At 66.2% G+C, this 222,987-nt stretch carries 224 protein-coding genes, 14 tRNA genes, 1 other RNA gene and 2 pseudogenes (1 of these 241 only partly in view); 123 read left to right on the plus strand and 118 right to left on the minus strand.

Annotated elements, in window-relative coordinates; translation table 11 throughout:
- The 29 genes from AC5P98_RS00005 to AC5P98_RS00145 form a co-directional block, all read left to right on the plus strand.
- Positions 1-141: EF-Tu C-terminal domain-related protein (locus tag AC5P98_RS00005; protein WP_487247787.1), on the plus strand; the 141-nt coding region annotated here is incomplete at its 5' end.
- A 332-nt stretch (positions 142-473) separates the two neighbouring features.
- Positions 474-785 carry a 30S ribosomal protein S10 gene (gene rpsJ / locus AC5P98_RS00010; RefSeq protein WP_005408208.1) on the plus strand — a complete coding sequence of 104 codons (312 nt, stop codon included), beginning with the start codon at positions 474-476 and terminating at the stop codon, positions 783-785.
- Between the two features lie 11 nt (positions 786-796).
- A complete protein-coding gene (gene rplC / locus AC5P98_RS00015; protein ID WP_004145336.1) occupies positions 797-1,447 on the plus strand; it encodes a 50S ribosomal protein L3 in 651 nt (216 codons plus the stop codon).
- Between the two features lie 12 nt (positions 1,448-1,459).
- The gene (gene rplD / locus AC5P98_RS00020) at positions 1,460-2,065 is read left to right on the plus strand and encodes a 50S ribosomal protein L4 (RefSeq protein ID WP_004145337.1); all 606 of its coding nucleotides are present in this window, start codon (positions 1,460-1,462) and stop codon (positions 2,063-2,065) included.
- Entirely contained in the window at positions 2,062-2,361 is a 300-nt protein-coding gene (rplW, locus tag AC5P98_RS00025; protein WP_004145338.1) for a 50S ribosomal protein L23, read from the plus strand. The genes rplD and rplW overlap by 4 nt, the downstream gene beginning before the upstream one ends.
- Before the next feature lie 10 nt (positions 2,362-2,371).
- A complete protein-coding gene (gene rplB / locus AC5P98_RS00030) occupies positions 2,372-3,199 on the plus strand; it encodes a 50S ribosomal protein L2 (RefSeq protein ID WP_004145339.1) in 828 nt (275 codons plus the stop codon).
- A 6-nt stretch (positions 3,200-3,205) separates the two neighbouring features.
- Positions 3,206-3,475, plus strand: a complete 270-nt coding sequence (gene rpsS, locus AC5P98_RS00035; protein ID WP_005415413.1) for a 30S ribosomal protein S19 — start codon at positions 3,206-3,208, stop codon at positions 3,473-3,475.
- A 12-nt stretch (positions 3,476-3,487) separates the two neighbouring features.
- Positions 3,488-3,823 carry a 50S ribosomal protein L22 gene (rplV, locus tag AC5P98_RS00040; RefSeq protein ID WP_004145348.1) on the plus strand — a complete coding sequence of 112 codons (336 nt, stop codon included), beginning with the start codon at positions 3,488-3,490 and terminating at the stop codon, positions 3,821-3,823.
- A gap of 18 nt (positions 3,824-3,841) precedes the next feature.
- A complete protein-coding gene (gene rpsC / locus AC5P98_RS00045; protein WP_004145350.1) occupies positions 3,842-4,576 on the plus strand; it encodes a 30S ribosomal protein S3 in 735 nt (244 codons plus the stop codon).
- Between the two features lie 5 nt (positions 4,577-4,581).
- On the plus strand, positions 4,582-4,995 hold the full coding sequence (gene rplP, locus AC5P98_RS00050; RefSeq protein ID WP_004154486.1) for a 50S ribosomal protein L16: 414 nt from the start codon (positions 4,582-4,584) through the stop codon (positions 4,993-4,995).
- Positions 4,995-5,180, plus strand: a complete 186-nt coding sequence (rpmC, locus tag AC5P98_RS00055; protein WP_004154487.1) for a 50S ribosomal protein L29 — start codon at positions 4,995-4,997, stop codon at positions 5,178-5,180. The genes rplP and rpmC overlap by 1 nt, the downstream gene beginning before the upstream one ends.
- An 11-nt stretch (positions 5,181-5,191) precedes the next feature.
- Entirely contained in the window at positions 5,192-5,461 is a 270-nt protein-coding gene (gene rpsQ, locus AC5P98_RS00060) for a 30S ribosomal protein S17 (protein WP_004154489.1), read from the plus strand.
- A gap of 12 nt (positions 5,462-5,473) precedes the next feature.
- Positions 5,474-5,842, plus strand: a complete 369-nt coding sequence (gene rplN / locus AC5P98_RS00065) for a 50S ribosomal protein L14 (RefSeq protein WP_010483978.1) — start codon at positions 5,474-5,476, stop codon at positions 5,840-5,842.
- A 16-nt stretch (positions 5,843-5,858) separates the two neighbouring features.
- Positions 5,859-6,176 carry a 50S ribosomal protein L24 gene (rplX, locus tag AC5P98_RS00070; RefSeq protein WP_004154490.1) on the plus strand — a complete coding sequence of 106 codons (318 nt, stop codon included), beginning with the start codon at positions 5,859-5,861 and terminating at the stop codon, positions 6,174-6,176.
- 11 nt (positions 6,177-6,187) lie between these two features.
- Entirely contained in the window at positions 6,188-6,730 is a 543-nt protein-coding gene (rplE, locus tag AC5P98_RS00075; protein WP_005415416.1) for a 50S ribosomal protein L5, read from the plus strand.
- An 18-nt stretch (positions 6,731-6,748) separates the two neighbouring features.
- The gene (gene rpsN / locus AC5P98_RS00080; protein ID WP_005408209.1) at positions 6,749-7,054 is read left to right on the plus strand and encodes a 30S ribosomal protein S14; all 306 of its coding nucleotides are present in this window, start codon (positions 6,749-6,751) and stop codon (positions 7,052-7,054) included.
- 257 nt (positions 7,055-7,311) lie between these two features.
- Entirely contained in the window at positions 7,312-7,710 is a 399-nt protein-coding gene (gene rpsH, locus AC5P98_RS00085; RefSeq protein ID WP_005408210.1) for a 30S ribosomal protein S8, read from the plus strand.
- A gap of 18 nt (positions 7,711-7,728) precedes the next feature.
- A complete protein-coding gene (gene rplF / locus AC5P98_RS00090) occupies positions 7,729-8,253 on the plus strand; it encodes a 50S ribosomal protein L6 (protein WP_014646052.1) in 525 nt (174 codons plus the stop codon).
- Positions 8,254-8,333: 80 nt separating this feature from the next.
- Complete coding sequence (rplR, locus tag AC5P98_RS00095) at positions 8,334-8,693, plus strand: 50S ribosomal protein L18 (protein ID WP_169411773.1); 360 nt, start codon at positions 8,334-8,336, stop codon at positions 8,691-8,693.
- A gap of 161 nt (positions 8,694-8,854) precedes the next feature.
- Complete coding sequence (rpsE, locus tag AC5P98_RS00100; protein WP_005408213.1) at positions 8,855-9,397, plus strand: 30S ribosomal protein S5; 543 nt, start codon at positions 8,855-8,857, stop codon at positions 9,395-9,397.
- Positions 9,390-9,581 (plus strand): 50S ribosomal protein L30, encoded by a 192-nt coding sequence (gene rpmD, locus AC5P98_RS00105; protein ID WP_005408214.1) that lies wholly within the window; start codon positions 9,390-9,392, stop codon positions 9,579-9,581. Before rpsE ends, rpmD begins: the two co-directional genes overlap by 8 nt.
- Positions 9,582-9,587: 6 nt before the next feature.
- Complete coding sequence (rplO, locus tag AC5P98_RS00110; protein WP_004154498.1) at positions 9,588-10,031, plus strand: 50S ribosomal protein L15; 444 nt, start codon at positions 9,588-9,590, stop codon at positions 10,029-10,031.
- 7 nt (positions 10,032-10,038) lie between these two features.
- Entirely contained in the window at positions 10,039-11,406 is a 1,368-nt protein-coding gene (secY, locus tag AC5P98_RS00115) for a preprotein translocase subunit SecY (RefSeq protein WP_005415420.1), read from the plus strand.
- 347 nt (positions 11,407-11,753) lie between these two features.
- Complete coding sequence (gene rpsM / locus AC5P98_RS00120; RefSeq protein WP_004154500.1) at positions 11,754-12,110, plus strand: 30S ribosomal protein S13; 357 nt, start codon at positions 11,754-11,756, stop codon at positions 12,108-12,110.
- 11 nt (positions 12,111-12,121) lie between these two features.
- A complete protein-coding gene (rpsK, locus tag AC5P98_RS00125; RefSeq protein WP_004145443.1) occupies positions 12,122-12,511 on the plus strand; it encodes a 30S ribosomal protein S11 in 390 nt (129 codons plus the stop codon).
- A gap of 15 nt (positions 12,512-12,526) precedes the next feature.
- A complete protein-coding gene (rpsD, locus tag AC5P98_RS00130; protein ID WP_004145446.1) occupies positions 12,527-13,156 on the plus strand; it encodes a 30S ribosomal protein S4 in 630 nt (209 codons plus the stop codon).
- A 55-nt stretch (positions 13,157-13,211) separates the two neighbouring features.
- On the plus strand, positions 13,212-14,210 hold the full coding sequence (locus AC5P98_RS00135; protein WP_005408216.1) for a DNA-directed RNA polymerase subunit alpha: 999 nt from the start codon (positions 13,212-13,214) through the stop codon (positions 14,208-14,210).
- Between the two features lie 190 nt (positions 14,211-14,400).
- On the plus strand, positions 14,401-14,784 hold the full coding sequence (gene rplQ / locus AC5P98_RS00140) for a 50S ribosomal protein L17 (RefSeq protein ID WP_005408217.1): 384 nt from the start codon (positions 14,401-14,403) through the stop codon (positions 14,782-14,784).
- Positions 14,785-15,026: 242 nt separating this feature from the next.
- Positions 15,027-15,533, plus strand: coding sequence for a disulfide bond formation protein B (locus tag AC5P98_RS00145; protein ID WP_005415421.1), 507 nt, complete (start codon positions 15,027-15,029; stop codon positions 15,531-15,533).
- Between the two features lie 104 nt (positions 15,534-15,637).
- Here the strand turns inward: AC5P98_RS00145 and AC5P98_RS00150 are convergent, their stop codons facing one another.
- Positions 15,638-17,761 (minus strand): TonB-dependent receptor, encoded by a 2,124-nt coding sequence (locus tag AC5P98_RS00150; protein WP_495229817.1) that lies wholly within the window; start codon positions 17,759-17,761, stop codon positions 15,638-15,640.
- A 216-nt stretch (positions 17,762-17,977) separates the two neighbouring features.
- Here AC5P98_RS00150 and AC5P98_RS00155 point away from each other — a divergent pair, with 216 nt between their 5' ends.
- A complete protein-coding gene (locus tag AC5P98_RS00155; RefSeq protein ID WP_014646058.1) occupies positions 17,978-19,369 on the plus strand; it encodes a class II 3-deoxy-7-phosphoheptulonate synthase in 1,392 nt (463 codons plus the stop codon).
- Positions 19,370-19,729: 360 nt separating this feature from the next.
- Entirely contained in the window at positions 19,730-20,917 is a 1,188-nt protein-coding gene (locus AC5P98_RS00160) for a mechanosensitive ion channel family protein (protein WP_219634425.1), read from the plus strand.
- Positions 20,918-21,000: 83 nt separating this feature from the next.
- Here AC5P98_RS00160 and AC5P98_RS00165 read toward each other — a convergent pair whose 3' ends face one another.
- The 3 genes from AC5P98_RS00165 to typA are packed head-to-tail and all read right to left on the minus strand — an operon-like array spanning position 21,001 to position 24,991.
- Positions 21,001-22,623 (minus strand): amidase, encoded by a 1,623-nt coding sequence (locus tag AC5P98_RS00165; protein WP_032955869.1) that lies wholly within the window; start codon positions 22,621-22,623, stop codon positions 21,001-21,003.
- A gap of 41 nt (positions 22,624-22,664) precedes the next feature.
- Positions 22,665-23,132 (minus strand): DUF2127 domain-containing protein, encoded by a 468-nt coding sequence (locus AC5P98_RS00170; RefSeq protein ID WP_032955872.1) that lies wholly within the window; start codon positions 23,130-23,132, stop codon positions 22,665-22,667.
- An 11-nt stretch (positions 23,133-23,143) separates the two neighbouring features.
- Positions 23,144-24,991 (minus strand): translational GTPase TypA, encoded by a 1,848-nt coding sequence (gene typA, locus AC5P98_RS00175; protein WP_046429077.1) that lies wholly within the window; start codon positions 24,989-24,991, stop codon positions 23,144-23,146.
- A gap of 273 nt (positions 24,992-25,264) precedes the next feature.
- On the opposite strand from typA, the gene AC5P98_RS00180 reads away from it, so the two are divergent.
- The 6 genes from AC5P98_RS00180 to AC5P98_RS00205 all read left to right on the plus strand — a co-directional run bounded on the left by AC5P98_RS00180 (position 25,265) and on the right by AC5P98_RS00205 (position 32,083).
- Positions 25,265-25,756, plus strand: coding sequence for a peptidylprolyl isomerase (locus AC5P98_RS00180; protein ID WP_005408225.1), 492 nt, complete (start codon positions 25,265-25,267; stop codon positions 25,754-25,756).
- 118 nt (positions 25,757-25,874) lie between these two features.
- A complete protein-coding gene (locus tag AC5P98_RS00185; protein WP_004153634.1) occupies positions 25,875-26,861 on the plus strand; it encodes a malate dehydrogenase in 987 nt (328 codons plus the stop codon).
- 195 nt (positions 26,862-27,056) lie between these two features.
- Positions 27,057-27,671, plus strand: a complete 615-nt coding sequence (locus AC5P98_RS00190; RefSeq protein WP_032955877.1) for an RluA family pseudouridine synthase — start codon at positions 27,057-27,059, stop codon at positions 27,669-27,671.
- 709 nt (positions 27,672-28,380) lie between these two features.
- Positions 28,381-30,261 (plus strand): propionate--CoA ligase, encoded by a 1,881-nt coding sequence (gene prpE, locus AC5P98_RS00195; RefSeq protein WP_329856319.1) that lies wholly within the window; start codon positions 28,381-28,383, stop codon positions 30,259-30,261.
- A gap of 216 nt (positions 30,262-30,477) precedes the next feature.
- A complete protein-coding gene (locus AC5P98_RS00200) occupies positions 30,478-30,981 on the plus strand; it encodes a hypothetical protein (RefSeq protein ID WP_329856321.1) in 504 nt (167 codons plus the stop codon).
- A gap of 46 nt (positions 30,982-31,027) precedes the next feature.
- A complete protein-coding gene (locus AC5P98_RS00205) occupies positions 31,028-32,083 on the plus strand; it encodes a suppressor of fused domain protein (RefSeq protein ID WP_495229818.1) in 1,056 nt (351 codons plus the stop codon).
- Positions 32,084-32,202: 119 nt separating this feature from the next.
- On the opposite strand, the gene AC5P98_RS00210 is transcribed toward AC5P98_RS00205, so the two are convergent.
- The 5 genes from AC5P98_RS00210 to AC5P98_RS00230 form a co-directional block, all read right to left on the minus strand.
- Positions 32,203-32,814: a glutathione S-transferase N-terminal domain-containing protein gene (locus AC5P98_RS00210; protein WP_014646068.1), complete on the minus strand. Its 612-nt coding sequence runs from the start codon at positions 32,812-32,814 to the stop codon at positions 32,203-32,205.
- Between the two features lie 84 nt (positions 32,815-32,898).
- The gene (locus AC5P98_RS00215) at positions 32,899-33,357 is read right to left on the minus strand and encodes a cell wall hydrolase (protein WP_004154513.1); all 459 of its coding nucleotides are present in this window, start codon (positions 33,355-33,357) and stop codon (positions 32,899-32,901) included.
- Positions 33,358-33,656: 299 nt separating this feature from the next.
- Positions 33,657-35,687 (minus strand): FAD-dependent oxidoreductase, encoded by a 2,031-nt coding sequence (locus AC5P98_RS00220; RefSeq protein WP_495229819.1) that lies wholly within the window; start codon positions 35,685-35,687, stop codon positions 33,657-33,659.
- Between the two features lie 220 nt (positions 35,688-35,907).
- Complete coding sequence (gene yczE, locus AC5P98_RS00225) at positions 35,908-36,537, minus strand: membrane protein YczE (RefSeq protein ID WP_014646070.1); 630 nt, start codon at positions 36,535-36,537, stop codon at positions 35,908-35,910.
- A gap of 195 nt (positions 36,538-36,732) precedes the next feature.
- The gene (locus AC5P98_RS00230) at positions 36,733-37,752 is read right to left on the minus strand and encodes a zinc-binding alcohol dehydrogenase family protein (protein ID WP_032955885.1); all 1,020 of its coding nucleotides are present in this window, start codon (positions 37,750-37,752) and stop codon (positions 36,733-36,735) included.
- 357 nt (positions 37,753-38,109) lie between these two features.
- Here AC5P98_RS00230 and AC5P98_RS00235 point away from each other — a divergent pair, with 357 nt between their 5' ends.
- From AC5P98_RS00235 to AC5P98_RS00250, 4 genes are all read left to right on the plus strand, one after another.
- Entirely contained in the window at positions 38,110-39,201 is a 1,092-nt protein-coding gene (locus AC5P98_RS00235; protein ID WP_014646072.1) for an OmpA family protein, read from the plus strand.
- Between the two features lie 218 nt (positions 39,202-39,419).
- Positions 39,420-39,926 (plus strand): hypothetical protein, encoded by a 507-nt coding sequence (locus tag AC5P98_RS00240; protein WP_014646073.1) that lies wholly within the window; start codon positions 39,420-39,422, stop codon positions 39,924-39,926.
- A gap of 20 nt (positions 39,927-39,946) precedes the next feature.
- Positions 39,947-40,753, plus strand: a complete 807-nt coding sequence (locus AC5P98_RS00245; protein WP_306813994.1) for a pseudouridine synthase — start codon at positions 39,947-39,949, stop codon at positions 40,751-40,753.
- 85 nt (positions 40,754-40,838) lie between these two features.
- Positions 40,839-41,174 carry a hypothetical protein gene (locus AC5P98_RS00250; RefSeq protein WP_005415439.1) on the plus strand — a complete coding sequence of 112 codons (336 nt, stop codon included), beginning with the start codon at positions 40,839-40,841 and terminating at the stop codon, positions 41,172-41,174.
- Between the two features lie 161 nt (positions 41,175-41,335).
- Here the strand turns inward: AC5P98_RS00250 and kbl are convergent, their stop codons facing one another.
- Positions 41,336-42,544, minus strand: a complete 1,209-nt coding sequence (gene kbl, locus AC5P98_RS00255) for a glycine C-acetyltransferase (protein WP_041863091.1) — start codon at positions 42,542-42,544, stop codon at positions 41,336-41,338.
- A 201-nt stretch (positions 42,545-42,745) separates the two neighbouring features.
- Between kbl and AC5P98_RS00260 the strand changes: the two genes are divergently transcribed.
- Positions 42,746-43,441: a TorF family putative porin gene (locus AC5P98_RS00260; RefSeq protein WP_014646076.1), complete on the plus strand. Its 696-nt coding sequence runs from the start codon at positions 42,746-42,748 to the stop codon at positions 43,439-43,441.
- Between the two features lie 186 nt (positions 43,442-43,627).
- On the opposite strand, the gene tdh is transcribed toward AC5P98_RS00260, so the two are convergent.
- Positions 43,628-44,650, minus strand: a complete 1,023-nt coding sequence (tdh, locus tag AC5P98_RS00265; RefSeq protein ID WP_049404249.1) for an L-threonine 3-dehydrogenase — start codon at positions 44,648-44,650, stop codon at positions 43,628-43,630.
- 478 nt (positions 44,651-45,128) lie between these two features.
- Between tdh and AC5P98_RS00270 the strand changes: the two genes are divergently transcribed.
- From AC5P98_RS00270 to AC5P98_RS00300, 7 genes are all read left to right on the plus strand, one after another.
- Complete coding sequence (locus tag AC5P98_RS00270) at positions 45,129-47,294, plus strand: S46 family peptidase (RefSeq protein ID WP_495229820.1); 2,166 nt, start codon at positions 45,129-45,131, stop codon at positions 47,292-47,294.
- A 199-nt stretch (positions 47,295-47,493) separates the two neighbouring features.
- Positions 47,494-48,138 carry a histidine phosphatase family protein gene (locus AC5P98_RS00275; RefSeq protein ID WP_014646078.1) on the plus strand — a complete coding sequence of 215 codons (645 nt, stop codon included), beginning with the start codon at positions 47,494-47,496 and terminating at the stop codon, positions 48,136-48,138.
- 41 nt (positions 48,139-48,179) lie between these two features.
- Positions 48,180-49,451, plus strand: coding sequence for a bifunctional tetrahydrofolate synthase/dihydrofolate synthase (gene folC / locus AC5P98_RS00280; protein WP_049407150.1), 1,272 nt, complete (start codon positions 48,180-48,182; stop codon positions 49,449-49,451).
- A gap of 80 nt (positions 49,452-49,531) precedes the next feature.
- A complete protein-coding gene (locus AC5P98_RS00285) occupies positions 49,532-50,560 on the plus strand; it encodes an SPOR domain-containing protein (protein WP_049407154.1) in 1,029 nt (342 codons plus the stop codon).
- A 46-nt stretch (positions 50,561-50,606) separates the two neighbouring features.
- The gene (locus tag AC5P98_RS00290; protein WP_049407157.1) at positions 50,607-51,386 is read left to right on the plus strand and encodes a CvpA family protein; all 780 of its coding nucleotides are present in this window, start codon (positions 50,607-50,609) and stop codon (positions 51,384-51,386) included.
- 30 nt (positions 51,387-51,416) lie between these two features.
- The gene (gene purF / locus AC5P98_RS00295; RefSeq protein ID WP_005408246.1) at positions 51,417-52,883 is read left to right on the plus strand and encodes an amidophosphoribosyltransferase; all 1,467 of its coding nucleotides are present in this window, start codon (positions 51,417-51,419) and stop codon (positions 52,881-52,883) included.
- A 9-nt stretch (positions 52,884-52,892) separates the two neighbouring features.
- A complete protein-coding gene (locus tag AC5P98_RS00300; protein ID WP_049407161.1) occupies positions 52,893-53,717 on the plus strand; it encodes a ferritin-like domain-containing protein in 825 nt (274 codons plus the stop codon).
- 67 nt (positions 53,718-53,784) lie between these two features.
- Here the strand turns inward: AC5P98_RS00300 and AC5P98_RS00305 are convergent, their stop codons facing one another.
- A complete protein-coding gene (locus AC5P98_RS00305) occupies positions 53,785-55,242 on the minus strand; it encodes a T6SS phospholipase effector Tle1-like catalytic domain-containing protein (RefSeq protein WP_032955939.1) in 1,458 nt (485 codons plus the stop codon).
- Positions 55,243-55,467: 225 nt separating this feature from the next.
- Here AC5P98_RS00305 and AC5P98_RS00310 point away from each other — a divergent pair, with 225 nt between their 5' ends.
- Positions 55,468-56,721 carry a M12 family metallo-peptidase gene (locus tag AC5P98_RS00310; RefSeq protein WP_014646083.1) on the plus strand — a complete coding sequence of 418 codons (1,254 nt, stop codon included), beginning with the start codon at positions 55,468-55,470 and terminating at the stop codon, positions 56,719-56,721.
- Between the two features lie 91 nt (positions 56,722-56,812).
- On the opposite strand, the gene lpxH is transcribed toward AC5P98_RS00310, so the two are convergent.
- The 9 genes from lpxH to AC5P98_RS00355 form a co-directional block, all read right to left on the minus strand.
- Positions 56,813-57,559: a UDP-2,3-diacylglucosamine diphosphatase gene (gene lpxH / locus AC5P98_RS00315; RefSeq protein ID WP_049407506.1), complete on the minus strand. Its 747-nt coding sequence runs from the start codon at positions 57,557-57,559 to the stop codon at positions 56,813-56,815.
- A 93-nt stretch (positions 57,560-57,652) separates the two neighbouring features.
- Complete coding sequence (locus AC5P98_RS00320; RefSeq protein WP_100449389.1) at positions 57,653-58,192, minus strand: phosphatase PAP2 family protein; 540 nt, start codon at positions 58,190-58,192, stop codon at positions 57,653-57,655.
- Positions 58,173-59,318, minus strand: coding sequence for a glycosyltransferase family 4 protein (locus AC5P98_RS00325; RefSeq protein WP_049407510.1), 1,146 nt, complete (start codon positions 59,316-59,318; stop codon positions 58,173-58,175). Before AC5P98_RS00325 ends, AC5P98_RS00320 begins: the two co-directional genes overlap by 20 nt.
- A 169-nt stretch (positions 59,319-59,487) precedes the next feature.
- A complete protein-coding gene (locus AC5P98_RS00330) occupies positions 59,488-62,412 on the minus strand; it encodes a TonB-dependent receptor domain-containing protein (RefSeq protein WP_032955931.1) in 2,925 nt (974 codons plus the stop codon).
- 317 nt (positions 62,413-62,729) lie between these two features.
- A complete protein-coding gene (gene ppx, locus AC5P98_RS00335; protein ID WP_032955928.1) occupies positions 62,730-64,256 on the minus strand; it encodes an exopolyphosphatase in 1,527 nt (508 codons plus the stop codon).
- 175 nt (positions 64,257-64,431) lie between these two features.
- The gene (ppk1, locus tag AC5P98_RS00340) at positions 64,432-66,519 is read right to left on the minus strand and encodes a polyphosphate kinase 1 (protein ID WP_032955925.1); all 2,088 of its coding nucleotides are present in this window, start codon (positions 66,517-66,519) and stop codon (positions 64,432-64,434) included.
- Positions 66,520-66,523: 4 nt separating this feature from the next.
- The gene (phoR, locus tag AC5P98_RS00345) at positions 66,524-67,855 is read right to left on the minus strand and encodes a phosphate regulon sensor histidine kinase PhoR (protein WP_005415460.1); all 1,332 of its coding nucleotides are present in this window, start codon (positions 67,853-67,855) and stop codon (positions 66,524-66,526) included.
- 106 nt (positions 67,856-67,961) lie between these two features.
- Positions 67,962-68,651 (minus strand): phosphate regulon transcriptional regulator PhoB, encoded by a 690-nt coding sequence (gene phoB / locus AC5P98_RS00350; protein WP_005408258.1) that lies wholly within the window; start codon positions 68,649-68,651, stop codon positions 67,962-67,964.
- A gap of 116 nt (positions 68,652-68,767) precedes the next feature.
- A complete protein-coding gene (locus AC5P98_RS00355) occupies positions 68,768-70,414 on the minus strand; it encodes a M48 family metalloprotease (protein WP_014646090.1) in 1,647 nt (548 codons plus the stop codon).
- Positions 70,415-70,556: 142 nt separating this feature from the next.
- Between AC5P98_RS00355 and grxC the strand changes: the two genes are divergently transcribed.
- From grxC to AC5P98_RS00385, 6 genes and pseudogenes are all read left to right on the plus strand, one after another.
- Positions 70,557-70,847, plus strand: coding sequence for a glutaredoxin 3 (grxC, locus tag AC5P98_RS00360; protein WP_004154541.1), 291 nt, complete (start codon positions 70,557-70,559; stop codon positions 70,845-70,847).
- Positions 70,844-71,236, plus strand: a complete 393-nt coding sequence (locus tag AC5P98_RS00365; protein WP_004154542.1) for a carboxymuconolactone decarboxylase family protein — start codon at positions 70,844-70,846, stop codon at positions 71,234-71,236. Before grxC ends, AC5P98_RS00365 begins: the two co-directional genes overlap by 4 nt.
- A 323-nt stretch (positions 71,237-71,559) precedes the next feature.
- Positions 71,560-72,564: an isocitrate dehydrogenase gene (locus AC5P98_RS00370; protein WP_014036138.1), complete on the plus strand. Its 1,005-nt coding sequence runs from the start codon at positions 71,560-71,562 to the stop codon at positions 72,562-72,564.
- A 248-nt stretch (positions 72,565-72,812) separates the two neighbouring features.
- Positions 72,813-73,556 (plus strand): cysteine hydrolase family protein, encoded by a 744-nt coding sequence (locus tag AC5P98_RS00375; protein ID WP_014646091.1) that lies wholly within the window; start codon positions 72,813-72,815, stop codon positions 73,554-73,556.
- Between the two features lie 53 nt (positions 73,557-73,609).
- Positions 73,610-74,518, plus strand: a pseudogene (locus tag AC5P98_RS00380) (LysR family transcriptional regulator).
- A 25-nt stretch (positions 74,519-74,543) separates the two neighbouring features.
- On the plus strand, positions 74,544-75,296 hold the full coding sequence (locus AC5P98_RS00385; protein ID WP_495229914.1) for a sulfite exporter TauE/SafE family protein: 753 nt from the start codon (positions 74,544-74,546) through the stop codon (positions 75,294-75,296).
- An 11-nt stretch (positions 75,297-75,307) separates the two neighbouring features.
- On the opposite strand, the gene AC5P98_RS00390 is transcribed toward AC5P98_RS00385, so the two are convergent.
- Both AC5P98_RS00390 and AC5P98_RS00395 read right to left on the minus strand, forming a co-directional pair.
- Positions 75,308-75,928 carry a flavin reductase family protein gene (locus AC5P98_RS00390; protein ID WP_014646094.1) on the minus strand — a complete coding sequence of 207 codons (621 nt, stop codon included), beginning with the start codon at positions 75,926-75,928 and terminating at the stop codon, positions 75,308-75,310.
- A gap of 89 nt (positions 75,929-76,017) precedes the next feature.
- Complete coding sequence (locus AC5P98_RS00395; RefSeq protein WP_032961785.1) at positions 76,018-76,776, minus strand: Bax inhibitor-1/YccA family protein; 759 nt, start codon at positions 76,774-76,776, stop codon at positions 76,018-76,020.
- A 180-nt stretch (positions 76,777-76,956) separates the two neighbouring features.
- Here AC5P98_RS00395 and AC5P98_RS00400 point away from each other — a divergent pair.
- From AC5P98_RS00400 to AC5P98_RS00430, 7 genes are all read left to right on the plus strand, one after another.
- Positions 76,957-77,033 (plus strand) — tRNA-Pro (locus AC5P98_RS00400).
- 39 nt (positions 77,034-77,072) lie between these two features.
- Positions 77,073-77,149 (plus strand) — tRNA-Arg (locus tag AC5P98_RS00405).
- A gap of 174 nt (positions 77,150-77,323) precedes the next feature.
- A tRNA-His gene (locus AC5P98_RS00410) sits at positions 77,324-77,400 on the plus strand.
- Positions 77,401-77,479: 79 nt separating this feature from the next.
- Positions 77,480-77,555, plus strand: a tRNA-Lys gene (locus tag AC5P98_RS00415).
- Between the two features lie 196 nt (positions 77,556-77,751).
- A tRNA-Lys gene (locus AC5P98_RS00420) sits at positions 77,752-77,827 on the plus strand.
- Positions 77,828-78,047: 220 nt separating this feature from the next.
- Positions 78,048-78,416 carry a hypothetical protein gene (locus AC5P98_RS00425; protein WP_049404107.1) on the plus strand — a complete coding sequence of 123 codons (369 nt, stop codon included), beginning with the start codon at positions 78,048-78,050 and terminating at the stop codon, positions 78,414-78,416.
- Between the two features lie 138 nt (positions 78,417-78,554).
- Positions 78,555-78,641 (plus strand) — tRNA-Leu (locus AC5P98_RS00430).
- A 59-nt stretch (positions 78,642-78,700) separates the two neighbouring features.
- Here AC5P98_RS00430 and AC5P98_RS00435 read toward each other — a convergent pair.
- The 11 genes from AC5P98_RS00435 to AC5P98_RS00485 all read right to left on the minus strand — a co-directional run bounded on the left by AC5P98_RS00435 (position 78,701) and on the right by AC5P98_RS00485 (position 84,511).
- Positions 78,701-79,945 carry a tyrosine-type recombinase/integrase gene (locus AC5P98_RS00435; protein ID WP_480984523.1) on the minus strand — a complete coding sequence of 415 codons (1,245 nt, stop codon included), beginning with the start codon at positions 79,943-79,945 and terminating at the stop codon, positions 78,701-78,703.
- Positions 79,946-80,011: 66 nt separating this feature from the next.
- Positions 80,012-80,386: a winged helix DNA-binding protein gene (locus AC5P98_RS00440; RefSeq protein ID WP_005412378.1), complete on the minus strand. Its 375-nt coding sequence runs from the start codon at positions 80,384-80,386 to the stop codon at positions 80,012-80,014.
- Positions 80,387-81,128: 742 nt separating this feature from the next.
- Entirely contained in the window at positions 81,129-81,269 is a 141-nt protein-coding gene (locus AC5P98_RS00445) for a hypothetical protein (protein ID WP_005412379.1), read from the minus strand.
- Between the two features lie 241 nt (positions 81,270-81,510).
- Positions 81,511-82,131: an antirestriction protein ArdA gene (locus AC5P98_RS00450; RefSeq protein ID WP_480984522.1), complete on the minus strand. Its 621-nt coding sequence runs from the start codon at positions 82,129-82,131 to the stop codon at positions 81,511-81,513.
- A gap of 63 nt (positions 82,132-82,194) precedes the next feature.
- The gene (locus AC5P98_RS00455) at positions 82,195-82,455 is read right to left on the minus strand and encodes a hypothetical protein (protein ID WP_032961791.1); all 261 of its coding nucleotides are present in this window, start codon (positions 82,453-82,455) and stop codon (positions 82,195-82,197) included.
- Complete coding sequence (locus AC5P98_RS00460; RefSeq protein ID WP_032961794.1) at positions 82,452-82,634, minus strand: hypothetical protein; 183 nt, start codon at positions 82,632-82,634, stop codon at positions 82,452-82,454. The genes AC5P98_RS00455 and AC5P98_RS00460 overlap by 4 nt, the downstream gene beginning before the upstream one ends.
- Complete coding sequence (locus tag AC5P98_RS00465; protein WP_005412383.1) at positions 82,631-83,071, minus strand: hypothetical protein; 441 nt, start codon at positions 83,069-83,071, stop codon at positions 82,631-82,633. The genes AC5P98_RS00460 and AC5P98_RS00465 overlap by 4 nt, the downstream gene beginning before the upstream one ends.
- The gene (locus tag AC5P98_RS00470) at positions 83,071-83,394 is read right to left on the minus strand and encodes a hypothetical protein (protein ID WP_480984521.1); all 324 of its coding nucleotides are present in this window, start codon (positions 83,392-83,394) and stop codon (positions 83,071-83,073) included. The genes AC5P98_RS00465 and AC5P98_RS00470 overlap by 1 nt, the downstream gene beginning before the upstream one ends.
- A gap of 52 nt (positions 83,395-83,446) precedes the next feature.
- Complete coding sequence (locus tag AC5P98_RS00475) at positions 83,447-84,046, minus strand: DNA polymerase III subunit beta family protein (protein ID WP_005412385.1); 600 nt, start codon at positions 84,044-84,046, stop codon at positions 83,447-83,449.
- A gap of 64 nt (positions 84,047-84,110) precedes the next feature.
- Complete coding sequence (locus AC5P98_RS00480) at positions 84,111-84,281, minus strand: hypothetical protein (RefSeq protein WP_004154558.1); 171 nt, start codon at positions 84,279-84,281, stop codon at positions 84,111-84,113.
- A 68-nt stretch (positions 84,282-84,349) separates the two neighbouring features.
- Positions 84,350-84,511, minus strand: a complete 162-nt coding sequence (locus AC5P98_RS00485; RefSeq protein WP_154267699.1) for a hypothetical protein — start codon at positions 84,509-84,511, stop codon at positions 84,350-84,352.
- Between the two features lie 1,076 nt (positions 84,512-85,587).
- On the opposite strand from AC5P98_RS00485, the gene AC5P98_RS00490 reads away from it, so the two are divergent.
- From AC5P98_RS00490 to AC5P98_RS00500, 3 genes are all read left to right on the plus strand, one after another.
- Positions 85,588-85,917: a hypothetical protein gene (locus tag AC5P98_RS00490; protein WP_032961796.1), complete on the plus strand. Its 330-nt coding sequence runs from the start codon at positions 85,588-85,590 to the stop codon at positions 85,915-85,917.
- A 215-nt stretch (positions 85,918-86,132) separates the two neighbouring features.
- Positions 86,133-86,465 (plus strand): hypothetical protein, encoded by a 333-nt coding sequence (locus tag AC5P98_RS00495; protein WP_235641933.1) that lies wholly within the window; start codon positions 86,133-86,135, stop codon positions 86,463-86,465.
- 100 nt (positions 86,466-86,565) lie between these two features.
- Complete coding sequence (locus AC5P98_RS00500; protein WP_480984520.1) at positions 86,566-86,991, plus strand: response regulator; 426 nt, start codon at positions 86,566-86,568, stop codon at positions 86,989-86,991.
- Here AC5P98_RS00500 and AC5P98_RS00505 read toward each other — a convergent pair.
- The 44 genes from AC5P98_RS00505 to AC5P98_RS00720 all read right to left on the minus strand — a co-directional run bounded on the left by AC5P98_RS00505 (position 86,974) and on the right by AC5P98_RS00720 (position 122,248).
- Positions 86,974-87,426, minus strand: coding sequence for a hypothetical protein (locus AC5P98_RS00505; protein ID WP_336340892.1), 453 nt, complete (start codon positions 87,424-87,426; stop codon positions 86,974-86,976). The genes AC5P98_RS00500 and AC5P98_RS00505 overlap by 18 nt on opposite strands.
- Complete coding sequence (locus AC5P98_RS00510) at positions 87,423-87,731, minus strand: hypothetical protein (RefSeq protein ID WP_111174102.1); 309 nt, start codon at positions 87,729-87,731, stop codon at positions 87,423-87,425. Before AC5P98_RS00510 ends, AC5P98_RS00505 begins: the two co-directional genes overlap by 4 nt.
- Positions 87,728-88,174, minus strand: coding sequence for a lysozyme (locus AC5P98_RS00515; protein WP_329750759.1), 447 nt, complete (start codon positions 88,172-88,174; stop codon positions 87,728-87,730). The genes AC5P98_RS00510 and AC5P98_RS00515 overlap by 4 nt, the downstream gene beginning before the upstream one ends.
- A complete protein-coding gene (locus tag AC5P98_RS00520; protein ID WP_049397867.1) occupies positions 88,171-88,362 on the minus strand; it encodes an LPXTG cell wall anchor domain-containing protein in 192 nt (63 codons plus the stop codon). The genes AC5P98_RS00515 and AC5P98_RS00520 overlap by 4 nt, the downstream gene beginning before the upstream one ends.
- An 8-nt stretch (positions 88,363-88,370) precedes the next feature.
- Positions 88,371-90,035 carry a phage terminase large subunit gene (gene terL / locus AC5P98_RS00525; protein WP_239515487.1) on the minus strand — a complete coding sequence of 555 codons (1,665 nt, stop codon included), beginning with the start codon at positions 90,033-90,035 and terminating at the stop codon, positions 88,371-88,373.
- 8 nt (positions 90,036-90,043) lie between these two features.
- A complete protein-coding gene (locus tag AC5P98_RS00530; protein WP_049447213.1) occupies positions 90,044-90,289 on the minus strand; it encodes a DNA packaging protein in 246 nt (81 codons plus the stop codon).
- Positions 90,286-90,555 (minus strand): phage holin family protein, encoded by a 270-nt coding sequence (locus AC5P98_RS00535; protein WP_005412393.1) that lies wholly within the window; start codon positions 90,553-90,555, stop codon positions 90,286-90,288. The genes AC5P98_RS00530 and AC5P98_RS00535 overlap by 4 nt, the downstream gene beginning before the upstream one ends.
- Positions 90,556-90,581: 26 nt before the next feature.
- Positions 90,582-91,067, minus strand: a complete 486-nt coding sequence (locus AC5P98_RS00540) for a hypothetical protein (RefSeq protein WP_285289516.1) — start codon at positions 91,065-91,067, stop codon at positions 90,582-90,584.
- Complete coding sequence (locus tag AC5P98_RS00545) at positions 91,067-93,841, minus strand: tail fiber domain-containing protein (protein WP_480984518.1); 2,775 nt, start codon at positions 93,839-93,841, stop codon at positions 91,067-91,069. The genes AC5P98_RS00540 and AC5P98_RS00545 overlap by 1 nt, the downstream gene beginning before the upstream one ends.
- A gap of 24 nt (positions 93,842-93,865) precedes the next feature.
- Positions 93,866-96,313: a phage tail fiber domain-containing protein gene (locus AC5P98_RS00550; protein WP_480984517.1), complete on the minus strand. Its 2,448-nt coding sequence runs from the start codon at positions 96,311-96,313 to the stop codon at positions 93,866-93,868.
- Between the two features lie 39 nt (positions 96,314-96,352).
- Entirely contained in the window at positions 96,353-99,517 is a 3,165-nt protein-coding gene (locus tag AC5P98_RS00555; protein WP_480984516.1) for a hypothetical protein, read from the minus strand.
- A gap of 6 nt (positions 99,518-99,523) precedes the next feature.
- Complete coding sequence (locus AC5P98_RS00560; RefSeq protein WP_495229821.1) at positions 99,524-101,656, minus strand: hypothetical protein; 2,133 nt, start codon at positions 101,654-101,656, stop codon at positions 99,524-99,526.
- 45 nt (positions 101,657-101,701) lie between these two features.
- Positions 101,702-102,100, minus strand: coding sequence for a virion core protein, T7 gp14 family (locus AC5P98_RS00565; RefSeq protein WP_200997027.1), 399 nt, complete (start codon positions 102,098-102,100; stop codon positions 101,702-101,704).
- Positions 102,101-102,132: 32 nt separating this feature from the next.
- Positions 102,133-102,606 (minus strand): hypothetical protein, encoded by a 474-nt coding sequence (locus AC5P98_RS00570; protein ID WP_200997026.1) that lies wholly within the window; start codon positions 102,604-102,606, stop codon positions 102,133-102,135.
- The gene (locus tag AC5P98_RS00575; protein WP_480984514.1) at positions 102,603-104,735 is read right to left on the minus strand and encodes a phage nozzle protein; all 2,133 of its coding nucleotides are present in this window, start codon (positions 104,733-104,735) and stop codon (positions 102,603-102,605) included. The genes AC5P98_RS00570 and AC5P98_RS00575 overlap by 4 nt, the downstream gene beginning before the upstream one ends.
- Positions 104,735-105,325 (minus strand): phage tail tubular protein A, encoded by a 591-nt coding sequence (locus AC5P98_RS00580; RefSeq protein WP_005412402.1) that lies wholly within the window; start codon positions 105,323-105,325, stop codon positions 104,735-104,737. The genes AC5P98_RS00575 and AC5P98_RS00580 overlap by 1 nt, the downstream gene beginning before the upstream one ends.
- A gap of 150 nt (positions 105,326-105,475) precedes the next feature.
- A complete protein-coding gene (locus AC5P98_RS00585) occupies positions 105,476-106,429 on the minus strand; it encodes a major capsid protein (protein ID WP_049444480.1) in 954 nt (317 codons plus the stop codon).
- 26 nt (positions 106,430-106,455) lie between these two features.
- Positions 106,456-107,241 carry a capsid assembly protein gene (locus AC5P98_RS00590; RefSeq protein ID WP_049444481.1) on the minus strand — a complete coding sequence of 262 codons (786 nt, stop codon included), beginning with the start codon at positions 107,239-107,241 and terminating at the stop codon, positions 106,456-106,458.
- Positions 107,241-107,384, minus strand: coding sequence for a hypothetical protein (locus AC5P98_RS00595; RefSeq protein ID WP_160314196.1), 144 nt, complete (start codon positions 107,382-107,384; stop codon positions 107,241-107,243). Before AC5P98_RS00595 ends, AC5P98_RS00590 begins: the two co-directional genes overlap by 1 nt.
- A gap of 16 nt (positions 107,385-107,400) precedes the next feature.
- The gene (locus AC5P98_RS00600; protein WP_005412405.1) at positions 107,401-108,957 is read right to left on the minus strand and encodes a portal protein; all 1,557 of its coding nucleotides are present in this window, start codon (positions 108,955-108,957) and stop codon (positions 107,401-107,403) included.
- A complete protein-coding gene (locus AC5P98_RS00605; RefSeq protein WP_005412406.1) occupies positions 108,950-109,102 on the minus strand; it encodes a hypothetical protein in 153 nt (50 codons plus the stop codon). Before AC5P98_RS00605 ends, AC5P98_RS00600 begins: the two co-directional genes overlap by 8 nt.
- Before the next feature lie 20 nt (positions 109,103-109,122).
- On the minus strand, positions 109,123-109,302 hold the full coding sequence (locus tag AC5P98_RS00610; RefSeq protein WP_049434071.1) for a hypothetical protein: 180 nt from the start codon (positions 109,300-109,302) through the stop codon (positions 109,123-109,125).
- Positions 109,303-109,366: 64 nt separating this feature from the next.
- A complete protein-coding gene (locus AC5P98_RS00615) occupies positions 109,367-109,903 on the minus strand; it encodes a deoxynucleotide monophosphate kinase family protein (RefSeq protein ID WP_004154581.1) in 537 nt (178 codons plus the stop codon).
- Positions 109,904-110,027: 124 nt separating this feature from the next.
- Positions 110,028-110,234, minus strand: a complete 207-nt coding sequence (locus AC5P98_RS00620; protein ID WP_049444487.1) for a hypothetical protein — start codon at positions 110,232-110,234, stop codon at positions 110,028-110,030.
- Positions 110,222-111,055, minus strand: a complete 834-nt coding sequence (locus AC5P98_RS00625) for a hypothetical protein (RefSeq protein WP_004154583.1) — start codon at positions 111,053-111,055, stop codon at positions 110,222-110,224. Before AC5P98_RS00625 ends, AC5P98_RS00620 begins: the two co-directional genes overlap by 13 nt.
- Positions 111,052-111,201 (minus strand): hypothetical protein, encoded by a 150-nt coding sequence (locus AC5P98_RS00630; RefSeq protein WP_176422020.1) that lies wholly within the window; start codon positions 111,199-111,201, stop codon positions 111,052-111,054. Before AC5P98_RS00630 ends, AC5P98_RS00625 begins: the two co-directional genes overlap by 4 nt.
- The gene (locus AC5P98_RS00635; protein WP_480984513.1) at positions 111,198-111,509 is read right to left on the minus strand and encodes a hypothetical protein; all 312 of its coding nucleotides are present in this window, start codon (positions 111,507-111,509) and stop codon (positions 111,198-111,200) included. Before AC5P98_RS00635 ends, AC5P98_RS00630 begins: the two co-directional genes overlap by 4 nt.
- Positions 111,506-111,754, minus strand: coding sequence for a hypothetical protein (locus AC5P98_RS00640; RefSeq protein WP_480984512.1), 249 nt, complete (start codon positions 111,752-111,754; stop codon positions 111,506-111,508). Before AC5P98_RS00640 ends, AC5P98_RS00635 begins: the two co-directional genes overlap by 4 nt.
- Positions 111,751-111,876, minus strand: coding sequence for a hypothetical protein (locus tag AC5P98_RS00645; RefSeq protein WP_005412413.1), 126 nt, complete (start codon positions 111,874-111,876; stop codon positions 111,751-111,753). Before AC5P98_RS00645 ends, AC5P98_RS00640 begins: the two co-directional genes overlap by 4 nt.
- Before the next feature lie 28 nt (positions 111,877-111,904).
- Positions 111,905-112,270, minus strand: a complete 366-nt coding sequence (locus AC5P98_RS00650; RefSeq protein ID WP_005412414.1) for a hypothetical protein — start codon at positions 112,268-112,270, stop codon at positions 111,905-111,907.
- Positions 112,267-112,605, minus strand: a complete 339-nt coding sequence (locus AC5P98_RS00655) for a hypothetical protein (RefSeq protein ID WP_050483582.1) — start codon at positions 112,603-112,605, stop codon at positions 112,267-112,269. The genes AC5P98_RS00650 and AC5P98_RS00655 overlap by 4 nt, the downstream gene beginning before the upstream one ends.
- Positions 112,587-114,461: a DNA polymerase gene (locus AC5P98_RS00660; RefSeq protein WP_480984511.1), complete on the minus strand. Its 1,875-nt coding sequence runs from the start codon at positions 114,459-114,461 to the stop codon at positions 112,587-112,589. Before AC5P98_RS00660 ends, AC5P98_RS00655 begins: the two co-directional genes overlap by 19 nt.
- Before the next feature lie 12 nt (positions 114,462-114,473).
- Positions 114,474-115,124: a Gabija anti-defense Gad2 family protein gene (locus tag AC5P98_RS00665; RefSeq protein ID WP_005412416.1), complete on the minus strand. Its 651-nt coding sequence runs from the start codon at positions 115,122-115,124 to the stop codon at positions 114,474-114,476.
- Positions 115,125-115,134: 10 nt separating this feature from the next.
- Entirely contained in the window at positions 115,135-115,383 is a 249-nt protein-coding gene (locus tag AC5P98_RS00670; RefSeq protein WP_005412417.1) for a hypothetical protein, read from the minus strand.
- A gap of 165 nt (positions 115,384-115,548) precedes the next feature.
- The gene (locus AC5P98_RS00675) at positions 115,549-117,015 is read right to left on the minus strand and encodes a toprim domain-containing protein (RefSeq protein ID WP_005412418.1); all 1,467 of its coding nucleotides are present in this window, start codon (positions 117,013-117,015) and stop codon (positions 115,549-115,551) included.
- A 151-nt stretch (positions 117,016-117,166) separates the two neighbouring features.
- On the minus strand, positions 117,167-117,346 hold the full coding sequence (locus tag AC5P98_RS00680) for a hypothetical protein (protein ID WP_004154591.1): 180 nt from the start codon (positions 117,344-117,346) through the stop codon (positions 117,167-117,169).
- On the minus strand, positions 117,343-117,729 hold the full coding sequence (locus AC5P98_RS00685) for a helix-turn-helix domain-containing protein (RefSeq protein ID WP_004154592.1): 387 nt from the start codon (positions 117,727-117,729) through the stop codon (positions 117,343-117,345). The genes AC5P98_RS00680 and AC5P98_RS00685 overlap by 4 nt, the downstream gene beginning before the upstream one ends.
- Positions 117,730-117,740: 11 nt before the next feature.
- Entirely contained in the window at positions 117,741-118,103 is a 363-nt protein-coding gene (locus tag AC5P98_RS00690; RefSeq protein ID WP_004154593.1) for an N-acetylmuramoyl-L-alanine amidase, read from the minus strand.
- Complete coding sequence (locus tag AC5P98_RS00695) at positions 118,104-118,541, minus strand: RusA family crossover junction endodeoxyribonuclease (protein WP_480984510.1); 438 nt, start codon at positions 118,539-118,541, stop codon at positions 118,104-118,106. It lies immediately after the preceding gene.
- Entirely contained in the window at positions 118,525-119,190 is a 666-nt protein-coding gene (locus AC5P98_RS00700; RefSeq protein WP_004154595.1) for a hypothetical protein, read from the minus strand. The genes AC5P98_RS00695 and AC5P98_RS00700 overlap by 17 nt, the downstream gene beginning before the upstream one ends.
- The gene (locus tag AC5P98_RS00705) at positions 119,190-119,348 is read right to left on the minus strand and encodes a hypothetical protein (protein WP_154267700.1); all 159 of its coding nucleotides are present in this window, start codon (positions 119,346-119,348) and stop codon (positions 119,190-119,192) included. Before AC5P98_RS00705 ends, AC5P98_RS00700 begins: the two co-directional genes overlap by 1 nt.
- Positions 119,348-119,632 carry a hypothetical protein gene (locus tag AC5P98_RS00710; RefSeq protein ID WP_005412421.1) on the minus strand — a complete coding sequence of 95 codons (285 nt, stop codon included), beginning with the start codon at positions 119,630-119,632 and terminating at the stop codon, positions 119,348-119,350. The genes AC5P98_RS00705 and AC5P98_RS00710 overlap by 1 nt, the downstream gene beginning before the upstream one ends.
- Positions 119,625-119,768, minus strand: a complete 144-nt coding sequence (locus AC5P98_RS00715) for a hypothetical protein (protein ID WP_005412422.1) — start codon at positions 119,766-119,768, stop codon at positions 119,625-119,627. Before AC5P98_RS00715 ends, AC5P98_RS00710 begins: the two co-directional genes overlap by 8 nt.
- A gap of 44 nt (positions 119,769-119,812) precedes the next feature.
- Positions 119,813-122,248 (minus strand): DNA-directed RNA polymerase, encoded by a 2,436-nt coding sequence (locus tag AC5P98_RS00720; RefSeq protein WP_495229822.1) that lies wholly within the window; start codon positions 122,246-122,248, stop codon positions 119,813-119,815.
- Between the two features lie 562 nt (positions 122,249-122,810).
- Here AC5P98_RS00720 and tig point away from each other — a divergent pair.
- The 11 genes from tig to AC5P98_RS00775 all read left to right on the plus strand — a co-directional run bounded on the left by tig (position 122,811) and on the right by AC5P98_RS00775 (position 132,139).
- Positions 122,811-124,106 (plus strand): trigger factor, encoded by a 1,296-nt coding sequence (gene tig, locus AC5P98_RS00725; protein ID WP_032961818.1) that lies wholly within the window; start codon positions 122,811-122,813, stop codon positions 124,104-124,106.
- A 74-nt stretch (positions 124,107-124,180) separates the two neighbouring features.
- Positions 124,181-124,807, plus strand: a complete 627-nt coding sequence (gene clpP / locus AC5P98_RS00730) for an ATP-dependent Clp endopeptidase proteolytic subunit ClpP (RefSeq protein WP_019659528.1) — start codon at positions 124,181-124,183, stop codon at positions 124,805-124,807.
- Between the two features lie 126 nt (positions 124,808-124,933).
- On the plus strand, positions 124,934-126,223 hold the full coding sequence (gene clpX, locus AC5P98_RS00735) for an ATP-dependent Clp protease ATP-binding subunit ClpX (protein WP_014646099.1): 1,290 nt from the start codon (positions 124,934-124,936) through the stop codon (positions 126,221-126,223).
- Positions 126,224-126,366: 143 nt separating this feature from the next.
- Positions 126,367-128,814, plus strand: coding sequence for an endopeptidase La (gene lon, locus AC5P98_RS00740; protein ID WP_014646100.1), 2,448 nt, complete (start codon positions 126,367-126,369; stop codon positions 128,812-128,814).
- Positions 128,815-129,033: 219 nt separating this feature from the next.
- Entirely contained in the window at positions 129,034-129,306 is a 273-nt protein-coding gene (locus AC5P98_RS00745; RefSeq protein WP_004146343.1) for an HU family DNA-binding protein, read from the plus strand.
- Positions 129,307-129,317: 11 nt separating this feature from the next.
- Positions 129,318-129,392: transfer RNA gene (locus AC5P98_RS00750), tRNA-Val, on the plus strand.
- Positions 129,393-129,418: 26 nt separating this feature from the next.
- Positions 129,419-129,495 (plus strand) — tRNA-Asp (locus AC5P98_RS00755).
- An 83-nt stretch (positions 129,496-129,578) separates the two neighbouring features.
- A tRNA-Asp gene (locus AC5P98_RS00760) sits at positions 129,579-129,655 on the plus strand.
- Positions 129,656-129,742: 87 nt separating this feature from the next.
- Positions 129,743-129,819: transfer RNA gene (locus AC5P98_RS00765), tRNA-Asp, on the plus strand.
- A 106-nt stretch (positions 129,820-129,925) separates the two neighbouring features.
- Positions 129,926-130,002: transfer RNA gene (locus AC5P98_RS00770), tRNA-Asp, on the plus strand.
- Between the two features lie 181 nt (positions 130,003-130,183).
- Positions 130,184-132,139 carry a peptidyl-prolyl cis-trans isomerase gene (locus tag AC5P98_RS00775; protein ID WP_014646101.1) on the plus strand — a complete coding sequence of 652 codons (1,956 nt, stop codon included), beginning with the start codon at positions 130,184-130,186 and terminating at the stop codon, positions 132,137-132,139.
- A gap of 175 nt (positions 132,140-132,314) precedes the next feature.
- Here the strand turns inward: AC5P98_RS00775 and AC5P98_RS00780 are convergent, their stop codons facing one another.
- Together AC5P98_RS00780 and gloB are read right to left on the minus strand one after the other, a co-directional pair.
- Positions 132,315-133,517 (minus strand): lytic transglycosylase domain-containing protein, encoded by a 1,203-nt coding sequence (locus AC5P98_RS00780; protein ID WP_046429131.1) that lies wholly within the window; start codon positions 133,515-133,517, stop codon positions 132,315-132,317.
- Entirely contained in the window at positions 133,514-134,278 is a 765-nt protein-coding gene (gloB, locus tag AC5P98_RS00785) for a hydroxyacylglutathione hydrolase (RefSeq protein WP_049404126.1), read from the minus strand. Before gloB ends, AC5P98_RS00780 begins: the two co-directional genes overlap by 4 nt.
- 11 nt (positions 134,279-134,289) lie before the next feature.
- Between gloB and AC5P98_RS00790 the strand changes: the two genes are divergently transcribed.
- Genes AC5P98_RS00790 through dnaQ form a run of 3 tightly spaced genes read left to right on the plus strand, consistent with a single transcriptional unit; the run spans position 134,290 to position 136,135 of the window.
- Complete coding sequence (locus AC5P98_RS00790) at positions 134,290-134,934, plus strand: methyltransferase domain-containing protein (RefSeq protein WP_041863105.1); 645 nt, start codon at positions 134,290-134,292, stop codon at positions 134,932-134,934.
- 12 nt (positions 134,935-134,946) lie between these two features.
- Entirely contained in the window at positions 134,947-135,399 is a 453-nt protein-coding gene (gene rnhA, locus AC5P98_RS00795; RefSeq protein ID WP_014646157.1) for a ribonuclease HI, read from the plus strand.
- 4 nt (positions 135,400-135,403) lie between these two features.
- Positions 135,404-136,135 (plus strand): DNA polymerase III subunit epsilon, encoded by a 732-nt coding sequence (gene dnaQ, locus AC5P98_RS00800; protein ID WP_014036152.1) that lies wholly within the window; start codon positions 135,404-135,406, stop codon positions 136,133-136,135.
- Positions 136,136-136,246: 111 nt separating this feature from the next.
- Here dnaQ and AC5P98_RS00805 read toward each other — a convergent pair whose 3' ends face one another.
- Positions 136,247-136,951, minus strand: a complete 705-nt coding sequence (locus tag AC5P98_RS00805; RefSeq protein WP_014036153.1) for a PP2C family protein-serine/threonine phosphatase — start codon at positions 136,949-136,951, stop codon at positions 136,247-136,249.
- A 165-nt stretch (positions 136,952-137,116) separates the two neighbouring features.
- Here AC5P98_RS00805 and AC5P98_RS00810 point away from each other — a divergent pair.
- Both AC5P98_RS00810 and AC5P98_RS00815 read left to right on the plus strand, forming a co-directional pair.
- A tRNA-Ser gene (locus AC5P98_RS00810) sits at positions 137,117-137,207 on the plus strand.
- Between the two features lie 712 nt (positions 137,208-137,919).
- A complete protein-coding gene (locus tag AC5P98_RS00815) occupies positions 137,920-138,324 on the plus strand; it encodes a DUF6165 family protein (RefSeq protein WP_014646159.1) in 405 nt (134 codons plus the stop codon).
- An 18-nt stretch (positions 138,325-138,342) separates the two neighbouring features.
- On the opposite strand, the gene AC5P98_RS00820 is transcribed toward AC5P98_RS00815, so the two are convergent.
- A complete protein-coding gene (locus AC5P98_RS00820; RefSeq protein ID WP_046429133.1) occupies positions 138,343-139,389 on the minus strand; it encodes a glycosyltransferase family 9 protein in 1,047 nt (348 codons plus the stop codon).
- Between the two features lie 20 nt (positions 139,390-139,409).
- Here AC5P98_RS00820 and AC5P98_RS00825 point away from each other — a divergent pair, with 20 nt between their 5' ends.
- The 3 genes from AC5P98_RS00825 to AC5P98_RS00835 are packed head-to-tail and all read left to right on the plus strand — an operon-like array spanning position 139,410 to position 141,312.
- Positions 139,410-140,159: a 3-deoxy-D-manno-octulosonic acid kinase gene (locus AC5P98_RS00825; protein WP_032958195.1), complete on the plus strand. Its 750-nt coding sequence runs from the start codon at positions 139,410-139,412 to the stop codon at positions 140,157-140,159.
- Entirely contained in the window at positions 140,159-140,926 is a 768-nt protein-coding gene (locus AC5P98_RS00830) for an MBL fold metallo-hydrolase (RefSeq protein ID WP_032958196.1), read from the plus strand. Before AC5P98_RS00825 ends, AC5P98_RS00830 begins: the two co-directional genes overlap by 1 nt.
- A complete protein-coding gene (locus AC5P98_RS00835) occupies positions 140,923-141,312 on the plus strand; it encodes a nuclear transport factor 2 family protein (protein ID WP_049405685.1) in 390 nt (129 codons plus the stop codon). The genes AC5P98_RS00830 and AC5P98_RS00835 overlap by 4 nt, the downstream gene beginning before the upstream one ends.
- Before the next feature lie 90 nt (positions 141,313-141,402).
- Here the strand turns inward: AC5P98_RS00835 and ffs are convergent.
- Positions 141,403-141,499: signal recognition particle sRNA small type (ffs, locus tag AC5P98_RS00840), an RNA gene on the minus strand.
- Positions 141,500-141,800: 301 nt separating this feature from the next.
- Between ffs and AC5P98_RS00845 the strand changes: the two genes are divergently transcribed.
- Both AC5P98_RS00845 and AC5P98_RS00850 read left to right on the plus strand, forming a co-directional pair.
- Positions 141,801-142,118 (plus strand): DMT family transporter, encoded by a 318-nt coding sequence (locus AC5P98_RS00845; protein WP_005415486.1) that lies wholly within the window; start codon positions 141,801-141,803, stop codon positions 142,116-142,118.
- A 359-nt stretch (positions 142,119-142,477) separates the two neighbouring features.
- A complete protein-coding gene (locus tag AC5P98_RS00850) occupies positions 142,478-153,370 on the plus strand; it encodes an autotransporter-associated beta strand repeat-containing protein (RefSeq protein WP_099476053.1) in 10,893 nt (3,630 codons plus the stop codon).
- A gap of 100 nt (positions 153,371-153,470) precedes the next feature.
- Here AC5P98_RS00850 and AC5P98_RS00855 read toward each other — a convergent pair whose 3' ends face one another.
- The 17 genes from AC5P98_RS00855 to AC5P98_RS00935 all read right to left on the minus strand — a co-directional run bounded on the left by AC5P98_RS00855 (position 153,471) and on the right by AC5P98_RS00935 (position 168,122).
- Complete coding sequence (locus tag AC5P98_RS00855; RefSeq protein WP_049404977.1) at positions 153,471-154,097, minus strand: hypothetical protein; 627 nt, start codon at positions 154,095-154,097, stop codon at positions 153,471-153,473.
- Between the two features lies 1 nt (position 154,098).
- The gene (locus tag AC5P98_RS00860; RefSeq protein WP_032958205.1) at positions 154,099-154,785 is read right to left on the minus strand and encodes a TadE/TadG family type IV pilus assembly protein; all 687 of its coding nucleotides are present in this window, start codon (positions 154,783-154,785) and stop codon (positions 154,099-154,101) included.
- A complete protein-coding gene (locus AC5P98_RS00865) occupies positions 154,782-155,165 on the minus strand; it encodes a DUF192 domain-containing protein (RefSeq protein WP_053091726.1) in 384 nt (127 codons plus the stop codon). Before AC5P98_RS00865 ends, AC5P98_RS00860 begins: the two co-directional genes overlap by 4 nt.
- A gap of 10 nt (positions 155,166-155,175) precedes the next feature.
- Positions 155,176-156,066, minus strand: a complete 891-nt coding sequence (locus tag AC5P98_RS00870; RefSeq protein WP_049404978.1) for a type II secretion system F family protein — start codon at positions 156,064-156,066, stop codon at positions 155,176-155,178.
- A complete protein-coding gene (locus AC5P98_RS00875) occupies positions 156,063-156,917 on the minus strand; it encodes a type II secretion system F family protein (RefSeq protein ID WP_014646168.1) in 855 nt (284 codons plus the stop codon). The genes AC5P98_RS00870 and AC5P98_RS00875 overlap by 4 nt, the downstream gene beginning before the upstream one ends.
- The gene (locus AC5P98_RS00880; protein ID WP_080342718.1) at positions 156,910-158,634 is read right to left on the minus strand and encodes a TadA family conjugal transfer-associated ATPase; all 1,725 of its coding nucleotides are present in this window, start codon (positions 158,632-158,634) and stop codon (positions 156,910-156,912) included. Before AC5P98_RS00880 ends, AC5P98_RS00875 begins: the two co-directional genes overlap by 8 nt.
- 13 nt (positions 158,635-158,647) lie before the next feature.
- Positions 158,648-160,144 (minus strand): type II and III secretion system protein family protein, encoded by a 1,497-nt coding sequence (locus AC5P98_RS00885; RefSeq protein WP_014646170.1) that lies wholly within the window; start codon positions 160,142-160,144, stop codon positions 158,648-158,650.
- A complete protein-coding gene (gene cpaB / locus AC5P98_RS00890; RefSeq protein ID WP_014036170.1) occupies positions 160,131-160,925 on the minus strand; it encodes a Flp pilus assembly protein CpaB in 795 nt (264 codons plus the stop codon). Before cpaB ends, AC5P98_RS00885 begins: the two co-directional genes overlap by 14 nt.
- Positions 160,922-161,107: a hypothetical protein gene (locus AC5P98_RS00895; protein ID WP_014646171.1), complete on the minus strand. Its 186-nt coding sequence runs from the start codon at positions 161,105-161,107 to the stop codon at positions 160,922-160,924. The genes cpaB and AC5P98_RS00895 overlap by 4 nt, the downstream gene beginning before the upstream one ends.
- 10 nt (positions 161,108-161,117) lie before the next feature.
- Entirely contained in the window at positions 161,118-161,786 is a 669-nt protein-coding gene (locus tag AC5P98_RS00900) for a hypothetical protein (RefSeq protein WP_014646172.1), read from the minus strand.
- Positions 161,770-162,585 (minus strand): TadE/TadG family type IV pilus assembly protein, encoded by an 816-nt coding sequence (locus AC5P98_RS00905; RefSeq protein ID WP_014036173.1) that lies wholly within the window; start codon positions 162,583-162,585, stop codon positions 161,770-161,772. Before AC5P98_RS00905 ends, AC5P98_RS00900 begins: the two co-directional genes overlap by 17 nt.
- A gap of 15 nt (positions 162,586-162,600) precedes the next feature.
- Positions 162,601-163,386: a hypothetical protein gene (locus tag AC5P98_RS00910; protein ID WP_014646173.1), complete on the minus strand. Its 786-nt coding sequence runs from the start codon at positions 163,384-163,386 to the stop codon at positions 162,601-162,603.
- A complete protein-coding gene (locus tag AC5P98_RS00915) occupies positions 163,383-164,912 on the minus strand; it encodes a pilus assembly protein TadG-related protein (RefSeq protein WP_321210539.1) in 1,530 nt (509 codons plus the stop codon). Before AC5P98_RS00915 ends, AC5P98_RS00910 begins: the two co-directional genes overlap by 4 nt.
- Positions 164,913-165,024: 112 nt before the next feature.
- Positions 165,025-165,297 (minus strand): hypothetical protein, encoded by a 273-nt coding sequence (locus AC5P98_RS00920; protein ID WP_014036176.1) that lies wholly within the window; start codon positions 165,295-165,297, stop codon positions 165,025-165,027.
- Positions 165,298-165,837: 540 nt separating this feature from the next.
- Positions 165,838-166,893, minus strand: a complete 1,056-nt coding sequence (locus AC5P98_RS00925; RefSeq protein ID WP_049404979.1) for an OmpA family protein — start codon at positions 166,891-166,893, stop codon at positions 165,838-165,840.
- Positions 166,890-167,219 carry a hypothetical protein gene (locus AC5P98_RS00930; RefSeq protein ID WP_126411778.1) on the minus strand — a complete coding sequence of 110 codons (330 nt, stop codon included), beginning with the start codon at positions 167,217-167,219 and terminating at the stop codon, positions 166,890-166,892. Before AC5P98_RS00930 ends, AC5P98_RS00925 begins: the two co-directional genes overlap by 4 nt.
- Positions 167,220-168,029: 810 nt before the next feature.
- Positions 168,030-168,122 (minus strand) — tRNA-Ser (locus AC5P98_RS00935).
- A gap of 143 nt (positions 168,123-168,265) precedes the next feature.
- On the opposite strand from AC5P98_RS00935, the gene dnaX reads away from it, so the two are divergent.
- The 4 genes from dnaX (at position 168,266) to AC5P98_RS00955 (ending at position 171,768) form a co-directional block, all read left to right on the plus strand.
- Complete coding sequence (dnaX, locus tag AC5P98_RS00940) at positions 168,266-170,332, plus strand: DNA polymerase III subunit gamma/tau (protein WP_049404887.1); 2,067 nt, start codon at positions 168,266-168,268, stop codon at positions 170,330-170,332.
- A 6-nt stretch (positions 170,333-170,338) separates the two neighbouring features.
- Entirely contained in the window at positions 170,339-170,659 is a 321-nt protein-coding gene (locus AC5P98_RS00945) for a YbaB/EbfC family nucleoid-associated protein (RefSeq protein ID WP_005408298.1), read from the plus strand.
- Between the two features lie 82 nt (positions 170,660-170,741).
- A complete protein-coding gene (recR, locus tag AC5P98_RS00950) occupies positions 170,742-171,341 on the plus strand; it encodes a recombination mediator RecR (RefSeq protein ID WP_014646178.1) in 600 nt (199 codons plus the stop codon).
- A 67-nt stretch (positions 171,342-171,408) separates the two neighbouring features.
- Positions 171,409-171,768 (plus strand): histidine triad nucleotide-binding protein, encoded by a 360-nt coding sequence (locus AC5P98_RS00955; protein WP_014646179.1) that lies wholly within the window; start codon positions 171,409-171,411, stop codon positions 171,766-171,768.
- A 103-nt stretch (positions 171,769-171,871) separates the two neighbouring features.
- On the opposite strand, the gene AC5P98_RS00960 is transcribed toward AC5P98_RS00955, so the two are convergent.
- From AC5P98_RS00960 to AC5P98_RS00975, 4 genes are read right to left on the minus strand one after another with little or no spacing between them, the layout of a single operon-like run.
- Positions 171,872-172,399, minus strand: a complete 528-nt coding sequence (locus AC5P98_RS00960) for a Slp family lipoprotein (RefSeq protein ID WP_014036182.1) — start codon at positions 172,397-172,399, stop codon at positions 171,872-171,874.
- The gene (locus AC5P98_RS00965) at positions 172,396-174,345 is read right to left on the minus strand and encodes a transglutaminase TgpA family protein (RefSeq protein WP_046429192.1); all 1,950 of its coding nucleotides are present in this window, start codon (positions 174,343-174,345) and stop codon (positions 172,396-172,398) included. Before AC5P98_RS00965 ends, AC5P98_RS00960 begins: the two co-directional genes overlap by 4 nt.
- Entirely contained in the window at positions 174,338-175,261 is a 924-nt protein-coding gene (locus AC5P98_RS00970) for a DUF58 domain-containing protein (RefSeq protein WP_032958561.1), read from the minus strand. The genes AC5P98_RS00965 and AC5P98_RS00970 overlap by 8 nt, the downstream gene beginning before the upstream one ends.
- 23 nt (positions 175,262-175,284) lie before the next feature.
- Positions 175,285-176,238 (minus strand): AAA family ATPase, encoded by a 954-nt coding sequence (locus AC5P98_RS00975; RefSeq protein WP_032958559.1) that lies wholly within the window; start codon positions 176,236-176,238, stop codon positions 175,285-175,287.
- 42 nt (positions 176,239-176,280) lie between these two features.
- Here AC5P98_RS00975 and AC5P98_RS00980 point away from each other — a divergent pair, with 42 nt between their 5' ends.
- Positions 176,281-178,116: a glycosyltransferase family 39 protein gene (locus AC5P98_RS00980; protein ID WP_046429196.1), complete on the plus strand. Its 1,836-nt coding sequence runs from the start codon at positions 176,281-176,283 to the stop codon at positions 178,114-178,116.
- A gap of 103 nt (positions 178,117-178,219) precedes the next feature.
- Here AC5P98_RS00980 and AC5P98_RS00985 read toward each other — a convergent pair whose 3' ends face one another.
- Positions 178,220-178,789 carry a Maf family protein gene (locus AC5P98_RS00985; RefSeq protein WP_049404888.1) on the minus strand — a complete coding sequence of 190 codons (570 nt, stop codon included), beginning with the start codon at positions 178,787-178,789 and terminating at the stop codon, positions 178,220-178,222.
- A gap of 113 nt (positions 178,790-178,902) precedes the next feature.
- Here AC5P98_RS00985 and AC5P98_RS00990 point away from each other — a divergent pair, with 113 nt between their 5' ends.
- The 14 genes from AC5P98_RS00990 to AC5P98_RS01055 all read left to right on the plus strand — a co-directional run bounded on the left by AC5P98_RS00990 (position 178,903) and on the right by AC5P98_RS01055 (position 190,239).
- The gene (locus tag AC5P98_RS00990) at positions 178,903-179,412 is read left to right on the plus strand and encodes a YceD family protein (protein ID WP_049404889.1); all 510 of its coding nucleotides are present in this window, start codon (positions 178,903-178,905) and stop codon (positions 179,410-179,412) included.
- A gap of 107 nt (positions 179,413-179,519) precedes the next feature.
- A complete protein-coding gene (gene rpmF, locus AC5P98_RS00995) occupies positions 179,520-179,714 on the plus strand; it encodes a 50S ribosomal protein L32 (RefSeq protein ID WP_005408308.1) in 195 nt (64 codons plus the stop codon).
- 91 nt (positions 179,715-179,805) lie between these two features.
- Complete coding sequence (locus tag AC5P98_RS01000; RefSeq protein WP_014646186.1) at positions 179,806-180,783, plus strand: beta-ketoacyl-ACP synthase III; 978 nt, start codon at positions 179,806-179,808, stop codon at positions 180,781-180,783.
- Between the two features lie 77 nt (positions 180,784-180,860).
- Positions 180,861-181,643, plus strand: coding sequence for a BUD32 family EKC/KEOPS complex subunit (locus AC5P98_RS01005; protein ID WP_049404890.1), 783 nt, complete (start codon positions 180,861-180,863; stop codon positions 181,641-181,643).
- A 159-nt stretch (positions 181,644-181,802) separates the two neighbouring features.
- Positions 181,803-182,747, plus strand: coding sequence for an ACP S-malonyltransferase (gene fabD, locus AC5P98_RS01010; RefSeq protein ID WP_049404891.1), 945 nt, complete (start codon positions 181,803-181,805; stop codon positions 182,745-182,747).
- Positions 182,748-182,829: 82 nt separating this feature from the next.
- Positions 182,830-183,573, plus strand: coding sequence for a 3-oxoacyl-ACP reductase FabG (gene fabG / locus AC5P98_RS01015; RefSeq protein WP_005408312.1), 744 nt, complete (start codon positions 182,830-182,832; stop codon positions 183,571-183,573).
- A 152-nt stretch (positions 183,574-183,725) separates the two neighbouring features.
- Positions 183,726-183,965 carry an acyl carrier protein gene (gene acpP / locus AC5P98_RS01020; RefSeq protein ID WP_005415509.1) on the plus strand — a complete coding sequence of 80 codons (240 nt, stop codon included), beginning with the start codon at positions 183,726-183,728 and terminating at the stop codon, positions 183,963-183,965.
- Positions 183,966-184,108: 143 nt separating this feature from the next.
- Positions 184,109-185,371, plus strand: coding sequence for a beta-ketoacyl-ACP synthase II (gene fabF / locus AC5P98_RS01025; protein ID WP_049404892.1), 1,263 nt, complete (start codon positions 184,109-184,111; stop codon positions 185,369-185,371).
- Positions 185,372-185,463: 92 nt separating this feature from the next.
- The gene (locus AC5P98_RS01030) at positions 185,464-186,828 is read left to right on the plus strand and encodes an aminodeoxychorismate synthase component I (RefSeq protein WP_049419168.1); all 1,365 of its coding nucleotides are present in this window, start codon (positions 185,464-185,466) and stop codon (positions 186,826-186,828) included.
- A gap of 192 nt (positions 186,829-187,020) precedes the next feature.
- A complete protein-coding gene (gene mltG / locus AC5P98_RS01035; RefSeq protein WP_049404894.1) occupies positions 187,021-188,082 on the plus strand; it encodes an endolytic transglycosylase MltG in 1,062 nt (353 codons plus the stop codon).
- Positions 188,079-188,744: a dTMP kinase gene (gene tmk, locus AC5P98_RS01040; RefSeq protein ID WP_049404895.1), complete on the plus strand. Its 666-nt coding sequence runs from the start codon at positions 188,079-188,081 to the stop codon at positions 188,742-188,744. Before mltG ends, tmk begins: the two co-directional genes overlap by 4 nt.
- Positions 188,741-189,697, plus strand: coding sequence for a DNA polymerase III subunit delta' (locus tag AC5P98_RS01045; protein ID WP_046429215.1), 957 nt, complete (start codon positions 188,741-188,743; stop codon positions 189,695-189,697). The genes tmk and AC5P98_RS01045 overlap by 4 nt, the downstream gene beginning before the upstream one ends.
- Positions 189,694-190,047 carry a PilZ domain-containing protein gene (locus tag AC5P98_RS01050; protein ID WP_005412452.1) on the plus strand — a complete coding sequence of 118 codons (354 nt, stop codon included), beginning with the start codon at positions 189,694-189,696 and terminating at the stop codon, positions 190,045-190,047. Before AC5P98_RS01045 ends, AC5P98_RS01050 begins: the two co-directional genes overlap by 4 nt.
- A gap of 117 nt (positions 190,048-190,164) precedes the next feature.
- Positions 190,165-190,239 (plus strand) — tRNA-Val (locus tag AC5P98_RS01055).
- A gap of 85 nt (positions 190,240-190,324) precedes the next feature.
- Here AC5P98_RS01055 and AC5P98_RS01060 read toward each other — a convergent pair.
- On the minus strand, positions 190,325-190,888 hold the full coding sequence (locus tag AC5P98_RS01060) for a hypothetical protein (protein ID WP_049404896.1): 564 nt from the start codon (positions 190,886-190,888) through the stop codon (positions 190,325-190,327).
- A 52-nt stretch (positions 190,889-190,940) separates the two neighbouring features.
- On the minus strand, positions 190,941-191,348 hold the full coding sequence (locus AC5P98_RS01065) for a hypothetical protein (protein WP_049404897.1): 408 nt from the start codon (positions 191,346-191,348) through the stop codon (positions 190,941-190,943).
- A gap of 566 nt (positions 191,349-191,914) precedes the next feature.
- Here AC5P98_RS01065 and AC5P98_RS01070 point away from each other — a divergent pair.
- Positions 191,915-192,295, plus strand: coding sequence for a tautomerase family protein (locus AC5P98_RS01070; RefSeq protein ID WP_005415517.1), 381 nt, complete (start codon positions 191,915-191,917; stop codon positions 192,293-192,295).
- Positions 192,296-192,329: 34 nt separating this feature from the next.
- Here the strand turns inward: AC5P98_RS01070 and AC5P98_RS01075 are convergent, their stop codons facing one another.
- Together AC5P98_RS01075 and AC5P98_RS01080 are read right to left on the minus strand one after the other, a co-directional pair.
- Positions 192,330-193,427, minus strand: coding sequence for an XVIPCD domain-containing protein (locus AC5P98_RS01075; RefSeq protein ID WP_049404898.1), 1,098 nt, complete (start codon positions 193,425-193,427; stop codon positions 192,330-192,332).
- A 32-nt stretch (positions 193,428-193,459) separates the two neighbouring features.
- On the minus strand, positions 193,460-194,041 hold the full coding sequence (locus AC5P98_RS01080; RefSeq protein WP_049404899.1) for a hypothetical protein: 582 nt from the start codon (positions 194,039-194,041) through the stop codon (positions 193,460-193,462).
- Between the two features lie 243 nt (positions 194,042-194,284).
- Between AC5P98_RS01080 and AC5P98_RS01085 the strand changes: the two genes are divergently transcribed.
- The 9 genes from AC5P98_RS01085 to smqnr all read left to right on the plus strand — a co-directional run bounded on the left by AC5P98_RS01085 (position 194,285) and on the right by smqnr (position 206,741).
- Positions 194,285-194,680, plus strand: coding sequence for a DUF2946 family protein (locus AC5P98_RS01085; RefSeq protein WP_099475986.1), 396 nt, complete (start codon positions 194,285-194,287; stop codon positions 194,678-194,680).
- A 129-nt stretch (positions 194,681-194,809) separates the two neighbouring features.
- Complete coding sequence (locus AC5P98_RS01090) at positions 194,810-196,948, plus strand: TonB-dependent receptor (RefSeq protein WP_172412089.1); 2,139 nt, start codon at positions 194,810-194,812, stop codon at positions 196,946-196,948.
- An 11-nt stretch (positions 196,949-196,959) separates the two neighbouring features.
- Entirely contained in the window at positions 196,960-198,474 is a 1,515-nt protein-coding gene (locus tag AC5P98_RS01095) for a PepSY domain-containing protein (RefSeq protein WP_049405065.1), read from the plus strand.
- 104 nt (positions 198,475-198,578) lie between these two features.
- Positions 198,579-199,916: an SWIM zinc finger family protein gene (locus AC5P98_RS01100; RefSeq protein WP_049405062.1), complete on the plus strand. Its 1,338-nt coding sequence runs from the start codon at positions 198,579-198,581 to the stop codon at positions 199,914-199,916.
- The gene (locus AC5P98_RS01105; protein WP_049405060.1) at positions 199,913-201,439 is read left to right on the plus strand and encodes a DUF5691 domain-containing protein; all 1,527 of its coding nucleotides are present in this window, start codon (positions 199,913-199,915) and stop codon (positions 201,437-201,439) included. The genes AC5P98_RS01100 and AC5P98_RS01105 overlap by 4 nt, the downstream gene beginning before the upstream one ends.
- Positions 201,440-201,465: 26 nt before the next feature.
- Positions 201,466-202,548 carry an ATP-binding protein gene (locus AC5P98_RS01110; RefSeq protein WP_049405058.1) on the plus strand — a complete coding sequence of 361 codons (1,083 nt, stop codon included), beginning with the start codon at positions 201,466-201,468 and terminating at the stop codon, positions 202,546-202,548.
- A gap of 14 nt (positions 202,549-202,562) precedes the next feature.
- Positions 202,563-204,857 carry a DUF5682 family protein gene (locus AC5P98_RS01115; RefSeq protein WP_495229823.1) on the plus strand — a complete coding sequence of 765 codons (2,295 nt, stop codon included), beginning with the start codon at positions 202,563-202,565 and terminating at the stop codon, positions 204,855-204,857.
- Positions 204,854-206,056, plus strand: a complete 1,203-nt coding sequence (locus AC5P98_RS01120; RefSeq protein ID WP_049405055.1) for a vWA domain-containing protein — start codon at positions 204,854-204,856, stop codon at positions 206,054-206,056. Before AC5P98_RS01115 ends, AC5P98_RS01120 begins: the two co-directional genes overlap by 4 nt.
- Before the next feature lie 37 nt (positions 206,057-206,093).
- On the plus strand, positions 206,094-206,741 hold the full coding sequence (gene smqnr, locus AC5P98_RS01125) for a SmQnr family pentapeptide repeat protein (RefSeq protein ID WP_495229824.1): 648 nt from the start codon (positions 206,094-206,096) through the stop codon (positions 206,739-206,741).
- 3 nt (positions 206,742-206,744) lie between these two features.
- On the opposite strand, the gene AC5P98_RS01130 is transcribed toward smqnr, so the two are convergent.
- The gene (locus tag AC5P98_RS01130; RefSeq protein ID WP_478444255.1) at positions 206,745-207,419 is read right to left on the minus strand and encodes a class I SAM-dependent methyltransferase; all 675 of its coding nucleotides are present in this window, start codon (positions 207,417-207,419) and stop codon (positions 206,745-206,747) included.
- 87 nt (positions 207,420-207,506) lie between these two features.
- Positions 207,507-208,205, minus strand: a complete 699-nt coding sequence (locus tag AC5P98_RS01135) for a glutathione S-transferase family protein (protein ID WP_049405051.1) — start codon at positions 208,203-208,205, stop codon at positions 207,507-207,509.
- A gap of 115 nt (positions 208,206-208,320) precedes the next feature.
- Between AC5P98_RS01135 and AC5P98_RS01140 the strand changes: the two genes are divergently transcribed.
- Entirely contained in the window at positions 208,321-209,265 is a 945-nt protein-coding gene (locus tag AC5P98_RS01140) for a LysR substrate-binding domain-containing protein (RefSeq protein WP_049405049.1), read from the plus strand.
- On the opposite strand, the gene AC5P98_RS01145 is transcribed toward AC5P98_RS01140, so the two are convergent.
- Positions 209,204-210,583 (minus strand): aminotransferase-like domain-containing protein, encoded by a 1,380-nt coding sequence (locus AC5P98_RS01145; protein ID WP_041863130.1) that lies wholly within the window; start codon positions 210,581-210,583, stop codon positions 209,204-209,206. The two genes, AC5P98_RS01140 and AC5P98_RS01145, sit on opposite strands and share 62 nt — an antisense overlap.
- A 133-nt stretch (positions 210,584-210,716) precedes the next feature.
- On the opposite strand from AC5P98_RS01145, the gene AC5P98_RS01150 reads away from it, so the two are divergent.
- Positions 210,717-211,580: a DMT family transporter gene (locus AC5P98_RS01150; protein WP_032958514.1), complete on the plus strand. Its 864-nt coding sequence runs from the start codon at positions 210,717-210,719 to the stop codon at positions 211,578-211,580.
- A gap of 49 nt (positions 211,581-211,629) precedes the next feature.
- Here AC5P98_RS01150 and AC5P98_RS01155 read toward each other — a convergent pair whose 3' ends face one another.
- The gene (locus AC5P98_RS01155) at positions 211,630-212,553 is read right to left on the minus strand and encodes a LysR family transcriptional regulator (RefSeq protein WP_049405071.1); all 924 of its coding nucleotides are present in this window, start codon (positions 212,551-212,553) and stop codon (positions 211,630-211,632) included.
- Positions 212,554-212,659: 106 nt separating this feature from the next.
- On the opposite strand from AC5P98_RS01155, the gene AC5P98_RS01160 reads away from it, so the two are divergent.
- Positions 212,660-214,177, plus strand: coding sequence for an MFS transporter (locus AC5P98_RS01160; protein WP_099475992.1), 1,518 nt, complete (start codon positions 212,660-212,662; stop codon positions 214,175-214,177).
- A gap of 279 nt (positions 214,178-214,456) precedes the next feature.
- Here the strand turns inward: AC5P98_RS01160 and AC5P98_RS01165 are convergent, their stop codons facing one another.
- The gene (locus AC5P98_RS01165) at positions 214,457-214,861 is read right to left on the minus strand and encodes a GFA family protein (protein WP_014646209.1); all 405 of its coding nucleotides are present in this window, start codon (positions 214,859-214,861) and stop codon (positions 214,457-214,459) included.
- 171 nt (positions 214,862-215,032) lie between these two features.
- Here AC5P98_RS01165 and AC5P98_RS01170 point away from each other — a divergent pair, with 171 nt between their 5' ends.
- On the plus strand, positions 215,033-216,007 hold the full coding sequence (locus AC5P98_RS01170; protein WP_049405047.1) for an Lnb N-terminal periplasmic domain-containing protein: 975 nt from the start codon (positions 215,033-215,035) through the stop codon (positions 216,005-216,007).
- Positions 216,007-218,028 (plus strand): esterase/lipase family protein, encoded by a 2,022-nt coding sequence (locus AC5P98_RS01175; protein WP_049405045.1) that lies wholly within the window; start codon positions 216,007-216,009, stop codon positions 218,026-218,028. The genes AC5P98_RS01170 and AC5P98_RS01175 overlap by 1 nt, the downstream gene beginning before the upstream one ends.
- An 87-nt stretch (positions 218,029-218,115) precedes the next feature.
- Here the strand turns inward: AC5P98_RS01175 and AC5P98_RS01180 are convergent, their stop codons facing one another.
- Positions 218,116-219,537: an MFS transporter gene (locus AC5P98_RS01180; RefSeq protein WP_049405043.1), complete on the minus strand. Its 1,422-nt coding sequence runs from the start codon at positions 219,535-219,537 to the stop codon at positions 218,116-218,118.
- A gap of 29 nt (positions 219,538-219,566) precedes the next feature.
- On the opposite strand from AC5P98_RS01180, the gene soxR reads away from it, so the two are divergent.
- Positions 219,567-220,001 carry a redox-sensitive transcriptional activator SoxR gene (soxR, locus tag AC5P98_RS01185; RefSeq protein WP_021202603.1) on the plus strand — a complete coding sequence of 145 codons (435 nt, stop codon included), beginning with the start codon at positions 219,567-219,569 and terminating at the stop codon, positions 219,999-220,001.
- 72 nt (positions 220,002-220,073) lie between these two features.
- Here soxR and AC5P98_RS01190 read toward each other — a convergent pair.
- Positions 220,074-220,703: pseudogene (locus AC5P98_RS01190) on the minus strand (short chain dehydrogenase); the annotation flags it as partial.
- A gap of 71 nt (positions 220,704-220,774) precedes the next feature.
- Here AC5P98_RS01190 and AC5P98_RS01195 point away from each other — a divergent pair.
- A complete protein-coding gene (locus AC5P98_RS01195) occupies positions 220,775-221,650 on the plus strand; it encodes a LysR family transcriptional regulator (RefSeq protein ID WP_032958506.1) in 876 nt (291 codons plus the stop codon).
- Positions 221,651-221,709: 59 nt separating this feature from the next.
- On the opposite strand, the gene proC is transcribed toward AC5P98_RS01195, so the two are convergent.
- Together proC and AC5P98_RS01205 are read right to left on the minus strand one after the other, a co-directional pair.
- Complete coding sequence (proC, locus tag AC5P98_RS01200; RefSeq protein WP_049405039.1) at positions 221,710-222,531, minus strand: pyrroline-5-carboxylate reductase; 822 nt, start codon at positions 222,529-222,531, stop codon at positions 221,710-221,712.
- Between the two features lie 18 nt (positions 222,532-222,549).
- Positions 222,550-222,987, minus strand: partial view of a YggS family pyridoxal phosphate-dependent enzyme gene (locus AC5P98_RS01205; RefSeq protein ID WP_495229825.1) — the 3' portion only. The gene runs 240 nt beyond the window's last position; the window shows 438 of its 678 coding nt (coding positions 241-678); its start codon lies off the right edge, out of view — the gene reads right to left on this strand; the stop codon is at positions 222,550-222,552.

Below are 222,987 nucleotides of genomic sequence, written 5' to 3' on the forward strand. Positions count from 1 at the left end.
GAAATGGTGATGCCGGGTGACAACGTCAAGATGGTCGTCACCCTGATCAACCCGGTGGCAATGGACGAAGGCCTGCGCTTCGCCATCCGCGAAGGCGGCCGTACCGTCGGCGCCGGCGTGGTCTCGAAGATCATCGAGTAATCTGGTAGTATCTGCGCCCCGATGTTGCCTGGGTAGGGCATCGGGGCGTATCAAATGGGAAAGCAGGCACAGGATGTGCCTTGTGTTCCCCGGACCAGGAAGGGTCAATGCCATTCAGGCGGCGTCAACAGGCGACTGTTGACAGCTGCCTTGCGTGCCATTATGCTTCTACGTCTGGGCAGGCCGGGAAACTGGTCTGCCTACGTTTTTGAGGTCCATGGAGTGACCTTGTCGGCCTGCAGGACTGCGGGCCGTCCGTATTCAGGAATTTCATGGGGCAAAGCAACCCAGAGGCTTTGTCTGTCGCTCTTTTAACGAAGGAACCTACCGCCATGGCGGACCAAAAGATCCGGATCCGGCTGAAAGCGTTCGATCATCGTCTGATCGACCGTTCGGCCAGCGAGATCGTTGAAACGGCAAAGCGGACCGGCGCGCAAGTGCGTGGCCCGATCCCGCTGCCGACCAAGATCGAGCGTTACACCGTTCTCGTCTCCCCGCACGTCGACAAGGACGCGCGTGACCAGTACGAGACCCGCACGCACAAGCGCGTGCTCGATATCGTTGACCCGAATGACAAGACCGTGGACGCGCTGATGAAGCTCGAACTGGCTGCCGGCGTCGACGTTCAGATCAAGCTGACCTGAGGACTACGACCATGACGAAGAAGTATTCGTTGGGCTTCGTGGGCCGCAAGGCCGGCATGAGCCGCGTGTTCACCGAAGATGGCCGTTCCATTCCGGTGACCCTGATCGAAGCAACCCCGAACCGCATCGCGCAGATCAAGACCGTCGAAACCGACGGCTACAGCGCCGTGCAGGTGACCGTCGGCGCGCGTCGCGCTGCCCTGGTCAACAAGCCGGAAGCCGGCCACTTCGCCAAGGCGAAGGTGGAAGCGGGTCGTGGCCTGTGGGAATTCCGCGTTGAAGACGCGCAGCTCGGCGATTTCGCCGTTGGCGGCGAAGTCAAGGCGGACATCTTCGAAGTCGGCCAGATCGTCGACGTCCAGGGTGTCACCAAGGGTAAGGGCTTCCAGGGCACCATCAAGCGCCACAACTTCCGTATGGGCGATGCAACCCACGGTAACTCGCTGTCGCATCGCGCGCCGGGTTCGCTGGGTCAGCGCCAGACCCCGGGTCGCGTTTTCCCGGGCAAGAAGATGTCGGGCCACATGGGCGCGGTGCAGCAGAGCACCCAGAACCTGGAAGTGGTCAAGGTCGACGTCGAGCGCGGTCTGATCGCCGTTCGCGGCGCCGTTCCGGGCGCGGCGGGTGGCGATGTGATCGTCCGTCCGGCGAGCAAGGCATAAGGAGAGATGACGATGGAACTCGTTATCACGGGTAGCAACAACAAGGTCTCGGTCTCCGACGCCGTGTTCGGTCGCGATTTCAGCGAAGATCTGGTCCACCAGGTCGTCGTTGCCTACCGCAACGCCGGTCGCGCCGGCACCAAGGCACAGAAGACTCGCTCCGAAGTGGCTGGTACCACCAAGAAGTCGAAGAAGCAGAAGGGCGGCGGCGCGCGTCATGGCGCACTGACGGCTCCGATCTTCGTCGGCGGCGGTGTCACCTTCGCGGCCAAGCCGCGCAGCTTCGAGCAGAAGGTCAATCGTAAGCAGTACCGTGCCGCCATGTGCGCGATCCTGTCCGAGCTGAACCGTCAGGGCCGTCTGACCATCGTGGAGTCCTTCGATGTCGAAGTGACCAACACGAAGGGTCTGATCGCCAAGCTGGCCGGCCTGGAAGTGGGCAAGCGCCCGCTGATCGTCACCGAAGAAGCGTCCGAGCACCTGTACCTGTCCGCCCGCAATCTGCCGTACGTGCAGGTGCGTGACGTCCAGGGTCTGGATCCGGTCTCGCTGGTGGGTGCCGACACGGTCGTCATCACCGCTGACGCGGTCAAGAAGGTCGAGGAGTGGCTGGCATGAACAGCAACGAAAAAATCTTCAGCGTGCTGCGTGCCCCGCGTGTCTCCGAAAAGACCGCGCGCCTGCAGGAACTCTCCAACCAGTATGTCTTCGAAGTTTCGAACGAAGCCACCAAGGCCGATGTAAAGGCCGCGGTTGAGCAGCTGTTCGACGTCAAGGTCGAAGCCGTCAACGTGGTCAACGTCAAGGGCAAGAACAAGTCCTTCCGTAACCGTGCTGGCCGCCGCGGCGATTGGCGCAAGGCGTACGTTCGCCTGGCCGACGGCCAGTCGATCGATGTAACGGCCAAGGCCTGAGGTACATCCCATGCCATTGATGAAATTCAAGCCCACTTCCCCCGGCCGCCGTTCGGCCGTGCGCGTGGTTACGCCCGACCTGCACAAGGGTGCTCCGCACGCCGCACTGGTCGAGTCGCAGAGCCGCTCGGGTGGCCGCAACCACCACGGCCGCATCACCGTGCGTCACGTCGGTGGTGGTGCCAAGCAGCACTACCGCATCATCGACTTCAAGCGCAACAAGCTGGGCATCCCGGCGCGCGTGGAACGCATCGAATACGATCCGAACCGCACCGCCCACATCGCCCTGCTGTGCTACGTCGATGGTGAGCGTCGCTACATCATCGCCCCGAAGGGCCTGAAGGCCGGTGATCAGGTGATCGCTGGTTCGGATGCCCCGATCAAGGCCGGCAACACCCTGCCGCTGCGCAACATCCCGGTCGGCACCACCATCCACTGCATCGAGCTGAAGCCGGGCAAGGGCGCTCAGATCGCTCGCGCCGCTGGTGCGGCCGTGCAGCTGGTGGCTCGCGAAGGCATCTACGCCACCCTGCGCCTGCGCTCGGGTGAAATGCGCAAGGTTCCGGTCGAGTGCTGCGCCACCATCGGCGAAGTCGGCAACGACGAGCACAGCCTGGAAAAGCTGGGCAAGGCCGGTGCCAAGCGTTGGCGCGGCGTCCGCCCGACCGTTCGTGGTGCTGCCATGAACCCGGTTGACCACCCGCACGGTGGTGGTGAGGCCAAGGCCGGCCAGGGTAACCCGCATCCGGTCACCCCGTGGGGTGTTCCGACCAAGGGTTACAAGACGCGCCATAACAAGCGCACTCAGCAGTTCATCGTCCGCGATCGTAGGGGCTAATCGACCATGGCACGTTCACTCAAGAAGGGCCCGTTCGTCGATCACCACCTCGTCAAGAAGGTGGAGGCCGCTGCGGGCAGCAAGAAGCCGATCAAGACCTGGTCGCGCCGTTCGATGATCCTGCCTGACATGGTAGGCATCACCATTGCCGTGCATAACGGCAAGAACCACATCCCGGTTCTCGTCAACGAGAACATGGTCGGCCACAAGCTCGGCGAATTTGCCATCACCCGGACCTTCAAGGGTCACGGTGGTGACAAGAAGTCGGGCAAGTAAGGAGAGATGACAATGGAAGCGAAAGCCATCCTGCGCACTGCGCGCATCTCCCCGCAGAAGGCTCGTCTGGTCGCTGACCAGGTGCGCGGTCTGCCGGCCGAACGTGCGGTCAACCTGCTGAAGTTCTCGGACAAGAAGGCTGCCCACCTGATCAAGAAGGTGGTGGAGTCGGCAATTGCCAACGCCGAGAACAACCAGGGCGCCGACGTCGACGAGCTGAAGGTTCAGACCATCATGGTTGATGAAGGTCCGACCCTGAAGCGTTTCATGGCGCGGGCGAAAGGCCGCGGTACCCGCATCCTCAAGCGCACCAGCCACATCACTGTGGTTGTGGGCGCCGCCAAGTAAGCGGATAAGGAAAAGACCATGGGTCATAAAGTTCATCCGATTGGTATCCGCCTCGGCATTTCCAAGGACTGGAACTCCAAGTGGTACGCCAACAAGGCCGAGTTCGCCGGTTACCTGGCAGCCGACCTGAAAGTGCGCGAAATGCTGCGCAAGAAGCTGGCCCAGGCCGGCATCAGCAAGATCCTGATCGAGCGTCCGGCCAAGACCGCTCGCGTGACGATCCACACCGCCCGTCCGGGCGTGGTGATCGGCAAGCGCGGTGAGGACATCGAGAAGCTGCGCAAGGAAGTGAGCGAGATGATGGGCGTCCCGGCGCACATCAACGTCACCGAAGTGCGCAAGCCGGAACTGGACGCGCAGCTCGTTGCCGAGTCGATCGCCCAGCAGCTGGAGCGTCGCATCATGTTCCGCCGTGCAATGAAGCGCTCGGTCGGCAACGCGATGCGCCTGGGTGCCCTGGGCATCAAGGTCAACGTTGGTGGCCGCCTCAACGGTGCTGAAATCGCCCGTTCGGAGTGGTACCGCGAAGGCCGCGTGCCGCTGCACACCCTGCGTGCCGACATCGACTATGGCTTCGCTGAAGCCAAGACGACCTACGGCATCATCGGCATCAAGGTCTGGATCTACAAGGGCGAGGTCTTCGATTTCTCCCAGGTTGGCCAGGAAAAGCAGGACGACACCCCGTCGCGCAACGATCGTCACGATCGCGGCGACCGTGGTGACCGTCAGCGCCCGGCCCGTGAAGCGAGGTAACGACAATGTTGCAACCCAAGCGAACCAAGTACCGCAAGGTACACAAGGGCCGTAACGATGGCCTGAGCTGGAGCGCCAACGCTGTCAGCTTCGGCGAATACGGCCTGAAGGCAACCGCACACGGTCAGCTGACCGCGCGTCAGATCGAAGCGGCCCGCCGCTCGATCAGCCGCTACGTCAAGCGCGGCGGCAAGATGTGGATCCGCGTGTTCCCCGACAAGCCCATCACCAAGAAGCCCATCGAAGTTCGAATGGGTTCGGGTAAGGGTAACGTGGAATACTGGGTGGCCCAGATCCAGCCCGGCCGCATGATCTATGAAATCGAGGGTGTTTCCGAGGAAGTGGCTCGCGAGGCGTTCCGCCTGGCCGCCGCCAAGCTCTCGGTCACCACCACTTTCGTGACCCGTACGGTGCGCTGATGGATATCAAAACTCTCCGTGAAAAGTCGGCTGACGAACTCAAGGCCCACCTGATCGACCTGCGTAAGGAACAGTTCTCTGTCCGTATGCAGCAGGTCACCGGCCAGCTGCCGAAGACCCACGACATTCGCCGGGTCCGTCGCGAGATTGCTCGCGTCAAGACCCTGCTCGGCAGCACGAAGTAAGGATGGCCGCTATGAGCGACAATACTGAAAAGAAGACGCTGCGCACGGTCGAAGGCCGTGTCGTCAGCAACAAGATGGACAAGACGGTTACCGTCCTGGTTGAGCGTCAGGTCAAGCACGCGCTGTACGGCAAGTACATCAAGCGCTCGACCAAGCTGCACGCCCACGATGCCGACAACGCCTGCAAGGAAGGTGATGTCGTCCGCGTGACCGAGATTGCTCCGATGTCCAAGACCAAGAACTGGCGCGTGGTGGAAGTCATCACGCGTGCGGCTGAATAAGGAGTCTGAATCATGATCCAGATGCAGAGCTACCTTGACGTCGCGGACAATTCGGGTGCCAAGCAGGTGATGTGCTTCAAGGTGCTGGGTGGTTCCAAGCGCCGTTACGCCGGCATCGGCGACATCATCAAGGTCACCGTGAAGGATGCGATTCCGCGCGGCAAGGTCAAGAAGGGTGAAGTGTATGACGCCGTCGTGGTGCGTACCCGCAAGGGTGTGCGTCGCGCCGACGGTTCGCTGATCCGCTTCGACGGCAACGCTGCCGTCCTGCTGAACAACAAGCAGGAGCCGATCGGTACCCGTATCTTCGGGCCGGTGACCCGTGAACTTCGTTCGGAGAAGTTCATGAAGATCGTCTCGCTCGCTCCCGAAGTGCTGTGAGCGACAGGAGATAATCATGGCTAACCGTATCAAGAAGGGCGACCAGGTTGTCGTCAACGCTGGCAAGGACAAGGGCAAGCAGGGCGAAGTCGTCCGCGTCGACGGCGACCGTGTGGTCGTCGCCAACGTGAACATCGTCAAGCGCCACACCAAGCCGAACCCGCAGGCAGGTGTTGCCGGCGGCGTGGTCGAGCGCGAAGCTTCGATCCATATCTCCAACGTGAACGTGCTGAACCCGGCTTCGGGCAAGGGCGAACGCGTTGGCTTCAAGGTGCTGGAGGATGGACGCAAACTGCGTGTGTTCCGCTCCAGCGGTGAGGCGCTCGACGCCTGAGGAATGTGAAGATGACTTCCCGTCTCGAAAAGATCTACAAGGAAGAAGTGGTGCCGGCGCTGATGAAGCAGTTCGGCTACACCAATCCGATGGAAGTACCGAAGCTCGTCAAGGTCACCCTGAACATGGGTGTCGGCGAGGCTGCCACCAACAAGAAGATCCTGGAAAATGCCGTCGCGGACATGACCAAGATTTCCGGCCAGAAGCCGGTTGTCACCAAGTCGCGTATCTCGGTTGCGTCGTTCAAGATCCGTGATGGTTGGCCGATCGGCTGCAAGACCACGCTGCGTCGCCACAAGATGTACGAGTTCCTGGACCGCCTGATCAACATCTCGCTGCCGCGCGTGCGCGACTTCCGTGGTGTTTCCGGTCGTTCCTTCGACGGCCGCGGCAACTTCAACATGGGTGTGAAGGAACAGATCATCTTCCCGGAAATCGACTTCGACGCCGTCGACGCGATCCGCGGTATGGATATCGCCATCACCACCACTGCGAAGACCGACGCGGAAGCGAAGGCGCTGCTGGCAGCGTTCAAGTTCCCGTTCCGTAACTGATCTGTCGAGGAAACCGAAATGGCAAAGACCTCCATGGTCAACCGCGACATCAAGCGGGAAAAGCTGGCCAAGAAGTACGCTGAGAAGCGTGCGGCTCTGAAGAAGATCGTGTCCTCCGTGGACGCGACCTACGAAGAGAAGATCGACGCCGCAACCAAGCTGGCCAAGCTGCCGCGCGATTCGTCGCCGAGCCGTCAGCGCAACCGTTGCGAGCTGTCGGGTCGTCCGCGTGGCGTGTACAGCAAGTTCGGCCTCGGCCGCAACAAGCTGCGCGAAGCCACCATGCGTGGCGACGTCCCGGGCCTGCGCAAGGCCAGCTGGTAATCCCAGCCGGCCCTGCGCTCAGCACCCCCTTGCGGGGGTGCTGAACCGGGGAGGGGGCTGTTCAGCTTCCTTTCTGCGAAAAAACCCGAAGAGCCCGACGCAAGTCGGGCTCTTTTGGCGTATACTCCCGCGTCTTGCCCTGTGCAGACGGGGTTGTAGGAGTGGGCCCCGGCCCGCTGCATCAAGGGACCTGGCCCGTTTCCAGGAGACAACAGATTTTCGCGAAAGCGGATATCGGTGCACTCAAAGGTACTCATATGAGCATGACTGATCCCATCGCCGACCTGCTGGTCCGCATCAAGAATGCGGCCGCAGTTGGCAAGCAGACGGTGAAAGCCCCGTCGTCCAAGATCAAGGTTGCGATCGCCCAGGTCCTGAAGGACGAGGGTTACATCACCGACCTGCGCGTGACCCAGCTGGAAAACAACAAGTCCGAGCTGGAAATCGTGCTGAAGTATTTCGAAGGCAAGCCGGTCATCGCGACCCTGAAGCGCTTCTCGCGTTCGGGCCTGCGCCAGTACCGCGGCAAGAGCGAGCTGCCGAAGGTCATGAACGGCCTGGGTATCTCCATCATTTCCACCTCCAAGGGCATCATGACTGATGCGCAGGCGCGCCAGCTGGGCGTCGGCGGCGAAGTCCTGTGCTTCGTGGCCTAAGGCGAAAGGAGTAGAACTATGTCCCGCGTAGCCAAGAAGCCGATCACCCTGGGTAAGGTTGAACTGAACGTCCAGTCGGACAGCGTCACCGCCAAGGGCCCGAAGGGCACCCTGTCGCTGGCCAAGCCGGCCGGCATTGCCATCAACGTCGACAATGGCGTTGCCACCCTGAGCACCGAGAACGCCGAGCTGGTCGCACTGACCGGCACCGTGCGTGCGATCCTGTCCAACATGGTCAAGGGCGTGTCCGAAGGCTTCGAGCGCAAGCTGGAGCTGGTTGGCGTGGGTTACCGCGCTGCCATGCAGGGCAAGGACCTGAGCCTGTCGCTGGGCTTCTCGCACCCGGTCGTGTTCGTGGCGCCGGAAGGCATCACCATCACCACCCCGACCCAGACCGAGATCCTGGTCCAGGGCGCTGACAAGCAGGTCGTCGGTGAAGTCGCCGCCAAGATCCGTGCGTTCCGCAAGCCGGAGCCGTACAAGGGCAAGGGCGTGAAGTACTCCGACGAAGTCATCATCCGTAAGGAAGCCAAGAAGGCGTAAGTGCGAGTCCCTCGCAAGAGCCCGCACATCCATGTGCGGACTCCTCAGGGAGAAGCCCATCCTTCAGCTTTCAAGGAATAATCAAAATGAACAAGAACATCGCCCGCCTGCGTCGCGCCAAGTCGACCCGCGCCCACATCCGTGAGCTCGGCGTCGCCCGCCTGTCGGTGCTGCGCACCGGCCAGCACCTGTACGCCCAGGTCTTCACCGCTGACGGTTCGAAGGTGCTGGCTGCCGCCAACACCACCCAGACCGACGTCAAGGAAGGCCTGAAGAACGGCAAGAACGCCGATGCCGCTGCCAAGGTTGGCCGCATCGTCGCCGAGCGCGCCAAGGCCGCCGGCGTCGAGAAGGTTGCCTTCGATCGTTCGGGCTACCGCTACCACGGCCGCATCAAGGCCCTGGCAGAAGCGGCCCGCGAAGCCGGCCTGCAGTTCTAAGGGACAAGGGCAGGGGGCCGATGGCCTCCTGCCTGCCTGCTCGCCAGCCTGAGCGAGGCTGGACGGCGCCGCTCTTCTGCAGTGGCCCACCGGAACAACGCGTCACTCCACAACCATAAGCGGCCTCGAGCCGTACATACCCAAACAACCAAGGAATCAACATGGCAGAAGAGCGTCAGCAGCGGGGTCGCGATCGCGACCGTAACCGCGAAGAGAAGATCGACGACGGCATGATCGAAAAGCTGGTCGCGGTCAACCGCGTCAGCAAGACCGTCAAGGGTGGCCGCCAGTTCACCTTCACCGCCCTGACCGTTGTCGGCGACGGCGAAGGCAAGGTCGGTTTCGGTTATGGCAAGGCCCGCGAAGTGCCGGTCGCCATCCAGAAGTCGATGGAACAGGCCCGCAAGAACCTGGTCAGCGTTGACCTGAACAACGGCACCCTGTGGCACACCATCAAGGATGGTCACGGCGCAGCCCGCGTGTTCATGCAGCCGGCTTCGGAAGGTACCGGCGTGATCGCCGGCGGTGCCATGCGCGCCGTGCTGGAAGCCGTTGGCGTGAAGAACGTGCTGGCCAAGGCCACCGGTTCGCGCAACCCGATCAACCTGGTGCGTGCCACCGTGAAGGGCCTGTCTGCTGCGCAGTCGCCGGCTCGCATCGCGGCCAAGCGCGGCAAGAAGGTGGAGGAACTCAACCATGGCTAATGAGTCCAACAAGACTGTGAAGGTCCGCCTGGTGCGTGGCCTGCGTGGTACCCAGTCGCGTCACCGCCTGTCGGTGCGTGCCCTGGGCCTGAACAAGCTCAACGATGTGCGTGAACTGAAGGACAGCCCGCAGGTACGCGGCCTGATCAACAAGGTTCAGTACCTCGTCCAGGTTGAGGAGTAATCGACCATGACTCTGCGTCTCAATGAACTGAGCCCGGCACCGGGCGCCCGCACCGAGCGCACCCGCGTCGGCCGCGGTATCGGCTCGGGCCTGGGCAAGACTGCCGGCCGCGGCCACAAGGGTTCGTTCGCCCGTAAGGGTGGCGGCAAGATCAAGGCTGGCTTCGAAGGCGGCCAGACCCCCATGCAGCGCCGTCTGCCGAAGATCGGCTTCCGTTCGCCGATCGCCAAGGACACCGCTGAAGTGCTGCTGTACGCGCTGGACAAGCTGCCGGCCGGTGAGATCGATTTCGCTGCCCTGCGTGCTGCCAAGCTGGTCCCGAGTACCGCAAAGAAGGCCAAGGTCGTCGTCAAGGGCGAAGTGACCAAGGCGTTCACCCTGAAGGGTATTGCTGCCACGGCGGGTGCCAAGGCTGCAATCGAAGCTGCCGGCGGCAGCGTAACGGAGTAAGAAAATCATGGCGCAAGCTGGCATCGGTAACCTCGCGGGCGGAATGGGCAAGTTCACTGAACTTCGCCAACGTTTGCTGTTCGTCGTCGGGGCTTTGATCGTCTATCGCATCGGCTGCTACGTGCCGGTGCCGGGCGTCAATCCCGATGCCATGCTTGCCATGATGCAACAGCAGGGCGGCGGCATCGTGGACATGTTCAACATGTTCTCGGGCGGCGCCCTGCACCGTTTCAGCATCTTCGCGCTGAACGTGATGCCGTACATCTCGGCATCGATCGTGATGCAGCTGGCCGTGCACATCTTCCCCGCCCTGAAGGCGATGCAGAAGGAAGGTGAGTCCGGCCGCCGCAAGATCACCCAGTATTCGCGCATCGGCGCCGTGCTGCTGGCAGTGGTGCAGGGCGGCTCGATCGCGCTGGCCCTGCAGGGCCAGGTCTCGCCGTCGGGCGCTCCGGTCGTGTATGCGCCGGGCATGGGCTTCGTGCTCACTGCCGTGGTCGCACTGACCGCCGGCACCATGTTCCTGATGTGGGTCGGTGAGCAGGTCACCGAGCGCGGCATCGGCAACGGCGTGTCGCTTATCATCTTCGCCGGTATCGTGGCGGGCCTGCCGGGTGCGGTCATCCACACCTTCGACGCCTACCGCGACGGCAACATCCAGTTCATCCAGCTGCTGCTGATCGCCATCGTCGTGCTCGCCTTCACCTTCTTCGTGGTGTTCGTCGAGCGTGGCCAGCGCCGGATCACGGTCAATTACGCGCGCCGCCAGGGTGGTCGCAACGCGTACATGAACCAGACCTCGTTCCTGCCGCTGAAGCTCAACATGGCCGGCGTCATCCCGGCGATCTTCGCCTCGAGCCTGCTGGCCTTCCCGGCCACCCTGGCCATGTGGTCCGGCCAGGCCGCCAACCAGAGCAGCTTCGGCCAGGTCCTGCAGAAGGTCGCCAACGCCCTGGGCCCGGGCGAGCCGCTGCACATGATCGTGTTCGCTGCGCTGATCACCGGTTTCGCGTTCTTCTATACCGCGCTGGTGTTCAACTCGCAGGAAACCGCCGACAACCTGAAGAAGTCCGGTGCGCTGATCCCGGGCATCCGTCCGGGCAAGGCGACCGCCGACTACATCGACGGCGTGCTGACCCGCCTGACCGCGGCCGGCTCGGCGTACCTGGTGATCGTCTGCCTGCTGCCGGAACTGATGCGCACGCAGCTGAACGCCTCGTTCTACTTCGGTGGTACTTCGCTGCTGATCGTGGTGGTGGTGGTGATGGACTTCATCGCCCAGGTGCAGGCGCACCTGATGTCCCACCAGTACGAGAGCCTGCTGAAGAAGGCCAACCTGAAGGGTGGCAACCGCGGCGGTTTTGCCCGCGGCTGATAGGCCTGTTATACTTTCGTCTTCCTGACGTGATGGTCCCTCCGCTTCGCGGACTCCGGCCACACAAACGAAGGGCGGCCCCCGCAGCGGTTCCGGGTGGGGGTGTGATGAGGTGGTCCCGCGCTGGAGTAGCGCGGGCGGCCCCGGGGGAAACCCCAGGTCCAACCCCATCCGGCGCCGGAGCCTGGGCACACTCCCCAGGCCGGGTTCATGAAACCAATGGTTTCACGGGCTTCCATGTAAACCGGAACCTTGTTAGTATCGCTAGTTCACTTTTTTGATCCATCCTGCCGGATTGGCGTGCCCGAGGCGCGCTGTCGGCCATCACTCAGCTGGAGAACCGCGTCATGGCGCGTATTGCAGGCGTCAACCTGCCAGCCCAGAAGCATGTCTGGGTCGGGTTGCAAAGCATTTACGGCATCGGCCGTACCCGTTCGAAGAAGGTCTGCGAAGTCGCAGGCGTTGCTTCGACCACCAAGATCCGCGATCTGTCGGAGCCGGAAATCGAGCGCCTGCGCGCCGAAGTCGGCAAGTACATCGTGGAAGGCGATCTGCGCCGTGAAATCGGTATCGCGATCAAGCGCCTGATGGACCTGGGCTGCTACCGCGGCCTGCGTCACCGTCGTGGCCTCCCGCTGCGTGGCCAGCGCACCCGTACCAACGCCCGCACCCGCAAGGGTCCGCGCAAGGCGATCAAGAAGTAAGGGACTGAGAAATGGCTAAGCCCGCTGCTAAGACCAAGAAGAAGATCAAGCGCGTCGTCACCGACGGCGTTGCCCACGTCCACGCTTCGTTCAACAACACCATCGTCACCATCACCGACCGCCAGGGCAATGCTCTGTCGTGGGCGACCTCCGGTGGCGCCGGCTTCCGCGGTTCGCGCAAGTCGACCCCGTTCGCTGCCCAGGTGGCTGCTGAAAAGGCCGGTCGTGCTGCGCTGGACTACGGCGTGAAGTCGCTGGAAGTCCGCATCAAGGGCCCGGGTCCGGGCCGTGAGTCGGCCGTGCGTTCGTTGAACAACGTCGGCTACAAGATCACCAACATCATCGACGTGACGCCTATCCCGCACAACGGGTGCCGTCCGCCGAAGAAGCGTCGCGTCTAAAGGGAGCGATAAGAAATGGCTCGTTATATCGGTCCTACCTGTAAGCTCGCCCGCCGCGAAGGCGCCGACCTGTCCCTGAAGAGCCCGGCGCGTGCGCTGGACTCGAAGTGCAAGCTGGAGCAGAAGCCCGGCCAGCACGGCGCCACTGCCCGCAAGGGCAAGCTGTCCGACTACGCCACCCAGCTGCGTGAAAAGCAGAAGGTCAAGCGTATCTACGGCCTGCTGGAGCGTCAGTTCCGCAACTACTACAAGAAGGCCTCGACCAAGAAGGGCAACACCGGCGAGAACCTGCTGCAGCTGCTGGAAACCCGCCTGGACAACGTCGTCTACCGCATGGGCTTCGCTGTGACCCGTCCGGCTGCCCGTCAGCTGGTGTCGCACCGCGGCGTCACCGTGAATGGCAAGTCGGTCAACCTGGCTTCGTACCAGGTCAAGGCTGGCGACGCCATCGCCCTGTCTGAAAAGGCTGCCAAGCAGCTGCGCGTCCAGGAAGCCCTGACCGTCGCCGCCCAGCATGACCTGAGCCCGTCGTGGGTTGAAGTGGATTCCGGCAAGTTCACCGGCATCTTCAAGGCTGTTCCGGATCGTTCGGATCTGCCTGCGGACATCAACGAAGCGCTGATCGTCGAGCTGTATTCGAAGTAATTCACATTGGAGAGCCCCCGGCGACGGCCGGGGGTTCACTAGGAGAACCCGCAACATGACGGTTACCGCCAACCAGGTTCTGCGTCCTCGCGGTCCGCAGATCGAACGCCTTACCGACACCCGTGCAAAGGTCGTTATCGAACCTTTGGAGCGGGGTTACGGGCATACGCTGGGTAATGCCCTGCGTCGCGTGCTGCTGTCGTCCATCCCGGGCTTCGCCATCACGGAAGTCGAAATCGACGGCGTGTTGCATGAGTACACCACGGTCGAAGGTCTGCAGGAGGACGTGCTCGAAGTCCTGCTGAACCTGAAGGACGTGGCCATCCGTATGCACTCCGGCGACAGCGCCACCCTGTCCCTGTCCAAGCAGGGCCCGGGCGTTGTCACCGCTGCCGACATCAAGGTCGACCACAATGTGGAGATCCTGAACGGCGACCATGTGATCTGCCACCTGACCAAGGATACGGCGATCAACATGCGTCTGAAGATCGAACGTGGTTTCGGCTACCAGCCGGCTGCCGCGCGTCGTCGTCCGGACGAAGAAACCCGTGCCATCGGCCGCCTGGTCCTGGATGCCTCGTTCTCGCCGGTCCGCCGTGTCGCCTACGCCGTGGAAGCGGCGCGTGTCGAACAGCGTACCGACCTGGACAAGCTGGTCATCGATATCGAGACCAACGGCACCATCGATGCCGAGGAAGCCGTGCGCACCGCCGCCGACATCCTCAGCGACCAGCTGTCGGTGTTCGGTGACTTCACCCACCGCGACCGCGGTGCGGCCAAGCCGGCCAACAACGGCGTAGATCCGGTGCTGCTGCGCCCGATCGACGATCTGGAGCTGACCGTGCGTTCGGCCAACTGCCTGAAGGCTGAAAGCATCTACTACATCGGCGATCTGATCCAGAAGACCGAAGTGGAGCTGCTGAAGACCCCGAACCTGGGCAAGAAGTCGCTCACCGAGATCAAGGAAGTGCTGGCTCAGCGCGGCCTGTCCCTCGGCATGAAGCTGGAGAACTGGCCGCCGGCCGGCGTCGCCAGCCACGGCATGCTGGGCTGATATCGGTAATGCCTGGAGGCTCCACCGCTTGCGGTGGAGCCTTCAACGCAACACACCATGCCACGACGAACCGCAGGTTCGCGGGCAGGTCGTCCAGGACGGGCGGCCAGGACCAACCGCAGTCCGCGCAGTAACGCCAGGATGGCGACAACGATCCACACAGCCGCATCATTAACCAAGGAATATCACCATGCGTCACCAGAAGTCTGGCCGTAAGTTCAGCCGCACCAGCGCCCACCGCGAAGCGATGTTCAAGAACATGGCCGCCTCGCTGTTCAAGCACGAGCTGATCAAGACCACCCTGCCGAAGGCCAAGGAACTGCGCCGCGTTGCCGAGCCGCTGATCACCCTGGCCAAGGTCGACTCCGTCGCCAACCGCCGTCTGGCCTTCGCCCGCCTGCGCGACAACGAAGCCGTGGGCAACCTGTTCACCATCCTGGGCCCGCGCTACGCGAACCGTCCGGGCGGCTACCTGCGCCTGCTGAAGTGCGGTTTCCGCGCCGGCGACAACGCACCGATGGCTTACGTCGAGCTGGTTGACCGTCCGGTCGTGGCCGAGGAAGTGGCCGAGTAATCGGACCGCTCCAACGCGACACAGCGAAAGCCCGGCTCCTGCCGGGCTTTTGCGTTTCCAGGGGTCGGATCCCTTTCCGCAGGAAAGGGCTCTGTCCCCGAGCGGGCAGCACCGCAGGTCAGAGCCCTTTGCATTCGCAAAGGGATCCGACCCGCACCGTTCCGACAGGCGTCACCTGTGGCGGTTCGAATGGGGCGCGCTCTCGGTTACGCTTGGCGCCTTGATCCATTCGAGCGTTGACGATGAATCCACTGCGCTGGCCCTTCCGCGCCCAGTTCTTCCTGGGCTTCCTGATCTGCGCGGGCCTGCTCGGCTACGCGATCTTCCTGCAGCTGAAGATGGGCCTGGAGCCGTGCCCGCTGTGCATCTTCCAGCGCCTGGCTTTTGCCGCGCTGGGCCTGTTGTTCCTGATCGGCGCGCTGCACGGGCCGTCCAACCGTCCCGGCCGCGCCACCTACGGCGTGCTCGCCTTCATCGCGGCGGCCGTCGGCGTGGGCATCGCTGCGCGCCACGTCTACGTGCAGATGCTGCCGCCGGAGATGGGCGCGACCTGTGGCCCGCCGCTGAGCTTCCTGCGCGAGACCATGGGGCCGCTGGAAGTGTTCCGCACGGTGCTGACCGGTACCGGCAACTGCGGCAACATCGACTGGACGTTCCTGGGCCTGACCATGCCGATGTGGTCGGGCGTGTGGTTCGTGCTGCTGGCGCTGTGGGCACTGGTGGTGTCGCTGCGCAAGGTCAAGCGCTGAAGCAGAATGGGGTCGGATCCCTTTGCATCGCAAAGGGCTCTGACTCCATTCCCGGTGCGGGGTCAGAGCCCTTTCCTGCGGAAAGGGATCCGACCCCTGTCTCGTCAGAAGTCCTGCTGCAGGCTCAGGTAGGCGCCGCGGCGCGGTCCCCATTGCGGGGCGAACACGCCGACACCGCCGCCATCGCGCAGCTGGTAGCTGCGATCCAATGCGTTGATCACGGCCAGCTGCACGTGCAGCGGATGGCCGCTGTCGGCATTGAAATCATGCCCGGCGCTGAGGTTCACCTGCAGGTAGGACGGCAGCTCGCCGCCGTTGGGCACGCCCTCGATATCCGAACGCAGGCCGCTGCCGAACACGTAGTTGGCACCGACCCGGTTGTGCCCGGCGAAGGCGTAGCTGAAGCCCCCCGACGACGTCAGCTTCTGGTCGTGGTCCAGGTGGATCCAGTGGTCGGCCACATAGGCCAGCGCGTCCGGATCGAGGTTGTACTGGCTGGTGATGACCTGGGTGCCGATGGCCTTGTTGTACGCCGCGTTGAAGTAAGCGCTGAACGGACCGTTGCTGTAGTCGGCACTGAACTCCAGCCCACGGATATGGCCGCGGCGGTAGTTGAACGTCGAGTAGATGTAGGCGGCGCCGAACTGGCCTTCGTCCTGCAGGCGCGCGACGCGGCGGTCGTACGCGTCCAGGCCCAGGGTCAGGTGTTCACCCAGCTGCTGCGAGACGCCGATGTCGTAATAGTCGCTGCGTTCGGCCAGCGGAATGTTGTTGCCGCCGCTCGGCTGCTGGTTGGTGGTGCCGTCGTACAGGGCGATATCGCTGCCGGCGATCAGCTCACTGGCCGGTGGCGTGAAGTAACGCGAATAGCCGGCATGCACGGTGGTGCTGTCGCTGGCATTCCAGACCGCGCCCACGCGGGGGCTGAGCTGGCCCTCGGTACGGCCGAAGGCCTTGTAGCGATCACCACGCAGGCCGTAGTTCACTGTCCAGTCGTCGCCGATCTTCCACTCATCCTGCACGTACACCGCCAGCGTGCTGGCGTGGAAGGCGCTGCGGTCTGGAATCAGCAGTGGCGTGGTGCTGGATTGCTGGCCGGCGCCATCGACCGGGAACACCCAGCTGTTGTTGCTGGCGCGCGCATTCTCGTAGTTGCCGTACAGGCCGTAGCGCAGCGTGTGGTCGTTGCCCAGCGGGGTGGAGAAGTCGGCCTGCAGCGTGTTGGCGCGGTTGCTGCGCTGGACCTGGGAGGCGACGCCACTGAATACCAGATCGCCGATGACATCCGGGTTGAACGCCACGTCGCTGTAGCGCTGCCCGGCGGACAACTGGTAGGCGGTGCCGCCCAGCGTGCCCTGCAGCACCAGCATGCCGAAGCGGGTGGTCTCGCGCTGGGTTTCATCCAGCTGGCTGGAGTCGAAGGTGGTCGTGTCCAGGTAACCGAACTGCGGGGTCTGCCCGGGATTGACCGGGATCTGGAAGCGATTGTTGGCAAAGCCGGCGAACACGCTCAGGCGGGTGTTCTCGTTGACCAGGTAGGTCAGGTCGGCGAAGGCTTTGCCCTGGTGCGTGTCGTCGTGCAGCGGCTTGCGCGAGCGGGTCGGGTTCTCCAGGCCGACCTCGTTCTGGTCGTAGTTGCCGGTCAGGAACCAGCTCCAGCGTCCTTGATTGCCCCACCAGGAGGCATTCGGATTGATCTTGCCGAACGAGCCTGCGGTCAGACCGGCGCTGCCGCCATTGCCGAGCTCGGCGCCGCTGCGGGTGGTGATGTCGACCACCGCAGCGGTGCGCTCGCCGAACTGCGCCGGCAGCGCCCCGTCCATCAGGCGGATGCTCTTGATGGTGCGGGCATCCAGGGTCTGGCCGAAGCCGGAGATCGATTCGGGCAGCAGTACGCCGTTGATGCGGTACTGCAGGTTCGCGTGGTCGCCGCGCACGTGCACGCCACCGTACGAATCCTGGACCACGCCCGGAGCCTGCAGCAGCACCTGGCTGAGCGGCGCGGAGGCACCCAGCGGCTGCTTCTGGATGTCCTCGGCGGTGATCTGGTACTGGCTGCTGCCGATGTCCGGCGACAGCGCATTGCGGGCCTGGTCGAGCTGGGCGCTGACAGTGACCGTGTCGAGGTCCTTTACGGGAGCGGCGGCATCGGCGGCCATAGCGAGGGTGGGCAGACTGGCCAGGGTCAGGGCGAAGGTAATGCCGGTAGCGAGCAGGGAGGGCTTCATGGCAGATAGGCTGTGGAAGGGGCCGACGGGGACGAAGTGTTACTTCGTAACAGTGCGTGGCGAATCATGCGCCTGTCCGGGCGGCCGTGGCCATGCGGTTTCTGGCCGATCGCGATGCCCTTTCCCCGGCGTTCAGTCATGTGCAGGGCGTGCCCAGCCCTTTGCGCCAGCGGCTGGCTCTGCGACCATGACCGCCCCCCTCCCCGGAAGTCTGCAATGAGCCTGTCCGCCGTTCCGCCCGTCCTCGATCCTGCCGCGACCGCCGCTGGCGCTGCCTGGTCGCCGGAGAGCTGGCGCGGCAAGACCGCGCTGCAGATGCCGACCTACCCTGACCCGGTGGCGCTGGACGCCGCCCTGCACGAACTGAAGCGGCTACCGCCGCTGGTCACCTCGTGGGAGATCCTGGCGCTGAAGCAGCAGTTGGCCGAGGCCCAGGAAGGCAAGCGTTTCCTGCTGCAGGGCGGAGACTGCGCCGAGAACTTCAGCGACTGCGAATCGGGCACGATTTCCAACCGGTTGAAAGTGCTGCTGCAGATGAGCCTGGTGCTGGTGCATGGCCTTCGCCAGCCGGTGATCCGCGTCGGGCGCTTTGCCGGCCAGTACGCCAAGCCGCGTTCGGCCGATACCGAGACCCGCGACGGCGTGACCCTGCCCAGCTACCGCGGCGATGTGATCAATGCGCCGGCGTTCACCGAGGCGGCGCGCCTGCCGGATCCGAAGCGGATGCTGCAGGCGCATGCGCATTCGGCGATGACCATGAACTTCGTGCGTGCGCTCATCGATGGCGGCTTCGCCGACCTGCATCATCCGGAGTACTGGAACCTGGAGTGGGTGCGGCATTCGCCGCTGGCCGCCGAGTACCAGAAGATGGTGGCGTCGATCGGTGATGCGGTGCACTTCATGGAAACCCTGGCCGGGGCCCGCGTGCACAACCTCAACCGCATCGACTTCTACACCTCGCATGAAGCGCTGCTGCTGCCCTACGAGCAGGCGCTGACCCGGCAGGTGCCGCGCCAGCAGGGCTGGTTGAACCTGAGCACGCATTACCCGTGGATCGGCATGCGCACCGCCGCGCTTGACGGCGCGCACGTGGAATACCTGCGTGGCGTGCGCAATCCGATTGCGATCAAGGTCGGCCCGTCGGTGACGCCGGACCAGCTGCTGCGCCTGATCGATGTGCTCAACCCGCATGACGAGCCGGGTCGACTGAGCTTCATCCACCGCATGGGTGCAGCGCAGATTGCCGATAAGCTGCCGCCGCTGCTGGACGCGGTCAAGCGCGATGGCCGTCGCGTGCTGTGGGTGTGCGATGCGATGCATGGCAACACCGAAAGCACCGCCAATGGCTTCAAGACGCGCCGCTTCGACAACGTGCGTGGCGAAGTGGAGATGTCGTTCGATCTGCATGCGGCCGCAGGCACGCGACTGGGCGGTGTGCACCTGGAACTGACCGGCGAAGACGTGACCGAATGCACCGGTGGCGCGCGCGAACTGACCGAGCGCGACCTGGAACGCGCGTATCGTTCGACGGTGGACCCGCGTTTGAACTACGAGCAGTCGCTGGAGATCGCGATGGCGATCGTGCGCAAGCAGGAGCAGGTGCGGTAAGGGCGTTGCGGCAGGGCTTGCAGCCCTGCACCTGCTGACGCAACGGCAACGGCAACGGCAACGGCCTAAGCAACGGCAACAGCATGCATTCCGTGGGATGGCGGGGCGATGTGGGCAGGCAGGACACGCCGTGAACCCCCCTCCGGGGTCCGGCCCAGCCGCCAGCGGCTGGGCCGGACCCCGGAGCGGGATTCACGGCGTCTCCCGCAACCGGACCGACCCCGCCATCCCCCGGAATGCACGCTGTTGCTGTTGCTGTTGAGGTTGCCGGCCAGCGGCCGGCACTACCGCAGGTACAGGGCTGCAAGCCCTGCCGACCAACACGCTGCTTACGAACGACTGACGTGGCGCTCATGCGCCATGCGCGAGTCTGTCCACTTGGCTGTTCGAGTGGAGGTGGCAACGGTGCACTGGCAAAGCGCACAGGCATACGCATGGCCGTTGGGATTGGCCGTAGTGGTGGGCGGCATCGGCGCGTGGCTGATCCTGTGGATCTACCATCGGCTGAAGGGGCGCGATCGTCGGCGCGCGCGTATCGGGCGTGTGCTCGGGCTGCCGATGGCCACCGCATGGCCGCTGCTGCTGTTGATCCCTGCATTGCAGGCCACGCCGCTGCAGGATCCCGTTCTGGGCAACCTGCAACGGGTGCTGCATATCGCGCTGACCGCGTGCTTCATCTGGCTGCTGGTGCGGGCGGTGGCGGCGGGCGAACGTGCCATCCTGCGCAGCCATCCCATCGATGTCTCCGACAACCTGGAAGCGCGCCGCATCCAGACCCAGACGCGGGTGCTCAGCCGTGTGCTGATGGGCGGCATCATCGTGCTGGGCGCATCGCTGGTGCTGCTGACCTTCCCGATGGTGCAGAAGATCGGCACCGCGCTGCTGGCCTCGGCGGGCCTGATCGGCCTGGTGGCCGGTATCGCCGCAAAGCCCGTGTTCGGCAATCTGATCGCCGGCCTGCAGATCGCAGTGACGCAGCCGATCCGGCTGGATGATGTGGTGATCGTCGAAGGCGAGTGGGGGCGCATCGAGGAGATCGGCAGCAGCTATGTGGTGGTGCGCATCTGGGATGAGCGGCGAATGGTGGTGCCGCTGACCTGGTTCATCGAGAACCCCTTCCAGAACTGGACGCGGCGCAGCGCCGACCTGCTCGGCACCGCGTTCCTGTGGCTGGACTATCGTGCCCCGGTGGCAGCGATCCGTGCCGAGCTGGAACGCATCTGCCGCGGTGAAGCGCTGTGGGATGGCCGGGTCTGCGTGACCCAGGTGACCGAGACCAGCGAGCGCGCGATCCAGGTGCGCCTGCTGGTCAGTGCGCGCAGCTCCGGTGATGCCTTCGATCTGCGCTGCCTGGTGCGCGAACGCATGCTCGATTTCCTCGCGCGCGAGCATCCACAGTCGCTGCCGCAGGTGCGTGCGCGGCTGCAGCATGCAGACGAACTGGACATGCCGCGCGGTCCACGTGCGCGCACTGCGGATGTGCGTTCGCCGGGGGCTGAAGACGGTGAGGCGGCGATCGTGCCGGTGGAGCTGGAGCCCGAGCGGTAGCGCCGGCCGCTGGCCGGCGAGCTCGGTTCTGCCGGCCAGCGGCCGGCACTACCGCAAGCAGGATTTCGCGGCGTTACCGGAGCTCACGGCTCGCCGGCGTCGATCAGGGTGTCGGTGTCGAAGTGCGGCGGGCGTCGCGCGCGGGTGCGCTGTTCGTAGGCGTAGGCCATTTCGATCAGCTTCGGTTCGCTCCAGGCGGTGCCCATGAACAGCAGGCCGACCGGCAGGCCATTGATCTGGCCCATCGGCACGCTGAGGCTGGGATAGCCGGCGACGGCGGCGGCGCTGTAGCTCTCGCCGGGGAAGTCGTCGCCTTCGCTGCGGATCGGCCACGCCACACCGGTGGTCGGCGCCACCAGGGCATCGAGCTGGTGAGCGGCGAGGGCGGCGTCGATGCCTTCCGCGCCGGCCAGCCGGCGCGCATCGCTGCGTGCACGGATATAGGCGGGGTCGGCCAGGCCGGCGGTAGCGTCGGCCGCCACCAGCAGTTCCTGGCCGAACAGGCCCAGCTCCTGCTTGCTGTGCGCCTGGTTGAAGGCGATCAGGTCGGCCAGGCTGCGTAGTGGCGCGCGATGGGTGCTGAAGTAGCGCTCCAGCCCGGCCTTGAATTCGTACAGCAGCACCGTGCGTTCCGCCTCGGCCCAGGCGCCCTGGTTGGGCAGCTCCACCGGCACCACGAAGGCACCCGCCCGACGCAGCTCGGTGGCCGCCTGTTCGATCAGCGGCGGCATGCCGCGGTATTTCAGCAGCGGTGTCTGCAGCAGGCCGATGCGCTTGCCACGCAGGCCCTGCGGGTCCAGGCGCGCGGTGTAGTCGTACACCGCGCGGCCAGGCATGGTCGCCGTGGCCGGGTCGGCATCGTCGCGGCCGGCGATAGCGGTCAGCACGGCTGCAGCGTCGGCGACGCTGCGGGTCATCGGCCCTGCGGTGTCCTGGCTGAAGGAAATCGGGATGATGCCCTCGCGGCTGACCAGGCCGACGGTCGGCTTGAGGCCGACGATGCCATTGACCGCCGCAGGGCAGACGATGCTGCCGTCGGTTTCGGTGCCGATCGCCACGCTGGCCAGGTTGGCGGCGACCGCCACCGCGCTGCCGCTGCTGGAGCCGCAGGGCGAGTGGCTGAGGCGATAGGGATTGCGGGTCTGGCCGCCGCGCGCGCTCCAGCCGGACACCGAATCGTTGCCGCGGAAATTGGCCCACTCGCTGAGATTGGTCTTGCCCAGCACCACCGCGCCGGCGTCGCGCAGCCGGCGCACCAGGTAGGCGTCGTCCGGGCGGAACCCCTGCAGGGCCAGCGAGCCGGCGCTGGTGGCCATCGGGGCGGCGTTGATGTTGTCCTTCAGCAGTACCGGAATGCCGTGCAGCGGGCCGCGCAGGCGTCCATCACGGCGCTCGCGGTCGCGCGCAGCGGCTTCCTTCAGTGCATCCGGGTTGAGCTCGATCACCGCGCGCAGGCGCGGCCCGGTGCGGTCCAGGGTGGCGATGCGCTGCAGGTAGGCCTGGGTCAGGGTGGTGCTGTCCAGCTCACCGGCGCTCATCCGCGCCTGCAGGTCGGTGACATCGGTTTCGGCGTACGGGAACGGCACGTTGCGGCTCGCGGGTTCGGCCGCATGCGCGCTGGACGCGGCCGGGCTGCAGCCAGCCGAAAGCAGCGCAGGCAGCGCAGCAAGCAGGCAGGTCAGCAGAGGCGGCAAGGACGGGCGCATGGGGCGGCTTGGTCGGCTCCAATCCCCAGTGTAGCCGGTGCTCAGCGGTGGCGCTTGCGCAGGTCGCGGGCGAGGACGTAGACCACGATCAGGTTGATCGCCAGGATCGTCCACGATGGCCAGCCGGGATGGCGGATGATCGCGAAGATGTCGAAAGGCAGGTACAGGGAGGCGGTCAGGCAGCCCAGCCAGGAGGCCCAGGCCTTGGCCCGCCACAGGCCCCAGGCTTCGACCAGGTGCAGCAGGCCGTAGCCGATCATCCCCGCCGCGGCCAGGTGCACCGCGTCGGGGCTGATCATGTGCAGCAGCGAGGGCAGGGTGCCATGGTCCGGATCCAGGCTGAAACGCCGGATCAGGACCATGATGCCGTGCCGCAGCGGCTGCGGTCCGAGCACTTCCAGCCCGGTGGCGGCCAACAGCGCCAGCATCGCCTTGCTCGCTTCGAGCAGGGCGATGACGTGGAGGCCCGGATGCCGGTGCGGATCCGGGTTGTAGCCGCTCTGGTCCACGGGGTGCTGGCTCAGCCGCCGCGCGAAGCCTTCTTGCGGTCGCTTTCGGTCAGGAACTTCTTGCGCAGACGGATCTCCTTGGGGGTGATCTCGACCAGCTCGTCGTCTTCGATGAAGTCCAGGGCCTGTTCCAGCGAGTACTTGATCGCCGGGGTCAGCTGGATCGCGTCGTCCTTGCCCGAAGCGCGCATGTTGGTCAGCGGCTTGGTCTTGATCGCGTTGACGGTCAGATCGTTGTCCTTGGAGTGGATGCCGACCAGCTGGCCTTCATACACGTTGTCGCCTTCGGCAGCGAAGAGCTTGCCGCGCTCCTGCAGCGGACCCAGCGAGTAGGCGGGAGTGACGCCCGGCGCATTGGCGATCATCACGCCGTTGATGCGCTTGGCGATCGCACCCTGTTCCTTCGGACCGTAATGGTCGAACACGTGGAACAGCAGGCCCGAACCCTGGGTCAGGGTCTTGAACTCGTTCTGGAAACCGATCAGGCCACGGGCCGGGATCTGGTATTCCAGGCGCACACGGCCCTTGCCGTCCGGTTCCATGTTCTTCAGCTGGCCCTTGCGGGTACCCAGCTTTTCCATCACGCCGCCCTGGTGGATTTCTTCGATGTCCACCACCAGCTGCTCGATCGGCTCCATCATCTGGCCGTCGATTTCCTTGATGATCACTTCCGGGCGCGACACGGCCAGCTCGTAGCCTTCACGGCGCATGTTCTCGATCAGCACCGACAGGTGCAGTTCGCCGCGGCCGGAGACCAGGAACTTGTCGGCGTCTTCCAGCTGTTCGACCTTCAGTGCCACGTTGTGGACCTGCTCGCGGTCCAGGCGGTCCTTGATCTGGCGGCTGGTCAGGAACTTGCCACCGGACAGGTCCTTGTTGCCGGCGAACGGCGAGTTGTTGACCTGGAAGGTCATCGAGATGGTCGGCTCGTCGACGGTCAGCGCCGGCAGGGCTTCGGGGGTATCCGGGTGGCACAGGGTGTCGGAGATGGTCAGCTCCGGAATGCCGGAGATGGCCACGATGTCACCGGCCTCGGCCGTCTCCTGCTCGATGCGCTCCAGGCCCAGGAAGCCCAGCACCTGGGCGACCTTGCCGTTGCGCTTCTTGCCTTCACGGTCGATGACGGCGACCTGCATGTTCTTCTTCAGGGTGCCGCGCTGGATGCGGCCGATGCCGATCACGCCCACGAAGTTGTTGTAGTCCAGCTGGCTGATGCGCATCTGGAACGGGCCTTCCGGGTCCACTTCCGGACGCGGGGCGTGCTGCATGATTGCTTCGTACAGCGGGGTCATGTCGCCGTCGCGCACGGTGTCTTCCAGGCCGGCATAGCCGTTCAGGGCCGAGGCGTAGACGATCGGGAAGTCCAGCTGCTCATTGGTGGCGCCGAGCTTGTCGAACAGGTCGAAGACCTGGTCGATCACCCATTCCGGACGCGCGCCCGGACGGTCGATCTTGTTGACCACGACGATCGGCTTGAAGCCCATCGCGAAGGCCTTCTGGGTGACGAAGCGGGTCTGCGGCATCGGGCCGTCCATCGCATCGACCAGGATCAGCACGGTGTCGACCATCGACAGCACGCGCTCGACCTCACCACCGAAGTCGGCGTGGCCGGGGGTGTCGACGATGTTGATCCGGTTCTTGATGCCGGTCTTCTTGTCTTCCCAGGTGATGGCGGTGTTCTTGGCCAGGATGGTAATGCCGCGTTCCTTTTCCTGGTCGTTGCTGTCCATCACGCGCTCGGCGAGGACGGTACGCTCGGACAGGGTGCCGGACTGCTTCAGCAGCTGGTCGACCAGGGTGGTCTTGCCATGGTCGACGTGGGCGACGATGGCGATGTTGCGAAGATTTTCGATGGACATACGAAAGGGGGCCAGTCGGCGCCGGATTTGGAAAAAGAAGTCCAACATTATACGTCGAACTTGACGATTCGCGAAAAGGTGGATTTCACGCCTGTCACGGGGCCCATTCAGCTGGGCATCCGCCGCCCCGGCCGGGGCCGCCAGGACCCGGCTGCGCGGCTCCCCGTCCGGGGGCTGAAGCGGGACGCTTCACCAATGGTCGAAGCCGCCGCCGACACGAGGCGGGTGTAAACTAGGTGGCTAGACGCATTCCCCTTTGCATCAAGGATCTTCATGTCCCTCATCGCCACTTTCGACACCACCCAGGGCCCGATCAAGGTCGAGCTGTTCGCCGACAAGGCACCGCTGACCGTGGCCAACTTCGTGAACCTGGTCAAGCACGGCTTCTATGACGGCCTGATCTTCCACCGCGTTATCGCCGACTTCATGATCCAGGGCGGCTGCCCGCAGGGTCGTGGCACCGGCGGCCCGGGCTACAAGTTCGAAGACGAGAAGAATGGCGTGAAGCACGAGGTCGGCTCGCTGTCGATGGCCAACGCCGGCCCGAACACCAACGGCAGCCAGTTCTTCATCACCCACATCAAGACCGATTGGCTGGACGGCCGCCACACCGTCTTCGGCAAGGTCCTGGAAGGCCAGGCGATCGTCGATTCGGTCAAGCAGGGCGACGTGATCCATTCGATTACCCTGGAAGGCGACGTCGACGCCGTGCTGGCCGCCCAGGCCGACCGCGTCGCGGAGTGGAACAAGCACCTCGCCGCCTGATCCCCCTTCGAAACGGCCACCCACGGGTGGCCGTTTCCCTGTTCCCCGCCGCCCGCCAGGCCTGCGTGGCTCTGCCCGCGGCGTCCCATCAAACGCTTGCAAGCAAGAGGAAACCCCCATGAAAGCACCCGTTCGTGTTGCCGTGACCGGCGCCGCCGGCCAGATCGGTTATGCCCTGCTGTTCCGCATCGCCTCCGGCGAAATGCTGGGCAAGGACCAGCCGGTCATCCTGCAGCTGCTGGAACTGCCGGTCGACAAGGCCCAGGCCGCCCTGAAGGGCGTGATGATGGAGCTGGAAGACTGCGCCTTCCCGCTGCTGGCCGGCATGGTCGGCACCGATGATGCCGAAGTCGCGTTCAAGGATGCCGACATCGCCCTGCTGGTCGGCGCACGTCCGCGTGGCCCGGGCATGGAGCGCAAGGACCTGCTGCTGGAAAACGCCAAGATCTTCACCGCCCAGGGCGCGGCGCTGAACAAGGTCGCCAGCCGTGACGTGAAGGTGCTGGTGGTCGGCAACCCGGCCAACACCAATGCCTACATCGCCATGAAGTCGGCCCCGGACCTGAAGCCGGAAAACTTCACCGCCATGCTGCGCCTGGACCACAACCGCGCGCTGAGCCAGCTGTCGACCAAGCTCGGCAAGCCGGTCGGTGGCATGGAGAAGCTGGTCGTGTGGGGCAACCACAGCCCGACCATGTACCCGGACTACCGTTTCGCCACCGCCGATGGCGCGTCGATCGCCGATGCGATCAACGACCAGGAATGGAACGCCAACACCTTCATCCCGACCGTGGGCAAGCGCGGCGCGGCGATCATCGAAGCCCGTGGCTCGTCCTCGGCCGCTTCGGCCGCCAACGCTGCCATCGACCACGTGCGTGACTGGGTGCTGGGCAGCAACGGCAAGTGGGTCACCATGGGCGTGCCGTCCGACGGTTCCTACGGCATTCCGGAAGGCGTGATCTTCGGCTTCGCAGTGACCACCGAGAACGGCAAGTACACCCTGGTGAAGGATCTGCCGATCGACGACTTCAGCCAGAAGTACATCGACAAGACCCTGGCCGAGCTGGAAGAAGAGCGCGCCGGCGTTGCCCACCTGCTGGGCTGATGCAGGCGGTACCGGCTCGAGCCGGTACCTCTTTCATCGAGGTGGGTGTCGACCGCTGGTCGGTACATTCCCATCGAGGTAGGTACCGACCGTTGGTCGGTACATTTCCATCAAGGTAGGTACCGACCGTTGGTCGGTACGCAGAACGGGGAAGCTTCGGCTTCCCCGTTTCTGTTTGGACGGATACGGAGCCGCATGATCCACCTGCATTACATCGACGACGCGCTGCTGGTGGCCGAGAAGCCGGCCGGCCTGCTGTCCGTGCCCGGCCGCGGCGCCGAGAACCAGGATTGCGTGGTCGCGCGCCTGCAGGCGCTGTACCCGGATGCGTTGACTGTGCACCGCCTGGACCAGGTGACCTCCGGCCTGCTGCTGCATGCGCGCGGCAAGGACATGCAGGTGGCGTTGTCGATGCAGTTCGAGCAGCGCCAGGTCGGCAAGCGTTATGAAGCGATCGTGGAGGGGCTGCTTGAAGGCGATGCCGGCGATGTGGACCTGCCACTGATCGTGGACTGGCCAAACCGGCCGAAGCAGATGATCGATCACGAACGCGGCAAGCCGGCGCTGACGCGCTGGCGCGTAATGGCGCGTGATGCCGAAGCGCAGCGCACGCGCGTGGCGCTGGAGCCGGTTACTGGCCGCAGCCATCAACTGCGCCTGCACATGGCCAGTCTCGGCCATCCCATCGTTGGCGATGTGCTGTATGACGCCGCGCCTGCGCAGCGCGTGCATCTGCATGCGCGCAGCCTGCGGTTTACCCACCCGGTGACGGGCGAGGCGCTCGCGTTCGAGTCCGCCACTCCGTTCTAGGGGTTCGGCAGGGCTTGCAGCCCTGCACCTGCTACGAACCGGAGCAACGTCAAAGGCCAAGGCGGCTCTGGTCTTCTGCTTGCTGGGCGGGCGGTGTGGGTTGGCAGGACACGCCGTAACCCCCCCTCCGGGGTCCGGCCGAACCGCTGGCGGCTGTGCGTTCGGGCGCTTGCAAAGCAGTGCTTCGCAAGCAAAGCGCCCTCACCCAAGGGGGCTCGATGGCGCCATCCATGGCGCCAACGGTCCTGCCAACCCACACCGCCCCACCCCCGACAGATTCCTGCGGCGGTTGGTAACGGCTGTCGCTGTTGGTGTTGGTAGGTGTCGACCTTGGTCGACACGGTTTTTCTGTCAGATATCGAATTGAATATTGAATCTGGGGATCCGACCCCGTGCTCCGACAGATCGCGGAAGTCTGTCGAAGGCGGGGTGGGTCCGGTTGCGGGGGCGTGAGCCGCATGGATGCGGCGACCGAGCCTCCATGGACGGATTCACGGTGTCCCCCGCAACCGGGCCCACCTCGCCATCCCACGGGAAACCCGCTGTTGCTTCAGCTGTTGCTTCTGAGGTTGCCGGCCAGCGGCCGGCACTACCGCGGGTGCAGGGCGCAGCCCTGCATGAAAACCCCACCCCCTACCAAGGTAGGGCGGCCCGCGCGGCAGCGCCGGACTATCCTCGAACCCATGACTTTGTCTGGGAGGGCTGCGTCATGAACTACGAGGAAACCTACCGTCGCTCGATCGACGAGCCGGAGGCCTTCTGGGGCGAGGAAGCCAAGCGCATCCATTGGCACAAACCGCCGCAGCAGGTACTCGACTACAGCAACCCGCCGTTCCGGCGCTGGTTTGTCGGCGGTGAAACCAATCTCTGCTACAACGCCGTCGACCGCCATCTGGCCGAGCGCGCCGACCAGCTCGCGCTGGTTGCCATTTCCACCGAGACCAACAGCACCCGCGAGATCACCTATCGCCAGCTGTATCGCGAAGTGAACGACTTCGCCGCCGTGCTCAAGCATCTTGGCGTGGGTCACGGTGACCGCGTGGTGATCTACATGCCGAACATGGCCGAAGCCGTGTTCGCGATGCTGGCCTGCGCGCGCATCGGTGCGGTGCATTCGGTGGTGTTCGGTGGCTTCGCCGCGCACAACCTGGCGCTGCGCATCGACGATGCCAAGCCGAAGCTGCTGATCGCCGCCGATGCCGGCATGCGCGGTGGCAAGCTGATTCCGTACAAGCCGATGGTCGATGCAGCCTGCGCCGAAGCCACGTCGCCACCGCCGCACGTGCTGATCGTGTCGCGCGGACTGGATGCCGCCGAACCACGCGTGCCGGGCCGCGATGTGGAGTACGCCGCGCTGCGTGCGCAGATCGGTGAGGTCGACGTGCCGGTGCAGTGGCTGGAATCGAGCGAGCCGAGCTACCTGTTGTATACCTCGGGCACCACCGGCAAGCCGAAGGGCGTGCAGCGCGATGTCGGCGGCTACGCGGTGGCGATGGCACAGTCGATGGAAACCGTGTTCGACTGCAGGCCGGGGCAGGTGATGTTCTCCACTTCCGATGTCGGCTGGGCGGTAGGCCATTCCTACAATGTGTACGGCCCGCTGATCGGCGGCTGCACCTCGCTGCTGTACGAAGGGCTGCCGACCAACCCGGACCCGGGCATCTGGTGGGCGCTGTGCGAGCAGTACAACGTGCGCACGATGTTCTCGTCCCCCACTGCCATCCGCGTGCTGAAGAAGCACGATGCGGACTTCATCCATCGCCACGACCTGCGCGCGCTGAAATACCTGTTCCTGGCCGGCGAGCCGCTGGACGAACCGACCGCGCACTGGATCAGCGAAGCGCTCGGCAAGCCGATCATCGACAACTACTGGCAGACCGAGACCGGCTGGCCGGCGCTGACCCTGCTGCCGGGCCTGGAGATGAAGCCGGTGCGCTTCGGTTCGCCGGGCTTGCCCAACCTCGGCTACCGGATGAAGGTGATCGACGAGAACACCGGCGAGGAAGTCGCACCGGGGCAGAAGGGGGTGCTGGTGGTGTCGCCACCGTTGCCGCCGGGCTGCATGAGCACGGTGTGGAACGACGACAACCGTTTCCTGCAGAGCTACTTCAGCCACTTCAAGGAACTGCTGTACAGCTCGCTGGACTGGGCGATCCGCGACGACGATGGCTACACCTTCATCCTCGGCCGTACCGATGATGTGATCAACGTGGCCGGGCACCGGCTGGGCACGCGCGAGATCGAAGAGGCCATTTCGAGCCACCCGCGCGTGGCCGAGGCTGCCGTGATCGGGGTCAAGGACGAATTGAAGGGGCAGGTGCCGCTGGTGTTCGTCACCCTCAAGCAGGGCCTGGATGGCGAGGATCCGGCGCAAGTGGTGGCCGAGATGATGGCCACGGTGACCACCTCGCTCGGCGCAGTGGCCCGCCCGGCGCACGTGCACGTGGTCAACGCGCTGCCCAAGACCCGTTCGGGCAAGCTGCTGCGGCGCTCGTTGCAGGCGCTGGCCGAGCAGCGCGACCCGGGTGACCTGTCGACGCTGGACGACCCCGGCGCGCTGGAGGAGATCCGCCGGGCGCTGGGCCGTTGATCCGGTCGTGCCGGCCACTGGCCGGCACCCCCATCCACCCCGAGGTTGCCGGCCAGCGGCCGGCACTACCCGCAGTACTTGCGCTAAGCTCGGCCTGTCATCGACCTGCAATACGCGGCTCGCGCCGGGGAACGCGCGTGCCGTCCGGAGATGGCAACACAGGGGAGCGTGCCCGCGAGGGCGCGCCGGCATTGCGCATCGAGCGAGGGGGAGGCAATGGCATTGCTGCACGCCAAGACGGCTGCTGGCCGTCAGGAAATCGAAGACCGTAGCCGGCGCCTGCCGGCGGCACTGCGTTCGATCCTGCTGATGGTCGATGGCCATCGCAACGACACCGAACTGCGTGGCCTGTTCGAAGGCCTGCGGGCACCACCGGACGCGCTGGAGCAATTGTCAGCACAGGGCCTGATCGAAGTGATCGGCGGAAGCGCAGAGGTGGCGCCGGCGCGCGGCATCAGCACCGGGCGCGAACAGGACCCGGCGCTGTACCAGCAGTTGTACGACGCGATGAGCGAGGCGGTGCGCCGCCACCTGGGCCTGAAGGGCTACTTCATGCAGTTGAAGATCGAACGCTGCACCGATGCGCTGGCGCTGGAGCGCTTGTGCCCGGAGTTGCTGGCGGCGGTGGGCAAGGCGCGCAGCCCGGCATTGGCGCAGCGCTGGTGGCAGGAAACCCAGGCGGCGGTGCTGAACGCTGACAGTGAGGTCGTGCAGGCCTGAGCCACCGCGTAAAGTGATCGGTTCACTTCCCTACAAGGAGTCCCGCGTGCAGGACGACCACGACGACACCGACACCCCAGGCTGGGACGCGATCAATGCGGCGCTGGCGCCGCTGTATGCCGGCCAGGAGCCGCGTCACTTCGGCACCGCGCTTCCGTACACGCTCGGTGGCCAGGATCCACTGGATGGCATCAGCGTGTACTGGGCGGATGCGCCGGTACCGCACTGGCATTACATCACCTACGGCTTCTCCGAGCTGTACGCCAAGGAGAGCAGTGATGCAGATGCCAGCGGTTATGGCTTCGAGCTGACCTTCCGTCTGGCTGCCGAGGCCGGTGAGAACGCCGGCAGCACCCCGCCGGTGTGGCCGATGAACCTGCTGCAGAACCTGGCGCGCTACGTGTTCGGCAGTGGCAACGTGTTCGAGGATGGCCATCACCTCAACGCCAACGGTCCGATCGCGCTGGAGACCGGCACGCGGCTGTGCCATCTGGCCTTCATTGCGGACCCGCAGTTGCCGGCGCGGGACACGGCCAACGGCCATCTGCAGTTCCTGCAGCTGGTCGGATTGACCGATGAGGAGATGGAGGCGGTCAAGCGCTGGTCGACGCGTGGCGTGCTGCAGGCGCTGCTGCCGGCAATGCCGCTGTGGATCAGCGATCTGCATCGCGGCAATCTGCTGGACGATCCGGCGCTGGCACAGCGGGTGCGGGCCGGCAGCGAACGCGAGGGTTCCAGCACCGGCATGCTGTTCATCGAGACCCTGGACTGGCGGCAGGAGGCGGGCGTCACCACGCTGGTGCTCGGCGCCGGTCAGGTCGCCAGCGTGTGCGAACTGTTGCCGCTGCGCCTGCGCCACGGCAAATCGCTGGAACTGGCCAGCCGCGAGCGGCAGTGGGAGTTCATCGCGCATGGGGGCGGTGAAGCGGCGGACGTATCCGCCGACAGCGCGCGCTGGTCACTGGACGAGGCGGGCCTGCAGGCCCTGGCACGGGTGCGCGCCGAGCGCGGGGTTTACCCGGTGGCGGGGGCGCTGCGCATCGAAGTGGTGCCGACCTACCTGCGCGATGCCAAGGGGGAAGTGATCCGCCAGATCGGCTGATCGCGCGAATGATATCGAGGGGTCGGAGCCGCCTGCTTCGCAGGCGGATCCGACCCCGTCTGGTGGCCGGTGGGGTCAGATCCGTCCGCCACGCGAACGGCTCTGACCCCTGACCAAGGTCAGGCCAGGCCTTCGGCCTTCAGCGCGGCCTGCACGCCGGCATCGGCATCCATGCGTGCCTTGTAGGCGGCCAGATTGTCCAGGCCCGACAGGTCGACCTTGGTGCCGGCGGCCCAGCGCAGGGTGATGTAGAAGTACGGGTCGGCGAAGCTGCGGAAGCCGGCCAGCCAGGGCTTGTCGGCCAGCTGCCTGTCGGCGGTCTCGAACAGGCCACGCAGGCGCTTGTGCGCGGCGGCGCGGATCGCGTCGTACTGGCCTTCGTCGGCAATGAACTTGCCCGGCGCGAACAGCGGCGAGAAGGCCGGGTGCACGTCGGAATTGACGAACGCCAGCCAGCGGGTGGCTTCGGCGCGCTGGCGCGGGCTGCCGTCACCGCCGAGGCCGGCCTGCGGGAAGCTGTCGGCGATATAGCCCATGATCGCGGCGTTCTGCAGCAGCACGAAGTCGCCGTCGACCAGCGCGGGCACCGCACCGGCCGGATTGATCTTGAGGAATTCCGGACCCTTCAGGGTGTCCTTGTTCAGCAGTTCAACCTCGAACGGCTGGCCGGTCCACTGCAGGGCGATGTGGTCGGCGGTGGAACAGGCACCGGGCTTGCTGTACAGCTTCATGGGAACTCCAGGTGATGCGGGCGGGAAACGCCCACTATCCCAGAGCCTGCCGGCAGGCGGCAACGCTGCCGCCGGCACGGATCGTTACGACTGCCGCGGCTTGAGGTTCTGCACCTTATAGAAGGTGTGATCGCCGATGGTGGCCACCTGGTAGGCATTGCGCCAGTTCGGGCTGGCGATGGACAGCGCGGCGAAGTGGCTGGCACCGGGCACGATCTCGCGGCGCTCGCCGGCCGGCAGCGCCCAGTTGCGCTCGGCGTCGAAGGCCACGTTCATTGCCTCGCTCCAGGCCGCGTCGTTGCCCAACTGGGTGCCGGGGGAGACGATGGTCGGTGCGAACTGCTTGCGCGCGGTGACCACCTGGCACATCGAGTCGCCCCACAGGCCACTGTCGAGACGGCGCAGTGCGACCTCGGCGACGGCCTGCTGGCCGCGCAGGGTCTGGTCGCGGGCTTCCAGGTAAACGGTGGTGCTCAAACACAGTGAATCAGCGGCCGGCTGCGGCAACAACTGCGACAGCCAGAGAATCCAGGCCAGTTTCATATAACTCCTTGCTCCGTATGGGTCGCACTTTCCGGTTCCGGCCGCGGGGGCGACAGGAGGCGGGGTACGACTTGGCGTCATGGGGAGGCGGCCATCGGGGCCGCCCCGTGGGCAGCCCCAAAAGAAACGACCAGTACCGATCGTGGGGGGCTGCGCCGGCTCACCGGAAACTGGCTGGTGACCGGAAAGATGGCGCAAGGTAGGGGGGCGTAGCCGAACGCATCGTGAACCGCTCGGCTTGACATTCAGGTTCAATGAGGGTGACGGAAATCACATTCCGCCCCCCATTCAGGCGCTCATCAGAGCGCGGCGGCAACCCGGCTGCCCTGGTCGATGGCGCGCTTGGCGTCGAGTTCTGCGGCCACGTCGGCACCACCGATCAGCTGCGCGTTGACGCCGGCCGCCTGCAGTTCGGCCTGCAGCGTGCGGTTCGGTTCCTGCCCGGCGCAGATCACCACATGGTCGACCGGCAGCAGCTGTTCGCTGCCGTCCACGCGGATGCGCAGGCCCTCGTCGTCCACCCCGAGGTACTCGACGCCACCGAGCATGCGCACGCCCTTGGCCTTCAGCGTGGCGCGATGGATCCAGCCGGTGGTCTTGCCCAGGCGCGCGCCGGGCTTGCCCGGGCTGCGCTGCAGCAGCCACAGCCGGCGCGGCGAGGTCTCAACCTCCGGCCTGGCCAGTGAGCCGCGGGCCTCGAAGGTGCTGTCCACGCCCCATTCGGCCATCCAGCGCTGCGGGTCGAGGGAGGGGGACTCGCCGGCGTGGCTGAGGAATTCGCCGACATCGAAGCCGATGCCGCCGGCGCCGATGATCGCCGCACTGGCGCCCACTTCGACCCGGCCCAGCAGCACGTCCAGGTAGCTGACCACCCTGGCGTGATCGGCACCGGGGAAATCGACCTTGCGCGGGGTGATGCCGGTGGCCAGCACCACCTCGTCGAAGCCGGTCAGCTGGGCGGCATCGGCGCGAGTGCCGAGGCGCAGCTGCACACCGGTTTCGGCCAGTTTGTGGCGGAAGTAGCGCAGGGTCTCGTGGAACTCTTCCTTGCCGGGGATGCGCTTGGCCACGTTGAACTGGCCGCCGATCTCATCATTGGCGTCGAACAGGGTGACCTCGTGGCCACGCTGGGCAGCGACGGTGGCACAGGCCAGGCCGGCGGGGCCGGCACCGACCACCGCAACCTTCTTCGGCGCAGCGGTGGGGCGATAGACCAGCTCGGTCTCGTGCGCGGCGCGCGGATTGACCAGGCAGCTGGCCAGCTTGTTCTCGAACACGTGGTCCAGGCAGGCCTGGTTGCAGGCGATGCAGGTGTTGATCGCCTCGGCGCGGCCGGCACGGGCCTTGTTCGGCCACTGCGGGTCGGCCAGCAGCGGGCGCGCCAGCGACACCATGTCGGCGCCGCCATTGGCGAGGATGCGCTCGGCGACGTCGGGCATGTTGATGCGGTTGGTCGCCACCAGCGGCACCTTCACATGCGGCTTGAGCTTGGCGGTGACCCCGGCGAAGGCAGCACGCGGCACCGAGGTGGCGATGGTCGGAATGCGCGCTTCGTGCCAGCCGATGCCGGAATTGATGATCGTTGCGCCGGCCGCCTCGATGGCCTGCGCCTGCTGCACGATTTCTTCCCAGCTGCTGCCGTCGTCGACCAGATCCACCAGCGACAGGCGATAGATGATGATGAAGTCCGGGCCGCAGGCCTCGCGGATGCGGCGTACGATCTCGACCGCGAAGCGCATGCGTTGGCGCGCGTCGCCGCCCCAGGCATCGGTGCGCTTGTTGGTGCGCGGGGCGATGAATTCGTTGATGAGGTAGCCCTCCGAACCCATCACTTCCACGCCGTCGTAGCCGGCCTCGCGGGCCAGCTTGGCGCTGCGTGCGTAATCGGCGATATGCCGGTCGACGCCGCTGGCCGACAACGCGCGCGGGGTGAACGGGTTGATCGGTGCCTTCAGCTTCGACGGTGCCACCGACAACGGGTGATAGGCGTAACGGCCTGCATGCAGCAGCTGCAGGCAGATCTTCGCGCCGTGCTGGTGCGCGGCGGCGGTGAGCTGGCGGTGCGGCCGCACTTCCCAGGGCCAGGACAGCTTGCCGCCGAACGGCTTCAGCCAGCCGACCACATTCGGTGCGAAGCCGCCGGTGACGATCAGGCCGACGCCGCCCTCGGCGCGCTCGGCGAAGTAGGCCGCCAGCCGCGGGAAGTCGCGGGCGCGATCCTCCAGGCCGGTGTGCATCGAGCCCATCAATACGCGGTTGCGCAGTTGGGTGAAGCCCAGGTCCAGCGGGGCGAACAGATGGGGATAGGCGCTTTCGTTGGCTGGCGACATGGTCGATACGCTTGCGTACGGAAGCGCGAAGCGTGCCGCGAAACGGCGGCCGGGGCAAGGGCCGCTGGCCGGGTACGCTCGGCACATGCGTGCTGTCGCTCCCGCGTTTCGCTGCGCGAATCGCGGGCCCCACTTACCGGCCTCCACCCCCCGCGCCTGCGGCGCTGCCCCCGAACTCCGGGGGCGGTAGTGCCGGCCGCTGGCCGGCATTCGGGGCAGCTCAGGGTGATTGCGGCTGCCGGGCAGCGGCGGGTACGACCGGGGGGCGGCCGATCCCGAACCAGCCCAGCGTGACGCCGCACAGCGGGCCGATCAGCAGGGCGAAGGCGAGGGTGCCGAGGCCGACATTGCCGCCCAGCCACCAGCCCAGCAGCAATACGCTGCCTTCGATCAGGCTGCGCACCTTCCAGATCGGCCAACCGGTGCGGGCATGCAGGCCAGTCATCAAGCCATCGCGCGGTCCCGGGCCGAGGCGGGCGCCGATGTACAGGCCGGTGGCCAGCGCGACCAGCAGCATGCCTGCACAGAACATCGCCAGCTGCCAGCCCACGCCGATGGCCGGTGGCAGCAGCCACAACCCGAACTGTGCGGAGGGACCGATCAGCATCACGTTGAGCACCGTGCCGACGCCCGGCTTCTGGCGCAGTGGCCACCACAGCAACAGCACCAGTGCGCCGATGACATTGGTCGCCAGCCCGAAGGACAGCGGCGTCTGTGCGGCGATGCCCTGCGACAGCACGTCCCAGGGCGCCACGCCGATGGCGGCACGGATCATCAGCGAGGCACCGAAGCCATACAGGAACAGGCCGGTGATCAGTTGCAGCAGGCGCAGGGGCAGGGCGGTAGGCATGGTGGGCTCGGGGGAGAGGATATCTGTTTCCACCGTATCCCTGATTTCCTTGAGGCCATAGATACAGATCCCAGCCAATCCGCTGGTACAGGCAGCGCCGATCCTGCATGCGGGCGGTTGTGCAGGGCCGCGCCCGTGCTCTGCTGGTGGCGGCAGGCGTAGCAGCCTGGCGTGGGCTCGGCCTACATCACGGCGTCAGTCGTCCCAGCCCACCAGCGCCAGCTTGCCCACCGTGTGCCCGCTGGCCAGGCGCTGATGCGCGATGTCCAGGTTGGCCGCATTGATCGTGCCCAGCGTTTCACTGAGCGTGCCACGCAGCTGGCCGGCATCGATCATGCTGGCGGCGCGGCTGAGGATGCGATGCTGTTCGATGCAGTCGGCGGTGGCGAAGCGCGAGCGCGCGAACATGAACTCCCAGTGGATACCGATGCATTTGGCCTTGTACGGATCGCCGATGCGCAGTGCGCCACGCGGCTCCACGATCAGGCCGACATGGCCCTGTGGTGCCAGCAGCTGGCCCAGTTCGTCCCAGTAGTGATCGGTGTCGGCCAGGTTGAGCGCCACCTGCACTGCGTCGATGCCCAGTGCCTGCAGCTGGGGCTGCAGCGGCTGCCGATGGTCGATCACATGCGTGGCCCCCATCTGCCGGCACCAGTCGATCGAAGCCTCGCGCGAGGCGGTGGCGATCACCTCGAAGCCGGCATGGCGGGCCAGCTGGATCGCCATCGAGCCCACGCCTCCCGCACCGCCGATCACCAGCAGGTGCTGGCCGCCATGGCGGCGATCATCCAGATGCAGCGGCATGCGCTGGAACAACAGCTCCCAGGCGGTCAGCGTGGTCAGGGGTAGTGCGGCGGCTTCGGCGAAATCGAGCGTGGTCGGCTTGCGGGCGACCAGGCGCTCGTCCACCCACTGGTACTGGGCGTTGCAGCCCGGCCGGGTAACGTCACCGGCGAAGTAGACCTCGTCACCAGAGGCGAACAGGCTGGCCTCGTCACCGATGGCTTCGACCACACCGGCGGCGTCCCAGCCGAGCACCCGGGGAACCTCAAGGGTGGCCGGATCGGTAGCGGCCCGCTGCTTGCCATCGACGGGGTTGACCGATACCGCTTCGATCCGCACCAGCAGATCGCGGCCGCGAGGAGGCAGCGGCGGCGGCAGCAGGACATCACGCAGGGCAGGTGCGTATTCACGACTCAGGGCGACGGCTTTCATCACGGCTCCGGCTGGGTTCGTGATCCCATCATAAGGTTCCTCACGTTTCCGCAAACCTGCTGAACCGTGCGATGCAATGTGCTGCGCAGTATGTCGGTTTTCGCGCTTAAACCCCGTCAAACCCTTGCAGCGTGTGGGTCTTGCGGATTTTCATCATCCTGTATAGGGTTTCAACGTCGGACCGGTCGACGGTCGGGCGCAACACTTCACATGTTACGGGACTGTTAACATGGCCTTCACCCGCCTGAGCATAATGTTCGCGGCGGTGGCGTGCTGAATCGGCTGTCGTACATCGACGCACTAGTGCTGGCCCATGCCTCTACCGGTTTCATACCCCCGAAATAGGAGCTGTACTCAATGAACAAGAAGATCCTTACTGCCGCGCTGCTGGGCGGCCTGGCTTTCGCCCAGGCAGCTTCGGCGCAGGAGTTCGATGACCGCTGGTACCTGACCGGTTCGGCCGGCTTCAACTTCCAGGACAGCGACCGTCTGACCAATGACGCTCCGTTCGTGACCCTGGGCCTGGGTAAGTTCATCAGCCCGAACTGGTCGCTGGACGGTGAACTGAACTACCAGAACCCGAACTTCGACAGCAACCAGGACCTGAACTGGTCGCAGTACGGCGTCTCGCTGGACCTGCGTCGCCACTTCATCAAGGAAGGCCGCGGCTGGAACCCGTACATCGTCGGTGGCCTGGGCTACCAGAAGTCGGAAGAAGAGTACGCTGCAATCGACAACAACGGTCCGCGCCAGCGTAAGGACGGCAACGTTGCCGCCAAGCTGGGCGTCGGCCTGCAGACCACCTTCGAGAAGCGTGTTGCTGTCCGCGCCGAAGTGGCCTACCGCGCTGACTTCGACGACCAGAGCATCGCCGCCAAGGACGAGAGCTGGTTCGGCGACGTGCTGGCTTCGGTCGGCGTCGTGATCCCGCTGGGCCCGGCTCCGGTCGCGGCTGCTCCGGCTCCGGCTCCGGTTGCCCCGAGCTGCGCCGACCTGGATGACGACGGTGACGGCGTCAACAACTGCGACGACAAGTGCCCGAACTCGCAGCCGGGTCAGACCATCGGTCCGGACGGTTGCCCGGTTCCGGTCTCCATCGACCTGAAGGGCGTCAACTTCGACTTCGACAAGTCGAACCTGCGTCCGGACGCCGTGGCGATCCTGAGCGAAGCCACCGAGATCCTGAAGCGTTACCCGGATCTGCGCGTTGAAGTTGCCGGTCACACCGACTCGAAGGGTACCGACGCTTACAACCAGAAGCTGTCGGAGCGTCGCGCCACCGCCGTGTACAACTACCTGACCAAGAACGGCGTCGACGCCGGTCGCCTGGTCGGCCCGATCGGCTACGGCGAGAGCCGTCCGATTGCTCCGAACACCAACCCGGATGGTTCGGACAACCCGGAAGGTCGCGCCAAGAACCGTCGTACCGAGCTGAACGTCCAGAACTAAGTTCTGACGCTCTGCCAGTAGGACACAGCAGGACCCGGCTTCGGCCGGGTCTTGTTGTTTCTGCGGTCCGGAACCCGGCGTTTCAGGCGCGGGAGTAACCGTTCGTCGGGATTTTGCCCATAAAACCAATGAGTTGCCGTATTCATTGAAAGTGGCGCTTGAAAGCTGTCGCGGCATTGCTAAACTCGCCGCGTCACTTCCTTTCCTGGATGCCCTTCATGCTGCGCTCTGCATCGGCCGCCTTCCTGGCGCTGGCCCTGGTTCCCGCCGCCCACGCTGCGGTCGATTGCTCGGTCAACACCAGCGCCTCGCCGCTGCCGTTGCCGGCCACGACCATCGCGCCGGTGGCCGACGAGCTCTACATCCGTGGCAACCAGCTGGGCATGCCGGCCGGCGTGCTGAGCAGCAACTACGATCCGTCGCAGTCGCTGGACCAGGTGCTGCAGCGCCTGCGCATTGATGGGTGCCAGAACATCGCCAAGGCCATTCCGAGCGCACCGGCGGTGAAGCCGAACGATCCGGCGGCCTACAAGCCGCAGACCGAATTCGACAACACGCCCTGGCGCTTCGACATGAGCCAGAACGGCAAGCGCATGACCGCCGAAGAGTTCGACGCCTGGATGAAGGCGCGTGGCGTGCGTGTGGTCAAGGCGCGTCCGGCTCCGGCCGCCACTCCGGCTGCGGCCGAAGCACCGGCTGAGACCAAGCCGGTCGACAAGAAGTAAGCGCGGCGGGGAGCAGAGGCTTGCGCACGCGCCGCCCACCTGCTGCCCCCGCTGCCCGCTCCCACGCACCGCGTGGGCGTGCGGTTCCGGATGTCTCCAATGGCGTGCGCCATGGCCTGGCGCGCGTGCTGTCCAAGGCCGGCGTGTGCTCACGCAGCGAGGCCGCGCGCTGGATTGCCGAGGGCCGCGTGCGCGTGTCCGGCCGCATCATCCGTGATCCCGAGTTCCCGATTGCCAGTCCGCACCCGCTGATCGAAGTCGATGGCCGGCCGATGGATGCGCCGCAGCGCCTGTACCTGGTGCTCAACAAGCCGCGCGGCGTGGTGACCACGGCGCAGGACGAGCGTGGTCGCGACACGGTGTATCGCTGCTTCGATGGTGCCGGCCTGCCGTGGATCGCGCCGGTCGGGCGCCTGGACAAGGCCAGCGAAGGACTGTTGTTGTTCAGCAACGATCCGCAGTGGGCGGCGCGCCTGACCGATCCGGAGACCGGCCCGCAGAAGACCTATCACGTGCAGGTGGATCGTCTTCCCGATGAGGACACCCTGGCCGCGCTGCGCGCCGGTGTCGAGGACGAGGGCGAGTTCCTCGTCGCCCAGGCCGTGCGCGTACTGCGCAGTGGCGACAAGACCGCATGGCTGGAGGTGGTCCTCGACGAGGGACGCAACCGCCATATCCGCCGCCTGTTGGCGGCCTTCGACCTGCAGGTACTGCGCCTGGTCCGGGTCGCGATCGGTGGGCTGCTGCTCGGCGATCTCGGCAAGGGGCAATGGCGGGTGCTGGAGGTCAGCGACCAGCAGCGGCTGGGGGCCGCTGCACCGGGCTGATCATCGCCCGCGGCCGGCAGTCGCCGGCCACCGTTCCAGGCGTAGGGGGCGCCTGGTTGCTGAATTTCCCGAACGGAGCCTGCCCATGTACCACCCGACCCTCAACCAAACCCTGCGCTGCGCAGGCCTGCTGCTGCCGATGGTGCTGCTGGCCGCCTGTGGCGGCCACAAGAAGGTGGCCAAGGCGGAAACGCCTGCCGAGACCCCGGTGGTGGAAGTGAAGACCCCGGAGCTGGATGGTCGCGGCAGTTACCGCTTCCTGATGAGCAACGGCGACAAGAAGATGACCGCCGATGAGTTCGATGCCTGGATGAAGGCCAACGGCATCCGCGTTGCCAAGGGCAACGGCCAGGACGCCGCCGCCAAGCCGGTAGTGGTGGCCAGCAAGGAAGAGCCGAAGGGCAAGAAGAAAAAGAAGTGACGCCTGGCGGTGCCGACCCTGGCCGGCACGCCCTCAGGCCACGGCGGGTGCCGACCGTGGTCGGCAGCCATCCAGCCCGGTAGGTGCCGACCTTGGTCGGCACGCTTTGACCAGCGGGGTCAGGGCCTTTTCCGCAGGAAAGGGATCCGACCCCGGCATGATCAGCCCTTGACCACGCCCAGTTCGACACCAATGCGGGTGAACGCATCGATCGCGCGATCCAGGTGCTCGCGGCTGTGCGCGGCGCTGATCTGGGTCCGGATGCGGGCCTGGCCCTTGGGCACCACCGGGAAGAAGAAGCCGATCGCGTAGATGCCTTCTTCCAGCAGGCGCTCGGCGAATTTCTGCGCCAACGGTGCGTCATACAGCATTACCGGGCTGATCGGATGCACGCCCGGCTTCACGTCGAAACCGGCGGCGGTCATCTTCTCGCGGAAGTAGGCGGTGTTCTCGGCCAGCGTGCTGCGAAGGTCGTCAGCGGCAGCCAGCATTTCGAACGCCTTGATGCCGGCGGCCACCACATGCGGCGGCAGCGAGTTGGAGAACAGGTACGGGCGCGAGCGCTGGCGCAGCAGTTCGATCACCTCGGCGCTGGCGCAGGTGAAGCCGCCCAGCGCGCCGCCCATGGCCTTGCCCAGAGTGCCGGTGATGATGTCGATCTTCTCCAGCACGCCCTTGACCTCGGCCGAACCACGGCCGGTAGCGCCAAGGAAGCCGGTGGCGTGGCATTCGTCGATGTGTACCAGCGCGTTGTACTTCTTCGCCAGCGCGGTGATCTCGTCCAGCGGCGCGATGAAGCCGTCCATCGAGAATACGCCATCGGTGGTGATCAGCTTGGTCTTGCAGCCTGCGGCATCGGCGGCCTGCAGCTGCGCTTCCAGATCGGCCATGTCGCAGTTGGCGTATCGGAAGCGCTTGGCCTTGCACAGGCGCACGCCGTCGATGATCGAAGCATGGTTCAGCGCGTCGGAAATGATCGCGTCGTTCTCGCCGAGCAGCGGCTCGAACAGGCCACCGTTGGCATCGAAGCAGGCCGCGTACAGGATGGTGTCCTGCTTGCCGAAGAAATCGGCGATCTGCTTCTCCAGCTGCTTGTGCAGGTCCTGGGTGCCGCAGATGAAGCGCACCGAGGCCATGCCGAAGCCGTGGGTATCCAGTGCGTCCTTGGCGGCCTGGATCAGGTCCGGATGGTCGGCCAGGCCCAGGTAGTTGTTGGCACAGAAGTTCAGCACCTTGCGGCCGTCGTCGAGGGTGATTTCGGCCGATTGCGGGCTGGTGATGATCCGCTCGGACTTGAACAGGCCCTGGGCGCGGATGGCGTCCAGTTCCTCGGCGTAGTGGCGGGTCAGGGCGGAGGAGACGTCGGTCATGGCGTGGGCACGGCTCTGAACGGGGAAACCGCTGATTCTACCGGGCATCGCCGGTCATCAACCGGGCTGGATGGGGCATCGCCATGGGCAGCGCATGTTGCATCGCAATAGCAAAGTGGTTAAGAATTCGTGAACCGGAGCTGTCGCGCTCCGGCCGCTCCCGCCTTCCACGCCACGCCACCGCCCCCACCGGAGACGCTCATGAAGCACGCCCGTGCCTGCCTCGCCATTGCCGCTGCCCTGACCCTGGCCGCCCCGTTCGCCGCCAGCGCGCAGGAGAACGAATCGCCGTACAGCTGGAATGTCACCGCCGTTTCCGACTACCTGTTCCGTGGCGTGTCGCAGACCGACGAGAAGCCGACCCTGCAGGCGGGCTTCACCTACACCTCGCCGGTGGGCCTGTATGCCGGTGTCTGGGGTTCGGGCGTGGACTTCGGTCCGGGCGATCCGAACACCGAGATCGACTACCAGATCGGCTACGGCGTGGACGTCACTTCGCGCGTCAACTTCGACGTGCTGCTGAACCGCTACACCTACCTCGGTGCCAGCCACCAGAACTACAACGAGCTGGTGACCACCACCACGCTTGACGACACCTACAAGCTGACCGTGGCCTACACCAACGACCAGTGGAACAGCGGCACCGATGGCTGGTACTACGGCTTGGGCGGCAGCTGGGGCCTGCCGAAGGACTTCACGCTGAATGCCAACGTCGGTCGCAGCACCTTCGAGGACGGCATCGCCAAGGACTATACCGACTGGAACGTCGGCGTCAGCCGCCAGTTCGGCCTGTTCAACGTCGGCCTGGGCTACTACGGCACCGACGGCAATGGACGCGAGAACTCGGGCAAGCTGGCCCACAGCCGGGTGCTGCTGACCGTGGCCGTGGGCAAGTAACGCCGCAGGCGTTACGGGTAGTGCCGGCCGCTGGCCGGCAACACCAAAGAAAAAGGCGCCCATCGGGCGCCTTTTTCAGTTCCGCGGTGTTCTTGATCCCATCTGGGGAAGAGCCCCCTTGTTGTTCAAGGGGGCGCGCCAAAGGCGCGGGGATAAGGAAACATGCGGGGGAATTGACCCTTCGGGTCAATTCCAGCTGAGCACGACCTTGCCGGCCTTGCCTTCTTCCATCAGGTCGAAGCCCTTCTGGAAGTCGTCGATCGGCAGCTGGTGGGTCATCACCTTGCCGAGCGGGAAGCCGGACAGCACCAGCTGGGTCATCTTGTACCAGGTCTCGTACATCTTGCGGCCGTAGATGCCCTGCACGGTCAGGCCCTTGAAGATGATCTTGTCCCAGTCGCAGCCGGCGCCCTTGGGCATGATGCCGAGCATGGCGATCTTGCCGCCGTGGTACATGCAGTCGAGCATGTCGTTGAACGCACGCGGGTTGCCGCTCATTTCCAGGCCCACGTCGAAGCCCTCCATGTGCAGCTCCTTCATCACGTCCTTCAGCGACTGGTTGGCGACGTTGACCACGCGGGTGGCGCCCATGTCGGCGGCCAGCTTCAGGCGGAAGTCGTTGACGTCGGTCACCACCACGTTGCGCGCACCGATGTGCTTGCAGATGCCGGCGGCGATGATGCCGATCGGACCGGCGCCGGTGATCAGCACGTCTTCGCCGATCACGTCGAATTCCAGCGCGCAGTGTGCGGCATTGCCGTACGGGTCGAAGAACGCGGCCAGTTCCGACGGGATCTGGTCCGGAATCGGCCACAGGTTGCTGGCCGGCATCACCATGTATTCGGCGAAGGCGCCGTTGACGTTGACGCCGATGCCGACGGTGTTCGGGCACAGGTGCGGGCGGCCGCCACGGCAGTTGCGGCAATGGCCACAGACGATGTGACCTTCGGCCGAGACGCGCTGGCCGATCTCATAGCCGGTCACCGCCGAGCCGAGCGCGGCAATGCGGCCGACGAACTCATGGCCGATGGTCAGGCCCGGCTTGATGGTGCGCTGGCTCCACTCGTCCCACAGGTAGATGTGCAGGTCGGTGCCGCAGATCGCGGTCTTTTCCAGCTTGATCAGGACCTCGTTCGGGCCCGGGGTCGGAACCGGAACTTCTTCCAGCCAGATGCCCTTGGCCGCTTCGCGCTTGACCAGGGCCTTCATCGTTTGCTGCGCCATCGGGGTGGAACTCATCAGGGGGAAAGCGCGGATTATAGGGTGCCGCGCGGATTTCCCATGTTGCGCTGCGGGTGCAATGGCGGAACGAAAGGCGTGCGCCGACGGGCGTTTCGAACGTGCTGCAAACAGCAGCGCCTCCTTGATTCCTGGGGAGGGGGCGTGGTCACCCTGGCCGGGACACGCAAAAGCCCATCCATGGTGCTCGACGGCGCCTTGCTCGTGCGCGCTATCCTGCGCACACGGCAAGACCGGGGTTGGGCGTCCTGCCCAACCCGCCAGTCGCATGCGCCCGGCCCATGGCGCCAACGGTCCCGGCCAGGGTGACCACGCCCCCTCTGGACGATTCCATGTGCGCGGCCGATGTGCGCATGGCAGAGCAAGAAGTAGGCCCATGACTTCCGGGGTTCGGGCCGGGGCAGGGCGGCGGGCTACAATCGAGGGTTCCACTACCAGGGGCTGCTCCATGCGCTCGAACCTGCTTGCATTCTCCATCGTCGCCAGCCTCGGGCTGGCCCAGGTCGCCCATGCCGCTGAAGGCATGTGGGTGCCGCAGCAGCTGCCGGAAATCGCCGGTCCGTTGCAGAAGGCCGGCCTGAAGCTGTCCCCGGAGCAGCTGTCCAACCTCACCGGCGACCCGATGGGCGCGGTCGTCGCCCTCGGCGGCTGCACCGCCAGCTTCGTGTCGCCGCAGGGCCTGGTGGTCACCAACCACCACTGCGCCTACGGTGCGATCCAGCTGAATTCGACCGCCGAGAAGAACCTGATCAAGGACGGCTTCAACGCGCCGAAGCACAGCGATGAACTGAGCGCCGGCCCGAACGCCCGCGTCTACGTGCTCGACCAGATCACCGACGTCACCGCCCAGGCCAAGGCCGCCATTGCCGCCGCCGGCAACGACCCGCTGGCCCGCAGCCGTGCGCTGGACGCCTTCGACAAGGCCCAGGTCGCCGCGTGTGAAGCCGAGGACGGCTTCCGCTGCCGCCTGTACACCTTCTCCGGCGGCAACACCTACCGACTGTTCCGCAACATGGAAATCAAGGACGTGCGCCTGGTCTACGCGCCCCCGGGCAGCGTCGGCAAGTACGGCGGCGACGTCGACAACTGGATGTGGCCGCGCCACACCGGCGACTTCTCGTTCTACCGCGCCTACGTCGGCAAGGACGGCAAGCCGGCCGCATTCTCGGCCGACAACGTGCCGTACCAGCCCAAGCACTTCCTGAAGTTCACCGACCAGCCGCTGGGCGCCGGTGACTTCGTGATGGTGGCAGGCTATCCGGGCCGCACCAACCGCTACGCGCTGGCCGGTGAGTTCAACGAAACCGCCAGCTGGACCTACCCGACCATCGCCAGGCACTACAACGCAGTGTTGAAGATGATCGATGAGGCGGGCAAGGCCGACGCCGACGTCAAGGTGAAGTACGCCGCCACCGCGGCCAGCATGAACAACATGGCCAAGAACTACGCCGGCCAGCTGGAAGGCTTCAAGCGCATCGACGCTGCTGGCCAGAAGCAGGCTGAAGAAGCCGCCGTGCTGGCCTGGCTGAAGAAGCAGGGCGCCGCCGGCAAGCCGGCCCTGGCAGCGCACGCGCAGCTGGTCAGGCACCTGGATACCAGCAAGGCGACCCGCGAGCGCGATCTGTTCGTCGGCCAGTTCAACAACACCTCGGCGGTCAACGCCGCCATCGGCCTGTACCGCCTGTCGATCGAACGCACCAAGCCGGACGCCGAGCGCGAGGTCGGCTACCAGCAGCGCGACCTGCCGACCCTGGAAGGCGGCCTGAAGCAGATGGATCGCCGCTATGTGGCGAAGATGGACCAGCAGCTGCAGACCTACTGGCTGGACCAGTACGTCGCCCTGCCGGCCGCGCAGCGCAACAACGACGTGCTGAACACCTGGCTGGGCGGCAGCGATGCCAACGCGGTCAAGGCGCTGGTGAGCAAGCTGTCGGGCACTGAGCTGGGCAGCCTGGATACACGCCTGAAGTGGTTCAAGGCCGACCGCGCCGCGTTCGAAGCCAGCACCGATCCGGCCATCCAGTACGCGGTGGCGATCATGCCGTCGCTGCTGAAGCAGGAAGAGCAGAAGAAGATCCGCGAAGGCGAGTCGCTGACCGCACGTCCGCTGTACCTGCAGGCACTGGCTGACTACAAGAAGAGCCAGGGCGAGTTCGTGTATCCGGATGCCAACCTGTCGCTGCGCATCACCTTCGGCAACGTGATGGGCTATGAGCCCAGGGACGGCGTGGCCTACACCCCGTTCACCACGCTGGAGGGCATCGTCGCCAAGGACACCGGCGTCGATCCGTTCGATGCGCCCAAGGCCCTGCTCGACGCGGTCAAGGCCAAGCGCTACGGCGGCCTGGAAGACAAGCGCGTGGGCTCGGTGCCGGTGAACTTCCTGTCCAACCTGGACATCACCGGTGGCAACTCGGGTTCGCCGGTGCTGGACGCCAACGGCAAGCTGGTCGGCCTGGCCTTCGACGGCAACTGGGAATCGGTCAGCTCCAACTGGGTGTTCGACCCGGTGATGACCCGCATGATCGCGGTCGACAGCCGCTACATGCAGTGGATCATGCAGGAAGTGGCGCCGGCGCCGGCGCTGCTGAAGGAACTGAACCTGGCGAAATAAACCCGTTGCGGTAGTGCCGGCCGCTGGCCGGCAACCCCGACCAGATAGCCGGAGTTTCCAAAACCCCGCGATCCACGTCGCGGGGTTTTTTCATGCCCGGCACGGCCCGGTGCGCCGAACGGGTATCATCCCTGTTCCGCGCACTTCACAGGATGTGAACGAAACGCGGAACCTCCTCCCCCCAGGACCCCTTGCACGCATGCGCATCCTGCTTGCCCGCCACGGCGAAACGCCGTGGAACGCCGAAGGCCGCTACCAGGGCCAGATCGACATCCCGCTTTCGCCGATCGGTGAAGCCCAGGCCCAGGCCCTGGGCGCCCGCTTGGCCTCGGTGGACATCACCCGTGCCGTCGCCTCGCCGCTGTCACGCGCGCAGCGCACCGCGCAGCTGGCACTCGGTGCCGCCCGTGCCGACATGTTGCTGACCGAGCCGGAGCTGCAGGAAATCGCCCACGGCGAGTGGGAAGGCCTGCTGGCCAGCGAAATCAACGAAAAGGACCCGTCGCGCCTGAAGGCGTGGCGCGAGGAGCCGGACACCGTGCTGATGCCCGGCGGTGAATCGCTGCGCCTGGTGCTGGAGCGCAGTTGGCGCGGCCTGGCCCGCGCCACCGAAGGCCTCGGCGAGCACGACACCCTGCTGGTGGTCGCCCATGACGCGGTCAACCGCGTGATCCTGTGCAAGGTGCTGGGCCTGCCGATCTCCCGCCTGTGGACCTTCCGCCAGGCGCCGACCACGCTCAACCTGCTCGAAGGCGCCGACCTGGACAGCCTGGAAGTGGTGCGCCTGAACGACTGTGCCCACCACACGCCGTTCTTCGGCGAAGCCAAGCACCGCGCACTCTGATCCATCCCCTCGCATCAACTGCTTCTGCTGGAACCGCTGCCGTGACGAACACCCCGACCACCCTGGCCGACTGGCTGGACTACATTGAACGCCAGCACCCGGCGACCATCGACATGGGCCTGGAGCGCGTGCGCGCCGTGGCTACGGCGATGGGCCTGGGGGCGCCGGCCCAGCGCACCATCGTGGTCGGTGGCACCAACGGCAAGGGCTCCACCGTGGCCTTCATCGAAGCCATCGCGCGTGCTGCCGGCTGGAAGGTCGGCGCGTACACCTCGCCGCACCTGCTGCGCTACAACGAGCGCGTGCGCATCGACGGCCACGATGTGGAGGATGCGGCGCTGGTCGCCGCCTTCAACACCATCGAGGCCGCGCGTGGCGATATCACGCTGACCTATTTCGAGTACGGCACGCTGGCCGCGCTGCAGCTGTTCGCCGACGCCGGGCTGGACCTGGCGGTGCTGGAAGTGGGCCTGGGCGGTCGCCTGGATGCGGTCAACATCGTCGACGCTGACGTGGCGGTGATCACCACCGTGGACATCGACCATGCCGAATGGCTGGGCGGGGACCGCGAAGCGATCGGCACCGAGAAGGCCGGCATCATCCGTGGCTGGAAGCCGGTGATCCTGGGCGAGACCGACCCGCCGTCGAGCGTGCTCGCACGTGCCTACCTGGTCGGCGCCAACGCGATCCGCGGCGGCAGCGATTATTTCTACGAACCAATCGATGCCCAGCGCTGGCGCTGGCGCGATGTCGGCCTGCGCATGGAACTGCCGACCCCGGCGCTGGCCGGCCCGATCCAGCTGGCCAACGCGGGTGCCGCCATCGCTGCGCTGCGCGCGCTGGACAAGCCGGTGCCGCGTGCGGCGTGGGCTGCTGGTGTCGCGGCGGCGCGCATCTCTGGCCGCCTGCAGGCGTTCGAGCGTGACGGCGTGCAGGTCCGTGTCGATGTCGGGCACAACCCGCAGGCGGCGGGCCAGCTGGCGCGCGCGCTGAAGGCCGAAGCGTCGGCCGGGCGCACCCTGGCGGTGTACGCCGCGCTGCAGGACAAGGACGCGGTGGGCGTTGTGCAGGCGCTGCAGGACGTGGTCGGCGAGTGGACCCTGGCCGGACTGGACGGCCCGCGCGGGCAGAGTGCTGCCCAGTTGCAGGCCCGCCTGGCCGGTACGGCGGCGGCCAAGGCCCAGCGCGCTGATACTGTCGAGCAGGCGCTGGCACAGGTACTGGCCCAGGCCGGGCGCGGTGACCGCGTACTGGTGTTCGGCTCCTTCCATACCGCCGCTGCCGCGCTGCAATGGTTGCAGGGCGCCGCCTGATCCGCGTTCAGCCAATGCCGACGCCGTCCGGTCCGGCACCCGTATAATCGACCGCAACCTCCGGACAGTTGCCGCCTCACGTGGATACGCCTCTGAAACAGCGTCTGATTGGTGCCATCGTGCTGGTGGCGCTGGCCGTGATTTTCCTGCCGATGCTGGTCAAGGGACCGGCGCCGGACAGCGGTGTGGCCTCGGTGCCGATCGCCGCGCCGGACGCACCGGCCGATGGCCAGTTCGAAACCCGTGAGCTGCCGCTGGTTGCTCCGGCCGGTGGAGCCACCGGCCTGCAGACCGGGCAGGCCAAGCCGCTGCAGGAGACGGCCGCGCCGGCTACGCCGCCGACCGTGGACACGTCTCCGGCGGTTGCCGCCGGCAACTTCGCCGTCACGTTTGGCGCCTACGGCAGCAAGGCCGACGCCGATGCGGTGATCGCCTACCTGCAGCGCTCGCAGCTGCCAGGCTTCGCCGAAACCACCACCATCAGCGGGCGCCAGGCGTGGCGTGTGCGTGTCGGGCCGTATGCCGACCGTGCCCAGGCCGAAGCCGCGCGCCTGCAGGCGGTCAAGATCCGCGCCGATGTGAAGGCAGAAGTCATCACCCTGGATGCGGCGGCAGGCAGCAGTGCGACGGTTGCCGCCACGCCGGCGCCGACCACCAGCACCCCGGCCGCGGCCACCACGCCGTCGGCCACCAGCAACCCGGTGCGCAGCGAAAGCCTGCCGCCAAGCACGCCGACGGCGACCACCAAACCAGAGCCGCCCAAGCCGGCACCGAAGCCCGAGGCTCCGAAGCCGGACGCCAAGCCCGAGCCGAAGCCGGAGGCCGCCGCCAACAGGCCGGCGCCTGCCACGCCGACAGCACCGGCGGCCAGTGGCGTCGGCTTCGCCGTGCAGTTGGGCGCGTTCGGCCAGGCCAACGATGCCAACGCGCTGCGCGACAAGGTCCGCGCCGCCGGCTTCAGTGCTTTCGTCGAGCAGGTACGCACTGAAAAGGGCACGCTGCATCGCGTCCGCGTCGGACCGGTGGCCAACCGCGCTGACGCCGAGCAGCTGAAGGCGCAGGTCGCCGCCAAGGTCGGCGTGGCCGGCATGGTCCGACCGCACCCATGATCCACGCGCAGGCCCGTTGCCAGCGCCGCCGAAGGAGCGGGGCGCCATGATCGACGTGGTGCTGCTGATCGTGATCGCCGCCTCGACCCTGCTCGGGATGCTGCGTGGCTTTGTTGGAATCGTCATCGGCACGCTGTCGTGGCTGCTGGCCGCGTTGGCGGCCTTCGCCTTCGGCAACGATGCGGCACGCTGGTGGGCGGCCCCGGCCGCACCCGGCGGCGAGCATTTCGTTGGCGGCTACCTGGGCGTGGGCATTGGCGTGATGATCGTGGTCGCGGTGATCGGCATGGTCATCAAGGCGATGATCCACCGCAGCATGCTGACCAGCCTGGACCGGTTGCTGGGCGGCGTGCTGGGCGCCGTGCGTGGCGGCCTGATCGCGGCGATCCTGGTGCTGCTGGCCGGCTTCACCCCGCTGACCGCCGAACCCTCCTGGAAGCGCTCGGCGGTCCGCCCGGTGCTGAACCCGGCCGTGGCCTGGATGAACGGGAAGCTGCCGCACTGGCAGGTGCCCGGCGCCGATCTGCTGCCCAAGACCTTGCCGACCGACATGCTGTCCCCATCTGCATTGATGGAGCTGGGGAAGAGTGCAGGCGCCGATCTGGGAAAGCCGGGCGCGGGAGGCGATAATGGCATCCTCAACCAGGTAGTGGCGGGCAGCGGATGGCTGCGGCCCGCGAAAGCGGAACAGGGCGACGCATACGATCCGGCCGAAGTGCGCCCGGACGCCCCAGCACTGCCAGACAGTATCGAGCCGGGCGATCCGGCCAATGTCGACCGCAGGCGCGGCGACCACCGCGGCCAGGTACGGCCACCTTCCTTGTAACTGGGCACAGCCCAGCGGAGACTTCGCACCATGTGTGGCATCGTCGGAATCGTCGGCAACCAGAACGTCGCCGGGCAGTTGTATGACGGCTTGACCGTTCTCCAGCATCGCGGCCAGGATGCGGCGGGCATCGCCACGGCCAATGGCAGCCGCCTGCGGGTGCAGAAGGCCACCGGCCTGGTCCGCGATGTGTTCGATGCACGCACCATGTCCACCCTGGAAGGCAGCGTCGGCATCGCCCATGTGCGCTACCCGACGGCCGGCTCGGAAGGCATGGACGAGGCGCAGCCGTTCTACGTCAACTCGCCGTACGGCATCGCGCTGGCCCACAACGGCAACCTGATCAACACCGAGGCGCTGCGCCAGCAGGTGTTCGAGCAGGACCGCCGCAACGTCAACACCGATTCGGACAGCGAAGTGCTGTTGAACGTGTTCGCCTATGAGCTGGAGCAGCAGCGCCAGCTGAGCCCGGAAGCCGCGATCCGCGCGGTGGCTGGCGTGCACCGCCGCTGCAAGGGCGGCTATGCGGTGGTCAGCGTGGTGCTGGGCCTGGGCCTGGTGGCCTTCCGCGACCCGCACGGCATCCGTCCGCTGGTGCTGGGCAAGCGCAGCCATGCCGAGGGCGACGAGTACATCGTGGCCTCCGAGTCGGCCGCGCTGGACGTGCTGGGCTTCCAGCGCGTGCGCGATGTGCAGCCGGGCGAAGCCCTGGTGATCACCGCCCGCGGCGAGCTGTTCTCGGAAATCTGCGCCGAGCCGGCCGAGCACACCCCGTGCATCTTCGAGTACGTGTACTTCGCGCGTCCGGACTCGATGATCGACAACGTCTCGGTGCACAAGGCGCGCATGCGCATGGGCATCAAGCTGGGCGAGAAGATCCTGCGCCTGCGCCCGGACCACGATATCGACACCATCATCCCGATCCCGGATACCTCGCGTGATGCCGCGCTGGAGATCTCCAACGTGCTCGGGGTGAAGTACCGCGAAGGCTTCATCAAGAACCGCTACATCGGCCGCACCTTCATCATGCCGGGCCAGGGCGAACGCGTGAAGTCGGTGCGCCGCAAGCTCAACCCGATCCACCTGGAGTTCCGCAACCGCGTGGTGCTGCTGGTGGACGACTCGATCGTGCGTGGCACCACCAGCCAGCAGATCGTGCAGATGGCCCGTGATGCGGGCGCGCGCAAGGTCTACCTGGCCAGCGCGGCACCGCCGGTGCGCTACCCGAACATCTACGGCATCGACATGCCGGCGGCCGAAGAGCTGGTCGCGCACAACCGCACCGTGGAAGAGATCGAGGCCCACCTGGGCTGCGACTGGCTGATCTACCAGGATCTGGAGGACATGGAAGCGGCGGTGAGCGAGGGCAACCCGGCGCTGCGCAACTTCGATTCGTCCTGCTTCAACGGCCACTACCCGACGGGTATCGAGCCGGGCTACTTCGAGCGCATCCAGCAGCTGCGTTCGGACGACGCCAAGCACAAGCGCCGCGCCTGAGGTCCAGGCGTGGTCGATGTACCCGACGTTGGTGGCGACCTGCTGCGCGCGGCGCAGCGGTGCCTGGCCGAAGCCGACCCGCTGCGCAAGGTCGCGTTGACCCAGGCGTATGCCGCCGCGTTCCGTGCCGGCCGCCTGAAGGTGGCTGCCGATGCGCCGCCGCCGGAACCGATCCGCATGCCTGGCCGGCCGGCACGGCTGGTGCTGGTGCATCCGCGCGAAGTGCCCCGGCGCGGGCTGGGCGGCGTGGAAGGACGCGCCGCCTTCATCCACGCCATCGCCCACATCGAACTCAACGCGATCGACCTGGCCTGGGATGCGGTGTACCGCTTCCGCGGCCTCCCGCCAGCGTTCCATGCCGACTGGGTCAGTTGTGCCGACGACGAATCGCGGCACTTCATGCTGCTGCGCGAGCGCCTGCAGGCGCATGGTCACGACTACGCCGATTTCCCCGCGCACAACGGCCTGTGGGAAATGTGCGAAAAGACCGCGCATGACGGCCTGGCGCGCATGGCCCTGGTACCGCGCGTGCTGGAAGCGCGCGGCCTGGACGTGACACCGGGCATGATCGAGAAGCTGCGCAATGTCGGTGATGGTGAAACCGCCGACGTACTGGAAGTGATCCTGCGCGAGGAAGTGGCGCACGTTGCCGCCGGTTCGCGCTGGTACCGCTGGTACTGCGATCGCGCCGGCGTCGAGCCGCGTGCGCGCTTCAAGGCGCTGCTGGTGGAATACGCCGGCGGCTACCTGCACGGGCCGTTCAACATCGAAGCGCGCCTGCTGGCCGGCTTCGACGCCGACGAGCTCGCCAACCTGGTCGAACAGGCCGGTTGAAGAAAAGGGGACGGAGGGGATTAAGTCGTTTGTGGCACAAACGACTTAATCCCCTCCGTCCCCTTTTTCATGCGTTGGGCAGCACCACGCGCTTGCCATCCACGGTGGGCCGGTTGATGTAGAACAGGCCGGGACCGGGCCGGTAGGGCAGTTCGCTGACGCCGGCATCGGCGGCATAGGTCAGGGCGGTGTCGCCCAGCGCGTCGAAATTCCAGTGCGCCGACTGCATCAGGTAGCGTCGGCGCAGCAGCGCCTCCTGGGTCTGGGTCAACGCCTGCCCTGCCACCAGCCGCCGTGCGATCGGTTGCAGGGCCGACGGCAGTTCCCAGCCGGGAATCTCGGCAGCGCTGGCGCGCCAGGTCACGCCGGCATCGATGGCATGCTGCTGCATCACCTGCAGCGCGATCAACTGGTAGCGCCAGTCGATGCGCCGCCGCAGTACCACGGCGGCAGTCACGTACAGCACCGGTGACAGCAGCACGCTGCGGCTGCCGGCGCGGCGCTGCTGCTGCCACTGGTGCCAGACATCCACCCACACTTCCTTTTCGTCCACGCCCAGCTGCTGCCGCCAGCGTTCGGCATCGGCCTGCGTTTCAGCGTAGGCCGTGGTGGCCTGCAGCATCGCCAGCGGGGGAATCTGGTAGTCGGCAACGGCGGGGCGGCGCAGCTGCTGGCGACGTGGGCGGCTGAGCAGCTTGGGGCCTTCCTCCAGCTGGTTGTAGCCTCCGCCGATGTTGGCGTGCACGCCGGGCAAAGCGATCTCGGTGAACGGCGGTGCCACCGTGGTCAGCGGATAGTGCTGGCGATGCTCGTCGCGCGCGGTCAACTGCACCACGCGTGCAGCGATGCCACTGGACAGGGCAAGCTGCGGTTGTTCGTCGGCGCGGCCACCGCTGACCGCAGCCACGGTATCGAACAGGCCGATGAATCGCAGCACCGGAAGGGCAGGGGCGAAGTCCGACGTACAGACCAGGCCGGACGATTGCAGCAGTTGCCGCCAACGCGTGGTATCCCAGCCCTGCAGCTGGTTGGCGATATCACGTGCGGCGGCAGCGCCTCGAGAGAACCCGAACAGATCCAGCTGCACGCGACGCAGCGGTTGCCGCCAACGCGTGGACAGTTCTGCAAGCGCAGCCGGCAGCACCACCTGCAGCGCGCGCTGCACCTTTGCGCGGACGCCGCTGGCGCCGATACCGAACGCCAGTCCGATCAGGTCGTCGTCGGCGTCATCGCGGGTACCGACACCTTCCACGTAGATCGACAGCGAAGGCGTGGCCATCGCATCGCGGCGGCTGTCCGGGTACAGCTGCTGCAGGCGTGCGATGTTGGTCAGGCCGTTGTCGTAGCTGCTGGTCAGCCGGCTCTGGTAGGTCGAATCATCATCCGCACGCAGCTGCGCCGGGCGCGGTCGCGGCTGCTGTGGTCGACCACGCGCGAGGTTGTGCGCGTTGTTGCGGGTGCCATCGAAGAACAGGCCGATCCGCAGCAAGCCGACATCTTCGTCCGTGTCCTGCGATGGTGCCATGTGCATTCCCCGTCGTGGCTGCGTCACGGTAGCGCGAAAGTGGTGTGTTGGCGAAGTGTAGTGACGCTTTTGACCTGGCTGAACGCAGATGCGGTCGATCACAAATCCTGACTTTCACTCCACTCGCCTATTGAATTCACACGAGCCGCGCAGGCCATATGGCCAAACCCGGCAAACCGGGTCGTGCTGCATCAACGCTGTTCACATCATTCAAGGAGCGACGCAATGTTGTCCAGATCGATTGGCAAAGCGGCAGGTGGCCTGGTGTTGGGTTTGTCGGTGGCGGCGGCCGCGCATGCGGCACCGTTGTTCGAGCCGGTGACGGTCATCAGCCGCGCATCGGCAAACAGTGAGCCCGCGCTGGGCAAGCTGCTGGCCACCCCGTCCACCGCGACGGTACAGGAAGTGCGCGTTGATGCAGCCGCGACTGCACAGCCGCAGCTGGAATTCGAACTGCTCGGCCAGCGCGTGCAGGCCGTGCGCAGCAAGGTTGAAGCGCTGCCCGATGGCGGCAGCATCTGGTACGGCCAGTTCCGTTCGCCCTCGGACAAGCTGACCGCGGCCACCTCCAATGGCCAGGACGACCCCGGCAATTCGCTGATCCTGGTGCGCTCGGGCGATACCATCACCGGCTCGATCCGCAAGGATGGAAAGCTGTACCGCCTGCGCCCGCTGGGCAACCGCCACGTGCTTGTGGAAGTGGACGAGTCGCGGATGCCGGCCGACCATCCGGCCGATTACAACCAGCTGCCGAAGATCCCGATGGGCAACAACGATCGCCTCGGCATCGCGCAGGCGTCGTCCGGCACGCCGGCCACCATCCGCGTGCTGGTGGTGGCGACCAATGCCGCCGTCGCCGCCTATGGCGGCAACATGCAGTCACTGGTGCAGCTGGCCGTGGCCGAATCGAACCAGGGCTATGTCAACAGCAACGTCGGCATCACCATGGAACTGGCCCGCTACGAAACCACCAGTTACACCGAATCGGGCAGCTTCGATACCGACCTGGCGCGTTTCCGTGGCACCAGCGATGGCTACATGGACAGCATCCACACCAGCCGGAATACCTACACGGCTGATGTGGGCGTGCTGCTGATCAACAACACCGCCTACTGCGGCCTGGCCTCGGGCATCGGCTCGACGGCGTCGACCGCGTTCGCGGCCGTGTACTGGGATTGCGCGACCGGCTATTACTCGTTCGCGCACGAGATCGGCCATCTGCAGAGTGCGCGGCATGACATCGCCACCGACTCGAGCACCTCGCCCTATGCCTATGGCCACGGCTATCGCTACGAGCCCGCCACCGGCACCGGCTGGCGCACGATCATGGCCTACAACTGCACCCGCAGCTGCCCGCGCCTGAACTACTGGTCCAACCCCAACATCAGCTACAACGGCATCCCGATGGGCAACGCCAGCACCGCCGACAACCAGCGCGTGCTGGTCAACACCAAGGCCACCATCGCGGCCTTCCGCTGACACTGTCCAGGCGCCGACCAAGGCCGGCGTCTACCCGGGCGCATGCACCTGCTCTGGTAGATGCCAACCTTGGTTGGCACCTTGCGATCCGTTATTCGCGCGCCAGCGTATCCAGCGTCCAGCCGCTGGCATCCACGCGCAGCACCGAACCCTGTTCGTACCAGTCACCCAGCACGATGCGGGTGCGCTCGCGACCACCGGCCTGCAGCGTGTGGATCGCCGGCCGATGGGTATGGCCATGGATCATGGTGTCCACGCCATGGCGCACGAAGGTGGCATCGACTTCGGCAGGGGCCACGTCGGTCACCGACTCGAACTGCGCACGATCGTCCTGCTTCATCTCGGACTGGCGCGCCTGGCTGGCTTCGCGCGCCTTCTGCGCGAACGCGATGCGTGCGGCCAGCGGCTGCGACAGGAACTGCGCCTGGAATACCGGGTCGCGCGTCTGTGCACGGAACTGCTGGTAGGGAATGTCATCGGTGCACAGCAGGTCACCGTGCTGCAGCAGCACCGCGCGGCCGTACAGTTCGATCATGCACGGGTCGGGCAGGATGCGCAGGCCGGCACGGCGCGCGTAGTCCTCACCGAGCAGGAAGTCGCGGTTGCCGCGGATGAAGTACACCGGCACGCCGCTGTCGGACAGCACCTTCAACGCATCGGCCACCGCATCGGCGGCGGGCGAGGGCGTGTCGTCGCCGATCCAGGCCTCGAACAGGTCGCCGAGGATGTACAGCGCATCGGCGCCGGGCGCCTGCTCGCGCAGGAAGCGCAGGAACAGGTCGGTGATCTCCGGACGGCTGGGGTCCAGGTGCAGGTCGGAAATGAACAGCGTGGTCATGCCCGCATTCTAGGCCATCAATGATGATGGTGGCGCCGCCGGTATTGTGGGGGTCAGATCTCTTTTCCGAAGGAAAAGGATCTGACCCCGGGGCTATACCGGCAGCGGCAGCCAGGTCAGGCTGGCCGAAGCCAGCAGGACGGCGATGCCCGTGGCGGCAAGCACGTCGGAGGGATAGTGCAGGCCGAGCACCACCCGTGACAGTGCGACGCCGAGGGTGAACGGCACCAGCAGCGGCGCCAGCCACGGGTAGTAGGCCAGTGCCACGATGGTGAACGACACCGCATGCAGGGTGTGTCCGGAGGGGAAACTGAACTCGTCCAGCGGCGCCACCCAGGCGCGGATGCGCAGGTCGGCCGCGTAGGGCCGCGGGCGCCGGGTCCAGCGCTTGAGGACCTTGTACAGCAGCAGCGCGGCCAGGCCCGTGGCGGCCATGTGCACCGAGGCGCGCAGGCCGTCGAAGCCGTCCAGCACCACCAGCGCGGCCATCAGCACGTACCAGAACACGCCATCGCCGAGCCGGCTGATGACCGCGAACAGGCGACGCACGCGGCGCCGCCGGCAGTAGTGGTTTGCGCGCCGGCACCAGCGTGCTTCGCGCCCGGCCAGCAGCTCAAGCGGCGTAGTGCGCATGGCCGTTCCTCCGCGACTGTGCCAGTTCGGCCAGCAGTGCATCGAACTCGGCCACCACCTGTTGTGGATGCAGGCGCTTCATCGCGCGTGCGGCATTGCCGCCCAGTTCGCGGCGCTGCGCGTCATCGGCGGCCAGTCGCACGGCGGCCTCGATGAACTGATCGTCGCTGTCCACGGCTGCGCCGTTCTCGCCATTGCGCAGGTACTCGCGCGCGGCGCCGTAGTCGAAGGCCACGGTGGCCACACCGCTGGCCATGCTTTCCAGGGTCACGTTGCCGAACGTTTCGCTGCGGCTGGGGAACAGGAACAGATCGCCGCTGGCGAAGTGCCGGGCCAGCGCATCGCCGCGCTGGATGCCACAGAAGATGAAGTCGGGGTTTTCATGTGCCAGCTTCTCGCGGGCCGGGCCATCTCCGACCCACACGAAGCGTGCCTTGGGCCGGATCTGCTGCAGCCGGCGGAATGCCTTCACTGCCAGGCCGAGGTTCTTTTCAGCAGCAATGCGGCCGACATAGATCGCCACCAGGCCGTTGCCATCCACGCCCCATTCCTCGCGCAGCGCGGGATCGCGCCGTCCCGGATCGAACTGCTGGCTGTCCACCGCGCGGGCCAGCAGGCGCACGCGCTCGAAGCCCTGTTCGCCGAGGAACTGCTGCAGCTCGCGGGTCGGCACCAGGGTGGCATCGGCCTGGTTGTGGAAACGGCGCATCCAGCGCATGGCTGCGGCCTGCAGCCACGCCACGCCGTAGTCGGGCAGGTACTCGTCGAAGCGGGTGTGGAAGCCGCTGGCGACCGGAATGCCGAGGCGGCGCGCAGTGCGCAGTGCCGACCAGCCGAGCGGACCTTCGGTGGCGATGTAGACCGCATCCGGGCGTTGTTTCTGCCAATGGCGGCCCAGCCGGATCGGTGCCGGCAGTCCGAAACGCAGGCCGGGGTAGCGGGGCAGGGCGGCGCCGGGAACCAGCAAGGTGCCGGGTGCCGAATCCAGCGCTTCGCTGGACTGGCGGGGGCGGACCAGGTCGATCTCGTGCCCGGCTGCGCGCAGACCTTGTTCCAGCCCCTGCACGGTGAGGGCGACGCCGTTCACTTCCGGTGGATAGGTCTCGGTGACGATGGCATAGCGCATGGCGGGCCTCCGGGTTTCCGGCATGCTCGGGCCTGGCGATGTAGCCGACATGACCGCTTTGCGACCATCAGATGACGGTGGCGCCGGCCAGCGCCTGGGCGCGGCGGCCAATAAAAAACCACGGCCCCGAAGGGCCGTGGTCGTCATGCTTCCGTCACAGCGCGATGGATCAGAAGCGCTGCTGGTACTTCATGTAGATGAAGCGGCCGATATCGTAACCACCGTAGTACGAGAAGGCCGAGTTCGGCTTGCTGTACATGACCGGGCCGGTCTTCTCGAACACGTTGTTGGCACCGACCGACACGGTGGCGTCCCACGGCAGCGAGTAACGCACCTGCACGTCGTGGAAGGTGACCGCGCCGCGCTCGTTGTAGTTGCGTGCGCCCTTGTACCACGGTGCGTACACACCCGGATCCGAGCACTCGTCCGGGTACAGCGCGATGTTCGAGCAGGTTTCCTTCACGCCCGAATAGTAACGCGCGGTCCAGCTCGCGCCGAAGTTGCCCCGCTCGTAGCCCAGCACCAGGTTGGAACGGACGCGGAAAGCGCTGCCGATGCCGTTGGTGACGATCGGGACGATCGAGCTGTCGTTGGAGGTGCGGTAGGTCGCACTGGACACGTAGGTGGTGGCCGAGTTCACGTTGAACTTGCCGAACCGGGTGTCCAGACGGTAGCTCACGTCCAGATCGTAGCCTTCGGTTTCCATGAAGCCCGCGTTGCGGTTGCCGAACTTCAGGTTGGTCACGATGCCGGTCACCGGGTCACGCTGGAAGCGCGAGCAGCGCGCGTCGATACCCGATTCGTAGCAGTCCTGCAGGATCTGGGTCGGCGTGTCGGCGATGATCGTGTTGTCGATGCGGATCTTCCACCAGTCCAGCGAGGCGTTGAAGCCCTGGATGAAGCTCGGGCTCCAGACCAGGCCCAGCGTCTTGCTGGTCGAGGTTTCCGGCGTCAGCAGCGGGTTCGACCCGGAGGTGAACGGCACCGGGGTCGCGTCCGTCGACGTGTTCACCGGGGTGCCACCCTGGCGCAGCTGGCGGAAGGTATTCGCATTGGCGATGTCGCGTGCGCAACGTGCACGGACTTCCGCGCTGGAGGCCGAGGAACCGAAGCGGGTGTCGCACGGATCGCTGAACTGCGCGAAGGTCTCCGAACCACCACCGAACAGGTCGCTGATGGTCGGTGCACGGAAGCCCTCGGCCCAGGTGCCACGCACCATCAGCGAGTCGATCGGCTTCCACTTGAAGCCGAACTTGCTGTTGAGCGTGTTGCCGAAGGTGTTGTAGTCCGAGAAGCGGGTTGCGCCATTAAAGGTCAGTTCCTTCGCGCCCGGCAGGTCGGCCAGCACCGGAACGTTCACTTCCAGGTAGGCCTCGTTGACGGTGTAGTCACCGCCGGTCGGGCCCGCGGCCAGGTTGGTGGTCGCGCCGGTCTGGGCCAGGGCATCCGGGGTGTACTTGCCTTCTTCCTTGCGGCTTTCCACGCCGAACGCGAAGCCCAGGTCGCCAGCCGGCAGGGTCACGATGCTGCCAGCGATGTTGGCAAAGAAGTTCTTGGAGGTGGTACGGCCCTTGGTGATCTCTTCCGGGAACAGCCACGCCTGCAGTTCTTCGTTGCCGTACAGGCCATCGGCAGCCGTCGTGCCGTACGGCACCAGCGGGTTCCACGGCTTGCACACGTCATAGGAGATCGGTGCAGCGGCGGTGCCGCACTGCACCTTGCCGGTGGCGGCGTTGTAGAACGACGGGCCGACGCCGCCGGCGACGCGACCCTTGTGCAGGTTGCCGGTCGCCACCGATTCCAGTTCATTGCGGTTGTACTGGTAACCCACTTCCCAGTCGAAGTAGCGGCTGCCGATCTCGAACGAACCGTCGAACGACGCCACCGCGCGGTAGGTCTTCAGCTCGCTGGTGGTCACGCGCGGCACTTCCCAGGTGCGGCGGTTCCAGGCCACGGCGGTCGGGGTGGCATACCCGTGCTGGCGGCCGAACGGATTGAAGTAGCTGTTGATCGACATCGAGCCGACACCGGCGGTGCTCGACTGCAGCGGATAGCCCGCGATCTGGCGGGTGGACTCACGCTGGTTGTAGCCCAGCTCGGTGCGGAAGTTGACGTTGTCGGTGATCTTGAACCGGCCGTCGAAATAGACCGAGTCGCGCTTGACCGGATACATCACGTGCATCTGGTCGTTGGCGTTGCTCACGTCACCGGTGAACGGCGTGCTATCGGTGAGGTGGTAATTGGCCGGGTTGGTGGGATCCGCGCCGCGGTTGAGGGAATAGCCGCAGCCCGCAGTGGCGGTACAGCCCGGGCCGCGCAGACCGGTGAACTGGCCGTACTGGCTGATCGTGGTCCAGTTGCTGCTGTCGTACGGATGGCGATCGGTCATGCCGTACTTGCTGAAGCCGCGATCGCGCGCCCACACGCCCTTCTCTTCGGCATGCTCGGCGGACAAGGTCAACGACACGCGATCGTTGCTCCAGCCGGCGACCACGTCGAAGCGGTCACGTGCGCCGTCGCCCTGGCTGTACTGGCCGTGATAGACGTTGGCGGTCACACCGGTGACATTGGAGCGGGTGATGATGTTCACCACGCCGGCCATGGCGTCGGAGCCATAGATCGCAGAGGCGCCGTCCTTCAGCACCTCGATGCGCTCCACGGCGGACACCGGCAGCGTGGAGATGTCCTGGTAGCCGGAGGTGCTGATGCCCATGCGCTTGCCGTTGACCAGCACCAGCGTGCGCTGGGTGCCCAGGTTGCGCATGTCGATGTAGGTGCCACCCGCGTTTTCACCCGCGGTCAGCGCATTGGCGCGGCTGATGGTCGGGCTGCCCATCGCGGTGACGTTCTGCAGGATGTCGGCAACCGAGCTGAAGCCCTGCTTTTCGATGTCGTTGCGGCTGATCGCGAACACCGGCTGGGCGGTTTCCACGTCCACCTGGCGGATGCGCGAGCCGGTGATCTCGATGCGGTCGAGGTTGGTGGGCGTTGCGTTGCTGCCGTCCTGGGCAAACGCGGGCAGGGCGGCCAACGTTGCGGTGGTAGCCAGGGCATAGCGGATGGCCTGCCCCAGTGCGGTGGTGCGTGAAGTCATGGCGAGCTCTCTCTCTCAGGTCGTGCACAAGACGCCAAAGTGGGCGTCGAAGGAGCCAGCTGGGTTGATGACCGAGCCGGTGACCCGATAGTAGTCTCGTTAGTTAATGCTCTGTAAAGAGTTCGTATCGATTTATGTCACGGGACACCCCCATCCTTCACAAAACGTGAACAAAAGCAGGCGCTTACGTGAGAGGTGCGATACGCGATACGGTGCCGTCGTGATGCGAAGCAGCACAAAAAACCGCCAGACTGCGCAAAGTGGGGGTGCGAAGTGCGTCACTCCTGCTGTCCTGTGGACAACAGGCGACGGCGTATTCAGGCTACGAACGGACGGAACTGGATGCCCAGCCCGGCGATCCCGTCGGTCTCGCCGATCAGGTCGGCGCGCAGCAGCGGACGGGCATCGATGAATGCCTGCGGCACGATCAGCGACAGCCGGTTGTCGTCGGCGGTCAGTTCCAGCGCCGGCAGCGGGTCGTCCTCATGCGCGCGGTTGAGCAGCACCGCCAGCCGCAGCAGGGCCGCCAACCGGCGCGCGGTCAGCAGCAGTCGCTCGGGCAGGGCGTCGAAGGCGGTCTTGGTCACGCTGCGGCGATGGCTGCGCACCAGCGCGGCCAGCATCTGCTGTTCCTGGCGGGAGAAGCCGGCGATGTCCGAGTGCTCCAGCACGTAGCTGCCATGCACGTGGTAGCCGCTGTGGGCAATCATCAGGCCCAGTTCGTGCAGGCGTGCGGCCCAGCCGAGCATGCGCGCATCATCGGCATCGAGCTTCCAGCGTTCCTGCACCTGCTCCAGCAGTGACAGAGCAGTGTCCTGCACGCGGTCGGCCTGTACCGTATCGATGCCATAGCGCTGGCTGAGCGCAGCTACCGATTCATCACGCAGGTCGTTCTCGCCAGCGCGGCCGACGATGTCGTAGAGGATGCCCTCGCGCATCGCGGCCTTGCTGACCAGCAGCTTCTGCAGGCCAAGTGCCTGGAACGCCGCTTCCAGCACCAGGATGCCGCCGGCGATGATCGGGCGGCGGTCGCTGGACAGGCCCGGCAACTGGATGTCGTCGATCTTCTTGGCCTTCAGCAGCTCATCGCGCAGTTGCGGCAGGGCCTCGGCGGTGATCGCGCCCTTGCTCAGCTTCATCGTCGCGCAGATCTCGCTGATCGCCTTGTGCGTGCCCGAAGAGCCCAGCGCTTCCTGCCAGCCCAGCGCGCGATACTTGCTGGCGAAGGGCTGGAACTCGCGGCCGATCTCGGCCAGCGCGTCCTTCCAGCGCTTCTTGCTGAGCTTGCCGCCGGGGAAGAAGCGCCGGGTGCTGGCGATGCAACCGGCCTGCAGGCTTTCACGCTCCAGGGTCTGCATGCCCATGCCGATGATGAATTCAGTGGAGCCGCCACCGATGTCGATCACCAGCCGGCGCTGGCCGGGCTTGGGGGGTTGCGCGTGGGCCACGCCCAGGTAGATCAGGCGGGCTTCTTCGCGGCCGCTGACCACTTCGATGGCGTGTCCCAGTGCAGTTTCGGCCGGGACCAGGAACGACTGGGGAGAACGCAGCTGGCGCACCGTGTTGGTGGCCAGCGCGCGCACCCGATGCGGCGGCACATTGCGGATGCGCTGGCCGAAACGGGCCAGGCATTCCAGCGCGCGCTGCCGTGCGGCGGAAGACAGTCCGCCTTTGCCATCCAGCCCGTCGGCCATGCGCACCGTCTCGCGCAGGCGGTCGATCACCCGCAGCTGGCCGAGCGTGTAGCGCGCGATGACCATGTGGAAACTGTTGGAGCCAAGGTCGATGGCGGCCAGCAGGTCGCCATCCTGCAATGCGGGCGGAGTCGTGGAGGTATGCGGCATGGGCGAATGTTAGCCGAAGCGGTGGTGTGCTCGTCACCGCGCGGCCTTCACATTTTGGAAGGAGGCGTGCAGCAGGATTGCAAGGGGTCAGATCCCTTTCCCGCAGGAAAGGGATCTGACCCCGGGCGACCGCTGATCGAATCCCGACCAGCGGTCGGGGTCCACCGGGGCAGGATTACAGCCCCTGCATCAATGCCATCTGCGCAGAATGCGGGGCTTCGTCGTGCGCCGGCGCACGCTTGTGGTAGACGCCGTCGGCGTCCAGTTCCCAGGCGTTGAGGTTGTCGTCCAGGTAGTTCTGCAGGACCTCGCGGTACACCCGCTTGGCCAGTTCCGGATCGAGGATCGGGAAGCAGGTCTCGACCCGGCGCAGCAGGTTGCGTTCCAGCCAGTCGGCGCTGGCGCAGTACATCTCCGGCGCGCCGTCGTTGCCGAACCAGTAGACGCGGCTGTGCTCCAGAAAGCGGCCGACGATCGAGCGCACGCGGATGTTGTCCGAGACACCCGGAACGCCCGGACGCAGGGTGCAGGCGCCACGGATGATCAGGTCGATCTGCACGCCGGCCTGCGACGCGGCGTACAGCGCGCGCACCACCTGCGGTTCGTTCAACGCGTTCATCTTGGCGATGATCCGCGCTGGGCGGCCGGCGGCGGCGATGCGCGTCTCGCGCTCGATACGGCCGAGGATGCCGGTGTGCAGGGTGAAGGGCGACTGCAGCAGGCGCTTGAGCTTCATCTTCGAGGCCAGCCCGGACAGCTGCTGGAACAACAGGTGCACGTCATTGCCGATGTCCGGATCGGCGGTGATCAGGCTGATGTCGGTGTACGCGCGGGCAGTGCCGCTGTGGTAGTTGCCGGTGCCCAGGTGCACGTAGCGGCGCAGCTTGCGGCCTTCGCGGCGCACGATCAGCAGCATCTTGGCGTGGGTCTTGTAGCCGACCACGCCGTACACCACCTGCACCCCGGCCTCCTGCAGGCGATCGGCCAGGCCCAGGTTGGCCTCTTCGTCGAAGCGCGCACGCAGTTCGACCACTACAGTCACGTCCTTGCCGTTGCGCGCGGCCTGGATCAGTGCGTCGACGATCAGCGAATCCTTGCCGGTGCGGTACAGCGTCTGCTTGATCGCCAGCACGTTGGGATCGATCGCCGCCTGCCGGATCAGGTCCAGCACCGCGGTGAAGGCATCGAACGGGTGGTGCAGCAGCAGGTCCTGGCGCGCCGTGGTCTCGAAGATGCCGTCGCTGTCGCGCAGCGTGCGCGGGGTCATCGGCGGGTACTTCAGGTCTGGCTGCGCGATCAGGTCGTACAGCTGGATGATGCGGTTGAGGTTGACCGGGCCGTCGATGCGGTACACCGCGTTCTCGGTCAGGCCGAAATTCTGCAGCAGCGTGCGCACGATCTCGCGCGGCATGTCGTGGGCGATCTCCAGGCGCACCGCCGGCCGGTAGCCGCGGTCGACCAGTTCGTCGCGCAGCGCCAGCGCCAGGTTCTCGACTTCCTCCTCGTCCACCACCAGCTCGGAGTTGCGGGTGACACGGAACTGGTAGGCACCCTGGACTTCCATGCCCGGGAACAGCTCATCGACGAAGGTCGACAGCACCGAGGACAGGAACACGAAGTTCTGCGATCCGCCGAGCTTCTCCGGCAGCTGGATGATGCGCGGCAGCGAGCGCGGCGCACGCACGATCGCCAGGTGGCCGGCGCGGCCGAACGCATCGGTGCCCTTCAGCACCACCACGATGTTCAGCGACTTGTTGAGGATCTTCGGGAACGGGTGCACCGGGTCCAGGCCCAGCGGCGACAGCACCGGCATGATCTCGTTGCGGAAGTAGGCGCGCAGCCAGCGCCTCTGGCGGTCGGTCCAGGAATGGCGACCGAGCACGCCGATGCCGGCCTCCATCAGCGCCGGGCGCAGCGTCTCGTTCCAGCAGCGGTACTGCTGGTCCACCAGCTCCGCAGCGCGGTCATGGATGGCGTTGAGGATGGCCTGCGGGCTCATGCCGTCCGGCGCCGGCGGCAGGCCGAATTCCTGCGCGTGGCGCACGGCGGCGGCACGGATCTCGAAGAACTCGTCGAGGTTGGTGCAGGAGATGCACATGAAGCGCAGGCGCTCCAGCAGCGGCACCTGCGGGTCCATGGCCTGCGCCAGCACGCGGAAGTTGAAATCCAGCTGCGACAGCTCGCGGTTGATGTACAGCGACGGGTCGCGCAACGGATCGTTGTCCGGGCTCACGGGGAGGGGGAGGGATCCGAGGCTGCTCATGGCGTCATTCTTCGATGGAGGTCAGGGGGGCGGACTCGCGCGGGCGCACGTGGTCGGCATCGAAATGGCAGGAGAACACCGAGCCCTTGCCGACTTCGCTTTCAATCTCCAGCCGTGCGTGGTGCAGGCCGAGGATGTGCTTGACGATGGACAGGCCCAGCCCGGTGCCGCCGCTCTCGCGCGAGCGGCTGCTGGACACACGGTAGAAACGTTCGGTCAGGCGCGGCAGGTGGGTGGCGGGAATGCCGTAGCCGGAATCGCGCACCGCCAGCACGGCGCCGTCGCCTTCGCGGCGGAACTCCACCGCAATGCGGCCCCCGGCCGGGGTATAGCGCACCGCGTTGGTGACCAGATTGGAGAAGGCACTGTGCAGTTCCTTGGTCGAACCCTGCAGGTCGACACCGGCCAGATCATCGATGCTGATCTGGTGGCGGCCCTGGCTGTGCGCCTCGGCCTCGCGGCGCAGGGTCGCCAGCATCGGCTGCATGGCCACGGTCTCTTCCTCGCTGTGCTCCTGCGATTCCAGCCGCGACAGGGTCAGCAGGTCTTCCACCAGCTGGGCCATGCGCTGGCTCTGCTTGCGCATTTCTTCCAGCATCGGGCCGGTGCCGGGGAAGTCCTCCGGATCCATCATGTCCAGGTAGCCGTGGACCACGGTGAGCGGCGTGCGCAGCTCGTGTGAAACATTGGCCACGAAGTCGCGGCGCACCTGTTCCAGGCGCAGCAGCTTGCTGACGTCGCGGGCGATCAGCAGCCAGTAATCCGACGAATAGGGAATCAGGCGCAGGTTCAGGCGGATCGCCGGATCGACCGGCGAGGGCACGTCCAGGATCGGTTCGGCATTGCGGCCACCGGCCAGCCAGTGGGCCAGCGGCATCGGCTGCAGGCGTTCGACCAGGGCCTCGCCAAGGTCGCCGGGATGGTGCAGGCCGAGCAGGGCGGTGGCCGCTTCGTTGAACCACTGCACGCGCTGGCTGTTGCGGTCCAGCACCACCACCGCGTCGGGCAATGCGGCGGCGGCGGCGCGGTAGCTGCGCAGCATGTCCAGCAGGCGGCGCTTGCGCACGCGCATTTCCACCTGGTTGCGATACAGCAGGCGGTCCAGTTCGTTCCAGACGCCGGTGCCTTCTTCGGCGGTGTCCCAGCGCTGGCGTGCGGTCAGGCGGCGCAGCACGCTGCGCAGGCGCCAGTAATGCCAGGCCAGGGTGGCCAGCGCGCCCAGCGCGATGCACAACCACAGATGGCCCGTGAACCACCCCACCAGTCCGGCGAACAGCAGTACCGCGGCAACGGTGGCCAGGGTCTTCAACCAGGCAGAGCGGATGTGGCGGGGCATTGCGGTCTCGTCGTTGAGGTGCGGCGGTTCACTGGAGTGAACCAAGGGTTATAGCAGAGTTGCCGGCACCGGCACCCGCAGGTGCGCGGTGCCGGCACGACGAGACTCAGGTGGCAGTGGAGAACCGGTAGCCGGCGCCGCGCACGGTCTGCACCATGTTCTCGGCGTTGAACGGTTCCAGCGTCTTGCGCAGGCGGCGGATATGCACGTCGATGGTGCGCTCCTCCACGTACACGCTGCCACCCCATACATGGTCCAGCAGCTGCGCGCGGGTGTAGACGCGCTCCGGATGGGTCATGAAGAAGTGCAGCAGGCGGTATTCGGTCGGGCCGATCGGCACCGGCTGGTCGTTGGCGAACACGCGATGGGCGGCGCCGTCGATGCGGATCGGGCCGACTGCCACGCTGCCGTCCTCGTCGTCCTCGCGGGCACGGCGCATGACCGCACGGATGCGCGCCAGCAGTTCGCGCGCCGAGAACGGCTTGACCACGTAGTCGTCGACGCCGGCTTCCAGGCCACCGACGCGGTCGTTCTCTTCGCCGCGGGCGGTCAGCATGATGATCGGCACTTCGCGGGTCAGCGTTTCCTTGCGCCAGCGACGGGCCAGGTCCAGGCCGCTGGTGCCGGGCAGCATCCAGTCCAGCAGGATCAGGTCCGGAACGCGGTCGGCGATCGCGGTCTGGGCCTCCCGGGCATCGCCGGCGTGGACCGGTTCGTAATCGCCCTTGCGAAGGGCGAAGGCGACCATTTCACGGATCGCGGGCTCGTCATCGACGATCAGGATGCGTTTCTGCACGAGGACACCGTAGGGCTCGGTTACTGGAGTGGTGCCAGTAGACTACGGTTTGATGACATGTTTGTGACTGCCCGGCCGGAACCGGCCTGGATTGCCATCGGCCGGTCATGCAGCGCTCAGCGCCGGTCCAGGTCCGGGTCCTGCACGCCCTGGCGGCGCAGCTCCAGCACGGTCGGGGTGATCGCTTCGATGCGGGCATCGACCCGCGCGCGGCCAATGTAATCCAGCGCCGGGTTGCGCTTGAGCGCCTGCAGCTGCAGCAGCGCCTGTTCCGGCCGACCGCTGAGGAAGGCGGCCTCGGCATAGGCCTCGCTGGCACGCACGCTGTCGCCGGCCAGCTCGCTGGCGCGGGCAAAGCGCTGCTGGAAGACCGGATCGTTACCGCTTTGCGACAACAGGGGGCGCAGCATCGCCTGCGCGCGCTGGCCGGCCTCGCGGTTGCCCTGTTCGTTCAGGATCTCGGCATAGGTCAGTGCTACCGGGCGGCTGTTGGGGTGTTCGCGCAGCAGCTGCTCGAAGCGGCTGTTGGCCTGGGCCGCCTGGCCTGCCCGCGATTCCGCTTCGCCCAGGCCCAGCGCCAGCCACAGGTTGCCGGGATGGGTCTGGAGCAGGCCGGCCAGGGTCTGCCGGGCCTGGCCGGCGCCGGCACGGCCACCGCGCATGACCGCCAGCGCCTGGCCATAGCGCTGCGCATCGTTGAGACCGTCCTTCTGCCGCTTGGCCAGGTCGGCATACTCGCGTTCCAGCTCGGGGGTGGAATCCGCGCTGAGCACGCGCAGGCGCTCACGTGCCCAGTCGAAGTCGCCGCTGGCGCCACGGTTGAGCTGGCCGATCGGGAGGCGCAGCACACTGCTGGGCAGCAGCGGGTTGTTGCCGCGCAGCAGCGGCTCGCCCAGGCTGGGATCGGCCGGGTCCACCCGCTCCTTGCGCTCGCCGGTGGGGGTGCTGGTGGTCAGCAGCACTGTATCCTTCTTCATCTGCTCGGCGCGGGCCTTGGCTTCGCTGATGCGGGTGATGTTGACCGGGTGGGTGCGCAGGAACTCGGGCACGCTGTAGCCCCCTTCGTTGCCACGCATGGCCGCCGACATCCGTTCGAAGAAGCCGGCCATGGCATCCACGTCGTAGCCGCTGCGCGACAGGGTGCGGATGCCCAGGCGGTCGGCCTCGGACTCGTTGGAGCGGGTGTAGTTGATCTGCCGTTGCTGCATCAGGCCCATGCCCGAGCTGATCGCGGCCATCGTCGCGTTGCCGGACGACGTGCTGTTGCTGGCCTGGGCGGCCACCACCGCTGCCAGCATGCCCAGCAGGATCGGGATCTGGTCACGCTGGGCGCGCTCGACGCCGCGCAGCACATGCTGCTGGGTGACGTGGGCGATTTCGTGGGACAGCACCGCAGCGACCTCGTCCTCGCGCTCGGCGGTCAGCACCAGGCCGGCATTGACCCCGATGTAGCCGCCCAGCGTGGCGAACGCGTTGATCTGGCGGTCGTTCATCACGAAGAAGGTGTACGGCTGCCGTGGCTGGTCACTGTTGGAGCCGAGACGGGTGCCCATGGTCTGCAGCCAGTCGTTGACCAGCGGATCTTCCAGCAGGTAGCCGTAGTTGCGCAGCTCGCGCAGCATCATCGCGCCGTACTCGGCCTGGCGGGCCGGGGTCAGCAGCTCGCCGGCCGAGGAGCCGATGTCGGGCAGCTTCTCCTGGGCCTGGGCCAGCGGCATGGCCAGGGCCAGGGTGACGGCGGTAGTCAGCAGCAGGGCTCGCAAGCAGGAGTTCCTCGGGCGGGGCGCGCCAAGCGTGGCAGGGCGGGGGGCAACCATTCGTTAATCCACAGTGTTGCGGCCGTGGCGTGGAAATTCCAGCGCACCGGTACCATATGTAGACCGTCGATCCATCGTGGAGTTTCCCGTGACAGCCCAGACCGCCGGCGGTGCCCCCGCCATCACCATCTATTCCACCGCCGTCTGCCCGTACTGCGTGGCCGCCAAGAACTTCCTGAAGAGCAAGGGCCAGCAGTGGACCGAGGTCCGCATCGACCTGGACCCGGCCGAGCGCGAGAAGATGATGGCGCTGACCCGCCGCACCAGCGTGCCGCAGATCTTCGTCGGCGACGTCCATGTCGGCGGCTACGACGACATGATGGCCCTGCACCGTGAAGGCAAGCTCGAGCCGCTGCTGGCCGGGCAGGGCCAGGCATGAGCGCGGCCGACGACGGCAGCAAGGACCGCATCGCCGAGTTCACCGAGTTCCGCAAGCGCATGAACGAGCGGATCCTGGGTGAGCCGAACCAGGTGGTGCGCCGCTTCTTCGCGCTGGACACGCAGACCTACCAGGCCGGCGCGCTGGACGTGAAGACCAAGGAGCTGCTGGGCCTGGTGGCGTCGATGGTGCTGCGCTGCGACGACTGCATCAGCTATCACGTGGCCCAGTGCAAGGACGCCGGCGTGACCCGCGAGGAGTTCTTCGAGACCTTCTCGGTCGGCCTGGTGGTGGGCGGATCGATCGTGATCCCGCACCTGCGCCGCGCGGTTGACTTCCTCGACCAGCTTGAAGGTGGCGCCGCCGCCCCGGCAGCGCACGAGCACTGAGGGGCGTGCCGGCCGCTGGCCGGTATTCCCTGAATCCGGCATGGCCGGGGTTGCCGGCCAGCGGCCGGCATTACCGCACCCGCGAGGGGCCTTCTCCACGATCCAACAGCCCAGGAGGCCCCTTGTTGTTCAAGGGGGCGCGCCGACAGGCGCGGGGATAAGGCGGAATGCGCGGGCAATTCTGCCTGGGCCGGGCACTGGGACCATGGTCTATTTGGGACCTCGGCCCCGGCTCAGGCATAATTGCCGGTGAAACTTCCTTTGCGCCGGCGTTTCCGGGCACGTCCGGACGGCGTTTTTCCCCCTGTTCGGAACATCGATCAATGACGCAGAAAATTACGGTCATCCGCGGCGACGGCATTGGCCCGGAAATCATGGACGCCACCCTGTTCGTGCTCGACCAGCTCAAGACTGGCCTGGAGTACGAAGACGCCGACGCCGGCCTGGTGGCCCTGGAAAAGCACGGCGACCTGATGCCGGCAGTGACCCTGGAATCGATCGCGCGCAACAAGGTCGCGCTGAAGAGCCCGCTGACCACCCCGGTCGGTGGTGGCTTCACCTCGATCAACGTCAGCCTGCGCCGCCACTTCGACCTGTACGCCAACGTGCGTCCGGCCCACACCTTCCCGAACACCAAGTCGCGTTTCGACAACGTCGACCTGATCACCGTCCGTGAGAACACCGAAGGTGCCTACCTGGCCGAAGGCCAGGAAGTGTCGGCCGACGGCGAAACCGCCTTCTCCGGCACCCGCATCACCCGCAAGGGCTCCGAGCGCATCGTGCGCTACGCCTTCGAGCTGGCCAAGAGCACTGGCCGCAAGAAGGTCACTGCCGTGCACAAGGCCAACATCATCAAGTCGACCTCGGGCCTGTTCCTGAACGTCGCCCGTGAAGTCGCCGCACAGTACCCGGAGATCGAGTTCCAGGAAATGATCGTCGACAACTGCTGCATGCAGCTGGTGATGCGTCCGGAACAGTTCGATGTGATCGTCACCACCAACCTGTTCGGCGACATCATCTCCGACCTGTGCGCCGGTCTCGTCGGCGGCCTGGGCCTGGCCCCGGGTGCCAACATCGGCAAGGACGCGGCGATCTTCGAAGCCGTGCACGGCACCGCGCCGGACATCGCCGGCCAGGGCAAGGCCAATCCGTGCGCGCTGCTGCTGGCAGCCGCGCAGATGCTGGACCATGTCGGCCAGCCGGAAAACGCCGAGCGCCTGCGCAAGGCCATCGTGGCGACCATGGAAGCCAAGGATTCGCTGACCGGCGACCTGGGCGGCACCGGCACCACCATGAGCTTTGCCCAGGCCATCGCCAGCCGCCTGTAAGCGGCCGGCCGACCTCGGTTGGATCCACAGCGGGGCGCCTTCGGGCGCCCCGTTGCGTTGTGGGCCGGCCCGGTAGATCCACGCCGTGCGTGGAATGACGGGGCCTTGGTCCGCAGCCACCCATGGGGTGGCTCTACAGGGAAATTGTCTGTGCGTACATTGCACAGATCATGTGCCGCTACGCGGCTGGTTCGTGCGTCATGCGCTCCGCATCCTGTGCCCACTTCCCAACGCACTGGAGCTCGAACATGAACCTCACCGCCTTCGGCCTGGCCAGCCTGATCGGCATGGCCACCACCGCCCCGGTCGCCGCCGCCGAGCCGGCCCATCCCACCATCCGCCACATGGCTGGCGCGCCGGTCGCGACCTCGCTGGATGCGGCAAAGACCGCCGTGCTGGTCATCGACTTCCAGAATGAGTACTTCGATGCCACGGCCGCACCGGGCTTTGCCGGTGGCCGCATGGTCATTCCCGATGGCGTGGCCGCGCTGCGGCAGGCGAAGCGGGTGGTCGAATTCGCCGATGCCCATGGCATCCGCGTGATCCATGTGCAGCACGTGCTGCCGGCGGGTGCGCCGCTGTTCGCACAGGGCAGCGTCAATGCTGCCTTCCATCGCGACCTGCAGCCGCGCCAGGGCGAGACCGTGGTGCAGAAGGACAATGTCAGCGTGTTCGCCGGCGCGTCCTCCACCGTGCTCGACCCGCTGCTGAAGAACGCCGGCATCGACACCCTGATCGTCACCGGCCTGCAGACCCATGCCTGCGTGGCTGGTGCCGCGCGCGACGCGGCGGCCGCGCCCCGTGGTTACCGGGTGATCGTCTCGTCCGATGCCAGCGCCAGCCGTGACCTGGACCTGGCTGGCGGCCGGCGCATCGGCCATCGCACGCTGCATGAAGCCGCTCTGGCCCAGATCGAGGACGCCTTCGGCGATGTCATGACGACTGACGCGATCCTGGCACTGCCGGTGCGCAAGGCCGGCGACGGCGCTTGATAAGCTGGCGGGGCCCGCATGCCGCGGGCTCCGCCACGTGGAGCTGCCCGCCGATGGATCACTTCGCTGCCCTGCGTGCACTGCGCGCCATCGTCGATGCGGGCAGCTTCACCGCGGCAGCCGAGCGCCTCGGTACCACCCACTCGGCGATGTCGCGGCAACTGCGGCAGCTGGAAGAACACCTGCAGGTGCGCCTGCTCGATCGCAACAGCCGCCGGCTGTCGTTGACCGAGGCCGGGCGCGACTACTACCGTGAGGCGGCAACGCTGCTGGACCGCCTGCAGGAAGCCGACGACCGTGCCCGTGCCGGGCAGGCGCAGCCCAGTGGAAGCGTGCGGATCAGCGTGCCGCAGGTGGTGGCCAGCCAGGAGCTGCCGCACTGGCTGCCGTCATTCCTGCAGCGTTACCCCCAGGTCACGCTGGACCTGTCGGCCGATGACCAGCTGGTCGATGTGGTCGGTGGTGGTTTCGACCTGGCCCTGCGCATCGCGGCTTCTCTGCCGGACAGCCAGCTGGTCGCGCGCGAGCTGGCCAGCTGCCCGCGCATCCTGGTCGCCGCACCGGCCTACCTGGCACACCACGGACTGCCGCGGTAGGCAGCGGACCTGGCTCATCACACGCTGCTGGGTTTCAGTCCCACGCCAGCAATGCCGCCCTGGCAGTTGCAGGGGCCGCGCGGCGCAACCGCGAGCATCGAAGCCGGGCAGCGCCTGCGCGTGGATGCCACGCCCGCACTGTACGCCGCCGCGCTGGCCGGCATGGGCATCAGCCTGTTCACCGCCTTCACCGTGCAGGAGGATCTGCGCGCCGGTCGTTTGATCCGCGTGCTGCCGGCCTGGCATGCGGGCCAGCGACGCTACTTCGCGCTGTACCCGCATGCACGTGCACTGGCGCCCAAGGTGCGTGCGCTGGTCGAGCATCTCGCGGCGCACTACGCTGCACAGGTGAGCGCGGCAGGGTAGTCGCGCGGTTGCAGCCGGGGTGATGATGGAGTCGGTGTATCTGCTGGTCGCGCTTGGCGCGATCGTCGCCGGATTCGTACAGGGCCTGTCCGGTTTCGCCTTCGGGATGGTAGCGATGTCGTTCTGGGCATGGGGGCTGGAGCCGCGACTGGCCGCTGCGCTGTCGGTGTTCGGCGCGCTGGTCGGTCAGCTGGTGGCCGTGTTCACCGTGCGGCGTGGCTTCAACCTGCGCCTGCTGCTGCCGTTCGTGCTGGGCGGCCTGGCGGGCATTCCGCTCGGCGTGATGGTACTGCCACACCTGGACATGGACTGGTTCAAGGCGCTGCTGGGCGGCTTCCTGGCGCTGTGGTGCCCGGTGATGCTGATGGCGCGATCATTGCCGCCGATCCGCGTGGGTGGTCGCATCGGTGACGCGATCGCCGGCATGGCAGGTGGGGTGCTCAGCGGCATCGGCGGTTTCGCCGGACCGGTGCCGACGCTGTGGAGCACGCTGCGTGGCTTCGGCAAGGACGAGCAGCGCGCGGTCATCCAGAACTTCAACCTGGCGATGCTGGCAGTGACCATGGCCACCTATGTCGGCAGCGGCCTGGTGAGCCGGCAGATGCTGCCGTACTTCGCCATCGTGGCGCCGGCGATGCTGGTGCCGACCCTGCTGGGTGCGCGCGTCTACATCGGCACCAGCGAGGCGCGCTTCCGGCAGATCGTACTGAGCCTGTTGACCGCGTCGGGCATCGCATTGCTGGCGTCGTCGATGCCGGCGCTGCTGGCGCGGTCGTAACCGGTTGAACGTCAGGTCGGGCGGAACATGCGGAAGCGCTGTCCGGCGCCGATGCGGAAGTAGTCGGCAGGCCCGCCGCCGCGCAGGATCGGGGCCGCCGCAGCGGTGTCGTAGATGCCATCGACCAGCAGCCGTTCATCGATATGCACCGTCACCACTTCGCCCAGCACCAGCCAGCCGTTGGTGTCCTGGCCGGCGGCATCGCGCAGGCGGACGATCTGCGTGCAGCGGCATTCCATGCTTACCGGGCTCTGTGCCACGCGGGGCGGTGTGACCTGCGTTGAGGCCAGTGGCGTCAGGCCGGCAAGGACGAACTCGTCGACATCCGGCGCGACCGCACGGCAGCTTTCGTTCATCGCCTCGGCCAGGTCGAAGGTGGCCAGGTTCCAGACGAATTCACCGGTGGCTTCGATGTTGCGCAGCGAGTCTTTGCGGCCCTGGCTGGAGAAGCCGATGATCGGCGGGGTGTAGTTGAAGGCGTTGAAGAAGCTGTAGGGCGCCAGGTTCAACGTGCCCTGTGCGTCGCGGCTGGAAATCCAGCCGATCGGGCGCGGGCCGATGATGGCGTTGAACGGGTCATGCGGCAGACGGTGGCCCTCTGCCGGGCGGTAGCTGTGGAAGGTGTCGGGCATGGGGGCAGGGGACGTGTGGGCTTGCTCGACTCTACAAAAAAGCCGCGACCCTTGCGGATCGCGGCTTGTCTTTCTCGGCGTGGCTGGACTCAGCGCTGCTGGATCTTCGACAGCAGGCGCAGGAACTCCACATACAGCCAGACCAGGGTCACCATCAGGCCGAATGCGCCATACCACTCCATGTACTTCGGCGCGCGCTGGGCCACGCCGGTTTCGATGAAGTCGAAGTCCAGCACCAGGTTCAGCGCCGCCACGACCACCACGAACAGGCTGAAGGCGATGCCCAGCCAGCTGGAGTCGTGGATCACCGGCACGTTGATGTTGAAGAAGCCCAGCACGAACGAGGCCAGGTAGAGCAGGGCGATGCCGCCGGTGGCGGCGACCACGCCCATCTTGAAGTTCTCGGTGGCCTTGATCACGCCGCTGCGGTACGCGAACAGCAGCGCAAACAGGGTGCCGAAGGTCAGCAGCACGGCCTGGAACACGATGCCCGGGAACTTGGCGTTGAACACGGCCGAGATGGCGCCGAGGAACACGCCTTCCACCAGCGCGTACATCGGCGCGGTGACCGGCGACCATTCCTTCTTGAAGATGGTGATCAGCGCCAGCACCAGGCCGCCGATGCCGCCGCCCAAGGCGTACAGCTTGGCCGCGTCCATGACCTGGCCGTAGTCGTCGATGGTCTGGTTCCAGGCGAAAGCGGCCGTCAGCACGGTCAACAGCAGCAGGAAACCGGTCTTGTTGACGGTGCCGTTGAGGGTCATTGCCTGGTCGGGGCTGGTCACCACCGAACCGCTGGCAAGGTCGAGGAAGGTCGACTCGGAAAGAGCCGGGTTGCCGCTGCGCATGCGTGTTCTCCGTGCGAATGAGGGTCAGGACGGCCATCCGGCCGATGGGCGTGAGCATAGCCGATGACTGCTTTCGGCGTTGTGGCAGGCCGCGGAACTGCGCATCCTTCGTTGACAGTTCCCAACGCGCTTGGCGACAATGACCAACTCCCCGGGCCTGACCCGAGGGGATTGCAAGACCGGGGTATAGCGCAGTCTGGTAGCGCGCCTGCTTTGGGAGCAGGATGTCGGGGGTTCGAATCCCTCTACCCCGACCAATCCCACGTCACGTCGGATTGGACACCGTTCCGGTTCGGGCGCCCGTAGCTCAACTGGATAGAGCACCGGCCTTCTAAGCCGGCGGTTACAGGTTCGATTCCTGTCGGGCGCGCCATTGGCGGGACAGCGGGATCGCATCGGCGGATGTGAAGAAGTGCTTGCAAAAGCGTAAAGACTCCACCAGAATATCGGACTCGCTTCGGCGGACCGGAACTTCGGTGACAGTCTCCAGGCAAGGTTTCAAGGTTCCAGTGCTGGCGGTATCGGCGGTGGAGCGAAAGTTTCAGTGGTGGCTGTAGCTCAGTTGGTTAGAGTACCGGATTGTGATTCCGGTGGTCGGGGGTTCGAATCCCCTCAGCCACCCCACTGATTCAACCGCATCGGCGCAGCCGAAACGGTATTGCAATAAACAGAAAGCACGCTACAATGTGCGTCTGAGTTTCACGGGCCGTTAGCTCAGTTGGTAGAGCAGTTGACTCTTAATCAATAGGTCCAAGGTTCGAATCCTTGACGGCCCACCAAGACGGAAGCCACCTGGTACGCCAGGTGGCTTTTTTCTTATAGGTGTGACCCTTTCGTTTCAATGGGCCACACGTTGCAGGGCCCCGCCTGGCGTGGATCTGCAGCGCATCGGGATCGCAGTGCTGGTTTCAACGATGTTGAAGAAAGTGCTTGCACCCACCGAGCGGATCGGGTCATAATTCGCGCCCCGATTTCGGGCTGTTAGCTCAGTTGGTAGAGCAGTTGACTCTTAATCAATAGGTCCAAGGTTCGAATCCTTGACAGCCCACCAGACGAAAGCCACTTGGTCATCCAGGTGGCTTTTTTCTTGCCCGCACGCCGGGTTGCGCTTCATCCACGCATGGCGTGGATCTACTGAAGCAGTGCTGAAATCAGGGGCATACGCGTCATCAGTGCTTTCAATGCTGTGCACTGCTTCTCACCGCATGGCGTCCTGCATCGCACCCAATAGATCTTCCGCGCCGATGGCGCATGCAGGAAGGAAGATGTTGATGGCTGAGATCACTCGATTGCACGGCACGGTGTGGGTTCCCTTCGCGTTGATGGCACTGGCGGCCCGCACGCCGGGCAATGATCCCGCGCAGGCTGTCGAGCGTGATGCGGGCGCAGAGCGCATTCCGGCGCGCCAGATCGACGACGCCATGCAGTTGCGGCCGGCCCGGCCCGCGGAGGGGGAGGTCCTGCCCGGCGCGGTGGACGTACAGCGCAATGCGGACGGTTCGGTGGATGTGCGCAGGGCTGCGCCGGCGTCGGTGGCCCTGCGTCGCACCGACGATGGGGGCGTGGAGGTCCGGAAGGTGGATGCGGCCGTCGACCCGAGCTCAGGCGCGGCGCCGGCCCGCACGGTACCGCAGCAGTAGGCTGCGGCCAGCCCGGCGGTCGCGCACCCGCCGGGCTGGCCGCGATGCAGCGATGGCGCGGAGCGTAGTGGATTCAGCTTTGTGCAGGCCTTCCGATTCCAGTCGCCGCCTGCGACAATGAACACCTGTGCCGGCCACGCGAAAGTGGCGGAATTGGTAGACGCCCTGGATTTAGGTTCCAGTGAGGGTGACCTCGTGCGGGTTCGAGTCCCGCCTTTCGCACCATCTGGCCGAGCACAGATTGCCTAAGTGATTGAAAAATAAGCTGGCGACGGTCAGTTGTGCTATTGGATTCCCGCTTTGGCAATTGATCCCTGTCTCGGAACGTCACCTGTTCCGTTCGAGGCGGCTGGGAGGCGGAACTGCTCCAGTGCAGACATGCCCTGGAGCGATTGCTCGGCCAGTACCTTCGCGTAGACCGCTGAGGTGGTCTGGATGTCGCGGTGTCCGAGCCACTCCTGCACGAGCTTGATGTTGCCGGTCGCCAGCAGCAGCCGAGTGGCGCAGGTATGGCGGAGCGCATGTGGTACGCACTCCTTCTCGGAAGCGAGATGTGTCCCCTTGATGGCCCATTGCCACAGCCGGTCGGCGCGCGTGCGATTGAGCATGGTGAAGGGGCCGTCCGATGTGGCCGCCAGGGCGTCCTTGCGCCGCTGTAGAACCTCGGCGACACGGGCGGTGCAGGGTAGGGTGCGGGGACGCCCCTTCTTGAGCGTAGCGTGCCGCCAGAAGCGGACGTGGAGCCTTCCGCCCTGCTCGACTACTTCGGACCACCGGATGCCGATGGCCTGGCTCATGCGGCAGCCCAGGTCGGCGAGGCACACGAACAGGTCGCGGTAGTCCGCCCCGTCGCGTACCCGTGGGTGGCCTCCGGCAGGGCCGTTCGGGAGGGTGTCCCACTCCAGCAGCCGCGCCAGGATCATTTCCTCGTCCTCGACGTTCAGGACGAACGTGCGTGCGTTGTCCCGCTCGTCGGCCAAGCTGTACTCGGGCAGCTCTCCCAAGAACCGGCCGGCCTTCCTCTCGCGTTTCAGCAGGGCAAGGAGGCACTGCATCTTGCGGTTCACGGTGGCGGGAGCTGCCTTGTTGGCGAGCATCCGTTGGGCCATGTCGTTGACCGCGGCCTGCGTGATGTCGTTGATGGGCGTGTCCTCGCCCAGGTAGCTCTGGACCACCTTGCAGTTGGTACGCACGGTGTCGATGGACCGGAGCTTGCCCCAAAAGTTGCGGTTGTCCAGCGCGTCGTCCATCGCGTCCTTGAGGGTGCGCTGGCGGACCTTGGCCTTCGCCACGGCCATCTGCACCGACCGGGACTTGCCCCGAATCAGCTCCCGCAGCGCGTCCTCTGCAATCTCGGGGTCGTCGCGCAGGGCGTCGAGGACCGCCTGCTCCTTGCGCTCGGCTGCCACGCGGTCGCGGGTGCCGGTGGACAAGCGCACGCGCCGGTATCCCTCCTGCACGTCGAGCATGTAGTAGCGCTTATCGGGCGCACCCGGCTTGGGCGCGGTCCCTTTGAGGCGAAGGGCCATGTGTATCTCCAGAAATGAAAAAGGCCCGCACTAGGCGGGCCTCGGGGCACAACGGGGTGTTGGGGGTTAGGCGGCTGCGACGCGCGCCGTCACCTTGCGGTTGACACGTTCTGCGAGCGAAGCCAGCCAGTGCAGCGCCTTGGTCGTCGGGAAGATCAGGTTGCGCTTGCGGTAGGCGGGATCGGGGCGCTGCTCCAGGAAGTCAGGCCCCGGCTCGCGGTTACGCTTGATAGACGACAGGTCGAGCACATTGCGGCTCACTGCGGAGGGAGAGAGTCCGCCGAGGACGCGCTCAAGGTCCACCTGCTGAATGCCCGGCTCGTCCACAACGGCGAGCAGGGTGAGGATGCGGGTGGCGGTGATGTCCTCGTCGATCTCTTCCCGGAAGGCTGACAGTGCGGTTGTGAGAATGGCCGTCAGTTCTTTCTGCGAGAGATTCATGGTGCGCTCATTTTCCGTAAGGGGATGGTTCCCCCTTGGGAAACCATCAGGGTCTATCTTGGAGCCGCAATGTAAGGATTACAAGGCCCAAGCCAATGTTGATGGCATTCTTGCCAATTTTGTCCATCCAGAAACCACGCTGCCAGGGCGTGGGGGAGGGGTCGATTCCGATCTCATATCCAAAGGCTTTCACGAACAGGTCCAGGTACTTCTGCCCTGCGAAGGGGCCGTCCTGTCCCCTGCTCACGGCGTTGTAATGCGCCGCCACCCCCGGCTGCGCTCCACAAAAAGGTCTTACGTTTCAGTGTTTTAAGAACGGTAGTGCCAGCATCGCCGCCAGGGTCACAATGGCCCCGACCACGGATGCAAAAAACAGTCCTTGCCCTACGCGGACTACCGCGCTGGCTATTGTCCGTCTCACCGTGCTCATAGACTGAGAACGCCCCCCCCCTGGTCGTCTGCGGATGCGCAGCCCGACAGCATGACGCTGCCGTCGGGCAGACTACAGGCCACAATGATGGCGCGTCCGTAGGAATCAAGTACCACGGGAGAGATTGATCCCGACTGGTGCAGTGAAGTCATGGCCGCGGGGTCTCGGTTGGGGCCGCGGGTGGGACCGGATACGACACCCGCCAGCCACAGTCCTCGGGGACGACCGAGAACTGGATGCGCTCGTTGAGTAGGCCGAGCATCGCGCGGAGAGCGCCGCGCTTCTCGTTATGGTCGAAATTGATGGTCCGAATCATTCGGGCACCTCGTAGGTCCGTTCATGCAGGACCAAAACCTCCCGCTCGAATACCAAGAACGGGCCGAACTGGTGGACGCGGAGGGCCACGTTGACGATCACCAGGGTCGAGTTTGCGGTGAAATCTGCGTTACGCATATGTAAGTCTCCTGTTATGCAAGTGCTACAAATGGAACAATGAGTGCCAAATATCGAGGTTGGCCTTATGATTAGGGCTGAAGGGCGTGATCGCCACTCCCGACCCCAAGGACCATTCGATGATTGACCCCCGCGTAGAAGTCGCCATTACGGCCCTTCACCTAGTCGTATGGGTGTGGACTAGTTCGGTGCCGGCGCATCGCACATACCTGTATTGGCGCAGGGTCTTGCGGAAGCGGCGTTAGCGGCTCCAGAAGTAGAAGCCGCTCACCTCAAACGCGTCACCGTTGAGCCGAATGTCGCGGCCATAGCTCTCGTAGTCGAAGTAGCGGGAGAGGGCGTCGGGCACGCCGTGAAGAAGCCCCGATTCGTCTACATAGTTCTCGGCAAAGTCGGCCCAGCTATCGAACTGGCCCACGTAGGCTTCGTGGAACTGCTCCACGGTCACATCGTCGAGGCCCTCGTGGTCGCAGAAGGCCGTGTAGGCGGCGCGTTCGGTGTCGTTGTGCAACTCGTCCAGCCGCTCTTGCAATGCGCACAGCTTGTCCAGGTCGGGGTGCTCGCCCCAGGTATCCCCGAACACGTCGTCGTAGTCGTGGACGGCCCACTCCTCGGCGCTGGCGACCTTGCCGCTTCCGCCACACGTCGTGCATTCCGCCCCGCCGAATACTCGGGGGACGTATGTGGTTCCAGTACCGCCGCAATCCGGGCAATCAACGGTCACGTTCGGGTGCGGCGACTCGCGCAGGATGCGGGCAATCTCATCGCGCACGTCGTCGGCGTCGCGTCCCTCCAAGTCGATCCACTCGCCGTGCAGGACGCCAGCGTTATATGAGGCAAGGCAGGCAACGTATATTTGCATGGTGTGCTCCAGAAATGCGAAGGCCCGCACTAGGCGGGCCTCGGGATCAGTGGTGGTTGTCGGTCAGTGCGCCCAATCGGGCTTGACGTTCAGCAGGTAGGCGGCGGCCACTGCGCGGGCGGTGTCCTCGTCGGCCACGTCGGCAATCCACCACCAGCGGTCCTTACCGGCCCAGCGGTAGACGCCCCAAAACTGCGCGGCCATCGGTGCGCAAGGCTCGACGCTCCCGTCGAACTCTTGGCGGGGACCGTAGGAGACCGATCGGTCGCCCAGGGTGACCAGCTTGTCACCGGCAGGTACAGCCAGCTCGTTGTCATTGCTCATTGCGACAGGCCCTTTGCGTGTTCGATGGCGCGATCCAGTGCGCCGGGGATGTTGTGAAAAATGCCGTGGCGTGTCGAGTGGGTGAGGCCGATTTTGTAGACCTCAAAATGGTTCGGCCCCTTGCGCAGCACCCATGCCTTTTCGGTCTCGAACAAGATGTCCTCCTCGCGGTAGCTCATCGCGCGGCTCCCATGCCCTCGGCGATCCATGCGCGGGCCTGCTGCTCGGCGCGGGCCACGCCATCGGCGGTCTCGTGGTTGATGCCGTTCCTCGACAGCCACCCGCCCAGCGGGTCGGCGATGTCGTAGGCCCAAACGCCGCTCCACTGCTCGCCGACCTCCTGCCAGAGGCGGTGCAGCATGCGCGCCACCTCGACAAGAAATTCGGAGTCCTCAATGCCCAGCGGCGCGGTGCTCATCGGCTCGGGCCACGTCCACCCGCTCGCCAGCTGCGCGAGGTCGATGGGGTCGAAGTCGGTATCCCTGATTGCGCGGTTGACCACGGTGGCGAACTCCTCGGCTTGCTGCGGCGTCATCGCGGTCGCCGCCAGTTGTTCGTGATAGCGCCCCGGCTGTGCCAGGAACACGTTGCGGGTTCCGTAGGTGCGCAGTTCCATCACAGCACCCCCAGCCCGCGCAGCACCGGCATCACCAGCGCGTTGGTCTCGTCGTTGTCGCTCCAGTCGCTCGCGGCGTCGTCCCCGTTCTCCCAAATCAGGAGCACAAACCCCGCCTTTGTTGCGTCCGGTCGGTAGAACCGCAGGTGATCGCGGTCGGTAGAGGCGAGGGCCTCCAACACTTCCTGTCGGTCGCGGCTGTGCCGCACCGTGGTTTCTTCGCCGTCGTAGACGCCGAGCGAGTAACCAGCGGCGAGGGCGGCATCCACCAGCGCCACGGCTATGCGCTTTGCGCTCTCGGGGGCGTAGTTGTCGAGGTTCATGGCTTTCTCCGGGCAACAAAAAAGCCGCCTTGCGGCGGCTGATGGGTTCGGGTTAAGCGCGGAGCGCGTCGCTGCACAGGGCTTCCGGGTATGACGAGTCGCGCATTGGCATGACGATCAAAGACGCGCACCTGATGCTCGGATCGGTGATGCCGCCAATACCGAACATGGCCGCCACGTCGCCGCCAGTCACCGGAATCAGTGAAGTGGCCTTGCCGCCGAATGCCTTGCAAATTACACCGGCCGCCTTCACTACGCCTTCGAGGACGGCAGGCGCGAATCCGGACAGCTTGAGTTCGTTCGGCTTGGACACCGCAGCACGCCAGTCCGGGTAGGTTCCATCAACGGCAGCAAACTCAATGGCCTGGCCTCCGCGCTCCGCCTTGAACCGGCTGGCATCGCCCACGGCGCTGAAATAGACATCGCCCTTCATCTTGGCGACCAGCTCGCACGCATTGCGCGGCACGATGATCTTGCCAATGTCCCACGGCAGGCTGGTACGCACCACAAGCATGCGGTGGCCGTCTGTAGCAACGATGATCGCACCATCGGCGTGCGACTCAATCAGCACGCCATTCAAGTAGAAGCGAACGTCATTCTTGGGGGCCACATGCAGAGCGGCGGCGATCAGGGCGGAAGGAATTTTGTTCATAGCTTTCTCCGGGCAACAAAAAAGCCGCCTTGCGGCGGCTTCGGGGGATTGGGGTAGGGCGCTGTTAGAGGAACAGCTTGGTCAGCGTGACGATGCCAGCCACAAAGGCCGTGGCGACCACCAGCGGATACCACCGGGTCTCCATCATCAGCTTGTCGCTCTCGCGGTTGATCTTGCGAATCTCAGCGGTGAGCTTGCGCACTTGCAAGTCCTCCAGTGGTCCATTGGTGCTCATGGTAGCTCCAAAAAAGACCCGCCGTCACACGTCGGCGGGGTGTGGAAAACCGGGTTGACGAAAGGGGATCAGATGACAACGGGGGATGGACAAGGCGCAACTTGGGTGCGGTTCTTGTGTGCCTGGCGCTCCCGCTCGTTGAGTCGGGCGCGGTGCTCGCGGATGCCGCGGCGGATGCAACCGGCCACGTAGTAGTCGCGGGCGGTCATATCAAACGGGATCATCGTCATGGGTTGCTCTCCAGTGAATCGGACCACCAAAACGCCCCATCACAACGGTAGGGGCGCTTTGGCGGTCAGACTCATGCTCGTAAGGCATGGAATCTGACCGTCGCCAGCTTCCGGGAGCGCCTCCAGCTCGCCTAGGAATCCCGTACAGATGGCCCCGCTCTTTCTGGCGGTGACCCGGTATCCGTGGCGGCCTTCATCGGCCCTTACACTTCCCGGCGCGGCTAGTGTTCCCAGCTCCCCGCGTTCTGCCGTGGGCGGCGCTCCTGCCTGCCCCTTTCCTACTGTCCCGACCGCACCCTGCGGCCGTTGTTCGATGGTGGGCATTATGCCCTTTTGCTCCCGGTTTGTCAATCACTCCCGGTGGGGGGATGGTTGAGCCGGACGTTACCTGCGGTGCGCTTAGGGGCCTTTGGGGCTAGTCCTCAGTGCTGGCGGGATAAGCTCTAGGTGCTGTCGATCCATCGGTCGCACGTCTGTCGCCGCCTTTTCCGCTGCCGCCGTGTTGCTGGCGACGGGTATAGATTAGATCAATCCCCGCATGGCTGTCAATACCCCGATGGCAACGATTTTGGATGGTCGCAGGGAGCGCCTAGCGCGCGCGTGGGGAGCTTCTATAGGCGGGGCGGTAGGGATGCCCGTGGCGGGCCTTGCGTGGGCCGTGGTGGCGCATTGGCTGGCCGTGGTGGGCGGCAGGTGGGCATAGGCCGGGGCAGTGTGCGCCGAGGTGGTCGGCAGGTGTGCCGAGGTGGTGCCGAGGTGGGCGCGTGGCGGTCGGGGCAAAAAGACAGATAGGGACAGACAGAGGCGCGAACGTTTGAGCGCGGATGTCTGCAGGTTGCCCAGGTGTCGCATGGGATAGCCTAGGCACTGGATACCTAATCCGGTGGTTCACCTTTGGAATCAGTAGGTTAGCCGAGGTGGTGACGCCGCAGGTGACGCGAAGGGGGCGCATCGTGCCTTACGCTACAGGGGGCGACCCCCTACGGGGGGTGATCGCGCCGTTCCAAGTAGTTGGATACTCCTTCGGAAATTTGCCGCAAACCTTTCGACCACCTCTGTCACTTCGAGGAGACGTTATGTACGCCCGCCGATACACGATAAGAACCGCTACCGCGATCACCGTCCTGGCCTTAGTGCTCGCAGGACTCCCTGCCGCGTACTTTCAGACCGGCGTAAGGAGCGCTGAGGAGTTGCGTTCCTGGAACGAGCAGATCATCGAGAACGACGCCTCGCCGCAGGTGTTGGTTGATGAGGCGGTGCGGACGTTTGACGCCGCGACGAATGACCTCATCAGCAACCGCAATTCCCGCAACCTGTTTCTCCAGCTCGCTTTGGGCATCCCGGCGCTCGCTTGGATTGGTGCGGGCGTGGTGCTATGGGTCATCAAGGATGGGACGGAGGTCTAGTCCGCCGCAGTGGCACCCAAGGAGGACAGAGGAACACCCCAGGAGTGCATAGGAGAACTGTAGCTCTACTTGATGGTGAATACCAATGAATAGAACTCTATAGTCCTGCTAGAGTAATACTTAGGTCTTACTATGATAGCACCCTTGTCAAGCCCTCCCAGTGCTCCGTGGTCGAATAAACTTAGCGGTTGGCATAGACATTACAACGAGCATCTATGGCATCGCTCAATACCCTCCTCATTCGCTTGGCGGCGCTGGTCACTGTCCTCTCGCTGGTCTGTGCTGGAGTGCCCGCCGCCTATCAGCACGCGAAGCTTCGAGCAGCACGGGAGCTGGTCGAACGTACCCGCGAGGTCATAAACGATGACACGACCGCGTACAGCGTGGTGGCCGATGCGGTGCCAATTCTGGATTCTGCACTGACTGAGGCCGCGCAGCACGAGCACATGAGAGGCCTACTCGTGGAATTCACGATTGGCGTCCCGCTGATCGTTTGGTTCGTCGTCTTGGCTGTGATTTGGTGGTTTAAGGACGAGGAATTGGTGTAATAGCTGAATTGTTCAGGTACGCGTAGAGTCGCTTACTGTCTCTTAACGAGCCGTCGATTACGGTACGAGCCGCTTGGGAACGTAGGCGTGGGAGAGCGCGATGGTTTCGGGTACAAACGGCGAGGGTCGCCTCGGGTCGTTGTTGGTCATAGAAGATGACTCTGACCTTTCAGGGATGTTGAAGGAAATCCTGACGATGCAGGGTTATGAGGTCGATGTGGTCGCCTCGTCATCCGAGGCGTTCGAGCGCATAGCGACCCGAGCATTTCACGCGGCGATTTTAGACATCCAGACGCAGGACGGAGCCTCGGTATCCGTCGCCGATTACCTTCTGTCGCACCGGATTCCCTACATGTTCGCGTCCGGAGTTCCTAACCCACAGTTACCTGACGCACACCAATGGGCGACCTTCCTCCAGAAGCCGTACAGCATCAGAGAACTCATGAGCGCGCTTGATAGGACTCGCCAAATCGGTATTTCTGTTTTGGCGCGTCCATGCGCCAGTAGCTCATTCCCGCTGTTTTAGGAAGCGCTTGGTCACTGTGTCGTAGGTCTGCACCGGAGGACCGCTATAGAGGTCCGTCGAGCAGGCCATGAGGACTGCTTCGGTCGCGTTGTGGCCTGCCTTCATGGCGGCCAGGGCAATCGCACCACCACTACCGGCGACGAGGAAGTCGCGCCGGAGGTCGAGAGGGAGACCGTCGTGGTAGAAGGCCACCGGGTTGTCCCGCAGGCCGACCACGAGGATCGTGTACTCGCCCTTGGTCAGTTCGTCGAATCCCTCCGACAGCTCGCGCACGGCTCGCTGGATGTGGGAAGTGGTGCCCGCGCCGAACACCACCAGGTCGCGCCCGGTGGTGTCGGTGGTGCGGTAGAACTTCTCCTCCTCGTACCGCAGATCACCAGCGGTGACCTGCGAGTCGATAGCAACGAGCCGGCCGTCAAAGGCCAGCGTGGTCACTGCTTGATGTGCTCCCGCCAGTAGCTCGGGGTGAACGCAGCCCACTCGATGTCGCTCACGTCATCCCACAGGCGCTCCGCGGCATTCCGCAGGTGCTCCCACAGGCCGCCGAGGACGACGTAGGGCAGCGCCAGGAACACGGCGACGAACAGCCAGCCGGTGTAGGTGCGACGGGAGGTCTCGCGCAGGCTCTCCAGGAGCCACTGCGAGGCGAGGGCAATGCGCAGCGCTACGTACCCCTTGGCGCGCTCGTAGGCGCGCACCAGGCGCTCGCTGGCGCGGTTGTAGATGGTCTTGATGGTCACTTGGAGTTCCAGAGTTTGACTTCCGCCTCGCGGCGGTCGATGAGGCCGGGCAGGTCCCTCAGCACACCCCTGACGCGACCCTTGGTCCATCGGCGGAGCTGTGCGGGCACCGCCGCGTAGTCGCCCGCGTTGAGCACGCGGAGCAGGGTGGAGCTGGCGAAGTTGCCCTCGCCAAGGTTGAACACGAAGTCGATCAGAGCGGCTTCCTGCGGCGCGCTGAGGGGCACGCGTACGTATCGACGGACGACCGTAGCGGCCTTGGAGAGATCAGCCTCCAGCAGTTCCACAGCGCGTTCCTCGGTGATGCGGAGGCCGGGCCTCACGTCACTGCCGGTGTGGCCGTAGCCGATGGTCCACTTGTCTGCGGGGCACAGGTAGGCCACCAGGCGCAGACCCTCCGACTTCATCGTCAGGGGGCGCGCGAGCTGGACAGCCTGGCTCACACCGGGGCGTAGGGGTTCGACTGGCCGCCCTGGGTGTGGCAGCAGGGAGCGTGGTTGCAGTCGCACGGCGTTACCGGCGCGGGTGCGCTCGGGTCGTCGTTGTCGTCGTCGTTCTTGCGGCGCAGGAACAGGTACAGCAGGGCAGCGGCGGCGAGCGCCATCAGCCACGCAGCGAGCGTGTTGGACATTGGGTCTCCTACAGGATGTCGAGGTAGTTGTCGGGTGACGGCATGCGGCCGGTCACGGACTGGATGAAGGAGGCGTACTCGCGGTCGAGCAGCTCCTCCAGGTAGCGCTGCTCCTCCTTGGACACGTCTCGGGAGAGCTGGTCGGCCCAATACTTCACGGCCATCGCCAGCGCTTCGAGGCGGTCGTCGTGGCGCAGTGCGCCGCGGTCGCGCGTGATGCGCGTCAGCTGGTAGAACAGCTGGTACTTCTGTTCGGACTTCTGATCGGCACGGATGATCGAGGCATCGACCACCAAGCGATGCTGGTTCAGCACAGGCTCCAGCACGTCGATGATTCGGTTCTCCTTCGAGGTGCCGTAGTGCTTCACCTCCTCGATGGAGCACGGGTACACGCGCGCCAGGACGCCGGAGAGCATCTTGGCGAACATGCCGTCACCGAAGTTGGCCTCAATGAGGACTGCGGAGACCTTCTCGGCGCGTGCGATGTGCGCCAGGGTCTCCAGCGTGTCGTCGTCGTAGCCGCCCTTGGTCGCGCCAGCACGGCGCGCGTAGAGCATGCCGCGAAGCATGCCGACGACCGCATAGCCGGTTTCGTCGCCGCCTCGGCCCGAGGGGTCGATGGCGAGCACCTTGCCGGTGAACTCCTCCATTTCCGAGGCGAGGTACATGGGCCGGTACAGGCGGTCGCCAGTGAAGCCCACGGACGGGATGTCGCTGACGATGTACTCCGGGCCGCTGCTGTAGACCACGCGGATCGGAGCGACCTCGCGGTCCACGTCCATCACGATCAGGTCGGACAGCTTGAGCGGGTACTTCTCGGCGTCGGACAGCGACGCATCGAGCATGAACTGGAGCATGAAGCCGGAGCGTCCGTAGGACGCCTCGCGCTCCATCAAGTCCTCATCGGAGAAGCGGACGCTCTCGCAGTTCTTCCAGGCGAGCTTGGGGTTTGCGTCGAACGCATCGGCGATCATCGGCGCGAGCCGGTCGCCATACACCTGGCGGTGCTTGGTGTCCTTCGGGTAGCGCGCAGGCCAGATGCGGATGACGTAGCCGCGCTCGGGCAGCTTGTTGTAGAGCGACTCCTCGGTCTGCGGAGTGCCGAGGTAGATGATCTCGCCGCCCGGCTTGAGCACCGCGTCGAACTCCTTGACCAGCTCGGCGAGCTTCTCGCGCTGCACGACGGTCATGGAGTTCTTCGGGACTTCGATGTCGTCCGCGATGATGGTGTCGGCGCGGGAGCCGGTGAGCTGGCCGTTGATGCCGACCGACTTCACCGAGGGCGACTGATCGGGCTGCGCGGGACCGACATCGAACGCCAGGTTCGAGTTGCGCTGGTCCGGGCGCGGGCGCAGGTGTTGCAGCTCAGGCAGAGTTTCGATCAGACGCTTGACGAACACCGAGAACGCATCGGCGCGTTCCTTCGATGCCGAGACCACCATGATCTTGTGCTGGGGGTCTTTCCAGAGAAGCCAGCAGACGTAGGCGGCCGTCACCCAGGACTTGCCGACGCCGCGGTACGCCATGATGACGCGACGGCGCGGGCCGGTTTTCAGGAACTCGCAGATGTCGTACTGGATCGGAGTGGGGCTTGGTAGCCCCAGCTCCTTCCAGACGTACCAGGCGAAGTTGCGGAAGTCCTCGAAAGGGTGACGAACGTGGAGGCTCGTCATGCCCTCCATCAGTTCAGCCGCCCGTCCTCAGCGGGATCGAACGGGAACTCGGACACCTTGTCCGCCAGCTTGCCCAGCGGAGAGCCGGGCGGCGTGGCAGCAACGTCGATGCCGTTGTCCTTGAGAAACTGCCGGGCCACGTTGAGGATCGAGGCCAGGCCCTTCGCGTCCGACTCCATCGTGTCGATGGTGTCGGCGAGCTTGTCCGCGACTGCGGCGTGCAGTCGCTCCAAGGCATCCTTGGGGGCGGTCACTTGTTGACGACGCGGTTCAGTACGGTCTCCAGCGCGGACGTGCCGAGCGACGCCAGGATGCACGCGAGCGCGACCTGGGCGACGAAGGAGACGCCGGGGATGAAAATGACGATGGCACCAGCGGCAAGGCCGGTAGCGCCGGAGAGGATTGCGCGGCCGAGCGCCTGCTTCCAGGTGATCGGGTCGTTCGACGTGAGCATCTTTGCGATGCCCACGATGAGGCCGACGCCCGCGAGAGCGCCGACCAGCTTCACTTCATCGTGCATTAGGTCTCTTGTAGGTGGTAAGGGCGTTAGATCGGAACGCCGAAGCTGTACTCGTAGCTGCCGCTCAAAGTGATCTGCGTTACGCCATCGGTGACGACTACGGTGAAAGTGCCCATGCGGCTAGTGTTGCGGCCAGATGCGGTCACGGTTCCGCCGAGGCCGCTGCCGGAGATCGAAGCGCCACCGTCCACCGTGCGAGAGATCACCGAGTAGTTGCCGGTGCCGCCCGAACAGCTAACGGTGAACGATCTGCTGATCGTGCCGCTGGTGTTCTGCGGCCAGCTCCCCATCAGCCAGCTCGGCGACAACGACGCTTGGAACGGCGTCGCCTTGACCGCGTTGTAGAACTGCGAGGCGTAGAGCGGGCCGCTCGTGGGTACGCCGTAGTTGGCAGGAACGTCGGGCACCAATCCAGCGCCCCGGTAATACTGGTGCGCGTAGATCGGATACCCGCCGCCGAACTCGGCACGGATCATTTCCCAGGAGATCGCACCGGAGCCAGGGAGGGCCATCAGGCACCTCCCCGCAGCTCTGCGACTTCCTTACGGAGCGCCTGCACCTCGGCAATCAGGAACGGCACGGCCTTGTCCCACAGGATCGTCTTGATCCCGTTATGCTCGGACTCGTAGACCATGTACGGCAGAACCTCCTCGACTTCCTGCGCGATTGCGCCGTACTCGTGCTTGGCCGAGTAGGTGAAGCCGGGGTTCAGCTCCTTGATCCGTTCGTCGTTCCAATCGAACTCCCGCACTCGGAACTTCGAGAAGAAGTCGTCCACCGCAGTTCGCGCGATGGGCGCGATGTTCTCCTTGAGACGGGCGTCCGAAGCGTAGGAAATGCTGTTGCTCTGACACTGCCAGTCGTTGTTATTGTTGCGGAAGCAGGCCCAGGCGAAACTGTTAGACGCGAGGAAGCCCAGGTTGTTGTCGTTACAGTGGAGCCAGTGAGTCGTTCCGAGATCGGTGTCGTAGAAGGTAATGGTCGGGGAGGTGCTTTCCAGGCGGAGGTCGCCGTCCGCACCGCCGCCCGACGAGATCAACACGCGCTTGCTGCCGTAGCTGCGGATGTACGAATTGTCTTGCATGAACCAGCCGCCGCCATGCGGCTCCGAGTACCAGCCGGTGCCGGATTGCTGCGAGCGGAACCAGCCCGCGTTGAGGTAAATCTGATCGCCAGCCGTCAGGCGGCCCGCGATATTCGCAGCGCCGTTCCAGTACAGGTTGTACCAGCTGTTCGTGTTCACGCGGGTGATCGAGCAGACGTCATCGCCAGCGCCGTTCGTTCCGTGGATGTACACGGTTCCCGCTGCACCCATGCCGGTCAACCGCAGAGGCGCGGAGTAGGCCAGAGTGACCTGTCCGGTGAAGGTTGCGCCGCCCAGGCTCGCCTTGCCGTCGAGCGCAGCTTGGAGGCCCGTGACGTTGGCAATGGTGTGCGTGTGGCTCACGTCTGCCTTGCTGGCGGGGTTGAAGGTGCCCGAGTGCCAAACAGCTTTGCCGTTGATCTTGATCGCGGACTTGGCCGGATCGATCTCGATCACGTTGTTGGTCTGCGCCGCTGCGATCTGGAACCTCTTGGCACCAGTGTTGTCATACAGCTGGAGAACGGTCTCAGCGGCCGTGCCCACCTGCTTAAACGACCACGAGCGTTCGCTGTTGAACGTGAGTAGGTCGTTGCCGTCCCCCGCAGAACCAACGCCGACAGGTCCAGTGAAGTTCGCCCCGGACAGGTTCGCCTTCGCGTCCAGCGCCGCTTGCAGGCCCGTGACGTTGGCGATGGTGTGCGAGTGCGACGCCGCGGCCTTACCGTCGAGCGCAGCCTGGAGGCCGGTCACGTTGGCGATGGAGTGCGTGTGCGACGCCGCCGCCTTGCCGTCGAGCGCCGCCTGCGTCGCGGTGCTGATCGGCTTGTCGAGGTCGGCGGTGTTGTCCACCTTGTCGAGGCCGACCTGCGCCTTGGTGTGCGTGTGGGTGCTCGGCGGGTAGGTCGTCGGCTTGCCGGTGACGTGGGTGTTGAAGTCCACGTCGTTGCGGGTCGCCAGCGCGCCCAGCCCGCCGATGTCGCCAGCCACGAGGGTCACGTCGCCCTGCTTCCCGGCGACGCTGGTTACCTGATCGGTGTTGTCGATCTTCTCCCAGGTAGCGCCGTAGAGCGCCTGGTCGCCGACTCGCCAGTGGATGCCCCCCACGGTGCCTTCGCCGACGACCTTGTAGAAGTGACCCTTCACGGGGTTCGCCGGGAATGCCCCGGTGCTCGCGTCCCACGACCCCATGTAGATCAGGGAGCCGGTAGCCGCAGCCTGAGCCTGGGCGGCCCAATGCTTCGCCGAGAACTCGCCCGGCGAAACCTCGGTGCCCTGGGGAGCGTTCGCGTACAGGTTCGCCTTGTCGCGGGCAGCCTCGGCAGCGGTCTTGGCCGACGATGCGGTCTGCGCTGAGGTGGAGGCGGCCGACGCCGAGCCGGACGCTGCGGAGGCATGGCCGGCCGCGGTTACCGCCGAACCAGCCGCTTCGCTGGCCTTGGTGGTGGCGATGGACGCCTGGGCTTCCGCCCGGTTGGCCTGGGAGGTTGCGCTGGTCACCGAGGCGGCAGCAGCGGTTGCGCTGCCAGCTGCGGCGGTCTTGGAGGCGGCGGCCGACTGCGCGTCTGCCTCCACCAGGTCTGCCAGGTCCGTCATTTCCACCAGCACGGCCGCCGAAGCGGCGCGCGAAGCGTCAGCAGCGTTCGCCGCCGCCCGAGCCTGCGACATCGAGTCACCGGCCGAGGCGGCAGAGGCCGACGCTGCCTGCGAGGATGCTGCGGCATCAACGGCCGAAGCACCGGCCTCGGCTGCCTTGGTTGCCGCCGCAGACGCCGATGCGCTTGCTTCGCCAGCCTTTGCGACAGCGGTAGCCGCCGCTTCGGCCGAGGCGATAACGTCGTCCTCGATGCTGGCAGCAGATTCCGCAGCCCGCACGGCGGACGCCTCGGCGGCGTCGGAGAAGCCCAGGGCTTCACTGGCAGACTCGGCCGCTGCGTTCGCCATGCCGGTTGCCACGGACACCAGGTCGCGTACCTGCACGACCGAGCCGGTCAGCTCGTCGGTCATTGCCGTCACGTCCTTCTGGAGCTGCGGGAACGACGGTAGCGTGTGGTTGACGCCGAGGCCGTCCGTGACAACGACAGTGCCTTCGTCCTGCGTCAGCAGCGAGATCATCTGATTCTCGCGGGTATTCCAGCGGTCAACTACTTTCGACAGGCGAGAGGCCAGTTCCGAGTTGGAGACGTAACCGGGATTGTTGCTCATGCGTTTGAGGATTCTCTATGTTGGTTAGCGAATGCCGAATACGTAGCCGCGAACCGAGCGGACGATTCCGTTCTTACGCAGGCTGTCGAGGTCTTGAACAATCAGAAGGCGAAACTCGGACTCGGAGCCGGTCTGATAACCGGCGCCGCTGATCTGCCCGTAGCGGCCCATAGGGATCGCGGTCGATCCGGACGAGTAGATGCCGTCCATGCCCGCGCGGGTGACGTCGAGCCAGACGGAGCCGACACGCTGCTGTAGTACGTACACAGGGCAGTAGGCTTGGTCGTGGACGATACTGAGGTTGATTGCCGGGATGTGCTGCTCCCCGGCAAGCAGCGGCGCAGGAAGCCAGAAGCGCATCACCTCGACTTCCTCGCGCGGGCCACCAAGGTTGACTGCACCAGACCAAGTGATTGCTGCGGCGGCCTGGAACTGACCGACGACATTGGGCGCGTTGACCTTGCCCCGGAAGAATGCACCACCGCCTCGATCCACATAGAAGACAGCATTGTTGGCGGTCTTCACGCCGGAGCCGATCCAGAGGGGCCAGTCGCCCAGGTTGGAGATTTCGACCCGGAACTCAGCCGCGTTAATGACGTTGCCGTTTCCGTCCAGCGAGTGGGTCTTGAAGGTGCCGCCGTTAATCGTGCCAGCGTTCGCGGTGAGTGCCGACAGGCTGTTCACTCTGAGCTTGTCCGCAGTGATGGTTCCATCCACGACGAGGGCGCCTTGGATGCCCACGGTGGACTGGCCGCCCACGCTGCCAATCACGAACGGGTACTTCACGCTCGCCAGGTTGCCGCCCTGAGTGTACTGCGGGTGGACGAAGGCGAAGCGGTCGGCCGTGACGATGAAGTCGCTGCCCGTCGCAGGATTCGCTGACAGGGCAATACCTGCTACGACAGGGACGCCGTTGACAGTGCCTGCGTTGATCTTGACCGAGTAGTTCGCCTGCCACTGCCCGTACATGCCAGCGTGTTCGCCTGCGACGACGGAGAAGTTCTGCTGGAGCGTGGCGAATGCGCCGTCCTTGAACGCCTGCACCTGGGTGCTTGCGATGGACTGTGCCTGCTCTGCGGTGATCTTGGTGGACTGGAGCTGCTGCACCAGCGCACCGGTCGGTGACGTGGTGTCGATGTCGGCCTTGCGCCAGCTCGTGCCGTCCCAAACGTGGGTCAGGTACGCGCCGGTCTGACCGGTCTTGATCCAGAACGTCGGGACCTTGAAGCCGCCAGCGGGAGCCGTGGGCTGCGTCTCGGAGAAGATCGTCGGCGCGGTGGTCGTCTGGAGCGTGGACACCTGGGTTGCCAGGGCCTCGCGCGCGGACGCCTCAGTGTCGATGCGCTGCTCGAAAGCAGCCGACACGGCGGCCACCTGGCCGTCGATCTCGTTGGCGATGCCCTGCGGGACGTTCGCCCCGTAGCTGGCCGCCATCTGCTGCCGGAATGCCGTGTTGGCACCCTCGGCGGTCGTCAGGGCTTCCGTGGTCTGCGCCAGGCCAGCGATGTTCTCGCCGTGCTGGACCACTGCGGTCTCCACGTCGGAGACGCGCGCCTTCGTGGCGTCCACCTCGACCATCACGGCGTCGCGCATTTGCGCCACGCTGTCGTCGATCTGTGCGCCGAGGCGTTGCTCGGTGGCCGCGCGGGCTTCCTCGGTGGTGGATTCCACCTCGTCGATCCGCTGGTTGAGCGCTGCGGACACGACCTCGCCGTTCTGGACGATCTGAGCTTGCAGCTCGGTCAGCGCCTCGACACGCGCCGAGGTCTCGTCTGCGATGGCCCGGTTGACCTCCAGGAACTGAGCCTGGTTGCTCCGCTCGCTGGTATCGACACGCGCGAACAGGTCGATGATCTGCTGGGCGATGACGCGGTTGCCCTCGGTCAGCAGCCCGATCTCGTGGGTTGCCGTGCTGATCTTGTCGCCGTAGTCGCGCTGCACGTCGAAGAACTCGTGCGAGCGCATGATCTCCTCCAGGATCGCCTCGGCGTTCATGTCGATCAGCTCGATGCGCGTCAGGAGGTCCTGGAGTGCGGGAGAGCGGAGGAGCTGCTCGATGATTGCGTTGAGGTCCGAGGAGCCACCGCCGTTGCCGGGGGTGCCACCGGGGAGGCCGCTACCGCCACCGAACTCGGCGAGTTCTTGGTGTGCGTACAGCAGTTGGCGGAACGACTTGGACAAGTCGCGCGCCGGGAGGTTTGCGCCTTCCTTGTAGTTGACCAGGAGGGCGTCAATCGGCGTGAATCGCCGGATGGTCACAGTGTAGGGTGCGTCGAGCACGCCATCCTGCGACGGAATCTCGATGGTGCTGGCGTCCACCCACGACACGGAGACAGCGCGGGCCGCGTCCGGTTCACCGACGAACGCCCGGATGTGTTCGCGGGCGATGTACGGGAACGGCACGGTGAACCGCGTAGGGCCTCCCTCGTAGGTGTAGAGCACGAAGGAGAGGCCGCGCGATAGTTCGATCATGCGTTCTCAAAAAGGTGGAGGCCCCGAAGGGCCTCCTGGTTACGGTCGATCAGTCCCGTCCTTGCGGTCTGGGAACTGCTGTAGGGCTTGATCCGCGATGTTGCGGACGCCCGTCATGTTGTTGAACCACCAAATCTTCCAGAAGTCTCGCATCTGCTTCTCGGTGATCTCCTCGTCGTCGCGGATGGCCGAGCCGATCATCCGCGTGCTGCCGTAGACCTTGTTGAACAGGTCGATGGACGGGATGCCCATCACGCCGTTCTCCAGGCCGGTCGAGCGGTTGTTGGCGAACACCGGGTCGTTGCCCAAGGCGTCCGCCCACACTGCGTCGGTGACGGCGGGGATCACGTTCGACCAGCTCGATTGCGCGACAGCGTTCTTGTAGAAGTTCTCCTGTGTCAGCTGCTTCTTTCGCTGTTCGGGGTTGCCCGCAGTGTTGATGTACGTGCGAGCCGCCCAGCCCATCCCTGCTGCCGAGGTGGACAGCACGACCATCGCGTAGGTGCGCCAGTCGTCGTAGTGGTGGACCGAGTTCAGGAAGTGGCGGGTGTAGCTGTTGACCATGAAGCTGCGGAACTGCGTGACGATGCGGCCGGTGGTGGAGTGCATCAGCTCGATGCTGTCCGAGGCGTCACCTTCGAGAACCTGGTGCCGCGTCACGCGGAACAGGAACGCCGCCATGCGCTCGCGCGTCTGGAACGGCAGCTTGTCGGGGTCGATCTGCTCGATCTGCCGCTTGCCTTTCAGGTAGCCGAACACGTCGGCCTGGGCCTTCTCGTCGAGGCCCCAGGTGCGCAGGCGGGCCACTTCGGCGTCCGACAGCTTCTTGGCGTTCGCCATGTCCAGCAGACGCAGTAGCGTGGCGCGACCGGCGATGCGTTGGAGCATCGTGTTGATCGGGGCCATGCCGGATGCGACCGAGGTGACGTGCGTCGCCATGTTCATCGCGTTGTCGATCTTCTCGCCGTGCTTGACGTTGAACGTCTGCGGCACGAGCGCGTCCTCGTCCAGGCGCAGGAACGGTGGGTTGCGCAGCCAGTCGGTGCCGGGTGCGAACAGCCGCTCCATCACGCGCGCCTCCTGCGAGGACAGCATGCCGTCAGCGCCGCGCACCAGGAAGTCGCGGGCGGCACCCACGGAGTTCCAGAAGTTGCGGAGACCGGCATGCGCGATGGTCGGGCCAAGCTCGGCGAACAGCGAGAAGCCGACCTGGTTCATCACGCGGGCGAAGTTCCAGTTGCGCAGGAACCGCGCGTAGCGTGCGCCACGGCTTGCGGGATCGAGTTCGGTGCTGCGGCCGAAGGTGGACTTGAGGCCGATGTCGATCAGGCGCTCGATGTCCTTCACGTCGTCGCCGGACTTGCGGGCGTCGCTCTTGAGCTTCGACACGAAGCGGTCGAGCTGTGCGCGGTTCTTGATGCCAGCCTTCGACGACAGCGCCGACCAGCCGGTGATCTCGCGCATGTAGCGGGTCATCACTGAGTCCACGTCGTTGTCGAACAGGTCGGCCATCGAGACCTGCACGTCCTCGCCAGCCTCGTTGCGGATGGTGGTGGAGTAGGTCTCGTCGAGGTCGATGCGCTTCTTCGCGCGGTCGAGCTTGCCCGACTCGTAGGTCTTGCGCTCCAGCTTGGACAGCAGCTCTTGCGACCGCACGGGCGAGACGCCCGCCTCGGTCAGCATGTTGCCGATTTCCTCGACCGAATCGCTGTCCAGCGGGCGGACCAGCAGGTCCATCCCGTCGCCCTCGAAGTTCGCCTGAGCGCGCTTGAGGTAGGAGCGTGCAACCGCACCGAGCAGCTCGTCGTCGATCTCGTCACCTTCGTCGGCGGCGGCCTCCCATGCGCGACGCATGGCGGGCTTGATGAGCTGGTCGATCACGTCGTCCTGGTGGAGCTGCATTTCGCCGAACAGGCGCTTGAAGCCCTTGCCGCTCCAGTAGCGCGGCAGGTAGTTGCCGTTCTGCGCCACGTTGGCGAAGCCGTCGAGGTTGCTGTCCTGCGCCAGCTTGAGCGCATCCCGCATCGCCTTGGCGACGCTTCCGGCAGCCTTGGCGGCTTCCGGTGACACGTCCGGCGCACCGCGCACGGCACGGCCGACCTCCTCGTTGAACTTGGCGCGCTCGGAGAAGTTCCACCAATGCGTGCCCGTCCGTTGCTTGTAGGCGTCCCACGCGGCGTTCACTCCGCTCCGCCATTCCGTCTCCATGACGGCCAGGTGGCGCTTGGCGAACTCGCTGGTGGACTCCTGGACCGCGACGGAGCGATCGGTGTACCCGACACCATCGCGGAACAGCAGACGGCCCGCCTCGCGTACCAGCGGCGACTTGGCGCTACCCATGCGGGCAGCGAGGTCGCGGCGGACGGCGGCGAAGTGGGGCGTGATGTGCGCGTTGACCAGCGCCTTGTCGGTGAACTCCTGCTCGAATGCGCTCTCGTTGCGCAGCGGGAGGACGCCGGGAGTAGGGTCATTGGCGTCGGTGCCTGCCACGCGGGCGGCGGACAGGGAATCGTCACCGGCCAGCCGCTTCACCACGTCCGGCTTCACCTCGCCGTCGAACAGGGCACCCCGGCGAGCACCGAGGGCACCAGCGAAGGCAAAGGACAGGGCGGCGCTCTGCACACCATCCGCGAGCGTCTGCTCGGGGTCATAGGTTGAGGTTGCGGCCGACATGAGCGCGGAGGTGCCCGCAGCCTGTAGACCGGAGCGCACCGCGTTGGCGAGGCGTCCGGCCTTGGCTGCGTACCCCAGGCCGCCCGTGGCAAGATCGAGGCCGGTTGCCACCGGGTCAGTGAAGCCGAGGGCGATCTGTCCGCCCAGGCCGAACTGCGCCAGGTCGTCGTCCGCCATCTGATTCATAAAGGCCACGGACTCCAAATAGGAGAGGTGCTCGTCGGACGTGGCCCGGCCGAACAGCTCCCACTGCTCCGGGCGCAGGCCCATCGACTCCCAGCGCTTACGCGCGTCTGCGGGAATGCGATAGCCCTGCTGCGGCTCGTAGCCCAGCTTGGTGATGAAGCGGTCGATGAAGCCGATGCCGCCCTTTGCCTGGGCAGCGCCCCATCCGTCCCATACGGTCGTCTGATCCTTCCGGCGCTGCGCGGCCTCTCGCTGCTCCTTGCGCTCGCGCACGGCTTGCACGATGGGCTGCTGGGTTGCCGGCTTGACGATGTTCTCGTCTGCGCCGGGTAGGGATTCAAACATGCGGTCTTACTTCCTCGTCAGGTACTCCAGGAAGTCCTCGGGGACTGCCGGGGTGGTGGTGGTTTGCTGGGTGCCCGCGTTGGGAACCAGCGACTTGGTGAGGTCGAACTTGGGCAGCTCGAAGGCGGGAGCCTCGGCGGCGCTGGCGTCGCGCTTGGCGATGGCCGCGGGGACTTCCGTGGTCGCCGACTGCGAGCGCAGGTCGCGGATGTTCCGGGACTGATCCGCCCAGGTGGTGCGCTGCTCGACCCGACGACGCGCCTGGGATTCCGCAAGGTCTCCCTTCCAGCGCTGGTGCTGCGCCGCGATGGCGCGCGGGTCGAAACCGATGGCGCGGCCGGTGTCCGGGTCGGGGATCAGCCAGTTGTCGGGGCCGACGATCTGCCACTGCCCTGGATTGCGGGGATTGGGCAGGGCCGACAGCTCATCCGGGTCGCGGCCGAGCTTGCGCGCGACCGTCTGGATCAGCTCGTCAACGGCTGGCTCGGCACCCTGCGGCATGCCAATGTTCGGCACGCGGCGACCGTTGACGGTCGTGCGCTGGGCGTCGATCTGACCGACCGCCGCGCGGATGGCAGCTTCGCCGGACACGCCGCCTCGGGAGGCGATGCGCTCTGCTTCCTGGCGGATGCGGTGCAGCTCGCGCGGGTCGCGGGGCTTGCCGTCGATCTCCAAGTAGTCCTTGATGCCGGACTTCCAGGTGTCGTTGATGACCGCGCGGGCCTCCTCAACCTCGCGCTTCGGCTGCGTCAGGGCGCGAGCGGCCTCCTGGTGGGATTGACCGCTGCGCCGGGTATCGAACAGGTATTGATCCAGCATCGCGGCGGCTTCGCCACCTGCGACCGTATCGGCGTACTTGGGCGAGACCTTGCGGAGCTGCTCGTACAGCGTGGCGGCCTGCTGGAAGTTCTCCTGGAACGCCGGGTCAGCGCGCTTGAGGATGCGTTCGAGCTGGGGGATGACGATGCCCTGCCGTGCCCACTTCTGGAGCACCTGGCCGCGTGCGGCCTGCGGGGTCTCCTCCCACTCCTTACCGGCTTGCTTCTTGAGGTCGGCGTCGCTGATCTCGTAGGGGTTGCCTCCAGCGACCAGCTTGCGGATGCGCTCCTCTCGGGCGCGCTCCTTCGCTTCCTGCTCCCAGCGGCGAAGCGTCTGCTCCTGCTGGTTGTTCCAGTAGCGCTTGAAGGACTGGAGGTCACCGCCGCTCAGGCCGAACTTGCTGGCCCAGGTGTCGATGGTCTTGTGGGTGAGCTGGCCGCGATCAGCGAGGCCCTGGAGCGTCCACTCGGCCTCGGCCATCGCCTGCTTGCGTGCCTCGTCCTCGCGGTGCGCGATCACGCGGGCACCAGCGGCAGCCGCCGCGCGCAGCTCATCGCCGTGCTCGGTGTTCATCAAGCCTGGCTGGCCGTCGCCGCGGTCCTGTTCCAGGAACGCCAGGATCGACTGAGGATCGCGGTTGCCCGCAGCCAGCTCCTCCTTGGCTGCCTCGACGTAGAGTTCGTCCACGTCGCGCTTGTTGAGGTAGGCGTACTCCTCCTGGTCCAGCATCGCGTACAGGCCGTTCATGCCCTCGGAGGTGAGGAACGTGCCGCCCTTGATGCCGTCGCGGATGATCGCGGTCAGCGACTCCTTCTGCCGGAGCAGCATTTCCCGCATCGAGTCGGCCTGCCACTGCTGGCGGACCTGCTGTGCGGCGCGCATGGCGACCGGCATCAGGGCCTTGCGGACCTGCGGGTCTTGGAACTCGGGGTTCTGCGTCAGCGCCGCCATCCGCTCCTTGATGAGCGGCTCGATGTCGGTGCCGGGTTCGGCCTTGGCGATCTCCTTGGCCGCTTCGATCTGCCAGTCGCGGACGCGGATGATGCCGTCAGCCTTGAGGTAGCCGCGACGCCATGACTCCGACTGCTGGGCAACGAAGTCCTCGGCTTGCCGGGGCGTACCCTCGGCGTCCTCCTGCATACGTTGGGTCGCCGCGGCGCTGTACTGCTCGCGGCTGTTGGAGATCATCTGCGAGTTGACGGAATCCGAGACGCGCGTAAGTACCGCAGCGGCGGTGCGAGAGAGGGCACCGGCACCAGCGGAGGTCGCCTGGTCAGCTTGCACCGCCAGGACGGGGCGCTCGGCGAGACGCTGCGGCACCTGCGCGCGGCGGATGATCTCTTGGGGTTTCGTGCGAGCCACGGGTCACTCGTCTCCGGGAATGGAATAGCGCTTGTAGGTTTGGATGTTGCTGTAGGCGTTCGCGCCTGCTTGCATCACGCCACCCAACGCCTCGGCATTGCCGGTGCGGATACGTGCGCGTGCTTCGGAGCCGCTTTCGACGACTCCGTTCCTGCGGTTCTTCTCGATGAGGGCCACGTCACGGCCAGCCTGGGCCATGATGTCGTTCGCCAGCAGCTCGACCGAGTTGCCGGACACTGCCGCTTCTGCTGCGGAGGCGCGCATCGCGGATCGCAGTGCGCGGGCCTCCTCCATGCGCTGTTGGGTGCGCTCGGCGGCCTGGTCGTTGATCTGCTCCTGCTGACGCTCCGCGGCTTCCTCGATGGCCTTGTTGTTCTGATTCTGGCCGTACATGGTCGCCATCGCGCTGACTGCGGCGATACCGACCTGGACTGCTACGGGGTTGCACATGGGGTCTTGGTTACTCGGACGAAGGGTGTCTTGGCGAAGCCGTAGGCGGACTCGACGCCGCTCTCGCGGAAGCCAAGCCAGCCGAGCCATCGCCGCGTGGTGACGGCGTGGACATCGACGAAGTTGAAGATGGTGCCGAAGGTGGCCGCCCACTCGTCGCTGATCCGCCGAGCTTCTCGGAGGAACGTGCGGCGGAACGTGGGAGCCACCAGGGCGTCGGTGCCCAGCAGCCAAACCGAGGCGATTCCCTCGGCGTGCTGGGTGAAGCCGAAGATGCACACGGGAGAACCGTCGTGCATCGCGGCGAAACTGCGGTCGCTCGCGGTCACTGCGTATGCGAGCGCCTGGAGCGGGGTGTGACCATGCGAAGCCGCCACCTCCAGGATGTCCTCCTGCCGCATGTTCTCGGCGACGTGGAGGATGTCGCTGGCGGTGGGGCTTCGATAGGTCAGGGTCATACTCGGCTGCGGGAGACGAACATGCCGCGCCACTGTGCTGACTGGAACCAGCACTGGAACGGCAGGCGGTTGACGAGGTGCATGCGGACGCTGTTGGCGTCGCCCAGCACGGGGAACCGGCGAGAGCCGGAGTGGAACGTCGGGGCGCTGGTGCGGAACACCGAGTCGTTGAGGACGCGCGCGGTGTACGCACCGGAGTGCGACGCCACGTAGGTCTCGACTCGGCCGTTGCCGTGTTGCTCGACCTCCAGCTCGAAGTACGCGCCGTCCTTGTAGGCGACCTCGATGTCACGAACCTGCGTGCGGCCCACCAGCACGGCCTGGTTCTGCCCGCCGCGAACGATGGGCTTGGTAAGCGTGAGGCGGTGCTCGTAGTCCATGCCGACGACCACGCGACCCTCGGTGTGGTTACCGGGGAGCGCGAGGCGGGTGCGGGCGTTGTCCCAGCGTGCCTTGGTGATGTCCAGGTATGCGCCGGGGTCTTGCCAGTCGTCCGTCTTGAGGACGGTGACCGTCATACCATCGGGCACAATGTAGGGCAGGTCGATCCAGGTCTCGTTGCCGAACTGCTGATAGGTGGGCTGCACCACCAGCATGCGGTCGAGCAGGAAGTTGTAGTCGCCCGTGGCGTCTGCGTCGTGCTGGTTGAGCACCATGCGGAACTTGAGCAGCTCGCAGCCGCCGCCCGGAGCTTCCGCGACGGCGTACAGCACGTCGTTGATGGCGTGCATGTGGACGATGCGGCCGACGCCCGAGATTGACCAGCGCGTCCATGCGGACTGCTGCTTCTCGTCGCCGATCCAGCGGACGAAGTAGACGTAGAGCTGCGCGTCGGTCGGCTCGTCAGGAGCGAAGAACACGCAGTCGGCACCACTTGCGCTCGCCATCGCTCGCATGCGGCCCGGCATCAGCTTGGGCACATGCGCCGTCACGTCGGCGGCGTCGCCGGTCACCGACAGGTCGTCGATGAAGTATTCGCGCACGCTGGCGTATGCGCCGCTGTCCTCGGTGAAGTACAGCGACTCGCCCATCAGCTTCGGCCGGATGTACGGCGAGCTGCTGTAGCTGTTGACCGGATCGCTCTTGACGTTCTTGGCGGCCAGGTACGGCTCGGCGGTCAGGAGGAACTGGCCGCCCGCAGCGGCAAGGAACAGGGCCGACTGGAACGGGACTGCGTGGTAGAGCGTGGTGACGCCGTTAGACCCGCTGACGCTCACGTCGATGGGGTCGGCGTCGAGCACCTGGGTCACCGAAGTGCGCCAGAGGTTGAACGGATCGGAGACCTCGGACATCAGCACGTTCTCCCCGGCCAGGAAGCCTAGGCGGTCCCGGTGCTTGAACACCTCGCGGATGCGCTGGCCGTCGATGGACGGGAACGGGTTGCTTTGCTCGTCACCCGCGAGCCGCGCGGTCCACTCCGGTCCACCGAAGGAGAACCAAAAGCCGTCCGCATGCACCGGATCGGGGATGCGCTTGAGGATGTGGGGCATCGTCTTGGCATCGAAGCGGTGCTTGATGCCTGGCCGGGCGACCTCCAAGTAGACCGAGGAGGACTGCTTCTGGACGTAGTAGTCGTCGAACTGCGACTCGGACGAGCCGATGATGTTGTAGATCGCGCCGGTCGGCACAACGGCCGAGCCTTTGTCACCGGGCTTCGGCAGGTCCGACATCGTTTGCGCCGATCCGTACAGCGAACCGGGCGACAGCTCATCGCTCTGCTTCACGTCTACCAGCCGGTTGACGATGAAGGTGGTGTCGGAGAACGTCGCCAGCGCAAAGCACGACCACGCACGCTGTCCCTGGGTGTCCAAATAATCGAGCGCGTCGCCCGTGGCGTTGACGGTGTATTCCTTGCCGGTCTCGTGGTCGAACACGCGGATGCTGCGGTGACCCACGGCGACGATGTAGCGCTCGTTCTCATCGCGGACGATGGAGTGGAAGGCGCAGTCGTGATCGAGGGTGACGCCAAGGCCAGCAACGAACTCGGCGGGCGGGCGCTTGCCAGCGCCCATTGCGGCATGCAGCCAGGCGTTGATCGCCTTAGTGAGCTGGTTCGGCGAGCGGACGGTATCGTCCTGCTGCGACTCGCCTCCCAGGAACGAGGGGTAGTCCCCCGTGATTAGCGGCATCAGCGGTCCCAAATATCAGACACGTCCGTCGATCCACTGAGGAAGTTGTGGCCGCGGGCGTAGGTGAAGTCGGCGTGCTCCTGGGCGAAGATGAGGTATGCCTCCTCCTCGTGCTTCTCGGTGAACACGTAGAGCTGGTCGCTGCCCAGCACGCTCGTCTGGAACAGACGCGCAGCGCGCACGGCGATGTAGCGACGGGCCGACTCGGGCAGCTCCTCGTAGGCGAGGAACCAGGTCACGAAGTCGGCGGTGGGTGCCGACGAGAAGGTGTCGGCGAGGGTGAGCGGGTTGATGAGGCGCGTGCCTCGGATCACCAGTGGCTCGCTTCCGCGTGCGGGGACGAGCTTGAGGATCGACTGCGGCGGCAGCACCTTGCCTTCCGCGTTGAGCGTGAAGGTGAACGACTCGCTGGTGTTGAACCACCAGCCAGCGGTTTGGACCTCGCGGCTCACCGCGCGGAGGGTGTCGCGCGCCTGCGAGGCGTACAGGTTGCCGAGCGCTTCGAGGTCGCTGATCGGCGCTTCGCCGATAGCACCGAGCAGCACGTTGACGGCTTCGAGTTCCGTGGTCGGAGTGAGTTCGAGGTTCATGGATTCGGGGCAAAAAAACGGGGGACACCCGTATGGATGTCCCCCGTAGATGGAGAGAGATTGGAGTTGGGACGGGAGCCGACTTGACGATCTAGGTCTGCGGTGCCAGCTACACGACCGGGTACTCTATGAGTCCCGTCCCGGTGGAACTTACGCGGCCTTCGACAGCTCGATGGCACCGCGCGGAGCCAGGATGCCGTGACCCAGCGCGTACTTCGCCAGCATCAGGGTGCCCTGCTTCTCGCCCTGGTACACGTCCTCCAGGGACAGGTCCAGCAGCTTGAGGGTGCCGACAGCCGAGCGGTGGAAGATCACGCCTACGGTGTCCGCGAAGTTGCCGCGGTACTTGGCCGGGATCGAGGCCAGGGCCGACTCATCGACACGCGGCATCGCGTTGATCTTCACCAGCGGGATGCGAGCGACCGAGGAAATGATCGCCTGGCCGTAGGAGCCGTTCGATTCCGCGTTGATGTCGCGGTCGATCAAGTCCTTGTTCTCGGTCAGCAGATACCACTGAGCCGGGGCCAGTGCGCCAGTGAACTCCTGCGGGTTGTCCGGCAGCAGCTTCTCGTCGAACAGCATGCGGGCGTTGCGGAACGCATCGGCCAGCACGGTCGCATCGGAGGCCATCGTGGCGGCCTTGATGATGGCACCACCTGGCTGGCCTTCGACCTTGCCTTCGGTGGTACGCGCGGCCAGGATCGCGCAGCGCAGCTCGTTCTGCATGCGCTTGAGCGCCAGCTCCGCACCCTGCTGACGGGTGTACTCGGAACGCACATCGTAGTGGTTCATCGCCTCGTCGATGTTGGCGATGAAGGCGTGCGAGATCAGCATCGGATCGAGGGTGATGATGGTCTCGTTGTGCTCGACCACCAGGCCCTTGATCTCGGTGCCCGGCACATGGTACTCGGAGCCGATGGTGCCGACGTTCGGGAACGAGGCGGACTTGCCGCTCTCGATGTTGCGCACCGACACGCGGCCGTCCAGCTTGTAGTTCTCGACGAAGCTGGTGATGGTTTCAGCAGTGTAGTTCTGCTTGAACAGCGCCCAGGCGTCGCCGTTGGCCTGGGCTTGACCCAGGCGGGAGGGGATTGCGTCCGACATTTAGTCCTTGCTTGAGGTTGAGTGGATTACTTGAACAGCGGCGACACGGCCAGGCGGGCGGAGACTTCCGCGCGGTAAGCCGGATCACGGTGGTAGCGCACATCGCGCATCGCTTCGACGACCTGCGCCTGCGACTGGAACGGCTTGGGGCCTGCATCGGCGTTCGATGCGGTCTTGCCATTCAGAAGGCGGCCGTTGCCGCCACGGAGGGCGACGAGGCCCTGGACTGCCAGCGCTGCGCGGCCGGCGTCGCCGGACTGCACCGCTTCGTTGAACGCCCGCTTCTGCTCGGCGCTCAGGTTGGTCTTAGCCCACTGGACCAGGCCGTCGTAACCGGCCTTGCCACCTGCGGGCGAGTAGACGGCGTTCTCGTAGGTCTGCACGCGAGCGCGCAGGCCATCGACGTACACGTCCACCAGCTCCTTCGGATAGCCCGCGTCCTGGAGCTTCTTGTAGCTCTCCTCGGACAGCGCGCCGTTCGAGTTGAACTCGGTGGCGAAGTCGTCCAGGTTCAGGCCAGCCCGCGCCAGGGCGTCACGCGCGTCATCCGCGGTGGCGTCGTCGATGGTCGCGGGGCCGCCCTTGCCACCCTTGTCGTCGGCTGGCGTGCTCAGTTGTGCGTAGGCGGCTTCCAGCTCCTCCACGGTCTTGTACTTGCCGCCGTACAGGCGCTCGCCATCGGTGCCGCCCTGCGCGCCCGGTGCGGGCTGCTGGGTGTCTTGGGAGTTCTGCGGCGGCTGCTGACCTGGGGTCGGCTGGCCGTTGATGCCGTCAAGGTTGACGGTCACTTCGGACTTGCCCGGCTGCGACATTACTTGTCCTCGGGCTTGTAGTTGACGATGACCAGGCCGTTCGCCTTGCGGGTGATCTCGGCCTTGCCCTTACGCTCGACGCTCGGAGCCTTCGGGGCTTCCTTGGTCGGCTTGGCGGGCTTCTCGGTGGTTTCGTTCGACATTGCGTCCTTCTCGGGGTTACGGGGTTTGGGTCATCGCTGAGGCGATATTCGGAGCGGCACGGACCATCGCCTCCTGCGCCGAGGCGTCCTGCTGCTCGGCAGCAAGCTCGTCGTCGGAGCGGATCAGGCCCTTGGTGGAAATGTCGGAAGCGGCGGCCAGCCGGGAGATCGCCTCGCCACTGTTGAGGCGGCGTGCCTTCTCCTCTGCGCCGACAAGCGCATCCACTGCCTGACCGAACTCGATCAGCTTGTTCAGGTCGTGGCCGCGGCCGAGGGCAGCGATGCCAACGGTGATGCGCGGCTTGATGAGTTCCTGCGGCAGCTCGGGCAGGCGACCCTGCTTCTGGAGCTTGTGCAGGCGGCGGCGGATCAGTGGGAGCAAGAGCTGCTCGCCCGACATCGCCATGAAGCCGCTGAGGGCGTCGTCGAGTTCCTGGGTGAGCACCCGGATTTCGTAGGCGGTCACACGCTCGCCGGGGCGCTGCACGGCGGACTTCACGCCGAAGATCAGCTCCAGCGAGTTCGCCAGCCCTTCGGCCTCCTGACGCACGAAGTTCAGGTCGTAGGCTTTCTGGAGCTGGAGCGTGGTCACGTCGCTGGCCTCGCCACGCAGCACCGCGCCGGATTCGGCCTCGGTGAGCTGGCGCTCGCGGATCGTCGAGGTCGGCTTGAGGAACATGATGATCTTCGCCAGCGCGGCGGCACCCTTACGGATCGCCTTGCGCAGCGCCTCCAGCGACTCGAACGCGCCCACGTAGTCGTAGACCAGGCCCTCGCCGTAGTCGTCCACGAGGGACGGCGGGGCGCACAGGGGAATCCACGGGCAGGCGTCGATGGGGTAGGTGCCCACGGTCTCGGGCACTTCGACGCCCTCGACCTCCTGGACCACTTCCCACTCCTTGCCATCTTCCGAGCGACGCACCCAGGTGTAGAGGTTCACGTCGTCGTTCTTGGTCTTTTCGTCGCGTTCCTGGGCGAGCTTCTGCATCACCGCCGCGCGGATCGAGTCCGGCAGCATGGCCGGGGCGATCTTGTCGAGCGTGATGATCTCCAGCACGTTGCCCAGGCCATCGCGGTCGGTCACGTACGAGGTCAGCGGGTACAGCTTCGGCTTGCCCTCGTCGGGGTCATAGAGCAGAAAGTTGCCGAGGACGATGGCGTGCTTGGCTGCCTCGCTGAGGACCGGGCGGACGCCGCTGGTCTCCAGGTCGTTGACGATGACCCGCTCCACGTCCACCAGCGCGGCCTCCAGCTCGGAGGTCTCCACGCCAGCCTGCTCGGCGATGTTCTCGGCGACGGCCTGGTCAGGCGCGAGCTTGAATACCGAGGCGTTCGGCGGGAGCCAGGCCAGCACGATCTTCGAGGCCAGGGCGTTGACGCACTTCGGGCCGGTGTCGATGTAGGCGGAACCGGGGGTGCGCGATTTCGCGCCCTCGTCCACCCACAGGCGGGGCAGGGTGACCTTGGCGCAGCGCTTGGCGCGCGTCTCGGCTTCTTTGCGGTTGGACTTGAGATCGCCGTAGCGCTTCGCGGCCGTCTGCTTCTCGGCCGAGGTCTGCTTGGCGTCAGCCATTCGGAATGGTCAGTCCTTGGTACTGCGTTGCGTTGTTCAGGTCCAGGCGGACCTTGGACTTACGCCGCTGATCGGCCGCGTGGCCGGTCGGCTGGGTGTCCTGGCGGGTCAGCAGGATCGGGTCTTTCTCCTGCTGGTCCGGCATGTTGGGCTTGCTGCACATGGTTAGCGGGCGCGGTGATCCATCTGCTCGACCTTCCGCAGCGCCTTGAGCCGCAGGATCAGGCGACGCTCGCCCTGCCGGAGCAGGAACTCCTCCTTCGGCTGGGCGGGGTCGTAGATCACTTCGGGATGCAGTTCGTCCAGGAGGTCGATCAGGTCGTAGGAGTGCAGAGGGATTTGCATAGAACTCCTGGGTTATGAATAGGTGGGGAAACTGTCGTTTCCCCCGATGATGACCACTAAACCCTTAGAGTCGGGCCAGCGATTCCGCGACCATCCGCAGGCGGTGGATCGGGCCGTTGTTGTCGATCACGGTGTCGATCAGGTCGCCGTGGACGCCTGCCTCGGAGGCATGCGCCGAGACCGGGGCCGCGCTGTCGCGGAGCACCTGGACCACCTGGCCGCCCCACTCACGGATGAACTGCGCCTCGTTGTCGAAGCGAACGTCCGACACCACGACGCCAGCAGCGCCGTCGCGGCGGGCCTGACGGATCTTCTGCGCGACCACCTTGACCCACAGGTCGCGGTCGATCATTTCGCGGCCCCACTCGGTGCCCACGGTCTGCATCAGGCGGCGCGGGGTCTGCCCGTTGAGCCAGTCGAGCGGCTCCTCCTTGAGCGGGCCGTCCTCCATCGCGGACACCGGCAGGCCGGTGATGTCCGCCACGAAGGCGCGGATCGGGGCCGCGAAGGACAGCTTCACGAAGCCGTGGTCGCTGACCAGGAACTCGGCCAGGGTGTCTTTGCCGCTACGGGCGCGGCCGGTGATTCCGATGATCTTCATGGGGACTCCAGAAAAGGAAAGGCCCGCACGAGGCGGGCCGGAGGGGACTTGGGGGAGAGGCGCTACCAGCCGGGACGGCCGTGCAGCGCCAGGTTGATGGCGAGGGCCAGCAGCTTCGGACGCATCAGGCGAAGCACCGGGCGATCAGCCAGGCCGCACCAGCAGCGCCGACAGCGGCCGGCCACAGCTTGACGCGGCCAGCCGAGCGGTACAGGGCGCGTTCGAGGGTGTTGAGGCTGCGCCACCACAGCCAGGCGGCACCGTAGGCGACGAAGGCGAACAGCACGGCCAGCACGGCGACGATGGTGATGAACAGGATCAGGGTTTCCACAGCTTCACTTCCTTGGTCTTGGGGTTGTAGTCGCCGTAGCGCAGGATTCGCGCGAGGCGTGCTTGGCGGATCGCATCGTGCTTCGACAGCGGCTCGGTGCCGCCGCGGGGGATGCGGGTGGTGTAGGTGGTGACGACGGTGTTCCACAGCGCGCCGAGGTGCTCCTCGACGGACGCATCGCGGTACGCCTCGTGGATGGGCATGAGCAGCTCATCCGCGCCCTTGTGGCCGATGCCGGGGAAGCCGGGGTAGTTGTCCACCTGGTCGCCCGTGAGCACCTGCTTCATCCAGAACAGGTCAGCGTCGTGAGCCGAGATTGGCCGGACGCCCACGTCGGGACGGTTGGGGTTGTAGAGACGGATGCCGGGGATCGTCTGCATGTCCTTGTCGATGGACACGACGATGCGGCTGCCTGGCGCGCGCTTCGGATTCGGGTGCGAGGCCAGCAGCCCCAGCACGTCGTCACCTTCCAGGTTTTCGATCTCCACGATCTTGTCGCCGAACTCGTCGTAGACGAACTCGTCGAGCACGTACCACAGGGCAGGCTTGTCCTTGCTGGCACGGTTGAGCTTGTAGGTCGGGTCGATGTCCTTGCGGAAGTTGTGTTTCTTGCAGGACAGGGCCAGCAGGTAATCACGCGCGCCGAACTTCTCGACGATCTCGTCGATGTAGTCCTCCAGCTTCGCCTTCGCGCGCTCGGGCTGGATCGCTTCGACCTTGTTGCCGTCGCCGTTCCAGTCGATGTTCGCGGTGTTCGAGAACGCGAGCTGGTAGCGCAGCACGTCGGCGTCGATCAGCAGCAGGGGGCCGCGCTTGTTCATGCGTCCACCCACTGCCATCCCAGGAACGCCAGCGCGAACCAGCGGTGCAGCCAGTTCGGACGCTCCCGGACCTGCACGAAGAAGTTGCCGCCGATGACCCAGGAACCGGCCACCTGCGGGGGTCGATAGGTGACGTAGGAAGTCACGGCCGCTCCTCCGGGTGGCGCTCGTACCACGCCTGTAGCTCTGCGGCGTAGCGCTTCATTCCGGCCTGGTACTCCGGGCCGTCGCCGAGCGGGTACTCGTGCTCGTCGCACACGAAGTCGGTGGTCGGGATGGTGTACGGAATCTGCGTGCAGGAGTTCCCCGTACACATCGACTGCCACATGATGATGTAGGAGTCCTCGCTGTGCCCTTTCAGGCACGAGCCATAGTCCGCACTCGGCGGCCAGGGCTTCATATCGCACGCAGCGAGGCCAGCACACAGCGCCAGGATCAGGAGAGCGCGCTTCATACCATGCTCTCGTGTACGGCGACCCAGCACTTCTCGCTAACGCGGCGGATGAAGTAGATCGCGGTGTTCCACTCCACGGGGCGCAGCATGCGCTCGGTGCAGCACGGGCACTTGGCGTTGTAGGCATGAACCTCGGGCTGGTGTTCGAGCACAGCCACGCGGTAGGTGGTACACGGATCGATCACGCGGACATCGCCGTCAGCGGGGCCGCCAATGAAATGCACGCGAAGCCGGTTCTCGTTCATCGGTTCGATTCCTTGAGGACTTCCAGGGCGCTCGCCTTGTCGGCGTTGCAACGCTGGAGGCCGTCCTCGGCGTTGCCGCCGAAGCGGTAGAGGTCGTAGGTGGTGGTGGTCGGGTCAGCCATCACGGCGTCGAGTGAGGAGTGCGTGCCCTCAATGACGGTCGGCTGGAGGAACTGCTCCGGCACGACTTTCGAGGTGTGCGCGGCGCAGCTCGTCAGGAATGCGGCGAGACAGGTAATCGCCAGTTTCCGGGTCAGCATTTGCTGCAATCTCCACAGAGCGGTTGGTGGTGGCGCGGGCGTTCCGCAGCGCTGCATCGAAGGCAGAGCGGCGCACGGCTTCGCGGTTGAGGGTCTCGACGGTCTGCTTGAGGTCGGCCAGTTCCTTTGCCGACTCCTCCAGCTCCGTCACGCGCTGGGCCATTGCGGTGTACTTCCAGGCTGCGAAGCCGCCTGCCGCGAGCGCGGCAACGACCAGCAGCGCCGCGAGGGCGCGCAGGATGTTGGTTGGGTTCATCGGTTCTCTTGGACGTAACAGGCGACTCGCAGAAGCTCCGAGGGAGTCGCGTCGGACTTGATCTGATTCGCGCGTGCGGAGATCACGCGCACGTTGCCCCGGACGTAGCCGAGGTCAGGTTCGATGCGGTCGAGCGTGGGTGAGTTGGGGCCTTGGGCCTTGCGCCCGACAGCGCGGTACAGCGGGATGCCCAGTGCCGGGCAGAAGTCGGGGACCACGATGTCGTCCGACGTGAGGTCGAACGGCAGTCCCTTCCTAGCTGCCCGGCGTTTCGCTTGGCGCACCAGGGCGAGTGCAATGTCCCGCTTGCCGCGGGTCAGTGCGTCTCGGCCCAATTCCTTCCGATCTTGAACTCGCCATCGAGCGGACAGCGGAAGCCGAAGTAATCGCCAGCCTTGCGGATGGCAGCCTGGGCGGTCTTGCCCACGAACTCGGCCTTGTCCTCGTCCACTTCGATTTGCCACTCGTCATGGACGTTGGCGAGGAACTCGTAGTGGACGCCCGGCACCAACCCTGCGGCTTGCAGGTCGGCGTCGAGGATCACCAGGGCTTTCTTCATCACCAGCGCACCGGCCGACTGGAGCAGGGTATTGAGCGCGGCGTGGTCGCTGCGGATGTGCAGCTTCCGGCCGTCGAGACCGATCAGGTATCCCTTCTCGGCCGCGCGCTTCTTGACCCCGCGTACCAGCTTCTCCAGCGCAGGCAGCCCGGCCAGGAACTTCGAGCGGAGCTTCGCCCCGGCCTGGCGACCCTTGCCAACGATGGAGCCGAGCTTCGCGTCGCCTGCCCCATAGAGGAAGGCGTAGATGAAGGTCTTGGCGTTGTCGCGGGTTGGCAGTCCTGCCGCCGATTGGTTGACGGAGTGGATGTCGCCTTCGAGGATGACCTTGGCGTACTCGCCGCCGTCGTGCTTTGCCATGAAGTGCGCCAGGCAGCGCAGCTCCAATCCCGAGGCGTCCGCGCCGACCTGGAGCTTCCCTGTTGGGACGCAGAACAACGAGCGGCACTCGAATCCGTAGCCGCCTTCCTGGCCCTTGAGGATTCCCTTCTCCTTCGAGTGCTGGACCTTCGGCACCTGAGCGATGTTCGGCTTCGAGTGCGTCATGCGGCCGGTCACCGCTGCGTTCTGATTCACGCTGCCGTGGATGCGGCCGTCCGTCTTGATGGCCTTGAGCCACGCCTCGTCGCCTTCGGCGAGCTGGCCGAGGCGCTTGTTGACGATGAAGTGCTCCAGCAGGAGCGGGATGATCGGGAACTTGAGCGCGCCCAGGACTTCTTCGTCGATCTTCGGCTGGCCCTTCTCGGTGAACTCCTGGGGCTGCCAGCCGTACATTGCAGTCAAGCGGTCAGCAATGTGCTGGCGGCTTGCCGGGTTGAACACCACGTCCTTGTAGGTCGTGACCTCCACGCCCTTGACGTAACCGCGGCGCTTGTCGTCGCGCTTCGGTACGAACTTGCGCTTCACCACCTTCCACGGCGGAATGACCTTGCGCAGCTCGGCCTCCAGCGCAGTGCGCCGGGACACGAGGATGCACTCCAGCTCACGCGCCTTCTCCTGATCGAACAGGTAGCCGTAGCGCTGCTGACGCGAGAGGATCGGCGCGACGGCCTGCTCCAGCTCGATGGCCTCGGTAGGGAGGCCCTTGCTCATCAGCAACGCGAACAGCGCTTGCGTGACCGCAACGTCCTGGTCGCAGTAGTCGTCCATTTCCTGAGACCACTGTGCCCAGGGATCGAGGCCGCGTGCGGCCATCTGCGCCGCGTAGTCGCCTTTCCAGCGACCGAGGCGGTAGCCCCACGCTTCGAGGGCGTGGCGGCCGATCAGCTTGCCCGGCAACACCGGGTTCGCTCCCTGCTTCTTGCGGGCCTTGAAGTCGCGGTCCTTGAGGTCCGGGTAGACCAGCGTGGACATCAGCAACGTGTCGAAGTACGCCTGGACCTTGAAGTCCGGGAACACCTTGGCGATAGCCGGAATGTCGAATCCGGCGATGTTGTGGCCGACAACGCGCTTGGCCTTCTTGAGCCTCTCGACGGCCTGACGGACTGTCATTTCGCCCGTGCCGTGATCGTTGGCGGACAGGATGGGACCGCGCGGTGCGCCGGTCTCATCTACCTCTTGGAGGGAAATGCAGTGGATCGTGTCAAGTTCGTCGAGGAGGCCATTGGTCTCGCAGTCGAATACGAGGATCAACGGCGGTCCTCCTTACGGGTAGCCGTGGTTGGTTACGGGGATTGCGCGGACGCGGCGGCGGGCGCGGAGGATGTACTCCGGCTCGGGGGCCTTCGGCGGCGTGTGGACGCCCTGCGGCGCGTGGCCGGGGAAGTCGTCGTCCTCGAACAGTTCGTCCTGCTCGGGCTGGTCGGGATGCAGCGTGTAGCCGTAATCCTCGACGTAGTGCGTGATGCGGCGGATGGTGCGCTCGGTGCCGTTGTTGTTCAGCACGAACAGCAGCTTCTCCGATGCGTCGGCAACCGCGCCTTCGAGGGATACGACCACCACCTCGTCGGTGCTGGGTTCGTAGATGGCGACGTGGGCGCAGCACCGCAGATCGAACCGGGCGCAGTGCTCGTGCGGCGTACCGAACTCGAAGCCGATCAGGCTCACGAGGTGACCCTCGGGCGAGCGGAAGTTGCGGATGCCGTTCGGAGCGGCCTCGCTGGTCCAGTCGTTACGGCCGCTCAGGTACGCGGCCACGTAGGTGTAGCTCGCCAGTGACACGAAGAAGCAGTCGATGTCCTTGATTTCGGTCCCGTCGTAGAACGCGCGCAGGCTTCCGCCACCCAGGATCACCAGGTGGCGGACTTCGGCCGGCAACACGTCGAACAGGGACCGAGCGTGTTGCTCGGCAGTCATGGTTGGTCCCTTAGCGGATCAGGTTGGTGAAGCGCTCGGCGACGCGCAGGGCGCGCTCGGCTTCTTCCTCGTGCTCGTCGGCCTGCGAGTGCAGGACATCGGCCTTGTCGCGCAGCGTCGATGCGGTGGCGATGCGGTCGGCGCTGATCTTGAACAGCTTGTCCACCTGGCCCTCCAGCACCTTCACCACGTCGGTCACGGTGTCCTTGCGGAACGGAGCGGTCAGCAGGTCGATTGCGATGGCGACGATCTCTTTCATTGGGGTAGTTCCTCGGCTTTGATGTGGATGACCACGCGCCGCCCAGGCTTGCCGTACATGACACGGCAGGCTTGGTCGGAGCGCGGGAGTTGGTAGGGGAGAACGAGGCTCTCAGCGAAGGAGAGCGGCGCATCAGCTGGGATGAAGCCGACGACCGAGCGGCCGTCAGTAGTCGGAGGTGGATACATCGGATGACTCGTCGGCGAAGTCGCCGTATTCGCCCGGAGCATCTGCATTGAGCAGGCGGCCGGATGCGTGGTCGTAGCTGTAGTAGAGAACCTGGCCGTTCGACTGGCCGGTGAAGCGATCCTTTAGGACGCGGAAGGTCGTGCAGTTGCGCTCGGCCTCGTTCTCGGCCTGCGTGTTGCGCTCCAGGCCGAACGCGAAGTGCGTCCAGAAGCCAATCGCGCGGCTGCCCTTGAAGTGGCGGAGCATCACGCGCCCGCCTTCCTCGTGTGGCTTGCCTTCCGGCGTGGCGAGGTGCGAGACCAGGTAGATGCAGATGAGGTGGCGCTGCGCGAACTGCGCGATCTTCGCCATCGTGTCCTCCAGCATCTTCCGCTCGTCCTCGGCACCGGCCGCAAACGACGTGAGGTTGTCGAGGACGATGTGCTTGACGCCCTCGGCGACGACCATGTGGGCCATCTTGGCTTCGATCACGTCCCACTCGGACGAGCCGAAGTGGTCGTAGATGAACACCTGGCCCTTGTCGAGAATCTCGAACGCGGCTTCCAGCTCCTCCTGCGTCCAGCTCCCATCGGGGACGTGGAAGCGGCGGCCAGCAACCTTGCCTGCCATGCGCTTCGCCGTCTCGACCGGCTGCTGCTCCAGGAAGAACAGGCCAACGCGGTCGCCGGTTTCCTGCGCGATGAAGGCTGCTTCCTCCATCAGCCAGTCGGTCTTGCCGATGCCGGTGCCCGCGCCGAAGGTGTAGACCTCGCCGTACCGCTTGCCGTAGGTCAGCGCGGTGAGGCGCGGGTCGTGCCAAGGCATGCCCATCGAGACCGGCTTGAGTGCCTTCTCCTTGAGGGAGCCGAACGTCACCACTCCATCGGGGCGCTTGGTCTGCGCTTCGTAGATGGCGCGGGTGATCGCCTCGGCATCGCCACGCTGGAGCAGCTCGTTCGGGTCTTTCGCCGGGAGCTGTGCGATCTTGGCCTTGCCGGGAGTCAGCAGCAGCGCCACTTCCTGCGCGGCGGCTTGGCCCGGTTCGTCCATGTCGAACATGAGCACAACCTCGTCGAAGCCGTTGACCCACTCCAGCTCGCGCTTGATGGACTTGGCCGCGCCTTGCGCTCCGTTCGGAACGGACACCACCGGCCAGCGGAGGCCGAGTGCCTGCGCCACGGAGAGCGCGTCGATCTCGCCTTCGGTGATGACGAGGCGTCGCCCCGGTTCGTAGAGGTGCTGGCCGAACAGCCCGCACGCCTTCGAGTCGCCGATGAATGAGAACTTCTTGTCGGGGTAGCGGAGCTTCTGCGCGACGATGCCGCCATCGCGCTTGTAGTTGGCGATCTGCACGGTCTTGCCGTGCTTGTCCTTGCCGATCCAGTAGCCGTACTTACGGCATGCTTCCTCAGTGATACCGCGCTTCGCCAGGGCTTGCGGTTCACCCTTCGCAAAGTCGCTCATGGTTTTCCTGCTGGTGGGTTGAGAGACCTCCTCGCCTTCGGCTGGCTCGTAGTGACCGCAGCCGAAGCAGTAGCCGTGCCCGTCGCTGTAGCGCGCAAGGTTGTCCTTGCTGCCGCAGTTCGGGCACGGCTCTTTGTGGAGGTATTCGGAGTCAGCGCTTTGCACGCTCCACGGACCACATGCGCTTGCGGTAGGAAATGCCGAGGCGACGATTCAGCGCACCCTTGACGGTGCGGCCCAGGCCGCGGAACGGCTTGTCGGCGCGCGCCCATGCGCGCTCGAAAGCCAGGCGCATCGCGGACGGAATGACGGTGGTAGCGGTGTTGGTCATGCGTTCTTCTCCAGCAGGAACTTGGTGAATGCGGCGACTTCTTCGGTCGCATCGTTGGCGTCGAGGCCCAGCTCGTCGGTGCAGTAGTTGCGATACAGCTGGAGCAGCGCATCGACGCGGTACTGCTTCGGAGCGCGGCGCGCTTCCAGGAGCGGAGCCTTGCTGCGGCGCTGACGGCGCGACAGGCGATAGCGCGTGTACCGCTGCCCCGAGGCGTCCTCGCAGGTCTGCGTTTCGATCTCGAAGCCAGCAGCGCGCAGCTCATCGACGCGCGAGGCGAGGCGGCGGATGCGGTAGACGCCTTCGGCCTGCCACGAGGTCAGGTGCGAGTGGCGACGCAGGTGATCCAGGACGACCTGGGTTTGCGGGGGCAGCGGTTTCACGTTGGGTTCTCCTATCGAGGGAAGTCAGGTGCCCACACGACGGGCTTGCCGTAGGCGGCGAGCAGGCGTCGCAGCGCGGCGTGTTGGGCTTCGGTGAAGTTGTCCTCGGGCTGCATGGCGTCGTTGACGCCGCCCAGGAGGCAGACTTGGTATGCGGATTGGTTGTGCTTACCGGCGAGAGCGCCGGGCTGATTCAGCGGGCGACCGTCGTAGATCGAGCCGTCACGTTCGATGACGAAGTGGACGGCGATCTTCGAGTAGCCCTGCGAGCGGTGCAGGCGTGCGAGTTCTTCGCCAGTCGTGACCTGCTCGGGGCGGGTCATGCTGGCTAGGACGAACAGCGCCTCTACCGATTCCAGAGGTTTGAGGCGCACTTAGAGTTTGTAGAGGTGGACTTCGGTGCGTGGTTCTTCGTCCGGCTGCGCCCAGCGCTTACCGGAGAGCAGCCACATGACTTGCTTGTCGTCGGCCCAATAGCCGGTGGCTTTGGTCACAACGTCCATCGGCCCCTTGGCGAGGTTGTCCACGTCGCCCTTGGGAAACGCGGCCTTCGAGGTCTTGGCGCGTTTGCATACCGCGATGATGACCACTAAAACCGGATCGGTCGGCGACATGTCCAGGTCACCGGCTGGCAGATGCTTCTCTGCGGCTTCCTTCCAGGTCTTGTAGGTCTTGCCGTAGTAGACGCCCCAGCGCGAAACCTTCGGGCGCGAGGCGGGCACCGGGTCAAACGGGAACGTGAGGGAGGCCAAATGCTTGGCCCCCCTCGCGGTGTCCACGATGACCGACAGCGGATCAGTAGTCGCCGTCATCGCCCTCGTCGTCGGAGTCGCTGTCGTCGTCCGAGTCGTCATCGCTGTCGCTGAACGGCGCGCTGTCGGCGGCCTCGTAGCCGTCCTCCTCGCCGAAGCCGTAGTCCTTGGCGTTGCGCTGGCCGAACTCGACCAGCTCGATCACCTGGACGGCGACCATGTAGCAGGTCAGGTAGAACTTCTTGGCCGATTCGACGAACGAGCCGCCGATCTCGTAGGAGACCTTGAGTTCGCTGCCGCCGCCGATCTGCGGCGGGTTGTCGATCTTCTTGCCGCGGGCGTCGAAGATGTCCGGGCGCATGGTGAACTTCTTGCCGGTGCGCTTGCTGACGCCGCTGGCCTTCATCTTGAACTTCACCAGCACGCGGCCGGTGTCATCGCCGTTCTCGTCGGTTTCTTCGGTGAACACCGGGGCCACTTCGGCACCCTTCTTCTTCTTTGGGTTCTCGCTCAGGAACTCCTGGAACAGCTCGTCGCGCCGGGTTTCCAGCTTCTTCGCCAGGGCCTTGAAGTCCTTGTCGTTCGGGTCGAACGCCAGGCTCACGGTGTATTCGCCTTCCGGCTTGAACTTGGTGTCCGGTTCGTTCAGGCGCGGCCACACGGCGGTGCCCTTGGGGGAGACGAATCGTTCGCGCTTCTTGGTTGCCATCAGTTGTCGGTCTCGTAGTTGGTCGGGAGATAGATGCCCGCGCGCCACAGGTCAGCGGCGGCGGTCAGCGGGGTGTCGGCGGAAATGCCGAAGGCTTCGTCGATGTCGAAGCCGATGAGCGCCTCGTCGATGAAGGCGTCGGTGATCGGGTCACGCATCACGGGTAGTGCGGTTTCAGCTCGCGCTCCGCGTAGCGGCGCACGGCGTTGAGGGTGTTGACCTGCCGGTAGCGGCAGTCCTGCTCCATGCGCGAGACGACCCGCAGCACTTCCATCGGATCGAGGCCGAGCACTTCGCAGAAGTTCTTGAAGGCGCACGCCAAGCCGATCACCTGATCGGCCGGGTGGCCGAGGGACTGCACGCTGTCGATCACGACGAAAGCGCCGCGCGCGGCGCTCTCGGCAGAACGTGAGTGCAGTCCGTCGATGACGCGATCACGCACCTGCGTGCAGCTCCGTCATGCGGTGCTTGAACTCCTCGACCGTGCCGTGTTCGGCCGGGTTGTAGATGCCGAGGACCACACCGAAGTGGTCCTGGGCAACGTAGGTGTTCAGTGCGTGCTGGTAGTTGATGCTCATGTTAATGTTCTCGCTTGGGGTATCAATTGCCAAAGGGGGATGTACTAGGCAAAGAAATAGCGCGACTCCAGCACCAGGCTGAGGTCCAGGTCGCCATGCGGCGGGAGGGGTGGGAGTTTCTCTGCCGCTTCTGGCGGGAGCTGCTCGACGAGTTGCTGTCGGAAGTCGGCCAGTACGTCGCCGCTGTATTGATCGACGAACGCCTGCCGGAGTGCGGCGGCGAGGATTGCTGCCTGGCCCGCGTGCGTACCGTAGGAGTCGTGGATCATGGCGAACGACTCGATGCCGTTCTCTGCCGCGAGGCAGGTGGTCAGCATCATGTGGCTGGCGTCGCAGGAGTGGACGAAGTTCGGACTGATCCCGAGGGTCTGCCTGCGACGGTCGAGCTTAGTACCGCCGATGTTGACCACTAAATTCACCTCGCGGCCTCCGACGTGCGGCCGGATGCGGACGCCTTCCTCCTCGCGGTACTCCTGGAGGACCGGGAAGCCAGCGGGGGTCGTCCAGCTCACCGGCAGGTCGGCCGACGAGGCGACCTTGGAGGCGTCACGCAGCCAGTCCATCGCCGCGCGGGCTGCGATCACGACCTCGCCGATGCACTCCCACAGCAGGGTCGCCAGGTACTCGGCGGTCTCCCAATCGTCCTCCATGCCCAGCTTCTTGAACTTGGAGAGCACCTGGGCGCGCATGCCCGACTTCGTGACGCCGTAGGGCAGCGTCATCACCGGCTGCTTCACGATGTCGCGGGTGAGCTGGCCGTCCAGCTTGATCGCCAGCGGGTCGCCGCTCTCGGCACGGGCGCGCAGCTTCTCCTGGGCCACGTCCTTCACGCGCGAATAGATGTCGGCGGGCTTCGGCTGCGGGATCAGGTTGGTGGCTGCACCGCCCACGGAGTCGCGGAGCATGGCCGAGAAGTTCTGGAGGCCGTTACAGGAGCCGTCGAGCGCGATGGGCAGATGGGAGACGTGATCGCGGCCGTTGAGGCTGTAGCCGAGCCACTCGAAGCACGCTGCCAGCGCGCAGAACGGGCTGTCGGCGTCCATCCAGAAGCGTTGGCCGTCCAGCGGATCGAGGGCGCTGTCGAGAATCTGCTCCTCGTGCTCGCGCACCCAGGCCACGCGCTCCTCGAACGACACCTTGTCCACGCCGAAGCAGTTGGCGACGTGGATGGCGAGCCAGTAGGCACCGTCCTCGCCGAGCGGCACGCCTTGGGCGAACGTCAGCAGGCCCTTGGCCGCATCATCACCCTGCGGGGTCAGCGTCGGGGGCAGGGGGTAGCACCGGCCGCGGAAGTCGAGGTTGTGAGGGAAGTAGATCGCGGGGTACTCGGCGAACTTCTCCGCCAAGGCGATCTTCTGCGCGGCGGCGAGGCGGGTGGACACGCTGCGCGCGTTGGCCTCGTAGACCTTGGCGCGGTCGCGCTTCCATTCCTTGAACTCGTCGGCGTGGTGCTCCTTGAAGTAGTCCGGGTTGGTCTCCAGCAGGGCAGGGCGGCTCGGCAGGTCCATCAGCTCACGCTCCGGCAGCCCGGCGACACCGCCGCCTGCGTTCCACAGCTCGCGCATGACCTCTAGGACGGGCACGTTCACCTTCCAGGCGGTTGCCTGGATGGCGTTGAGGGCCTGGTAGACGTTGGGCATATCGACCAGCGCCAGCTCGCGCTTGTAGGCGCGGTTGCGGGTACGCACGAGGTCAGCCCGGCCGCCGATGTCGGTCAGGTAGCCGCCGTCGCGGGGCGTGGTCCACGGACGGGGCGGGACGACCATCGGCATCAGCACCGGCTGGTACAGGGCGGCGCTGTCGTGGGCCTTGGTCAGCCAGTCGAGCACCTTCTGATTCCCGGCGATGAGCAGGTGGCGCTTGCCGCGCTCGGCGACGGTGACCAGCTCGACCAGCCCGGTCGCCTCGACGAACAGCTCGATGAGCTTCATGCCCACCAGCAGCGCGTCCTTGTCGGACAGGTAGAGGCGCTTGTCGTCCTCGGGGGCGAACTCGGCGTCGGCGATGACGTGCCGCATGACGGCGGTGGAGTGCCGGGCCGAGGTGGACTTCTTGAGCTGCTCCTGGACGACCCGGTACAGGCCGGGGTGCTTCTCGCGGAGCAGGGAGAAGTTGATCTCGTTGGCGACCTCGTGGCCCAGGGTGATCGCCACGGACACCGCCTTGCGGTGATCGGCGACCAGCGCGTTGACGCAGGTGAAGCTGGTCAGATAGGCGAGGGCGTGGGGGTTCAGGTGGCGGATGAATTTGAGGGCGGCGTGGCGCTTGCCCGGCTTGCCGGTGTCGGCTTCGGCCACGAACGCCATGATCGCGGCGGCGGTGGCGTCGATGCTCTCCATGACCAGCTTGCGGCCGGGGCCGGTCTCGGCCTCCTGGCGCTGCTCCCTGATCTTCTCGTAGCGGGCAATGCCCAGGCTGGTGCTTTCCTTCTCCAGTTCGAGCTGGGCGGCGTGCAGGTCGTTCTCTTGCCAAGTCGTCATCGTTTGCCCTCGGGGGATGCAAAAGTCAAAACGGGAGGACCGCACCGGGGGCTGCCCGGTACGGTCCTGAGTGGTTCGGTTGTTGGTCCTGGGTGGACCTATGTGGAACTGTAGTAGTCCTCGGTGGTGAACAGCAATGAGTAGTTCTGAATGGTTGTCCTAGGAGGAGGTCCGCCGAAGATGACCACTTTATTCGGCGTCACCTGGTGTCACCTGTCGCGGCACCCGGCGTCACCTATATGTCACCCGAAGCGTCACCTGATAGACTGGAACGCTGTAAGTAGTTGAGTGGTCAGCACTAATCGGCAGGGGCTTCGGGATTTAGGTTCCAGTGCCGCAAGGCGTGGGGGTTCGAGTCCCCCCTTTCGCACCAGTGCCGGCCTGTCCCCGCCCTGATCGGGCCATCGGCGCCCCCTTGACCGGCACGCGCTGGCAGTGCAGGCCGAATTGGGCGAAACTAAAGGGCTGCGGCAAGCAGGCGCGTCCCAGACGTCGTGTCCTAACAACCGTTTCATCCCAATCATCGAGCCGGGGGCCTGGGCCACCGGTGGCAGGAGTCAACATGCAAGCTTCGATCGAATCCACCGGCAACCTGGAACGCCGCCTGAGCTTCTCGCTGCCGGAAGAGCGTCTGCAGAGCCACATCGCCGGCCGCCTGGGCGAAATCGCCCGTACCACCCGCATCAAGGGGTTCCGTCCGGGCAAGGTGCCGGCCAAGGTGATCGAGCAGCGCTTCGGCGCGCAGGTCCGTGGCGAGGCGCTGGACGGCCTGCTGCGCGAGACCTTCGACGCGGCCGTGCGCGAGCACGACCTGCGCGTCGTCGGCAGCCCGCGCATCGACAAGGGCGACGAGGGTGAGTTCTCCTTCGTGGCCACCGTGGAAGTGGTGCCGGACTTCGGCGACATCGACGTTAGCAAGCTGACCGTCGTGCGCCACACCGCCGAGATCACCGACGCCGACATCGACCAGATGATCGAGAACCTGCAGAACCAGCGTCGCACCTGGGCCCCGGTCAGCCGTGGCGCGCAGGACGGCGACCTGGTCGCGGTGGAAACCTGGTCGCAGGCCGGCGAAGAGCGCCTGCCGGCCGAGGGCACCGAGAAGGGTTCGATCGTGCTCGGCCAGGGCATGATGTTCGACACCATCGAAAAGGGCCTGGTCGGCCTGGCCAAGGGCGAAGAGAAGACCCTGGACGTCGAGTTCCCGGCTGACTGGCGCGTGCCGGTGCTGGCCGGCAAGACCGTGCAGGTCACCGTCAAGGTTGCCGAAGTGTCCGAGCCGGTCGTGCCGGCGGTCGACGAAGCCTTCATCAAGAGCTTCGGTGTGAAGGGTGGCGACGTCGAGCAGTTCCGCAGCGACATCCGCGCCAACCTGGAGCGTGAGCTGAAGGGCGCGCTGATGAACCGCCTGCGCCGCGAAGTGGGCGAGCAGCTGATCGCGGCCTACTCGTCGGTGGAAATGCCGCCGCGCCTGGTCGAGAACGAAGCCCGCGCCATGCTGGCCCAGCAGGTCGAGCAGCTGCGCCGCAACGGCCAGAACGTCGGCGAGATCCCGGCCGATGCCCACGAAGGCTTCAAGGACGCCGCCGCCAAGCGCGTGCTGGTCGGCCTGCTGGTCGGTGAAGTGGCCCGCATCAACGACCTGCGCCTGGAAGCCAAGCGCCTGAACGAAACGATGCGTCTGATCGCCTCGACCTACGAAGAGCCGGAGCAGGTCATTGAGATGTACCGTAACGACCCCCAGCTGATGTCTGGCCTGCAGAACCGTGTGATGGAAGAGCAGGTGATCGACTGGATCGCCGAGCGTGCCCAGCACACCGAAGAGAAGCTGTCGTTCCAGGACGCGATCCGCCAGTAAGCCGGCGGATCACCGGATGCCCCGCGCCTTTGCCGGCGCGGGGTTGTTGCCCCCCAAGATAGGTACCTCACGTAATGGACAACCGAACCAAAGCCCTGAACCTGGTTCCGATGGTGGTCGAGCAGACCAGCCGCGGCGAGCGTGCCTACGACATCTATTCGCGCCTGTTGAAGGAGCGCCTGATCTTCCTCGTGGGCCCGATCGACGATCACATGGCCAACGTGGTGGTGGCGCAGTTGCTGTTCCTGGAATCGGAGAACCCGGAAAAGGACATCAACATCTATATCAACTCGCCGGGTGGCGTGGTCACCGCCGGCATGGCGATCTACGACACCATGCAGTACATCAAGCCGAATGTGAGCACCACCTGCATCGGCCAGGCCGCCTCGATGGGCGCCCTGCTGCTGGCCGCGGGCGAAGCCGGCAAGCGCTATGCGCTGCCGAACTCGCGCGTGATGATCCACCAGCCGCTGGGCGGCTACCAGGGCCAGGCCACCGACATCGACATCCACGCGCGTGAGATCCTGACCCTGCGTTCGCGCCTGAACGAGATCCTGGCCAAGCACACCGGCCAGTCGCTGGAAACGATCGCCCGCGACACCGAGCGCGACAACTTCAAGAGCGCCTTCGAGGCGCAGGCCTACGGTCTGGTCGACCAGGTCCTGGAGCGTCGTCCGGATGAGTCGATCCAGGCCGGTTGACCGGCCTTCACGGGGCCAGGGAGGCCCCGTTCCTGCAGGGTCGGGCGGGACTGGTGTCCCCTCGGCCCTGTGCTATTCTCGAATCGAACCCCCGTTCAGCGGGTGGGGTAACTGGGTAAGCGAAGCATGAGCGAAGACCGCCAAGGTCGTTCCACGGACACCGGCAAGATCCTCTACTGCTCTTTCTGCGGCAAGAGCCAGCATGAAGTGCGCAAGCTGATTGCGGGTCCGAGCGTATTCATCTGCGATGAGTGCGTGGAGCTGTGCAACGACATCATCCGTGAGGAACTTGAGGAAAAGGCGCAGTCGGCGCGCAGTTCGCTGCCCAAGCCGCGCGAGATCCTCGAGGTCCTCGACCAGTACGTGATCGGCCAGAACCGCGCCAAGCGCACCCTGGCCGTGGCCGTGTACAACCACTACAAGCGCATCGAGAGCCGGCAGAAGAACGACGACGTCGAACTGGCGAAGTCGAACATCCTGCTGGTCGGCCCGACCGGTTCGGGCAAGACGCTGCTGGCCGAAACCCTGGCCCGCCTGCTCAACGTGCCGTTCACCATGGCCGACGCCACCACGCTGACCGAAGCCGGTTACGTGGGCGAGGACGTGGAGAACATCATCCAGAAGCTGCTGCAGAAGTGCGACTACGACGTCGAGAAGGCACAGCAGGGCATCGTCTACATCGATGAAATCGACAAGATCTCGCGCAAGAGCGAGAACCCGTCGATCACCCGCGATGTGTCCGGCGAAGGCGTGCAGCAGGCCCTGCTGAAGCTGATCGAAGGCACCGTGGCCAGCGTTCCGCCGCAGGGCGGGCGCAAGCATCCGCAGCAGGAATTCCTGCAGGTGGACACCAAGAACATCCTGTTCATCTGCGGCGGCGCGTTCGCCGGGCTGGACAAGGTGATCCAGGCCCGTTCCACCGACGTCGGCAGCATCGGCTTCGGCGCCAAGGTGAAGAGCAGCGAGCGCAAGCAGGAAGTGGGCAAGGTGCTGGCCGAAGTCGAGCCGGAAGACCTGATCAAGTTCGGCCTGATTCCGGAGTTCGTCGGCCGCCTGCCGGTGGTGGCGACCTTGGAGGAGCTGGACGAGCCGGCCCTGATCAAGATCCTGACCGAGCCGAAGAACGCCATCACCAAGCAGTTCAAGAAGCTGTTCGAGATGGAGAACGTCGAGCTGGAGTTCCGTCCGGACGCGTTGTCGGCCATCGCCAGGAAGGCGCTCAAGCGCAAGACCGGTGCCCGTGGCCTGCGCACCATCGTCGAATCGGTCCTGCTGGACACCATGTACGACCTGCCGTCGCAGGAAAACGTCAGCAAGGTGGTGGTGGACGAATCGGTGATCGAGCACAAGTCCGAGCCGTACCTGATCTACCAGACCCCGGCGGTCCCTGAACAGAAGGCCGCAGGCGCCGAGTGATCCTTCCAGGTTGTTGATTGGAAAGGATTTTCAAGGAATGCCTTGCATCTGAAAGCCGATGGCCCCATAACGGGGCCATCGGCTTTTTTTGTCTCCGGAAGATGCCCTCCCGGAGGCGGTTTTCCCCCTTCCCTGGAGCCCCCATGGCCCGTTCCCCAAGTGAAACCCTCGACCTGCCGGTCCTGCCGCTGCGCGACGTAGTGGTGTTCCCGCACATGGTCATTCCGCTGTTCGTCGGCCGTGACAAGTCCATGCACGCGCTCGAACAGGCAATGGAGGCGGACAAGCGCATCCTGCTGCTGGCGCAGAAGTCGGCCGAAACCGACGACCCGCATGCGGCCGACCTCTACCAGGTCGGTACGCTGGCGCAGGTGCTGCAGCTGCTGAAGCTGCCCGACGGCACCATCAAGGTGCTGGTCGAAGGCCTGTCGCGCGTGCAGGTCACCCACGTTGACGAGCGCAACGGCTCGCTGCACGGCCAGGCCGTGGAGATCGACGCCAGCGACGAGCGCGAAGCGCGCGAGGTCGAGGCGATCGCCCGCTCGCTGATGTCGCTGTTCGAGCAGTACGTGAAGACCAACCGCAAGCTGCCGCCGGAACTGCTGCAGACGCTGTCGGGCATCGATGAGCCGGCGCGCCTGGCCGACACCATCGCCGCGCACATCAGCGTGCGCCTGGCCGACAAGCAGCGCCTGCTGGAAACGCTGGCCGTCGGTGACCGCCTGGAGATGCTGGTCGGCCTGGTCGACGGCGAGATCGACGTGCAGCAGATGGAGAAGCGCATCCGCGGCCGCGTGAAGTCGCAGATGGAGAAGAGCCAGCGCGAGTACTACCTCAACGAACAGATGAAGGCCATCCAGAAGGAACTGGGTGACCTGGACGATGCGCCTGGCGAGCTGGAAGAGCTGGCGCGCAAGATCGCCGAGGCCGGCATGCCGAAGGCCGTTGAGGCCAAGGCGCGCAACGAGCTGAACAAGCTCAAGCAGATGTCGCCGATGTCGGCCGAAGCGGCGGTCGTGCGCAACTACCTGGAGTGGTTGCTGGGCGTGCCGTGGAAGAAGCGCAGCAAGGTTCGCAAGGACCTGAAGGTGGCGCAGGACACCCTCGATGCCGATCACTACGGGCTGGAGAAGGTCAAGGAACGCATCCTTGAATACCTGGCGGTGCAGTCGCGCGTGAAGCAGATGAAGGGCCCGATCCTGTGCCTGGTCGGGCCGCCGGGCGTGGGCAAGACCTCGCTGGGACAGTCCATCGCCAAGGCCACCAACCGCAAGTTCGTGCGCATGTCGCTGGGCGGCGTGCGTGACGAGGCCGAGATCCGTGGCCACCGTCGCACCTACGTCGGTTCGATGCCGGGCCGCATCGTGCAGAACCTCAACAAGGTCGGCAGCAAGAACCCGCTGTTCGTGCTCGACGAGATCGACAAGATGTCGATGGACTTCCGCGGCGATCCGTCCTCGGCGTTGCTGGAAGTGCTCGACCCTGAGCAGAACAACGCGTTCAACGACCACTACCTGGAAGTGGACCTGGACCTGTCTGAAGTGATGTTCGTGGCCACCTCGAACTCGCTCAACATTCCCGGCCCGCTGCTGGACCGCATGGAAGTGATCCGCATCCCCGGCTACACCGAGGATGAGAAGCTCAACATCGCCACCCGTTACCTGGTGCCCAAGCAGGTCAAGGCCAACGGCCTGCAGCCGGAAGAGCTGGAGATCGGCAGTGACGCCATCCAGGACATCGTGCGCTACTACACGCGCGAGTCGGGCGTGCGCAACCTGGAACGCGAGATCGCCAAGATCTGCCGCAAGGTGGTGAAGGAGATCGCGCTGGCCGGCCCGCAGCCGGTGAAGGCGAAGAAGGGCGCGAAGAAGAAGGCGCTGGTGAGCGTGTCCAGCAAGAACCTGGACAAGTACCTGGGCGTGCGTCGCTTCGACTTCGGCCGTGCCGAGGAAGAGAACGAGATCGGCCTGGTCACCGGCCTGGCCTGGACCGAGGTGGGTGGCGATCTGCTGCAGATCGAATCGACGCTGGTGCCGGGCAAGGGCCAGCTGATCCTGACCGGCCAGCTCGGCAACGTGATGAAGGAATCGGCTTCAGCGGCGCTGTCGGTGGTGCGTTCGCGCGCCGTCGGCTTCGGCATCGACAGCGACTTCCTGCAGAAGCACGACGTGCACCTGCATGTGCCCGATGGCGCTACGCCGAAGGACGGCCCGAGTGCCGGCGCGGCGATGGTCACCTCGCTGGTATCGATGCTGACCAAGGTGCCGGTGCGTGCCGACGTGGCGATGACCGGCGAGATCACCCTGCGTGGTCGCGTCACGGCCATCGGTGGACTGAAGGAGAAGCTGCTGGCCGCACTGCGTGGCGGAATCCGCACGGTCATCATTCCCGAGGAGAACCGCAAGGACCTGGCCGACATCCCGGCCAACGTCACCCGCGATCTGGAGATCGTGCCGGTGAAGTACATCGAAGAAGTCCTGGACCTGGCGCTGGAGCGTCCGTTGGCACCGAAGAAGGCGCGCAAGAGTGCGCAACGTGTCACGGTGCGCAGCAAGGCCAAACCGAGTGGAAACGCGCGCGTCAAGCATTGACGCGCGCTGTCCAATGGCCCGAAACCCGCGTCGTTGCTGGCTTTCCAGCTTGCGTGGGGGTAGGGCCACTGGTATAAAAGCAGCACTCGCGAATGAGTGATCGCAGTCTGGCGATCGCTGAATTCGGCGAACCGTTTCCACATGGCGGCCGCATGCAGAGCGCGTGCGGTTGCTTCCCTGTCGAATAAGCGGAACCCACCGCCAAAGGAGTTGTAGAGAATGAACAAGACCGAATTGATCGATGCCGTTGCTGAAGCTGCAGACCTGACCAAGGCCGAGTCCAGCCGCGCTGTCGATGCCGTCGTTGCTGCCGTCACCAAGGCGCTGAAGGACGGCGATGCGGTCACCCTGGTTGGCTTCGGTACCTTCCAGGTCCGCGACCGTGCTGCCCGCACCGGCCGCAACCCGAAGACCGGCGACACCATCAAGATCGCTGCTTCGAAGAATCCGTCGTTCAAGGCTGGTAAGGCCCTGAAGGATGCTGTAAACTAAGCGGCTCGCTGGGGTGCTTAGCTCAGCGGTAGAGCGTCTCCTTTACACGGAGAGGGTCGGGGGTTCGAAACCCTCAGCACCCACCACAGCACCGCGGTAAAAGTTTGAGTGTGGAGCGGTAGTTCAGCTGGTTAGAATGCTGGCCTGTCACGCCGGAGGTCGCGGGTTCGAGTCCCGTCCGCTCCGCCATTCAACGAGGCCTCCGGCCAAAAGCTGGAGGCTTTGTTTTCTCCCCGGTCCAGGCCGGCTCAAAGCAAAAAAGGTAACAACGCGGAGCGGTAGTTCAGCTGTTTAGAATGCTGGCCTGTCACGCCGGAGGTCGCGTGTTCGAGTCCCGTCCGCTCCGCCACTACATCGAGGCCCCCGGCCTGAAGCTGGGGGCCTTGTCTTCTCACCGACAGGTTCGGAAGGAAGGCGAAAAGGTTTTTGCAAGAACGGAGCGGTAGTTCAGCTGGTTAGAATGCTGGCCTGTCACGCCGGAGGTCGCGGGTTCGAGTCCCGTCCGCTCCGCCATTGCAGAATTCTTAAGTCCCTGTGAAAAAACTTTGAAAAAAGTGTTCATCGGGCTGGGTTTCCAAGGAGTCTTCGGATATACTGGGCGCCTGCAAAGTTCAAGCGCGGAGCGGTAGTTCAGCTGGTTAGAATGCTGGCCTGTCACGCCGGAGGTCGCGGGTTCGAGTCCCGTCCGCTCCGCCAACTTCAAAAGCCCTCGGCGCAAGCCGGGGGCTTTTTCTTTGCGCCATGGTGGAAATGGCCGACACACGGATGGCGCATGCCTGCCGATGTGGGCGCAGGCCGCGCTGGCGCTGCTTTTGGTCCCTGCGGCGAAGCGGGTTACACTGCCGGGCTCGCCAATAAGGCCTTGTGATTCCTCACCATGCTGCAGAAACTCCGCGACAAGACCTCAGGCTGGATCGTCACTGTGATCCTGGGGCTGCTGATGATTCCGTTCCTGTTCGTGATCGACAACAGCTACCTCGGTGGCGTTGGCGCACAGAACGTGGCCAAGGTTTCCGCGCCGCCGACCTGGTGGCGTTCGGCGCCGTCGTGGTGGCCGGTGCGCATGCTGTGGCAGCACCACGAGATCAGCTCGCAGGATTTCCGCACGCGTTTCGAGCAGGAGCGCATGCGTGAGCGCCAGCAGCAGGGCGACAACTTCGACCCGCGCGCGTTCGAGAGCACCGAGAACAAGATGGCCGTGCTCGACCAGCTGATCGACGAGCAGGTCGTGCGCCTGGTCGGTGAGCAGGCGGGCGTGGTGATCGGCGACGGCGCGGTGCGCGAGTACATCGCGACCATGCCCGCATTCCTCGATTCGAACGGCAAGTTCAACGAGAACAACTATCGCCTGGCCCTGGCCGGCGGCAACCCGCCGCGTACGCCGACCCAGTTCCAGGAGCTGGTGCGCGAGAGCCTGCAGCAGTCGGTGATTCCGTCGGGCCTGCAGAGCTCCGGCTTCGTCACCCAGGCAGAGACCGAGCGCCTGTTGAAGCTGCTGGGCGAAACCCGCGACGTCGAGCTGGCCGCGTTGCCGCCCGTACCGGCCGATACCGCGCCGGTGACCGATGAGCAGATCAAGCAGTGGTACGACAGCCACGGCAAGGATTTCCGCCAGGCCGAGAGCGTGTCGCTGGAGTACGTCGAGATCAACGGCGCGAACCTGCCGGCACCGGCGGCGGCCGATGAAGCCACCCTGCGCAAGCGCTATGAAGACGAGAAGGCGAAGTTCACCTCGCCGGAGCAGCGCCAGGCCTCGCACATCCTGATCACCGGTGACGGTGCAGAAGCCAAGGCGAACAGGATCGCTGCCGAAGCCAAGGCCGCTGGTGCCGATTTCGGCGCGCTGGCCAAGGCCAATTCGGAAGATCCGGGCTCCAAGGACCAGGGCGGTGACCTGGGTTGGGTCGAGCGCGGTGCGATGGTGAAGCCGTTCGAGGACGCGCTGTTTGCGGCCAAGGCCGGAGACGTGATCGGCCCGGTGAAGACCGAGTTCGGTTACCACATCATCAAGGTGGCCGCTGTGCGCGGTGGCCAGGGCAAGTCGTTCGAGGAAGTGCGTGACACGCTGGCCGCCGAACAGCTGAAGGCCGACGGTGAGCGTGGCTTCAACGAGCTGGCCGGTCGCCTGGTCGATGCCATCAACAAGAGCCCGAGCGACCTGGCCGCTGCCGCCAAGGAAGTGAACCTGCCGCTGCAGACGCTGGGCCCGATCACCCGCGCGACCGCCAGTGGCATTGCCGCTGACCCGGCCGTGCTGCGTGCGGCGTTCTCCGACGTGCTGGTGCAGGACGGCACCGCCAGTGACCCGATCGCCCTGGGGGGCGCGACCAACCACAGCGTGGTCATCCGCGTGGCTGCGCACACCCCGGAACAGGCCCTGCCGCTGGACAAGGCTCGTGACCAGGTGATCGCCGCGATCCGCGCTGACCGCCAGCGCCAGGCCAGCGACAAGGCGGCCGATGCGATCCTGGCCAAGCTGAAGGCGGGTGCCACCCTGCAGTCGCTGGCCGCCAGCGAGAAGCTGCAGCTGAGCCCGATGCCGGGCCTGCCGCGCAGCCAGCCGGTGCCGACCCCGGAAATCAACCGCGCGATCTTCAGTGCGCCGGTGCCGGCCGAAGGCAAGCCGAGCTATGGCAAGGTCGACGTCAATGGCCACGCGCTGCTGTTCGCGGTGAACAAGGTCAATCCGGGCGACATCAAGGAAGTGACTGCAGAGCAGCAGAAGCAGCTGAAGGAACAGCTGAGCCAGATCGATGGCATGGCCGCGGCCAAGGCCTACATCGAGGCGATGCGCAAGAAGTTCGTGATCCAGACCACCGAGGCGAACCTGTAAGCCTTGCGGCTGCATCCATGAGAAAGGCCCGGCACTGCCGGGCCTTTTTTTGTGCCTGCCGATGTGTAGCGTCGAGCCATGCTCGACTGCGTCTGCCGGGCGCAGGCATGAAAAAGCCGAGCAAGGGCTCGGCTCTGCAGGAAACAGGGCAGGGCGCGGCGGTGCCGCGCCGGACTCAGTCTTCCACGCGCAGCACGGCGCCAGGCTTCAGCACGCTGCTGCCGCTCAGGCCGTTCAGCGACAACAGGGCCTTGACCGGCATGCCGTAGCGGCGGGCGATGGTCCAGGCCGACTCGCCATCACGCACGGTGTGGCGGCGGCTGCGCGGACGATCAGCGATCGCGGCGACGGTCTTGGCCACCTGCGGCGTCGGTGCTGCGGTGGCGACTGGCGCAGCGCTGGCGACCAGGGCGGATGCGGTGTCCGCCACCGTCGCATTGGCAGCCGAGACAGGAGCCAGCACGCGGGTGGTACCCGACGAGGCGCGGCCACCGCCCGCCAGGGCGGGGTTGAGGCGGGCGATCCTGGCCGGGTCCAGGGCGCGCTGTGCGGCCCACTGCTGGACGCTGGTGCCGGCGGGCAGGGTGTGGTCCTTCAGCACCGGCACGGTGCGGTCCAGCGAGGCCATCACGCCCGGCTGGTCTTCCACGTCTTCCAGCACGCAGGCCAGGGCATGCAGCTTCTCGACGTAGGCATGGGTGACCGGCGACAGGCCGGGCAGCGCCGACGGCTTGGCGTTCTGCGCGTTCATGCCCGCCTTGCGCATGGACTGCAACACGCGGTACTCACCGGCGTTGTAGGCCATGGTGGCCAGGCGCCAGTCGCCGCCGAACATGCCGTGCAGGGTCTTCAGGTAGCGCACTGCGGCCTGGGTGGAATCGACCGCCGACAGGCGGCCGTCGTAGCCGTTGGCCATGGGCACGCGGTGGTTGCGCGCGGTGGTGGCGATGAACTGCCACAGGCCGGTCGGGCCGCTGCCATTGCGGGCATTGGGCCGGTAGCCGCTTTCCACGAACGGGATCAGTGCGAATTCGGTAGGCAGGTTGGCCTTGCGCAGCTCTTCAACCACGTAGCCGAACAGCACCAGCGCATCGTCATCCTGGTTGGCCAGGCGCGACGGGGCGTGGGCGAACTGCTTCTGCCAGCGCGGGCTGGTGGCCTCGGCATTGCAGGTGGGCTCGGCCAGGCCGTCGCGGAAGCTGGAGAAGATCTCCTGGCCATTGCGGACCGACGCGGCCGGCAACGCGGCCGGATCCAGCGGCAGGGCCGCCGCGGCGGCCAGGTTCTGGCCGATGCCCGCGCCCAGCGACTGGGCACCGGCGGTTCCGGCCAGCCCCAGGACCAGGCCCAGGGCCAGCGGCAGACTTCGGCGCATCATGCGCGGAAGCCGTCTTTCCAGTGCCGGAGACCGGCCATGACGTCGACGTCGTCAACGACGTCGCGGCCCAGGTGCGCCGACACTGCCGCGCGGATCGGCGCCGTGTGCACGCGCAGGAACGGATTGCAGTCGAATTCGTTGGCCAGGGTTACCGGCAGGGTGGAACGGTCATCGCGGCGCATGGCCAAAGCCTCCTCTTGGCGCTGCCACAGGGCAGCGTTGGCGGGGTCGACATGCCGCGCGAAGACGGCATTTGACACGGTGTACTCGTGGGCGCAACAAAGCAGCAGTTGCGCGGGCAAGGTACCCAGCTTGCGCATCGATGCCAGCAGCTGGGACGGCGTACCTTCGAACAGGCGTCCACAGCCCAGGCTGAACAACGAATCTCCGCTGAAAAGATGTTCAGCAGTGTGAAACGCGATGTGGCTGCGGGTATGCCCGGGCACGGATAGTACGTGGAACGTCCGGCCCAGTGCCTGAACGCGTTCACCTTCGCCGACCAGCTCGGTCGCTGCAGGGATGCGCTCCTCGACGGGCGCGATGACCCGTACGCCGGGAAAACGTGCCTGCAACGCGGGCACGCCACCGATGTGGTCATCGTGGTGATGGGTGAGCAGGATCGTGTCCACGCGCAGGCCCTGATCGGCCAGCGCAAGCACCGGCGCGGCATCGCCGGGATCGACGACCACGGCGGCGCCAGCGTCGTCGATCAACGTCCAGATGTAGTTGTCCGCAAATGCGGGCAGGGCAGTCAGTCGCATAGAATTGGACCATGCCCGCGCTGCAGAGCACCCGTCAAGCGAGCCAGGCCCCGTGGTTCGACACTGAACCGGCGGGCTCCTTGCGCGTGCTGGAGCGGCAGTTGCTGCTGCCGCAGCTGTCTGTCCTGCCGACGCAGCCCTGGCTGTGGATCGCACCGAGTGCGGCCTGGCTGGAGGATGCGCAGCTGGGCGGGCGCGGGCTGCGGCTGTTCCGGCAGGGCCAGGGCTATGCCGGCGACACCCGCTGTGCGCTGCCGCTGCCGCTGGCCAGCGAGAGCGTCAACGCGGTCGTGCTGCAGCATGTGACCGCGGGCGATGCGGAGCGACTGCTGGACGAGTGCGAGCGCGTGCTGATGCCGGGCGGCCACCTGTGGCTGAGCAGCCTCAACCCGTTCAGCCCTTACCGCACGCATTGGCGCCAGCACGGACTGGTGGTGCGCACGCCACAGCGGATCCGCCTGCTGCTCGGCCGCCACGGGCTGGAGTGCGACGATATGCGTTACCTCGGCCCGCTCTGGCGCGGTGCAGGCAGTCGCCGCACGGGCGGTTGGGCGCCGCTGCGCGCGGCCTGCCTGTTCCATGCTGAAAAGCGCACGCTGGCCCTGCCCGGGCCGAAACCGTTGCCGGTGCGTTGGCTCGGCACCGTTGCCACCTGATCTGGAGTTGTATTGAAAACCATCGAAATCCACACCGACGGTTCCTGCCTTGGCAATCCCGGCCCCGGCGGCTGGGCTGCGCTGCTGCGCTACAAGGGCCACGAGCGTGAACTGAGCGGCGGCGAAGCGCACACCACCAACAACCGGATGGAGCTGATGGCGGCCATTTCCGGGTTGGAGACGCTCACCGAGCCCTGCAACATCGTGCTCTATACCGATTCGCAGTACGTGCGGCAGGGCCTGACGCAGTGGCTGCCCGGCTGGATCCGCAAGAACTGGAAGACCGCCGGCGGCGACCCGGTGAAGAACCGCGAGCTGTGGGAGCGCCTGCATGCCGCGACGCTGCGGCACCAGATCGACTGGCGCTGGGTAAAGGGCCACTCCGGTGACCCGGACAACGAGCGGGTGGATACGCTGGCGCGCAACGCGGCCATCCAGATCCGCGACGCCAGCCCGGTAAACTGAGCCCATGCGTCAGATCATCCTCGATACCGAAACCACCGGCCTGGAATGGAAGAAGGGCAACCGCATCGTCGAAATCGGCTGCGTGGAACTGTTCAAGCGCCGCCCGACCGGCAACAACTACCACCAGTACATCAAGCCGGACTGCGAGTTCGAACAGGGCGCGCAGGAAGTCACCGGCCTGACCCTGGAGTTCCTGGCTGACAAGCCGGACTTCGCGCAGATCGCCGATGAGTTCCTGGCCTTCATCGATGGCGCCGAGCTGATCATCCACAACGCGGCGTTCGACCTGGGCTTCCTCGACAACGAGCTGTCGCTGCTGGGCCCGCAGTACGGGAAGATCACCGATCGCTGCACGGTGATCGATACCCTGGTGATGGCGCGCGAGCGCTTCCCGGGCCAGCGCAATTCGCTGGATGCGCTGTGCAAGCGGCTGGGCGTGGACAACTCGCACCGTGCGCTGCATGGCGGCCTGCTCGATGCGCAGATCCTGGGCGACGTCTACATCGCGCTGACCTCGGGGCAGGAAGAGATCGGATTCGGCCTGGGGGATGACGATGGCGGTGGCGCCGGTGCGGCACTGCAGGCCTTCGATACCAGCAAGCTGCTGCCGCGCCCGCGCGTAGTGGCCACGCCGTCGGAGCTGGAAGCGCATGCCGCGCGGCTGGAGCGGCTGCGCAAGAAGGCCGGCCACGCACTGTGGGATGGGCCGAAGGTGGAAGAGCCCGCCAGCGCGTAATGCCTGGAAGAGGTAGTGCCGGCCGCTGGCCGGCATCTGCGTGAACACGTTTCCCGGTGAGCCGGCCAGCGGCCGGCACTACCGCCTCCACGCATGGCGTGGATCTACGGGTTAATGGCAGCGCACCAGGATCACGCTGATGTTGTCGCGGCCACCGCCGTCGAGCGCGGCGGCGACCAGCGTGTCCACGCATTCCTGTGCGCTTGCATCCTCGAAGGCGAGGGTGCGGGCGATGCCGCGGTCGTCCACTTCCTCGGTCAGGCCGTCACTGCACAGCAGCAGCTGCATGCCGGGGCGCAGCTCGCCGCTGGTGGTGGCCACGTTCAGATGTGCCGGATCGGTGACGCCCAGCGCCTGGGTGACCACGTTGCGATGTGGATGCGCGCGTGCCTGTTCGGCCGTCAGGTTGCCCTGCGCGACCAGTTCCTGCACCACGCTGTGATCCTGGCTGAGCTGTGCCAGCTGGCCGTCACGCCAGAGGTAGGCACGGCTGTCGCCGACCCATGCCACTTCATAGCGATTGCCCTGCACGCGTGCGGCGACCACGGTGGTACCCATCGGCAGGGTGTCGTTGCGCCGCCGCGAGGCGCGGATGATCTCTTCGTCGGCGGTGCGGATGGCCTGGGCCAGCGGCGCGCCACGGCGGATCTCGCGCACGATGGTTTCGCGCGCCAGCGCGCTGGCCACCTCGCCGCAGGCGTGGCCGCCCATGCCATCGGCCACCAGCCACAGGGCCAGCTCGCTGTCACCGTAGTAGGTGTCTTCGTTGAGCTCGCGGCGCAGGCCGGGGTGGGTGAGGTGTCCGAATTCGATCATGGTGTGCAGGGGCGGGGTATTGCTGGGGAGACAGGCATCATCGGGGGGCTGCGGGCATCCGGCAAGGCATGCATCCAGGAAATTTTCACTTCATTGACCGGAATGACTTGTCGTCGGCCTGACTTCCTCGTATGATGCGCGTCCCCGGTCCGCCGGGGACCACCCGGAGAGGTGGCAGAGTGGTTGAATGTACCTGACTCGAAATCAGGCAGGCGTTTATAGCGCCTCGGGGGTTCGAATCCCCCCCTCTCCGCCAGATAAAGAAAAAGGGCTGCCGAAAGGCAGCCCTTTTTCTTTATCTGGCGCGGGACGCGACGCGCTCTGCGCGTCGCCCCACACGTTGCTGTGCAACGTGTGGGCCCCTCCCTTTGCCGGCCTCTCCCCGCCCCTGTCGGGGCAGCCCCTCAACAGAGGGGCTTGATCCTCCAGATGCATCACTGAGATCCGCGCGGTGCGTGGATGCGCGGCGGGCATCACGCCGTAGTGACCCTGTACTGATCTGGCGCGGGACGCGACGCGCTCTGCGCGTCGCCCCACACGTTGCTGCGCAACGCGTGGGCCCCTCCCTTTGCCGGCCTCTCCCCGCCCCTGTCGGGGCAGCCCCTCAACAGAGGGGCTTGGTCCTCCAGATGCATCACTGAGATCCGCGCGGTGCGTGGATGCGCGGCGGGCATCACGCCGTAGTGACCCTGTACTGATCTGGCGCGGGACGCGACGCGCTCTGCGCGTCGCCCCACACGTTGCTGTGCAACCTGTGGGCCCCTCCCTTTGCCGGCCTCTCCCCGCCCCTGTCGGGGCAGCCCCTCAACAGAGGGGCTTGGTCCTCCAGATGCATCACTGAGATCCGCGCGGTGCGTGGACGCTGTTCCTGCTGGCAGGCTCATCCACGCATGGCGTGGATCTACCGGGGATATCCGTGCGGACGCTGCGGGTTACCATGTACGCATCACCTGCTGGAGCTTTTCCCCATGACCGCTGAAATCCTCGTTCCCGTTTCTTTCGGCGAGCTGCTGGACAAGATTTCGATCCTGCAGATCAAGTCCGAGCGCATCAGCGACGAGGGCAAGCTGGCCAACGTGCGCAGGGAGCTGTCGGCGCTGGAGCAGACCTGGATGGCACACCCGGCGGCCGTGAAGGACATCGCCAGGCTGCGTGCCGAGCTGAAGGTGGTCAACGAGCAGCTGTGGGAGATCGAGGACGACATCCGGCTGAAGGAGAAGGCGCAGGCGTTCGACCAGGGCTTCATCGACCTGGCGCGCAGCGTGTACCTGCGCAATGACGAACGCGCGCGCATCAAGAAGGCGATCAACCTCGCACTGGGCTCGGCGTACGTGGAGGAGAAGTCCTATCAGGATTACGCGCAGCGCGTGTAATCCCGGGCGGCCTGCCGCTCACCCCAGGTGGTCGGCGACGTAGCGTTCGAAGGCAGCGATACCGTCTTCCACGGTGATCAGTTCCATCACATCGTCGAACTCGATCTTGGTGCCCCACTTCAGATCGGTGGCCTGCTTGGCGAGGTACTTGCGTGCCGCATCGTCGTAGCGGTCCACGCAATAGCGACGATCCGAGTACGGGCCGCTGCGGTTCGGATTGCTGGCCGCATGCAGGCCCAGCACCTTGGCGCCCATCGCGTTGGCGATGTGCATCGGGCCGGAATCGGGCGTCATCACCAGGTTGGCGCGGGCCAGCAGGGCGGGCAGCTGCTTCAGCGTGTCCTTGCCTACCAGGTCCAGCGCCGGCGTGTGCAGCTGTGCCTGGATGGCGTCGGCCATGCTGCGCTCAAGTTCGCTGCGGCCGCCGCACAGCACCACCTGCCAGCCGCGCGTGACCGCGTGGTTGGCCACGGCGGCGTAGCGGTCGGCGTACCAGTTGCGGCGCACGTGGCTGGAGCACGGCGAGATCATCAGCACCGGGCGACCATCGTCGTGCCACTGCGCGGCGGCCCACTCATATGCCGACTGCGGCACGGCCAGGTCCCAGCTGACCTCGGTCTGGCGCAGGCCCAGCGGTTCGCAGAAGCTGCCGATGGCATCGAGCACATGGATGCCCGGACGGTCGGGAATGCGTTCGTTGATGAAAAGCCCATGCAGGTCCTTCGAGCGGCTGCGGTCGTAGCCGATGCGGCGCTCGGCCGGAATGAAGGCCGACAGCAGGTTGGCGCGGAACGCGACCTGCATCTGCAGCAGCGCTTCGAAGCGCCCCGGCGGCAGCTGCCTGCGCAGTTCCTTGACCCCGGCCATGCCGCTCTTCTTGTCGTAGGCATGGAAGGTGACGCCGGGCAGGCCGTCGAGCAGCTTGTGGCCGACCTTGTCGATGATCCAGTGGATCGGCGTGTCCGGGCGCGCGGCCTGCAGGGTACGCACCAGGGGCACCACGTGGGTGACATCGCCAAGTGCGGACAGGCGCAGGAGGCACAAGGAGGAGGACGCTGATGCCATGTGTTGTTAGACTCAATGAAATGGTCGCATTCGACGCCAATGAAGCGCTGACGCCATGCCGCGAGGGTCGCGGCATCGGGGCCATTCTGTTCGACCGCGAGCGGCTGCGGCAAGCCGAGATCGGCCTGTTCTCGCCCCAGCACTGGGGCAGCAGGGCCCGGCCGGTGGGCGAGGGCGGCCGCGGCAGCGCCTGGTTCGTCGATGCGCCGTTCGGTGCCAGCGTGCTGCGCCACTACCTGCGCGGCGGCATGGCGGCCCGTATCAGCCATGACCAGTACCTCTGGCGCGGCTCGGACCGGACCCGCAGCTTCGCCGAATTCCGCCTGATGCGCGCCCTGCGCGAGAAAAAGCTGCCGGTGCCACGGCCGATCGCCGCGTTCTACATGCGCGAGGGCCTGCGCTACCGGGCGGCGATCCTGATGGAGCGGATCGAGGGCGTGCGCTCGCTGGCCGACCGCGCACTGGTGGCCGGCCGGGGGGCTCCCTGGGAGGAGACCGGGCGCCTGATTGCCCGTTTCCATCGTGCCGGCCTGGACCATGCCGATCTCAACGCGCACAACATCCTGTTCGATGGCAGCGGCCATGGCTGGCTGATCGATTTCGACCGCGGCGTGATCCGCATCCCGGCGACCGCCTGGCGCGAGCGCAACCTCAAGCGCCTGCTGCGCTCGCTGATCAAGCTGCGCGGCGAGCGCAGCGTGGAAGACGTGCAGAAGGACTACGCGCGGCTGCGCCGTGCCTATGACATGGCCTGGAACCGGGGCACCTGATGGACTGGTCGCTGCGTTTCCTCGGCGTCGGCAATGCGTCGGCGGTCGAGCTGGGGTCGCCGATGTCGGTGATTGAACGGGAGGGGCGCCCATGGCTGACCATCGATTGTGGTGGCGAAGGCCTGACCGCGTTCAAGGCGCACTACGGGCAGATGCCGCAGGCGCTGTTCGTCACCCATGTGCACCTGGACCACGTGGCCGGCTTCGAGCGCCTGTTCGTGGATACCTTCTTCAATGCGCACCGGCGCGGCAAGGTGCGCCTGTACGTGCCCGCCACGGTGGTGCCGCTGCTGCACAAGCGCATCGGGGATTACCCGAACGTGCTGGCCGAGGGCGGTGCGAACTTCTGGGATGCCTTCCAGCTGATCGTGGTGGGCGAGGCGTTCTGGCACGAGGGCGTGCGCCTGGAAGTGTTTCCGGTGCGCCACCACTGGCCGGAGACGGCCTATGGCCTGCGCCTGCAGGGCGCGCTGACCTGGAGCGGCGATACCCGGCCGATTCCGGAGATGCTGGCACGCTTTGCCAGTGACAACGAACTGATCGCTCACGATTGCGGCCTGCACGGCAATCCCTCGCATACCGGCGTGGACGATCTGGAGCGTGAGTACAGCGCCGAACTGCAGGCGCGGATGATGCTGTACCACTACGCCAGCGCGGCCGATGGTCTGGCGCTGGCTGCGCGTGGGCACCGCGTGGCGCAGCCGGGGCAGTGCGTGCCGCTGGCGAGCCCGACCGCCCCGCACGTGCTGGCCCAGGACCCGCCGTGAGCGGTACCGGCCAGCCCGCAGGTGCGGCGTTGGCTGCCGGGCTGGAGGCGCTGGAGCGTGCACTGCATGCGCCGCAGGTGCGTGCCGACCGCGAGCAACTGGCCGCATTGCTGGATGAGGATTTCAGCGAGATCGGCAGCTCCGGCCAGTGCTACGACCGTGCGGCCGCGCTGGTGGAGATTCCGCTGGAGCGTGCCCAGGTGCAGATCGAATCGGAGCAGTACGCCGTCTGGCTGCTGTCGCAGGACCTGGCCCAGGTGCGCTACCGCAGCCGCCATCACCTTGATGGGCAGCTGCAGCACTGGGTGCTGCGCAGTTCGCTGTGGCGCCGGCACGGGGACAGATGGCGCATGGTGTTCCACCAGGGCACGCCCGAGGCAGGGTAGCGCGGCGCCATGCCGGGCCAAGAATGCGAAGCCGGGGTCAGATCCCTTTGCCATGCAAAGGGAACTGACCCCAGTGCGGAAAAGGCGGTGGCCCCGCCGGCTGACCTCGGCGCCCGCGTCGATCGATACCGTTGCTGCCTTCCGGCCCTGGCGGGGTTTTCGACCTAGCGTCGCGAGGGGCCGACGGGGCCACCATAGAGACGTTGGCCGCCCGATGGGCGGCCAGTTCACGGATCAGGGGAAACAGCGCGCGGCGCGCCGGAGACCACAGCCGGACTGCACATCGGGCTGGCCGATGGCAGACGCGCATTCTAGCGCAGGCAGGCCCATCGACGCCAGCTTCATGCACTGAATCGGCTGTAACCCGCTCCCGGCGGCGGCGGCCTGGGGCTGCCGCCGTTGCTAGAATGCCGGCCAGGAGGAACGACCTCCCCCACATCGGGAATCAAAGACCAGGACGGCCTGGCCCTACCAAGAGGAGGGCCGTCATGGCCTGGATCTATCTGTTGTTTGCCGGCCTGCTGGAAATCGTCTGGGCCGTGTCCATGAAGCAGTCCGAAGGCTTCACCCGGCTCACCCCCACCGTGGTCACCATCATCGGCATGATCGCCAGCTTCTGGTTGCTGGCGGTGGCCATGCGCAGCCTGCCGCTGGGAACCGCCTATACGATCTGGACCGGCATCGGCGCGGTCGGGGCGTTCGTGGTTGGCATTGTGTTCCTGGGCGAGCAGGTCAGCCCGATGCGGATCGGTGCGGCGGTGTTGATCGTTTCCGGCCTGGTGCTGATGAAACTCTCGAGCAGCTGAATCCATTTACTTATGGCGGGGAAGGGAATCTCCGCTTGCTGCAGGTATATGCATTTTCGGCAAAACCATTTTGTCCGCCCCTGTTATTTGACGCACGTCATAAAAATAGCGCGCGTGATTCACATGCCGCTGGCACCGTCGGTCGCACAGTGCCGCCATTCGTCGGGCGAAATCGGGGAGTTTTCGCCTTGACGGACGCGCTGGCGCACCTGTCCCCGGGTGCGATCGCGTGAAGATGTGAAGATTTTCAGGAGTTAATGCCTTCAGGCCTTGTTCCCGTTCGGGGAGCCGGGGTGGGCCGCATTGTCTCCAAAAAACCTGCCAGCTGTGCCATCCGGTCTTTTCATGGAGATTTACCGATGAACCGCATTTACCGTCTGGTTTTCAATCGTGCCCTTGGGGTAATGCAGGTTGCTTCGGAGGTCGCCCAGAACCCCGGCGGAAGCGCGGTCAGCGCAGGGCGGGTGCCGCGATTGCGGGCGCACCAGCTGGCGGCGGCTTTGGCCGCCACACTGGCCAGCGGATCGGCATTCGCAGCGTGCACCGGCACCACAACCGTAAACTGCGACAGCACCACCAGCATCAACAACTACTCCAACGCGACCAACGGCCTCACGCTGAACATCGACGCGGGTGCATTGCTGCGTACGCCGCCGATCGTAGGTGGCGGCAACGCAGCAACGCTGACCGGCGACAACGTGACGGTCAACAACAATGGCACGATCGATCCGAGCTCGATCATCCTCGCCTCGCCCGGCCTGGTCATCGGCAATGGTTCTGCCAACAACAGCGTGATCGTCGTCAACAACAACGCCAGCGGACAGATCAAGGGTGTCGTCAACATCGCAACGCTGCTGGGCTTCGGTGGACAGGCGCTGGTGGCACAGAATGTCAACGGCACCACCACCATCAACAACGCCGGCCTGATCAGCACGTCGCTGATCGGTGCAGGCAGCGTTTCCGACGCGACCACGGTGGTGACCTATGGTGGTGCAGCCGCCAATGTGGCCAACACAGGCACCATCGACGGACGCGTCGGCCTGGGTGCTTCTGGCGGTAACACGTTCCTCAATGCGGGGGCGGTCAGTGGCAGCGTTCACCTGGGTGATTCAACCGGCGGCAACACCTTCACCGCAGTGTCGGGTTCCAGCGTTGTGAGCGGCGGCGGCAGCGCTCTTGCCGGCGTGATTACCGGTGTCACCGGGGTAAAGGTTGCGGCTGCGGGATCGGTCGACGCCGGTACCGGCAGTGGTGCGGCCAACAACACGCTGGTGTTGCAGAACGTCGTCAGCGGTCCGGGGTCCGGCACCGGCGGAGCGGTGACCACGCTGGGCTGGAACCAGTACCTCAACTTCCAGAAGCTCACCGTCAACAGCGGCACCTGGAACCTGCAGGGTGCGTGGGCGGGTGCAGGTACGACCACGCTCAATGATGGCCTGGTCAATTTCAACAATGCCGGTTCCTTCGGCACAGGGCTGTTCACCGCCAACGGCGGTGCCATCGCCTCCGCCACGGCCGGTCTGAACCTGGCCAACGCTTTCAGCCTTGGTGGCAATCTGTCCCTGGCAGGGACCAATGCGTTCAGCCTGGGGGGCTTGCTGTCCGGTACTGGCAGGCTGACGGTCAACAACACCGGCATCGTTACTCTCGGCGGCGCAAACCTGTTCTCCGGCGGCGTCAACCTCAATGCCGGCGGCCTGGTACTGGGCAATGCCGGTGCACTGGGCAGCGGCAACCTGACCGTGGGTGGCAGCGCTTCACTGGATACGACGGCGGGCTTCACCCTGGGCAACAATCTGGTGATCAATGGCGGGGGCTCGCTGAACCTGCTGGGCAGCAATGCGTTGTCATTGAACGGTTCGATCTCCGGTGCCGGCAACCTGACCAAGAGCGGCGCCGGCACCCTCACCTTGAACGGCGCCAATGCGCTGACCGGCAGTTTCAACCTGGCCGGAGGCGCGTTGGCGCTGGGCGCGGGCGGCAGCCTGTCACCCACCGGCGCGATCACGGTCGGCGTCGGTACCACCCTGGACCTGTCGGCGGCCGCCAACCAGACCATCGGTTCGCTGGCGGGCCTCGGCGGTTCGGTTAACCTGGGCAGCCACACGCTCACCCTCGCGGGGCTGGGCGATACCAGCTACAGCGGTACGTTCGCCGCAGGCACGGGTGGCCTGGTCAAGCTGGGCACCGGCGTGCAGACCTTGTCGGGCGTGAACAACCTCAGCGGCGGCGTGGCACTCAACGGCGGCGGCCTGCTGCTGGGCAATGCTGCTGCGCTGGGTAGCGGTGCGCTCAGTGTCGGCGGCAACGTGACGCTCGATGGAACCACGGGGGCGCTTGCACTGGCCAACGCGGTCAACCTCGGTTCGGGTGCCAGCCTCAATCTGCTCGGCAACCAGGCGTTGACGTTCAACGGCGTGATCGGTGGCGCCGGTGGCCTGGTCAAGAGCGGTGCGTCGTCGCTGACGCTCAATGGCGCCAACACCTTCGGCGGCGGCGTGGCGTTCAATGCCGGCAGCCTGGTGCTGGGCAACGCTGGAGCACTGGGAACCGGTGCGCTGAATGTTGGTGGCGTGGTGTCGCTCGACACCAGCGCGGCGCTTGCGGTCGGCAATGGCATCACGCTGGGCGCGGGTGGCTCGCTCAATGTGCTGGGCTCGAACGCATTGACGCTGGGCGGCGCCATCGGTGGCACCGGCAGCCTGGTCAAGAACGGTGCAGCCACGCTTACGCTGGGTGGCGCAAATACCTTCACCGGCGGCCTGGCGATCAATGCCGGCAAGGTTGCGGTGGGCAGCGGCGGAAGCTTGGCTGCCGGCGGTGCGGTCAACCTGACCGGCGTTGGCGCGGACCTGGACATCTCGCTCGGCGGCAACCAGACCATCGGCGCGCTGTCCGGTATTGCCGGCAGCACGGTGACGCTGGGCAGCAGCACGCTCACCTTCGGTGATGCCACCAACCAGACGTTCGCGGGCGTGATCGGTGGTACCGGCGGCCTGGTCAAGCAGGGCACCGGCGTGCAGACGCTGACCGGCGCCAATACCTTCAGTGGTGGCCTGGACCTTACGGCCGGTGGCCTGGTGCTGGGCAATGCCGGTGCGCTGGGAAGCGGCGCGCTGACGGTCAGTGGCAACGGTTCGCTGGATGCCACGACAGCGCTGAACCTGGGCAATGCGATCAACCTCGGCGCGGCCCTGACCCTGCCGGGCAGCCAGAACCTGGCCCTGGCCGGCAACATCACGGGCACCGGCAGCCTGGTCAAGAACGGCGCGGCGACACTGACCTTGAACGGTACCAACACCTTCAGTGGTGGACTGAGCGCGAACGCTGGCGCCCTGCTGCTGGGCAACAGCGGCGCACTCGGCACCGGGACGCTGGGCATCGGTGGCAACGTCTCGCTCGACGGCAGTGCGCCGCTGAACCTGGGCAACAACGTGGCACTGGGTGCAGGCGCCGCGTTGTCGCTGCCGGGTTCGCAGTCGATCACGCTGGGTGGGGTGGTGTCCGGTGCGGGCAGGCTGGTGAAGAACGGTGCCACCACCTTGACCCTCAATGGCGCCAACAGCTTCGGTGGCGGGCTGACCGTCAACGGCGGCGGCCTGCTGCTGGGCAATGCCGGCGCGCTGGGCACCGGTGCATTGTCGGTGGGGGCCAATACCACGCTGGACAGTTCGGTGGCGCTGGACCTGGCCAACAGCGTCAACCTCGGCGCCGGTGCGGTGCTGGATCTGCTGGGCAGCCAGAACGTGTCGCTGGGGGGCGTCATCAGCGGCACCGGCGGGCTGGTCAAGAACGGTGCGGCGACACTGGCGTTGAACGGCGCCAATACGTTCAGCGGGGGCGTCGGGCTCAACGCGGGCGTACTGCAGCTTGGCAACGCACAGGCGCTGGGTACCGGCCAGCTGGACGTGGGCGGCAACGCTTCGCTGGATGCCACTGCGGCGCTTTCGGTGGGCAACACCCTCGGCCTCGCCGCCGGCGCCAACCTCACCGTGCTGGGCAGCAATGACCTGACGCTGACCGGTCCGGTGTTCGGCGCCGGCGGGCTGATCAAGGATGGCGCGGCGCGCCTCACGCTGTCTGGCGCCAACACGTTCGGGGGTGGCACCACCGTCAACGCCGGCACGCTGGCGCTGGGGGCCGGTGGCAGCCTTGCCGCGGCCGGTGCGGTGGATCTTGCCGGCGCCGGTGCGACGCTGGACATCTCCGCAGCCGGTGCCGCGCAGACCATTGGCGCACTCAACGGCGTCGCAGGCAGCCAGCTGGCGCTGGGCGCGCAGTCGCTGACCTTTGGCGGCGCCGGCAACGGCAGCTTTGCCGGCGTGATCGGTGGCACTGGCGGCCTGGTCAAGACGGGTACCGGCGTGCAGACGCTGTCCGGTGCCAACACCTTCAGTGGCGGTGTTGCACTCAACGCGGGTGGCCTGATCCTCGGCAATGCCAGCGCGCTCGGCACCGGTGCGCTGGGCATCGGTGGCACCACCACGCTGGACAGCACGGTGGCGTTGAACCTGGCCAATGCAGTGAACTTCGGTGCGGGCACGCAGCTGACGCTGGGCGGCAGCAACGATGTCACGCTCGGTGGCGTGGTGGCCGGCAATGGCAGCCTGGTCAAGAACGGTACGGGCCTGCTGACCCTCAACAACACCAACACCTTCGCTGGCGGCCTGACCCTGAACGGTGGTGGCCTGGTCGTCGGTGCGGATGGTGCGCTTGGTACCGGCCCGCTGGCGGTGAATACCAGCACCACGCTGGATGCGGGCGCGGCAGTGACGCTCGGCAATGCGGTCACGCTGGGCTCGGGCGTTGCACTGACGGTGCCGGGCAGCAATGCGCTGACGCTGTCGGGCGTGGTCGGCGGCAATGGCAGCCTGATCAAGAACGGCGCTACCACGCTGACGCTGTCCGGTGCCAACACCTACACCGGCGGTACCACCATCAATGCCGGCACGCTGGCGCTGGGCACGGGCGGCAGCCTGGCCGCGGCGGGTGACGTCACGTTGGGGGCGGGCGCCGGCTTCGATATCTCCGGTGCCGGCAGCAGCCAGACCATCGGCGCACTCAATGGTCTGGGCGGCAGCACGCTGGCGCTGGGCGGAAACTCATTGACGTTCGGTACGGCCGGCAATGCCGCGTTCGACGGCGTGATCAGTGGCGGCGGGGGGCTGGTCAAGGTGGGCGCGGGCGTACAGACGCTGTCCGGTGCCAACACCTTTGGCGGCGGCGTGACCCTCAATGCAGGCGGGCTGGTACTCGGCAATGACGCGGCGCTGGGCACCGGTGCATTGACGGTCGGCGGTGCTGCCACGCTGGATACCACCGGCCTGGCAACGCTGGCCAACAACATCGCGCTCAACGCCGGGCTGACCGTGCTCGGGACCAACGCACTGACGCTCAACGGCGTCCTTTCCGGTGCCGGCAGCCTGACCAAGAACGGCAGCGCGACGCTGACCTTGAATGGCATCAACAGCTATACCGGTGGCACCAACATCAACGCCGGCACGCTGGCGCTGGGGGCCGGTGCCAGCCTGGCGGCGAGCGGTACCGTGAACCTCGCCACAGGTGCCACGCTGGATCTGTCTGCCGGCAGCGGCACGCAGGTGTTCGGAACCCTGGTCGGCAACGGTACGGTGAACCTCGGCGCCAACTCGATCGAAGTCGGCGGCGCCACCAATGGCACCTTCAGTGGCTCGATCGCAGGCACGGGTGGCCTGACCAAGGTCGGTACGGGCATCGAGACGCTGACCGGTGCCAACACCTACACCGGCGGCACCTTCATCACTGCCGGTACGCTGGCGATTGGTCCGGGCGGCAGCCTTGCAGCCACCGGCGCGGTGACGCTGAGCGCTGCAGGCACCGGCTTCGATATCTCCACCGCAGGGGCCAACCAGACCATCGGCTCGTTGAACGGGGTGGCGGGCTCGACGGTGAGCCTGGGTGCACAGACGCTGACACTCGGTGGTGTGGGCAACAGCCTCTTCGATGGCGCGATTTCCGGCACCGGTGGCCTGGTCAAGAATGGCGCCGGCGTCCTCACACTGGGAGGCGCCAATCTGTTCAGTGGTGGCGTCGCACTCAACGGCGGTGGCCTGGTGGTCGGCAACAACGCTGCGCTCGGCAGCGGTGCGCTGGCAGTGGGCGGCAACGCGACGCTGGACGCATCGACAGGCGTCAACCTGGCCAACAACATCGGGCTCGCAGCGGGCGCGAACCTCGACCTGCTTGGCAGCCAGGCGCTGACACTGGGCGGTGTGATTTCCGGTACCGGCGGCCTGGTCAAGGACGGTGCGGCCACCGTGACCCTGAGCGGTGCCAACACCTACACCGGTGGTACCACCATCAACAACGGCACGCTGGCGATCGGCGCGGGTGGCAGCCTCGCCGCGACCGGCGCGGTGAACCTGGCCGGTGCCGGCACGTTCGACATTTCGGCGGGCAACCAGGCCATCGGCTCGCTGGCCGGCGTCGCCGGCAGCACGGTGGCGCTGGGTGGCAGCACGCTGACCCTGGGCGGCACCGTGGACAGCACCTTCAGCGGTGCGATCAGTGGCAACGGCGGCCTGGTCAAGAACGGTGCAGGCGTGCAGACGCTCAACGGCGGCAGCACCTTCAGCGGCGGCGTAACGCTCAACGCCGGCGGCCTGGTGGTCGGCAACAATGCTGCGCTGGGCACCGGTGCGGTGACGGTCGCAGGCGCTGCGACGCTCGATTCGAACACAGCGGTCACCCTCGCCAACAACTTCACCCTCAACAACGCGTTGACCGTCCTCGGCAGCAACAACCTCACCCTCAACGGCAACCTGAGCGGCACCGGCAGCCTGACCAAGGAGGGAGCCGCAACGCTGACCCTGAACGGCACCAACACCTACACCGGTGGCACCAACATCAACGCCGGTACATTGGCACTGGGTGCTGGCGCGAGCCTGCACGCCAGTGGCATCGTCAACCTGGCCTCGGGTGCGACCTTCGATCTGTCGGCGGGCAGCGGCACGCAGCAGTTCGGCACACTGGTCGGCAACGGTACGGTGAACCTGGGGGCCAACACGCTGACGATCGGTGATGCCAGCAATGGCACGTTCAGTGGTTCGTTGGCCGGCTCGGGTGGCCTGATCAAGGAAGGCTCGGGGACCCAGACGCTGACCGGCACCAACACCTTCACCGGGGGTACCACCATCAACGCCGGCACGCTGGCGATCGGCGCCGGTGGCAGCCTGGCGGCGACCGGTGCGGTGAACCTGGCCAATGCCGGTACCACCTTCGACATCAGCGCGGGTGGTGCGCAGGCGATCGGTTCGCTGGCAGGCGTGGCGGGTTCGACCGTTGCGCTAGGCGGCAGCACGCTGACCCTCAATGGCGTGGGCAATACCACGTTCGCCGGCACCATCGGAGGGGCCGGTGGCCTGGTAAAGAACGGCGCAGGCATCCAGGGCTTGACTGGCGTCAACGTCTTCACGGGTGGCGTGACCCTCAATGCCGGTGGCCTGCTGCTGGGCAACGACGGTTCGCTGGGCACCGGCGCGCTGACCGTGGGCGGCAACGCCAGCCTGGACGGCACCAGCGCGCTGACCCTGGCCAACACCGTGCAGCTGGCCAATGGCACGCTGACCCTGGCGGGCAGCAACGCGCTGACCTTGAATGGCCCGATCAGCGGCGCTGGCGGCCTGCTGAAAGATGGCGCGGCAACCGTCACCCTGGGCGGCGCCAGCACCTACACCGGTACCACCACCATCAACAGCGGCACGCTGGCGGTGGCGGCCGGTGGCAGCCTGTCCGGTGCCAGCACGGTGAACCTGTCCGGCGCCGGCACGTTGGACATCAGTGCCGGTGGCAGCCAGAGCATCGGTGGCCTGGCCGGCGTGACCGGATCCAGCGTGGTGCTGGGCGGTGCGACCCTGACCACCGGCGGCAACAACGGCAGCACCACCTTCGGCGGTGTGCTCAGTGGCACTGGTGGCCTGGTGCAGAGCGGCACCGGCACGCTGACCTTGAGCGGCGACAACGTCTATACCGGCGGCACCACCATCAATGGTGGCAGCACGCTGCAGATCGGCAACGGCGGCAGCACCGGCTCGGTGCTGGGCGACATCACCAACAATGGCAGCCTGGTCTACAACCTGGGCACGACGGCAACCGTGGGCGCGGTGGTCAGTGGCAGCGGCGGCCTGACCCAGGCCGGTAGTGGCACGCTGGTGCTGACCGGCAACAACACCTACACCGGCGGTACCACCATCAATGCCGGCGGCACGCTGCAGGTGGGCAATGGCGGTGCGACCGGCGCGATCGTCGGTGACATCACCAACAACGGTGCGCTGGTGTCCAACGTGGCCGGCAACACCTTGCTGGGCGGCACCATCAGCGGCACCGGTGGCCTGACCCAGGCCGGTGCCGGTACGCTGACCCTGACCGGCAACAACACCTATACCGGCGGTACCACCATCAATGCCGGCGGCACGCTGCAGGTGGGCAATGGCGGTGCCACCGGTGCGATCACCGGCAATGTCGCCAACAACGGCAGCCTGGTCTTCGACGTCGCGGGCAACACCACCGTCGGCGGCGCGATCAGTGGCAGTGGTGGCCTGACCCAGGCCGGCAGCGGGGTGCTGACCCTGGTCGGCAACAACACCTACAGCGGCGGTACCACCATCAATGCCGGCGGCACGCTGCAGGTGGGCAATGGCGGTACAACCGGCGCCATCGCCGGCGACATCACCAACAATGGTGCGTTGATTTCCAACGTGGCCGGCAACACCGCGCTGGGCGGCACCATCAGTGGCAGTGGCGGCCTGACCCAGGCCGGCAGCGGTACGCTGCTGCTGACCGGCACCAACACCTACACCGGCGGTACCACCATCAATGCCGGTGGCACGCTGCAGCTGGGCAATGGCGGTGCGACCGGTTCGATCGTCGGTGATGTCACCAACAATGGCACGCTGCTGTCCAACGTGGCCGGCAACACCACGCTGGGCGGCACCATCAGCGGCAGTGGCGGCCTGACCCAGGCCGGCAGCGGCACGCTGACCCTGACCGGCAACAACACCTATACCGGCCCGACCACCATCAACGCCGGTGGCACGCTGCAGGTTGGCAATGGCGGTGCGACCGGTGCGATCGGCGGCAGTGTCGTCAACAACGGCAGCCTGGTGTTCAACGTGGGTGGCAACAGCACCGTCGGCGGCGCCATCAGCGGCAGCGGCGGCCTGACCCAGGCCGGCACCGGCACCGTGGTCCTGGCCGGCAACAACACCTATACCGGCGGCACCACCATCAACACCGGCGGCACGCTGCAGGTCGGCAACGGTGGCGCGAGCGGTGCGATCACCGGCAACGTCAGCAACAACGGCAGCCTGGTGTTCAACGTGGGTGGCAACACCACCGTCGGCGGCACCATCAGCGGCAGCGGCGGCCTGACCCAGGCCGGCACCGGCATCGTGATCCTGACCGGCAACAACACCTATACCGGTGGCACCACCATCAACGCCGGTGGCACGGTGCAGGTCGGCAACGGTGGGGCCAGCGGCGCGATCACCGGCAACATCACCAACAACGGTGGCCTGGTGATCAACACCGGTGGCACCACCACGCTGGGCGGCAACATCAGCGGCGGCGGCAGCATCGTGCAGGCCGGCCCCGGTGGCCTGAACCTCGGCGGCAACAGTGGTGGCTTCAACGGTACCGGCCAGGTCACCGGCGGCGGCCTGAATGTCACCGGCACCATCGGCGGCCAGTGGACCATCGGCAGCGGTACCACGCTGTCCGGCACCGGCACCATTGGTGGCACCGGCGGTGGCGTGACGGTGTCCAGTGGTGGCGTGCTGTCGCCGGGCAATGGCCCGGGCAACGGCAGCGGCACAGGCAATGGCACCGGCACGATCACCGTGGGTGGCAACCTGACCCTGTCGCCGGGCAGCACGCTGGGCATCGATCTGGGTGCCAGCGGCAGCGATACGGTACAGGTGGGCGGCAGCGCCAACGTGGGTGGCAGCACCGTAAAGGTGAACACCATCTCGCCGAGCACCAGCTACCAGCAGGGCCAGCAGTACACGGTGATCAATGCGGGCGGTGGGGTGAGCGGGCAGTTCGCCTCGGCGAACTCGCCGTCGGCCTTCCTGACCATCACCCCGGTCTACACCGCCAACACCGCCAACCTGCAGATCGACGTGGCGCAGACGGCGGCGTTCACCACCGTGGCCAACACGCGCAACCAGTACAACACCGCTGCGGCGCTGGACAGCCTGCCGCAGAGTGGCGCGGCGCTGGGCCTGTACAACACGGTGCTGCTGTATGACGCCGGCACTGCGCGCAGCGCATTCGACCAGCTCTCCGGCGAAGTGCACGCGGCCAGCCGCGCGGTGCTGCTGTACGACAACTACCTGGAAGAGGGCATCCGCCAGCGCCTGGGCAGTGAGCTGCCGACCGTGCGTGGTGAGCGTGCCTCGGCCTGGCTGGCCGGTAGCGGCAAGGTGTTCAAGCAGGATGGCGATGGCAATGGCGATGAGATCCGTTCCAATCGCAATGCGGTGATGGCGGGTGTGGACTGGCAGCTGGGTGAACACGTGGTGCTGGGTGCGGCGGCCGGCAACGAACGCCTGGATACGCGCCTGTACGATCGCAGTTCGCGCGCCCGCCTGCGCGGCAACACGTTCGGCCTGTATGCACAGGGACAGTGGAACAACGGCTTTGCGGTCGGTGGCAGCGTGTCGCGCGGTGACTACCGCACGCGCACCACGCGTGAAGTGCCTCTGCTGGGCCAGACCCTGTACAGCCGCCAGGATTCGGACGTGACCATCGCCCAGGTCGAAGGCAGCTGGACCTGGACCCATGGCAGGACCCAACTGCAGCCGTACGTGCAGTTCACCCGGCACTGGGTCGACAGTGATCGTGCGCTGGAGCAGGGTGGCAGTGCCGCACTGGTGCTGGAAGGCGGCAAGGACACGCTCAACGTCAGCACGGTGGGCGTGCGGGGCCGCTGGGACGTGGGTAGCGGCGCGCGCTTCCCGGCGCAGCTGACCGTCGGCCTGGGCTGGCAGCATGCATCGGGTGACACCGATGTGGCCAGCCGCAACCGCTTCGCGGTCGGTGGCGATGCCTTCGATGTCTACAGCGCGGTGATGGCACGCAATGCGCTGGTCAGCCAGCTCGGCGTGGCGGTCGGCCTGGGTCGCAACAGCCAGCTGTCGATGTTCGTGCAGGGCCAGCACGGTGATGGCCGCCGCGATGTCGGCGGGCAGATCAACCTGCGGGTAGGCTTCTAAGGGGGGCGGGCCAGCGGTAGATCCACGCGCTGCGTGGATCTACCGGCGCGGAGGGAGTGAGACCTCCCGCGCCGCGGTGTCGGCACTGCAACCACCTCGCTCAGTTCGCCGCATCCTGCGTGCGTCGACGCAATCCGGCGGGCGGGTCGAACAGGCTCGACGGCACCTCATCGAAAGTGACCTCGGTAACCCGCAAGCCGCGTTCGGTACGCTGGTTGCCGGTGCGTCCGCGGTAACCCAGCAGCAGGCCCGTGCGGGTATCGATCCACAACGTGCCGGAGGTGGTGCCATCAGGGCCATGCGCACTGTCATAGCGCCAGCCGGCAGCGAGGCGACCCAGGATGAACTCGCCGGGTGCGGGAGAGCAGCGCCCTCCGATCGTGTGGCATGGGGCGGCAGGATCGTACCAGTAGGGACCACTGGCGTCGGCGACCGGCAGCGTGTAGTTGCCGCGCTCGCTCACCAGCCATGCCCGGCCGCGCTGGCCCTGGGTGGTCAGCCATGCATCGGGCGCATTGTCGCCGCGGAAATCAATACGGATGGCAGGCCCGCGCAAACGGATCTCGACCTCGACCTCACCACCAGGCGAGCTTGGACCGAGTGGGCCCAGGCCATAGGCGCGTGCCAGCAATCGCGCCTGTGGAGGTTCGTTGTCAGCAGCGTCCGTGGATTGCGCGGCGGCGGCCCAGGTTGCTGCCATCAACAGGCTGGCCAGCAGCACCTGCATGTCAGCGCGCCAGGTTGTTGCTGTCATGCACGGGGCTCTGCATGCGGACGATCGCGTAGGACTCGATCGGCATGCGGCGATGGCCGGTGATCGGGTCCTCGATCAGCATCGAGGCCGGGCGGAAGCTGTCGCCTTCGCTGACCAGGTCTGAAAGACCAGCAATCACCCGGTCGGCAAAGGGAACGATCAGGGGCATCGGATAGGTGACCTTGATCTTGAGGATGTTGGCGTCCTGCACGCTGACGCGGCTGCTGCCGACACGTGCATCGCGGAAGGCAAGATTGTCGTTCGGCAGCGCATAGCGCCCATCGAACTGGCGCTCGCGGAACTCGTTGTACGCCGCGCGGCTGGGTGAAATGACCTCGATCTTCGGTGACAGCAACGGGTTCTTCCACAGCAGGGCGACCTTGGCGCGGGCGGCGACGGCACCGGCGGCATCCGGCGAGGTCGCGTACAGGGGAGCCATCGCCATTTCCAGTGCGCTGCGCATCTCGGAATGATTGACGCCACTGACCGCGCCGGCACGCGCGGCCTGCAGCGTGGCGAAATCCAGCAGCGACTTGGCGCGATAGATCAGGACGAACTGGAAGATGACCAGGATGAGGAAGACGAAGGCCGGAACCACGATGCAGAATTCAATCAGCGATTGCCCCCGCTGCTGGCGGATGGATGTGCGGATGTGCTTCATTGCAACGCCCTCGTGGATGGCGGTGCCGCAGGCGGAGAAGGGCACCATTGGAACGTCTCGCCCAGCACCGGAGCAATATGCCCGAGGCTGTCCACCGGCATTTCCAGCGTCGAGTAGGCGCCGCGGCACCAGGCGCCGCGCCATGGGCGCACGGCCTCGCGCCAGCCAACGGCGCGCTGATCGCGGTCCAGGAACAACAGGTCGAGTGGATACCCCATGGCCAGGGTGTGCACGCTCGAGCAGGGGGTTATCAGCAGGCCCTGCCCAGGCTGGAGTGGCGCGCGCAACAGCAGGCCGCGCAGCCGCTGGTGCCAGCGATCGGCATGCCAGACGCAGCTGAGCAACTGCTGGTGATCGCGGATCAGGGCGCCGGTTCTCATGTGCGGGGACTCACAGGATGCCCTGCTGCTTCATCTGCAGGAAGATGAAGTAGGCCAGGACGACGAAGATCAGCGGGAAGAAGAACAGCACCAGCGGCAGCATCATCTTCACCGGTGCTTCCAGGGCCAGCTTCTCGGCGCGAAGGAAGCGCTCTTCGCGGCGCTGCATGGCCTGCGAGCGCAGTGTGTCACTCAGGCTGGCACCCACCCGGTCCGCCTGGATCAAGGCGCTGGTGAAGCTGGTCAACTGGGAGATGTCGGCGCGATCGGACATGCGTCGCAGTGCTTCGGCGCGCGGAAGGCCCGCGCGCAGATCACGCAGCATGCGCGAGAACTCCTGTGACAACGGTCCGGGCGGCCCCTTGTCGACGGACTGTTCGATCGCACCGGTGATGTTCAGGCCCGCTTCGACGGCCATGGTGATGAAGTCGAGGAAGATAGGCAGGTCGCGGATCACATGCTTGGAGCGCGCTTTCCGCCGTTCGCCCAGCCACAGCGTGGGATACATCCACCCGAAGGGTGCGCCGAATGCCAGGGCCATCAGCACGGAGCCGACTCCGAACCGGCCCAGCAGGATGATGGTGAGCAACAGGAAGCTACTGGCCACGGCGGCGGAGACGATGCGTGCGCCATACAGTTCTTCCGGTGACAGCACGAAGTCCTGGCCGGCCGACTGCAGGCTGCGATGCGCGCGCTCCAGCTGTGCCGAGGACAGGCGCGGCCCGGCCAGGCGCGTAGCGACCGTAATCAGCGGCCACAGGATGCGCAGCAGCAGCGGCAGCGGATCCTGGTAGTTGCGCTGGTCCACCTCGACCGACTGCACCAGTCCGCGCAGCGCGAATGCAAGCAGCCCAACAGCGGCAGCGGCAAGCAGTGCGACCAGGATGAGCAGGGCGTTCATATATCGATCGTCATGATTTTGCGGCACATGCGGTAGCCGAGGTATTCCAGTACCCCGATCAGGGCCATGACGCACCAGCCGATGAAGGTGTGGAACATGGGGTTCATCGTTTCTGGATAGAACAGCACGAGGAAGCCGACAAGGCCGGCTGGCAGCATCGCCATGACGATGCCCTGCAGGCGCCCCTGCGCGGTAAGTGCCTTGACCTTGCCTTCCATGATGAGCTTGCGCCGCAGCGTTTCGGCGAGCGTGGAGAGGCTCTCGGCGAGATTGCCACCAACCTCGCGCGAAATGCTGACGGCGGCCACGAACAGCTTCACGTCGGCAATGGGCACGCGGGCGGCGAAGTTGTCCAGCGCCTCCTCCGTGCGCACGCCCATGTGCTGCTCGCGCAGTACCAGTGCCAGCTCCTGGGCCAGCGGAGGCAGGCCGTCATGGGCCAGTGCTTCCAGCGCAGGATTGAAGCCGACGCCGGCCTTGAGGCTGCCGGCCAGCATCAGCAGCCCGTCGGGCAACTGCTGCTGGATCTGGTCGAGGCGGCGCTGCTTCAGCCACAGGTAGATCTTGCGTGGCGCTATGGCCAGCAGGATCAGGGCCAGGATCGGCAGCAGCAGGTTGCCGCCGGTGACGATCCACAGCAGCACGGGAATCGCCAGCAGCATCAGGACATTGGTCCTGAACAGCACGCGCGGGTCGACGAACAGGAACATGTCGGCCAGATTGACCCGCGCCTGGTCCATGAAGTTGGCGCGGTAACGGTCCATGAAGCCGGAGCTGGCACGCGCCAGCAACAGCACCGAGCCCGTCACGCAGGCAAAACACAGCAGGGCGATCAGCAGGATGTCACTCATTCCGCCGTCCCCCGGTACGGAAAATGTCCAGGTCAACGGCGACGCCGCGCTCGGCAAGCTCTTCATAGAACTCCGGCACTGCACCGGTCGCGACGAACTCGCCCACCACCTTGCCATCGCGTCCGGCAGTGGAGCGTGCCTTGAACAGGAACACATCCTGCAGCTGGATGGTTCCGCTTTCCATGCCCGTCAACTCAGTGATGTGGCTGACCTTGCGCGAACCGCAGGGGAATCGCTTCTGGTGCACGATCAGGTCCACTGCCGACGAGATCTGTTCGCGCACCACCGTCATCGGCAGCTCCATGCCGGACATCATGACCATCACTTCCAGGCGCGACAGCGCCTCGCGCGGATTGTTGGCATGGGCGGTGGTCAGCGATCCTTCGTGGCCGGTGTTCATGGCCTGCAGCATGTCCAGTGCTTCGCCGCCGCGGCACTCGCCGACCACGATTCGGTCCGGGCGCATGCGCAGCGCGTTGCGCACCAGGTCGCGGATGGAAATATGGCCCTTGCCTTCCATGTTGGGAGGACGCGCTTCCAGGGCAACCAGGTTGGGCTGGACGAGCTTCAGTTCGGCCGCGTCCTCGATGGTGACGATGCGATCGGTATCGGGAATGAAGTTGGAAAGGATGTTGAGCAGGGTGGTCTTGCCGGAGCCGGTGCCGCCGGTGACGACGATGTTGCGCCGTTCGCGCACCGCAACGATCAGGAATTCCAGCATCGGCTGGCTGAGCGAACCGAAGGTGAGCAGGTCCTTTCCTTCCAGCTTGCGCTTGGCGAACTTTCGGATGCTGATGCTCGGGCCGCGCAGCGCCACCGGCGGAATGATGGCGTTGACGCGGGAGCCATCCTTCAGTCGCGCGTCGACCATCGGCGAGCTTTCGTCGATGCGGCGACCGAGGGGCGTCACGATGCGCTCGATGGCTGACAGCACCGCGCGGTCACTGGTGAAGACAATGGGGGACCGTTCGATCCGGCCCGCACGTTCAATGAAGATCTGGTCGTGCGCGTTGACCATGATTTCCGTCACCGTCGCATCGTCGATCAGGTCTTCCAGCGGGCCCAGGCCGATGGCCTCATCGAGCACCTCCTTGGCCAGCCTGCGTGGGTTGATCGTCTTTGGCAGCTCGGAGAACTCCCGTTGCATCACCTCATCGATCAGCTTGATCGTGGCGTTGCGCAGCGACTCATCGTCCATGCTGCGCACGTCAAGCCGGCGCAGGTCCATCTGCTTGACCAGCGAGGCATGCAGCTTTGCACGATAGACCGCCATGTCCGGCGGCAGCTGCTCCGGCCGCGCCAGCTGGCGTTCGCTGGATGGCTGCGCCGGTGCGGGTGCCGGTGCGGGCGTGGCGTCCACCGGTACATCGTTGGCCGCGCCCGCATTGAAACTTCCAGCATCGGCGGTGGGTTCGGCCGGCGGGTCGTCGTCCACCACCTGCAGCAGGTAGTCGCCGATCTGCACCCGGTCACGGCTGGTGAGCGGGCCACGGCTGCCTTTGACCTGTTCGCCATTCACCAGTACCGGCGAGCGGCCTCCCAGGCTCTCGATGAAGATGCCCTCGTCCTCGCGCTTCAGCGCCGCATGGCGTTGGGCGATGCTCCAGCCCTGCAGCACCACCAGGTTGCCGTCGCCACGGCCGATCCCGCATTCACGGTGCAGGCAGCGGACACGTCGCTGGTCGCGGTTGGGTGTGTCGATGAGGATGTTGAACATGCGACGGCTCCGGTCACTGCACGAAATCTTTGTTCCTGCGCGGCATGGCCTGCTGGCCGCGCTCCTGGATCTGTCGCGCACGCTCCAGGCCATCGAGGTTTTCCTGCGAGCCCGGCGTCACCACGCGCGGAGTAACGAACATCACCAGCTCGGTACGATTGCCACGGAAGCCATCGGAGCGGAACAGCTTTCCGAGGATCGGGATATCGCCCAGCAGCGGCAGGCGCTTGGCATCCTGCTGCGCGCTGGAGTCGATCAGCCCGGAGATGACGATGGTTTCCCCTGCGTGGACGTTGATTTCCGACTCGGTGCGGCGGGTGGTGAAGCCAGGCACGCCCTGCACGGTCACCGTCGGATCGACGCGGCTGACCTCAGCCAGGATGCGGGTGGAGATGTCCTGGTTGAAGTTGACCAGGGGCTCGATGTCGAGCTTGATGCCGTATTCCTTGTAGTCGACGGTGACCTGGCCGAAACCCTGCGGAACCGGGATCGGCACTTCGCCGCCGGCCAGGAACTTGGCCTGCCCGCCGCTGCGGGCGCTGAGTTGGGGCGAGGCCAGCAGGAACGCCTTGCCCTTGTTCATCATCAGGTTGATCGCCGAGCCGATCTGCGTGGCGATGCCAAAGAAGGCCTGGGTTCCCTGCAGCTTGTTCGGCAGCAGCACGCCGTTGGCCGGGCTCTGCTCGGGGTTGATGCGGTAGTAGTTGTTGTTGGTGAAATCCTTGACGATGCCCGCCACCGGGCCACGGATGACGTTGTCCCACTGGATGCCGAGTTCTTCCAGCGCATTGGTGTCGAATTCCATGATCTTCACGTCCATCTGCACCATCGGGCGCATGCCCACCGGGTCGGCAGTAGTGAAATTCAACACCGTCGGGTAGATCTTCTGGATCGCATCAATGCGGCTGCCGATGCCCGGGTTGATGTCCTGGCCGGTAATGACCACACGGTCGGCGACCGCATGCACATTGATCTTTTCCACGTCGGCCAGCAGGGTACGGATGGTCTCGGCCAGGCTGACGGCATCGTTCTCGGAGATGTCCACCTGCACCTGCAGCTGCTTGCCGTTCTGCAGCCACAGGTGAACCGTGGTGGAGCCGGGCTTCATGCCCATCATGATCAGGTCGCGCGGGCCGACGTTGGTGACCTCGAGCATCTCGCCACTACCGACGGCCACGCGCTTGAGCCCGCTGGGCAGCGTGTAGACGGCGGCCTGGCCGGCATAGATCCGGGCGCGGGTGGGCAGTGGCACCGCGGGCATGGCCGACGCGCTGGTGCGATAGGCGGGATCGGGAACCGGCGCCGGGAAGGCGCTCTGCCCACCGGGTACCGGTGCATGGTTGGTGTTGGGCTGCGGTTGCGCCTGGACAGCAGGGCGCGGTGCGGCCATGACCGGTACCGGGGTCAGCTGGGTGCCGGTGGTCTGTGCCACGGCCAGCAGTGGCGAGGTGACAACAGCGATGGCCGCAGTGGCGGCAATGAGGCTGCGGATTCCATTATTGCTGCGCATTCGTCGACCCTTTGCCCCCAATGATGAATTGCACGCCAGCACGACCCTGCGTGCCGTTGCCGAGCAGTTCCCTCTGCGTCATGCCACTGAGGCCGAACGCACCACGATCCTCCACCTGGCGAAGCATCACCCGCATCGAACCGGCCTTGGCGGCGACCGTGAGTCGCTGCGCCTGTGCCGGTGTCAGTTCCAGAGTGATGTTCGAATAGCCCTGCTGGTCTTCCGAGGCCGGCGTTTCGCCGACGCGGTTGCCGGTTGCCAGAACGTTGATGTCCTCAAGCAGCGGCAGCACCCGGGCACCGGTCTGTTCCTGCTCGACGGTGAGCAGGATGTCGACGTGATCTCCGGGAGCAATCATGCCGGAGATCGAGTTCGTCTCGTCCACCTGGAGGGTGTAGCCCACGTTGCCCTTGGCGATCACGCGCGAGAACTGGTCGTACAGCGGTACCAGTGCACTGGCACCCAGCGGTGCACCTTCGCGGATCGGCGCGCGCAGCATGCGGCCGCTGTACTCGGACACATTGTCCGGCGTGATCGCATCGGCAGGCGGCAGGTCGGCGGGGACTTCGCGCACTGCAAGGTCGGCAACGGTGACAATGCTGCCCGGCTCCATGTCGGTCTTGGGCACGGCTACCGGCACCATTTCCACCGGCGGAGCGGCACGCTCGTTCACTGCCTTCTGCACGTAGCGCACGGCGACCAGGGCCGCGAACAGGCCGAGGGCGAGGGCGATGATGATGAAGACGACGTTGCGGTTGGCTTTCAGCGGGAGCGCCTTCATACGACTCCCATCGACAGCATGTAGGTGAACCCCTGGTACGCCTTGCGCAGTGAATCGATCAGCTCGAGCACGATGTTCGGCTCGGCGACCAGGACCAGGACACCGACGGAAGCGACCACGGCGTACTCGATCAGTGCGGCCCCGCGCTGGCGGCGTAGGGACGGGGGAATGCGTTTTCTCATGGCGGTGGTCTCAGTGCTGCGACTGGTTGACGACAATCGAGGTTCCCTGCTCGTGCCGGTTGAAGGTCATGGTCATTTCCTGGCTGCCCTTGCTGTAGCGGACAACGCACTGCAGCGCGATCATCGAACACCCCGCAGGGCCGGAACTTCGGCTCCAGCCGTCCGCGGGGAGGCGGCTGGCATAGAAGGCATCGGTCTGGAACGGAGACAGCGTGCTTTCCATGGACAGGCTGCGCCCGGGCGTGTCCAGGTAGGTGATGTCATTGATCACCTGCGTCCCGGACGGTTTCGGGAAATCGGCGCCGGCCGCGGCATCGGGCTTGCGCTTGAGCAGGCGTGTAATGCCGATCTGTGACTGGCTGCCACTGCCCTTGGCCGATACCTCGATGGTCACGTAGTACTCGCCGTGTGCGTGGCCGATCACGGTCTTGCCGCCGACCTCGTTGATCACGGTCTGCCCGGGCCATTCGCGGTTGTAGTAGCTGACGATGGACGACACCGGCAATGCGGACGTGAAGCGCGAGATGCGCATGGGCAGGCCGTTGTAGAGCATGTCCTTGGCCACCCACTCGCTCTGCGCGCCCTCGGGCTCGGGAATGTCCGGCCAGGACGCGGCCAGCGCAGGCCAGGCGAACAGCAGCGCGGCCAGTGCCGCCAGCAGGTCAACGCGACGGCGCATAGGCAGGCAACTTGTCGACAGGCACCACGTCGGGCGCGATGTAACCGGGATCAAGCCTGCTCAGCGTCCCGATCATCGGAATGCCGGAGAGGCCGTCAAACGCCTTGGCGATGCCCGCCATGTGCTGGGATGGCACCAGTGGCTTGACCTGCGCGATCACCGAGCGTGACGAGTTGACCTTGAGCCCGGAACCGGCGGCATTCCAGGGGTCGGCCAGCACCACATGGGTGGCCTGCAGCTTCAGGCCCAGCGAATCGAAGGGTTCCAGATAGGCGGCAGCACTGCCGTTGGCACTTTTCAGATCCTGCACATCCAACCGCAGCTGGGCCTGGGTCAGGCCGTTGCGGTTGGGCGGGAACGAACCGAACATCGAGGTCACGTCGCCGATCTTCTTCATCATGCCGCCTGCCGACGTGCTGGTGTAGGAGACCAGGGCGAGGTCACCGCGCCGCACCAGCGGCTGGTTGGAGAAGGTATTCATCAGGACGTCGCCGACGGCGGCATCGCGTGCGCCGGTCTGCGCCTGGCTGACGATGGGATCGTTGGCACGCCCGAAATAGCGGTCGACGGCAAGATCGCGCTGGCGGCCGCTGGCCGGCAGCTTGTAGTCCGGCGATACGGTGGCTTCCCAGGCGATCGCGCGCGCGGCCTGCTGGGTGGCCTGGCGGGCGTGGATGTACTTGGCCAGGATCGGGATCAGCAGGAAGATCGGCACCAGCACGGCGCAGAGCACGGCGACTTCGGTGAGACTCTGGCCGCGCTGGCGACGCGCGCCGCGGAATGGGCGTTCCCTGTCCATGGCTACCTCAGCAGGTCATCGTTGGGAGGACGGTTCGCGCGGTACCTCGAGGTCGCCGCGTTCAAAGGGTTGGCCCACCGTCATGCGCTGCGTGGTCAGGCGGGTGCCATTGCCGTCGAGGGGTTCCTGCTCCAGGACAATGGCGTAGCGGCTCGGCCGGTAGTCGTTCAGCGCACCGGGGGTGAAGCCCCAGCTCGCACCAGCCGACCACACGCACTGGCTGAACCGTCCGTTCTCGTCCTTCCACACGTTGCACGGCTGGCCAGCGACCCTGCGGTTGCCCGCGCGCTGGAAGCCCGGCGAGGCGCTGCCCTCGTCGGCTTCGGCGGCAAAGCGGGTGAGCCCGTCGCTGTCGGCAGGGGACTGGCTACGCTCTCCCGTTGCCAGATCGACCTGCTCCACGCCGGAGGCGCTCTGGGTCTCCTGCAGGCCGGTGGCCTCCAGCCGGAACTGGCAGCTGGTCGCAGGGCCATCGTTGAGCAGGCGCCATTCGCGGGTACGGAACACTTCCTCTTTGCTGGAAAGCCAGGCTTCGTAACGGACGGTTCCCAGGCGGGCGACATCGGCGTCATCCAGTGCGCGGGTCGGCAATCCTGCTGCCTGGCAGTCGCTCAGTGCCTGCTGGTAGCTGGTGCGCGCCGCGTTGCGTCCATCCACCAGGGTTTCGGCAATCTGGTCAAGATGGATGCCCGGCATGTTCCTGGCAGCGGCGGGCTCGCCGTTGTCCGCCGCGCTGCCACAGCCGCTGATCAGCAGTGTGGCGATCGACAGGTGCAGGCGATTGAAAACAGCAAACGTCATGGCATCAAGGCTCCGGCTGCCGCCAGGGCAGCCTTGGTGGTGGCATCGGTCTTGACCAGTCGTGCCTGCCAGTAAGGACTGAACAGGTTTCCGGTTTCACGCTTGCGGTCATCGCGGCTGAACATGCGCAGCTGCACCGGGCGGTCGAAGAACACCTGCGCGGAGGAAAGTGCGGCGATCTTGTTGTTGGCCATCCTGTCCGGCAGTTCCATCTGCGAGCCGGCCGGGGCGCCGATGCCGGCGCCGGACGTGGTGCGCGCGCTGGTGCCGGCGGTCTCGGCATAGATGGTGAAGACCGGGCCGACCTTGTCGCGGTCACGATCATTCTCGGCGTAAGGCTGCAGTGCCTGCCCGGCCTTGACGTCGTGATAGTCGCGCAGGCCGTTGTAGCCGGTGAAGAAGGCCTTGCGATGCTGGCCATTGGCGAAGCGCACGTTGGCATCCTGGCTGCGGTCGACAATCCACGCCGCGCCGCGATTGCGGCGCACCGCTTCGCCATACGGGCGGTAGCGGCGGCGGTCCCAGTCCGAGTACCAGCCGTTGCCGTTGCCGAAGCCGTTGAGGAAGCGCTGGTTGCGATAGCTTTCCACGGCTTGCGCACCGCCCCAGCCGACCGGAATATCGATATCGGAAAGCGGCCATGGCAGCGGAAGCTCGACGGCCATGGTGTCCAGCGCTGCCCATCGGTTGTAGTCGACCATGTCGGTGCCGCCGGACTGCACCAGGAAGCCGAGGAAATCATCGCTGCGGCTCTTGCTGAAGCCATCACGCGACTGCATCACCACATTGCGGAAGCGGTCGGCGCCCTGGCGCTGCGTGGCCGAGCCACCGTTGGCGGTACGGGGAATGCTGTAGCGCTGCAGCAGCCGGTTCTCGGCCGTGGCCAGTTGCGTGCCGAGCACCGCGGTTCCGATGGTGCCCAGTTGTGCCTGCGGTGAGTTCCGCTGCAGCACATCCTTGGCGATGGTGTAGCTGTCCAGCCGCGATACGCCCTCGATGACGAGCTGCACCGAGGCGGCGAACATCATGTTGAGCTTGTCGATGGCGATGATGGCCGCCTGCGCGACAGGCTGGAACGTCTGGCGGGTGACCTTGAGAATGCGTTCGGCGACCTTGAAGGCGGTTGCCAATGCCTTGAACACCACGCCGATGTAGGGAATGGCGGAGAGCACATCCAGCGTGGTGCGGATGACGATGGAGGTGGTGTGCATCTGGTTCAGCCACGAATAGAGGCTGATCGTCTGTGCCACGGCCACTTCGTTGGCAACGCGGGCACGGTTCATGTAGGCCGCGTAGTTCAGTGCGCGTGCCTGCTGGATCGCAACGCTGTAGGCGGCGGCGTCGGCCGCATTGACCAGCTCCACCTTCTTGTTCACCACCTGCCCTGTGTTGAACAGCAGGACAATCCCGATGCATAGAACCAGAATGAGTGCCAGCCCGAGAACCATTGCTTGGCCGGCGACCGTTCGGTGGCTGGAAACGCCCCGGGCCGCACGGCTTCGTGCCAAAGCCAATGCGCTGCGCATAACGAATTCCTGGGCCGGAGGCCATGGCTGCCCGTCGCGCGCCGCGTGCGGTGCGCGCAGGGAGATTATGCTGGGAGGGCCCTGGCGGCTTCATGCCGCCAGGGCTGGGGTATTACTTGTTCTTGTACGCGTCCATGCCCTTGGTCTTGTCAGCTTCCTGCTGGGCGCTGTTGGCCTGGTTCTTGGCGCGGTTGATCGACTGCGTCGCGCTCTGGCCGGAAAGTTCTTTCGACATGCCTGCCACTTGGCTGCGAACCGTGCCTCCGAAGAAGGTGACGGCTCCGATCGCGGCGATGGCGATCAGCGCGGTGATGATGATGTACTCGGTCATGCCCTGACCGGCCTGCTTACGGGAAAAACGGATGTGACGACGGCTGCGTTCCATGTATTTCCTCCTTGATGGCAGGAATCCTCCCGGGTGTGCGGGATATTCGGCGTGTCCGCTGGGGGATCCTGATTAATGGCAGGGCGAGGTAAAGACAGGAAGCTCACACCCTGGTTCGTCGAAAATTTGTCGCTTGTTCGAGAACGGGGCCAAGCCTATCGACAGAAAATTGACGATACAAGTCAGGTTTTTCCGATATGCAATGAAATATTTGAAAATGTGATGAACATTGCAGATTAACAATTGTCTGCACATAATCACGTCAAATTTGAGCTAGATGCACCGCTTTTCGTTAAGGAAATTAACACTTAACTGACATATTTGTGTCACGCAGGCGGCTTGTGGTGCCGGAATATTGGCGCGCTACAGAGGGCGCGTGCACGGCCTGCTTCTTGTTCGAACGGGATGAGAGATCCGCGTGTTTTTATCTCGTTGCATCCGCGGCAAAACAAATGACCGTGCGGCGCGGAAAAGAAAAAAAGCACATGCAGGGCATGTGCTTTTTCCGGAGTGCTTCAACGCAGTAACGTCGTGGTGATATCAGCGCTTGACCAGTTCCACGCGACGATTGGCGCGACGCCCTTCTTCGGTTGCGTTGTCGGCGACCGGCTGGCTCTGCCCATAGCCTTTCGCGCTCAGGCGTTCGGCTGCGATTCCACCGCCGACAAGACGCGTGCGCACCGACTCCGCACGCGCCTGCGAGAGCGTCTGGTTGTGCGATTGGCTGCCGCTGTTGTCGGTGTGTCCTTCAACGGAAAGGCGAAGCTGTGGGTCGGCCTTCAACAGCTGGGTGACCTGTGCGATCTGCGGTTCCGAATCGGGCAGGATCTCGGCGGCGTCGGTTGCGAAGTTCACCTGGATGGATACCTTGCCACTGCTGTCCAGTGCCTGTTTCAGCGTGTCCGCTTCAATGACCTTGGCCGTGATCTGCACCGGTTTTGTCTCTGCGACGAGCAGGCCGCCGGAGTTTCCACCCGAGCCCAGGTGAATCCAGATATCGCGATCTTCGCGATGGATGACATAGGTTTCTGCGGGTTCGTTGTAGATGTCGCCGATGCCGCCGACATAGGTGGTCGCCGCCTTGCTGTTGCCGATGTCACGCGATGCATCGGCCGGTATGGTGCCGGAGAAAATGCGCTTGCCCCCTAGGGCCTCGACCAGGCTCTGTACATTGCGGCTGAGCTCCAGCTGCGAATAAGGGTGATCGCTGCTGCTCTGCAGGACCGAAGAATGAACCTTGCCTTCAATCCATTCCACGCGATCGCCGGTCCAGAACGGTACGCGATCGAATTCGCTGTCTACGACGTCCTGGCTGGTGTAGCCCTGCGGCAGTCCGAGATAAGGGAAGCTGCCGATCGTTGCCTGCGATACGGGCAGCTCGGCAACATTGAATGCTGCGGCCTTCTGGCTTCCATCCGTGGCCGCAGCCGCCTGCGGTGATGGTTCGGTTGCGGTGCTGGAAGGTGCGGCCGAGGAAGCGCCACCCTCTGCAGGCGCTTCGCCAGCGCGCTTGCAGGCACCCAGTGCCAGTACCAGGCTGGCGGCCAACAGGCTCGCGCGCACTGCGGACATCGTCGATCCGTGCTTCTGCGTCATGAACGCACCTGCTTCATCAGTTCGTTGCAGACTTCGCTGGTGGGCTTGTACTGGCCCTTCTTCCAGGCATCGGTGATCTTCTTCTGTGTCTGCGCTTCGGCCGTGTCATAGGCCTGGTCGAAGCCTGCTTCGGCGCCGAACACGGTTTTTGCCTGTGCCTTGTGGCTTGCGCGCAGCTTGGCGGCCTGTTCCGGGGTTGCGCCGCACGCCAGGGCATTGCCTGCATGCGTGCCTCCCAGTGCGCCGAACTGCGCCGCACCGCCGCCCTGTGCGACTGCGGTGCCGCTGCCGATCAGCAAGGCGGAGGTGATCACTAGCTTCGTCATGAAATACCGCATGTTGATGTTCCTCATCCGGCCCGATAGCGGGCATCAATCCCCTGTGGCCCGAGCATAGCAACAGGCAGTGAGTGCCAGCGTGTCGTTGCATCGCCACGGCACGGCCAGTGGTCAGGGCGTGGACAGGAAGCGCGGGGTGCCACGACGTGGGGCAGATCCTGTCGTTGGACGGCCATCGAACGTGGAAGCGGGACGGTCGACCAGGCATCCCCGCACGACGGAAACCCATTGATGGATCTGGAGCAACAAGCCCCTCTGTTGAGGGGCTGCCCCGACAGGGGCGGGGAGAGGCCGGCAAGGGGAGGGGCCCGAACGTTGCGCAGCAACGTCTGGGGTGAAGCGCGCGCAGCGCACTTCGCATCTCCCGCCAGCGGCTTCTGCGAGGTACAACCGATCAGGCATCCCCGCACGGCGGAAACCCATTGATGGATCTGGAGCAACAAGCCCCTCTGTTGAGGGGCTGCCCCGACAGGGGCGGGGAGAGGCTGGCAAGGGGAGGGGCCCGAACGTTGCGCAGCAACGTCTGGGGTGAAGCGCGCGCAGCGCACTTCGCATCCCCCGCCAGATAACTGAAAAAGGCTGCCCGAAGGCAGCCTTTTTCAGTTATCTGGCGGAGAGAGGGGGATTGTCGGGTGCATCCATGCACCCGATCCCGGTGCGCGCTGCGCCCCGGGACCCGCCTTCGGCGGTCCGGTTCTGCTCCTGCAGAACCGTCGAACCCCGGCAGGGCTTCTCTCGCCCGATGCTCTCCGCCAGCCAAATAAAAAAGCCGCCCAGAGGGCGGCTTCTTCATTTGTCTGGCGGAGAGAGGGGGATTCGAACCCCCGAAGCGCGGTTTAGACGCTTACACACTTTCCAGGCGTGCTCCTTCAACCACTCGGACACCTCTCCGGATCCCTGCCATCGGCAAACGCCTCAGCAGGGGCGCAGATTCTAGCGGGCGGCGCGGCCGGACACAAGCACCCTGATCAGGGGCGCATCCAGCGGCATTGTTGGCGAGGGGGCTGGACAGGCATGGCACAATGGAACATCCGATGGAAAACGGTGGCCTGATGTCCTATCTCGTCCTTGCCCGCAAGTGGCGTCCGAAGCGTTTCGCCGAGCTGGTGGGCCAGGAACACGTGGTCCGTGCGCTCAGCAACGCGCTGGACAGCGGCCGGGTCCACCACGCGTTCCTGTTCACCGGCACCCGCGGCGTGGGCAAGACCACCATCGCGCGCATCTTCGCCAAGTCGCTGAACTGCGAGCAGGGCACCAGCGCCGACCCGTGCGGCCAGTGCGCGGCCTGCCTGGACATCGACGCCGGCCGCTACATCGACCTGCTGGAAATCGACGCCGCGTCCAACACCGGTGTGGATGACGTGCGCGAGGTGATCGAGAACGCGCAGTACATGCCCTCGCGCGGCAAGTACAAGGTCTACCTGATCGACGAAGTGCACATGCTGTCCAAGGCGGCGTTCAACGCGCTGCTGAAGACGCTGGAAGAACCGCCGGAGCACGTGAAGTTCCTGCTGGCCACCACCGATCCGCAGAAGCTGCCGGTCACCGTGCTCAGCCGCTGCCTGCAGTTCAACCTCAAGCGCCTGGATGAAGACCAGATCCAGGGCCAGATGACCCGCATCCTGGCGGCGGAAGCGATCGAGGCCGATGGAAGCGCCATCGTGCAGCTGGCCAAGGCCGCTGACGGCAGCCTGCGCGATGGCCTGTCACTGCTGGACCAGGCGATCGCCTATGCCGGCGGCGCGCTGCGTGAGGACGTGGTGCGCACCATGCTGGGTACCGTGGACCGCACCCAGGTGGCGGCGATGCTCGATGCGCTGGCCGACGGCGATGGCCCGCGCCTGCTGCAGGTGGTAGCCGCGCTGGCAGAGTTCTCGCCGGACTGGAGTGGTGTGCTGGAAGCGCTGGCCGAAGGGCTGCACCGCATCCAGGTGCAGCAGCTGGTGCCGGGCGCTGCCGCGGCGGAAGGCCTGGATGTCGCCGCATTCGCCGAGCGCCTGCGCCCGGAAGTGGTGCAGCTCTGGTACCAGATGGCCTTGAATGGCCGCCGCGACCTGCCGCTGGCACCCAGCCCGCGCGCGGGCTTTGAAATGGCCGTGCTGCGCATGCTGGCGTTCCGTCCGGCCGCAGCGGTACCGCCGGTGCCGAAGGCCGTCGACGGTGCGTTGGGCGGCACGCCGGGTGGCAACGCTGCTGGTGGTGGCGCCGGTACCGGTAGCCGCGATGCGACGCCGGCCGCTGCTGCCGCTTCGGGCAGCCCGGCGGTAGCGGCGCAGGCAGCCGCGCCGGTGCAGGCCGCGCTGCGCGAACCTGAACCCGAGCCCGAACCGGCCCCGCAACCGGAACCAGATCCGACGCCGGAGCCCGAGCCGGTTCCGGTGGAAGAGCCCGTGTCGCCGCCGCCGGTGAAGGCTGAGCCACAGGCGCCGGCGCCTGCCGTCACTGCAGAGGCAGGCGACGACCTGCCGCCGTGGGCCACTGACGAAGCCGAGGCGCGTGACGAGGCATTGGCGGCCGAGATGTCCGGCCCGGACGCCGCCATGGCTGCGCCCTGGCACGAACCGTCGGCTCCCGTCGCGGCTCCCAGCGAGCCTGCGCCGCCCGAGCGCCCGTTCCGCGCCGAAGGCATTGCCATTGCGCCGGCCGAACATGCCAAGCCGGCCCCGGCGCATGCCGCCGCGCCGCAGGAAGGTGTCAGCGAGCTGGCCACGGCCGAAGACTGGCTGGACCTGGTCGCCAACAGCGGCCTGAGCGGCCCCTCGCGACAGCTCGCCGCCAACGCCGCGTTCATCAGCTGCCAGCACGGGACCTTGAAACTGGGCCTTTCGCCCGGATTTGAATACCTGCGCTCGGAGCGCGCGCTGGCTGCCCTGGGCGAGATGCTGCAGAAGGCCCTCGGCCAGGCGCCGAAGATCGTGGTCGAGACCGTGGAAACCGAACACGTTCCGGCCGAGACCCTGCATCAGCGGGCCGACCGCCAGCGTGGCGAGCGGCAGCAGGTGGCAGAGGCCGTTTTCATGGACGACCCGGAAGTGCAGGTGCTGATCCAACAGCACGGCGCACGGGTTGTTTCCGATTCCATCCGTTCTTTTGACGAGTAAGACACCATGCGCGGAAACATCGCCCAACTGATGCAGCAGGCCCAGAAGATGCAGGAAAACCTGCAGAAGGCCCAGGAAGAAATCGCCAAGATCGAAGTGACCGGCAGTGCCGGTGGCGGCATGGTCAGCGTGACCCTGACCGGCGCCAAGGAATGCCGCAAGGTGCGCATCGACCCGTCGCTGACCAGCGACCCGGAGATGCTGGAAGACCTGATCGCCGCCGCCTTCAACGACGCTTCGAACAAGATCGACGCCGAGTCGAAGTCGAAGATGGGTTCGGCCACCGCCGGCATGCAGCTGCCGCCGGGCATGAAGCTGCCGTTCTGATTGCCAGCGTGGCACCCGTGCAAGCGGGTGCCACAGAATCTGTAGCCGTCGAGCCTGCTCGACGCCATGAAAGCATGCCGCCGTGTCCGCACCCCTGCTTGAACAATTGATCGACGCACTGCGGGTGCTGCCTGGCGTGGGCCAGAAGACCGCACAGCGCATGGCCTACCACCTGCTCGAGCGCGAGCGCGAAGGTGGCCAGCGACTGGCCGAAGCCCTGGCGCTGGCGGTGGAGCGCATCGGCCACTGCGCGCAGTGCCGCGACTTCAGCGAAACCGAGCTGTGCCCGACCTGTGCCAACAGCAGCCGCGAGCGCAGCCAGCTGTGCGTGGTCGAATCGCCGGCCGACCGCCTGGCCATCGAAAACGCCACCGGCTTCCGCGGTGTCTACTTCGTGCTGCAGGGCCGGCTGTCGCCGCTCGATGGCATCGGCCCGCGCGAGCTGGGCCTGGAGCAGCTGGAGCAGCGTCTGGCCGACGGTGAGGTGCAGGAGCTGATCATCGCCACCAGTGCCACCGTCGAAGGCGAAGCCACCGCGCACTACCTGGCGCAGCTGGCGCGCGCGCGCAAGGTGCAGCCCAGCCGGCTGGCACAGGGCCTGCCGCTCGGTGGCGAGCTTGAATACGTTGACCGCGGCACGCTGTCGCACGCGTTCGGAACGCGCAGCGAATTCCGCGATTGAGCGCCACCCGGGCATCGCCCGGCGCGGCCGGCCTACAATGCGGAAGACACTCCCGCCGAGGCCGACCATGAGCAACGAAACCCTCTTCAGCAAGATCATCCGTCGCGAGATCCCGGCCACCATCGTCTACGAGGACGACGAGGTGCTGGGCTTCAAGGACATCGCACCGCAGGCGCCGGTGCACGTACTGTTCATTCCGAAGAACGAGATCATCCCGACCCTGGACGACCTGCAGCCGTCGCAGGCGCACCTGATCGGGAAGCTTGCCCTGGCTGCCGCCGAATATGCGCGCCGCGAAGGGTTCGCGCAGGACGGCTACCGCATCGTGATGAACTGCCGCGAGGATGCCGGGCAGACCGTGTTCCACATCCACATGCACCTGCTGGCCGGGGCGCCGCTGGGGCATTTCGGTACGCCGGGGCGCTGAGCGCCCGGCATCCACCATTGCCCGCAGTGGATCCATGCGATGCGTGGATGAAAAAAAGGCCGCCCGAAGGCGGCCTTTTTCGATCACGCATGGCCGGTGGCGATCACCACCAGCCCCAACGGCCGTAACCACCCCAGTACGGGCCATACGGGCCCGGGCCCCACGGGCCATAGGGGTAGGGCACCACATCGACCTGGCGCTGTTCCGGCCACAGGTAGATCACATCGGCCGACAGCTTCGGCAGGCGATAGTCGTACTCCCCGATGCGGGTGTTCTGGTAGCCGTCGATCTTGCCGATGAAGGTCACGTCGCGGCCGGCTTCAAACACGGCCGGGTCGTAGAAGCCGGCGCGGCACGCAATGAAGCGGCCGTCGCTGGCGTCGGACGAGGTGGTGTTCGGGCGGCCACTGGCGTTGAGGGGGCGCGAGATCATCTGGAAGCAGGTCTCGCCCTGGCCGGGCTTGGTCTCAATGATGCGACCACCCCATCGGACCGGCGTGCCGACCTGCTGGGTGGCGACCGAGTCGCGCGGGGAGACCAGGCTGAACTGTCCCTGCAGCGGCTTGGGGGCCGTGGCGCAGGCCGACAGGGCCAGCGTGGCCACAGCGGTGAGGAGGAACTTGGTGTTCATGGGGAGGCTCCGGAAGTCGGGCGATGCCTGCGCAGGTCCCGCAATAATGAAGCGAGGTCGGTGCAAGTTCCAGCGTAACGCGCGTCGGCGAAACGCTGGCTGAGTGCCAGCAGGGCGGGGTCGGGGCGCACGGCGTGTACCCGTCGTGACCAGTCGCATGCCGTCTCGTGGGGGGCGCGGGCCAGGCCAAGGCGCGCATAGCGCCGCCCCAGCCGGTGCCAGGCGCGCAGCAGCGGGTCGCGCTCGCGCTCGCCGCGGGCCAGCAGCCAGGCCATCCATGCCAATGCCAGCAGTGCGGCGACCACGAAGCCGGCCACCAGCTGCGCCGGCCCGAGATCATCCAGCCCGAACGGCCTGAGCAGCTGCTGCTGACGGCGTGCGTCGAAGGAAAGCACCAGGTCGTTCCAGCCACGGCGCAGCCAGTCACCCATCTGCCCCAGCTGCAGCCAGCGCTGCTGCAGCGGGGTGTCCGTGCCGGCCTGCAAGCGGTCGTCCAGCGTGTCCAGGATGCGTTCCGGTGCCACGGCCGCAGTCGGGTCCACCCGGACCCAGCCGCGCTGGGGCAGCCAGACTTCGGCCCAGGCGTGGGCGTCCATGCGCCGCACTACCCAGTAGTCCCCGATGCGGTTGCGGGTGCCACCTGCGAAGCCGGTCACCACCCGGGCCGGAATGCCGGCGTTGCGCATCAGCACCACGAAGGCCGAGCTGAAGTGCTGGCAGAAGCCGGCCTTGTAGTTGAACAGGAAATCGTCGACCGGATCGCGCCCGGCCACCGGGGTATCGAGCGTGTAGGAGAAGTCGCGGGTGATCCACTGCAGCGCTCGGCGGACGATGGCTTCGTCATCGTTGCCGGCCTCCTGCCGCCATTGCCGTGCCAGCTGGGCGGTGCGCGGATTGAAGCCGGGGGGAAGCTGCAGCGCGGCGCGGCGCAGGTAGGGCGACAGATCGGTGTCGAACCGTTGCGGAGGCGCCGAATGCAACCGCCAGCGGCTGAGCGCGGACAGCGTGCGGTCGCTGCGCAGGCTCATGTCCGCATCGAAACTGCTGCCTTCCGGTGCGCGGCTGGGCAGGTCCAGGGCCACCAGCAGGCGACGGTCGGTGGGTTCGTAGTCGATCTGGTAGTCCCATCCCTGTGCGGCGGCTTCGACCACGGGGGCGGGGCGCCGGGCCGTCGCGCGATCGCGGCTCCAGCGGTGGCCATCGAAGGAAGTCAGCACCGGGCCGCGCCAATAGCGCTGCGCGGGCTCGGGCACCGCGCCGAAGAACTGCACGCGCAGCGCCGGGGTATCGTCGGCCATCAGGTCCAGCCATTGGTCCGGCGCCATGCTGTCAGCCAGGCCGGGCGTACCCACCGCTCGTTCGGGTACGCCCCACAACGGCGTGGACAAGCGCGGGAACAACCAGAAGCAGGCCAGTGCCAGCGGCAGGCCGATGCCAAGCAGGCGGCCGACGCCGCGCAGTTGACCGTGCAGTGGCAGGCGTGGGCTGCGGCCCTCGTCCTGGGCCAGGCGTTGCAGGGCCAGCAGTGCGGCAACCGCGGCCAGCGCAGCCAGTCCCGTGGTCAGCGGGCCCTGGTCGAGCAGGAAGGCCGCGAACGGCGAGAACAGCGCGAAACCGAGCAGGCTGCGCGCATCACGCAGGTTGCGCAGTTCGCTGGATTTGATGGCCAGCATCGCCGCCAGCAGCGCACAGCCGGTATCACGCCCCGGCCGCACCATGCCCATCTGCCAGACGATGGTGGCGAGCATGGCCAGCACCAGCAGCAGGCGCACCGGCATCGGCAGCACCCGCCGCCAGGAAAGCGCAGCGGTCAGCACGGCGGTGATCGCGATCACGACGGCCAGCACCGGCGGCAGCTGCAGCAGCAGTGGCAGCAGCGCCAGCGCTGCGCTGGCCAGGGTCCAGCTGCGGGCGTTGCGATCGAGCAGGACGGCAGGCTCAGTCATGGGGCATCAGCGCCAGTGCGCGCAGGCACAGGTGGTGGTGGCTGGCGCCCTGGCCGGGCCCGAACGGGGGATGGGCTGGAAGCAGCAGCGTGTAGCGCCGGCCTTCGCGCTCGGCCATGTCGACCCAGCGTGCCAACCGCGCGATGCGTGCTTCATGGCCCAGCGGCGCCAGCGTGCGCCAGTCCAGCACCACTTCGATGCCGATCGGCTTCTCGTATTCGCGTACCAGCAGGCTGTCGCGGCGTGCCGAGTGTTTCCAGGCAATGCTGCGCGGGGCGTCGCCGGCACGATAGGGGCGCAGCTGGTGCAGCTCGTCGCCACTGGCATGGGCGCGGGTGTGCAGTGGATCGCTGCCACTTTCCGGAAGGGGTGGTGCCAGTGCCTCGGCCAGTGGATAAACCAGCAGCGGCTGCTCCGGCCACACCCACGACCATGCCCGCACCAGCCCCAGAGGCTGCGTGCTGGACAGGCGGATGCGCGGCAGTTCCAGCCAGCCGCGGCGCTCGCTGGGGACATCCAGCTCCACTTCGCCGCGACCGTGTGCAGGCAGTGCGACCCACGCCTCGCTTGCGCCCAGCTGCAGGTGCAGCCCGTGGCGCGCGCGCGGGTCGCGCAACGACAGGTCCACGCGCAGGCGCAGGGGGTGCCCGGCCGGAACCGGCTCGGCGGAGATTGCATCGATCTGTATGCCGGACAGCTGCAGGTGCGCGGCAATGGCGCTGGCGATCGCTGCTGCGGCCAGCAACAGGGCCAGCAGCAGGGCCGGGTTGTTGTTGTAGTTCAATGCGCCCAGCAGCATCGCCGACAGCAGGGTGGCGACGAACAGGCCGAAGCGGGTCGGCAGTACATAGATGCGATGGCGATCCAGTCGCTGCGGCAGGGCTTCGGGCCTGCGTGGGCGTGCCAGCAGCTGCATGCGTGCCCAGCGTGTGGCCACCTTCAGTCCACCGCGACGGTCTGCAGGATCGCCCGCGCCAGTGCCGGCCCGGAGCTGGATTCGGCCTCCGCCACCAGGCGATGGCCGGCCACTGCCACGAACAGGGTCTGCACGTCTTCGGGCACTACATGCCCGCGGCCGAGCAGCAGTGCATGCGCCCTGGCGGCACGCAGCAGGGCCAGCCCGGCGCGCGGTGACAGGCCCACGCGTACGCCGGCATGCTGGCGGCTGCGGGTCAACAGTGCCTGCACGTAGTCGATCAGCGCGTCGCTGGCGTGTACCTGGCCAACGGCTTCACGCAGCGCACGCACCTGGGTGTCATCCAGCTTCGGCACCGCGCGGGCGATCAGGTCGCGGCGATCGCTGCCACGCAGCAGCTCGCGCTCGGCCTGCACGCTCGGGTAGCCCATCGCCAGCCGCAGCAGGAAACGATCGAGCTGCGAATCCGGCAACGGGAAGGTGCCGGACAGGTCGACCGGGTTCTGCGTGGCGATCACGAAGAATGGATCGGGCAGTGGATGCGTCTGTCCATCCAGGGTGACCTGCTGCTCGGCCATCGCCTCCAGCAACGCGCTCTGCGTGCGCGGCGGTGCGCGGTTGATCTCATCGGCCAGCAGCACGTGGGTGAACACCGGGCCGGGGTGGAACTGGAACTGGCGGCTGCCGGCCTCGTACACCGATACGCCCAGTACGTCCGCCGGCAACAGGTCGGAAGTGAACTGCACGCGCTGGAAGCTGAGGCCGAGGCTGCTGGCCAATGCATGCGCCAGCGTGGTCTTGCCCAGCCCGGGCAGATCTTCGATGAGCAGGTGGCCGCCGGAAAGCAGGGCGACAAAGGCCAGCCTGACTTCCGGCACCTTGCCCAGTACCAGTGCGTTCACCTGATCCTGTGCCTCCCGCAGGGCCTGGCGCAGTTGATCGGTTAGCATGCTGGGATTGGGGGACGAGGCTGGCATGATCGTCTCAGGTCTGGAATCCACTCGATTATCCATAGAGCAATGCAAGGCGAACAGCGCGCGCGGGCAATATTTCTCTGGTTATGGACGCTTATCACAGCGGCCAAGCTGGTGGTGGCTGCACGCCTGCCGCTGTTCGTCGATGAGGCGTTCTATTGGCAGGAAGGCCAGCACCTGGCCGCCGCCTATTCCGACCTGCCGGGGTTGACAGCATGGCTTGCACGCCTGGGCGTGGAAATCGGTGGCCATCACGTGCTCGCATTGCGCCTGCCGTTCCTGGCCATCGGTGCGTTGCTGCCGTTGCTGGTGGTGCGCATCGCCACGCGCTGGTTTGGCAACGTCGCAGGGTGGCAGGCGGGCAGCCTGACCCTGCTGATGCCGCTGTCGGCCACGCTGGGCCTGCTGGCCGTGCCGGATGTGCCGATGGCGCTTGCGGCGGTGATCTGCCTGCACGCCGGTGCGCGCCTGCTGCACAACGTGGATGCGTCGTCGGCGATGAAGCTGGCGCTGGGCCTGCTGATCGGTGCGCTCAGCCACTACCGTTTCATTGGCGTCATCGGTGTCGGCTTCATTGCGCTGCTGGCGCTGCCGCAGGGCCGCCGCATGCTGGCCGACCCGCGCGTATGGGTGGCGCTGGCGGTGGGTGTACTGGCCTGGCTGCCGTTGCTGGCGTGGAATGCGGACAACCATGATGCCGGCCTGAAGTTCCAGGTGGTCGAGCGCCACCCGTGGACGTTCGAGTGGGAAGGGCTGTGGTTCCTGGTGATCCAGCCGATGCTGGTGACGCCGATCCTGTGCATCGCGATGTGGAAGGTCGCCCTGGCGGGTACCCGCAGCGGTGGTGGTGTGCGGGTGCAATGGCGCTATTTCGGCCTGGTGGGCGGGGTGTCGACGCTGGGCATCTTCCTGCTGGGCTTCTTCACCGATGTCGAGCGGATCAGTTTCCATTGGCCGTTGCCGGGCTACCTGGCGCTGCTGGTGGCCGTGCCGGTGGTCCTCAACGGCTGGCCACGCTGGCTGCGCCGCACCGGCTGGTGGCTGGCAGCTGCAGGCACCGTACTGGCTTTCGGCTACTACCTGATGGCGTCCACGCCGGCGCTGCGCGAGCAGATGGCCGGCAGCAAGTACTACCCGCGCAACTTTGCCGGCTGGCAGCCGCTGGCCGTGGCGGTGCGCGACGAACTGCGGCAGATGCCGCCGGGCACGCGTGTGCTGGCGGGCAACTTCAAGGTCGGTGCCGAACTGGGCTTCCAGCTGGGCAACGGTGATATCGAGGTGTTGCCGCATCCGCTCAACGACAAGCATGGGCGGACCGCACAGCTGGCACAGTGGGGCCTGCTGCACGAAGGCCCGCGCAGTGCGCCGATGCTGCTGGTGCTGTCACCCAGCGACCAGCGCTACCGCGATCTGCTGGCGCGCTATCACGCCATCTGCGAGCAGGTGGGGCCGTTGCCGGCGCCGCGCGTGGTCAGCAGCGATCATGGTTTCCAGCGCTTCCTGCTGTTCCAGCTGCCGGTGCAGCGCGCGCAGGGGCCCTGCGTGACGCCGGCAATGGCTTGGCTGGATGCGCCGTCCAACGGTGAGAAGGTCTCCGGAACGCTCGCCATCAAGGGCTGGGCATTCAAGGATGGCGTGGGGTTGGCGCGCATCGAAGTGCTGGTCGATGGCCATTCGATTGGCGATGCGCGCTACGGGCGCATGTTCGACATCCGCCACACCTGGCCGGACAGCACCGATCCGCAACATCCGGCGGTGGGCTTCGACGCATCGCTGGATACCACCACGCTGGCGCCGGGGCGGCATTGGCTTGGCCTGCGCCTGCACGGCCGCGACGGCAGCGTGGAGGCGTGGCAGGAGCAGCCGTTCGAAGTTCGTTGAGGTCCCCTGGTCCTGTAGAGCCGAGCCGATGCTCGGCTGCTTCTGCTACAGATGGCGGGCAGCCTAAAAAAAAGACGGCCGAGCAAGGGCTCGGCTCTACCGTTCACGGCACCGCGAATCCAGCCCTGCGCAGCAGGCCGCACACCGCGATCAGTGGCAGGCCGACCAGCGCGGTCGGGTCGCGGTTGTCGATTGCCTCGAACAGGCTGATGCCCAGGCCCTCGCACTTGAAGCTGCCGGCGCAGTCCAGCGGCTGCTCGGCGGCGACGTAGCGGACGATTTCCTGCGGGTCCAGCACGCGGAAGCGTACTTCGGTCAGATCCAGGGTGGCGAGGGATTCTCCATCCCGCCTGAGACTGATTGCCGTGTGAAAGCGCACCGTCTGTCCGGACATTGCCGCCAGCTGCGCACAGGCCGCCTCGACCGTGCCCGGCTTGCCCAGCGGCTGGCCGTTCAGATCGGCCACCTGGTCCGAGCCGATCACCCAGGCGCCCGGATGGCGGGCGGCCACGTCGGCGGCCTTGGCGGCGGCCAGGCGCGTGGCCAGGGCCAGCGGGGTCTCGGCGCCCAGAGGGGTTTCATCCACGTCCGGGCGTGCGCAGTCGAAGGGCAGGCCCAGCCGTTCCAGCAGTTCGCGACGGTAGCGGGAGGTGGAGGCCAGGACCAGTGACATGTGACAATACCGGGGCAGGGCGCGGCAGTCTGGCCCCTCCACGGCGCCAGCGGCAAGTGCTGCAGGGCGGGCATTTGACAGCGGGCGGTGCGATCCTTAGTATTCAGCGGCTTATGTCCGCGAACGTGCCCGAAACGCTGGATGCCTGGCGGATGGTTGTAGCGCGAAGGCGCTTCGACGGTCAGGTCTCCCTGGCTGAATTGACCCGCCTGCAGGGGTTGGTCGCAGATACCGACGGCGAGTGTGTCTACTCGCTTGAATTCGGTCGCGACGACGTCTTGCGGGTATCCTATGTGGAACTGACCATCGACACCGCGCTGCCGCTGACCTGTCAGCGCAGCATGCAGCGATTCCTGTTGCCGGTGAAGGTGACCCAGAGGCTTGGCCTGATCCGCGACGAGGACGAGGAATCGTCCCTGCCGGAGGAATACGAGGCGTTGCTGGTGCCGGAAGACGGCCAGCTGCGTCCGCTGGATCTGGTCGAGGACGAATTGGTGCTGGCGGTGCCCGTGGTGCCGCTGTCGCCCGACGGTGAAGCAGTCGACAAGGACTGGGCACCGAGCGAAGAAGAAACGAAGAAGGCCAACCCGTTCGCGGCGTTGGCGGCACTGAAGAAACAATAGCAGCCGGATTGTCGTCGGCGGCTGCGGCGAAAGCGAAAGTGTGCTGGGCGCTGGCGTCCTGCGCGACGATACGACGAAGCAAAACGAACCGAGTTTGGAGCAATCCCATGGCTGTGCAGAAATCCCGTGTTACCCCGTCCCGCCGCGGCCAGCGCCGTTCGCATGACGCCCTGAGCGCCAAGCAGCTGTCGACCGACCCGACCACCGGCGAAGTGCATCTGCGTCACCACATCACTGCCGATGGTTTCTACCGCGGCAAGAAGGTCATCCAGACCAAGACCTCGGCCGTCGAAGAAGATTGATGTGCCGGGAAGGCCGCTGCCTCCGGGCAGCGGCCTTTGCCTTCTTTCCCGGGCGTGCCGGTGATCGGCGGCCCGCGCAACAGGAAACATGATGAGCAAGCGGATCTATTCGAGGATCGCGGGCACCGGTAGCTATTTGCCGGAAAAAGTCCTGACCAACGCCGACCTGGAAAAAATGGTCGAAACCTCGGATGAGTGGATCCAGTCGCGCACCGGTATTCGTGAACGGCACATCGCGGCCGAAGGCGAAACCACCAGCGACCTTGGCTACAACGCCGCCCTGCGCGCGCTTGAAGCCGCAGGCATCGATGCCTCGCAGCTCGACATGATCGTGGTCGGCACGACCACCCCTGATCTCATTTTTCCGTCCACCGCGTGCCTGATCCAGGCCAAGCTCGGTGTGGCCGGGTGCCCCGCCTTCGACGTCAACGCAGCCTGTTCCGGCTTCGTGTTCGCGCTGGGCGTGGCCGACAAGTTCATCCGCTCCGGCGACTGCAAGCACGTGCTGGTGATCGGCACCGAAACGTTGACCCGCATGGTCGACTGGAACGATCGCACCACCTGCGTGCTGTTCGGCGATGGCGCCGGCGCTGTCGTGCTCAAGGCCGACGAAGACACCGGCATCCTCAGCACCCACCTGCATGCCGATGGCAGCAAGAAGGAACTGCTGTGGAACCCGGTCGGCGTTTCGACCGGCTTCAAGGACGGCGCCAACGGTGGCGGCACCATCAACATGAAGGGCAACGACGTGTTCAAGTACGCCGTCAAGGCGCTGGACTCGGTCGTGGACGAGACCCTGGCCGCCAACGGCCTGGACAAGTCCGACCTGGACTGGCTGATCCCGCACCAGGCCAACCTGCGCATCATCGAAGCCACCGCCAAGCGGCTGGAGATGTCGATGGACCAGGTCGTGGTGACCGTCGACAAGCACGGCAACACCTCCTCCGGCTCGGTGCCGCTGGCGCTGGATGCCGCGGTGCGTTCGGGCAAGGTCGAGCGTGGCCAGTTGCTGCTGCTGGAGGCCTTCGGCGGCGGCTTCACCTGGGGTTCGGCCCTGCTGCGCTATTGATAGTGCAAGTTACGACAATGTGAAGTCTTGTCGTTACGGCCCCTCCGGGGCCGTAACGCGTTTAAGGAGGACCTGTCATGGTTGAGCCCATCGTCATCGAAGGGCAACGTGCCTGGCTGAAGCAGTACGGCAAGGGAAGCCGGGCAATGGCCCTGGGCCTGCTCAATTTTGTTGCGCGCCGTTTCCATCTGGATGCGCTGCGCCCGCCGCCGCACCGCGGTGGCGACGCCGCACGCGAAACCGAGGCCCGCCGCCTCGCGGAACTGCAGGCGCAGGGTGTGAACGTGCCGGACGTACTGGGCGCCGGTCATGCCGCGCTGGTGATCGGCGACAACGGCAGCTCGTTCAATACCTGCCTGCGCGAAGCCGACGAAGCCGGTCGCGATCAGCTGGTGATGGCGGCGATGCTGGCCATTGCTGAAGCTCATGCCCGCGGCGCCTATTTCGGGCAGCCATTGCCGCGCAACCTCACATGGGATGGCGAGAAGGTCGGCTTCATCGATTTCGAGGAAGATCCGCTGGAAGTGATGGATCTGTCCGAAGCGCAGGCCCGCGACTGGCTGATGTTCGGTTACGGCGTGGCCAAGTACTACGCCGACCGCCCCGGGCACCTGCAGGCGATGATGGCCGAGGCGATGGGTGACGTTCAGGCGCCGGTGCGCGAGCACGTGCATGCGGTCAGCGGCCGCCTGCGCAGCCTGGCCCGGGTCTGCATGAAGCTGGGCCGTTCGGCGCGCGCGCTGGCCCATTCCATCTTCATCGCCCACGGCGCCAGCACCGCCGGCGTGTTGATGCTGGTGGGCCTGTGCGTGGATTTCCTCGCCGACGGCGACCTGGACGTCCTGCAGCTGTTCTGCTGAGGCTGATAGGGGTCAGATCCCTTTTCCGCAGGAAAAGGGATCTGACCCCGTTGCGCTTGCCCGGCCATTCACCATACGCGTGCATACGCGCACGTACAGACGACACGGCATGTTCCCCCTTATCATGGCCCGCTTCGATTGCAACAAGCGGATGACCGCGTGACCGTATCCACCCTCGCTTTTGTCTTCCCCGGCCAGGGCTCGCAGTCTGTGGGCATGGTGGCCGAGCTGGCCGAACTGCACCCACAGGTGCGTGAAGCCTTCACCGAGGCATCCGATGGTGCCGGCGTCGACCTGTGGGCGCTGTCCCAGGGCGGCCCGGAGGAAATGCTCAACCGTACCGAATACACCCAGCCGGCCCTGCTGGCCGCGAGCATCGGCGTGTGGCGCGCCTGGAACGCCGTGGGCGGTCCGCGCCCGTCGGTATTGGCCGGCCACAGCCTGGGCGAGTACACCGCCCTGGTTGCCGCAGGCGCACTGAGCCTGCATGACGGTGCGCACCTGGTGCGCCTGCGCGGCCAGCTGATGCAGGAAGCCGCACCGGCCGGTGTCGGCGCCATGGCCGCCGTGCTCGGCGCCGAAGACCAGCTGGTGCTGGACGTCTGCGCCGAAGCGGCAGGCAGCCAGGTGGTGCTGCCGGCCAACTTCAATTCGCCGGGCCAGATCGTGATCGGTGGCGACGCCGACGCGGTCGACCGTGCGCTGGCGCTGCTGGCCGAGAAGGGCGTGCGCAAGGCGGTCAAGCTGGCCGTCAGCGTGCCCTCGCACACCCCGCTCATGCGCGAAGCCGCCAACCGCCTGGCCGAAGTGATGGCCGGCCTGTCCTGGCACGCGCCGCAGCTGCCGGTGGTGCAGAACGTCGACGCCCAGGTGCACAGCGGCATCGACGCGATCCGCACCGCGCTGGTCCAGCAGCTGTACCAGCCGGTACAGTGGACCGGGTGCGTGCAGGCGCTGGCTGCCCGTGGCGTCACCCGGATCGCCGAGTGCGGCCCGGGCAAGGTGCTGACCGGCCTGGTCAAGCGCATCGACAAGGCCATCGACGGCCGTTCGCTGGCCACGCCGGGCGACTTCGAAGCCGCCCGCGAGGCATGGTCGGCCTGATCCCCCCTGTTCCTGCCGACCGTACCGGTGGCCGCGGCAAGCGGCACGGGTGCGGCGGTCGCCCCAGCCTGAGGAAAACATCATGAGCAAGCCCCTGCAGGGTGAAATCGCACTGGTCACCGGCGCCAGCCGTGGCATCGGTGCCGCCATCGCCGATCTGCTGGCCGCCCAGGGCGCCACCGTCATCGGTACCGCCACCACCGAATCCGGCGCTGCCGCGATCGGCGAACGCCTGGCCGCCCACGGTGGTCACGGCCGCGCGCTGAACGTCACCGATGCCGCCGCGCTGGACAGCGTGCTCGATGGCATCGCCAAGGAATTCGGCCCGATCTCGATCCTGGTCAACAATGCCGGCATCACCCGCGACAACCTGCTCATGCGCATGAAGGACGAGGACTGGGCGTCGATCATCGACACCAACCTGACCAGCGTGTTCCGCACCAGCAAGGCGGTGATGCGCGGCATGATGAAGGCGCGCAAGGGCCGCATCATCAACATCGCATCGGTGGTGGGCGTGACCGGCAATGCCGGCCAGGCCAACTACGCCGCGGCCAAGGCGGGCATCATCGGCTTCAGCAAGTCGCTGGCCAAGGAAATCGGTTCGCGCGGCGTCACCGTCAATGTTGTCGCACCTGGCTTCATCGACACCGACATGACCAAGGCGTTGCCGGAAGAAGCGCGCACCGCGCTGATCAACGACATCGCCCTCGAACGCCTGGGGTCGCCGGAGGACATCGCCCATGCGGTGGCCTTCCTGGCCAGCCCGGCTGCCGGTTACATCACCGGCGAAACCCTCCATGTGAACGGCGGCATGTACATGCCGTAAGCAAGGGGCGCAGGGATTGCGCCGCAAGTGGTTGATCTGCGGAGGTTTTTGCTGCAATGCAAGGCCGCGCCGGTTTCCACTACACTATCCCACGGCCATCGCCTTTGATGGCGACCACTTTTGAACCACAACTCCATCTGGAGCGAGATCCCATGAGCACCATCGAAGAACGCGTCAAGAAAATCGTCGTCGAACAGCTTGGCGTCAAGGAAGAAGAAGTCACCAACAGCGCATCGTTCGTCGATGACCTGGGCGCTGACTCGCTGGACACCGTCGAGCTGGTGATGGCCCTGGAAGAAGAATTCGAGTGCGAGATCCCGGACGAAGAAGCCGAGAAGATCAGCACCGTGCAGGCCGCCATCGACTACATCAAGGCCCACGTCAAGGCCTGATGTCAGACGGCAGTGCGCGCGCGGGCCCACGCTCGCCGCGCACCGCACCCCATGGGGCCGCAGTTGCGGCCCCGTGTGTTTGAGCATCACACCGAAGCAAACCGAGTTGCCCGTTGAAATCAGCCGGGCCAGGAGAATCAGCAATGAAGCGTCGCGTCGTCGTAACCGGCCTGGGTATCGTCTCGCCGTTGGGCAATGATCTGGCCAGCAGCTGGGAAGGCATCACCCACGGTCGTTCGGGCATCGGTCCGCTGACCAACGTTGCGGATGCCTATCTGGATCGGTTCACCACCAAGATTGCAGGTGAGGTCAAGGGATTCGACATCACCGCCGACAATGAACTGTTCGGCAAATTCCGGGTCAGCGGCAAGGATGCCAAGAAGATGGACCCGTTCATCCATTACGGCCTCGGTGCCTCGTTCATGGCCCTGCACGACTCGGGCCTGGAGATCACCGACGCCAATGCCGAGCGCATCGGCGCCATCGTCGGCGCCGGCATCGGCGGCCTGCTCGGCATCGAAGAGCAGACCATCGAGTTCCACGAGGGCAAGAAGATCTCGCCCTTCTACGTGCCCAAGACCATCATCAACATGCTGCCGGGCCAGCTGAGCATCATCACCGGCCTGAAGGGCCCGTCGTTCTCGGCGGTGTCGGCGTGCGCGACCTCGAACCATTCGATTGGTACCGCGATGCGCATGATCCAGTACGGCGACGCCGACGTGATGGTGGTTGGCGGTGCCGAGCGTGGCTCGTCGCCGACCGCACTGGGTGGCTTCTGCGCGATGAAGGCCATGAGTACCCGCAACGACGCCCCGGAACAGGCCTCGCGCCCGTGGGACAAGGACCGTGACGGCTTCGTGCTGGGCGACGGCGCCGGCATCCTGATCCTGGAAGAGTACGAGCACGCCAAGGCACGTGGCGCGAAGATCTACTGCGAACTGGCCGGCTTCGGCGCCAGCTCCGACGCGTACCACATGACCGCACCGAGCGAGAACGGCGAAGGCGCCGCGCGCTGCATGGCCATGGCCATGAAGGACGCGGGCGTGAGCCCGGAACAGGTGGGCTACCTCAACGCGCACGGTACCTCCACGCCGCTGGGCGACCTGGGCGAGACCATGGCGATGAAGACCGCCTTCGGCGACCACGCCTACAAGATGATGGTCAGCTCCACCAAGTCGATGACCGGCCACCTGCTGGGTGCTGCCGGCGGCGTGGAAGCGATCTTCTCGGTGATGGCACTGCAGGACAACGTCATCCCGCCGACCATCAACCTGCAGCAGCCGGGCGAAGGCTGCGACCTGGACTACGTGCCCAACGAAGCGCGCCAGGCCAAGGTGGACGTGGTGATGTCCAATGGCTTCGGCTTCGGCGGCACCAACGGCACGCTGATCTTCAAGCGCGTCTGACCGAGTTGTAGCGTCGGGCCATGCTCGACGCCGCGTTCTACGGAGCCGCCGCAAGGCGGCTTCCGTGCATCTGAACCCCCGAACTGGCCGCCATGACCCACGCACCGCTGATCCACCCGCTGCCGCACCCGATCGATCTGCTGGCCCTGCAGCAGCATGACCCGGCGCGCTTTCCGCTGCTGATGGAATCCACTGCCTCGGGCACCGCGCAGGGCCGCTGGAGCCTGCTGCTGGCCGCGCAGGGCGATCGCCTGCGACTGGATGCGGATGGCCAGGTGCGCGACCAGCACGACGCGGTGCATGCCGGCAGCTTCCTGCAGGTGCTGGACCGTGCCTGGCAGCGCGAACGCCTGCCGCATGACGGCAGCCACAGCCTGCCGTTCCGCGGCGGCTGGGCGTTGATGCTCGATTACGAAGTGGCCAGCCAGATCGAACCGGTGCTGCCGGCGCGCGCACGCGAGGATGGCCGCCCGACCGCGGTGGCGCTGCGCTGCCCGGCCGCGGTGCTGCACGACCACCACAACGATGCCAGCTTCGTCATCGCCGAGGCCGGCGAGCAGGCGTTGCTGGATGCGCTGGTGGCACTGGCCTCGGCCGCGCTGCCCGAAGCCGGGCAGGGCTGGCAGCCGCCGCAGGCGGTGGGCGAGGATGCGCCGCAGCGCTTCACCGACGGTGTGCGCCGGGTAATCGAGTACCTGCGTGCCGGCGACGTGTTCCAGGTGAACCTGTCGCGGCGCTGGAGCGCGCAGTTCGCTGCGCCGGTCAGCCCGCAGGCGCTGTACGCGCAGCTGCGCCGTGCCAATCCGGCACCGTTCGCCGGCCTGTTCAGCGCCCACGGCCGCCATGTGGTCAGTTCCTCGCCGGAGCGGCTGGTGTCGGTGCATGCCGGCCACGCGCAGACCCGTCCGATTGCCGGTACGCGTCCGCGCTTCGAGGGGGACGATGATGCCGCACGCATCCAGGAGCTGGTCGGCCACCCCAAGGAGCGTGCCGAGCACGTGATGCTGATCGACCTGGAGCGCAACGACCTGGGCCGCATCTGCCTGCCCGGCACCGTGGTGGTCGATGAGCTGATGACGGTGGAGAGCTACGCGCATGTGCACCACATCGTCAGCAACGTCAGCGGCCACCTGCGCCCGGAGGTCACGCCCGGCGAGGTGATCGCCGCCACGTTCCCGGGCGGCACCATCACCGGCTGCCCCAAGGTGCGCTGCATGCAGATCATCAGCGAGCTGGAGCAGGTGCCGCGTGGTGCCTACACCGGCGCGTTCGGCTGGCTGAACCGCGATGGCGACCTGGACCTGAACATCCTGATCCGCACCGCCGAAGTGGATGGCCACCAGGTCAGCTTCCGCACCGGCGCCGGCATCGTGGTCGATTCGGACCCGGACAAGGAACTGGACGAAACCCGCGCCAAGGCCCGCGGCCTGCTGCGCGCGCTCGGCCAGCAGGGCTGATCCGGTCGGGGTCGGATCCCTTGCGCACCGCGCGAGGGCTCTGACCCCCGCAGTCATGCCGCCGGGCGTTCATCCACGCATGGCGTGGATCTACTGATCGACCGTTGGTCGGCACGCAGGCGCCACCCCGGTCATGACCCCAATCCATCGGCACGGTATCCTGCACGACGGAATCGAGTTCAGAGGTAGTCCATGGCGCGAGCCAAGCGCGGGTGTCTGTTCGTGGTAACGCTGGTGGTGGTGCTGGCCGCCGTCGTGGCCGGCGCGGGCGCGTGGTTCTTCTACCAGCAGACCCGCTTCGCCGACGCCCCGATCACCCCGACCGCCGAGAGCGTGGTCATCGCCAGCGGCGATGGCATGAACAGCGTGCTGCGCAAGCTGCGCGATGCCGGCGTGGACGAGGGCCAGGACACCCAGTGGCAGCTGTTGGCGCGCCAGCTCGATGCGGCCGGCAAGCTGAAGGTGGGCGAGTACGCGCTCGGTGGCGAGCTGACCCCGCGCGAGCTGTTGCTGCGCATGCGCGCCGGCAAGGTGCTGCAGCACCGCGTCACCATTGTCGAGGGCTGGAACATCCGCCAGCTGCGTGCCGCACTCAAGCGCGCCGAGCCGCTGCTGCACACCACCGACAACCTGGATGACGCCGCGTTGATGCAGCGCCTTGGCTTCGGTGGCCAGCACCCGGAAGGCCGCTTCCTGCCGGAGACCTACGTTTACCAGCGCGGCGACAGTGATCTGGACGTGCTCAAGCGCGCCCACGCCGCAATGGAAAAGGCGCTGGACGAAGCCTGGGAAAGCCGCGCGCCGGACCTGCCGATCAACACGCCCTACGAACTGCTGACGCTGGCGTCGATCATCGAGAAGGAAACCGCGCTGGCCAGCGAGCGCCCGCAGATCGCCGGCGTGTTCATGCGCCGCCTGAAGATCGGCATGCGCCTGCAGACCGACCCGACCGTGATCTACGGCATCGGTGCCGCGTATGACGGCAACATCCGCCGCCGCGACCTGACCACCGATACGCCATACAACACCTATACCCGTGCGGGCCTGACCCCGACCCCGATCGCCATGCCCAGTCGCGACGCGCTGATGGCCGCGGCGCAGCCGGCCGCCGGTGATGCGCTGTACTTCGTCGCCGTGGGCGACGGCAGCGGCGCGCACGTGTTCTCGCCCAGCCTGGACCAGCACAACGCCGCCGTAGCCCGCTACCTGCAGCAGCTGCGCCAGCAACGTACCCAGGAGACCCCGGCGCAATGAGTCCCGCGCTGCTTCGCCACCCGCGTTTCGTCAGCCTGGAAGGCGGCGAGGGCGCAGGCAAGACCACCGCCATCAATGCCATCCGTGACTGCCTGCGCCGCCACGGCCACGAGGTGGTGCTGACCCGCGAGCCGGGCGGTACGCCACTGGCCGAGCGCATCCGCGGCCTGCTGCTGAAGCCCGATGCCGAGATCGCTGCCGAACCGCTCAGCGCCGAAGCCGAGCTGCTGCTGGTGTTCGCCGCACGCGCCCAGCATGTGCGCCAGGTGATCCGGCCGGCGCTGCAGCGCGGTGCCTACGTGCTGAGCGACCGCTTCACCGATTCCAGCTACGCCTACCAGGGCGGTGGCCGTGGCTTGGACCCGCAGTGGATTGCCGACCTGGAGCGCCGCGCGGTCGGCCTGCTGCCGGGCCTGACCCTGCTGCTGGACGTGGACGTGGCCGTGGGCCGCGCCCGTGCCAACGGCCGCGACCTGTGGCCGGACCGCATCGAGAGCGAGCAGGACGATTTCTTCCAGCGCGTGCGCGCCGTGTTCCGCAGCCGCGCACAGCAGGACCCGCAGCGCTTCGCGCTGATCGACGCCGGCCAGGTGCAGGAACGCGTGGCCGCCAATGTGGTCGCACGTGTCGAGCGTTGGCTGCAGGACGGGGAGGGCGCATGAGCACGTTTTCGCCGTGGCAGCAGCGCGCGTTCGACCAGACCGTGGCCGCGCTCGACGCCGGTCGCCTCGGTCATGGCCTGCTGATCTGCGGCCCGGCCGGGCTGGGCAAGCGCGAGGTGGCGCTGGCGCTGGCCGACCACGTGCTGGCGCAGGGTGATGCAACGCACGCCACGCGCACGCGCCAGCTGATCGCCGCCGGCACCCATCCGGACCTGCAGCTGGTCAGCTTCATTCCGAACAAGAGCGGCGACAAGCTGCGTACCGAGATCGTCATCGAGCAGGTGCGCGAGATCACCGACAAGCTGGCGCTGACCCCGCAGTACGGCGTGGCGCAGGTGGTGATCGTCGATCCGGCCGATGCGATCAACCGCTCGGCGGCCAATGCGCTGCTGAAGACCCTGGAAGAGCCGCAGCCCGGCCGCTACCTGTGGCTGATCAGCAGCGATCCGGCACGCCTGCCGCAGACCATCCGCAGCCGTTGCCAGCGCCTGGAATTCAAGCTGCCGCCGCAGCACGAAGCACTGGCCTGGCTGCAGCAGCTGGGCCACAGTGAAGCATCGGCGCGCGAAGCGCTGGAGGCCGCCCGCGGCCATCCCGGCCAGGCCGACAACTGGCTGCGCGAAGACGGCCTGAGCCTGCGCCGCGAAGTTGGTCGAGATCTGGAACAGCTGGCCGCCGGCAAGACCGGCGCGGTGGAGCTGGCGCAGAAGTGGTGTGGTGATGACAACGCGGCGCTGCGCCTGCGCTTCGCTGCCGACCTGGCGCTGGCCCAGGCCAGCACCGATGCCTTGACCACGCCGGAGCGATTGCACAAGCTTGCAGCCTGGTTCGATGCGGCCAACCGCACCCGCGACCTGCTGCGCACCACGGTGCGTGCAGACCTTGCGGTGGTCGAGTTGCTGCTGGCCTGGAACAAGGTGAACGAGCGGCCTGCCGCAAGGGGAAATCGATGAGTGCCAGCAACGCCCGCCAGGGCATCCTGTCCCTGGCTGTGAAGGACAAAGCCGCGCTGTACAGCGCGTACATGCCGTTCGTGAAGAATGGCGGCATCTTCGTGCCCACGCCCAAGCGCTACTTCCTGGGCGACGAGGTGTTCCTGCTGCTGACCCTGCCCGATTCCAGCGAGCGCCTGCCGGTGGCCGGCAAGGTGATCTGGGTGACCCCGGCCGGCGCGCAGGGCAACCGTACCGCCGGCATCGGCGTGCAGCTGGCCGACGGTGCCGAAGGCGAGGGCGTGCGCCACAAGATCGAGACCCTGCTGGCCGGGCTGACCGGTTCGGACAAACCGACCCATACGATGTGATTCCGGTAGCGTCGGGTCATGCCCGGCTGCGTGCCCCGAAATGCCCGTGAACACGACTGTGAAAAACTGTTGACGGCCTCTGAAAAGCCCCTATAATGAGCGGCTCAGCAACACACCGGGCGGTTAGCTCAGCGGTAGAGCATTGCCTTCACACGGCAAGGGTCACAGGTTCGATCCCTGTACCGCCCACCATGTTGCAGAACGAAAAAAGCCTCCAGCAATGGGGGCTTTTTTGTTGCCTGCGATCCAGCAGGATCAGCCGGAAGCGCATACCCTTTCAGCCGTGCCGCTCCAGCAGCTCGCGCGCGATCATCGCCGTGGCATCCAGCAGGTCGTGTCCGCTGCCGGCCTGCGCCACCACCGCCAGCAGACTACGGCCCACCTCGGCATTGCCGCTGGTCAGTTCCATCTCGCCTTCAAAGCACAGATCGGCCAACCATTCGTGGGCCTGTTGCAGCCCGCGCTTGCGGACGCGGCGGAACTCCGCGAGCAGCTTCGCCTGGCCGGCCTCCTGCTCACCCTCGGCAAGCAGGCCGATGGCACCGCCGTGCGCCGCGCGCCAGATCGCCGGTAGCGGGCGACCGTTCGCGTCCACCACGTCCGGCGAGAACTGCGCGCAGTACATTTCGTAGCGCTTGCCCGCCGTGCTGCGGGGCACGATGCCGGCCTTGGCGAGCAGGCGTTCGGCTTCATCCAGTGTGCTGAACTTCAAGCGCAGCAGTGCAGGGCGGCTCAGTTGTTGTGCCAGCGCCTGCTGGTTGGCGGCGAACCAGACGTTCCAGCCCACGCTTGCGCGGCCTTCCAGTGCGGCCTTGAAGTACTCCAGGTGTTCGGCGTCCATCGCTGTCTCCTGCGCTCCCTGCGGGATTGTAGCGGGAGCACATCCGGGCCGGTCAGGCATCGCCGCTGGAGAGGCAATGATGTGCCTCGCGCACCAACTGGCGTGCGGCCACGATCAGTCCGTCGGTATGGAAGGCGCCCAACTGTTCGTCCGGGCCGCCTTCGTTGCGCGCATGGTTGGCGGCCTGCAGCAGATCGAGCAATGCGCCGAGCCCAGATAGCGAGCGGCGCAACGAAGCGTGATTGCTGGCGCCGAGGGTGAGGCTGATGCACGGCTGTCCGTCATCACCGTCGGCATGGTTGATCGCATTGAGACGGGCGAAGAACGTGGCCGACTGCGCCGGAAGGTTCTGTTCGTTCAGGGCGCACTCGATCTCGCGTGCGAGGTCCCCGGGCACGTCGGCGGCGATGTCGCCGATCAAGGCGTGCAGGCGGGGATGGATGGCGGTGCAGTTGGTCATGGCGAAACCCTCACTGGCGTGAAGCCACCTTCCGAAGCGAAGGTGGCGGACGGTGCGGGTTGGCGTACCAAGGCACGAAAGCTCACTGGGAGAAAAAGCCTGGCGGATCTTCCGATCCCCACGCACCGCCCGCCATGGAAGGCAGTGGGTGCATTCTCTTTGCTGCGATCAAGATCGCAACTTCCAGTAGCTTGTTCGTTTATTCGAGACGCCAATCCCGGCCAAGGCTCTTTGCCTCGGCGCGGCGATCTTCAAGCCGGGCAATCACATCGGTCTGTAAGGAAAATTCTCAACTGTCCCTAGGCAGGTCAGACGTTTTCCGATGTGTGTCGTCCAGCACCCGCGAGTAGTGCGGCCCATCACTGATGGCGCACATCGCCGCACCTGCCGACCGTGCACGAGACGACTCCACAGCGGAGCCACCACGGCAATCGCGTCACCCCGCGCGGCGGAGGCGGGACCATGCCACGCATGGAGCCAGACGGTTCCATCCCTGCGCTGTCCCGCCGCCCCGGGCAGGCGTAGTCTCAGCCCGTTGCCGTGCCCATCCACTCTGGAGTGCCGCCATGCCGCTCGCCCGCATCGATCTTCGCAAAGGTAAATCCGCCGACTACCTGCAACGCGTCGGCGAAACCATCTACCAGGCCATGCGCGCGGTGGGTGTGCCGGAAAACGACCGCTTCCAGATCTTCCAGGAACACGCGCCGGGCACATTGATCTACGACCCCGGCTACTTGGGCGTGGATCGCACCGACGACTTCATCTGCATCCAGATCACCTGGAACGAAGGGCGCACGCTGGAGCAGAAGAAGGCGCTGTACGCCGGCATCGCCGATGGACTGCATGCGGCGGTGGGCATCCGCCGCGAGGATGTGTTCATCAACCTGGTGGAGGTGAAGAAGGAGAACTGGTCGTTCGGGAACGGTCAGGCGCAGTACGTGAGTTGATGCGGGAACGGTGCCTGCGCCTGACGCGGTTTGGTCAGGCCATGCGCGGCGACGCCTGCTGTTGTGCCTGTTGCTCGTCCTGCGCCAGCCGGCTTGCGTCGCGGGATTGCTGCTGCACGTTGGCCTGCTGATACAGCGTGTCCGCGTCGCCCTGCAGCGTATCGAGCAGGGACAGGCGCTGGCGATTGGCGGCAGGGTCCGGCGAGGCGGTGTCGCCGCTGCGATGCAGGAATACGTAGCCGGGTGCCTCGGCGATGCTGTTTGAACTGAATGCCACCTGCAGCGTGTCCTTTTCGCTGAAGCCGGCCTGCACCGCCGCGTGGGTCAGATGGCCGGCCAGTCGTTCGTGCTCCTGTCCGGGGGGCAGTCCCTGCTGTTCGCCGGCCTGGGCGAGTGCGGTACGCACTTTCTGGTCCAAGGCATGAAGGCTGTGCCCCGGTGCGCGCGCGTCCGCAGCCAGACGCTCGCCCAAGGGGCCATCAATACCATCGGTTTCGCTGAGCAGACGCTGCTTCAAGCTGCGCTCGGGCAGGGGATGGGTGGTCGTGCGGTTGAGTTCGCTGTTGGGGAAGGGCGGTTCAATGCTGTCCACGCCATGGATGTTGCGCAGGGGGCGATAACCGTCCTTGCCCTGTGACTGGACGCCCAGCGGAATGCGGACGTCTGGCAGCAATTGGCCGACGGGGCCGCCGATGCTGTTCACGTCCAGGCTGTGCTTGCGCTGGATGCCGGCATGATTCAATGCGTCCCAGGTGAAGTCCACGCAGTTGTGGCGCACGTCGGCGTAGTGCTTGCTGAAGCCGTGCGCCACTGGATCGTCGCCGAACGCCTTGAGCTTGTTGTACTGGGCTTCGGTGATTTCGATGGTACGGACATGGGCGGGGTCCTTATAGACTTTCACGTCGTCTCTGACGATGCGCCCGGGACCATTCATGCTGCCATGCTCGACGGGTGCGAAGCCGAAACTCTGCGCCGCTTTACCTGGAGCGTGCAGAACATAGAACATGTGGCCAGGCCCGGAAGTATCAGGAGTGCCATCGGGCGTCAGCTGCTGCTTTCCCGAATCGGGATCGAGCAGTGGGGTGCCGGGTGCGGCAATGACAATGTCCAGGCTGTAGCGGGGCTTGTTCATGGAAACTCCTTCGTTCCTTCGAATGAATGGTGTCACTTCCCTGCAGGACGCGAGGCGTGCACGACTAGCCTTGCCGAATAGTCTTGCAGTCCTGATATGGCATGGACCGTTTGAATCTGCAGCCGGTATCTGCTGTCGAGCTCCAGCGGCAGCGCTGTCACGTTCAGGAGGTAGCTGCCGTCGCTGCCTGATGCGAGCGAGGCATAGCGCCAGCTCTCAGAGTGGTGCCACGAGGGGAGCGGCTCAACACCGTTGCGCGCGCGTGCCTGATAGCTGTCCTGTGTTGCAATCTCCTGCCAGGTAGTGCCTTCCCGACGCTGCAGGGATACTTCGAATGGGATGTTGATACTTGCTATATCGGGCGTGCCCGTTGTAGCTGGACTTCGCCGCTGCAGCTCCAGTTCCACCGCATAAGTGCGGTAGCTGGCAAAATTGCGCGCCGTGGTTTCGAACTCGAACTGCACCTGCTGGCCGGGCGCGTCCACGGCGATGGGCTGTGAGAGTTCCAGCGGCTCTGGCGGTGGGGGCGGCCCGTTGTCGGCGCAGGCGACAAGCAGCAGCCCGGACAGACCAAGCAGGCCGATGCGCAGGCGGGGCTTGATGGGGATGGTCATGCAGGTTCCTCTGGCTCCTTGCCGTGGCCTCTGAACCCTAACGTTCGCGATACGGGCCTGCAAGCACGGGGAGCCCGGGAGCGTCACGCGGCGCGTTCACACGTCGCAGCCAACAGGGACTGCGTCACCGTGTCGCAGGGGGCAAACCCTGAACGGGGTCCAAGGTTGGCCATGGCCCCGTAGAATGGCGGCGTGCGCCGTTCTGCTCTCCATCGTCGGTTCCAGGCCCTGGCATGGCTTGCCATGCTGCTGGTGCTGCTCGCCCCGCTGGTGAGCCGCTGGCTGGCGCACGGTCACGTGGCTGCCGCTGCGCCGGTGGCAGCCATGGACCACGCAATGCACGCAGAGCATGCGCAGCACGCGATGGAAGGGCACCACGACCATCACGCGATGGCGATGCCGCACGGCGAGGCCACGAAGAAGCCGCCCGCCGATCCACACGCCGATCATGAGATGGGCGTGGACTGCGATTACTGCCTGATCGCTGCACGGCTGATCACCCTGCTGGTGGCGGCCGTGCTGCTGTTGGCGCCGATGGCACAGGTGTGCCGCGCACTGCGCGGTGCGGTGCAGGCGTTGCCGCAACGGATCAGCGGCACATTGGGAGCGCGTGGGCCGCCGGCCTTGATGGCCGTCTGAGCCGCACGCGCGCTGCATTGAACGTTCTTCCATGAGGTTGCCGGCCACGGCCGGTGCCCGCACGCGCGTGTCTGTCCCTTTCTGATTGCTGCCCTGCCATTGCGGGGTGGCCTTGCATGCCGTGAAAAAATGAAAACGAACCCCAACCCCGCGCGCCTGCGCCGGGCGACGCTGCCTGTCCTGTGCTCGCTGCTCTTGCATGCCGCGCCCCTGCTTGCCGCCGGCGCGGCACCCCCGACCACGCTGGAGACCGTACGCGTGGTCGATACCCGCAGCGGTGAACTGTCTTCCACCGCCAGCGCCGGCTCTGCGTTGGGCCTGAGCGTGTTGCAGACACCGGCCAGCCTGACGGTCATTTCGCGCGAGCAGCTGGAGCAGCGCGGCGACAGCAACCTCAACGATGCGATCAGCCGAGCGGGTGCGATCAGTGCCGTGCCGCACCCGGGCAATGGCCTGAGTGCGCTGTCCAGCCGCGGCTTCACCGACGGTGCCTCGGTGATGCGGCTGTACGATGGGCTGCGCCAGTACGGCGGCGTGGGCATCACGTTCCCGTTCGATACCTGGTCGATCGAGCGCATCGAAGTGCTGCGCGGCCCGGCCTCGGTGATCCATGGCGACGGGGCGATCGGCGGCGTGATCAACATCGTGCCGAAGAAGCCCACGCGCGGCGCCATCGAGAACCAGATCAGCATGACCGTGGGCAGCGAGGACACCGCGCGGCTGGGCTTCGGCAGTGGTGGCGCGCTGACGCCTGAGCTGGCCTATCGGGTTGATGTGAGCGGCAACTACAGCGGTGGCTGGGTTGATCGTGGACGCAACAGCGACGCGACATTCTCCGGTGCGTTGCTGTGGCAGCCACGTGCGGACCTGCAGCTGATGCTCACCCATGCGCAGGGCTACCAGCAACCCATGCGCTACTTCGGCACGCCGCTGGTCGAGGGCCGCCAGCTGGAGGCGCTGCGCCACCGCAACTACAACGTGGACGACAGCGAGATCCGCTTCCGCGACCGCTGGACCCAGCTCGACGCGCTGTGGACACCGAACGCGAACGTGGAATGGCGAACCCGCGTCTACCAGATCGACAGCCAGCGTGATTGGCGCAATGCCGAGGCCTATGTCTACAACCGCGCTACCGGCCTGATTGATCGCTCGGGCAATACCGAGATCACCCACAACCAGGACCAGACCGGACTGACCTCGACGCTGCGCGTGCTGGGCAATGTGGGCGGTTGGGCGAACAGCTTCGCGGTGGGCCTGGATGCCAACCGCGCGCACTTCAAGCACACCAACAACACCTATGCCGGCAGCTCGGGCCCGGTCGATCCGTTCGATCCTGTCCCGGGCCAGTTCGCCAGCGACGCGCCGAACCTGCCGCGCTACCGCAACCGTGCCGAGCAGTACGCGCTGTTCGTGGAAGACCGGCTGGCGCTGAGCGAGCGCTGGTCGGTGCTGGGTGGCCTGCGCCACGACCGCGCGCGCATCGATCGCACCGATCTGATCAGTGGCCAGAATGCGTTCTCGAAGACCTACAGCAGCACAGGCTGGCGTGCGGGTACGGTACTCGCGCTGCAGCCGACGCTGAGCCTGTATGCGCAGTATTCGCAGGCGGCGGACCCGGTCAGTGGCCTGCTGATGATCAGCCCGGCCAACGGCGCCTTTGACCTGGCCAAGGGCCGGCAGATCGAGGTTGGCCTGAAGCAGGCCTTCGACGGTGGCGAGTGGACGCTGGCGGCGTATCGCATCCGCAAGACCGGGCTGCTCAGCCGCGATCCGCTGGTGCCGGATCGCCGGGTGCAGGTGGGCGCGCAGACCTCGCGCGGTATTGAAGCGTCGTTGAACTGGAACTTCGCGCCGCGCTGGTCGCTCGATGCCAACGCGACGGTGCTGAAGGCCGAATTCGAGGACTTCCTGGAAACCACGGGTTCGCCGGCGGTGTTGGTGTCGCGCGACGGCAACGTGCCGCCGAACGTGGCCGAGCGCCTGGCCAGTATGTGGTTGAGCTGGCAGTTCGCGCCGGACTGGAGCGCGGCGGGTGGCGTTCGCTATGTCGGCAAGCGCTACGCCGATAATGCCAACACGCTGGAGTTGCCCGGTTACAGCACCACCGACCTCGCCCTGACCTGGCAGGCGGCACCGCACACGCGGCTGTCCGCGCGATTGTTCAACGTGTTCGACAAGGGGTACTACGCCACCGCGTACTACACCAGTACGCAGTGGTTGCTGGGTGCGGACCGGCGCGTCGAATTCACCGTCGACCATCGCTTCTGAGGGCGCTGGCGATGACGATGCGTTCCACCGCCAAGCGCTGGACCTACCTGGTGCATCGCTGGCTGGGCATCGGCGGATGCCTGCTGATGCTGCTGTGGTTCGTCAGCGGCATGGTGATGCTGTTCATTGGTTACCCGAAGCTGACGCCCGGCGAGCGGCTGGCGGCGTTGCCGGTGCTGGGTGAGGCCCGCGACCTGCAGGGGCTGTCGGTACTGCCTGCCGCCGTGCAGGCCGAGCCGGAGGCTGTGGCATTGACCACGCTGCGTGGCGAGCCGGCGTATGTGGTGCGCAGTGGCAGCAACGTGGGCGCCTGGTCTGCCGTGACCGGCCAGGCGCTGCTGCCGGTGTCGGCACAGCGCGCCGAAGCATCCGCTGCGCAGTTCGCGGGCGGCCAGGCCTTCGTGGGTGCGATGCGCGTGAATGAGGATCGTTGGACGCATTCGCGTGCACTGGACGCGCATCGGCCGCTGTATAGGGTGGAGGTGGGCGGTGCGCAGCCGGGCGACCTGTATGTGTCCTCGCGTACCGGTGAAGTGGTGCTGGACGCTCCGCATGTGCAGCAGCGCTGGAACTATGTGGGCGCCTGGCTGCACTGGCTGTACTTCCTGCGCATGCAGTCGGTCGACCCGGTGTGGACGTGGGGGGTGATCGTGCTGTCCGCACTGTGCACGGTGGCGGCGATCAGCGGCATCGTGGTGGGCGTATGGCGCTGGCGTTTCCGTGGGCACTATCGTTCCGGTGCGAAGACGCCGTACGTGGAGTCGTGGATGCGCTGGCACCATCTGATCGGATTGTGTGCTGCGGCCTTCGTGTTCACCTGGATTTTCAGCGGCCTGATGTCGATGAATCCGCTGCAGGTGTTCAGCAGCCCGGCGGATGCGACGAATGCCGAGCGTTATCGCGGTGCGGTGGTGGCGCTGGATGATGCGCTGGCCCAGCCGCAGGCGTTGCTGGCCTCCGCGGCACGGGCGGGGTTTGCGCCGGTGGAGATCCAGTGGCGGCGTATCGATGGCCAGCTGTTTGCGGTGCTGCTGGACGGGCAGGGCGGTACGCGCATCGTCTCGCGCGTAGATGGGCAGCTGCAGCTTGCGAAGCAACTGCCGGTGGCGTGGCTGCAGCAGCGTGCACCGGTCTTGGGCACCGCACCGCTGCGTGCATTCACGATCCTGCATACACCGGATGCCTGGTTCTATCCCCGCGCGCCTGAGGCGATGAACGGTGCGGCGGTGCGGCGCTTCCCGGTGGCGGTGGCCGACTTCGGCGATGAACACGCCACGCGGGTGTACATCGATCTGGCCACCGGCGATCCGTTGCTGATCCTGGGCCATCGCGAACGCGTCGGCCGCTGGCTGTTCTACTTCCTGCACAGCTGGGACCTGCCGGGCATGCTACGGCAGGAGAACACGCGGCTGGGCGTGCTGTTGCTGCTGAGCGTCGCGGGTACGGGGCTGTGCGCGACTGGCGTGGTGATCGGCTACCGTCGCCTGCGGATGAAATTCGGCCGGCCGCGCCAGCGAAGGGGATGATGGCGGCCGGTCTCGCGTGGTGATACGCCCGTGCGTGATGATCGTTGCCACAGTCATTGTCATCCGCCTTCGCTATGATGGGTCGATCTGAAGTGGGTACGCATATGGAAGTACGACTCACGCGCGAGCAGGTACTCGCGCTTGCGCCGGATGCGGCGTCGGCCAAGGCCGGCGGCGGCCTGGCCATCGATGGCAAATGGGGCCTGCTGGGTGCCGATGACGAGGCGCTGTGGGGCGAATGCCAGGGCAGCGGTTCCAAGCCCTACCAGACCCAGGTGGACCTGGCCGCGCTGGTCAGCCGGTGTTCCTGCCCCAGCCGCAAATTTCCCTGCAAGCACGGGCTGGCCCTGCTGCTGTTGTATGCCGCCGGCAACCCGCGCTGCGTGCCACAGGCGCGACCGGCGTGGGTGGACGAATGGCTGAACGGACGCCGCGACCGCGCCGCGCGCAAGGAGGCTGCCGTGGAGGCGGCCGCTGTTGCGCCGCCCCCGGACCCGCAGGCGCAGGCTGCGGCTACCGCCAAGCGCGAGCAGGTGCGCTGGGGCCGCATCGAAGCCGGTGCAGCCGAGCTGCAGCGCTGGATTGCCGATCAGTTCCGCCAGGGCCTGGCCAACCTGCCCGCCGATTTCCACGCGCAGGGCCAGACCATGGTCGCGCGCATGATTGATGCGCAGGCGCCGGGGCTGGCCAGCCAGCTGGAGGCTGCGCTGGGCGAGGGCATACCGGGCCTGGCTGGCCTGGGCGAACTGGGCGCGCGGCTGGGGCTGCTGCAGCTGCTGACCCAGGCCGTGGCACGCCGTGCGCAGTACGAACCGGCGCGACTGGCCGACCTGCGCGCCGCGCTGGGCTGGCCGGTAGACCGCGAGGCGGTGCAGCGCGATGGCGAGGCGGTGCACGACCGCTGGCACGTGCAGGGGCAATGGCTGCTGGAACAGCCGGGCAACCTGGTCGAGCGCCGCGTCTGGCTGCATGGGCTGGACAGCGGGCGCAGTGCGCTGGTGCAGGATTTCAGCCACGGCGGTCGCGGCTGGCAGGAACAATGGCGCACTGGCAGCGTGCATGCGGCGCGGCTGCATTTCCATGCCGGCAGTGTGCCGCTGCGCGCTTTGGTGAGCGAATTCGAAGCGGCCCGCGCTGAAACCACCACGCCCCGCACCGATACCTTCGACGCGGCCTCGCAGGCGTACGCGCGCAACCCCTGGTTGCCGCAGGTGCCGATGCGCCTGCAGGACGTCCACATCGCCCATGACGGCACGCAGTGCTGGCTGCAGCATGCCGAAGGCGCGCTGCCGCTGCAGCTGCCGGGCCTGCAGGCGTGGGCGTTGATGGCGTTTGCCGGTGGTCATCCGGTGTGCGTGATGGGTGAGTGGGACGGCCAGGTGCTGTTGCCACTGTCGGCATGGAATGCGCGCGACGAGCGCTGGGAAAGGAGTGCCGCATGAACCAGGCCTGGTTGAAGCCGGCGTTGCTGGGCATTGACCGCCCGCAGGTGATTGCCGTGGGTGGCGCGCTGGATGTGCTGCTGCAGGCGGTGGCCGATGCGGACGAACCGGCATTGGCCTACAGCCGCCAAGTGGGCGTGCTCGCCGCCTGCGAGCGCGCCGCCGTGCGCACGGCCGCAGCGGTGAGCGTGCCGCCACCAGTGGCGGATGACCCACTGCAGTTGGCGGCCGACCACCCGTGGGTTGCGTTGCTGGCCACGGTGTTCCAGCCCGGCCAGTTCTCGCCTTGGGGCAAGCGGCTGCGGCTGCAGGCCTGCGCGCAGCTGGCCGCACACGGCCGGCACCTGCCGGTGGCGGTGCTGCCACAGGCGCTGGAGGCAGGCGCGCGCCTGGCCGTGCTGCGCGAGGCGCTGCGTGCGGTGCTGGGGGTGCGCGGTTACTGGCTGGCGGCCTGCAATCCGGAGTGGCGCTATGCGTCTGCACCGCTGGAAGCGCAGGCCAGCGCGGAGGAGGTCGAGCAGGTCTGGAAAGAGGGCAGCAGCGAGGCACGCCTGGCCGTGTTCCAGCAGCAGCGCCTGGAGGATGTAGCGGCGGCGCGTACGCGGTTGCAGGACAGCCTGAAGGAACTGCCCGCACGCGAGCGTGCCGCGTTCGTGGCCGCGCTGCAGGCGGGCCTGGGCGCGGACGATGCGCCGCTGTTGCAGGCCTTGTTGAAGGACCGCAGCCGCGAGGTGCGCGCGCTGGCCGGGCCGATGCTGGCGCGACTGCCCGACTCGGCGCACGCGGCATACCTGCAGGCGCAGATGGCGGCGTTGCTGCAGCAGTCGCGCAGCGGCCTGCTGCGTCGCCTGGCGTGGACGCTGGAGGCGCCGGCCACGCTTGACCCGGGCTGGGCCGAAGCGGCGATCGACGGCAAGCGGCCCAACGGCGAAGTGCTGGGCGAGCGGGCCTGGTGGCTGTACCAGCTGGCGCGCCAGCTGCCGCTGGCCTGGTGGTGCCGGACGCTGGAAAAGCCGGCCGCCGAGGTCGTGGCCTGGGCGCGCGAGGGCGACTGGTACCAGGCGTTGCTGCGCGCGTGGCTGGAGCGCGTGGATGCCAGCGAACCGGAGTGGGTGGAAGCGCTGGTCGCGCTGAAGGAAACCCATGCGCGCAAGAGCGAGCTGCTGGCGTTGCTGCCTGCGGCGCAGCGCGAGCGGTACTGGCCGGCCAAGCTGCAGGACCTGATCGCACAGGGCCTGCTCGATGATGTGCTGGACAGCACCGGCGCGGCGCAGTCGTTGAGTGCGGCCTATTCGCAGGCGCTGGCCCCCAGCGTGGGCGCACTGTTCGGCGATGAACGCCTGCGCTACGACTACCTGCTGCGCGACCGCCTGCTGGAACTGCTGGCGGTGCTGCATCCGTCCACGCTGGCCGGCGTGCAGATCGCCGAGCCGCCGGCCACGGCCACCGACGCGATGCTGCACTGCGCGCAACAGGCGCGTGCGCTGCTGGCCCTGCGCCAGGCCCTGTATTCCCCCTTCTGATCGAACCCCTTACACACGGAGCCACCATGACCACTGCCGTCCTGCGCCAGCACGCCGAACACCAATACGCCGAGGAACTGGAGGAGCTGCGCCGCCAGGACAACCGCCAGCGCCCGGCCAACTGGACGATGTCGCCGTGGGCGGTCGTCACCTATCTGGTGGGTGGCACGCTGGACAACGGCTTCGTGGTCAGCCCCAAGTACATCGGTGACCGCCGGCTGATGGAAATCGCCGTGGCCACCATCGCCACCGACCGCGCGCTGCTGCTGTTCGGCGTGCCGGGCACGGCCAAATCCTGGGTGTCCGAGCACATGACTGCGGCCATCAGCGGTGATTCGACCCTGCTGGTGCAGGGCACCGCCGGCACCAGCGAAGAGCAGATCCGCTACGGCTGGAACTATGCGCAGCTGCTGGCCAACGGCCCCAGCGAAAAGGCCCTGGTGCCCAGCCCGATGATGAACGCGATGCGCCTGGGCAAGATCGCCCGCATCGAGGAACTCACCCGCATTCCTGCCGACGTGCAGGATGCGCTGATCACCGTGCTTTCGGAAAAGACCCTGCCGGTGCCCGAGCTGGGCAGCGAAGTGCAGGCCGTGCGCGGCTTCAGCGTGATCGCCACGGCCAACAACCGCGACAAGGGCGTCAACGAGCTGTCGAGCGCACTCAAGCGCCGCTTCAACACGGTCATCCTGCCGGTGCCGTCCAGCGAGGAAGACGAAGTGGCCATCGTGCTCAAGCGCGTGGGTGAACTGGGTACGGCGCTGGACCTGCCGGCCGAGCCGCCGGCGCTGCAGGAAGTGGCGCGCGTGGTGCGTATCTTCCGCGAGCTGCGCAACGGCGTCACCGAGGATGGCAAGTCGAAGCTGAAGAGCCCGACCGCTACGCTGTCCACCGCCGAGGCCATCTCGGTCATCAACAATGGCATGGCGCTGGCCGGCCACTTCGGCGATGGCGTGCTGCGCCCGGCGGACATGGCCGCTGGCATGATCGGCGCCATCGTCAAGGACCCGGTGCAGGACGCGCTGGTGTGGAAGGAATACCTGGAGACGGTGGTGAAGGAACGCAGTGAGTGGAAGGATCTGTACCGCGCCTTCCGCGAACACGCCTGAGCAGGCCCGCGCCGATGAGTGAAGGGACTTCCCTGTTCGGCATCCGTCACCACGGCCCGGGCTGCGCGCGCAGCCTGCTGGCCGCGCTGGACGCGTTGCAGCCGGACTGCGTGCTGATCGAGGGTCCGGCCGGTACCGAGGACCTGTTGCCGCACGTGCTGGATGCGGCCATGCAGCCCCCCGTGGCCCTGCTGTCCTACAGCGTGGACGACCCGCAGCTGGCGGTGTTCCATCCGTACGCGCTGTACTCGCCGGAATGGCAGGCCCTGCAATGGGCCGCGCGCAATGCGGTCGAGGTGCGCTTCATGGACGTGCCACCGGCGTTGTCGCTGGAGTGGCTGGAGCAGGCGCGGCCGGCGCCGCCGCAGGACGAGGATGCCGAGGATGCCGAGGCAGACGATGCTGCTGAGGCCGCCGCCGAAGAGGCCGCCGAGGAGCGCCCGGCCGATCCGCTGGACTGGCTGGCACGGGTCGCCGGCCACGCCGATGGCGAGGCCTGGTGGAACCACATGGTGGAGGAACGCGGCGATGGCCAGGGGCTGTTCGAGGCGATTGCCGAAGCGATGACCGCGCTGCGCGAACACACCCTGGATTATCCCGGCCGCCGCGGCGAGCAGGAAGCGATGCGCGAGGCGCACATGCGCACGGCACTGCGCGCGGCAAGCAAGAACTTCAGCCGCGTGGCCGTGGTCTGCGGCGCGTGGCACGTGCCGGCGCTGCAGCCGGCGGCGCTGCGCGCCAACAGTGCGGCTGCCGACAACCGCCTGCTGAAGGGCCAGAGCCGGCGCAAAACGCAGAGCACGTGGGTGCCGTGGACCTACCGCCACCTGAGCGCAGGCAGCGGCTACGGCGCCGGTGTCGATGCACCGGGCTGGTACGACCACCTGTGGCGCAATGCCGGGGTGCATGGCCAGCGTGCGGTGGGCTGGTATGCGCGGGTGGGCCGCCTGCTGCGCGAACACGGCCTGGACTGTTCGTCCGCGCATCTGATCGAGGCGACACGCCTGGCCGATACCCTGGCGGCCCTGCGCGGGCGCCCGGCGCCTGGCCTTGAAGAGATCGGCGAGGCCAGCCGCAGCATCATCTGCAATGGCGACGATGCGCCGATGCAGTTGATCCGCGAGCAGCTGCTGATTGGCAATGCGCTGGGCCAGGTGCCTGACGGCGTGCCGGTGGTACCGCTGCAGCGTGACCTGGAAGCGCTGCAGAAGCGCCTGCGGCTGAAGCCCGAGGCACTGGAAAAGACCCTCGACCTGGACCTGCGCAAGGACAACGATCTGGCCCGCAGCCACCTGCTGCACCGCCTGCGCCTACTGGGCATTGAATGGGGCCGGTTGGCGCGCTCCGGCCACGCTGCACGTGGCACCTTCCACGAACTCTGGCAGCTGGCCTGGCAGCCGCATTTCCTGGTGGCGCTGGTGGAAGCCAGCCGCCATGGACAGACGCTGGTGGATGCGGCGTCGAACCTGGCGGTCAGCCAGGCACGCGCAGCGGCTGACCTGCCGGCGTTGTCCGAGCTGGTCGACCAGGTGCTGCTGGCCGATCTGCCGCAGGCCGTGCAGGCCATTGCGGCCGAACTGGAAGCGCGCGCGGCCACCGATGCCGATCCGCTGGCCCTGCTTGGCGCGCTGCCGCCGCTGGCCAACATCCATCGCTATGGCAACGTGCGGCAGACCGAGGGCGTGCAGGTCGCGCACCTGTTTGACAGCATGCTGGAACGCGCGGTGATCGGCCTGTCGCTGGCGCTGACCGGACTGGACGAAGCACGCGCGGAAGCGGCCCGCGAGGTCGTGCTGGCTGCCGAGCGGGCGATCAGCCTGCGCGACGATGCCGACGGCCGCGATGCGTGGCGGCAGGCGCTGCGCCGGGTCGCGCTGTCGCAGGCCAGCACGGCACTGCTGCGTGGTGTCAGCCTGCGCCTGCTGTTCGATACTGGCGCGCTGGACGCCGGCACCGTGCACACCCAGTTGCAGCAGCAACTCTCGCCGGGTGCCGAGCCGCTGCAGGCCGCGCAGTGGCTGGATGGCTTTCTCAACCGCAACGCCACCGTGCTGCTGCATGACGATGCGGTGTGGCGGATGATCGATGACTGGGTGGTGAGCCTGGATGAAACCCAGCTGGTGCGCGTGCTGCCGCTGGTGCGGCGCACCTTTGCCGCGTTCGAGGCGGCTGACCGCCGCGACCTGGGCACCCGGGTTGCGCGGGCCACTGTGACGAAGGCGGTGGCCAGCGAAGCCCCGGACTGGAACCTGGCACGCGCCGAGCGCGCGCTGCCGATGCTGCGCGAACTGTTGGGGATTGCCGGATGAGCACGCCAGACGACCTGTCCAATGACACAGTGGGCCAGCTGCCCACCACGCGCGAACAGCGCTGGCGGCTGATCCTGGGCCAGCAGGCCGATGGCAGCTGCGGCGCACTGCCCAAGCCCCTGCAGGGCATCGACCAGGCGCTCTCCGCGCTATACGAACCGGAGGGCCAGGGCGGCCTCAACCGGCGCGGCGGGCGCGGTGGATCGGCGCCGAACGTGGCGCGCTGGCTGGGCGACATCCGCCGCTACTTCCCTTCCTCGGTGGTGCAGGTGATGCAGCGCGATGCCCTGCAGCGGCTCAACCTGACCCAGATGCTGCTGGAGAAGGAAATGCTGGAGCAGGTGCAGCCGGACGTGCACCTGGTGGCCAACCTGATCGGCCTGGGCCAGGTCATCCCGGCGGAGACCAAGGACACCGCGCGCATGGTGGTGCGCGCGGTGGTCGACGACCTGCTGCGGCGGCTGGAAGAGCCCATGCGTTCGGCGGTGACCGGTGCATTGGACCGTGCCCGCCGCAACCGCCGGCCGCGCCTGGCCGAGATCGATTGGCACCGCACCATCCGCAGTAACCTGCGGCACTGGCAGCCGGAACTGCGCACGGTGGTGCCACAGGAACTGGTGGGTTATGGGCGCAAGGCGCGCAAGCCGCAGCGCGAGGTGCTGCTGTGCATCGACCAGAGCGGCTCGATGGCGGCTTCGGTGGTGTATTCGAGCATCTTCGGTGCGGTGATGGCCTCGCTGCCGGCAGTGTCCACGCGGCTGGTGGTGTTCGACACCGAAGTGGTGGACATGAGCGAGCAGCTGGATGACCCGGTCGATCTGCTGTTTGGCGTGCAGCTCGGCGGCGGCACCGACATCCATCGCGCGGTGAGCTATTGCCAGGGGCTTATCCGCGAACCACATGGCGCGATCCTCGTGCTGATTTCCGATCTTTACGAAGGTGGAGTGGAGGACAAGCTGCTGGCGCGTGCGCACGAGCTGGTGGAGTCGGGCGTGCAGTTCATCGTGCTGCTGGCGCTGAGCGATGAAGGTACGCCGTCCTACGACCAGCAGCTGGCAGGCAAGCTGGCCGCGTTGGGCGTACCCTCGTTCGCCTGCACGCCCGATGCGTTCCCCGGCCTGATGGCCGCTGCCATCCGACGCGATGACATCAACCAGTGGGCCGGCGCCAATGGCCTGCTGGCGACCCGTGGCCGCTGACGCGGCGCAATGACCGAACCCGATTGGATTCCATCGCATGACCCCCGCTGTCCATCACCGCCTGCGTATTGCCGGCGACCAGTACACCGGCCAGAAAGTGGTCGACCAGCAGTTCCATGAGTGCGATTTTTCCGGTGCCGACCTGACCGCCACCGAGTTCATCAACTGCAGCTTCTACGATGCCGACAGCCGCAGCGGCTGCCGCTTCAATGGCGCCACATTGAAGGAGGCCAGCTTCCGCAGCTGCGACATCAGCATGTGCCACTTCAACTTCATCAAGGCGTTGGGCCTGGAGATCAGCGAGTGCCGCGCGCAGGGTGCGGATTTCAGCAACGCCAGCTTCATGAACCAGATCACCACGCGCAGCTGGTTCTGCAGCGCCTTCATCAAGAAGTCGAACCTGCGCTATGCCAATTTCTCGCGGGTCACGCTGGAGAAGTGCGAACTGTGGGAAAACCGCTGGGACGGTGCAAACGTCAGCGGCGCCAGCTTTGCCGGCTCGGACCTGTCCGGTGGCCAGTTCGAGGGCATCGACTGGAACAGCGCCAACTTCACCGACTGCAACCTGACCAATTCCGATCTGGGCGAGCTGGACCTTCGCAGCACCAACCTGCGTGGCGCCACGCTCGATGTCCAGCAGGTGGCGCTGTTGATGCAGCGGATCGGCATCACGGTGGTGCCGTAGGCATCAGCCGGCGTACGCCACCCAGCCCTTGAAGCTGAAGCCCGCATAGAACAGCTCCACGTCGTCGAAGCCGGCCTCCTGCAGCAGCGTCACTTCCTGTTCGGGGGCCAGCAGCGGCAGCCGCTCGGCAATGGCGTCGATCGCGCGCTGTGCATCGGCGTGGGCAACGCCGGAGGCTTCGGCGAACGCGGCGTAGCGCTGCAACCAGCGCAGCTTGCCGGCCGGATCCTGCGGCACGCTGTGGTGGGCCACCACCAGCGGTGCGCCGGGCTGCAGGCGCCTGTGCAGCTCCCGCAGCGTGTGCAGGCGCTGCGCGGCGTCGAGGAAGTGCAGGGTCAGCAGGCAGCTGGCACCATCGAAGCGCACGTCGGGGGCATCGTCGATGTAGCCTTCCAGCAATTGCACGCGCGACATCAGCGGGCCCAGTGTCTGCTCGGCCAGGGCCAGCATCGGTGCAGCCGGGTCCACGCCCAGCAGCTGCCAGCCCGGCTGCGCCTCGGCAAAAGCCTTCAGCTCCAGCCCGCCACCGGCGCCCAGCACCAGCACGCGGCCCTGCGCAGGAACGCGTTCGGCCAGCAGCAGGCGGCTCATCTGCTGCAACGCGAGGAAGCCGGGCACCTGGCGCAGCGGGCCCTCGGCATAGCGGGCAACGGCCTGCGGATCGGAGAACGAAGACATGCGTGCATTCCTGCGGCGGAGGACATATCACTGTAGCGCGGCGCGCAAGGGGCATTGCGCGCCGCTGCCGGACAGGCAGGGCAGGACTCAGGCCGCCGCGGCCTCAAGCACGTCTTCCAGCCGCACGTCGCTGAGGAAGCCGCCGCTGCTGGTAGCCGGCCGCTCTGCTTCGATGGCGTGGGCGAACTGCACGCCGGCGTCGTCCTGCAAGCGCTCGAACAGCTGCTGCACCCTGGGGAACTCGCGGCGATCGACCACCTGGTGGTAGTCGTTCCAGCGCGCGATGCCGGCGAAGTAGGCGTCGGCGAAGCTGCGCTGCTCGCCCAGCAGCCACGGGCCTGTGATGAGCATCTGCTCCAGCGCCTGATGGGCCTGGCGCACCTTGGTGGTGCCATAGGCACGCAGCGCCTTGCCGTCATCGCCCTCGGCGTGTTCCAGCGCGTGCCAGAGGGGGGCGTAGGCACCGAAGAAGCTGGTGTTGAGATAGGCCAGCCGGTGGTTGAGGCGGTCGAAGCCGGAGGTGCCCTGTGCGAAGCCCAGCCCCTGCGCAACGCCCTTGGCGGCCAGGTGGTTGAGGATGGCCAGGCTCTCGCTGAGCAGTTCGCCCTGCGCGGTGCACAGAGTGGGGGTTTCGCCCAGTGGATTGAGGCGGCGATAGTCTTCGCCCTGCACCTGGCCGGGCATGTCGATACGGCACAGGTGATAGGGCTGGCGCAGCCATTCCAGCGCGACGATGGAGCCGAACGAGCAGCCCGAGGGCACGCCGTAGAAGAGAATCGGGGTCATGGCAAGTTTCCGGTTCAAGCCGCGATGCGGCGGGTGAGGAAAGCGTGCCTGCGTGGACATTGCCCCGGAAGCTGTTCGAATGGCATCCTGAAGTCCATACCTGTGGACGTTGTGCATGCTCAACCTCAACGATCTGGCCCTGTTCGTGGCCGCAGTGGAGCAGGGCGGTTTTGCAGCAGGCGGACGCCATCTGGGCCTGCCCCGCTCGACGTTGAGCAAGCGCGTGGCGCTGCTGGAAGAACACCTCGGGGTACGGCTGCTGCAACGCAGTTCGCGGCGCTTCGCGCTGACCGAAGTCGGGCAGGCGTTCTTCGATCGCGCACGCGCGGCGTTGTCCGAGGTGGAGTCCGCCGAGGCCATTGTCCGTGACCGCCAGTCCGAACCGAGTGGCACCGTGCGCATCAGCGCTTCGATTCCGGTGGTGCAGGGCGAGCTCGCAGTGTGCCTGCCCGCGTTGGCCCGCCGCTATCCGCGGCTGCGCATCGAAGTTGAAGTGAGTGATCGTTTCGTCGACCTGGCGCAGGAAGGCATCGACATTGCCTTGCGCAGCCACTTCGGTCCGCTGCCGGATTCCGGTTTGGTGCAGCGCTCGCTGGGTAGCGAGCGCATCGTACTGGTGGCGTCCCCTGGCTATCTGGCAGCCGCGCCGGCAGTGGACACGCCCGAGCAACTACGCGCGCATGCCGGCCTGCTGACGGCGCGCCACGCAACGCGCTGGACACTGCACGGCACCGATGCGCGCACCGTGCAGGTGGAACCGCAGGTGGCGCTGGTCGGCAATGAGTCGCAGCTTCTGGTCGCGGCGGCCGAAGCGGGTCTTGGCATCACTGTGTTGCCGCACAGCCTGTGTGCCGCAGCGATTGCGGCCGGCCGCCTGCAGCAGGTCCTGCCGGCGTGGCATGCCGGCGAAGTGACCACCAGCGTGCTGCTGCCGCATCGTCGTGGACAGTTGCCGGGCGTCCGCGTGGTGGTGGATGCGCTGGTCGCGCATTACCAGCTCAGCGCAACGCCCGCGCCAGCACCTGCCAGATCCTCGGGTCCTGGCACTGCGAGACGTTGAAGCGCAGATAGTCGGCCGCGCGCTGCGACTGGCTGAACGCGTTGCCCGGCGCCAGCACGATGCCCTCGCGCAGGCATTGCCGCGCCAGTGCGGCGGCGTCGCGGCCGTCGGGCAGCTGGCACCACAGGAACAGGCCGGCTTCCGGCTGCAGCCACGGCGTGATGCCCAGCGCCTGCAGTTTCCGCAGTGTGTGCCGGCGTGCATCGGCCAGGCGCGAACGTATCGACTGCATGTGGCGGCGGTAACCGCTATCGGTCAGCGCGATGTGCATCAACTGCGCGGCCAGATGGCCGCCGCCAAAGCTGGTCGCCAGCTTCAGGTCGGTCAATGCTTCTATCCAGTCATGGCGTGCAGCAATGTAGCCGCAGCGCGAGGCTGCCGACAGCGTCTTGGAGAAACTGCCGACGTGGATCACCCGTGACAGTCCATCGAGCGCGGCCAGCCGCGGTGCCGGCTGCAGTTCGAAGTCGGCGAAGATGTCGTCCTCGACGATGATCAACTCGCTGCGTTCGGCCAGGCCCAGCAGGCGGTGCGCGGTGTTGGCCGAAAGCACCGCGCCGGTCGGGTTGTGCAGGCCGGAATTGGTGATGTACAGCCGCGGCGAATGCGCCTGCAGGGCTTGCGCGAACGCCTCCAGGTCCGGGCCGCTGTGCGTGTACGGCACGCCGATGGCCTGCACCTGGTGCGCCTTGAGCAGCGCGTGGTAATTGAAGTAGCTCGGGTCATCGACCAGCACGCAGTCGCCGGGCTTGAGCAGGAAACGGCAGAGCAGATCGACTGCGTGCGTACCGGATTCGGTCAGCAGGATCTGCTCCATCGGTGCATCGATGCCAAGCGTGGCGCTGCGCCTTTGCAGCAGCTGGCGCAACGCGGGCAGCCCGAGCGGACCGGCGTAGTCCACCAGTTGCATGGCATCGGCACGCGACAGCCGGCGCAGGCCGCGGCGCACGCCATCGTGATACAGCCAGTCACTGGGCATCCAGCCGCACCCTGGCTTGAGATCGCCCGCGGGCGTTTCCAGCGATTGCCGTGACACCCACAGCGGATCCACCGCGCGATCCAGCCGCGGCTCCATTTCAGCCAGCGCCAGCGGTGCGGCCGGGCCACTGACGTAGAAGCCCGAGCCTGCGCGCGCACTGATCAGGCCTTCGGCCGCCAGGCGCTCGTAGGCCTCGACCACGGTGGAGACTGAAACCCCCATGGTCGCCGCCTGCGCACGTACCGAAGGCAGGCGGGAGCCGGGGCCGTCCACCCGTGCACTTATGCGGGTGCGGACGGTCTGGATGACCGATTCGATGCGGGTGAGCGGGCGCGGCATGGTGGAACCGTAGTGGAAGTGTGGGCAGTACAGTTACTTGCGGCTGTACTGGATTGTAGCTGGGGTCGTTCCGCGCCGGATGCTTCCATACAGGTGCAGCCGGGCATCGTCCGGCACCTTCAGGAGTACAGGCGTGGAACGGTCGGCGAGTGGTTGGATCAATGGCTTCATCGGTGTGGTGATCTTCGCCGGCTCATTGCCGGCCACCCGCCTGGCGGTGCTGCAGCTGGATGCCGGGTTCGTCACCGCCGCACGCGCCACCATCGCCGCGGTGCTCGGTCTGGGGCTGCTGCTTCTGCTGCGCCAGCCATGGCCGCGGCGCGGCGACCTGCCGGGGCTGGTGGTGGTCAGCCTCGGCGTTGTGGTCGGCTTCCCGCTGCTGACCGCGCTCGCGCTGCGTCACGCGTCGTCGGCGCACACCATCGTGTTCCTTGGCCTGCTGCCGTTGAGTACAGCGGTGTTCGGCGTGCTGCGCGGTGGCGATCGGCCGCGCCCGGCGTTCTGGCTGTTCTCGTTGCTGGGCAGTGCCTGCGTGGTCGGCTATGCCGCGCGCAACGGAATCGAAGCCTCGTTGCAGGCCGACCTGCTGATGCTGGCGGCGATCGTGGTGTGCGGGCTGGGCTACGCGGAAGGTGGTCGGCTCGCCCGTCATCTGGGCGGCTGGCAGGTGATCAGCTGGGCACTGCTGCTGGCGTTGCCGGTGATGCTGCCGCTGACGGTGCTGATGCGCCCGGCCTCGTTCACTGCGGTCGGTGCCTCGGCGTGGTGGGCACTGGGCTACGTGGCAGTGTTCAGCATGCTGATCGGCTTCCTGTTCTGGTACCGCGGGCTGGCCCAGGGCGGCATTGCTGCCGTCGGCCAGCTGCAGCTGCTGCAGCCGTTCTTCGGCCTGGCCCTGGCCGCGCTGCTGCTGCACGAATCGGTCAGCCTCAGCATGGTGCTGGTGACTCTGGTCGCGGTGATCTGCGTCGCCGGCGCGCGCCGCTTCAGCCGCTAGGAAAATGGGGACGGAGGGGATTAAGTCGTTTCAGGCACAGCAGGACCAATTACGACTTAATCCCCTCCGTCCCCTTTTCCGGGGGGCTGCGGAAAAGGTGCGCAACGGCGTAGTCGATGAACACCCGCAGGCGTGCACTGGGATGGCGCCCGCCGGGCCACAGCAGCGAGAACTGCCCCTGGTGCGTGGGCAGTGTGGGCAGCACCTGTTGCAGGCGGCCATCGGCCAGCGCGTCGGCTGCGAGGAAGTCAGGCATCCAGGCCAGGCCCATGCATCCGATCGCAGCGGCCAGCACGGCTTCCATGTTGTTGCAGGTCATCGCCGTGGGAAGGCGCGCCCCGGCGTCGCCTTCGATGCCGGGCAGCTGCCACGGATGCAGCTTTCCCGTGGTGGGGTAACGGAAGCGCAGCGCGGTATGCATGCGCAGGTCGCCCACATCGCCGGGCGTTCCATGCATCTGCAGATAGCCCGGCGCCGCACAGAGGATGAAACGAAAACCCCCCAGCCGCCGTGCGGTCAGGCTGGAATCGGCCAGTTCGCCACTGCGTATCACTGCATCCAGGCCTTCGCTGACCACATCGACGATGCGGTCGTTGAAGTCCAGTTCCAGCTGCACCTGCGGATAGCGTTGCTGGAAGCCGGGCAGCACCGGCAGCAGGAAGCGGTAGCCGATGGTGGGCAGGCCGATGCGCAGCAGCCCGCTGGGGGCGTGCTGTCGCTGCGCCAAGTCCGCCTGTGCTTCGGAAAGCTCGTCCAGTGCACGCCGGCAGCGCTGCAGCAGCAGTTCGCCTTCGTCGGTGAGATGCACGCGGCGGGTGGTGCGCTGGAACAGGCGCGTGCCGAGTTCCTGTTCAAGCCGGGCGATGCGCTTGCCGACGGCCGAGGCTGACAGGCCGAGTACGCGGGCGGCACCGACAATGCTGCCGGCCTCCGCGGTGCGGACGAAGGCGAGCAGGGCGGAGATGGAGTCCATGCTTGGATGATTGCGGAACATCTGGCCGCAATCAACATCCACCGAGCCTGTTTTTCTGGAATAGCGGCCTGTCCATCATCAATGCCCCTGATGGATGGAGGCCCGCATGGCCCCGGATTCGATGCTCCCTGTACCTGTCCGCGCGCAGCAGCGCTGGGCGCTGCTTGCGGTCTGCCTGGCCGCGCTGGCGTTGCCGTTGTCCTTCTCTGCCGGTGCAGTCGCGGTGCCGGCGCTGGCCCGTTCCGCGGCGGCATCGCCCACCGCGCTGGCCTGGGTGACCAACGCCTTCATGCTCACCTTCGGCAGTCTGTTGCTCGCTGCGGGCGGCTTGGCCGATCGATATGGCCGTCGGCGGCTGTTCCTGCTGGGCACGGCGGGCTTCACCACCGCCACCGCCGCCGTCTGCCTTGCTCGCACGCTGCTATGGCTGGATCTGGCGCGCGGGTTGCAGGGCGTTGCCGCGGCGGCGGCGCTGGCATCCGGCACGGCGCTGCTGGCACAGGCTTGGCAGGGGCCGGCGCGTGCCCGTGTCTTCGCCCTGCTGGGCACCACGTTCGGCATGGGGCTGGCGTTGGGGCCCCTGCTCGCGGGCCTGCTGCTGCAGACATTGGGATGGCGCAGCGTGTTCGCCGCGGGCGGTGTGCTCACGTTGGTGGCCTTCGGCCTGGGGGCACGCGCGTTGCCTGAAAGTCATGGCGAGCGCCGACCGCTGGATATCGGCGGCATGCTGAGTTTCAGCCTGACGCTGGCGGCGTTGACCCTGGCGCTGCTGTGGCTGGGCGAGTTCGGCCTGCATGCCGCGCGCGTGCGGCTGGCGCTGCTGGTGACGCTGCTGTTGGGCGGGGTGTTCGTCTTCATCGAACGGCGGCACCCCTCACCGTTGCTGGACCTCTCACTGTTCTCACAACCGGCGTTCCTCGGTGTCCAGCTGCTGCCGGTGGCGACCTGCTTCGGCTACGTGGTGCTGCTGGTCGCGTTACCTCTGCAACTGCTGGGCGTGCATGGCCAGAGCGCGACGCTGGTGGGACTGCAGATGCTGGCGCTGTCCGCGCCGATGCTGGTCCTGCCGATGCTGGCCGCGCGTTGGGCGGAGCGCGTGGGAAGTGCGCGGTTGTGCACGCTGGGTCTGCTGGTGTGTGCCGCCGGCCTGTACCTGTTGTCGCGGCAGGCGTCGCACCCGTCGCCCTTGCAGTGGGTGCCGCTGCTGATGCTGGTCGGCGCAGGCACGGCTTTGCCGTGGGGGCTGATGGATGGACTGTCGGTGAGCGTGGTACCGGTGCAACGTGCCGGCATGGCCGCAGGCATATTCGGAACCGTGCGGGTGGCCGGCGAAGGCATCGCGTTGGCCGCAGTCACTGCCTTGCTTGCGCTGCTGATCGGCCATCAGCTGCAGGGCGCGTCGCCGGCACCGCTGGTGCGTGCCGGTGCCTATCTGGCCACGGGGGCGCGGGAACAGGCGCAGGCACTGCTACCGACGATGAGCCGCATGCAGCTGCAGCACGCCAGTAGTGAGGCGCTGGCGACACTGCTGCGTGTACTGGCGCTTCTGACCGCCGCCTGTGCCGCCGTGTTGCGCCTGTTGCTGCGGAAACGCACAGGTGCCTTGGTCGGGGACATGGTGTAGCAGGCTCATCGCCGCCTCCGCCGTCATCCCGCTGTCGTGTCCCGCTCACGCGGCCTATGCCCACCCGGGCCTAGTGTTGATCGTCCCCGTCCCCCCACGGAGACCTGCCATGTGGCTGCTCGACCATCTCTGGCCCGGCCGTCGACCCCTTCCTCCCCCGGTCGAGGACGCGCCACAGGCACCGTCACGCCGGCCCTGGCTGAAACGCCCGGCGCGGGCGGGGCGCAGCGGCATGGCGCCCTGGCAGAAGGTGGCCACGCCGCCACGGCGCACGCGCCACTAGCCGGTGCGGTCTGATGGGTGGTTGACCCCATCGCTGACCGGGATCACCCCCAGCGCGAACGGGTCGATGCCCTCCAGGCAGGCCACGTTGTAGCCGTACTGGTCGGGGTTGGAGCGGCGCCGGTGATGGGTGTAGATGCCGCACACGCCGCAGAAGTAGTGCTCGGCCACATGGGTGTTGAACTGGTACTTCTGCAGGTGATGCTGCCCGCGTACCACCTGCAGGCCCTGGCGGGGGACGCTGGCGGCGATGGCACCCCGGCGCCGGCACATCGAGCAGTCGCAGCGGCGCGGGTCGACGATGCCGTCCGGGAGGTCCAGCAGCAGCTCGACCGTGCCGCAGTGGCAGGTGGCGCGGTGCTGGGGTTGGACCGGAACGCCGGCCACGGAAGTGATGCCCATCGTTGCTCCTGTGAGGTGAACCTGGCCGCATGGACCGCCGCAGACGGTGCGCCGCGGTCCCTGAACGGGCCGTAGATGCCACGGTGAACCCGCTTGTGGCTAACTATGCGGCTTCGGGACCGCGACAGGATGCCAGTGAGAGCCGCAGGACGATGGATGACAGGAAGTGCCATGGCGCTGGCAGCGTTGTGGGTGACCGGGCTGCTGGCCTATCAGATGCCGGGGCCGGGCTGGCTGGCCAATGGCATTGCGGTGCTGTGGCTGCTGGTTGCGCTGTGGGCGTCGTGGCAGGTCGCGCGTGGCCGTGGCCATCGTCGCCTGGGCATGGCGTTCAGCGCGTCGCTGGCGCTGGCCGGCCTGTGGTGGCTGCTGCTCACCCCGCGCCAGGACCGCGTCTGGGCCGATGACGTGGCCCAGCGCCTGCACGTGGTGTCCTTCGACGGGCGCCACGTGGTGCTCGACAACGTGCGTGATTTCACCTGGCGCAGCGAGACCGACTACGACGCGCACTGGGTACGCCGCGCGTACGACCTGGACCAACTCCGCTCGGCCGATCTGGTGCTGTCGTACTGGATGGGCCCGGCGATCGCCCACACCCTGATCTCGTTCGGTTTCGAGGATGGGCGCCACGTGGTGTTCTCGCTGGAGATCCGCAAGGAACGCGGCGAATCGTTCTCGGCGCTGGGCGGCTTCTTCCGCAAATTCGAGATGACCTTGGTGGCCGCGGAGGAGACCGACATCATCCGCACCCGCACCAACGCGCGTGGCGAGGATGTCTACCTGTACCGCCTGCACGGCATGGACCAGGCGCAACTGAAGCAACTGTTCGCCGCGTACATCGCGCAGGCGCGCGAACTGGATGCGAAGCCGGGCTTCTACAACACGCTCACCAGCAACTGCACCACCATCGTCTTCGATCTGGCCCGCCACATCGCGCCGCGCCTGCCGCTGGACTACCGCCTGCTGCTGTCCGGCTACCTGGCCGAATACGCGCAGGAGGTCGGCGCGCTCACGCCGGGCGTGCCTTATGCCGAACTGCATGACAAGGGCCGCATCACCCAGCGTGCGCTGGACCTGGGCAGCGGCGACCACTTCTCCACCGTGATCCGCCAGGGCGTGCCCGGCACCGAGCAGGACCCGCAGTAATGACCCGACTCTTCCTGATCCGCTGGCAGCGCGCGCTGCCGGTGTTGTTCGCCGCCTTCCTGCTGCTGGGCAGCAGCGGCTGCGCGATGGTGACTGTCAAGCAGGTCAAGTCCAGCGATTCGCTGGTGAACAAGCGCGCCGATGTGCTCAACACCGGCAAGCTCAGCCCGGCCGCGCGCGAGACGCTCAGCGCGGCAGGCCTGGATGAGTCGCAGTGCGAGAAGGACTTCCTGGTCTGCCGCAGCACGTTGTTGATGACCGATGACCTCAACGTCGAGCAGCGGCTGTCGGCGCTGTCCGAACTGTGGGTGAAGGCCGCGCTGGCGCTGACGCCGAAGAAGACCGCCGCCGGCGATCCGCCGATGAGCGATGAGGCGCTGGATGCCTGGCTGGAAGCCGCGCGCTATGCCTATGCTTACCTGTTCTACAGCGGCCGCTCGCCGTCCGACCGCGCCTTCGAGGACCGGCAGACGCAGGTGCGCGACTACTACAACTACGCCGCCGAGAAGGCGGCGGTGGTGCTGTTCGTGCGCGCGCGTGCAGCGGCACTGGCCGGCGAGGACTATACGAAGCCGATCTCGGTCGGCAGCTGGTCGCTGGCCTCCAACTACCAGCAGTTGAACCTGAAGAGCATTCCGGCGCAGTTGGTGCCGGCCGGCACGGTCAGCTTCGTCGGCCTGCGCAGCACCTATCGCCGCGATGGCTTCGGTGCCGAGCTGGTGATGGTGATGGACCCGCCCAAGCTGGTCGCGCCGGTGATCGCGGGCGATGGGCCGAAGGCGGAAACAGCGGCGGATGATGCCGACGACGAGCGCCGTGGCCGCCGCCATCGGCATGACGATTCGGTGCCAGAATTCAGCGAGATGTCCTCGATCAACGTCACCGCGCTGCTGCGTTTCGAAGGCAGCAGCCTGGAAGACGTGATGCGCACGCGCCGGGTTGAACTGGACGCCTATTCGCCGGAGGCCACCGAACGCATCACCCTGCACGGCGAACAGGTGCCGCTGGCCGGCAATTTCACCGCTGCCTACGGCCTGTGGCTGGCGCAGAGTGGCTTTGCCCGGCAGTCACTGCGCACCCTGTTCGGCATGAGTGAGGGCATCGGCGAACCGCACATCTATCTGATGCAGCCCTGGGACCCGAACCGCCGCATCATCTTCATGCTGCACGGCCTGGCCAGCAGCCCGGAAGCCTGGGTGAACCTGGCCAACGAGATCATGGGCGACCCCGAGCTGCGCCAGCAGTTCCAGGTGTGGCAGGTCTACTACCCGACCAATGCACCGATCGCGCTGAACCGCTACGAGATCGCCAACGCGTTCAATGACACGCTCAAGCACTTCGACCCCAACGGCAGCACACGCGCATCGAAGGACATGGTCTATATCGGCCACAGCATGGGCGGCGTGCTCGCGCGGCTGCTGGTGAGCGACTCGGGTGATGTGCTGTGGGATGACCTGCTGGCCAACTATGACCTGAAGGGCGAGCGGCTGAAGCGGGTGCAGGCCAAGCTGGGGCCACTGCTGCATTTCAAGGCGCAGCCGAACGTGGAACGCGCGATCTTCATCGCCGCGCCGCACCAGGGCACGGATATCGCAGGCAACAAGGTCGGGCGGCTGATCGGGCGCCTGGTACGCCTGCCGCTGACCATTCTCGGCAAGTTCGAGGACGTGTTCATGGCGCTGGCACAGGCCGAGCAGCAGGTCGACGGCACCGCCAAGCCGAAGATTCCCAACAGCATCGACAACCTCAAGGCCAGCGATCCGTTCGTGAAGGCCGCCGCACAGCTGCCGATCGAAGCGGGCCTGAAGTACCACTCGATCATCGCCCAGCGCAAGCCGGAGCTGCCGGTGGAGAAGTCCGATGACGGGCTGGTGCCGTACTGGAGCGCGCATCTGCCGGGCGCGCTGTCGGAGAAGGTGATCATTTCCGGCCACAGCGTGCAGGAGACCCCGCAGGCCGTGCTGGAAGTGCGCCGCATCCTGCATCGGGATATCGATGATGTGGGGGCCGGTACACGGTAATGCCGGCCTCTGGCCGTCGCCATCATGGGATTCCCGCGTGCGCGGAGGTTGCCGGCCAGCGGCCGGCACTACCGGAATCCGGCGGCGCTACACCCGCCGCGCGATCACTGCGGCCAGCACCGCCAGACCGAAGGTGATGGCCAGGCACAGCAGGTAGCCGGTGTGCGGCGCGCTTTCCACGAACATGGCGAACAACGCGCCGGACACCGCCAGCGCGGTGGTCACCGACAACGCCTCGCTCAGCTGCAGCGCCGAGGTATTGGCACCCTGCTCATGCGGTGCTGACAGCGACAGGGTCAGCACCGACAGGCTGGCGTAGATCATGCCCATGCCGAAGCCGGTCACGGCCCAGCCGACCAGCGCGACCGGCAGCGGCATCGGGTTGAACAGCACCGACAGCGTTGCGGCGATGCCGACCGTCATCATCACCGTGCCAACGCGCAGCAGCTGCTGGCGTGACCAGCCACGCTGCTGGTGGCCCTGCAGCCATGAACCGGCGAACCAGCCCAGCGCACCGAGGCTGAGCACGGCGCCGGCCCAGCTGGGCGAAAGCCCGCGTTCGCGCTGCAGCAGCAGGGGCAGATAGGCCTCGCAGGCGAAGAACGCCGCTGCAGCGATGCCGCGCAACGCGATCACGCTGGGCAGGCCGCGGCGCAGGATCAGGGTTCCGGCCGGCAGCAGCCGATGCACGCAGAACAGCAGCGCCAGCATCGCCACGCCGATGCAGAGCAGGGCAGCCATGCCCTGTTGCTGGCCGCCGACGTAGAGCAGTAGTGCGGCCAGTGAGGCGCCAGAGGCCCAGCGCACCACGTTGCTGCGTTCGCCATCGTTGCAGACCGCAACGGGAGGTTGCATGCGCGCCAGTGCCGGGCGCAGCAGCAGTGCGGCCGGTATCGCCAGCAGTGGCACTGCCAGGAATACCCAGCGCCAGCCCAGGTGCTGCACCATCAGGCCACTCAACGCCGGGCCGACCATCGAGGGCACCACCCAGCCTGCGGAGAACGCCGCGAACACCTTCGGCCGCAGGTGTTCGGGGTAGCTGCGGCCGACCATCACGTACAGCGAGACCGAAATCGCGCCCGCGCCCAGGCCCTGCATCAGGCGCCCGGCCACCAGCATGCCCATGCGCGTCGCAAAGCCGGCCAGCAGCAGGCCCAGCACGAAGCAGCCCAGGCCGTACCAGAGTGGCCGCGCGGGGCCGTGGCGATCGGCCCAGCGCCCGGCCAGGGTCATGCCGATTACACTGGTGGCCAGGGTGCCGCCAAAGGCCAGCGCGTACAGGCGCAGTCCATCGAGTGCTTCGGCCACGGTGGGCATCGCGGCCGCGACGGCCAGTGCTTCGAACGCGTGCAGCGCGACCAGTGCGACCATGCCGATGGTCGTGGCGCGGTAGCGCGCGGACAGGATCGAGCTGTCAGCCGGCAGGTGGGTGTCGGCGGGAGAGAGGGTCGGGGTCATACGGGTCAGGTGCAGGCCGCGCTTGTCAACGGGCGGCGAAGGTAGCAGCATGCCACCTCAACTGTAGTTGAGGTCAAGCAATGGCATCCCAGGAACTCAGCGTTGGCGAGGTCTCCCAGCGCAGTGGCGTGGCCGTTTCCGCACTGCATTTCTACGAGCGCAAGGGGCTGATCAGCAGCCTGCGCACCTCGGGCAACCAACGGCGTTACAGTCGGGACGTGCTGCGCCGGTTGGCGGTGATCCGCGTGGCGCAGCGGGTGGGCATGCCGCTGGAAGCAGTCGGCCGTGCCTTCGAAAGCCTGCCTGACGGCCGCGCACCGACCAAAGCGGATTGGGCCAGGTTGTCCGCGCGCTGGCGCACCGAGCTGGAAGAGCGCATCCACATGCTGCAGCTGCTGCGCGACGAACTGACCGGCTGCATCGGTTGTGGCTGCCTGTCGCTGCAGCATTGCCGCCTGGCCAATCCCGGCGACGTCCTCGGCGAACGCGGCGACGGCCCGATGCGCTGGGAGTGAGCGACAAAAAGGGGACGGAGGGGATTATGTCGTTTGTGCACTTGCGACTTAATCCCCTCCGTCCCCTTTTTCTTACCAGACCGTGATCGTCTCGCCGCTCTGGATGCCTTCCACCGCGCGCTGGAAGGCCAGTGCCGCGCGCTGTGCGCTTACCGCTTCGAAGCCCGGGAAGTAGGGGCCGTAGGCGGCCATCGATTCGATCAGTACGTTCGGGCTGACCACGTTGATGCGCAGGCCGCGCGGCAGCAGCTCCAGTGCGGCTGCGCGCACGAAGCCTTCCAGTGCGGCATTCACCGAGGTGGCGTTGACGCCGTCGCGGATCGGTTGTGCGCTGACGATGCCGCTGGTCAGGGTGATCGAGCCGCCGCTGTTGAGATGATGCTGCGCGGCCAGTGCCAGCCTCACCTGGCCCAGCAGTTTGTCCTGCAGGCCGAGGTTGAACTGCGCCGGCGTCATCTGCTGCAGCGGGCCGAAGTGCAGCTTGCCGGCGGTGGAAATCACCGCATCGACCGGGCCGGTACGTGCGAACAGTTCGGCGACGCTGGCGTCATCGGTCAGGTCCACGCGCAGTTCGCCGCTGCTGCGGCCGGCGGCGAGAATCTGATGCTGTTGGCCGAGCTGGTGGGCGACTGCCTGGCCGAGGGTGCCGCTGGCACCAACGAGGAGGATCTTCATGGCCGTTCCTTGCGTAAGGGAGTGAGCGCAGTCTGCGCCCTCACAATGGGGTTAGGTAAGCGGCGTATGATTCGCAGATTCCTAACTAAGGATTAGTAATGGATACCCTTCGATGCATGCAGGCCTTCGTTGCCGTGGCCGAGCGTGGCAGCTTCGCCGGCGCCGCCGAACAGCTGCAGGTCTCGGCGGTGATGGTGGGCAAGTACATCCAGCAGCTGGAGGCGCATCTGGGTACCGCGCTGCTGCAACGGAACACCCGCCGCCAGCGCCTGACCGAAGCCGGCAGCGCCTATCTGGCCGGCTGCCGGCAAGTGCTGGAGCAGGTGCAGCAGGCCGAGGCCGATGTGGCCGGTCTGCAGGTACAGCCGCGTGGCCTGCTGCGGGTCAGTGCGCCGACCACCTGGGGCAGCTGCGTGCTGGCGCCGCAGCTGGCCGGCCTGCTGCGCGCGCAGCCGCAGTTGAACATCGAACTGGATCTGAGCAACCGCCGTGTGGACCTGATCGAGGACGGCTTCGACGTGGCGATCCGGGTCGGGCCGTTGCCATCGCAGGAGGTGGTGGCGCGGCCGCTGCCGCCGTATGCGATGAGCCTGTGCGCGGCGCCGTCTTACCTGCGCAGGCGCGGCACGCCACGCACGCCGGCGGACCTGCAGGGGCATGATTGCCTGAGCCATCTTGCCTGGCGTGGTGGCCATGGCTGGCAGTTGGCCAACGGTGAACAGGTGGATTGGGAGGCGCGGCTGACCTGCAACGACGGGTTCGCGCTGCGCGAAGCCGCCGTGGCCGGGGCCGGGTTGGTGTTGCAGCCCACCGCGCTGCTGGCCGGCGAGATCGCGGCCGGGCGGTTGAAGCCGCTGCTGCGCGACTACCTGCCCGAACCGCGACCGATGCATCTGATCTACCTGCCGGATCGACGGCCGCGCCCGCGGCTGCAGTGCTTCGTCGATTTCGTCATGACCACATTGGGGCAATGAGCATCCACGCCATGCGTGGATGATGGTAGGTGCCGACCGTTGGTCGGCACACATCGGGATCAATCATTCGCCGCAGACAATTCCTGCCCGCGCACCTGCGCAGCACGCAGCGCGTTGTCCACCAGCACTTCGAAACCTCCGGCCTGGAAGCTCTCGATCGCGGCCTGGGTGGTGCCGTTCGGCGAGGTCACACGGCGGCGAAGCTCGGCCGGGCTTTCGCCGGCTTCATCGAGCATGCGCGAGGCGCCCAGCAGGGTCTGCACCACCAGCGTGCGCGCGGCGTCGGCCGGCAGGCCCTGGGCAATGCCCGCCGCTTCCATCGCTTCGGCCAGCAGGAACACGTAGGCCGGCCCGCTGCCGGACACGGCAGTGACCGAATCCATCAGCGCCTCGCGCTCGATCCACACGGTACGGCCGGCACTGGCCAATACCTGTTCGGCCTGCGAGCGCTGCTGTGCATCCACCGACGGCGTGGCATACAGGCCGGTCACGCCGGCGCCGAGCAGGGCCGGCGTGTTGGGCATTGCACGCACCACCGGCAGGTTGCCGCCCAGCCAGCGTTCCAGCTGCGCGCTGGTGATGCCGGCGGCGATCGACACCACCAGTGGCCGGCTTGCCTGGGCCAGTGCCTGCAGCGACTGGCAGACCTCGCGCAGCACCTGTGGCTTCACCGCCAGCAGCCAGGTGCCGCCCTGCGCGGCCGCATCGATTGCGTTGTCGTGCACCTGCACGCCGAAGTCGGCAGCCAGCGACTCGCGCAGGGCGGCCACTGGTTCGGCCACATGGATGTGCGCGGCCGGCATGCCCTGGCGGATCAGGCCGGCGATCAGGCTGCGCGCCATGTTGCCGCCGCCGATGAAGGTGATGGAATCAGCTGCCATGGAACTCTCCTTGCAAGATCAGGCCGGGCGCGGGCGCGCGCCGAACAGGGCGGTGCCGATGCGCACCAGGGTGGCGCCCTCGGCGATGGCGTCGGCGTAGTCGCTGCTCATGCCCATCGACAGCGTGTCGACCTGCGCGTGCCGGGCGGCCAGCGACTGGAAAAGTGTGCGCATGCGCACGAATGCATCGCGGCGACGCTCGGCCTCGGGCCATGGCGCGGGAATCGCCATCAGGCCACGCAGGCGCAGGCGGGGCTCAGCGGCAATCGCGGCGGCCAATGCCTCGACGTCCTCCGGCCCACAGCCGTGCTTGCTGGATTCGTCGTCGATGTTGACCTGGATCAGCACATTCAGCGGACCGCGCGCGGCCGGGCGATGGCGCGCCAGCGCCGTCACCAGCTTGGGCCGGTCCACGCTCTGCACCCAATCGAAGTGGGTGGCCACGGCCTCGGCCTT

It is taken from the genome of Stenotrophomonas sp. YJH_SMC_135, from assembly GCF_059372355.1.

Coding starts and splice junctions, on each gene's coding strand:
- rpsJ (WP_005408208.1), top strand. CDS start 474: ATGGCGGACCAAAAGATCCGGATCCGGCTGAAAGCGTTCGATCATCGT.
- rplC (WP_004145336.1), top strand. CDS start 797: ATGACGAAGAAGTATTCGTTGGGCTTCGTGGGCCGCAAGGCCGGCATG.
- rplD (WP_004145337.1), top strand. CDS start 1,460: ATGGAACTCGTTATCACGGGTAGCAACAACAAGGTCTCGGTCTCCGAC.
- rplW (WP_004145338.1), top strand. CDS start 2,062: ATGAACAGCAACGAAAAAATCTTCAGCGTGCTGCGTGCCCCGCGTGTC.
- rplB (WP_004145339.1), top strand. CDS start 2,372: ATGCCATTGATGAAATTCAAGCCCACTTCCCCCGGCCGCCGTTCGGCC.
- rpsS (WP_005415413.1), top strand. CDS start 3,206: ATGGCACGTTCACTCAAGAAGGGCCCGTTCGTCGATCACCACCTCGTC.
- rplV (WP_004145348.1), top strand. CDS start 3,488: ATGGAAGCGAAAGCCATCCTGCGCACTGCGCGCATCTCCCCGCAGAAG.
- rpsC (WP_004145350.1), top strand. CDS start 3,842: ATGGGTCATAAAGTTCATCCGATTGGTATCCGCCTCGGCATTTCCAAG.
- rplP (WP_004154486.1), top strand. CDS start 4,582: ATGTTGCAACCCAAGCGAACCAAGTACCGCAAGGTACACAAGGGCCGT.
- rpmC (WP_004154487.1), top strand. CDS start 4,995: ATGGATATCAAAACTCTCCGTGAAAAGTCGGCTGACGAACTCAAGGCC.
- rpsQ (WP_004154489.1), top strand. CDS start 5,192: ATGAGCGACAATACTGAAAAGAAGACGCTGCGCACGGTCGAAGGCCGT.
- rplN (WP_010483978.1), top strand. CDS start 5,474: ATGATCCAGATGCAGAGCTACCTTGACGTCGCGGACAATTCGGGTGCC.
- rplX (WP_004154490.1), top strand. CDS start 5,859: ATGGCTAACCGTATCAAGAAGGGCGACCAGGTTGTCGTCAACGCTGGC.
- rplE (WP_005415416.1), top strand. CDS start 6,188: ATGACTTCCCGTCTCGAAAAGATCTACAAGGAAGAAGTGGTGCCGGCG.
- rpsN (WP_005408209.1), top strand. CDS start 6,749: ATGGCAAAGACCTCCATGGTCAACCGCGACATCAAGCGGGAAAAGCTG.
- rpsH (WP_005408210.1), top strand. CDS start 7,312: ATGAGCATGACTGATCCCATCGCCGACCTGCTGGTCCGCATCAAGAAT.
- rplF (WP_014646052.1), top strand. CDS start 7,729: ATGTCCCGCGTAGCCAAGAAGCCGATCACCCTGGGTAAGGTTGAACTG.
- rpsE (WP_005408213.1), top strand. CDS start 8,855: ATGGCAGAAGAGCGTCAGCAGCGGGGTCGCGATCGCGACCGTAACCGC.
- rpmD (WP_005408214.1), top strand. CDS start 9,390: ATGGCTAATGAGTCCAACAAGACTGTGAAGGTCCGCCTGGTGCGTGGC.
- rplO (WP_004154498.1), top strand. CDS start 9,588: ATGACTCTGCGTCTCAATGAACTGAGCCCGGCACCGGGCGCCCGCACC.
- secY (WP_005415420.1), top strand. CDS start 10,039: ATGGCGCAAGCTGGCATCGGTAACCTCGCGGGCGGAATGGGCAAGTTC.
- rpsM (WP_004154500.1), top strand. CDS start 11,754: ATGGCGCGTATTGCAGGCGTCAACCTGCCAGCCCAGAAGCATGTCTGG.
- rpsK (WP_004145443.1), top strand. CDS start 12,122: ATGGCTAAGCCCGCTGCTAAGACCAAGAAGAAGATCAAGCGCGTCGTC.
- rpsD (WP_004145446.1), top strand. CDS start 12,527: ATGGCTCGTTATATCGGTCCTACCTGTAAGCTCGCCCGCCGCGAAGGC.
- AC5P98_RS00135 (WP_005408216.1), top strand. CDS start 13,212: ATGACGGTTACCGCCAACCAGGTTCTGCGTCCTCGCGGTCCGCAGATC.
- rplQ (WP_005408217.1), top strand. CDS start 14,401: ATGCGTCACCAGAAGTCTGGCCGTAAGTTCAGCCGCACCAGCGCCCAC.
- AC5P98_RS00145 (WP_005415421.1), top strand. CDS start 15,027: ATGAATCCACTGCGCTGGCCCTTCCGCGCCCAGTTCTTCCTGGGCTTC.
- AC5P98_RS00150 (WP_495229817.1), bottom strand. CDS start 17,761: ATGAAGCCCTCCCTGCTCGCTACCGGCATTACCTTCGCCCTGACCCTG.
- AC5P98_RS00155 (WP_014646058.1), top strand. CDS start 17,978: ATGAGCCTGTCCGCCGTTCCGCCCGTCCTCGATCCTGCCGCGACCGCC.
- AC5P98_RS00160 (WP_219634425.1), top strand. CDS start 19,730: ATGCGCGAGTCTGTCCACTTGGCTGTTCGAGTGGAGGTGGCAACGGTG.
- AC5P98_RS00165 (WP_032955869.1), bottom strand. CDS start 22,623: ATGCGCCCGTCCTTGCCGCCTCTGCTGACCTGCCTGCTTGCTGCGCTG.
- typA (WP_046429077.1), bottom strand. CDS start 24,991: ATGTCCATCGAAAATCTTCGCAACATCGCCATCGTCGCCCACGTCGAC.
- AC5P98_RS00180 (WP_005408225.1), top strand. CDS start 25,265: ATGTCCCTCATCGCCACTTTCGACACCACCCAGGGCCCGATCAAGGTC.
- AC5P98_RS00185 (WP_004153634.1), top strand. CDS start 25,875: ATGAAAGCACCCGTTCGTGTTGCCGTGACCGGCGCCGCCGGCCAGATC.
- AC5P98_RS00190 (WP_032955877.1), top strand. CDS start 27,057: ATGATCCACCTGCATTACATCGACGACGCGCTGCTGGTGGCCGAGAAG.
- prpE (WP_329856319.1), top strand. CDS start 28,381: ATGAACTACGAGGAAACCTACCGTCGCTCGATCGACGAGCCGGAGGCC.
- AC5P98_RS00200 (WP_329856321.1), top strand. CDS start 30,478: ATGGCATTGCTGCACGCCAAGACGGCTGCTGGCCGTCAGGAAATCGAA.
- AC5P98_RS00210 (WP_014646068.1), bottom strand. CDS start 32,814: ATGAAGCTGTACAGCAAGCCCGGTGCCTGTTCCACCGCCGACCACATC.
- AC5P98_RS00215 (WP_004154513.1), bottom strand. CDS start 33,357: ATGAAACTGGCCTGGATTCTCTGGCTGTCGCAGTTGTTGCCGCAGCCG.
- AC5P98_RS00220 (WP_495229819.1), bottom strand. CDS start 35,687: ATGTCGCCAGCCAACGAAAGCGCCTATCCCCATCTGTTCGCCCCGCTG.
- yczE (WP_014646070.1), bottom strand. CDS start 36,537: ATGCCTACCGCCCTGCCCCTGCGCCTGCTGCAACTGATCACCGGCCTG.
- AC5P98_RS00230 (WP_032955885.1), bottom strand. CDS start 37,752: ATGAAAGCCGTCGCCCTGAGTCGTGAATACGCACCTGCCCTGCGTGAT.
- AC5P98_RS00235 (WP_014646072.1), top strand. CDS start 38,110: ATGAACAAGAAGATCCTTACTGCCGCGCTGCTGGGCGGCCTGGCTTTC.
- AC5P98_RS00240 (WP_014646073.1), top strand. CDS start 39,420: ATGCTGCGCTCTGCATCGGCCGCCTTCCTGGCGCTGGCCCTGGTTCCC.
- AC5P98_RS00250 (WP_005415439.1), top strand. CDS start 40,839: ATGTACCACCCGACCCTCAACCAAACCCTGCGCTGCGCAGGCCTGCTG.
- kbl (WP_041863091.1), bottom strand. CDS start 42,544: ATGACCGACGTCTCCTCCGCCCTGACCCGCCACTACGCCGAGGAACTG.
- AC5P98_RS00260 (WP_014646076.1), top strand. CDS start 42,746: ATGAAGCACGCCCGTGCCTGCCTCGCCATTGCCGCTGCCCTGACCCTG.
- tdh (WP_049404249.1), bottom strand. CDS start 44,650: ATGAAGGCCCTGGTCAAGCGCGAAGCGGCCAAGGGCATCTGGCTGGAA.
- AC5P98_RS00270 (WP_495229820.1), top strand. CDS start 45,129: ATGCGCTCGAACCTGCTTGCATTCTCCATCGTCGCCAGCCTCGGGCTG.
- AC5P98_RS00275 (WP_014646078.1), top strand. CDS start 47,494: ATGCGCATCCTGCTTGCCCGCCACGGCGAAACGCCGTGGAACGCCGAA.
- AC5P98_RS00290 (WP_049407157.1), top strand. CDS start 50,607: ATGATCGACGTGGTGCTGCTGATCGTGATCGCCGCCTCGACCCTGCTC.
- purF (WP_005408246.1), top strand. CDS start 51,417: ATGTGTGGCATCGTCGGAATCGTCGGCAACCAGAACGTCGCCGGGCAG.
- AC5P98_RS00305 (WP_032955939.1), bottom strand. CDS start 55,242: ATGGCACCATCGCAGGACACGGACGAAGATGTCGGCTTGCTGCGGATC.
- AC5P98_RS00310 (WP_014646083.1), top strand. CDS start 55,468: ATGTTGTCCAGATCGATTGGCAAAGCGGCAGGTGGCCTGGTGTTGGGT.
- lpxH (WP_049407506.1), bottom strand. CDS start 57,559: ATGACCACGCTGTTCATTTCCGACCTGCACCTGGACCCCAGCCGTCCG.
- AC5P98_RS00320 (WP_100449389.1), bottom strand. CDS start 58,192: ATGCGCACTACGCCGCTTGAGCTGCTGGCCGGGCGCGAAGCACGCTGG.
- AC5P98_RS00325 (WP_049407510.1), bottom strand. CDS start 59,318: ATGCGCTATGCCATCGTCACCGAGACCTATCCACCGGAAGTGAACGGC.
- AC5P98_RS00330 (WP_032955931.1), bottom strand. CDS start 62,412: ATGACTTCACGCACCACCGCACTGGGGCAGGCCATCCGCTATGCCCTG.
- ppx (WP_032955928.1), bottom strand. CDS start 64,256: ATGCCGCATACCTCCACGACTCCGCCCGCATTGCAGGATGGCGACCTG.
- ppk1 (WP_032955925.1), bottom strand. CDS start 66,519: ATGAGCAGCCTCGGATCCCTCCCCCTCCCCGTGAGCCCGGACAACGAT.
- phoR (WP_005415460.1), bottom strand. CDS start 67,855: ATGCCCCGCCACATCCGCTCTGCCTGGTTGAAGACCCTGGCCACCGTT.
- AC5P98_RS00365 (WP_004154542.1), top strand. CDS start 70,844: ATGAGCGCGGCCGACGACGGCAGCAAGGACCGCATCGCCGAGTTCACC.
- AC5P98_RS00370 (WP_014036138.1), top strand. CDS start 71,560: ATGACGCAGAAAATTACGGTCATCCGCGGCGACGGCATTGGCCCGGAA.
- AC5P98_RS00375 (WP_014646091.1), top strand. CDS start 72,813: ATGAACCTCACCGCCTTCGGCCTGGCCAGCCTGATCGGCATGGCCACC.
- AC5P98_RS00385 (WP_495229914.1), top strand. CDS start 74,544: ATGGAGTCGGTGTATCTGCTGGTCGCGCTTGGCGCGATCGTCGCCGGA.
- AC5P98_RS00390 (WP_014646094.1), bottom strand. CDS start 75,928: ATGCCCGACACCTTCCACAGCTACCGCCCGGCAGAGGGCCACCGTCTG.
- AC5P98_RS00395 (WP_032961785.1), bottom strand. CDS start 76,776: ATGCGCAGCGGCAACCCGGCTCTTTCCGAGTCGACCTTCCTCGACCTT.
- AC5P98_RS00425 (WP_049404107.1), top strand. CDS start 78,048: ATGGCTGAGATCACTCGATTGCACGGCACGGTGTGGGTTCCCTTCGCG.
- AC5P98_RS00435 (WP_480984523.1), bottom strand. CDS start 79,945: ATGGCCCTTCGCCTCAAAGGGACCGCGCCCAAGCCGGGTGCGCCCGAT.
- AC5P98_RS00440 (WP_005412378.1), bottom strand. CDS start 80,386: ATGAATCTCTCGCAGAAAGAACTGACGGCCATTCTCACAACCGCACTG.
- AC5P98_RS00445 (WP_005412379.1), bottom strand. CDS start 81,269: ATGCGTAACGCAGATTTCACCGCAAACTCGACCCTGGTGATCGTCAAC.
- AC5P98_RS00450 (WP_480984522.1), bottom strand. CDS start 82,131: ATGCAAATATACGTTGCCTGCCTTGCCTCATATAACGCTGGCGTCCTG.
- AC5P98_RS00455 (WP_032961791.1), bottom strand. CDS start 82,455: ATGAGCAATGACAACGAGCTGGCTGTACCTGCCGGTGACAAGCTGGTC.
- AC5P98_RS00460 (WP_032961794.1), bottom strand. CDS start 82,634: ATGAGCTACCGCGAGGAGGACATCTTGTTCGAGACCGAAAAGGCATGG.
- AC5P98_RS00465 (WP_005412383.1), bottom strand. CDS start 83,071: ATGGAACTGCGCACCTACGGAACCCGCAACGTGTTCCTGGCACAGCCG.
- AC5P98_RS00470 (WP_480984521.1), bottom strand. CDS start 83,394: ATGAACCTCGACAACTACGCCCCCGAGAGCGCAAAGCGCATAGCCGTG.
- AC5P98_RS00475 (WP_005412385.1), bottom strand. CDS start 84,046: ATGAACAAAATTCCTTCCGCCCTGATCGCCGCCGCTCTGCATGTGGCC.
- AC5P98_RS00480 (WP_004154558.1), bottom strand. CDS start 84,281: ATGAGCACCAATGGACCACTGGAGGACTTGCAAGTGCGCAAGCTCACC.
- AC5P98_RS00485 (WP_154267699.1), bottom strand. CDS start 84,511: ATGACGATGATCCCGTTTGATATGACCGCCCGCGACTACTACGTGGCC.
- AC5P98_RS00490 (WP_032961796.1), top strand. CDS start 85,588: ATGTACGCCCGCCGATACACGATAAGAACCGCTACCGCGATCACCGTC.
- AC5P98_RS00495 (WP_235641933.1), top strand. CDS start 86,133: ATGGCATCGCTCAATACCCTCCTCATTCGCTTGGCGGCGCTGGTCACT.
- AC5P98_RS00500 (WP_480984520.1), top strand. CDS start 86,566: ATGGTTTCGGGTACAAACGGCGAGGGTCGCCTCGGGTCGTTGTTGGTC.
- AC5P98_RS00520 (WP_049397867.1), bottom strand. CDS start 88,362: ATGTCCAACACGCTCGCTGCGTGGCTGATGGCGCTCGCCGCCGCTGCC.
- terL (WP_239515487.1), bottom strand. CDS start 90,035: ATGACGAGCCTCCACGTTCGTCACCCTTTCGAGGACTTCCGCAACTTC.
- AC5P98_RS00535 (WP_005412393.1), bottom strand. CDS start 90,555: ATGCACGATGAAGTGAAGCTGGTCGGCGCTCTCGCGGGCGTCGGCCTC.
- AC5P98_RS00540 (WP_285289516.1), bottom strand. CDS start 91,067: ATGGCCCTCCCTGGCTCCGGTGCGATCTCCTGGGAAATGATCCGTGCC.
- AC5P98_RS00545 (WP_480984518.1), bottom strand. CDS start 93,841: ATGAGCAACAATCCCGGTTACGTCTCCAACTCGGAACTGGCCTCTCGC.
- AC5P98_RS00550 (WP_480984517.1), bottom strand. CDS start 96,313: ATGATCGAACTATCGCGCGGCCTCTCCTTCGTGCTCTACACCTACGAG.
- AC5P98_RS00555 (WP_480984516.1), bottom strand. CDS start 99,517: ATGTTTGAATCCCTACCCGGCGCAGACGAGAACATCGTCAAGCCGGCA.
- AC5P98_RS00565 (WP_200997027.1), bottom strand. CDS start 102,100: ATGGCGACCATGTACGGCCAGAATCAGAACAACAAGGCCATCGAGGAA.
- AC5P98_RS00570 (WP_200997026.1), bottom strand. CDS start 102,606: ATGACCCTGACCTATCGAAGCCCCACCGCCAGCGACATCCTCCACGTC.
- AC5P98_RS00575 (WP_480984514.1), bottom strand. CDS start 104,735: ATGCCGCTAATCACGGGGGACTACCCCTCGTTCCTGGGAGGCGAGTCG.
- AC5P98_RS00580 (WP_005412402.1), bottom strand. CDS start 105,325: ATGAACCTCGAACTCACTCCGACCACGGAACTCGAAGCCGTCAACGTG.
- AC5P98_RS00585 (WP_049444480.1), bottom strand. CDS start 106,429: ATGTCGGACGCAATCCCCTCCCGCCTGGGTCAAGCCCAGGCCAACGGC.
- AC5P98_RS00590 (WP_049444481.1), bottom strand. CDS start 107,241: ATGTCGCAGCCGGGCAAGTCCGAAGTGACCGTCAACCTTGACGGCATC.
- AC5P98_RS00595 (WP_160314196.1), bottom strand. CDS start 107,384: ATGTCGAACGAAACCACCGAGAAGCCCGCCAAGCCGACCAAGGAAGCC.
- AC5P98_RS00600 (WP_005412405.1), bottom strand. CDS start 108,957: ATGGCTGACGCCAAGCAGACCTCGGCCGAGAAGCAGACGGCCGCGAAG.
- AC5P98_RS00605 (WP_005412406.1), bottom strand. CDS start 109,102: ATGCCGGACCAGCAGGAGAAAGACCCGATCCTGCTGACCCGCCAGGAC.
- AC5P98_RS00610 (WP_049434071.1), bottom strand. CDS start 109,302: ATGCAAATCCCTCTGCACTCCTACGACCTGATCGACCTCCTGGACGAA.
- AC5P98_RS00615 (WP_004154581.1), bottom strand. CDS start 109,903: ATGAAGATCATCGGAATCACCGGCCGCGCCCGTAGCGGCAAAGACACC.
- AC5P98_RS00625 (WP_004154583.1), bottom strand. CDS start 111,055: ATGAACAAGCGCGGCCCCCTGCTGCTGATCGACGCCGACGTGCTGCGC.
- AC5P98_RS00635 (WP_480984513.1), bottom strand. CDS start 111,509: ATGAAGCGCGCTCTCCTGATCCTGGCGCTGTGTGCTGGCCTCGCTGCG.
- AC5P98_RS00640 (WP_480984512.1), bottom strand. CDS start 111,754: ATGAACGAGAACCGGCTTCGCGTGCATTTCATTGGCGGCCCCGCTGAC.
- AC5P98_RS00645 (WP_005412413.1), bottom strand. CDS start 111,876: ATGGCTGACCCGACCACCACCACCTACGACCTCTACCGCTTCGGCGGC.
- AC5P98_RS00650 (WP_005412414.1), bottom strand. CDS start 112,270: ATGAACCCAACCAACATCCTGCGCGCCCTCGCGGCGCTGCTGGTCGTT.
- AC5P98_RS00665 (WP_005412416.1), bottom strand. CDS start 115,124: ATGACTGCCGAGCAACACGCTCGGTCCCTGTTCGACGTGTTGCCGGCC.
- AC5P98_RS00670 (WP_005412417.1), bottom strand. CDS start 115,383: ATGAAAGAGATCGTCGCCATCGCAATCGACCTGCTGACCGCTCCGTTC.
- AC5P98_RS00675 (WP_005412418.1), bottom strand. CDS start 117,015: ATGAGCGACTTTGCGAAGGGTGAACCGCAAGCCCTGGCGAAGCGCGGT.
- AC5P98_RS00680 (WP_004154591.1), bottom strand. CDS start 117,346: ATGACCAACACCGCTACCACCGTCATTCCGTCCGCGATGCGCCTGGCT.
- AC5P98_RS00695 (WP_480984510.1), bottom strand. CDS start 118,541: ATGACGGCGACTACTGATCCGCTGTCGGTCATCGTGGACACCGCGAGG.
- AC5P98_RS00700 (WP_004154595.1), bottom strand. CDS start 119,190: ATGGCAACCAAGAAGCGCGAACGATTCGTCTCCCCCAAGGGCACCGCC.
- AC5P98_RS00705 (WP_154267700.1), bottom strand. CDS start 119,348: ATGCGTGACCCGATCACCGACGCCTTCATCGACGAGGCGCTCATCGGC.
- AC5P98_RS00715 (WP_005412422.1), bottom strand. CDS start 119,768: ATGAGCATCAACTACCAGCACGCACTGAACACCTACGTTGCCCAGGAC.
- AC5P98_RS00720 (WP_495229822.1), bottom strand. CDS start 122,248: ATGACGACTTGGCAAGAGAACGACCTGCACGCCGCCCAGCTCGAACTG.
- tig (WP_032961818.1), top strand. CDS start 122,811: ATGCAAGCTTCGATCGAATCCACCGGCAACCTGGAACGCCGCCTGAGC.
- clpP (WP_019659528.1), top strand. CDS start 124,181: ATGGACAACCGAACCAAAGCCCTGAACCTGGTTCCGATGGTGGTCGAG.
- clpX (WP_014646099.1), top strand. CDS start 124,934: ATGAGCGAAGACCGCCAAGGTCGTTCCACGGACACCGGCAAGATCCTC.
- lon (WP_014646100.1), top strand. CDS start 126,367: ATGGCCCGTTCCCCAAGTGAAACCCTCGACCTGCCGGTCCTGCCGCTG.
- AC5P98_RS00745 (WP_004146343.1), top strand. CDS start 129,034: ATGAACAAGACCGAATTGATCGATGCCGTTGCTGAAGCTGCAGACCTG.
- AC5P98_RS00775 (WP_014646101.1), top strand. CDS start 130,184: ATGCTGCAGAAACTCCGCGACAAGACCTCAGGCTGGATCGTCACTGTG.
- AC5P98_RS00780 (WP_046429131.1), bottom strand. CDS start 133,517: ATGATGCGCCGAAGTCTGCCGCTGGCCCTGGGCCTGGTCCTGGGGCTG.
- gloB (WP_049404126.1), bottom strand. CDS start 134,278: ATGCGACTGACTGCCCTGCCCGCATTTGCGGACAACTACATCTGGACG.
- AC5P98_RS00790 (WP_041863105.1), top strand. CDS start 134,290: ATGCCCGCGCTGCAGAGCACCCGTCAAGCGAGCCAGGCCCCGTGGTTC.
- dnaQ (WP_014036152.1), top strand. CDS start 135,404: ATGCGTCAGATCATCCTCGATACCGAAACCACCGGCCTGGAATGGAAG.
- AC5P98_RS00805 (WP_014036153.1), bottom strand. CDS start 136,951: ATGATCGAATTCGGACACCTCACCCACCCCGGCCTGCGCCGCGAGCTC.
- AC5P98_RS00815 (WP_014646159.1), top strand. CDS start 137,920: ATGACCGCTGAAATCCTCGTTCCCGTTTCTTTCGGCGAGCTGCTGGAC.
- AC5P98_RS00820 (WP_046429133.1), bottom strand. CDS start 139,389: ATGGCATCAGCGTCCTCCTCCTTGTGCCTCCTGCGCCTGTCCGCACTT.
- AC5P98_RS00825 (WP_032958195.1), top strand. CDS start 139,410: ATGGTCGCATTCGACGCCAATGAAGCGCTGACGCCATGCCGCGAGGGT.
- AC5P98_RS00830 (WP_032958196.1), top strand. CDS start 140,159: ATGGACTGGTCGCTGCGTTTCCTCGGCGTCGGCAATGCGTCGGCGGTC.
- AC5P98_RS00845 (WP_005415486.1), top strand. CDS start 141,801: ATGGCCTGGATCTATCTGTTGTTTGCCGGCCTGCTGGAAATCGTCTGG.
- AC5P98_RS00850 (WP_099476053.1), top strand. CDS start 142,478: ATGAACCGCATTTACCGTCTGGTTTTCAATCGTGCCCTTGGGGTAATG.
- AC5P98_RS00855 (WP_049404977.1), bottom strand. CDS start 154,097: ATGCAGGTGCTGCTGGCCAGCCTGTTGATGGCAGCAACCTGGGCCGCC.
- AC5P98_RS00860 (WP_032958205.1), bottom strand. CDS start 154,785: ATGAAGCACATCCGCACATCCATCCGCCAGCAGCGGGGGCAATCGCTG.
- AC5P98_RS00865 (WP_053091726.1), bottom strand. CDS start 155,165: ATGAGAACCGGCGCCCTGATCCGCGATCACCAGCAGTTGCTCAGCTGC.
- AC5P98_RS00870 (WP_049404978.1), bottom strand. CDS start 156,066: ATGAACGCCCTGCTCATCCTGGTCGCACTGCTTGCCGCTGCCGCTGTT.
- AC5P98_RS00875 (WP_014646168.1), bottom strand. CDS start 156,917: ATGAGTGACATCCTGCTGATCGCCCTGCTGTGTTTTGCCTGCGTGACG.
- AC5P98_RS00880 (WP_080342718.1), bottom strand. CDS start 158,634: ATGTTCAACATCCTCATCGACACACCCAACCGCGACCAGCGACGTGTC.
- AC5P98_RS00885 (WP_014646170.1), bottom strand. CDS start 160,144: ATGCGCAGCAATAATGGAATCCGCAGCCTCATTGCCGCCACTGCGGCC.
- cpaB (WP_014036170.1), bottom strand. CDS start 160,925: ATGAAGGCGCTCCCGCTGAAAGCCAACCGCAACGTCGTCTTCATCATC.
- AC5P98_RS00895 (WP_014646171.1), bottom strand. CDS start 161,107: ATGAGAAAACGCATTCCCCCGTCCCTACGCCGCCAGCGCGGGGCCGCA.
- AC5P98_RS00900 (WP_014646172.1), bottom strand. CDS start 161,786: ATGCGCCGTCGCGTTGACCTGCTGGCGGCACTGGCCGCGCTGCTGTTC.
- AC5P98_RS00905 (WP_014036173.1), bottom strand. CDS start 162,585: ATGGACAGGGAACGCCCATTCCGCGGCGCGCGTCGCCAGCGCGGCCAG.
- AC5P98_RS00910 (WP_014646173.1), bottom strand. CDS start 163,386: ATGACGTTTGCTGTTTTCAATCGCCTGCACCTGTCGATCGCCACACTG.
- AC5P98_RS00915 (WP_321210539.1), bottom strand. CDS start 164,912: ATGCGCAGCGCATTGGCTTTGGCACGAAGCCGTGCGGCCCGGGGCGTT.
- AC5P98_RS00920 (WP_014036176.1), bottom strand. CDS start 165,297: ATGGAACGCAGCCGTCGTCACATCCGTTTTTCCCGTAAGCAGGCCGGT.
- AC5P98_RS00925 (WP_049404979.1), bottom strand. CDS start 166,893: ATGACGCAGAAGCACGGATCGACGATGTCCGCAGTGCGCGCGAGCCTG.
- AC5P98_RS00930 (WP_126411778.1), bottom strand. CDS start 167,219: ATGACGAAGCTAGTGATCACCTCCGCCTTGCTGATCGGCAGCGGCACC.
- dnaX (WP_049404887.1), top strand. CDS start 168,266: ATGGAAAACGGTGGCCTGATGTCCTATCTCGTCCTTGCCCGCAAGTGG.
- AC5P98_RS00945 (WP_005408298.1), top strand. CDS start 170,339: ATGCGCGGAAACATCGCCCAACTGATGCAGCAGGCCCAGAAGATGCAG.
- AC5P98_RS00955 (WP_014646179.1), top strand. CDS start 171,409: ATGAGCAACGAAACCCTCTTCAGCAAGATCATCCGTCGCGAGATCCCG.
- AC5P98_RS00960 (WP_014036182.1), bottom strand. CDS start 172,399: ATGAACACCAAGTTCCTCCTCACCGCTGTGGCCACGCTGGCCCTGTCG.
- AC5P98_RS00965 (WP_046429192.1), bottom strand. CDS start 174,345: ATGACTGAGCCTGCCGTCCTGCTCGATCGCAACGCCCGCAGCTGGACC.
- AC5P98_RS00970 (WP_032958561.1), bottom strand. CDS start 175,261: ATGCAGCTGCTGGCACGCCCACGCAGGCCCGAAGCCCTGCCGCAGCGA.
- AC5P98_RS00975 (WP_032958559.1), bottom strand. CDS start 176,238: ATGCCAGCCTCGTCCCCCAATCCCAGCATGCTAACCGATCAACTGCGC.
- AC5P98_RS00980 (WP_046429196.1), top strand. CDS start 176,281: ATGCAAGGCGAACAGCGCGCGCGGGCAATATTTCTCTGGTTATGGACG.
- AC5P98_RS00985 (WP_049404888.1), bottom strand. CDS start 178,789: ATGTCACTGGTCCTGGCCTCCACCTCCCGCTACCGTCGCGAACTGCTG.
- AC5P98_RS00990 (WP_049404889.1), top strand. CDS start 178,903: ATGTCCGCGAACGTGCCCGAAACGCTGGATGCCTGGCGGATGGTTGTA.
- rpmF (WP_005408308.1), top strand. CDS start 179,520: ATGGCTGTGCAGAAATCCCGTGTTACCCCGTCCCGCCGCGGCCAGCGC.
- AC5P98_RS01000 (WP_014646186.1), top strand. CDS start 179,806: ATGAGCAAGCGGATCTATTCGAGGATCGCGGGCACCGGTAGCTATTTG.
- AC5P98_RS01005 (WP_049404890.1), top strand. CDS start 180,861: ATGGTTGAGCCCATCGTCATCGAAGGGCAACGTGCCTGGCTGAAGCAG.
- fabG (WP_005408312.1), top strand. CDS start 182,830: ATGAGCAAGCCCCTGCAGGGTGAAATCGCACTGGTCACCGGCGCCAGC.
- acpP (WP_005415509.1), top strand. CDS start 183,726: ATGAGCACCATCGAAGAACGCGTCAAGAAAATCGTCGTCGAACAGCTT.
- fabF (WP_049404892.1), top strand. CDS start 184,109: ATGAAGCGTCGCGTCGTCGTAACCGGCCTGGGTATCGTCTCGCCGTTG.
- AC5P98_RS01030 (WP_049419168.1), top strand. CDS start 185,464: ATGACCCACGCACCGCTGATCCACCCGCTGCCGCACCCGATCGATCTG.
- mltG (WP_049404894.1), top strand. CDS start 187,021: ATGGCGCGAGCCAAGCGCGGGTGTCTGTTCGTGGTAACGCTGGTGGTG.
- tmk (WP_049404895.1), top strand. CDS start 188,079: ATGAGTCCCGCGCTGCTTCGCCACCCGCGTTTCGTCAGCCTGGAAGGC.
- AC5P98_RS01045 (WP_046429215.1), top strand. CDS start 188,741: ATGAGCACGTTTTCGCCGTGGCAGCAGCGCGCGTTCGACCAGACCGTG.
- AC5P98_RS01050 (WP_005412452.1), top strand. CDS start 189,694: ATGAGTGCCAGCAACGCCCGCCAGGGCATCCTGTCCCTGGCTGTGAAG.
- AC5P98_RS01060 (WP_049404896.1), bottom strand. CDS start 190,888: ATGGACGCCGAACACCTGGAGTACTTCAAGGCCGCACTGGAAGGCCGC.
- AC5P98_RS01065 (WP_049404897.1), bottom strand. CDS start 191,348: ATGACCAACTGCACCGCCATCCATCCCCGCCTGCACGCCTTGATCGGC.
- AC5P98_RS01070 (WP_005415517.1), top strand. CDS start 191,915: ATGCCGCTCGCCCGCATCGATCTTCGCAAAGGTAAATCCGCCGACTAC.
- AC5P98_RS01075 (WP_049404898.1), bottom strand. CDS start 193,427: ATGAACAAGCCCCGCTACAGCCTGGACATTGTCATTGCCGCACCCGGC.
- AC5P98_RS01080 (WP_049404899.1), bottom strand. CDS start 194,041: ATGACCATCCCCATCAAGCCCCGCCTGCGCATCGGCCTGCTTGGTCTG.
- AC5P98_RS01085 (WP_099475986.1), top strand. CDS start 194,285: ATGCTGCTGGTGCTGCTCGCCCCGCTGGTGAGCCGCTGGCTGGCGCAC.
- AC5P98_RS01090 (WP_172412089.1), top strand. CDS start 194,810: ATGAAAACGAACCCCAACCCCGCGCGCCTGCGCCGGGCGACGCTGCCT.
- AC5P98_RS01095 (WP_049405065.1), top strand. CDS start 196,960: ATGACGATGCGTTCCACCGCCAAGCGCTGGACCTACCTGGTGCATCGC.
- AC5P98_RS01100 (WP_049405062.1), top strand. CDS start 198,579: ATGGAAGTACGACTCACGCGCGAGCAGGTACTCGCGCTTGCGCCGGAT.
- AC5P98_RS01105 (WP_049405060.1), top strand. CDS start 199,913: ATGAACCAGGCCTGGTTGAAGCCGGCGTTGCTGGGCATTGACCGCCCG.
- AC5P98_RS01110 (WP_049405058.1), top strand. CDS start 201,466: ATGACCACTGCCGTCCTGCGCCAGCACGCCGAACACCAATACGCCGAG.
- AC5P98_RS01115 (WP_495229823.1), top strand. CDS start 202,563: ATGAGTGAAGGGACTTCCCTGTTCGGCATCCGTCACCACGGCCCGGGC.
- AC5P98_RS01120 (WP_049405055.1), top strand. CDS start 204,854: ATGAGCACGCCAGACGACCTGTCCAATGACACAGTGGGCCAGCTGCCC.
- smqnr (WP_495229824.1), top strand. CDS start 206,094: ATGACCCCCGCTGTCCATCACCGCCTGCGTATTGCCGGCGACCAGTAC.
- AC5P98_RS01130 (WP_478444255.1), bottom strand. CDS start 207,419: ATGTCTTCGTTCTCCGATCCGCAGGCCGTTGCCCGCTATGCCGAGGGC.
- AC5P98_RS01135 (WP_049405051.1), bottom strand. CDS start 208,205: ATGACCCCGATTCTCTTCTACGGCGTGCCCTCGGGCTGCTCGTTCGGC.
- AC5P98_RS01140 (WP_049405049.1), top strand. CDS start 208,321: ATGCTCAACCTCAACGATCTGGCCCTGTTCGTGGCCGCAGTGGAGCAG.
- AC5P98_RS01145 (WP_041863130.1), bottom strand. CDS start 210,583: ATGCCGCGCCCGCTCACCCGCATCGAATCGGTCATCCAGACCGTCCGC.
- AC5P98_RS01155 (WP_049405071.1), bottom strand. CDS start 212,553: ATGGACTCCATCTCCGCCCTGCTCGCCTTCGTCCGCACCGCGGAGGCC.
- AC5P98_RS01160 (WP_099475992.1), top strand. CDS start 212,660: ATGGCCCCGGATTCGATGCTCCCTGTACCTGTCCGCGCGCAGCAGCGC.
- AC5P98_RS01165 (WP_014646209.1), bottom strand. CDS start 214,861: ATGGGCATCACTTCCGTGGCCGGCGTTCCGGTCCAACCCCAGCACCGC.
- AC5P98_RS01170 (WP_049405047.1), top strand. CDS start 215,033: ATGGCGCTGGCAGCGTTGTGGGTGACCGGGCTGCTGGCCTATCAGATG.
- AC5P98_RS01175 (WP_049405045.1), top strand. CDS start 216,007: ATGACCCGACTCTTCCTGATCCGCTGGCAGCGCGCGCTGCCGGTGTTG.
- AC5P98_RS01180 (WP_049405043.1), bottom strand. CDS start 219,537: ATGCTGCTACCTTCGCCGCCCGTTGACAAGCGCGGCCTGCACCTGACC.
- soxR (WP_021202603.1), top strand. CDS start 219,567: ATGGCATCCCAGGAACTCAGCGTTGGCGAGGTCTCCCAGCGCAGTGGC.
- AC5P98_RS01195 (WP_032958506.1), top strand. CDS start 220,775: ATGGATACCCTTCGATGCATGCAGGCCTTCGTTGCCGTGGCCGAGCGT.
- proC (WP_049405039.1), bottom strand. CDS start 222,531: ATGGCAGCTGATTCCATCACCTTCATCGGCGGCGGCAACATGGCGCGC.